Annotated in this window: 202 protein-coding genes and 2 tRNA genes (2 of these 204 only partly in view); 75 read left to right on the forward strand and 129 right to left on the reverse strand. The window is 65.8% G+C overall.

What is annotated here, in order from left to right:
• Positions 1-505: the end of an acyltransferase family protein gene (locus tag ArtHe_RS09255; RefSeq protein WP_282568674.1), read on the forward strand. 1646 nt of this gene lie to the left of the window's left edge; 505 of the gene's 2151 nt are visible here — the last part of the coding sequence; the start codon falls outside the window, past its left edge; the stop codon is at positions 503-505.
• 45 nt (positions 506-550) lie between these two features.
• On the opposite strand, the gene prfB is transcribed toward ArtHe_RS09255, so the two are convergent.
• Complete coding sequence (prfB, locus tag ArtHe_RS09260) at positions 551-1669, reverse strand: peptide chain release factor 2 (RefSeq protein ID WP_248316540.1); 1119 nt, start codon at positions 1667-1669, stop codon at positions 551-553.
• 205 nt (positions 1670-1874) lie between these two features.
• Between prfB and ArtHe_RS09265 the strand changes: the two genes are divergently transcribed.
• Positions 1875-2180, forward strand: coding sequence for a hypothetical protein (locus tag ArtHe_RS09265; RefSeq protein WP_248316542.1), 306 nt, complete (start codon positions 1875-1877; stop codon positions 2178-2180).
• A 35-nt stretch (positions 2181-2215) separates the two neighbouring features.
• Here the strand turns inward: ArtHe_RS09265 and ArtHe_RS09270 are convergent, their stop codons facing one another.
• The 8 genes from ArtHe_RS09270 to ArtHe_RS09305 all read right to left on the reverse strand — a co-directional run bounded on the left by ArtHe_RS09270 (position 2216) and on the right by ArtHe_RS09305 (position 8165).
• Entirely contained in the window at positions 2216-2683 is a 468-nt protein-coding gene (locus ArtHe_RS09270) for a pilus assembly protein TadG-related protein (RefSeq protein ID WP_248316543.1), read from the reverse strand.
• Between the two features lie 11 nt (positions 2684-2694).
• Positions 2695-3153, reverse strand: a complete 459-nt coding sequence (locus ArtHe_RS09275; RefSeq protein ID WP_248316545.1) for a hypothetical protein — start codon at positions 3151-3153, stop codon at positions 2695-2697.
• On the reverse strand, positions 3125-3553 hold the full coding sequence (locus ArtHe_RS09280; RefSeq protein ID WP_248316547.1) for a TadE family protein: 429 nt from the start codon (positions 3551-3553) through the stop codon (positions 3125-3127). The genes ArtHe_RS09275 and ArtHe_RS09280 overlap by 29 nt, the downstream gene beginning before the upstream one ends.
• 13 nt (positions 3554-3566) lie before the next feature.
• Positions 3567-3746, reverse strand: coding sequence for a hypothetical protein (locus ArtHe_RS09285; protein ID WP_248319732.1), 180 nt, complete (start codon positions 3744-3746; stop codon positions 3567-3569).
• Between the two features lie 106 nt (positions 3747-3852).
• Positions 3853-4788: a type II secretion system F family protein gene (locus ArtHe_RS09290; protein WP_248316548.1), complete on the reverse strand. Its 936-nt coding sequence runs from the start codon at positions 4786-4788 to the stop codon at positions 3853-3855.
• Entirely contained in the window at positions 4785-5639 is an 855-nt protein-coding gene (locus ArtHe_RS09295; protein ID WP_248316549.1) for a type II secretion system F family protein, read from the reverse strand. The genes ArtHe_RS09290 and ArtHe_RS09295 overlap by 4 nt, the downstream gene beginning before the upstream one ends.
• Positions 5636-6862: an ATPase, T2SS/T4P/T4SS family gene (locus tag ArtHe_RS09300; protein WP_066295587.1), complete on the reverse strand. Its 1227-nt coding sequence runs from the start codon at positions 6860-6862 to the stop codon at positions 5636-5638. The genes ArtHe_RS09295 and ArtHe_RS09300 overlap by 4 nt, the downstream gene beginning before the upstream one ends.
• 217 nt (positions 6863-7079) lie before the next feature.
• A complete protein-coding gene (locus ArtHe_RS09305; RefSeq protein ID WP_248316550.1) occupies positions 7080-8165 on the reverse strand; it encodes an acyltransferase in 1086 nt (361 codons plus the stop codon).
• 429 nt (positions 8166-8594) lie between these two features.
• Between ArtHe_RS09305 and ArtHe_RS09310 the strand changes: the two genes are divergently transcribed.
• Positions 8595-9872 carry a hypothetical protein gene (locus ArtHe_RS09310; protein ID WP_248316552.1) on the forward strand — a complete coding sequence of 426 codons (1278 nt, stop codon included), beginning with the start codon at positions 8595-8597 and terminating at the stop codon, positions 9870-9872.
• Between the two features lie 223 nt (positions 9873-10095).
• Entirely contained in the window at positions 10096-12294 is a 2199-nt protein-coding gene (locus tag ArtHe_RS09315; protein WP_248316553.1) for a GH25 family lysozyme, read from the forward strand.
• 97 nt (positions 12295-12391) lie between these two features.
• Here ArtHe_RS09315 and rfbA read toward each other — a convergent pair whose 3' ends face one another.
• A complete protein-coding gene (gene rfbA / locus ArtHe_RS09320) occupies positions 12392-13258 on the reverse strand; it encodes a glucose-1-phosphate thymidylyltransferase RfbA (RefSeq protein ID WP_248316555.1) in 867 nt (288 codons plus the stop codon).
• A gap of 56 nt (positions 13259-13314) precedes the next feature.
• On the opposite strand from rfbA, the gene rfbB reads away from it, so the two are divergent.
• The 4 genes from rfbB to ArtHe_RS09340 are packed head-to-tail and all read left to right on the forward strand — an operon-like array spanning position 13315 to position 16835.
• Positions 13315-14313, forward strand: coding sequence for a dTDP-glucose 4,6-dehydratase (gene rfbB, locus ArtHe_RS09325; protein ID WP_248316556.1), 999 nt, complete (start codon positions 13315-13317; stop codon positions 14311-14313).
• 4 nt (positions 14314-14317) lie between these two features.
• Positions 14318-15772 (forward strand): bifunctional dTDP-4-dehydrorhamnose 3,5-epimerase family protein/NAD(P)-dependent oxidoreductase, encoded by a 1455-nt coding sequence (locus ArtHe_RS09330; protein WP_248316557.1) that lies wholly within the window; start codon positions 14318-14320, stop codon positions 15770-15772.
• Entirely contained in the window at positions 15744-16442 is a 699-nt protein-coding gene (locus tag ArtHe_RS09335; RefSeq protein ID WP_248316558.1) for a glycosyltransferase family 2 protein, read from the forward strand. The genes ArtHe_RS09330 and ArtHe_RS09335 overlap by 29 nt, the downstream gene beginning before the upstream one ends.
• Positions 16443-16448: 6 nt before the next feature.
• Positions 16449-16835: a DUF2304 domain-containing protein gene (locus ArtHe_RS09340; RefSeq protein ID WP_248316559.1), complete on the forward strand. Its 387-nt coding sequence runs from the start codon at positions 16449-16451 to the stop codon at positions 16833-16835.
• 106 nt (positions 16836-16941) lie between these two features.
• On the opposite strand, the gene ArtHe_RS09345 is transcribed toward ArtHe_RS09340, so the two are convergent.
• Entirely contained in the window at positions 16942-17826 is an 885-nt protein-coding gene (locus ArtHe_RS09345) for a glycosyltransferase family A protein (RefSeq protein WP_248316561.1), read from the reverse strand.
• A 184-nt stretch (positions 17827-18010) separates the two neighbouring features.
• On the opposite strand from ArtHe_RS09345, the gene ArtHe_RS09350 reads away from it, so the two are divergent.
• On the forward strand, positions 18011-18790 hold the full coding sequence (locus ArtHe_RS09350; protein ID WP_248316562.1) for a glycosyltransferase: 780 nt from the start codon (positions 18011-18013) through the stop codon (positions 18788-18790).
• On the opposite strand, the gene ArtHe_RS09355 is transcribed toward ArtHe_RS09350, so the two are convergent.
• Together ArtHe_RS09355 and ArtHe_RS09360 are read right to left on the reverse strand one after the other, a co-directional pair.
• A complete protein-coding gene (locus ArtHe_RS09355) occupies positions 18787-19722 on the reverse strand; it encodes a glycosyltransferase (protein ID WP_248316564.1) in 936 nt (311 codons plus the stop codon). The two genes, ArtHe_RS09350 and ArtHe_RS09355, sit on opposite strands and share 4 nt — an antisense overlap.
• Positions 19723-19800: 78 nt before the next feature.
• On the reverse strand, positions 19801-20706 hold the full coding sequence (locus ArtHe_RS09360; protein WP_248316566.1) for a glycosyltransferase family 2 protein: 906 nt from the start codon (positions 20704-20706) through the stop codon (positions 19801-19803).
• A gap of 170 nt (positions 20707-20876) precedes the next feature.
• Between ArtHe_RS09360 and ArtHe_RS09365 the strand changes: the two genes are divergently transcribed.
• On the forward strand, positions 20877-22130 hold the full coding sequence (locus tag ArtHe_RS09365) for a hypothetical protein (RefSeq protein WP_248316567.1): 1254 nt from the start codon (positions 20877-20879) through the stop codon (positions 22128-22130).
• Positions 22131-22163: 33 nt separating this feature from the next.
• On the opposite strand, the gene ArtHe_RS09370 is transcribed toward ArtHe_RS09365, so the two are convergent.
• The 6 genes from ArtHe_RS09370 to ArtHe_RS09395 all read right to left on the reverse strand — a co-directional run bounded on the left by ArtHe_RS09370 (position 22164) and on the right by ArtHe_RS09395 (position 31154).
• Entirely contained in the window at positions 22164-24134 is a 1971-nt protein-coding gene (locus ArtHe_RS09370) for a DUF6541 family protein (protein ID WP_248316568.1), read from the reverse strand.
• 80 nt (positions 24135-24214) lie between these two features.
• A complete protein-coding gene (locus ArtHe_RS09375) occupies positions 24215-24946 on the reverse strand; it encodes an ABC transporter ATP-binding protein (protein ID WP_248316570.1) in 732 nt (243 codons plus the stop codon).
• Between the two features lie 3 nt (positions 24947-24949).
• Positions 24950-25816 (reverse strand): ABC transporter permease, encoded by an 867-nt coding sequence (locus ArtHe_RS09380; protein ID WP_248316572.1) that lies wholly within the window; start codon positions 25814-25816, stop codon positions 24950-24952.
• A gap of 8 nt (positions 25817-25824) precedes the next feature.
• Positions 25825-27822 (reverse strand): glycosyltransferase, encoded by a 1998-nt coding sequence (locus ArtHe_RS09385; protein ID WP_248316574.1) that lies wholly within the window; start codon positions 27820-27822, stop codon positions 25825-25827.
• Positions 27819-29006 carry a UDP-galactopyranose mutase gene (glf, locus tag ArtHe_RS09390; protein ID WP_248316575.1) on the reverse strand — a complete coding sequence of 396 codons (1188 nt, stop codon included), beginning with the start codon at positions 29004-29006 and terminating at the stop codon, positions 27819-27821. Before glf ends, ArtHe_RS09385 begins: the two co-directional genes overlap by 4 nt.
• Before the next feature lie 102 nt (positions 29007-29108).
• Complete coding sequence (locus tag ArtHe_RS09395; RefSeq protein WP_248316576.1) at positions 29109-31154, reverse strand: acyltransferase family protein; 2046 nt, start codon at positions 31152-31154, stop codon at positions 29109-29111.
• A 273-nt stretch (positions 31155-31427) separates the two neighbouring features.
• On the opposite strand from ArtHe_RS09395, the gene ArtHe_RS09400 reads away from it, so the two are divergent.
• Positions 31428-35339 (forward strand): FtsK/SpoIIIE domain-containing protein, encoded by a 3912-nt coding sequence (locus ArtHe_RS09400; RefSeq protein ID WP_248316577.1) that lies wholly within the window; start codon positions 31428-31430, stop codon positions 35337-35339.
• On the opposite strand, the gene ArtHe_RS09405 is transcribed toward ArtHe_RS09400, so the two are convergent.
• Positions 35336-35761 (reverse strand): hypothetical protein, encoded by a 426-nt coding sequence (locus tag ArtHe_RS09405; RefSeq protein WP_246168432.1) that lies wholly within the window; start codon positions 35759-35761, stop codon positions 35336-35338. The genes ArtHe_RS09400 and ArtHe_RS09405 overlap by 4 nt on opposite strands.
• Positions 35762-36095: 334 nt before the next feature.
• On the opposite strand from ArtHe_RS09405, the gene ArtHe_RS09410 reads away from it, so the two are divergent.
• Positions 36096-36344 (forward strand): WhiB family transcriptional regulator, encoded by a 249-nt coding sequence (locus tag ArtHe_RS09410; RefSeq protein ID WP_055239553.1) that lies wholly within the window; start codon positions 36096-36098, stop codon positions 36342-36344.
• 193 nt (positions 36345-36537) lie between these two features.
• Here ArtHe_RS09410 and ArtHe_RS09415 read toward each other — a convergent pair whose 3' ends face one another.
• The 4 genes from ArtHe_RS09415 to ArtHe_RS09430 all read right to left on the reverse strand — a co-directional run bounded on the left by ArtHe_RS09415 (position 36538) and on the right by ArtHe_RS09430 (position 44908).
• A complete protein-coding gene (locus tag ArtHe_RS09415) occupies positions 36538-38019 on the reverse strand; it encodes a PAS domain-containing sensor histidine kinase (protein WP_066295615.1) in 1482 nt (493 codons plus the stop codon).
• Between the two features lie 13 nt (positions 38020-38032).
• On the reverse strand, positions 38033-42868 hold the full coding sequence (locus tag ArtHe_RS09420; RefSeq protein WP_248316578.1) for an NAD-glutamate dehydrogenase: 4836 nt from the start codon (positions 42866-42868) through the stop codon (positions 38033-38035).
• 88 nt (positions 42869-42956) lie between these two features.
• Positions 42957-44246 carry a chromosome partitioning protein gene (locus ArtHe_RS09425; RefSeq protein WP_248316579.1) on the reverse strand — a complete coding sequence of 430 codons (1290 nt, stop codon included), beginning with the start codon at positions 44244-44246 and terminating at the stop codon, positions 42957-42959.
• 14 nt (positions 44247-44260) lie between these two features.
• Positions 44261-44908, reverse strand: coding sequence for an SAF domain-containing protein (locus ArtHe_RS09430; RefSeq protein ID WP_248316580.1), 648 nt, complete (start codon positions 44906-44908; stop codon positions 44261-44263).
• A 185-nt stretch (positions 44909-45093) separates the two neighbouring features.
• Between ArtHe_RS09430 and ArtHe_RS09435 the strand changes: the two genes are divergently transcribed.
• On the forward strand, positions 45094-45378 hold the full coding sequence (locus ArtHe_RS09435) for a helix-turn-helix domain-containing protein (protein ID WP_248319734.1): 285 nt from the start codon (positions 45094-45096) through the stop codon (positions 45376-45378).
• Positions 45379-45404: 26 nt separating this feature from the next.
• Here ArtHe_RS09435 and ArtHe_RS09440 read toward each other — a convergent pair whose 3' ends face one another.
• Entirely contained in the window at positions 45405-45956 is a 552-nt protein-coding gene (locus ArtHe_RS09440) for a hypothetical protein (protein WP_248316581.1), read from the reverse strand.
• A gap of 238 nt (positions 45957-46194) precedes the next feature.
• Between ArtHe_RS09440 and ArtHe_RS09445 the strand changes: the two genes are divergently transcribed.
• Positions 46195-46965, forward strand: a complete 771-nt coding sequence (locus ArtHe_RS09445; protein ID WP_248316582.1) for a LysM domain-containing protein — start codon at positions 46195-46197, stop codon at positions 46963-46965.
• Between the two features lie 23 nt (positions 46966-46988).
• Entirely contained in the window at positions 46989-47549 is a 561-nt protein-coding gene (locus ArtHe_RS09450; protein WP_248316583.1) for an Rv3235 family protein, read from the forward strand.
• A gap of 4 nt (positions 47550-47553) precedes the next feature.
• Here ArtHe_RS09450 and secA read toward each other — a convergent pair whose 3' ends face one another.
• The 7 genes from secA to mtrA form a co-directional block, all read right to left on the reverse strand.
• Positions 47554-50307 carry a preprotein translocase subunit SecA gene (gene secA / locus ArtHe_RS09455; protein WP_248316584.1) on the reverse strand — a complete coding sequence of 918 codons (2754 nt, stop codon included), beginning with the start codon at positions 50305-50307 and terminating at the stop codon, positions 47554-47556.
• Positions 50308-50397: 90 nt separating this feature from the next.
• Positions 50398-51609, reverse strand: coding sequence for a crosslink repair DNA glycosylase YcaQ family protein (locus ArtHe_RS09460; protein ID WP_248316585.1), 1212 nt, complete (start codon positions 51607-51609; stop codon positions 50398-50400).
• Positions 51610-51638: 29 nt separating this feature from the next.
• Entirely contained in the window at positions 51639-52364 is a 726-nt protein-coding gene (raiA, locus tag ArtHe_RS09465; protein WP_066296940.1) for a ribosome-associated translation inhibitor RaiA, read from the reverse strand.
• 203 nt (positions 52365-52567) lie between these two features.
• Entirely contained in the window at positions 52568-53377 is an 810-nt protein-coding gene (locus tag ArtHe_RS09470; RefSeq protein WP_248316586.1) for a phosphoribosyltransferase family protein, read from the reverse strand.
• Positions 53378-53508: 131 nt separating this feature from the next.
• Complete coding sequence (locus ArtHe_RS09475; protein WP_248316587.1) at positions 53509-55233, reverse strand: LpqB family beta-propeller domain-containing protein; 1725 nt, start codon at positions 55231-55233, stop codon at positions 53509-53511.
• Positions 55226-56947: an MtrAB system histidine kinase MtrB gene (gene mtrB / locus ArtHe_RS09480; RefSeq protein ID WP_248316588.1), complete on the reverse strand. Its 1722-nt coding sequence runs from the start codon at positions 56945-56947 to the stop codon at positions 55226-55228. The genes ArtHe_RS09475 and mtrB overlap by 8 nt, the downstream gene beginning before the upstream one ends.
• A 19-nt stretch (positions 56948-56966) precedes the next feature.
• Positions 56967-57644 carry an MtrAB system response regulator MtrA gene (gene mtrA, locus ArtHe_RS09485; protein ID WP_066295632.1) on the reverse strand — a complete coding sequence of 226 codons (678 nt, stop codon included), beginning with the start codon at positions 57642-57644 and terminating at the stop codon, positions 56967-56969.
• A gap of 334 nt (positions 57645-57978) precedes the next feature.
• Between mtrA and ArtHe_RS09490 the strand changes: the two genes are divergently transcribed.
• Genes ArtHe_RS09490 through ArtHe_RS09515 form a run of 6 tightly spaced genes read left to right on the forward strand, consistent with a single transcriptional unit; the run spans position 57979 to position 64287 of the window.
• A complete protein-coding gene (locus ArtHe_RS09490; RefSeq protein WP_248316589.1) occupies positions 57979-59331 on the forward strand; it encodes a glycerophosphoryl diester phosphodiesterase membrane domain-containing protein in 1353 nt (450 codons plus the stop codon).
• 6 nt (positions 59332-59337) lie between these two features.
• Positions 59338-60021, forward strand: a complete 684-nt coding sequence (locus ArtHe_RS09495; RefSeq protein ID WP_248316590.1) for a DUF4129 domain-containing protein — start codon at positions 59338-59340, stop codon at positions 60019-60021.
• Positions 60018-61274 (forward strand): DUF4350 domain-containing protein, encoded by a 1257-nt coding sequence (locus tag ArtHe_RS09500; RefSeq protein WP_066295636.1) that lies wholly within the window; start codon positions 60018-60020, stop codon positions 61272-61274. The genes ArtHe_RS09495 and ArtHe_RS09500 overlap by 4 nt, the downstream gene beginning before the upstream one ends.
• Positions 61271-62284, forward strand: a complete 1014-nt coding sequence (locus tag ArtHe_RS09505) for a MoxR family ATPase (protein ID WP_066295638.1) — start codon at positions 61271-61273, stop codon at positions 62282-62284. Before ArtHe_RS09500 ends, ArtHe_RS09505 begins: the two co-directional genes overlap by 4 nt.
• Before the next feature lie 12 nt (positions 62285-62296).
• A complete protein-coding gene (locus ArtHe_RS09510; protein ID WP_248316591.1) occupies positions 62297-63589 on the forward strand; it encodes a DUF58 domain-containing protein in 1293 nt (430 codons plus the stop codon).
• A 17-nt stretch (positions 63590-63606) separates the two neighbouring features.
• Entirely contained in the window at positions 63607-64287 is a 681-nt protein-coding gene (locus ArtHe_RS09515) for a DUF4166 domain-containing protein (RefSeq protein WP_066295640.1), read from the forward strand.
• A gap of 19 nt (positions 64288-64306) precedes the next feature.
• Here the strand turns inward: ArtHe_RS09515 and ArtHe_RS09520 are convergent, their stop codons facing one another.
• The 4 genes from ArtHe_RS09520 to ArtHe_RS09535 all read right to left on the reverse strand — a co-directional run bounded on the left by ArtHe_RS09520 (position 64307) and on the right by ArtHe_RS09535 (position 68184).
• Complete coding sequence (locus ArtHe_RS09520; protein ID WP_248316592.1) at positions 64307-65392, reverse strand: hypothetical protein; 1086 nt, start codon at positions 65390-65392, stop codon at positions 64307-64309.
• The gene (locus tag ArtHe_RS09525; protein WP_066295642.1) at positions 65376-65753 is read right to left on the reverse strand and encodes a chorismate mutase; all 378 of its coding nucleotides are present in this window, start codon (positions 65751-65753) and stop codon (positions 65376-65378) included. Before ArtHe_RS09525 ends, ArtHe_RS09520 begins: the two co-directional genes overlap by 17 nt.
• A 71-nt stretch (positions 65754-65824) precedes the next feature.
• Positions 65825-66961, reverse strand: a complete 1137-nt coding sequence (mnmA, locus tag ArtHe_RS09530) for a tRNA 2-thiouridine(34) synthase MnmA (RefSeq protein ID WP_282568675.1) — start codon at positions 66959-66961, stop codon at positions 65825-65827.
• On the reverse strand, positions 66958-68184 hold the full coding sequence (locus ArtHe_RS09535) for a cysteine desulfurase family protein (protein WP_066295646.1): 1227 nt from the start codon (positions 68182-68184) through the stop codon (positions 66958-66960). Before ArtHe_RS09535 ends, mnmA begins: the two co-directional genes overlap by 4 nt.
• Positions 68185-68549: 365 nt before the next feature.
• Here ArtHe_RS09535 and ArtHe_RS09540 point away from each other — a divergent pair, with 365 nt between their 5' ends.
• The 3 genes from ArtHe_RS09540 to ArtHe_RS09550 are packed head-to-tail and all read left to right on the forward strand — an operon-like array spanning position 68550 to position 70818.
• Entirely contained in the window at positions 68550-69509 is a 960-nt protein-coding gene (locus ArtHe_RS09540; protein ID WP_248316594.1) for a J domain-containing protein, read from the forward strand.
• A gap of 23 nt (positions 69510-69532) precedes the next feature.
• Positions 69533-70000, forward strand: a complete 468-nt coding sequence (locus tag ArtHe_RS09545; protein WP_248316595.1) for a tRNA (cytidine(34)-2'-O)-methyltransferase — start codon at positions 69533-69535, stop codon at positions 69998-70000.
• A 14-nt stretch (positions 70001-70014) separates the two neighbouring features.
• Positions 70015-70818: a class I SAM-dependent methyltransferase gene (locus ArtHe_RS09550; RefSeq protein WP_248316596.1), complete on the forward strand. Its 804-nt coding sequence runs from the start codon at positions 70015-70017 to the stop codon at positions 70816-70818.
• Between the two features lie 12 nt (positions 70819-70830).
• Here ArtHe_RS09550 and ArtHe_RS09555 read toward each other — a convergent pair whose 3' ends face one another.
• The 4 genes from ArtHe_RS09555 to ArtHe_RS09570 all read right to left on the reverse strand — a co-directional run bounded on the left by ArtHe_RS09555 (position 70831) and on the right by ArtHe_RS09570 (position 75292).
• Positions 70831-71583 carry a PIG-L deacetylase family protein gene (locus ArtHe_RS09555; protein ID WP_248316597.1) on the reverse strand — a complete coding sequence of 251 codons (753 nt, stop codon included), beginning with the start codon at positions 71581-71583 and terminating at the stop codon, positions 70831-70833.
• A complete protein-coding gene (locus tag ArtHe_RS09560) occupies positions 71580-72524 on the reverse strand; it encodes an electron transfer flavoprotein subunit alpha/FixB family protein (protein WP_248316598.1) in 945 nt (314 codons plus the stop codon). The genes ArtHe_RS09555 and ArtHe_RS09560 overlap by 4 nt, the downstream gene beginning before the upstream one ends.
• A 49-nt stretch (positions 72525-72573) precedes the next feature.
• A complete protein-coding gene (locus tag ArtHe_RS09565) occupies positions 72574-73413 on the reverse strand; it encodes an electron transfer flavoprotein subunit beta/FixA family protein (protein ID WP_174522103.1) in 840 nt (279 codons plus the stop codon).
• Positions 73414-73726: 313 nt separating this feature from the next.
• Entirely contained in the window at positions 73727-75292 is a 1566-nt protein-coding gene (locus ArtHe_RS09570; protein WP_248316599.1) for a trypsin-like peptidase domain-containing protein, read from the reverse strand.
• Positions 75293-75720: 428 nt separating this feature from the next.
• Here ArtHe_RS09570 and ArtHe_RS09575 point away from each other — a divergent pair, with 428 nt between their 5' ends.
• On the forward strand, positions 75721-77670 hold the full coding sequence (locus ArtHe_RS09575; RefSeq protein WP_349238346.1) for a TPM domain-containing protein: 1950 nt from the start codon (positions 75721-75723) through the stop codon (positions 77668-77670).
• Between the two features lie 70 nt (positions 77671-77740).
• Positions 77741-78493, forward strand: a complete 753-nt coding sequence (locus ArtHe_RS09580) for a PspA/IM30 family protein (RefSeq protein ID WP_248316601.1) — start codon at positions 77741-77743, stop codon at positions 78491-78493.
• A gap of 66 nt (positions 78494-78559) precedes the next feature.
• Here the strand turns inward: ArtHe_RS09580 and ArtHe_RS09585 are convergent, their stop codons facing one another.
• The 4 genes from ArtHe_RS09585 to ArtHe_RS09600 all read right to left on the reverse strand — a co-directional run bounded on the left by ArtHe_RS09585 (position 78560) and on the right by ArtHe_RS09600 (position 83770).
• Entirely contained in the window at positions 78560-79123 is a 564-nt protein-coding gene (locus tag ArtHe_RS09585) for a DUF6328 family protein (RefSeq protein WP_248316602.1), read from the reverse strand.
• Positions 79124-79290: 167 nt separating this feature from the next.
• Positions 79291-79367: transfer RNA gene (locus ArtHe_RS09590), tRNA-Met, on the reverse strand.
• Positions 79368-79412: 45 nt separating this feature from the next.
• Complete coding sequence (locus ArtHe_RS09595; RefSeq protein ID WP_248319736.1) at positions 79413-82319, reverse strand: UPF0182 family protein; 2907 nt, start codon at positions 82317-82319, stop codon at positions 79413-79415.
• A 296-nt stretch (positions 82320-82615) separates the two neighbouring features.
• Complete coding sequence (locus ArtHe_RS09600; RefSeq protein WP_248316603.1) at positions 82616-83770, reverse strand: S16 family serine protease; 1155 nt, start codon at positions 83768-83770, stop codon at positions 82616-82618.
• A gap of 259 nt (positions 83771-84029) precedes the next feature.
• Here ArtHe_RS09600 and ArtHe_RS09605 point away from each other — a divergent pair, with 259 nt between their 5' ends.
• A complete protein-coding gene (locus ArtHe_RS09605; protein ID WP_248316604.1) occupies positions 84030-85547 on the forward strand; it encodes a zinc-dependent metalloprotease in 1518 nt (505 codons plus the stop codon).
• Positions 85548-85607: 60 nt separating this feature from the next.
• On the opposite strand, the gene ArtHe_RS09610 is transcribed toward ArtHe_RS09605, so the two are convergent.
• Positions 85608-86180, reverse strand: coding sequence for a M48 family metallopeptidase (locus tag ArtHe_RS09610; RefSeq protein ID WP_248316605.1), 573 nt, complete (start codon positions 86178-86180; stop codon positions 85608-85610).
• A 123-nt stretch (positions 86181-86303) separates the two neighbouring features.
• On the opposite strand from ArtHe_RS09610, the gene ArtHe_RS09615 reads away from it, so the two are divergent.
• Positions 86304-87383: a ThiF family adenylyltransferase gene (locus ArtHe_RS09615; RefSeq protein ID WP_248316606.1), complete on the forward strand. Its 1080-nt coding sequence runs from the start codon at positions 86304-86306 to the stop codon at positions 87381-87383.
• On the opposite strand, the gene ArtHe_RS09620 is transcribed toward ArtHe_RS09615, so the two are convergent.
• Together ArtHe_RS09620 and nudC are read right to left on the reverse strand one after the other, a co-directional pair.
• Positions 87380-89503 (reverse strand): ATP-dependent DNA helicase UvrD2, encoded by a 2124-nt coding sequence (locus ArtHe_RS09620; RefSeq protein WP_248316607.1) that lies wholly within the window; start codon positions 89501-89503, stop codon positions 87380-87382. The genes ArtHe_RS09615 and ArtHe_RS09620 overlap by 4 nt on opposite strands.
• Entirely contained in the window at positions 89500-90477 is a 978-nt protein-coding gene (gene nudC / locus ArtHe_RS09625; protein ID WP_248316608.1) for an NAD(+) diphosphatase, read from the reverse strand. The genes ArtHe_RS09620 and nudC overlap by 4 nt, the downstream gene beginning before the upstream one ends.
• 153 nt (positions 90478-90630) lie before the next feature.
• Here nudC and ArtHe_RS09630 point away from each other — a divergent pair, with 153 nt between their 5' ends.
• Positions 90631-91989 carry a macrolide 2'-phosphotransferase gene (locus tag ArtHe_RS09630; protein WP_248316609.1) on the forward strand — a complete coding sequence of 453 codons (1359 nt, stop codon included), beginning with the start codon at positions 90631-90633 and terminating at the stop codon, positions 91987-91989.
• Positions 91990-92011: 22 nt separating this feature from the next.
• Here the strand turns inward: ArtHe_RS09630 and ArtHe_RS09635 are convergent, their stop codons facing one another.
• Positions 92012-93487, reverse strand: a complete 1476-nt coding sequence (locus tag ArtHe_RS09635) for an MFS transporter (protein WP_248316610.1) — start codon at positions 93485-93487, stop codon at positions 92012-92014.
• Between the two features lie 63 nt (positions 93488-93550).
• Here ArtHe_RS09635 and ArtHe_RS09640 point away from each other — a divergent pair, with 63 nt between their 5' ends.
• The 4 genes from ArtHe_RS09640 (at position 93551) to ArtHe_RS09655 (ending at position 96268) form a co-directional block, all read left to right on the forward strand.
• Entirely contained in the window at positions 93551-94072 is a 522-nt protein-coding gene (locus ArtHe_RS09640) for a MarR family transcriptional regulator (protein WP_248316611.1), read from the forward strand.
• Positions 94073-94269: 197 nt separating this feature from the next.
• Entirely contained in the window at positions 94270-94650 is a 381-nt protein-coding gene (locus tag ArtHe_RS09645) for a GntR family transcriptional regulator (RefSeq protein WP_248316612.1), read from the forward strand.
• Positions 94647-95576: an ABC transporter ATP-binding protein gene (locus ArtHe_RS09650; protein WP_248316613.1), complete on the forward strand. Its 930-nt coding sequence runs from the start codon at positions 94647-94649 to the stop codon at positions 95574-95576. Before ArtHe_RS09645 ends, ArtHe_RS09650 begins: the two co-directional genes overlap by 4 nt.
• Entirely contained in the window at positions 95573-96268 is a 696-nt protein-coding gene (locus tag ArtHe_RS09655) for a hypothetical protein (protein WP_248316614.1), read from the forward strand. The genes ArtHe_RS09650 and ArtHe_RS09655 overlap by 4 nt, the downstream gene beginning before the upstream one ends.
• Before the next feature lie 84 nt (positions 96269-96352).
• Here the strand turns inward: ArtHe_RS09655 and ArtHe_RS09660 are convergent, their stop codons facing one another.
• The 3 genes from ArtHe_RS09660 to ArtHe_RS09670 form a co-directional block, all read right to left on the reverse strand.
• Positions 96353-99841, reverse strand: a complete 3489-nt coding sequence (locus ArtHe_RS09660; RefSeq protein ID WP_248316615.1) for an ATP-dependent DNA helicase — start codon at positions 99839-99841, stop codon at positions 96353-96355.
• Positions 99838-103071 carry an ATP-dependent DNA helicase gene (locus ArtHe_RS09665; protein WP_248316616.1) on the reverse strand — a complete coding sequence of 1078 codons (3234 nt, stop codon included), beginning with the start codon at positions 103069-103071 and terminating at the stop codon, positions 99838-99840. Before ArtHe_RS09665 ends, ArtHe_RS09660 begins: the two co-directional genes overlap by 4 nt.
• A gap of 76 nt (positions 103072-103147) precedes the next feature.
• Positions 103148-103543 (reverse strand): MGMT family protein, encoded by a 396-nt coding sequence (locus ArtHe_RS09670; RefSeq protein WP_248316617.1) that lies wholly within the window; start codon positions 103541-103543, stop codon positions 103148-103150.
• A gap of 73 nt (positions 103544-103616) precedes the next feature.
• On the opposite strand from ArtHe_RS09670, the gene ArtHe_RS09675 reads away from it, so the two are divergent.
• From ArtHe_RS09675 to ArtHe_RS09700, 6 genes are all read left to right on the forward strand, one after another.
• Complete coding sequence (locus ArtHe_RS09675; protein ID WP_349238347.1) at positions 103617-104624, forward strand: 3'-5' exonuclease; 1008 nt, start codon at positions 103617-103619, stop codon at positions 104622-104624.
• Positions 104625-104857: 233 nt separating this feature from the next.
• The gene (locus tag ArtHe_RS09680; protein WP_248316618.1) at positions 104858-105838 is read left to right on the forward strand and encodes an ATP-binding cassette domain-containing protein; all 981 of its coding nucleotides are present in this window, start codon (positions 104858-104860) and stop codon (positions 105836-105838) included.
• Positions 105835-106629 carry a methionine ABC transporter permease gene (locus ArtHe_RS09685; RefSeq protein WP_248316619.1) on the forward strand — a complete coding sequence of 265 codons (795 nt, stop codon included), beginning with the start codon at positions 105835-105837 and terminating at the stop codon, positions 106627-106629. Before ArtHe_RS09680 ends, ArtHe_RS09685 begins: the two co-directional genes overlap by 4 nt.
• A gap of 127 nt (positions 106630-106756) precedes the next feature.
• The gene (locus tag ArtHe_RS09690) at positions 106757-107596 is read left to right on the forward strand and encodes a MetQ/NlpA family ABC transporter substrate-binding protein (RefSeq protein ID WP_066295681.1); all 840 of its coding nucleotides are present in this window, start codon (positions 106757-106759) and stop codon (positions 107594-107596) included.
• Between the two features lie 148 nt (positions 107597-107744).
• Positions 107745-108701 (forward strand): ABC transporter ATP-binding protein, encoded by a 957-nt coding sequence (locus ArtHe_RS09695; protein WP_248316620.1) that lies wholly within the window; start codon positions 107745-107747, stop codon positions 108699-108701.
• Positions 108698-109516, forward strand: a complete 819-nt coding sequence (locus ArtHe_RS09700; RefSeq protein WP_248316621.1) for an ABC transporter permease subunit — start codon at positions 108698-108700, stop codon at positions 109514-109516. The genes ArtHe_RS09695 and ArtHe_RS09700 overlap by 4 nt, the downstream gene beginning before the upstream one ends.
• Positions 109517-109709: 193 nt before the next feature.
• Here the strand turns inward: ArtHe_RS09700 and hemL are convergent, their stop codons facing one another.
• The 8 genes from hemL to hemE all read right to left on the reverse strand — a co-directional run bounded on the left by hemL (position 109710) and on the right by hemE (position 118410).
• The gene (gene hemL / locus ArtHe_RS09705) at positions 109710-111029 is read right to left on the reverse strand and encodes a glutamate-1-semialdehyde 2,1-aminomutase (RefSeq protein ID WP_248316622.1); all 1320 of its coding nucleotides are present in this window, start codon (positions 111027-111029) and stop codon (positions 109710-109712) included.
• Positions 111029-112012: a porphobilinogen synthase gene (gene hemB, locus ArtHe_RS09710; protein ID WP_248316623.1), complete on the reverse strand. Its 984-nt coding sequence runs from the start codon at positions 112010-112012 to the stop codon at positions 111029-111031. The genes hemL and hemB overlap by 1 nt, the downstream gene beginning before the upstream one ends.
• Positions 112009-112953, reverse strand: a complete 945-nt coding sequence (locus tag ArtHe_RS09715; protein ID WP_248316624.1) for a uroporphyrinogen-III synthase — start codon at positions 112951-112953, stop codon at positions 112009-112011. Before ArtHe_RS09715 ends, hemB begins: the two co-directional genes overlap by 4 nt.
• A gap of 22 nt (positions 112954-112975) precedes the next feature.
• Complete coding sequence (gene hemC, locus ArtHe_RS09720) at positions 112976-113929, reverse strand: hydroxymethylbilane synthase (protein ID WP_248316625.1); 954 nt, start codon at positions 113927-113929, stop codon at positions 112976-112978.
• The gene (locus tag ArtHe_RS09725) at positions 113929-115125 is read right to left on the reverse strand and encodes a ferrochelatase (RefSeq protein ID WP_248316626.1); all 1197 of its coding nucleotides are present in this window, start codon (positions 115123-115125) and stop codon (positions 113929-113931) included. Before ArtHe_RS09725 ends, hemC begins: the two co-directional genes overlap by 1 nt.
• On the reverse strand, positions 115122-115826 hold the full coding sequence (gene hemQ, locus ArtHe_RS09730) for a hydrogen peroxide-dependent heme synthase (RefSeq protein WP_248316627.1): 705 nt from the start codon (positions 115824-115826) through the stop codon (positions 115122-115124). Before hemQ ends, ArtHe_RS09725 begins: the two co-directional genes overlap by 4 nt.
• Before the next feature lie 71 nt (positions 115827-115897).
• Positions 115898-117346: a protoporphyrinogen oxidase gene (gene hemG / locus ArtHe_RS09735; protein WP_248316628.1), complete on the reverse strand. Its 1449-nt coding sequence runs from the start codon at positions 117344-117346 to the stop codon at positions 115898-115900.
• Positions 117347-117348: 2 nt separating this feature from the next.
• Positions 117349-118410 carry a uroporphyrinogen decarboxylase gene (hemE, locus tag ArtHe_RS09740; RefSeq protein ID WP_248316629.1) on the reverse strand — a complete coding sequence of 354 codons (1062 nt, stop codon included), beginning with the start codon at positions 118408-118410 and terminating at the stop codon, positions 117349-117351.
• Positions 118411-118578: 168 nt separating this feature from the next.
• On the opposite strand from hemE, the gene ArtHe_RS09745 reads away from it, so the two are divergent.
• Positions 118579-119925, forward strand: coding sequence for a glutamyl-tRNA reductase (locus tag ArtHe_RS09745; protein WP_248316630.1), 1347 nt, complete (start codon positions 118579-118581; stop codon positions 119923-119925).
• Positions 119926-119949: 24 nt separating this feature from the next.
• Here the strand turns inward: ArtHe_RS09745 and moeB are convergent, their stop codons facing one another.
• On the reverse strand, positions 119950-121119 hold the full coding sequence (moeB, locus tag ArtHe_RS09750) for a molybdopterin-synthase adenylyltransferase MoeB (RefSeq protein WP_248316631.1): 1170 nt from the start codon (positions 121117-121119) through the stop codon (positions 119950-119952).
• Positions 121120-121269: 150 nt separating this feature from the next.
• Here moeB and ArtHe_RS09755 point away from each other — a divergent pair, with 150 nt between their 5' ends.
• From ArtHe_RS09755 to ArtHe_RS09765, 3 genes are read left to right on the forward strand one after another with little or no spacing between them, the layout of a single operon-like run.
• The gene (locus tag ArtHe_RS09755) at positions 121270-121884 is read left to right on the forward strand and encodes a TetR/AcrR family transcriptional regulator (protein ID WP_248316632.1); all 615 of its coding nucleotides are present in this window, start codon (positions 121270-121272) and stop codon (positions 121882-121884) included.
• Positions 121885-121929: 45 nt separating this feature from the next.
• Positions 121930-122154, forward strand: a complete 225-nt coding sequence (locus ArtHe_RS09760; protein WP_248316633.1) for a DUF3107 domain-containing protein — start codon at positions 121930-121932, stop codon at positions 122152-122154.
• Positions 122155-122161: 7 nt separating this feature from the next.
• Positions 122162-122464 carry a hypothetical protein gene (locus ArtHe_RS09765; protein ID WP_248316634.1) on the forward strand — a complete coding sequence of 101 codons (303 nt, stop codon included), beginning with the start codon at positions 122162-122164 and terminating at the stop codon, positions 122462-122464.
• Between the two features lie 7 nt (positions 122465-122471).
• Here the strand turns inward: ArtHe_RS09765 and ArtHe_RS09770 are convergent, their stop codons facing one another.
• Together ArtHe_RS09770 and ArtHe_RS09775 are read right to left on the reverse strand one after the other, a co-directional pair.
• Positions 122472-123614, reverse strand: a complete 1143-nt coding sequence (locus ArtHe_RS09770; protein WP_248316635.1) for an SGNH/GDSL hydrolase family protein — start codon at positions 123612-123614, stop codon at positions 122472-122474.
• Between the two features lie 21 nt (positions 123615-123635).
• The gene (locus ArtHe_RS09775; RefSeq protein WP_349238348.1) at positions 123636-124346 is read right to left on the reverse strand and encodes a ferritin-like fold-containing protein; all 711 of its coding nucleotides are present in this window, start codon (positions 124344-124346) and stop codon (positions 123636-123638) included.
• A gap of 441 nt (positions 124347-124787) precedes the next feature.
• On the opposite strand from ArtHe_RS09775, the gene ArtHe_RS09780 reads away from it, so the two are divergent.
• Both ArtHe_RS09780 and ArtHe_RS09785 read left to right on the forward strand, forming a co-directional pair.
• Entirely contained in the window at positions 124788-126452 is a 1665-nt protein-coding gene (locus ArtHe_RS09780; RefSeq protein ID WP_248316636.1) for a DEAD/DEAH box helicase, read from the forward strand.
• Between the two features lie 21 nt (positions 126453-126473).
• A complete protein-coding gene (locus tag ArtHe_RS09785) occupies positions 126474-127502 on the forward strand; it encodes a site-specific DNA-methyltransferase (RefSeq protein WP_282568676.1) in 1029 nt (342 codons plus the stop codon).
• 126 nt (positions 127503-127628) lie between these two features.
• Here ArtHe_RS09785 and ArtHe_RS09790 read toward each other — a convergent pair whose 3' ends face one another.
• The 3 genes from ArtHe_RS09790 to ArtHe_RS09800 form a co-directional block, all read right to left on the reverse strand.
• Positions 127629-127760: a putative transporter small subunit gene (locus ArtHe_RS09790; RefSeq protein WP_248316637.1), complete on the reverse strand. Its 132-nt coding sequence runs from the start codon at positions 127758-127760 to the stop codon at positions 127629-127631.
• 51 nt (positions 127761-127811) lie between these two features.
• Positions 127812-129401, reverse strand: a complete 1590-nt coding sequence (locus tag ArtHe_RS09795) for a sodium:solute symporter family protein (RefSeq protein WP_248319739.1) — start codon at positions 129399-129401, stop codon at positions 127812-127814.
• Positions 129402-129974: 573 nt separating this feature from the next.
• Positions 129975-130823, reverse strand: a complete 849-nt coding sequence (locus ArtHe_RS09800; RefSeq protein ID WP_248316638.1) for a PHP domain-containing protein — start codon at positions 130821-130823, stop codon at positions 129975-129977.
• Between the two features lie 116 nt (positions 130824-130939).
• Here ArtHe_RS09800 and ArtHe_RS09805 point away from each other — a divergent pair, with 116 nt between their 5' ends.
• Positions 130940-132514: an aminopeptidase P family protein gene (locus ArtHe_RS09805; RefSeq protein WP_248319740.1), complete on the forward strand. Its 1575-nt coding sequence runs from the start codon at positions 130940-130942 to the stop codon at positions 132512-132514.
• A 181-nt stretch (positions 132515-132695) separates the two neighbouring features.
• Here ArtHe_RS09805 and ArtHe_RS09810 read toward each other — a convergent pair whose 3' ends face one another.
• Positions 132696-133679: a general stress protein gene (locus ArtHe_RS09810; protein ID WP_248316639.1), complete on the reverse strand. Its 984-nt coding sequence runs from the start codon at positions 133677-133679 to the stop codon at positions 132696-132698.
• Positions 133680-133799: 120 nt separating this feature from the next.
• Between ArtHe_RS09810 and ArtHe_RS09815 the strand changes: the two genes are divergently transcribed.
• From ArtHe_RS09815 to ArtHe_RS09825, 3 genes are read left to right on the forward strand one after another with little or no spacing between them, the layout of a single operon-like run.
• Complete coding sequence (locus tag ArtHe_RS09815; RefSeq protein WP_066295706.1) at positions 133800-135086, forward strand: CBS domain-containing protein; 1287 nt, start codon at positions 133800-133802, stop codon at positions 135084-135086.
• On the forward strand, positions 135079-135672 hold the full coding sequence (locus tag ArtHe_RS09820; protein WP_066295708.1) for a DUF1003 domain-containing protein: 594 nt from the start codon (positions 135079-135081) through the stop codon (positions 135670-135672). Before ArtHe_RS09815 ends, ArtHe_RS09820 begins: the two co-directional genes overlap by 8 nt.
• 3 nt (positions 135673-135675) lie before the next feature.
• Positions 135676-136830 (forward strand): P-loop NTPase, encoded by a 1155-nt coding sequence (locus ArtHe_RS09825; protein WP_248316640.1) that lies wholly within the window; start codon positions 135676-135678, stop codon positions 136828-136830.
• Between the two features lie 179 nt (positions 136831-137009).
• Here ArtHe_RS09825 and ArtHe_RS09830 read toward each other — a convergent pair whose 3' ends face one another.
• The 3 genes from ArtHe_RS09830 to sigE are packed head-to-tail and all read right to left on the reverse strand — an operon-like array spanning position 137010 to position 139050.
• Positions 137010-137462: a Sec-independent protein translocase TatB gene (locus ArtHe_RS09830; protein WP_248316641.1), complete on the reverse strand. Its 453-nt coding sequence runs from the start codon at positions 137460-137462 to the stop codon at positions 137010-137012.
• A gap of 50 nt (positions 137463-137512) precedes the next feature.
• A complete protein-coding gene (locus ArtHe_RS09835; protein ID WP_248316642.1) occupies positions 137513-138433 on the reverse strand; it encodes an anti-sigma factor in 921 nt (306 codons plus the stop codon).
• 5 nt (positions 138434-138438) lie between these two features.
• Positions 138439-139050 (reverse strand): RNA polymerase sigma factor SigE, encoded by a 612-nt coding sequence (gene sigE, locus ArtHe_RS09840; protein ID WP_066296970.1) that lies wholly within the window; start codon positions 139048-139050, stop codon positions 138439-138441.
• Between the two features lie 367 nt (positions 139051-139417).
• Between sigE and ArtHe_RS09845 the strand changes: the two genes are divergently transcribed.
• Entirely contained in the window at positions 139418-140065 is a 648-nt protein-coding gene (locus tag ArtHe_RS09845; RefSeq protein WP_248316643.1) for an O-methyltransferase, read from the forward strand.
• A 15-nt stretch (positions 140066-140080) separates the two neighbouring features.
• Here ArtHe_RS09845 and ArtHe_RS09850 read toward each other — a convergent pair whose 3' ends face one another.
• The 5 genes from ArtHe_RS09850 to ArtHe_RS09870 form a co-directional block, all read right to left on the reverse strand.
• Positions 140081-141679, reverse strand: coding sequence for a leucyl aminopeptidase family protein (locus ArtHe_RS09850; RefSeq protein WP_248316644.1), 1599 nt, complete (start codon positions 141677-141679; stop codon positions 140081-140083).
• A gap of 72 nt (positions 141680-141751) precedes the next feature.
• Positions 141752-141919, reverse strand: coding sequence for a DUF3117 domain-containing protein (locus ArtHe_RS09855; RefSeq protein ID WP_083521353.1), 168 nt, complete (start codon positions 141917-141919; stop codon positions 141752-141754).
• Positions 141920-142112: 193 nt separating this feature from the next.
• A complete protein-coding gene (locus ArtHe_RS09860; RefSeq protein WP_248316645.1) occupies positions 142113-142688 on the reverse strand; it encodes a DNA-3-methyladenine glycosylase I in 576 nt (191 codons plus the stop codon).
• On the reverse strand, positions 142685-143080 hold the full coding sequence (locus ArtHe_RS09865) for a DivIVA domain-containing protein (protein WP_248316646.1): 396 nt from the start codon (positions 143078-143080) through the stop codon (positions 142685-142687). Before ArtHe_RS09865 ends, ArtHe_RS09860 begins: the two co-directional genes overlap by 4 nt.
• A gap of 36 nt (positions 143081-143116) precedes the next feature.
• Positions 143117-143887: a TIGR00730 family Rossman fold protein gene (locus tag ArtHe_RS09870; protein ID WP_248316647.1), complete on the reverse strand. Its 771-nt coding sequence runs from the start codon at positions 143885-143887 to the stop codon at positions 143117-143119.
• A 166-nt stretch (positions 143888-144053) separates the two neighbouring features.
• On the opposite strand from ArtHe_RS09870, the gene ArtHe_RS09875 reads away from it, so the two are divergent.
• The 4 genes from ArtHe_RS09875 (at position 144054) to ArtHe_RS09890 (ending at position 147407) form a co-directional block, all read left to right on the forward strand.
• Positions 144054-144836 (forward strand): amino acid ABC transporter ATP-binding protein, encoded by a 783-nt coding sequence (locus tag ArtHe_RS09875; RefSeq protein ID WP_066295718.1) that lies wholly within the window; start codon positions 144054-144056, stop codon positions 144834-144836.
• 88 nt (positions 144837-144924) lie between these two features.
• On the forward strand, positions 144925-145764 hold the full coding sequence (locus ArtHe_RS09880; RefSeq protein WP_248316648.1) for a glutamate ABC transporter substrate-binding protein: 840 nt from the start codon (positions 144925-144927) through the stop codon (positions 145762-145764).
• A gap of 99 nt (positions 145765-145863) precedes the next feature.
• Positions 145864-146538, forward strand: a complete 675-nt coding sequence (locus ArtHe_RS09885; RefSeq protein WP_248316649.1) for an amino acid ABC transporter permease — start codon at positions 145864-145866, stop codon at positions 146536-146538.
• Positions 146535-147407 (forward strand): amino acid ABC transporter permease, encoded by an 873-nt coding sequence (locus ArtHe_RS09890; RefSeq protein ID WP_248316650.1) that lies wholly within the window; start codon positions 146535-146537, stop codon positions 147405-147407. Before ArtHe_RS09885 ends, ArtHe_RS09890 begins: the two co-directional genes overlap by 4 nt.
• 118 nt (positions 147408-147525) lie before the next feature.
• Here the strand turns inward: ArtHe_RS09890 and dapE are convergent, their stop codons facing one another.
• Positions 147526-148617 carry a succinyl-diaminopimelate desuccinylase gene (dapE, locus tag ArtHe_RS09895; RefSeq protein ID WP_282568677.1) on the reverse strand — a complete coding sequence of 364 codons (1092 nt, stop codon included), beginning with the start codon at positions 148615-148617 and terminating at the stop codon, positions 147526-147528.
• Between the two features lie 33 nt (positions 148618-148650).
• On the opposite strand from dapE, the gene dapD reads away from it, so the two are divergent.
• Genes dapD through galE form a run of 3 tightly spaced genes read left to right on the forward strand, consistent with a single transcriptional unit; the run spans position 148651 to position 151579 of the window.
• Positions 148651-149622, forward strand: a complete 972-nt coding sequence (gene dapD, locus ArtHe_RS09900; RefSeq protein WP_248316651.1) for a 2,3,4,5-tetrahydropyridine-2,6-dicarboxylate N-succinyltransferase — start codon at positions 148651-148653, stop codon at positions 149620-149622.
• 24 nt (positions 149623-149646) lie between these two features.
• Complete coding sequence (locus tag ArtHe_RS09905) at positions 149647-150519, forward strand: hypothetical protein (RefSeq protein ID WP_248316652.1); 873 nt, start codon at positions 149647-149649, stop codon at positions 150517-150519.
• Between the two features lie 40 nt (positions 150520-150559).
• Positions 150560-151579: a UDP-glucose 4-epimerase GalE gene (gene galE, locus ArtHe_RS09910; RefSeq protein ID WP_248316653.1), complete on the forward strand. Its 1020-nt coding sequence runs from the start codon at positions 150560-150562 to the stop codon at positions 151577-151579.
• A gap of 91 nt (positions 151580-151670) precedes the next feature.
• Here galE and ArtHe_RS09915 read toward each other — a convergent pair whose 3' ends face one another.
• The 3 genes from ArtHe_RS09915 to fdxA all read right to left on the reverse strand — a co-directional run bounded on the left by ArtHe_RS09915 (position 151671) and on the right by fdxA (position 154625).
• Entirely contained in the window at positions 151671-152963 is a 1293-nt protein-coding gene (locus ArtHe_RS09915; RefSeq protein ID WP_066295728.1) for a citrate synthase, read from the reverse strand.
• 187 nt (positions 152964-153150) lie between these two features.
• Positions 153151-154305: a succinyldiaminopimelate transaminase gene (gene dapC / locus ArtHe_RS09920; protein ID WP_248316654.1), complete on the reverse strand. Its 1155-nt coding sequence runs from the start codon at positions 154303-154305 to the stop codon at positions 153151-153153.
• On the reverse strand, positions 154302-154625 hold the full coding sequence (fdxA, locus tag ArtHe_RS09925) for a ferredoxin (protein WP_066295741.1): 324 nt from the start codon (positions 154623-154625) through the stop codon (positions 154302-154304). Before fdxA ends, dapC begins: the two co-directional genes overlap by 4 nt.
• A 125-nt stretch (positions 154626-154750) precedes the next feature.
• Here fdxA and ArtHe_RS09930 point away from each other — a divergent pair, with 125 nt between their 5' ends.
• A complete protein-coding gene (locus tag ArtHe_RS09930) occupies positions 154751-154990 on the forward strand; it encodes a hypothetical protein (RefSeq protein ID WP_248316655.1) in 240 nt (79 codons plus the stop codon).
• A gap of 92 nt (positions 154991-155082) precedes the next feature.
• On the forward strand, positions 155083-155529 hold the full coding sequence (locus ArtHe_RS09935) for a winged helix-turn-helix domain-containing protein (RefSeq protein ID WP_349238349.1): 447 nt from the start codon (positions 155083-155085) through the stop codon (positions 155527-155529).
• A gap of 11 nt (positions 155530-155540) precedes the next feature.
• On the opposite strand, the gene ArtHe_RS09940 is transcribed toward ArtHe_RS09935, so the two are convergent.
• The 3 genes from ArtHe_RS09940 to ArtHe_RS09950 all read right to left on the reverse strand — a co-directional run bounded on the left by ArtHe_RS09940 (position 155541) and on the right by ArtHe_RS09950 (position 160105).
• Complete coding sequence (locus ArtHe_RS09940) at positions 155541-156062, reverse strand: hypothetical protein (RefSeq protein WP_248316657.1); 522 nt, start codon at positions 156060-156062, stop codon at positions 155541-155543.
• Between the two features lie 10 nt (positions 156063-156072).
• Positions 156073-157995 carry a translational GTPase TypA gene (typA, locus tag ArtHe_RS09945; protein ID WP_066295748.1) on the reverse strand — a complete coding sequence of 641 codons (1923 nt, stop codon included), beginning with the start codon at positions 157993-157995 and terminating at the stop codon, positions 156073-156075.
• A 274-nt stretch (positions 157996-158269) separates the two neighbouring features.
• The gene (locus ArtHe_RS09950; RefSeq protein ID WP_248316658.1) at positions 158270-160105 is read right to left on the reverse strand and encodes an ABC transporter ATP-binding protein; all 1836 of its coding nucleotides are present in this window, start codon (positions 160103-160105) and stop codon (positions 158270-158272) included.
• A 91-nt stretch (positions 160106-160196) separates the two neighbouring features.
• Here ArtHe_RS09950 and ArtHe_RS09955 point away from each other — a divergent pair, with 91 nt between their 5' ends.
• Positions 160197-160826 (forward strand): PH domain-containing protein, encoded by a 630-nt coding sequence (locus ArtHe_RS09955; RefSeq protein ID WP_248316659.1) that lies wholly within the window; start codon positions 160197-160199, stop codon positions 160824-160826.
• Positions 160827-160858: 32 nt separating this feature from the next.
• Here the strand turns inward: ArtHe_RS09955 and ArtHe_RS09960 are convergent, their stop codons facing one another.
• From ArtHe_RS09960 to ArtHe_RS09970, 3 genes are all read right to left on the reverse strand, one after another.
• Positions 160859-161881 (reverse strand): ABC transporter permease, encoded by a 1023-nt coding sequence (locus ArtHe_RS09960; protein ID WP_248316660.1) that lies wholly within the window; start codon positions 161879-161881, stop codon positions 160859-160861.
• A complete protein-coding gene (locus tag ArtHe_RS09965; protein ID WP_248316661.1) occupies positions 161878-163419 on the reverse strand; it encodes an ABC transporter permease in 1542 nt (513 codons plus the stop codon). Before ArtHe_RS09965 ends, ArtHe_RS09960 begins: the two co-directional genes overlap by 4 nt.
• Before the next feature lie 203 nt (positions 163420-163622).
• Positions 163623-165425, reverse strand: a complete 1803-nt coding sequence (locus ArtHe_RS09970) for an ABC transporter family substrate-binding protein (RefSeq protein ID WP_248316662.1) — start codon at positions 165423-165425, stop codon at positions 163623-163625.
• Between the two features lie 338 nt (positions 165426-165763).
• Here ArtHe_RS09970 and ArtHe_RS09975 point away from each other — a divergent pair, with 338 nt between their 5' ends.
• Entirely contained in the window at positions 165764-166375 is a 612-nt protein-coding gene (locus ArtHe_RS09975; protein WP_248316663.1) for an NAD(P)H-binding protein, read from the forward strand.
• 27 nt (positions 166376-166402) lie between these two features.
• On the opposite strand, the gene selB is transcribed toward ArtHe_RS09975, so the two are convergent.
• The 3 genes from selB to ArtHe_RS09990 all read right to left on the reverse strand — a co-directional run bounded on the left by selB (position 166403) and on the right by ArtHe_RS09990 (position 169661).
• Positions 166403-168196, reverse strand: a complete 1794-nt coding sequence (gene selB / locus ArtHe_RS09980; RefSeq protein WP_248316664.1) for a selenocysteine-specific translation elongation factor — start codon at positions 168194-168196, stop codon at positions 166403-166405.
• A gap of 2 nt (positions 168197-168198) precedes the next feature.
• On the reverse strand, positions 168199-169530 hold the full coding sequence (gene selA, locus ArtHe_RS09985) for an L-seryl-tRNA(Sec) selenium transferase (protein ID WP_248316665.1): 1332 nt from the start codon (positions 169528-169530) through the stop codon (positions 168199-168201).
• Between the two features lie 36 nt (positions 169531-169566).
• Positions 169567-169661 (reverse strand) — tRNA-Sec (locus ArtHe_RS09990).
• 42 nt (positions 169662-169703) lie between these two features.
• Between ArtHe_RS09990 and selD the strand changes: the two genes are divergently transcribed.
• The gene (selD, locus tag ArtHe_RS09995) at positions 169704-170708 is read left to right on the forward strand and encodes a selenide, water dikinase SelD (RefSeq protein ID WP_248316666.1); all 1005 of its coding nucleotides are present in this window, start codon (positions 169704-169706) and stop codon (positions 170706-170708) included.
• An 11-nt stretch (positions 170709-170719) separates the two neighbouring features.
• Here selD and nrfD read toward each other — a convergent pair whose 3' ends face one another.
• From nrfD to ArtHe_RS10020, 5 genes are read right to left on the reverse strand one after another with little or no spacing between them, the layout of a single operon-like run.
• Positions 170720-171814, reverse strand: coding sequence for an NrfD/PsrC family molybdoenzyme membrane anchor subunit (gene nrfD / locus ArtHe_RS10000; RefSeq protein WP_248316667.1), 1095 nt, complete (start codon positions 171812-171814; stop codon positions 170720-170722).
• A complete protein-coding gene (locus ArtHe_RS10005; RefSeq protein ID WP_248316668.1) occupies positions 171811-172806 on the reverse strand; it encodes a 4Fe-4S dicluster domain-containing protein in 996 nt (331 codons plus the stop codon). Before ArtHe_RS10005 ends, nrfD begins: the two co-directional genes overlap by 4 nt.
• Positions 172803-176108 (reverse strand): formate dehydrogenase, encoded by a 3306-nt coding sequence (fdh, locus tag ArtHe_RS10010; protein ID WP_248316669.1) that lies wholly within the window; start codon positions 176106-176108, stop codon positions 172803-172805. Before fdh ends, ArtHe_RS10005 begins: the two co-directional genes overlap by 4 nt.
• Positions 176109-176142: 34 nt before the next feature.
• Positions 176143-176712, reverse strand: coding sequence for a dihydrofolate reductase family protein (locus ArtHe_RS10015; RefSeq protein WP_248316670.1), 570 nt, complete (start codon positions 176710-176712; stop codon positions 176143-176145).
• Between the two features lie 58 nt (positions 176713-176770).
• Positions 176771-177208, reverse strand: coding sequence for a VOC family protein (locus tag ArtHe_RS10020; protein ID WP_248316671.1), 438 nt, complete (start codon positions 177206-177208; stop codon positions 176771-176773).
• Between the two features lie 154 nt (positions 177209-177362).
• Here ArtHe_RS10020 and ArtHe_RS10025 point away from each other — a divergent pair, with 154 nt between their 5' ends.
• The gene (locus ArtHe_RS10025) at positions 177363-178232 is read left to right on the forward strand and encodes a PhzF family phenazine biosynthesis protein (protein WP_248316672.1); all 870 of its coding nucleotides are present in this window, start codon (positions 177363-177365) and stop codon (positions 178230-178232) included.
• Between the two features lie 164 nt (positions 178233-178396).
• Entirely contained in the window at positions 178397-178759 is a 363-nt protein-coding gene (locus ArtHe_RS10030; RefSeq protein ID WP_248316673.1) for a hypothetical protein, read from the forward strand.
• A 673-nt stretch (positions 178760-179432) separates the two neighbouring features.
• On the opposite strand, the gene ArtHe_RS10035 is transcribed toward ArtHe_RS10030, so the two are convergent.
• The 7 genes from ArtHe_RS10035 to ArtHe_RS10065 all read right to left on the reverse strand — a co-directional run bounded on the left by ArtHe_RS10035 (position 179433) and on the right by ArtHe_RS10065 (position 186586).
• On the reverse strand, positions 179433-180476 hold the full coding sequence (locus tag ArtHe_RS10035) for an AraC family transcriptional regulator (protein ID WP_248319742.1): 1044 nt from the start codon (positions 180474-180476) through the stop codon (positions 179433-179435).
• Positions 180477-180606: 130 nt separating this feature from the next.
• Positions 180607-180879: a putative immunity protein gene (locus ArtHe_RS10040; RefSeq protein ID WP_248316674.1), complete on the reverse strand. Its 273-nt coding sequence runs from the start codon at positions 180877-180879 to the stop codon at positions 180607-180609.
• 224 nt (positions 180880-181103) lie between these two features.
• Positions 181104-181955 carry a hypothetical protein gene (locus ArtHe_RS10045; RefSeq protein WP_248316675.1) on the reverse strand — a complete coding sequence of 284 codons (852 nt, stop codon included), beginning with the start codon at positions 181953-181955 and terminating at the stop codon, positions 181104-181106.
• A gap of 108 nt (positions 181956-182063) precedes the next feature.
• The gene (locus ArtHe_RS10050) at positions 182064-183203 is read right to left on the reverse strand and encodes an aminopeptidase P family protein (protein WP_248316676.1); all 1140 of its coding nucleotides are present in this window, start codon (positions 183201-183203) and stop codon (positions 182064-182066) included.
• Between the two features lie 207 nt (positions 183204-183410).
• Complete coding sequence (ychF, locus tag ArtHe_RS10055; protein ID WP_248316677.1) at positions 183411-184496, reverse strand: redox-regulated ATPase YchF; 1086 nt, start codon at positions 184494-184496, stop codon at positions 183411-183413.
• Positions 184497-184625: 129 nt separating this feature from the next.
• Entirely contained in the window at positions 184626-185705 is a 1080-nt protein-coding gene (locus ArtHe_RS10060; RefSeq protein ID WP_248316678.1) for a 4-hydroxy-3-methylbut-2-enyl diphosphate reductase, read from the reverse strand.
• 56 nt (positions 185706-185761) lie between these two features.
• Positions 185762-186586: a hypothetical protein gene (locus tag ArtHe_RS10065; protein ID WP_248316679.1), complete on the reverse strand. Its 825-nt coding sequence runs from the start codon at positions 186584-186586 to the stop codon at positions 185762-185764.
• 182 nt (positions 186587-186768) lie between these two features.
• Here ArtHe_RS10065 and xseA point away from each other — a divergent pair, with 182 nt between their 5' ends.
• Positions 186769-188049, forward strand: coding sequence for an exodeoxyribonuclease VII large subunit (gene xseA / locus ArtHe_RS10070; RefSeq protein WP_248316680.1), 1281 nt, complete (start codon positions 186769-186771; stop codon positions 188047-188049).
• Positions 188050-188096: 47 nt separating this feature from the next.
• Positions 188097-188330 carry an exodeoxyribonuclease VII small subunit gene (locus ArtHe_RS10075; RefSeq protein WP_248316681.1) on the forward strand — a complete coding sequence of 78 codons (234 nt, stop codon included), beginning with the start codon at positions 188097-188099 and terminating at the stop codon, positions 188328-188330.
• A gap of 16 nt (positions 188331-188346) precedes the next feature.
• Here ArtHe_RS10075 and ArtHe_RS10080 read toward each other — a convergent pair whose 3' ends face one another.
• From ArtHe_RS10080 to galU, 11 genes are all read right to left on the reverse strand, one after another.
• Complete coding sequence (locus ArtHe_RS10080; protein ID WP_248316682.1) at positions 188347-189564, reverse strand: pyridoxal phosphate-dependent aminotransferase; 1218 nt, start codon at positions 189562-189564, stop codon at positions 188347-188349.
• A 114-nt stretch (positions 189565-189678) separates the two neighbouring features.
• On the reverse strand, positions 189679-190647 hold the full coding sequence (locus ArtHe_RS10085) for an ABC transporter substrate-binding protein (protein ID WP_248316683.1): 969 nt from the start codon (positions 190645-190647) through the stop codon (positions 189679-189681).
• The gene (locus ArtHe_RS10090; protein WP_174522104.1) at positions 190644-191396 is read right to left on the reverse strand and encodes an ABC transporter permease; all 753 of its coding nucleotides are present in this window, start codon (positions 191394-191396) and stop codon (positions 190644-190646) included. The genes ArtHe_RS10085 and ArtHe_RS10090 overlap by 4 nt, the downstream gene beginning before the upstream one ends.
• On the reverse strand, positions 191393-192088 hold the full coding sequence (locus tag ArtHe_RS10095) for an ABC transporter permease subunit (RefSeq protein WP_248316684.1): 696 nt from the start codon (positions 192086-192088) through the stop codon (positions 191393-191395). The genes ArtHe_RS10090 and ArtHe_RS10095 overlap by 4 nt, the downstream gene beginning before the upstream one ends.
• 1 nt (position 192089) lies before the next feature.
• Complete coding sequence (locus ArtHe_RS10100) at positions 192090-193211, reverse strand: ATP-binding cassette domain-containing protein (protein ID WP_248316685.1); 1122 nt, start codon at positions 193209-193211, stop codon at positions 192090-192092.
• Between the two features lie 156 nt (positions 193212-193367).
• Positions 193368-193853 (reverse strand): NUDIX hydrolase, encoded by a 486-nt coding sequence (locus tag ArtHe_RS10105; RefSeq protein ID WP_248316686.1) that lies wholly within the window; start codon positions 193851-193853, stop codon positions 193368-193370.
• A complete protein-coding gene (locus tag ArtHe_RS10110) occupies positions 193850-194764 on the reverse strand; it encodes a BadF/BadG/BcrA/BcrD ATPase family protein (RefSeq protein WP_248316687.1) in 915 nt (304 codons plus the stop codon). Before ArtHe_RS10110 ends, ArtHe_RS10105 begins: the two co-directional genes overlap by 4 nt.
• A gap of 109 nt (positions 194765-194873) precedes the next feature.
• Positions 194874-196073, reverse strand: coding sequence for a phosphotransferase (locus ArtHe_RS10115; protein ID WP_248316688.1), 1200 nt, complete (start codon positions 196071-196073; stop codon positions 194874-194876).
• 108 nt (positions 196074-196181) lie between these two features.
• A complete protein-coding gene (locus tag ArtHe_RS10120; RefSeq protein ID WP_248316689.1) occupies positions 196182-197150 on the reverse strand; it encodes a hypothetical protein in 969 nt (322 codons plus the stop codon).
• 100 nt (positions 197151-197250) lie between these two features.
• Positions 197251-197868 (reverse strand): GNAT family protein, encoded by a 618-nt coding sequence (locus tag ArtHe_RS10125; RefSeq protein WP_248316690.1) that lies wholly within the window; start codon positions 197866-197868, stop codon positions 197251-197253.
• Between the two features lie 4 nt (positions 197869-197872).
• The gene (gene galU, locus ArtHe_RS10130; protein ID WP_248316691.1) at positions 197873-198775 is read right to left on the reverse strand and encodes a UTP--glucose-1-phosphate uridylyltransferase GalU; all 903 of its coding nucleotides are present in this window, start codon (positions 198773-198775) and stop codon (positions 197873-197875) included.
• A 68-nt stretch (positions 198776-198843) separates the two neighbouring features.
• On the opposite strand from galU, the gene ArtHe_RS10135 reads away from it, so the two are divergent.
• From ArtHe_RS10135 to cpaB, 3 genes are all read left to right on the forward strand, one after another.
• Positions 198844-199452, forward strand: a complete 609-nt coding sequence (locus tag ArtHe_RS10135; protein ID WP_248316692.1) for a 5-formyltetrahydrofolate cyclo-ligase — start codon at positions 198844-198846, stop codon at positions 199450-199452.
• Between the two features lie 110 nt (positions 199453-199562).
• Positions 199563-199865 (forward strand): FmdB family zinc ribbon protein, encoded by a 303-nt coding sequence (locus ArtHe_RS10140; protein ID WP_248316693.1) that lies wholly within the window; start codon positions 199563-199565, stop codon positions 199863-199865.
• A 335-nt stretch (positions 199866-200200) separates the two neighbouring features.
• Complete coding sequence (gene cpaB, locus ArtHe_RS10145) at positions 200201-200818, forward strand: Flp pilus assembly protein CpaB (RefSeq protein ID WP_248316694.1); 618 nt, start codon at positions 200201-200203, stop codon at positions 200816-200818.
• A 62-nt stretch (positions 200819-200880) separates the two neighbouring features.
• Here the strand turns inward: cpaB and ArtHe_RS10150 are convergent, their stop codons facing one another.
• The 12 genes from ArtHe_RS10150 to groES all read right to left on the reverse strand — a co-directional run bounded on the left by ArtHe_RS10150 (position 200881) and on the right by groES (position 217831).
• Entirely contained in the window at positions 200881-201408 is a 528-nt protein-coding gene (locus ArtHe_RS10150) for a hypothetical protein (RefSeq protein WP_248316695.1), read from the reverse strand.
• On the reverse strand, positions 201380-205342 hold the full coding sequence (locus ArtHe_RS10155) for a DUF4011 domain-containing protein (protein ID WP_248316696.1): 3963 nt from the start codon (positions 205340-205342) through the stop codon (positions 201380-201382). The genes ArtHe_RS10150 and ArtHe_RS10155 overlap by 29 nt, the downstream gene beginning before the upstream one ends.
• Positions 205343-205429: 87 nt before the next feature.
• On the reverse strand, positions 205430-207019 hold the full coding sequence (guaA, locus tag ArtHe_RS10160) for a glutamine-hydrolyzing GMP synthase (protein WP_248316697.1): 1590 nt from the start codon (positions 207017-207019) through the stop codon (positions 205430-205432).
• An 84-nt stretch (positions 207020-207103) separates the two neighbouring features.
• The gene (locus tag ArtHe_RS10165; RefSeq protein WP_066295809.1) at positions 207104-207526 is read right to left on the reverse strand and encodes a DUF3817 domain-containing protein; all 423 of its coding nucleotides are present in this window, start codon (positions 207524-207526) and stop codon (positions 207104-207106) included.
• Positions 207523-208356, reverse strand: a complete 834-nt coding sequence (locus ArtHe_RS10170) for an SURF1 family protein (protein ID WP_248316698.1) — start codon at positions 208354-208356, stop codon at positions 207523-207525. The genes ArtHe_RS10165 and ArtHe_RS10170 overlap by 4 nt, the downstream gene beginning before the upstream one ends.
• 55 nt (positions 208357-208411) lie before the next feature.
• Positions 208412-208903 (reverse strand): PTS sugar transporter subunit IIA, encoded by a 492-nt coding sequence (locus tag ArtHe_RS10175; protein WP_248316699.1) that lies wholly within the window; start codon positions 208901-208903, stop codon positions 208412-208414.
• A gap of 13 nt (positions 208904-208916) precedes the next feature.
• Positions 208917-210641 (reverse strand): glycerol-3-phosphate dehydrogenase/oxidase, encoded by a 1725-nt coding sequence (locus ArtHe_RS10180; RefSeq protein WP_248316700.1) that lies wholly within the window; start codon positions 210639-210641, stop codon positions 208917-208919.
• Positions 210642-210691: 50 nt separating this feature from the next.
• Positions 210692-211831, reverse strand: coding sequence for a GuaB3 family IMP dehydrogenase-related protein (locus ArtHe_RS10185; RefSeq protein WP_066295818.1), 1140 nt, complete (start codon positions 211829-211831; stop codon positions 210692-210694).
• An 80-nt stretch (positions 211832-211911) separates the two neighbouring features.
• Positions 211912-213429: an IMP dehydrogenase gene (guaB, locus tag ArtHe_RS10190; RefSeq protein ID WP_248316701.1), complete on the reverse strand. Its 1518-nt coding sequence runs from the start codon at positions 213427-213429 to the stop codon at positions 211912-211914.
• Between the two features lie 125 nt (positions 213430-213554).
• Entirely contained in the window at positions 213555-215684 is a 2130-nt protein-coding gene (locus ArtHe_RS10195; protein WP_248316702.1) for an acyltransferase family protein, read from the reverse strand.
• Between the two features lie 161 nt (positions 215685-215845).
• Positions 215846-217456 carry a chaperonin GroEL gene (gene groL, locus ArtHe_RS10200; RefSeq protein ID WP_066295821.1) on the reverse strand — a complete coding sequence of 537 codons (1611 nt, stop codon included), beginning with the start codon at positions 217454-217456 and terminating at the stop codon, positions 215846-215848.
• Between the two features lie 78 nt (positions 217457-217534).
• The gene (gene groES, locus ArtHe_RS10205; RefSeq protein ID WP_055239413.1) at positions 217535-217831 is read right to left on the reverse strand and encodes a co-chaperone GroES; all 297 of its coding nucleotides are present in this window, start codon (positions 217829-217831) and stop codon (positions 217535-217537) included.
• Positions 217832-218209: 378 nt separating this feature from the next.
• On the opposite strand from groES, the gene ArtHe_RS10210 reads away from it, so the two are divergent.
• The 4 genes from ArtHe_RS10210 (at position 218210) to ArtHe_RS10225 (ending at position 222047) form a co-directional block, all read left to right on the forward strand.
• Positions 218210-219163, forward strand: coding sequence for a siderophore ABC transporter substrate-binding protein (locus ArtHe_RS10210; RefSeq protein WP_248316703.1), 954 nt, complete (start codon positions 218210-218212; stop codon positions 219161-219163).
• Between the two features lie 82 nt (positions 219164-219245).
• A complete protein-coding gene (locus ArtHe_RS10215; protein ID WP_248316704.1) occupies positions 219246-220283 on the forward strand; it encodes an ABC transporter permease in 1038 nt (345 codons plus the stop codon).
• Positions 220276-221292: an iron chelate uptake ABC transporter family permease subunit gene (locus tag ArtHe_RS10220; RefSeq protein WP_248316705.1), complete on the forward strand. Its 1017-nt coding sequence runs from the start codon at positions 220276-220278 to the stop codon at positions 221290-221292. The genes ArtHe_RS10215 and ArtHe_RS10220 overlap by 8 nt, the downstream gene beginning before the upstream one ends.
• A complete protein-coding gene (locus ArtHe_RS10225) occupies positions 221289-222047 on the forward strand; it encodes an ATP-binding cassette domain-containing protein (RefSeq protein WP_066295823.1) in 759 nt (252 codons plus the stop codon). The genes ArtHe_RS10220 and ArtHe_RS10225 overlap by 4 nt, the downstream gene beginning before the upstream one ends.
• Positions 222048-222077: 30 nt before the next feature.
• On the opposite strand, the gene ArtHe_RS10230 is transcribed toward ArtHe_RS10225, so the two are convergent.
• A complete protein-coding gene (locus ArtHe_RS10230; RefSeq protein WP_349238350.1) occupies positions 222078-223226 on the reverse strand; it encodes an aminotransferase class I/II-fold pyridoxal phosphate-dependent enzyme in 1149 nt (382 codons plus the stop codon).
• Positions 223227-223335: 109 nt separating this feature from the next.
• Here ArtHe_RS10230 and ArtHe_RS10235 point away from each other — a divergent pair, with 109 nt between their 5' ends.
• The gene (locus ArtHe_RS10235; protein WP_248316707.1) at positions 223336-224556 is read left to right on the forward strand and encodes a class I SAM-dependent methyltransferase; all 1221 of its coding nucleotides are present in this window, start codon (positions 223336-223338) and stop codon (positions 224554-224556) included.
• A gap of 30 nt (positions 224557-224586) precedes the next feature.
• Here ArtHe_RS10235 and ArtHe_RS10240 read toward each other — a convergent pair whose 3' ends face one another.
• Positions 224587-225399, reverse strand: a complete 813-nt coding sequence (locus ArtHe_RS10240) for a shikimate 5-dehydrogenase (RefSeq protein ID WP_248316708.1) — start codon at positions 225397-225399, stop codon at positions 224587-224589.
• A 146-nt stretch (positions 225400-225545) separates the two neighbouring features.
• Between ArtHe_RS10240 and ArtHe_RS10245 the strand changes: the two genes are divergently transcribed.
• On the forward strand, positions 225546-226694 hold the full coding sequence (locus ArtHe_RS10245) for a glutamate--cysteine ligase (protein ID WP_248316709.1): 1149 nt from the start codon (positions 225546-225548) through the stop codon (positions 226692-226694).
• A gap of 65 nt (positions 226695-226759) precedes the next feature.
• Here the strand turns inward: ArtHe_RS10245 and tsaD are convergent, their stop codons facing one another.
• The 5 genes from tsaD to alr form a co-directional block, all read right to left on the reverse strand.
• Positions 226760-227833: a tRNA (adenosine(37)-N6)-threonylcarbamoyltransferase complex transferase subunit TsaD gene (gene tsaD / locus ArtHe_RS10250; protein WP_248316710.1), complete on the reverse strand. Its 1074-nt coding sequence runs from the start codon at positions 227831-227833 to the stop codon at positions 226760-226762.
• Positions 227834-228310: a ribosomal protein S18-alanine N-acetyltransferase gene (gene rimI / locus ArtHe_RS10255; protein WP_248319743.1), complete on the reverse strand. Its 477-nt coding sequence runs from the start codon at positions 228308-228310 to the stop codon at positions 227834-227836. It abuts the gene before it with no gap.
• Between the two features lie 41 nt (positions 228311-228351).
• Positions 228352-229020, reverse strand: coding sequence for a tRNA (adenosine(37)-N6)-threonylcarbamoyltransferase complex dimerization subunit type 1 TsaB (gene tsaB, locus ArtHe_RS10260; RefSeq protein ID WP_248319750.1), 669 nt, complete (start codon positions 229018-229020; stop codon positions 228352-228354).
• Between the two features lie 87 nt (positions 229021-229107).
• Positions 229108-229662, reverse strand: coding sequence for a tRNA (adenosine(37)-N6)-threonylcarbamoyltransferase complex ATPase subunit type 1 TsaE (gene tsaE / locus ArtHe_RS10265; protein WP_066295828.1), 555 nt, complete (start codon positions 229660-229662; stop codon positions 229108-229110).
• Positions 229659-230686, reverse strand: partial view of an alanine racemase gene (gene alr, locus ArtHe_RS10270; protein WP_248316711.1) — the 3' portion only. It continues 178 nt past the right edge of the window; 1028 of the gene's 1206 nt are visible here — the last part of the coding sequence; its start codon lies beyond the right edge, outside the window; its stop codon occupies positions 229659-229661. The genes tsaE and alr overlap by 4 nt, the downstream gene beginning before the upstream one ends.

Genomic DNA, 230686 nt, shown 5'->3' on the forward strand with positions numbered 1-230686 from the left:
CCCGCTCGCCTCAGACACCTTCACGTACACCAATTGCTCCGGTCAAAACGAGCAGACGATCCAAGACATCCTGGCGATCAAGCCAGCCTTGGTGGTAACCGCCGCCCTGAGTCCCGCCGGTTACGAGGAGGCGCTGGGCTGGCGCTGGAAAGATGACGCCGACGCCGTCAGCGGTTTTGTGGGCGCGTTGGCGCCTCTGAACGATGCGGGAATCCCGGTAGCCGTTATCAGCGACCTGCCTTATCCGCCGTTCAACGTGCCGGAATGCGTAGCCAAGGGGCGGGAAGACTCATGTACCTTCGACCGGCCGCAGACCACCAGTCCGCTTGCCGATGCAGCGGATGCCATCGACGGTGCCACCGTCGTCGACCTGAAGGATTACCTTTGCCCGGAAGGTGTCTGCCAAGGCGTCATTGGCAACGTGCTGGTCTACCGGGACAACCACATCACCGGCACCTTCGCCAAAACGCTCGCTCTTCCCCTGCGGGACTCCTTGGGACTGTAGCCGGCAGGAACGATCAGTTCCGGGACCGATCAGTTCCGGCACGGATCAGTTCCGGGCGGAGACGCTGCCGTTGGCGCGCCAGCGGATGCCGGCGTCGATGAAATCGTCAATCTCGCCGTCGAACACCGCTGAGGTGTTGCCAACCTCGTGTTCGGTGCGGAGGTCCTTGACCATCTGGTAAGGGTTCAGCACGTAGGAACGCATCTGGTCACCCCATGAGGCCTTCACATCGCCGGCGAACGCCTTCTTTTCAGCATCTTCCTGCTCCTTTTTCAGCAGCAGCAGCCGGGACTGAAGGACGCGCATGGCCGCGGCACGGTTCTGCAGCTGGGACTTCTCGTTCTGCATGGAGACCACGGTCCCGGTGGGGATGTGCGTCAGGCGAACGGCGGAGTCCGTGGTGTTCACCGACTGGCCGCCGGGGCCCGAGGAACGGAAAACATCCACGCGGATCTCATTGTCCGGAATGTCTATGTGGTCCGTGGCTTCGATCAGCGGGATAACCTCGACGGCGGCGAAGGAGGTCTGGCGGCGTCCCTGGTTGTCGAACGGGCTGATCCGCACCAGACGGTGGGTGCCGGCCTCAACCACCAGCGTGCCGAAGGCGTAAGGCGCTTTGACTTCGAAGGTCGCCGATTTGAGCCCGGCTTCTTCGGCGTAGGACGTGTCCAGGACCTGGGTCGGATAGCCATGCCGTTCAGCCCAGCGCAGGTACATGCGCAGGAGCATTTCCGCGAAGTCCGCGGCGTCCACACCGCCCGCGCCGGCCCGGATGGTAACAACGGCTTCACGCTCGTCGTACTCACCGGAGAGCAGGGTGACAACCTCAAGGTCTGCCAGGGCCTTCCGCAGCGACGCCAGTTCAGTTACGGCCTCGGCCTTGCTGTCAGCGTCGGACTCGTCCTGGGCGAGCTCCACCAGCACTTCAAGGTCGTCGATCCGGGCTTCAAGTTTCTGCAGCCGTTCAAGCGCGCTCTGACGGTGCGAGAGCTTGGAGGTGATCTTCTGGGCGGCGTCGGGGTCGTCCCAGAGATTAGGCTCTCCGGCCATCTCGCTCAGTTCTGCGATGTCCTCTTTCATTGCTGCGACGTCGGAGACGTCCTCAATGGACGCGAAGGTCGAGCGGAGCGCGCGGATTTCTGCGGGAAAATCAATTTCAGCCATGGTGATTACAGACTACGCCATGGCCCGCTTCGGGGACCGGGTGCTGCGGTCCGACGCACCCGGGAGAAACCGGGAAACGTCGGTGGCCGGGAGTAGATTGGTGCTGTCCCCAGGGATTTGGAGCACCCGCAGTTGAAGCCGCACCGCAGTTAGCGCAGCACCGCAGCTAAGGGGGCACCGCAGTGAAAGGAGCACCATCATTTCCATGAACCGGCATCCAGAATCCGCTTCCCCGGTCCGTCATCCGGAGCCAGGCAGGAAATACAGCCGCGGCCAGCTGGAAGACCTGGCAGGCCAGGGTGATCCCTGGGCCTTGGTCAAGCTCGACGACTGGGATCAGTTCACAGCCGCTGATTACACAGGTTCCCGCGGCGACCGCTGTCCGGACCCCGCCTGCGACCTCTACGGCGAGCGGGTGACCCTGTGCTTCGACGCCGAGGGGACGCTGCTCGAAATCGACCATGGCGGATGGAGCCACTATCCTCCGCAGGAGCAGGCGAAGGCTTCTTAGCCTCAGTCCTCTGCCGTTCACCTCCGGCGCGGGCTTCAGCGTGTAAGCCGGGCCCTGGCGTCGCTTTCAGCGGTGATGGGAATCCCGTCAGGTACCAGGAAGTTCACGATTGGCGGATGCACGACGCCGGACAGCACCACGCGGGCTGTCCGTCCGTCCACTGTTCCGGTCTCCGCAGCCACGCCCAGCGAACTGATCCGCTCCGCTGCGCCGCTGTCCGCCAGGTAGCGCTGCACCGCCGCTGTCACCGCGCCGGAGTCCAGGACAGCAGCAGGGGCGGAGCCGGTACCTGCAGCTGCCCCCTGCACCTGGGCGAGCGAAAAAGTGTCTGCTGCTGCGAGCGCCGCCCCGTCGGCCGCCGACAACAGTTTTTTGTGCCCCAGGTAGACAGAAGAAGCCGCGGCAACAATCGTGATGACCAGCAGGGCCAGCAGGACATAGCCGATGATCAGCACACCCACCTGTCCGGCCTCATGCTCGGCTGCCAGTGCTCTCGTTTTCATTTCTTTGGCCGTCATCCGAACCGTTCCACCCTCTGCATGGAGGTTGCATCGACCCGGACCGGAGCCATGTCCAGACCAGGGATGGAGGCGGCTGCGGGCAGGGGAACGTCGAAGGCCACGGTCACGGTGACTGTCGATCCCGGGGCATGGCATGCGGCTGAACAGGAGACAACCATCTCCAGTTCCGGCCCGTCGAAGCCAAAGTCGGAAAGCGCGAGTTCGGCCGCTGCGCGGGCCTGTGCTTCAGGACTGCCGTCCGGCCCCGCGGCGGCGTACACCTTCGCTGCATGGTCAGCGGCCCCCACCACGGCGTAGGCCGCGCCCTGGACCTGGCCAGCGGCCACGATGAGATAGATCAGCGGAACCAGCAGCAGGATACCGAGGAAGACGAACTCAACGACGGCGCTCCCCCGCTCATGGCCGTCATCAGCGGCGGCAGCTCTAATCCTCCGCGTCAGGCCAGTAAGCATGCCCGGTCACCTCCAGCCCGCCGCTGGGTCCGATGAGTCCGATCACCGGCAGCGGTGCAGCTACCCGGATTTGAAGCATGGCTGCTCCGTCCTCCCCCAAGCGGGTGAAGGTCACTTCCTCGGCGAAGCCCGGAGACAGTGTGCCCGAGATGAGGTTCCGGGTGCGTTCCACTCCCTCCTCCGGGCTGCGGTCTGCCAGCGTGCCGTACCGGGCGCCGGACGCCGCCGCATCGATGAGCGTATTGCGGACGTGCAGCACCAGGGCCAGTTGGATCACCGCAACGACGATCACTGTCAGCAGGGCTCCGATCAGCACGAAGTCCACCACTGCTGAACCGGTCTCATCCGAGCGCCCGGATTCGGTGGCCGGCCCGTCCTTCCGGGCCCAGCCGCCGGCCACAGCGCACTCCCGGCTACCGGCGTACCTGGTCAATGGCGGATTGGAAGAGTTCCAAGAGCTGGACCTGGGCGACCGCGAGAATGGCAGCAACCAGGACCGCCGACATCAGCGTGATCATCACCCAACCGGGAACGTCCCCGCGTTCCCGGTCCGTTTTGTCCGGTAAGAGAGCCACCAGCAACCTGCACTGCAGTCGGACGGCAAGCCGGGATGAAAAGGTGCGGAGCTGGGATCGAGGTTGCATTGGAACCCTTTCTTTCGTTTCTTGGGGTGGAGGATGAGCAGCGGCGGGTTGGCCGTCAGAGTCCAAGCTTCAGCAGGGCAAGGCCCGGGAAAATGGCGAACAGAACGGTGAGCGGAAGCACTCCGAAAACCAATGGCACCATCATCGCGATTTCCTTCTTTCCGGCTTCTTCCATGAGTTCGCGTTTCGCGAGATCCCTGACGTCCTGTGCCTGGGCGCGCATAACGTCCGCGAGCGGGGTTCCGCGTTCGATGGCGACTGAGATTCCGTCCACAAACCGGGCCAGCGGTGCCAGCTGCGTCCGCTTCGAGAGATGAGCCAAGGCAGCCAGCAGCGGGACCCCGGAACGGGTTTCCGCCAAGACCTTTTCGAATTCACCAGCCAGCTCTCCATGCGCAGTCCTGGTGATCCGTTCCAACGCCCCGCCGGCGCTTTCCCCCGCGCCAACGGCCAGGGCCATCATTTCGGCCAGGCTGGGGAACTCGGCCAGCATCAGGGCTTCACGCCGGGCAACCTCGCGGGTCAGCAGGTAGTCGCGCAGCAGGTACCCGAGGAGCCCTCCGGCGAGCGTCAGCACCGCTGCGCCAGGCACCGACACCTTTCCGTTCACTGCCAGCCACACGGCACCCGCCCCGCCAAGGAGCAGCCCTCCCCCGGAGTAGAGCACCTGCTCCGAACGGAACTCCAGGACGGTCAGTCCCTTTCCCGAGCGCTCCAGCCGCTTGTGCAGAGCCGCGGCAGCCGGGTTGAGGCGGTTCAGTTTCAGGACCAGGTCACGGAGGACCGGACGGAAGATACGTTCAAGTGGTCCGAAGGGAGTAACGTCTGCGGGCTTGAGCAGGCGCGAGCCATGAGCACCGGAGCGCAGCTGCGGGGCGATCCGGTCGGCAAAAGTCCGCGGCCGGAGGAAGGGCAGCCGCACCACGGTGAGCCATAAACCGATTCCAAGTCCGGCTCCGCTAAGGAACACCGCCGGCCAGGACGCGCTCACCGCAGAACCCTTTCGTCAGCCGGCAGGGCGCCGATGCGCAGCATAAGACGATAGCAGGCAACGGAAATCACCATTCCGGACATGAGAACGACCGCCCCACCGGCAGAGTTGTAGGCGGCCACGGCTTCGGGCCGGCTTGCCATCAGCATCAGGACGATCCATGGTGCCGCCACTGCCAGCCGGGCAGCGTTGATCGTCCAGGATTGGCGGGCAAGGAGCTCGCTCCGGGTCCTGGCGTTTTCACGCAGGAACTCAGCGAGGGTCCCTAGAAGCCGCCCCAGGTCGGATCCGCCGACTTGCCTCGTGATGCGCAGGGCCTCCACGATCCGATCGCCAACCGGATCGGCCAGCCTCTCCTTCAGATTGCCCAGAGCGTCGTCGAAGTTACCCCTTGCCCGGTAGTCCGCCCCAAATTCGCGGAACGGCTCCCGCAGTTCCGCCGGCCCGCTCTCCCCCAGCTGGATCAGCGCTTCGGGCAGGGACAGGCCCGCTCGGATTGCTGAACGCAGATGGTCCACAGCGTCCGGCCAAAGCTCGATCAGCGATGCAGAGCGCTTCCGTGCCTGCCAGCGCACTGCGGTGACTGGAACGGCACAGGCAAACAAACCGAAGCAGCTACCGATGGTCAGTGACCCTGTCAGCAGCCATCCCACCAGCAGAACCAGGGTCCCAAAGGCCGCGCTGCTGGCAATGAGCCCCGCCGGAGTCACGCGAGACACCCCCGAGGCTGCCAGCAGCTCCCCGAGTTTCCCCCGGCGCAGCGGCTTCCCGGCACGGGGCGGCAGCGCCCAGCAGGACCACCAGATGAGGAACAGCCCGGTGCCCAGTGTTAGTCCTGCAAAGGTGCTCATGCTGCCGGCTCCAGCAGCTCTGTGAGGTTCATCCCGGCACGGGCAAATTTCTCCGGTGACGGAAGCGACGTGAGGCTGGGCACCAGGCGGCCGTCCTCCCGTTGAAAGACCAGTGAAGACTCAATGACACCATTCTCCACGCGCCTGCCGAGAGCCAGAATCTCCGCGACTTCCCTGCGCCCGGTGGGATTGCGGACGCAGTGCACGACTAGATCGATGCACGACGCCACCGTGGGAACCACGAAGGCACTGGAGATATTCGCGCCAGCGAGCAGCGGGAGGGTGGAAATCTTCGTGACGGCATCGTGCGCGCTGTTGGCATGGACGGTGCACATCCCGGGAAGCCCGGAGTTCAGGGCGATCAGCATATCCAGGCTTTCGGCCTCGCGTACTTCTCCCACGATCAGGCGGTCGGGCCGCATCCGCAGCGCTTCCTTCACCAGGCGGCGCAGCGGGATCTCCCCTGTTCCCTCCAGGTTCGCCTGACGGCACTGCAGTCCTACGACGTCGCGCAGGGGCAGCTGCAGCTCGAAGATCTCCTCCACAGTCACCACCCGTTCCCTGGCACCGATGGATGCGGCCAGGCAATTGAGAAGAGTGGTTTTTCCGGCTTGGGTGGCGCCTGAGACCAGGATATTCAGGCCACCGGAGACGGCAGCAGACAGGAACCGTGCTGCCTGAGGCGTGAGGGATCCGAGCTCCACCAAATGCTCCAGGCGGCTGGCCCGGACGATGAACTTGCGGATGTTGACAGCCCAGTGCCTGCGGGTGATGTCCGGAATCACCACATGCAGGCGGGACCCGTCCGGAAGGGACGCGTCCACGAACGGTGAGGACAGATCCAGGCGGCGGCCCGAGGACTTCAGCATCCGCTCCACGAGGTCCCGGACCTGTTCGGCGGTGAGTGTCAGTGCCGTCAGTTCCGAGCGTCCGCCGCGGGCAGCGTAGACCTCGCCAGGGGAATTGATCCAAATCTCTTCCACAGTCGGATCGTCCAGCAGCGGCTGCAGGGGGCCATACCCGGCGACGGCGTCGAATACCCTTTTCCGTGCCTTGTCCAGTTGGCCCAGGGCCGGAAGTGATCCGAGGAGGGAGCGTTCGTCGTAGTCCTGGACGGCGGCCTCGACCAGCCGCCGGACCTCGGGAACCTGCTGCACCGGATCCAGCCCGCGCACGCGGATGAGCTCGCGGACCTCATCCTCGACAATACGCACAGCATCCATGGCGCTCCCCCGGGCTCTCCGCAGCTGGAGGCTGCGGCAAACGAGACTAATCTGACCGGCCCTCGCGGCCGTTGGGGGCGAGGATAGGAGATTTCGTCCCTGCTGGCGAGAGTGGAGTGTGCGTATTGTGGAAAACTCTGCGCGGGTTAGTTACCCGGCATTTTTGAAGGCTCCAGGTCGGGCCGTACCCGCCGGACGACCCTGTCAGTCGGCGCCGTCAGCCAGCGGCGAAGGGAAGCGGTGTCGAAGCTACCGGCCTGGCCCGCTGCTTCAGCCTCATGGACGGCGCCTCAACCAACGTAAAACTCGCCCACGCCAGCGGGACGACGCAAGCGAAGGTGAGGAGCAGGTAGAGGGGCAGGGATAGATCCGGCAGGGCAACCTCGAACAGGTTCTGCACGGGTACCCCGTAGATGTAGATGCCGTAGGAAAGATCGCGTTTGGCGCCTACCCGCCGCAGCGGCAATACCGAGCCAAGGACGAAGATGAGCACCGCGAATGGCAGCGGTGCCAGGACCGTTGCGGTGCCTGTGGCGACGGACAGTATGAGCACGGCAGCAGAGACGGCCACGGCTGGGACCACCCTGATGCTGCCGGAGTGGAGGTACATCAGCGCCCCTCCGCTGAAAGCCGCGATGAGCGCCGGAGCGAGGGTCAGTTCACTGGGCGGAACCAGCCCAAGGTGGGCGGTAAAGGCCGCCGCAGTCGCGCCGAGGAAAACCACCAGCAACAGCGCCGTACTGCGGGCCCGCAGAGCGGCGATACCGAGGATGCCGACACCGACATAGCAGCACGCTTCCCAGAACAGACTCCACAGGGCTCCGTTCCAGATCTCTCCCTCTGCCAGCGTGGTGCCGATGCTGGCTTGGGAGATAAACGGCGGGTACAGGAAAATATTGCGGGCGACGTACATCAGCGAGTCGGTAAGTTCGAACGAACCGCCTGACCCGAAGGCCACGGACAACGGGGCGAACACAAAGGCCACCATGAGAAGCGCGGCAAGAAATCCAGGATAGATCCGGAGGAATCGTGCCTGCAGGAAGCGTCTGGCGGGCTGGCCGTTGAAACGGCTGCGGGTGATGAGGTAGCCGGAAATGCCGAAGAACCCGAGAACAGCCCATGCTCCAAGCGTTCTGCCGCCGAGGGCGGGCTCCTCCCCAAACCTGCCGATAACCCATGAATGCGACACCACCACGAGAGAGGCAAGGAGCAGTCGAATCGCATTCAGCGAATTGTTCCGGGGGTCGAACAGCTCACCCAGTGTTACACGGGAAATACGTTGAGACTTTACCGGTGATGGCATACCTTCGGCCATATATCCATCTTTCAATGTGATGACGAGAGCTGGTGCACTGCCGTGAATACGGCGGCGTTAATTCGATTCCCGGCCCGAGCAGATATATGAGCCCCGCCAGCATAATGCAGAAAGGAGATTTTGGGACACCAGCACGATGCTGTTCCCGGATGCACCATTCCACAGTGTGTGCCGGGAAGCTACGCGCCCTTTTTCCGTTATCCATTTCCAGCACCGATCCCCCGGCCCGGCGATGAAGGCATTCACGGTACCCTCTAGAGCGAAACCTGGGACGCCCGGGTGCTACTGAAAGGTTCGTGTATTCGAATGCCGGCTCCCCTGCATGCCACGACCGGGCCACAAGGCCGCGGGCAAGAAGCGTCCGCTGCGCCTGGCCAAGGCAGGCGAGCCCGGACCCGGCAGCCCCGGCCCTCAGCGATGCTGGCTGCGGTCGGCCTGGTTGGTGCAGTGCTGGCTTTCGCCCGGGTACCTGCAGTCGCTTCCAGGACGGTGTGGGCAGAGGACGGCCGTGTATTCCTGCAGGATTATCTGGAACACGGACCTGGTCTCCTGGCCCCCTATGATGGCTATCTGCATTTGCTCCCTCGGTTCATTGTCTCCATGGTTGCGGCGGCATTCGGTTTGGAGGCCTACGCTGTCGCATTGACTGCAGCCTGCAGCGTTGTGGTTGGACTTGTCGCAGCCCTGACGTATTACTGCACGTCCGCATTCACATCCAACCTCATGGCTCGTCTGGCGTGGGCCTCGATTCCTGTGCTGGCTGCTCCGGCTGCGCTGGAAACCATGGGCAATACGGCCAACCTCCACTGGTATCTGCTCTGGCTCACGCCCTGGGTGCTGTTCAAGGTTCCGGAAGCGCTTGCCCAAAAGCTGCTCCTGGCGGCAGCAGCCCTGGTGGCAGCACTGAGCGAGATCCAGTCGATCCTCTTCCTCCCTCTTCTGTTCTGGCGTGTCCGGGACAGGCGGAGCTGGTGGGCCAAAGGCGGGTTCCTCATCGGTGTGACGTGCCAGCTGGTCACATTGTTCACGTTTCCCAGGGAACGTGCCGGAATGGGACAGGACTGGGACGTCCTGTCGGTCATTTACGGGTATTTCCTGAATACCAGCGCTGCGATCATCTATGGCAGCAGCACTGTCATCGCAAACCATATCCAGGCTTTTGGTCCTGCCCCGATCATTCTTGCTGCCATACCGTTCGCAGTGGTGGCTGCGCTCGTGGGGTGGCTGGCAAATGGTGCCCAGCGGGTTGCCGGTCTTAGCTGGCTGCTCGCGTCCTGCATAGTCTGGGCAGCCGCCGTCGTCATCAATCCCGGTCCGTATTTCAAGTATTCCCAGTTCGATACGCTTGAACGCTGGTCAGAGTTCTTCCTCAGCCGCTACAGCGCCGTGCCGTCGATGTTTCTCCTGGCCCTCCTTCCACTGCTGATAGCAGCCGTTTCGCGCCCGGATTCCGTAATTTCACCGGCTTCGTTCATCGGGAGCGTCCAGTTCCGCGGGGTACAAGCCGGGGTATTTGTGGTCCTCCAGACCATATATTTCTTCCCGGTGGACGCCGCCGGCAGCAGCGGGCCCGACTGGGCCGAAGGTGTCCGCAGTGCTCAGCTGTCCTGCAGCGCCGACCCAACACTGCAAAGCGTGGAAATCTTGCAGGAACCGGCTGGCTGGAGCTCCACGATTCGGTGTCAGGACCTCTAGACGGAGCCGGCTGCGCCGCTTTGTGCCCCAGATGCCCCGATTCCGTTGTTATTCCTACCGATGTAAGCGCGGCAGTCGATAGTCTGCAGTGATCCCCCAGCCCGATCGTGGGCAAATTTTTGGAGTTACCGTGAATAGAAAATCGCTCGCACTCAGTCTTGGGAGCGCGGCCCTGACCGGAGCTCTCGTCCTCAGTGGCTTGACCTCTGCTGCAGCAGAACCCATGACCTCACCTGCACCGTCCACGGCCACAGCGCCCGCTGTGCCCGAACCGGCGTCCACAGAATCTCCGGAAGGCTCTGCTCCAGAGTCCTCGCCGGAGGCTGCTCCTGAAACCAATGACGATTCAACAGCCGACACGCTGATCCCCGAAGCTCCAACCGCAAACGCCCGCACCCTGGCGGAGTCTGCCCAGGAGGAGGCCGGAGTCTTGGGAGCGCGCATGGGTCAGGGTTTGGAGCGGCTGCTGGTTACCGGCGACGCTCAGGTCCCTACCCTGGAGGAAGCACAGCAGGAGGCAGCTGCCCAAGCCGGGATGGAGCAACCCCTGCAGGTTCCGGACACCGCTCCGGATGAACCACCGGCCGCCACGTCCGGCGAGGCGCCGGCGGCTGCGCTGGCCGCCACCTGGATGCCCGCTGGAATCCAGGGCATGGATGTCAGCAGCCATCAGCAGAACGTGGACTGGGGCAACGCCTGGCGCCAAGGGGCCAGGTTTGCCTACGTCAAGGCAACAGAGGGAACTTACTATAAGAACCCTTACTACAATCAGCAGTACAATGGATCCGGGAATGTGGGAATGGTACGGGGGGCCTATCACTTCGCTATTCCTTCGGTTGGTTCGGCCGTAGCCGAAGCCAACTACTTCGTCGATAACGGCGGCGGCTGGTCCTCGGATGGGCGGACGCTTCCCCCGCTGCTGGACATCGAATACAACCCGTATCCCCAGTTGGGCAACACCTGCTACAACATGAGCACCGCCCAGATGATTGCATGGATCAGGGACTTCTCGAGTACCATCCAGGCCCGTACCGGCCGGGTGCCGATGATCTACACCACCACTGACTGGTGGCGGTCCTGCACCGGCAACTCCAACGCTTTTGCGAACCACCCCCTGCACATCGCCTCCTACAGCCAGGCTGGCCCCGGTGCGCTGCCGAATGGATGGCCCGCCTACAAAGTGTGGCAATACTCCAGCACCGGTCCCTTCGCCGGCGATTCAAACGTCTTCAACGGAAGCGGCGCCGAGTTGGATCGATTTGTGCGCAGCGGATCTCCCGCAGCCGCAGCCATCGGTGCCGTGGCAGCAGCCACTCCGGCACTGGGTGCAGCTACAAGCGGTGTTGTCTGCGGCATCAAAAACGGCGGCTGCTACCAGGACTTCAAGGGCGGTGCAGTGCTTTGGTCCCCGGCCACAGGCGCACAAGCCAGTGTGAACGGGGCTATCCGCGCCGCGTACCAGGCCAGCGGATTCGAAAACGGCGCACTCGGCTACCCACGCAGCCCACAAGTCTGCGGCATCAAAAACGGCGGCTGCTACCAGGACTTCCAAAACGGAGCCATCCTCTGGAACCCCGCAACCGGCGCCCAAATCAGCACCACCGGCCCCATCCGCACCGCCTACCAAGCCAGCGGATTCGAAAACGGCGCACTCGGCTACCCACGCAGCCCACAAGTCTGCGGCATCAAAAACGGCGGCTGCTACCAGGACTTCCAAAACGGAGCCATCCTCTGGAACCCCGCAACCGGCGCCCAAATCAGCACCACCGGCCCCATCCGCACCGCCTACCAAGCCAGCGGATTCGAAAACGGCGCACTCGGCTACCCACGCAGCCCACAAGTCTGCGGCATCAAAAACGGCGGCTGCTACCAGGACTTCCAAAACGGAGCCATCCTCTGGAACCCCGCAACCGGCGCCCAAATCAGCACCACCGGCCCCATCCGCACCGCCTACCAAGCCAGCGGATTCGAAAACGGCGCACTCGGCTACCCACGCAGCCCACAAGTCTGCGGCATCAAAAACGGCGGCTGCTACCAGGACTTCCAAAACGGAGCCATCCTCTGGAACCCCGCAACCGGCGCCCAAGTCAGCGCCACCGGGCCCATCCGCACCGCTTATCAGAAGCACGGCTTTGAGTCCGGCGGCCTTGGCTACCCCACCAGCCCGCAGGTGTGTGGGATCAAGGACAACGGCTGCTACCAGAATTTCCAGGGGGGAGCCATTACCTGGACAAAGTCAGCCGGCGCACACCCGACTGCGGGGGAAATCCGTAAAAAGTGGCAGGCCACCGGATTTGAGACCGGTGTTCTCGGCTACCCGGTAACAGACGAGACCTGCACCGCCGTCAAGTGCACCCAGCGTTATCAGGGCGGGCGGATCGATTGGACCCGCACAGGAGGTGCCGTCGTCGTCCGGAACTGATCCGGCGGGCCAGACGCTGACCGAAGGAAACAAGACAAACCAAAAGGGCCGCCGGGAATAGTCCCCGGCGGCCCTTTTGGTTTGTCTTTCAGACGACTTACTTCTGCTTCAGCAGCTCCAGCAGGTACTGCCCGTAGCCGCTCTTCACGAGAGGCTCCGCCAGCCGGCGCAGCTCATCGTCGGTAATGTTGCCGAGGCGCCAGGAGATTTCCTCCGGGCACCCGATCGAGAGTCCCTGCCGTTTCTGGACCGTCCGGATGAACTCGGAGGCTTCGTTGAGGGAGTCAAAGGTTCCGGTATCGAGCCACGCGGTGCCGCGCGGGAGAATCTCGACCTGGAGTTTTCCCTTTTCCAGGTAGATGCGGTTCACGTCAGTGATCTCCAGTTCCCCGCGGGGCGAGGGCTGAAGGTTGCGGGCAATGTCGACGACGTCGTTGTCGTAGAAATACAGTCCCGGGACCGCGTAGTGGCTTCGCGGCTGGGCAGGCTTTTCCTCCAAGGAAATTGCCTTGCCGTTCTGGTCGAATTCCACCACGCCGTATGCGGTGGGATCGGCAACCCAGTAGCCGAAGACAGCACCGCCGTCGATGTCTGCGAACCGGCGCAGCTGGGTGCCCAGGCCCGCTCCGTAGAAGATGTTGTCTCCCAGGACCAAGGCAACCGGACCATTGCCAATGTGCTCCGCGCCGAGGATGAAAGCCTGCGCGAGCCCGTCGGGAGATGGCTGCTGCTTGTAGCTGATGTTGACGCCAAACCGGCTCCCGTCACCCAGGAGACGGCTAAACTGCTCGTGGTCGTGCGGGGTGGTGATGATGAGGATGTCTTTGATGCCCGCAAGGATCAGCGTGGACAGCGGGTAATAGATCATTGGCTTGTCGTAGACAGGCACCAGTTGCTTGCTGACACCGAGTGTTATCGGGTGGAGCCGTGACCCAGTGCCGCCTGCCAATATGATTCCGCGCATGCACCTCATCATCCCGGCTCGATGGGGTGACGGCAAATCCGGTAACGTGTATCTACATGCAGAACCTCCTTGTGACCGGCGGCGCCGGTTTTATTGGCTCCAACTTCGTGCACTACGCCCTCCAAAACACGGACTTCTCCGTCACAGTGCTGGACAAGCTGACGTACGCCGGGAACCTTGAGTCGCTCAAGGGACTTCCGGAGGACCGTTTCACCTTTGTTCAGGGAGATATCTGCGACGCAGAGCTGGTGGACCGGCTGGTCGGGGAAACCGACGTCGTTGTCCACTATGCGGCTGAGTCCCATAACGACAACTCACTGCACGACCCCAGGCCTTTCCTCGACACCAACATCATCGGCACCTACACGCTGATCGAAGCTGCCCGGAAGCACTCAAAGCGCTTCCATCACATCTCCACCGACGAGGTTTACGGCGACCTGGAGCTGGACGATCCGGAGCGGTTCACGGATTCAACCCCCTATAACCCGTCCAGCCCGTACTCCTCGACGAAGGCCGGCTCGGACCTGCTGGTGCGGGCCTGGGTGCGTTCCTTTGGCCTGCAGGCAACCATCAGCAACTGCTCGAACAACTACGGTCCCTACCAGCACGTGGAGAAGTTCATTCCGCGCCAGATCACCAACGTGATCGACGGGGTTCGCCCCAAGGTGTACGGAGCGGGCCTGAATGTGCGCGACTGGATCCACGCCAACGATCATTCGTCGGCCGTCCTGCGCATCATCGAGAAGGGCGAAATCGGCCAGACCTACCTGATCGGGGCGGACGGCGAGAAGAACAACAAAGAAGTTGTTGAGCTCATCCTGAAACACATGGGGCAGCCCTCCGATGCCTACGATCAGGTGATCGACCGGCCGGGACACGATATGCGCTACGCGATCGATTCGAGCCGCCTCCGGACAGAGCTGGGCTGGGAGCCGCAGTTCTCCAACTTCGAACAGGGCCTGGAAGACACGATTGACTGGTACCGGGCCAACGAAGCCTGGTGGCGGCCCCAAAAGGCCCGGACGGAAGCAAAATACAAGGAACAGGGTCAGTAGCGCCGTGGGTCCGGAATTCTCCAAGCCTCTGGCCGGCCACCCTACGCCCATCCCCGGGGTCGTCCTCTACGATCTTCCGGTGCACGGCGATAACCGGGGCTGGTTCAAGGAGAACTGGCAGCGGGAGAAGATGCTTGCGCTGGGGCTGCCGGACTTTGGTCCGGTACAGAACAACATCTCCTTCAACGAGAAGGCCGGCACCACCCGCGGTATCCACGCGGAACCCTGGGACAAGTTCATTTCGGTTGCCACCGGGCGGATCTTCGGTGCCTGGGTCGATTTGCGCGAAGGGCCGTCATTCGGCGCCGTCTTCACCGCCGTGCTCGACCCGAGCCAGGCCATCTTCATCCCCCGGGGGGTGGGCAACGCCTTCCAGACCTTGGAGGACAACACCGCCTACACGTACCTGGTGAATGACCACTGGAGCGCCGCGGCGCAGGGACAGTACACGTTCTTGAATCTCGCCGATGAAACAGCGGCCATTGACTGGCCTGTTCCGCTGGCCCAGGCAGAACTCTCCGACAAGGACAAAGCACATCCGCGGCTGTCCGAGGTCGTACCTATGAAGCGGAAAAAGACCCTTGTCCTGGGTGCTGACGGTCAGCTGGGCAAGGCACTCCGGGCCCTGTATGCCGATGACTCCAGTGTGGAATTCGCTGCGCGCTCCGATTTCGACGTCACCAGCCCTTCGGCCTACGACAGCCGGAACTGGAAGGACTACTCCGCGATCATTAATGCGTCCGCCTACACAGCCGTGGACACGGCAGAAACTCCGGAAGGCCGGGCCGCCGCGTGGGCTATCAATGTCGCCGGGGTCGCGGGCCTTGCCCGCGTTGCCACGGAAAACCGGCTCACGCTGGTGCAGGTGTCCTCGGACTACGTTTTTGATGGCAGTGCCTCCGCGCATCCGGAAGATGAACCGTTCTCTCCCCTGGGTGTTTACGGGCAGACCAAGGCAGCCGGTGACGCCATCGTTTCGACCGTTCCCGCGCACTACGTCGTGCGCACGAGCTGGGTTATCGGCGAGGGGGCGAACTTTGTCCGCACCATGGCTTCCCTGGCAGAGCGCGGAGTCCAGCCCGCCGTCGTCGATGACCAGATTGGGCGGCTGAGCTTCACTGAAGACCTGGCTGCCGGGATCCGGCACCTGTTGGTTTCCGGGGCCGAGTACGGCGTCTACAACCTGACGAACGACGGCGCACCGGTGTCCTGGGCAGACGTGGCCCGCACCGTCTATGAACTGACCGGTCATCCGGGAGAGTCAGTGACCGGCGTCAGCACCGAAGAGTATTTCAAGGGCAAAGAGGCCGCGCCGAGGCCGAAGAACAGCGTCCTGCCCTTGGACAAGATCAAATCCACGGGCTTTGAACCGGCAGACGCCTCTGTCCGGCTGGCCGCATACCTGGGCGGGCAGTCCGCATCCGGAGCCGATGCCGCCGTACGCAATATGGGATACTGACACGGTGAGCACCACATGGATCGTTATCCCGATGTACAACGAAGCGACCGTTGTTGGCTCCGTCATCCAAGACCTGCGCCGGGAGTTTCCCAACGTTGTCTGCGTGGATGACGGCAGCAGCGATGGTTCCCAGGACGTTGCCCGGAAGGCCGGGGCGGTAGTAGTCCAGCACCCGATCAACCTGGGGCAGGGTGCCGCTCTGCAGACCGGCATTGAATATGCCCTGCAGGACCCGGCTATGACCAGCATCGTCACTTTCGATGCGGACGGACAGCACCGGGTGGCCGATGCCCTCGCGATGGTTGCGCGGATTGATTCAGGTGAGGCCGAGGTAGTCCTGGGTTCCCGTTTCCTGGATGACCGGACGAAGATCACACGGCGGAAGCGGATTGTGCTCAAGACCGCTGCTATCCAGTCCAGGATGGCCACGGGCATGAACCTGACGGACGCGCACAACGGCCTGCGGGCAATAAACCGCGAGGTTGCATCCAAGCTCCACCTCACGCAGAACCGCATGGCCCACGCCTCCGAACTGGTCAACCAGCTGGCCACCATCCGCCCCCGGTGGGTGGAGCATCCGGTAGAGATCATTTACACGGACTACTCTAAGTCCAAGGGCCAGTCTCTCCTGAACTCCGTAAACATCCTGGCCGAACTCTTCTTTAGGTGACCCGAATTGCTACTCATCGTTCAGATAGTCCTCGTCATCGCCGTCATCCTGGTCTCTGTAGCCATGATGCGCGGTGGTGTTAACGCGAGGCACCTGGCGCTGCGGCGGATCATGCTGATGATCTTTGCGGTGGCCGCCGCCCTGTCCATCTTCTTCCCGGATGCCCTGACGCGCGTCGCCGGTTTCCTCGGCATCGGCCGCGGAACCGATCTGGTGCTCTACGCCGCGATTGTCTGCTTCTTCATTTTCGTGGCAACCACATATCAGCGTTTCCGCAACATGGAAACATCCATCACGACCCTCTCCCGGCGCATCGCCCTGGATGAAGCTGCCAAACCGTGGACCTCCGGAGAGACCGCAGACGGCCAAAGCGCCGACGGTCTCCGCCAGTAGGGCGTTACATCCCATCTCCTCACCGGCATAAAGAAATAGAGCGGCCCCGCCTCGCGGGTCCGCTCCATTTCTTTATGCCGATGCCAGTCCGGTCCCGTAGCCTGGGCTAGCGGATCACGTGCTTGGCAAGCTTGGGAACATAGCCGAACTTGCCGCCGGCCGCGGACTGCGCAATCAGTGCTGCCGCATTGAGGCGGGAGGTGAGGTGGAGACGGGCGGCGCGGGCCGCACGGTTCCACCCGAGTTGCTTGAACCTGGTGGCTTCTCCCTCGAAGAAGCGCCGCTCTTCATCAAAACGGCGGCCATCAAGAGCGCGGACGGACGAATCCGAACCGGAGTGCCTCCGGTAGAGGAAGGCCAGTTCCGGGGTCAGGACCATCGATCCATCGGCAGCGGCGATGTCCAGCAGGAGGGCCAGATCCTGAACCACGTCGAAGTTGGAACGGAACCCGATGCGCTTGAGCATTTCGGACTTCCAGGCAATTGACGGGAAGTAGTGCCACCCTGCCCGGAGCAGGCTCGTAGCCAGGTCTTCGCCGCGCAGCGCCCGCCGCTGGGTGCCCCGAGGGAGGGCCACCTTTTTGACCCGGTCGGCCAAGGGAGCCGTTGCCCGGCTCAGTTCGTCGATCACCTGGACACCGGGCTGAACTGCACTGGCGTCGGGGAATTCTTCGAAGGACTCCACTACCGCGGTGAGATAGTTCGGGAGCATGATGTCGTCAGCACCCATAATTACGGCCACCGGCGCTTCAATCAGCTGAACTGCTTTACGGTAGTTGCCGTTGGCTCCGAGGTTCTTTTCATTGCGCTGGTAGCTGACGCGCGGGTCCTGGATCTCTGCGAACCAGCGGGCAGGCTCAGGATCGGGATAACCGTCGTCGATGACCACCAGGCGCCAGTCCTGGTGCTGCTGCCCCATCACGCTTCTGGCGGCTTGTTTCATCAGTTCCACGTCCCCGTAGTACGGGAACATCACATCTACGGCAGTCACGGCTTGCTTCTTTCACTTTATTGCGACGGCAGGCACAGCCGACGGACGGCGCCGCAGTCAGTGCGCGGCCAGAGGACGGGGAACAACATCAACTATAGGGAGGGCGCGCCGCGAAGTCGAAACAGGCCAACCGGTATGCTGGATGCGGCACTCCAGCCCACGCCAAAGAATCTGCAGGATACGTATGAATACCAGCCTCCCTCCGTCCTCCCCGAACCGCGGCCAGGTCAGCGTCTGCATGGCCACCTACAACGGCGCCGCCCATGTGGAGGAGCAGATCGCGTCCATCCTGCCGCAGCTTCAGGCCGGGGACGAGCTGGTAGTCGTTGATGACGCATCCACCGACGACACCGCCAAGGTCGTGGAGGCTGTGAATGATCCTCGGATCAGGTTGATCCGGTCCGCGGTAAACCGTGGCTACGTCCGGACCTTTGAGGCGGCCCTGACAGCCAGCAGGGGCGACTACGTCTTCCTCTCCGACCAGGACGATGTCTGGATCCCGGGCCGAGTGGACTCGATGGTCGCCGCACTGCAGGACGCCGACGTCGTAGCCAGCAACTTCGGCTATTTCGGACAGGCACCCCGGCGGATCGAATCGCTGCGGCTGCGCAGCTCCGACAGCCACCGGAGGTGGGCCAACCTCCTCACCCTGTGGATTGGTGTGCGGCCGTACTACGGCTGCGCCATGGGGTTCCGCCGCAGTGCTAAAGACCTGATCCTGCCTTTCCCCGCTTTCCTCGTCGAAACCCATGATCAGTGGATCGCGCTCGTCGGCAACCTGCGGGGTTCCATGGTGCATCTTGATGAGGACACCCTGAACCGCCGGCTGCACGATAACAACACCACTCCGAAGAAAGCCCGCAGCCTGGGGTTGATCCTCCGCGCCAGAATCATGCTGGCCCGGGCGTTTTTCGTCGCCCTGGTGCGGATTATGCGCAGAACGCGGAACGCGGAACGCGCTTAGCTGGCCTTCCGTTTCCGCGGGGTCACCAGACCGCTCACCCGGGGGCTGATCCTGCCCATGCGGCCGGTCAGCGCATCCCGTACACCGAAGGCAATGGCTGCTATCTGGCGAAGGCGGTGCGGTCCGTAGACGACGCGGACCCCGTAGAACACGATTTCAAGCCCTATCCTCCTCAGCACCCAAATCGGCTGCTTGGCCAGGTAGCGCCTGTACATCACCAAACCGTTGCGCGTGATGTAGTAAACGCGGAACGGCGCGTGTGAATGCACAAAACGTTTCTGACCGCCCACCGTGACATGCCAGGTCCCCAGGCGCATCGGCCTGGAATCCCCCACTGAGTGCGTGATGTTGCAGCCAGGAGCAATGAGGGCAAGCAGGCCCATTTCGCGGATGCGCGCTGTAAACTCGGAGTCCACGCAGTCGATAAACAAATCCTCTTCCAGCAGGCCCGCCGCGTCGAACGTTGCTGCCGGAATCAGTGTCCCCGACTGCATCGGGTCAAAGGCCTCCGGGAACGGAGCGCCGGATTTCTGGAGCATCACGGCTCCTCCATTATGGGACTCCGCGCACACCATACCGACGGCAATGCCCTGCGTTCGGGCCCGGTCATAGGCCTGGAGAGCGGCAGCTACATAGCCTGCATCGAGCTCGGAGTCCTGGTCCAGCGTGAGGAAGAAATCCGGGGCCGAGTCAGCCGCGTACCGGATACCTGCGTTGAGGGCCGCCGCGATACCGCTGTTGGATGCCTGTTTCAGAACGACGGCGCCGGCCTCCGACAGCCCCTCCAGCACTGCCGGATCAGCTGATGGAGAACCATCATCAACCACGACGATGAGATCGACCTGGTCAGTCAGCCGCTTCACCTTTTCGACCAGGTCCGACGGAGGGTTGTAGGCGGAAATCACCGCGGCGACGCGATAGGAGTCGGTCATGCTGTACACCTTTGGGTAGGACGGTTCAGTGCGGGGTCCGGGGGCCGGGGCCAAGGCCCCTGCAACGGATGGGGAGGGCTATCCGCCCAGCTGGACGGACTTTGACAGCAGCTGGCCGGGCAGGATGGTTCTGGGCGAACGGGCGATTCCCTCGTAAAGGCCCTTGGCAGCGGACCGGAGCCACAGCTTCCTGTCCTGTGCGCTCAAACCCTGGCGCAGGGCCAGCACTGTCATGCCCGCAACCCATCTGACCGGGTTTTGGAGCAACGTCCTCGGGGCCGGATCAAGGCGCCGAAGCCAGAGATTATTGCGGATGTAATAGAACAGGCGTCCGCCCATATCCGCCTGGTTCTGCTTTTCCGGGTGGCTGATACGGCTCTCGGGAAGGACCATCCCATAAGCGCCCCGGCTCAGGCGGCGGGTGTACTCGGCGTCATCAAACCAGATAAAAAAGTCCGCGAAGGGCAGCGGCATCTTTGCCGCCGCCTTAAGATCGATCAGGACGCCCACAAAGCTGGCGCTGTTCACGGCGATTCCGCCCAGGGCGTTCGCTGCCAGTTGTTTCGAAGCATCTGCGCTCAGGTCGGGAAGATGACCGCTGTTCGGGGCGCCTTCGGGATTGACCACGAGTGAGGTCACGAACCCCGGCCGTTCAGGTGCGTTCTCCATCGCGGCCACCAAGGGCGACAAGCTGCCGGGCAGAGGCTCGGCGTCGTCGTCCATAAGCCACGCTGCGTCGTGTCCGGCCGCTATGGCCCGCTCGACTCCCCAGGCAAATCCTCCGGCACCTCCGAGATTGGCTCCGGTCTCAAAAATAGAGACTCCGGGGAACTCCTGCTGCACCATGGCCACGCTGCCATCGGTGGAACCGTTATCAACGAGCATGATTTCGTCTGGCTGCCGATCCTGGGATTCAAGAGCCGAGAGGCACTTGCGGAGCAGGTCCACACGGTTATACGAGACAACAACTGCAGCTACAGACAAAGAGTTCCCATCGACGGAGTATGCCCCCGCTCAGCGCCGGAAGGGCATACGGTAGGCGGGCGGCGCTACGTCGATGATATCAACCCGTACAACCCGCCGGGTTAGAATCTTCAGCGGGAACAAGCACGGAAAACGGTCCGATGCCCATCCCGTGTTACGGAGGATACTTTTTGGGCCAGCTCACTGTCCTGCGGCATTTCCGGCGTCTGGGGGCGTTCGGCGCTTCCGTCGTCATCACCACCGTGGTGGGTGTCCTTGCCATTCCGGTCGTCATTACCCATGCCGGGAGTGAAACCTGGGGTGTGATTGCACTCGGACAATCCGCGGCGCTCCTTTTTGGGGTTATGGTTTCGTTCGGTTGGGGCACGGTAGGCCCTGCAATGGTGGCCGGCATGCCGGCAGAAGAGCGGCCCCAGATGTACGTCGACTCACTTGTCAGCCGCATCTATCTGTTCGCTGCTGCGGCCCCCTTGGCAGCGCTGACCGTCTGGCTGATCGCCAGCAACAACTCACCGTCAGTTGCCGTTCTGGCGTGTCTGGCCTATCTCCTGCCGTTCCTGGGTGCCTCCTGGTTTTTTGTCGGTGACGCCCGCCCGGGCCGGCTGCTGGTTTTTGACACCCTTCCCGTCACCCTCGGAACACTCTTTGGCCTGGTCGGCCTAATCCTCACAGGTGATGTGTACGTCTACTTGTGGATACAACTAGGGATGAACCTTCTGGCGGTGCTGGCCAGCGGGCTGCTGATCCGGAGGTCCAGCTCCGCGCCCCGGTTCGACTTCCACTTTGGCAGCGCGGTACGCCGCCTGGGCGGACAGCGGCACGGTGTTATCACCGCCGCCACCTCCAGCCTTTACGTCAACACGCCGCTCCTTGTCGTCGGAGCCGTTATTCCCGCGGCCGTCCCTCTCTACGCGATGGCGGAAAAATTCTTCAAGTATGGCCTGACGGCGGTGGGGCCTGTGGTGCAGGTCCTGCAGGGCTCAATCGCCGATCCGGTGAGGGCGCGCCAGGACGCCCGCGTCCGTACAGCGGCAAAACTGGCACCGTTCGGAGCGCTGCTCAGTGCAGCGGTCATGGCTCTGTGTATTCCCTGGGCCAGCATCCTGCTCTCCCAGGGGAAAATTGCCGTTGGATTTGAGCTGAGCGTCCCCATGGGCGTGGTCTTCGGCGCTGTCGCCGTCTCTCAGGTCGTCGGACTCGCCTGCCTGATTCCGATCGGAGAAGGAAAAGCCCTGGCAGTCTCTACCGTTCTGGGCGCAGCCATTGGAATTCCGCTGATCATCACGGGTGCACTGACCGTAGGCGTCGCCGGGGTTGCCTGGGCTGTTGCAGTCTCGGAACTGGCAGTCGCTGCGTACCAGCTGCGCGTGGTCTACGGCTACTTCCACCGCCCGGCTAAGAGCGGAAACCCTGTCCCGCAGTAATCGCGGCCGCGTCCCTCCGCCGCCTGCGGCGCCCTAGCCGCAGGCGGTAATCCGGTACAGTTTCGCATCCCCTTCAGCGTCGAGCAGTTCTACGACACCGCTTGATTCCAGATCCTCCAGGCCCGGGTACGGGTGCGCTCCACCGTGGATCTCCTGGTCCCCGAAGTCCAGGACATACTTCACCTGTGCCTCGCGGAGGGCCGGGCATACATCCGGATCAGTCAGCGCGTTTCGCAGGTCCGCATAGATTTCGTCTTCTTCCGGGCTCAACGCCGAAATGGTGTGCAGCTGCATAGGCCGGTGTCCGGTCAGTGCATAAACCAGGGAACTGCCGTTCCAGGGATTTCCGACCAGTTCGGCACCCGCTTCGATCTCGCCGTCCAGCCGTTCCATCAGCTCGTACTCATCACGGGAAACCAGCGGTGCGTCGTCGCTCAGCTCGTAGTTACCTGTTGCGGACATGGCCGCGTCCCGGACGTTCTGCTGTTGTGTCGCCACGGCTGCCACCGCGACCAGTACCAGCACGGCAGCGGCTGTAGCAGCACGGGTGGCGTCCACCTTCCAGCCCCGGGCGAGGAGGCGGTCGGTCACGGGCTGCCAGACGCGGATATTCAGCGAGTCGACGATGAAGGTACCGCCCACAGCGGCCAGCGGGAGAGCAGCAACTGGCAGAAGGGCAGCCAAACGGTAGTTATCGGTGTACCACCCGCCCGTTATCAGGTCTCGGAAGTCCCCGTCCGCGCCGCCGGTGGCCACTACGTAGAGGAATCCGCCGACTGCCCACAGGGCCGCCGTCCACCAGGGCGCCCGCTTGAGGACAACGGCTATGAGCCCGAAGAAGGACAGGACCATAACACCCCAGGAAACCGCAGAACCAAGCGGTGCACTGGCGAATACCTCACCCATCGCCTGAGCCGGGGTTTGGTACGGCAGCCAAATCAGGGTGTCAGCTGCCGGACGCACAACATGCCAGAGCCGCACGACCGCGATGCCGTAGAGCACGAACCCCAGAACGTAGAACCCTCCCCGAACCAGACGGTACCGGGTGAGCTCGATCCGGACACGCCGGGCAACTGCAGCTATGACCAGGGGAACGGAAAACGCAGTAACCGCCAGAACGGCGCTTGGGTGTCCCAGGCCCAGCCCCGGCATGGCGGCGAGGAGAAGCAGCCAGGCGAGGGGAAGTGGTGAGGAACGCCGGACCAGTCCCAGGACGGCGAGAAGGATACCCAGCACCGACGGGATCAGGCTGACACCCAGGAAGTTGGGGTACAGGACACCAAAGTCGACCAGCAGCAGGGGGAAGGCGCCAAAGGCACCGGCCAACACCCCCGCGAACAGGGTGGGTACAGCTTTCCGTCCGGCGATCTGCTGGACGAGGAAGATACAGCCGATGGGCCAGACCACGGCTCCGATCACCAGGTTAACCACGTTCACGCTAACCGGGATGGGCGCGGCCGCCAGCGAATTAACCAGGGAAACCAGGCCATGCCAGCCGGCGGGATAGAAGCCGATCCCGGTCATCCCGCCGATCGTGAGGGAGGACGCCGATCCAGTATCAGCGATGTACTGGATCGCGTTGAGGTGGAAGATGTTATCGAACGTCTGGGAGAAATTCTCCGGTGAACCGAACGCGTAGATCAGTCTGCGGCCCACGAGGGCCGCCGCCCCAAGAACGGCAGCCGCCTCGACCAGGTGGATTGTTGGGTCGGTCCCTGCCTGCGGGGTTTCGCGGGGGTGCCGCCTGCCCCACCACCAACGGAAAAGCCCTGCGAGGGCGGTGGCCAGCACCGTGAGGACGGCCACCGGCAGCAAGGACCAACGGACTCCCGCAGCTCCTGCAAGGACGGCTGCAACTGACACCAGGGACACGGAAAGGACCGGTGACACAGCGAGGGCCGCCATCCACCGAAGGCGGAATCCGACAAAAGCCAGAACGGCTCCTGGCACGAAAATGATGCCCAAAGCCGCGAGAATCTGTGGCGTGACGGAAATCCAGGTCACTTTGTTCCTTCCGGTGCCGTGGTTCCCACCGCACGTTGTATTCGGTTATCAAGTGTAGGGGTACAAACCTGCCCGGAAGGCTAGGAGATACCGCGCATCCGCCGGACCACGTCTGTTACCGGCGCATCCATGACGATCTGACCGTGCTCCAGAAGCACACCCCGTTCGCAGATACGCGAGACCAGGTCCAGGTCGTGGCTCACGACCACAAGGGTTTTGCCCTCCCCCGCCAGTTCCTTGATCTTGTCGATGCATTTCTTCTGGAAGGGCTCGTCACCCACTGCAAGGATCTCATCCACCAGGAAAACCTCGGGGTCGGTGTGCACAGCCACGGAGAAGGCCAACCGGAGGTACATACCGGACGAGTAGAATTTCACCTCGGTGTCGATGAACTGTCCGATTTCGGAGAACTCCACGATGGAGTCGAATTTCTCGTTGATCTCCTCCTCGGTCATGCCGAGGATCGCACCATTAAGGTAGACGTTGTCCCGCCCGCTGAGGTCATGATGGAAGCCTGCCCCCACCTCGATCAGGCCGGCCACTCGTCCACGCGTACCGACGGTCCCGCTGTCCGGACGCATCACGCCGGAGATGTGCTTCAGGAGCGTGGACTTGCCGGATCCGTTGAGACCGAGCAGCGCGACCGTTTCGCCCTGTTCTATGTTGATCGAGACGTCTTTGAGCGCGTCGAATCTCTCGCTCAGGTCTCCTTTGCGTCCTTTGACCAGCCACACGAACGCTTCTTTCATGGAGCGTGTGTGCCGCAGGACGAATCGTTTATTGACGTTGCGTACTTCGATGGCGTTGGCCACGGTTCAGAGCTCCTGGGCGAAACGGCCTTCAAGCCGCCGGAAGACGAGTTGGCCCAGCAGCAGGACGGCAGCCGAAAGGACCAGGGCAATTGGCAGCCAGAAGGACAGCAGATGGGGCGGAACAGCCTCAGCACCGTCTGTGGTTGGCAGCCAGAAAGCGTAGTGGAACGTCTCCACTCCGACAGTCAGGGGATTCAGCTGGTACACGTTGAAGAACGCAGTCCCCAGCTGGTCGCGGACCATGACCCACGAGTAGAGCACCGGAGATGCCCACGTGGCAATCATCAGCAGCATGTCAACCAGGTTTTCGGCATCTCGGAAGTACACATTGACCGCTCCGAAAAGGAGTCCCAGTCCCGTCGCCAAAAGTCCTATGATGATGAACCCGCCTGCGGCCGCGGCCAGCTGCAGCAGATTTGGCCGCCATCCGTTAAACAGGCAGGCCACAATGAGGATGAGGATCTGAGGAATGAAATGCACTCCGGAGACCCAGACCGAAGCCACCGGGAAGAGCTGCCGGGGAAGGTAAATCTTTTTGATCAGGCTCCCGTTGCCGACGATGGACCTGGATGCGTTCCCCAGGGCCTCGGTAAAGAAATTGATCAGAACGATTCCGGAGAACAGATAGATGGCGTAATTAGGCAGTCCGCCTGGATTACGGTCGCTCTGCTCCAGGCCCAGAAAAACGCCAAGCGCAATGTAAAAAACGATGAATTGAACGCCGGGTTTGACGTAAGACCACAGCAATCCGAGGACTGATCCCCGGTAGCGTACCTTCAGCTCCTTGGAGACAAGCAGTTTGAGGAGAAAGCGGGACCTGACGATGTCGGCGAGTCCCGCTCCCCGCCCCGGTGTTTCCAGTGCGTCCATTGACAAACTTACTTGCCCACTTCCGAGTGCTCTTCGAAGGTTTTCTTCCAAGCTTCGAAGGAGGTGATATGCGGAAGCGCGGCCCGGTAACGGTCGCTGAGCGAACGCCAGTTCTTCAGGATTTCGGCGTTCAGCCTGACGCTTTCGGCAAGCAGTTCCCGCATCCGTTTCGGATCGCGCTTGTACCAGGACGCGCCGGTGCCCTCTGCGTTCGAGACCACTGCGGAGTCGTACTGCGACATCCGCCACCACTTGTTGTCCTGGTGGGCAATGTAGGCCTGCGGATGTTCAACACTCGTGGTTGGGACTTTTCGGGTGAGCTGCTTAACCACGGTTTTTGCGGCCCAGGGAAGCAGGGTGGTGTACGACGGCGCCTTGAACCCCTGTCCGTGACGAGGCGGTTTGTGCATGACGGGGGCAGGGAACGCCTCCGGCTCAGACTGGATCTGTGCATCGGAGAAGTCCGACACCATCCCCCGGATCTCCGGCAGCTTGACAGGAAGCAGCTCGTGGAGCTGCTCCGGGCCCTGCAGCAGGTCCCGCAGCGCCATTGTCCGTCCGACGGCAGTGTAGTACTGCATGGAGATCAGGTGCTTCAGATCCATGTAGCTGGTTTCCCGGACCACACGTCCACCGTGTTCGTAGGGGCTGTGCAGGAGGGCTGCAATCATCCGGTTCCGGGTGTGGAAGTAGGCCTGCCAGCCGACAAGGTCGTCCTTATCGATCCAGCTCACATGCCAGACAGCCGATCCGGGCATGGAGACCGTGGGGTACCCCGCGGTCTTGGCGCGGAGTCCGTATTCCGCGTCGTCCCACTTGATGAACACCGGAAGCGACAGACCGATGTCACGGATGACCTGGGTCGGGATGAGACACATCCACCACCCGTTGTAGTCGACGTCTACGCGCCGGTGCAGCCAGGAGGTCTGACGCAGGTTCGACCTGACAAAGTCATGCCCCAGCGTCATCTCTTCGTGCGGCTGGTCCGGCTGGAAACGGTAGGGATTCACTGTTTCGCCGAAGGTGTGAAGAACGGTGCGGTTGTAGAGGTCGAACATGTGGCCGCCCACGATGGTGGGGGTTTTGCAGCGGTCCGCAAACGTGACGAGGCGGGAAATGCTCTCCGGCTCCATCACGACGTCGTCATCGAGGAGCATCACGTAGTCACTGCCGCTCTCAACGGCCTCGTACATCCCACGGGCGAAGCCTCCGGAGCCGCCCAGGTTCGCCTGGTCGATAATCCGAAGCTTTCCGTCCAGAAGCGCCTCAACCTCGGCGAAGCCCTCCGCATCTGCGACTTTCTGGGTGCCCTGGTCCACGATCAGGACCTCCTTAAGGCAACCCAGCGCCTCAGGGTGCTCCCCCAGGATCCGCAGGTTATTCAGGCAGAACGCAGTCTTGTTCAGCGTTGTAATTTCCAGCGTGACTGTCCCCTGGGGAACGGGTGCGCCGGGCGCCTGCCATTCGGCCTCTTCCAGGACCAGCGGAACTGAGCCTGCAACGAGATCGAACCAGTACCAGCCCCCGTCACCAAACGGCTTGAGGCTTAGCTCGAAGACGCTCGTGGCGGCAGAGTTGACCCGCTGCGTTTCCACGTGCTGAAGCGCACCACGGGCGTTTGACTTGTAAACGCTGACTGCGCCTGTTCCCGAAGTCCTGACGCTCAAGCGGATCGTGTCGAGGTTCGTCCACCTGCGCCAGTAACTGGCGGGAAAAGCATTGAAGTAAGTGCCGAAGGACACGCGTTCGCCGGTGCGGACCGAGGTCGAGCGCCGCGACAGGAAATCCTCCGCATGAGCTTCCTTGCCCGGTACGGAATAGGCAGGCGCGTCCTTCCCCTTTTTGGCATCTCCATTCATGGTGGAGAGCTGGACCCCTGCCGCACTGCCCGTATCAAGGTACAGAGGGACCGTGTCCAGCTGGTCCTGGGACGGGAGGATAACGCGCTGAAGAGTTGACCAGGTTTCGCCGGCCAGCCCCGGTTCCTCGACTGTGGCGTTACTCACGCGTCCACTCCTCCGCTTTCCAGCTTGGCTCCCCCGGTGAAGTGGGGCTTGATCTTATTGTCATACATGGAAAGAGCGGATCCGATGGCCATGTGCATGTCCAGGTACTTGTACGTACCCAGGCGCCCGCCGAACAGCACGGACTTTTCACCCTTGGCAAGATCACGGTAAGCCAGGAGCTTGGCACGGTCCTCAGCTGTGTTGACCGGGTAGTAGGGCTCATCGCCCTTCTCGGCAAACCGCGAGAATTCACGCATGATGACGGTGGCGTCCTTGGTGTAGTCGCGCTCCGGATGGAAGTGGCGGAACTCATGGATCCGGGTGTAAGGGACATCCTCGTCCGGGTAGTTCATGACCGACGTGCCCTGGAAGTCCTCGATGGGAAGGACTTCCTCTTCGAGGTCGATGGTGCGCCAGGACAGGTCACCTTCGGCATAGTCGAAGTAGCGGTCCACCGCTCCGGTGTAGACGACCGGAACCTGGCCGAGCGTCGTCGCACGGGAGAACTCGTGGCCTTCGTCGAAGAAATCGGTCTTGAGGTGCACCTGGATATTGGGGTGGTCGGCCATCCGCTCGATCCACGCGGTGTACCCGTCGACCGGCAGGCCTTCGTACTTGTCGTTGAAGTACCGGTTGTCATATGTGTAACGCACGGGAAGCCGGGAAATGATCTCCGCGGGCAGGTTCTTCGGGTCGGTCTGCCACTGCTTGCCGGTGTAGTACTTGATAAAGGCTTCGTACAGCGGACGCCCAATCAGCTGGATTCCCTTGTCATTAAGGTTTGCCGGGTCCGTCCCTGCCAGCTCTCCGGCCTGTTCCTGGATCAGCGCCTTCGCTTCTGCGGGCCCCATCGAGGACCGGAAGAACTGGTTGATGGTGCCGAGGTTGATCGGCATCGGGTACACCTCGCCCTTGTGGCTGGTGTAAACCTTGTGCACGTAGTTGGTGAACTGAGTGAACTCGTTGACATAGTTCCAGACCCGCTCATTGGAGGTGTGGAACAGGTGCGCTCCGTAGCGGTGCACCTCGATGCCGGTCTGAGCTTCGTTTTCGCTGTACGCGTTTCCGCCAATGTGGTGCCGGCGGTCCAGGACAGCCACCTTCAGGCCCAGTTCCCTGGCAGCACGCTCGGCTACAGTCAGGCCGAAAAAGCCCGACCCGACGACGACGAGGTCAACGTTCACAATCACTCCTGTAAGTTTCGGCGCGGCCCTCGGCACGCACCCGACGGTCAAGGTTACCGAACATTTGCTGTGGACACACTTTCCTGGCCAGCCACGGCGGGCTCACCAGTGGACGGCAGCGTGGAAGCGCCGATCGAACTCTGGGCCCATCGACGCCGTGTAGGTAGCAGTCAGATGGTTGCTGTCCATGTAGACAAAAACGTTGCCCACGGTGGGCAGGCAGGTACCCTCGGGACAAATAAGGTCTGACATGTCCAGCAGTGCCAGGCCTTGGATGGAGTCGAACTCCGCCGCCATTTCTGCCGGGTCCGAGAGTTTCTCTGCCAGCGGTACGGTGCATTCCGCGGCGGATACACCGTGCGATTCCGCACACTGGATCATGTTGACCGGGAAGCGGGGGTTGTCCCGGATTCCGATGACCGGGATGCCGTAGCCGGCCAGCTCCATGGAAGCATCCGGCAATCCGGCCACCACCGTGTCTACCGGCTCGACCGGGTCGGCCGCCGTTCCCACTGCGAGGACCGCGTCGGGGCGCAGTTCCTTGGCATAGCTCAGCACAGCTTCGTTAAAGTCATTGCATTCGGCACGACGCGCATCATTGGGCGCTCCGAAGGGGCACGCCCCAAGCAGCACCGCCATTACCCGGTAGTTGCGTTCCTGCGCCATCGGTTTGATCGCCCCGAGCCACTGCTGTGAATGCGAATCTCCCAGCACCAGGATGGTCTTCTCATAGTCCTGTGAAGAAGTGGCCATGCAGGGCCCGGCGAGGAGAGGGTCCGTGGGAGCATCCTCGTGCGGACTGCAGTCACCATCCAGAGTGCCCCATTCAGAGCCCAGTGAACTTAGCAGTGGAAGCACCGGTGCGTCAGGGGCTGGCTCGCCTGAATAGCCGTCTACGAGTGCCCGGGCTCCGGGGTTGTTCCGGGCGGCAGACTCTTCGGCCTGAGCCACTTCTGCCCTCAGCGCCTGCTGCCAGCCCAGGACAGGTCCAGCCACCAGCGCCAGGCAGACGGCCACGACGACTCCGGCACGGCGTTTCTTCGCATCTGCCCACGCCATACTGCGCAGCGGACGCTCGACGAACTTTGTAGTGAGGTACGCCAGGACCAGTGACAGCGCGATAATCCCTGCGCCCCCAACCAGCCCGACCTCTTCCCTGCCCCGCCAGATCAAGTAAATAACCAGGATGGGCCAGTGCCAGAGGTAGAGCGCGTAGGACATGTCCCCCAGCCGGATCAGCGGCTTCCAGCTCAGGAACCTGTCCGCCCCAAATACGCTGCCGGTCTGTCCAGCCACGATGACGAGGGCTGCGGCCACCAGCGGCCAGAGCGCAACGTAACCGGGGAACTGTCCCTGGACGTCCAGGATGAAGCCGCCGGACAGCATCGCGGCGAGCCCCACCCATCCAGCCGCGATGCGCAGCGGGCGGGGCAGTTTCAGGTACGGCAGGGCCAGCGCCAGCAGGGTGCCGAATGCGAACTCCCACAGGCGGGTCCGCGTATCGAAATAAGCGTGGACCTGGTTGGTGTAGGTCTCATGGATGGAGAACGCCAGCGAAACGGCGAAGAGCGTGCCGAAAACCATCAGCACCACACGGCGGTACCGGATTCCCGTGGCCCGGGCCACAAGTGCCGCCAGCGCGAAGAGGATCGGCCACAGGATAAAGACCTGCCCCTGGACCGACAGGGACCAGAAGTGCTGCAGCGGGCTGGCAACGCTCTGGTCTGCCGCGTAGTAGTCAACAGAATTGGCGGCCAGGACCCAGTTCTGGAAATAGAGCAGGGATGACCACGCCTGGTCCAGGATGGCGGTCCATCGGGAGCGGGGTACGAAGAGCGCTGTGGCGGCCAGGACGGCCAGGATCACCACGACGACGGCGGGCAGCAGCCGCTTGAACAGGTGCAGCCAGTAGCGGCCCAGGTCAAGGGCCTTGCCGGCTTCGACCTTGCGGACAAAGGAGAGAGTCAGCAGGAAGGCCGAGATGAGGAGGAAAATGTCGACGCCGCCGGATACGCGCCCAAACCAGACGTGATAGGTCACGACCATCAGCACGGCGAGCGCACGAAGGCCCTGAACCTCGGGTCGGTAGGACGCCCGGGTGGCGGGGTGCGCCTGCTGCCTGGAGCCAGCTAGCAATTCCTGTGACACACAGACCTTTCCTCAAAGAACTTCTCAGACTCCCCCGCAGTGAAGTCTACCTCTGGGTAACAAAAGTTGTTTTGGACCGGCTGGGCGGGTTGGAGCCTTTATCCACAGGTGTCCGTCCCGTCCTCAGGCCCCGGCGAAGGGCAGATACCCTTCCATCCATCCTTGCCAATCGTGATCAGGAGGCGCAGCGTGGGCATTCATGCCATCCTTGTTCGGCCTCCCGCGAAGCGGTCGGGGCCTAGGGCAGGCAGCGGCCGCCAGAGCATACCCCTGGTGATTAATCCAACAGCAGTTTCCTCCGGCACGGACCTGGCTGCGGCACTGGAGCAGGCCTTCGGACCGGGCCCCTACACAGCCGATGGCCAACCGTTGGCGGCCTTGTCTGAGCCCATCGGGTCCCTCCCCAACGGGGTCGTGCTGGCCGGTCCGGGCCGGCCCCGTCCCACCGTGGATCCGGCGCTGGTTCTCGTGACCCACAGCGGCCCCGACGCCGGCAGGGTCATCGAGCTGCGCCGGGGCCGGTATCGGCTGGGCCGCCCCGGCCTGGTGCCATCTGCCGGGAGCACCCCTATTGAGCTCAGGGACCCGGCGCTTTCCCGCCTGCATGCCGAGCTGACCGTAGATGTGAGGGGTGTCCGGATCACCGATGCGGCCTCACAGAACGGCGTGTGGGTTGATGGACGCCGTATCAGCACGGCCGAACTCACCACAGAATCACTGGTGAGAACGGGGAACACGACGTTCCGGATCTGGGTCCCCGGTTCTGTTCCTCCGTCCGGGAGCGGGGCCGGTTCCGGTTCCGGTTCCGCCGGGCCGCTTACAGTGCCGGCTCAGCTGCCCGGCACCTTTAACCCCGGCCTGCTTACGGCCGCCGTGCTGGCTCTGGGGCTGGGCATTGTGCTGGCCATGACCACAGGCATGTGGATTTTTCTGGCGTTCTCGGCCCTCACTGCCCTCACTGCCCTCGGTGGGTTTGCGGGGTTCAGGCGCCGGCGGAGGCGGTTCCTTGCTGCGGTGTCGAGAACCGCGGCAGAGGACTCGGCCCGGCGGCGGCTCGCCTACCCCACTCCCGGGGAGCGGGCACTTGCAGCACTGCAGCCCAGCCTGCGGATGGCCCGGCTGCCCCAGGCCAGCACGCCCGGAGGCGCTGCCACCGAAGACAGCCTGCCCGCACCACCGGTTTCCGGGATTCATCTCGGAACCGGAGCACTGCCCGCCAATATCGTGCTGCCCTCACCTCGGGAGGAGTGGTTGCCTCCGCTGCTGGCCGACGTCCCCGTTATTCTCTCCCCCGTCGCCGGAGCCGAGATCCGGGTGGTGGGTCCGGCCGAAGAGACAATGGGAGCGCTGCGGTCTTCGCTGCTTCAGTTGGCCTCGCGCCATCCTGACCGCGCGGGTCCCGTGATTCTTTTGTGCCGCGATGTAAACCGCTTCATCTGCGATGCAAGACTGCTGCCAGGAGTCCAGCTTCTGACTTCTTCGGACGGCCCGGCAGCAGCCGCGGCCATCCAAGCGGCTGCAGGACAGAGTCCAGGCGCACCGGCGGTAGTGCTTGCGCCTCCCTCGGCCGCTGCGGACGCCGGCCTCCTGCGGGCAGGGCTGCCAGAGGTGGTCAGGGATTCGGTGGTTTTCCTGATCGGTATTGACCCGGATACGGCCGGCCGACCCCCAGCCCTCTCCGGGAGCGGCTCGATCTCAGTTCTGCTCTCCGAAGACAGCGGTGTGCTCCTGGCGGACGGTACTGAGCAGGCGTTTCGTCCAGACCTCATCGGACCCCAGGCCTTCCACCGCACAACCGCCCAGCTGGCCCGGTCACGGCTCGGCGGCGTCCAGCCTGCGCCCAGGGATCTATTCCCCGTCTCCAGCGGCGATATCGCTGCTTCTTGGGCCCGCGGCGGATCCCTGCAGGCAGCCATTGGGGACCACGGAACGGCAGCAGTGTCCCTTGACCTGCTGGCGGATGGTCCCCATTTCCTGATCGCCGGGACAACCGGCTCGGGCAAGTCCGAACTTCTGCGGACGTTTGTTGCCTCCCTGGCGGCTGCCGTCCCACCGACCCGGCTGAACTTTCTGCTCATCGATTTCAAGGGTGGCTCCGGGCTCACTCCCCTGGCCCGGCTGCCGCATACTGCCGGGCTCCTCACCGATCTCTCCGGAGAAAACGTCTCCCGCACGCTGGTTTCCCTCCGATCCGAGCTCAAACGCCGGGAGTCACTGCTGGCCGCAGTGGAGGCCAGTGACCTCGACGGATACAACTCCAGCGCACCCGCTTCGAAGACCGTTCCCCGTCTGGTTGTTGTTGTCGACGAATTCCGGATGCTGGCGGATGCCGTACCTACGGCGGTCGCCGAGCTGATGCGGATAGCCGTGCTGGGCCGGTCCCTTGGACTGCATCTTGTAATGGCCACTCAGCGGCCGCAGGGTGCGGTCACCGCGGACATCCGCGCCAATATTTCCACCTCGGTCTGCCTCCGCGTCCAGTCCGCCATGGAATCCCGCGACGTGGTGGGGTCTGACGATGCAGCGGACATCCCGGCGTCTGCCCCGGGAACGGCCATCCTGCGCAAAGCCGGCTCCCCGCCGTCCGCGCTGAAGGTACGGTCGACCGGCTCCGGCCCCGGTGGGCCACCGCCGCTGCTCCAGACGCTGGCCCAGTACCTCTCCTCTCCCAACAACCGGCGCGGAACCAGCTTCGGAAGGAGCCTCGACGAGCTGGTGGAGGCCGTGATTTCCGCGGCCGCCGTCACTGGCTGTCCAGCGGTGGCACAGCCACCCGTCCACCCTCCACTTCCCAACCGGCTCCCGTACCGGCCACGGTTTCAGGAAAGAGCAGGCACCGGCAGGTTGGTCCTGGGGCTGGCGGACCGGCCTGAACAACAGGAACAGGACCTGCTTCAGTGGAGCCCCCGCCGGTATTCGCACCTGGCTTTGGTGGGGCCGGCCGTTTCCGGTACGGAAACCACCACAGCCCTTCTTGCAGCCGAGCATCTTGCCGTCCTGCCTGACCGGCACCTTTATGTTCTCGATGGAGACGGTTCGCTGGCGTGGGCAGCGGGCCATGCACAGACGGGCGCCTATGTCCCGCCGCATGAGACGCTCAGAGCCGCCCGCGTCATTAGCGTCCTTGGCGGAGCTGTCCTCCAGCGTCTGGCCCACGGGCGGGACCGTCCGGGCGCCCCCAGCTCAAGCGGAATCACGCTCGTGGTTTCCGGCTGGGGCCGGTGGCAGGACGCTTTCCGATCCGGCCGGTTCCCGAACGCCGAAGATGAGCTGCTCGGCCTGGTCCGGGATGGCGAGGCTGCGGATATCTGCCTGGTGATCAACGGCAACAGGGAACTGCCGGGCGCACGGTTCTTCCAGCTGATCCCTAACCGGCTCTGGTTTCCCGCCGGCCTTGCGGACGACGCGCTCGTGGCCTGGCCCCGGATGCCGCCGATGGAGCCCCTTCCCGGCCGGGCCTTCGTGCAGGGACGGATCGGAGCCCCCGCAGGAGCGGTGGCGCAATGCGGGGAACCGCCCGTTTCCGTTGACCCCGTTCCGCTGCCCGCCGGGACCAGACCGCCGCAGCGTGTGGAGGCGTTGCCTGCCCAGGCCGTTTCGGAAGACCTCGCTCCAGGCTCCGGACCGGACCGGTTTCCCCTGGGACTGCACGGGGACGAACTGGAAACGGCCGAGGCCTATCTGCCGCCGGGCACCGCGTTTCTGATACTTGGTCCGCCCGGGTCAGGCCGGACGACGCTCCTGCGTCAATTCGAGTGCGGCGCAGGCCAGGCGATGGAGGTTCACCGTTTCGATCCAGCTGCCCTTTCGCCCGCACCGCAGACGGCGGGGACCGGTACGAACCGGCCGGGAGGCGGCGCCAGCAACTGCCTGGTTCTGGTCGACGACGCCGATCGGCTGCCCCAGGCAGCGCATGCCCGGTTGACGCAGCTTCTCGAGGACGGTGCCAGGCTGGTGCTGGCAGCGGTTCCCGGTTTCGGCCTGGCTTCCAGGCTGCCCGCGGCGGCACGGCTGCGGTCCGAGCCCAGAGGCGCAGTTCTCGCTCCGGAGCAGCCTTCTGACGCCGAGTTTTTTGGGGTTCGGTTGAACCTCCATGCCCCGCCACGTGCAGGGCGGGGCTACCTCGTTGCGGGAACACGGGTCACGGAGACCCAGTTCGCCCGCCCGGCGGAAGGCAGGTTTTAGTAGGTCTTGGGCTCCGCCTGCGTGCCGCTGGTCCAGGCGATCACCGGTTTGGTGAAAATCAGGAGAAGGACTGCGGCCGCGGGAATCAGCAGAGCCAGGCCGACCAGGACCACACCGCCCTGGAGGGTGGGCACGGCAATCACGATCATAAAGAGTTGCCACACCAAGGCCGCAGCCCGTGTCCAGCGCATGCCGCGGAAGAAGAAATGCCCCACTACCAGGAGCCAAACCGCGACCGCCACGATGAGGATGAGGCTGAAGATGGCACCGCCGAGGGACGTTGCCGTGGCCGTCAGGAGGTTGTACACATACCAGGCGGCGACACTCAGGAGGCCGACGGCTTCCAGGACGAGAACGATGGAAATCAGGATGACTGCTGCCGGACGGGACGCGGGAGCGGTGGAATCTTGGGGTCTTGACACACTGGCACACTACCGGACATAGTCGAGGGGCGGTGAGGCGGAACCCCCCAGCCAGCGGGCTTGACCCCTTCAGCGCAGTTCTCAGGACAGGGCCCGGTCAGCACCGCAGTTTCTCAGCCAGTTTGTCTGCTATTGCCTGAACCACGGATCCCTGTGACGCATCCCTCATCATTTCCGGCAGATTAACAGCTTGTTAACCCTTGTTTGCGTTTCCCTGTCGTGACACCCTTGTAGAGGGGATCAGGGGCCGGAACCGGCCCCTTTAGTTTGTGGTTGCTCGTGAATGTTTTCACAAACAAACGGAGTCAACTTTTCAGAGGAGATAGTGATTAGCATGGATTGGCGGAGCCGCGCAGCGTGTCTGGACAAGGATCCGGAGCTGTTCTTCCCTGTGGGAAACACCGGCCCGGCTCTTCTTCAGATTGAAGAGGCCAAGAGCGTATGCCGCCGGTGCCCGGTTATCGATACCTGCCTGCAGTGGGCCATCGAAACCGGTCAGGATGCCGGGGTCTGGGGTGGCATGAGTGAAGACGAGCGCCGTGCGCTGAAACGCCGTGCCGCAAGGGCACGCCGGGCTTCCTAAGGAAACCCGCCAAGGACCGCAGGGTTCTTGATCGAACCAAGAAGACTTCCTCAGGCGCCCCCGCCTGGGATACCCGAAGGGCCGCTGCCTCAGCAGCGGCCCTTCGTTGTTCCCTGATGTCCGCAGACCGGAATCTTCCCGCCGCACGGGTTCTTTCGGCAGCTGGAAAGGACCTCGGGTCAGGAAGCAGACCTCAACGGCGCCGGGCGCCGTCGAGGCCCATCTCGATCGTCACCTCGGTGCCTCCGCCGGGCCGGGGCGACCAGGCTATGGTTCCGGCGAGCTCGCTCTGGACCAGGGTCCGCACAATCTGCAGGCCAAGTCCTTCACTGCGCGGCTCCGCCGGAAGGCCAACGCCGTCGTCTGAGATGGTCACCGCTAGGGTCTCCTCGTTGTCCTCCGCCCGGCGCCGTTCGGCGCTGAGCCACACGGTTCCGCCTTCCCGTCCGGACAAGCCGTGTTCGACGGCGTTGGTCACCAGCTCGTTGATCACCAGTGCCAGCGGGGTGGCGAAGTCACTGGGCAGTTCCCCGAAGGTTCCCTGCCGTTCGGTCCGCACGCCCTGAGCCGGCGACGCCACCTCGGCCGACAGCCGGAACTGCCGGTCGATGAGCTCGTCGAAGTCCACGTTCTGGGTCAGGCCCTGGGACAGGGTTTCGTGCACCAGCGCGATGGTGGATACCCGCCGCATGGCCTGTGCGAGCCCGAGTTTCCCCTCTTCGCTTTCCATCCGGCGGGACTGCATCCGCAGCAGCGCAGCAACTGTCTGGAGGTTGTTCTTAACCCGGTGGTGGATCTCCCGGATCGTGGCATCCTTGGACACCAGCTCCATTTCCCGCCGCCGGAGCTCCGACACGTCGCGGCAGAGAACCAGCGCCCCAAACCGCTCCTTTTCATCGCGCAGGGGAATGGCCCGGAGCGACAGGCTGACGCCCCGCGACTCGATTTCCGTCCGCCACGGCATCCGGCCGGTCACGACCAGCGGCAGCGTCTCGTCGACCATCCGTCGGTCCTTGAGCAGCGCCGTCGTGATTTCGGCCAGGGGCCGGCCCTCGAGCGATTCCATGTCGCCGAGCCTGCGGAAGGCCGAGACGCCGTTGGGGCTGGCGTACTGCACCACTCCCTGGGCGTCGAGCCGGATAAGCCCGTCCCCCACCCGCGGCGCACCCCGGCGCGAACCGGTGGGCGTCGCGAAGTCCGGCCACAGTCCCAGGGTCCCCATCCGCAGCAGGTCATAGGCGCACTGGCGGTAGGTCAGTTCCAGCCGCGAGGGCATCCGCGAGCTGGAGAGGTCCATATGGGATGTCACGACGGCGAGCGTCCGGCCGTTGCGGACGAAGGGAATCGCTTCGACCCGCATGGCCGTGTCGGTGGTCCAGTTTGTCTCACTCGACCGCTCGATGGATTGGCTCTTCCACGCCGCATCGACCAGGGGCTGCAGGTCGCCCCGGATCCGCTCCCCCACAAAGTCGCTGTGGAAAACGGTGTGCGACGTCGACGGCCTGGCATGTGCCAGCGCGACGTAGCTGCCGTCGGGAAGCGGAAACCAGAGCGCCAGGTCGGCGAACGCGAGGTCCGCCACCAGCTGCCAGTCGCCCACCAGCAGGTGCAGCCACTCCGCGTCGCCGGGCGCGAAGTCGGCGTGTTCCTTGATCGGATCAGTAAAGATAGCCATGTTCCAAACTCCGTCAGCGCCTGACAATCGAGCGCAGCAGCCGCAGGGCGACCGACAGTGAAGCCATGTCATCCTGTTCCAGCTCGTTCACTTCGGCGAACATCTTTGTGGCCCGCTCAAGGTTCTCGGAGTTTTCACGCTCCCAGGCCTCCAGCCGTTCCACCGGATCCCCGCCAGCCATTGACGGTGTGGCCTGCAGCGCTGCCACGGTCATGTCCGCGACGGTTGAATACAGGTCGTCCCGAAGCGCTGCCCGGGCCAGTGCCTGCCAGCGGTCGCCGCGGGGCAGCTTCGTGATCCGCTCCAGCAGGTCGTCGATTCCGTAGCGGTCGTACACCGCGTAATAGACCGCGGCAATGTTTTCCACGGGCTCCTCGACCTGCCGGCTTGCCAATGCGACATCGAGCAGGCCGTAGCTCTCGAACTGCTCAGCCCAGTATGAGCCCAGTCCTTCCGGGAGATCCCAAGCCGCGGCCTTTTCCATCGCGGCTTCGACTCGTTCGCGGTCGCCTCCGCGCATAAAGCGCATCAGGTCCTTGCGCAGCGGTTCCACGATGGGCTTGAACGCTGTGATGTCCTCGTCGATGGTGCTGCCGCTGCCAACATGGTTCACGAACCAGCGCACGGCGCGGTCCAGCAGGCGCCGCATGTCGAGATGGATGGTGGTCCAGGTTTCCGTGGGGAAACTTGCCGGCAGCTCGCCCAGGGCAGCAACGACGTCGTCGATCGCGTAGATTTCCCGCAGTGCGCTGAAGGCGCGGGCAACTGTTGCTTCGCCGGCCGAGGTCTCCTCCATCACCCGGAAGGCGAAGGTGATGCCGCCGATGTTGATCATGTCATTGGCGACGATCGTGGAGATGATCTCCCGCCGCAGCGGGTGGCTGTCCAGCTGGTCTTCGAACCGTTCCACCAGCTGCTTGGGGAAGTACCTCCGCAGGGTGCCGCGGAAGTACGGGTCATCAGCCAGGTCCGAGGCAGTCAGTGCCCGGGTCAGTTCGATCTTGGCGTACGCGGCCAGGACAGCGAGCTCCGGTGCGGTGAGTCCCTGCCCCTCGGCCAGCCGTGCCCGCAGCTGCTCGTTGGTCGGCAGCGCCTCGAGCCGGCGGTCCAGGCCGGCCCGCTCTTCCAGCCAGTCCATCAGCCGTTCGAAGCTGGGGCTCCATTCCACAACGTGCTGCCGGTCGTTCAGCAGCAGCATGTTCTGGTCGATGTTGTCCTGGAGCACCAGCCTTCCGACTTCATCGGTCATGGAATGCAGGAACTCCGAGCGTTCCGACGGATCGAGGCGTCCGGCGGCAACCATCCGGTCCACGAAGATCTTGATGTTCACTTCGTGGTCGGAGCAGTCCACCCCGGCAGAGTTGTCGATCGCGTCGGTGTTGAGGATGACGCCTGCCAGTGCGGCCTCGATCCGCCCGCGCTGGGTCATGCCGAGATTTCCGCCCTCACCGATAACCTTGGCCCGGACGTCCCTGCCGTCAATGCGGATTCCGTCGTTGGCTTTGTCCCCGACGTCGGCATTCGTCTCAGCGGAGGACTTGATGTAGGTTCCGATTCCGCCGTTGTAGAGCAGGTCGACGGGTGCCTTCAGGATGGCGCGCAGCAGTTCCGGCGGGCTCAGCCGGGTAACTCCCTCGTCCAGTCCCAGGACCTCACGGACCTGGGCGCTGACCGGGATGGACTTGGCCTGGCGCGGGAACACCCCGCCGCCTTCGCTGATCAGTGATTCGTCGTAGTCCGCCCAGGAGGAACGCGGAAGCTCGAACAGCCGGCGCCGTTCAGCGTAGGAACGTGCAGCGTCCGGGTTGGGATCCAGGAAAACATGCCGGTGGTCGAACGCGGCCACGAGCCGGATGTGCTCCGAGAGCAGCATCCCGTTGCCGAACACGTCACCGCTCATGTCGCCCACGCCTGCCGCGGTGAAATCCTCGCTCTGGGTGTCGACCCCGAGTTCGCTGAAGTGCCGCTTGACCGATTCCCACGCGCCCCGGGCCGTGATTCCCATGGCCTTGTGGTCGTAGCCGATGGAGCCGCCGGAGGCGAATGCATCACCCAGCCAGAAACCGTACTCGGCGGAAAGCGCATTGGCGGTATCGGAGAAGGACGCTGTGCCCTTGTCGGCTGCGACGACCAGGTAGCTGTCGTCGCCGTCGTGCCGGACTACACGCTGCGGCGGAACAATCTGCTCGCCGTCCCCCGTCACCACCACGTTGTCCGTGATGTCCAGCAGGCCGCGGATGAAGGTGCGGTAACTTTCCTTGCCCTCTTCCATCCAGGCGCCGCGGTCCTCGGCCGGGTCGGGGAGCTGCTTGGCATAGAAGCCGCCCTTGGCCCCGGTCGGCACAATAACGGCGTTCTTGACGGTCTGTGCCTTGACCAGGCCCAGGATTTCCGTGCGGAAGTCCTCCCGCCGGTCGGACCAGCGCAGGCCGCCGCGGGCCACTTCGCCGAAGCGCAGATGGACGCCTTCCACCCGGGGCGAGTACACCCAGATTTCGTACTTGGGCCTCGGGAAGGGCGCCCCGTCGATGGATTCGGTGTCGAGTTTGCTGCTCACATAGGACTTGCCCTGGTAGAAGTTGGTCCGCAGTGTTGCCTCAATGAGGTTGGCGAACGTGCGCAGGACGCGGTCGGCATCCAGGGTGGGGACCTGTTCCAGGCCGGCGTCGAGCTCGGTCCGGGCCGCTTCGAGTTCACCGCTGCGGACGGAGTCGTCCGTGTCGGGATCGAACCGCGCCCTGAACAGCCGGACGAGTGCCGCCGTAACCCGCGGATTGGCCATCAGGGTGTCGGACATAAAGCCGTACGAGTTCGTGTTGCCCATCTGCCGCATGTACTTGGCGTAGCTGCGGAAAATCACCACCTGGCGCCAGCCAAGGTTCTGACCGAGGACCAACCGGTCGAATTCATCCGATTCGCTGGCGCCAGAGCTGCCCGCGTGGAAGGCCTCAGCAAGCAGGTTGCCGGTCTTCAGCGGATCCACTCCGGCGGGATACTCCAGGCCGAAGTCGTAGAGGAAAAGTTCGACGCCGTCCTGACGGCGGATCTCGAAGGGGCGCTCGTCGAGCACTTCGAGTCCGAGGTTGTGCAGGAAGGGCAGAATCTGGGTCAGGGACCGCGGTTCCAGCAGGTACAGCTTCAGGCGCGCATCGGCGCCGTCAGCGGAGCCGGTGGGGGTGTAGACAAACAGCTCCGGCGCGGTGTCCGGGTTCTGCAGCCGGTCCTCGAACCGGGCGATGTCTTCGAGGGCGTCCTCGACTTCATACCCAACGCGGTAGTCCATCGGAAACGCTTCGCCCCAGAGCGCAGACAGCTGCTCAGCCTGCTCGCGGTCGAACTTGCCGCGAAGCACCTCATTGATTCCTTCGGGCCAGGACCGTGTGGCACTGACCAGACGGCGCTCCAGAGCTGCGGCATCGACGTCGGCGATTTCCACGCCCTTGGGCAGGCGGATACGGAAGAAGAGCCTTGCGAGGGCGGATTCGGTGAGCCGCGCTTCGTAGTCGATCGACTCCGCGTTGAAGGTGGAGCGGAGTTCGTCCTGGATGCGCAGCCGGACCGAGGTGGTGTAGCGGTCACGGGGAAGGAACACCAGCGCCGACATAAAACGGCCGTAAACGTCAGGGCGGAGGAAGAGCCTGGTCCGGCGCCGTTCCTGCAGGCGCAGGATGCCCTGGGCGGTTTCCAGCAGGGCATCAACCTCGATCTGGAAGAGCTCGTCCCGCGGGAAGGTCTCCAGGATGGCAAGGAGGTCCTTGCCGGAGTGTGAATCCGCCGGGAAACCGGCACGGTGCATCACGGCCTTCACCTTGTCCCGCAGGATCGGGATCTTCCGGACGGACCCGGTGTAGGCCCCTGTGGCGAACAGTCCGATGAACCGGCGTTCCCCGTTGACGTTTCCCTGCGCGTCGAAGCGCTTGACGCCGATGTAGTCGAAGTAGGCCGCGCGGTGGACCGTCGAGCGCGAGTTCGCCTTGGTGATCACCAGTGCGCGCTTCTCCCGGGCCTTCGCCTTACCGGCAGCCGTCAGGTGCTGGACCTTGCCGGCTTCGGAACTGCGGCGGAGCAGTCCCAGGCCGGTGCCCGAGGAGGCACGGAGCACGTCCTCCCCGTTGTCCTCGATCAGATCGTATTCACGGTAGCCAAGGAACGTGAAGTTGCCGTTGTCCAGCCAGGTCAGGAGTTCGTGGGCCTGCTGCAGATCCGGGATTCCGGCGGCACCGGAGATCGAATCCAGCCCGCCGGCGATTTCGTGGACCTTCGAACGCATAGCGGCCCAGTCTCCAACGGCAACGCTGACGTCCGCGAGGACGCGTTCGAGCCCGTCGATCATGGTGGCCCGGCGGTCTGCATCGATCAGCCGGGGAACCTCGACGGCGATCCAGGACTCGATCCGCGCCGTCTGGTTGTCCCCGCCCAGCAGCCCCGAGATGTTCGGCAGCGCCGCCGTATCACCGCTCGAGACGCCGGCCGCCGAAGGCACCCGCTGCACCTGCTGCAGGGTATCGCTTTCCCGGTCCCGGACAGCGAGGAACGTCGGGTGGACCACCAGCCGGATGCCGCAGTTCTGCCGCACAATTTCGGCCGTTACGGAATCCACCAGGAACGGCATGTCATCGGTGACGATCAGGATGACGCTGGAGTCACCCTGGTCAAAGATATTTACGGCCGCTGTGCCTTCGGCGCGGGTCCAGGCCAGGTCCCGGTGCTGCTCTGCCCGCTCCCTGAGGACCTGCTGCGGGTACAGCTCGGCGTCCTCAGCCGCCAGATGCTCGTAGTAGTTCCCGATGAACTCCTCAAGGGAAGTACTCGAACTGGAAAGATCCGTGGTGTTGGACCCAGACGACATTTAATACGCCTCCGAAAATCGCCGCTTTGTCCGAACCGCCCCATTGCGGCCCGTTTGTAACGAGCCTATCTCGTTGACAAAGAAAAGTTCATTTTGTGCCCGCTCCCCGGCGCCGCCGGTTTCGCCGGCGCGCGCCCGCCGGGACGTTGGCCAGCGCCGCGATGGCTGTCCTAAGGGACGACGCCGGCGCAGCTTCCAGCAGGGCTGCGCCGGCAAGGAGGGCAGCGTCAGCGGCTTCCCAGTCAGCCGGAAGGAAAGCATCGATTTTCCCGGGACCGAACCGCTCCCAGGCCTGGTTGAGCTGGCGTTCGGGAACACGCCCGGCGGCCGAGCGCCGGACTTTGTTGAGCACCACCAGCGGCGACGCCCCCGGCACTGCAGCTTCCAGCTCCGTAAGGGCCCTGACCAGGCGCGGAACGCCGACGGGGTCGGCAGCCCCCACCGCATAAATGGTGTCGGCATGTTCCAGGGCAATCAGCGTTGCCGCGTTGCGCCGCGGCGCCATGGTGTCATAGCTCAGTTCTTCATCCGCTTCGACGCTGAATCCGCAGTCCACCACGGTAATGTCAGCTGCCGCGCGGGACTGTTCCAGCACCCGGGCCAGCGCGGTGCCGCGGATCTCAATCCAGCGGTCCGACCGGGTGATGCCGGTCAGGACCGTCATCCGCTCCCCTTTGATGTCCACTGAGACTCCGGAGCCGGTCAGCGACGCCGGGTCCAGCAATCCCTGGTCGGCCAGCCGGCAGGCCTGGGCCACCCCGGCGGATTCCTCGGTCAGGCCCAGGGCAGCGGCGATGCTTGGCGCATAGGTGTCCGCATCGATCAGGAGCACCCGGCTTCCTGCGGCGGCTGCTTCCGCCGCCAGGTTCAACGCGAGCGTGGTGCGGCCCGGTGCTCCGGCAGGGCCCCAGACAGCCACCACCGTACCCCGTGTGCCCGGGGGCGGTTCTCCTGGTACCGTTTCGGGTTCCGCCAGTTCCCACCGGCGAAGGGTCTCTGCCGGATCCGCCAGTGAGGACGCGCTGCCGCGGGCGGCAAAGATCTGCTCCTGCCCGGCCACTGCCTCTGCCACCAGTGCTGCAAGCGCGGTGGATTCCAGTGACCGGGGCACATGCTGGATCCCGAGCGTTTCCAGCCGTGCCTTGGACTCGTCGTCGTCCGCGAGGACAACCAGGGCCACCCCCGCCGCCGCGAGGCGTTCGGCCAGGCTTGCGGTCAGCTCCCCGGCGCCGTCGTCAATAACCGCGGCGCGCGCCATGCCGCTTTGGCAGGCGGCGATGAGCTCCGTGAGTTCCCCGCAGCGGCGGATAACGGTTACCGGCCCCTGCAGCCGCTCCAGGCCCTGGACCAGCTCGGCGGTACCGGTGCCTGAGGTCACGATGGGAATGCTGTTCATCCGGCTGAGGGATTCGGAACGACGGCGATTTTCGCCTGGTTGGACAGGGCACCAAGCAGCCCGGGCAGGTCCGCATCTTCGACGAGCACCAGCAGCCGGGTCGAGTCGGCTCCGGCAATAACCGATTCCGAGACCGAGAGCTCGGAGATTTCCGCGGCTTCCAGCAGGCGGCGGGGTTCGCTGAAGCCGTTTCGACCGTCCGGCAGCGATGCCCAGACATCGATCCGGTTTCCGGGCTTGATGCCCGAGGGCAGCGGTGTTTCGACGTCCAGTCCAAAGGGCTTCCGGTCCAGCCGGTCAGCTGTGGACAGATCGCCCCTCGCGATGAGTTCGCCTTTTCGGATGAGTCCGCCGGCCACTGTGTTTTCCGGCAACGGCTCATCTGCGGCCAGGTAGGCGCCGGCGACGCTGCCCAGCCGGACCGAAACCACGTCAAAGTCCGCCGCCTGCAGCGGTGTTCCCACGGGCAGGTCCCGCCCTGCGGCAAGTACCTCGGCAGTCTGGTCCTGGCTGGCCATCAGCGCGGTAATTCCTGCCACCGATCCGAGGACCAGCAGCAGTCCCAGGAGCAGCCGCGGGTCTCTCCACGACGGTTTCTTGAGGCGCGGGGCAGGCGCTGCGGGCGCTGCCGTCTTGAGACTCATATTTCCCCCTGTTTGTGCTCCCACTGGACACCCCGCGGAGTGTTGGACGCCATTGTGACGTGGAACGTGCAGGATGGGAACGGGTGGCGGTCCCAAATTGTGGATAACGTGCGCCGGGCTCCCGCTGCGGTGGCAGACTAGGGCAGCAGCGGCAGATTGCTGGAAAGGGTTCGATGGTGGGCACGATGATGGAGAAGCGGTTCCTCACCCTCGCCGATGTGGGCGAGGTCCTGAACATATCCTCGTCCCAGACGTATGCGCTGGTCCGGTCGGGGGAACTTCCCGCCATCCAGGTTGGTGGAAGAGGACAGTGGCGGGTGGAATCAGCCAAGCTGGAGGAGTACATAGCCGGCGCCTACCGTAAGGCCGCAGCTGCCAGGTCTGCATTGCCCGTGGATTCTGCATTGCCCGTGGATTCTGCCCTGCCCTTGGATTCTGCACAGCCGCTGGATGAAGCGGCCGATGCTTAGGAGCGCGTCTTTCCTCCGCCGGCCGCTCAGAGACGGGAGCTGACGACGGCGATCTCCCGCAGCGGAACCAGCGCAGCTGACGCCACGTTTTCCCGCCTGCGGACGGCTCCGGCCTCCAAGATGGCTATTTCGAGGAAGTCGCGGCCCACCCTGTCGATGCTGCCGTACACGGTCCCGGGCTGCGTTCCGCGCAGCTGCAGGTGAACGGGGTACCGGTCCCTGGCAAGACCCCGCAGCGCCGCCTGCAGACCGAGTTTCACCCTCCCCTCCGCGGGAACAGTGAACCGGTCCATGCCCTCCACCATCCTCACGGCGTCCAGCGGCACCAGATGCGTTCCGTCAGCGGCACTGAGCAGGAGCCAGCCCGAGCCCAGCTGGGCCAGAACGCCTGTCAGCGCTCCGGCGGGTGAGTCCAGATGTACCTTCAGCGTCCGGCCCACCTGGCCGCGCAGCCGTTCCGGTAACTCGATGGCGGCGGATTCGCCGCGCTGCCGGTCTGCGATTTCCGCTTCCCGGAAAGATTGCCCGGCGGCTGCCAGCTGCGCTTCCAAATCCGCGAACAACGCTTCCCATCTCATCGGGAAAGGCTAACCCAGGTTTTCGCTGTTCACTCTGGACAGTCCGGAAATACCTGTGTAGTAAAAGACACCAATTGGCCCCGAAAAAGGTCAAAGCGCACTAAACGACATCAAATAGCATCGCATGGCATCAAATCGGCCTATCGGTAACTTCGGCCCCCATCGGAACCAGCGGCAACTACGGCAGCGCGGCTAGCCGGCGACCCGCTTCAAAGCGGCGGAGGAAAGGGACACCACAGTGAGACGTCATCTCGAAGACCTGTTCCAGGCGGCCGGCGCAGCGCTGGCCGGACTGCTTCTGGTGTTCTCTGGTATCCAGCTGCGCTCCGGCGGGCTTCCGGGTGACGTGCGGCCCGCCTATTCGCTGGCAGATCTCCAGACGGCGGCCGGGTTGGCAGCCTCAGCCTTGGGCCTGCTGGTGCTGGGCTGGTGGATCCTGGGGCTCGCCGCAGCTTTCCTGTCCGCAGTCCTAGCGCGGTGGGGACGCGTCCGGGCAGCCCGGATCTTCGGGCTGCTCAGCCCTGGGTTTCTCCGCCGGCTTGCGGCTGCCTCCCTCGGCGTTCAGCTGATGGCGGTTCCAGTCCCTGCGGCGCTGGCCTCGGTCCCGGCGGCGGCCGGTCTGCAGGGCCCCGCAGCTGGCCAGGACCTCCGCACTGCCGCACAGGGCAGCGCGGTTGATCCCAGCTGGCAGCTGGAATCTGCCGGCGGCGGGGAAGAGTCCGCAGCCGTGGATCCTGCCTGGAAACCCGCTCCTGATCCGGTGTCCCCGTCCCTGCTCGTCCCGCCCGGGCTGCGTGCCGAACCTGCGGCCGGAACGAGGGTCACGGTGCTTGCGGGAGACACACTCTGGGATTTGGCCGCTGCCCAGCTTGGTCCCCTCGCGACTGCCGTGGAAGTCGCCGACCTGTGGCCCCAGTGGTACGAACTGAACCGGCAGGTGGTCGGCCCGGACCCCGACGTCCTGCTGCCCGGCCAGATCCTCGTGGTCCCGCCCCTGCCTGCAGGCTAAGCCTTTCGGAAAGGAACATGCCCGTGACAACCGTGATCATCCTTCCCGCGCCGGGAGAACGCCCCGCACACCAGGCTCAGGGTTTGGCCCGTGCCAGCGGCGAACCCCTGGCCGTCCCGCTTCCCCGGCCACCGGTGTTCGGCACCGTCCCGGGACAGGCCCCGCCCGTCGTTCCCCAGCAGCGGCCCGCGGAGGTCCGTCCCCTTCGCCCAGACCCCCTTCCTGCCGGCGCCAACTGGACCAGTTCACCGGATGACGACGCGCGGGTGGAGGCCATAGCGCGCGCTGTCACCATCGGAGCACTGGAGGTGCTGGCGGGAGTCCGTCCGCTGCAGCAGATGGTGCGGTGGCTCGACCTCGCGGAGTTCGAGCGGCTGCAGCTGCGGGCGAACCTGGTGCGCGGGCGCAGCGACCTGCGGCTGCACCGCAATGTCCGGGTGCTGCGGGTCCGGGTGTGCCCCGTTTCAGAGGGCATCTACGAGGCGGCGGTTGCCGCCGCCGAAACGGGCAGAGTCCGCGCTGCAGCTCTCCGTCTGGAGCTGCGGCGCGGACTCTGGAAGGTCACCGTGCTGGAATTCGGCTAGGAAGCTACTTCCGCTTTTTCTTCGCAGCGGACTTGGCGTCCTTGCGTGACGCGGCCTGTGAGCCGGGTGCCGTCCCGCTCTTCTTCGCGGGCGCAGTACGCTCGATCCGGGTTTCGACCTGCCCCTGGCTGTTCGGGGCAGAGAACTGCAGGCTCGCGGGCTGTTCAGGAGCGTCCAGGCCGACCGCCTTGATCACGGGCGCACCCACGATTCCCCGTGCGTCCTTGACTCCCTGCAGGGCTTCGGGAACAGCGGGCTGGCTGACCTGCACCTCAACGTTGAACAGGTACCGGATGCTCTCTTCGCGGATGGCTTCCATCATGGTCTGGAACATTATGAAGCCCTCGCGCTGGTACTCCACCAGGGGGTCGCGCTGCGCCATGGCGCGCAGGCCAATGCCCTCCTTGAGGTAGTCCATCTCGTAAAGGTGTTCCTGCCACTTACGGCCGATGACGGACAGGACGACCCGGCGTTCGAGTTCGCGCATCGCGTCGGAACCCAGTGCGTCTTCCCGGGCCTGGTAGGCCAGGCGGGCGTCGGAGAGGATTTCGTTGAGCAGGAAATCCCGGGCGAGATCCGATTTTCCGCCGGCCTCGTCAATGACCTCATCGATCGTCAGCCCCACAGGGTAGACGAGCTTGAGGTTCTTCCACAGGGTGTCGAGGTCCCAGTCATCCCCGTGGCCCTCGGCTGTGGCGTCGTTGACGATGGCCGTGATGACGTCCTCAAGGAAGAAGCCGATCTTCTCCTGCAGGTCGTCTCCTTCCAGGATCCGGCGCCGGTCACCGTAGATTGCTTCACGCTGGCGGTTCAGGACGTCGTCGTATTTCAGGACGTTCTTACGCTGTTCAGCGTTGCGTCCTTCCACCTGGCCCTGGGCGTTCTGGATGGCCTTGGACACCAGCTTCGATTCCAGCGCGACGTCGTCGGGCATGGAGGAGCTGTTCATGATCCGTTCCGCTGCGCCCGAGTTGAACAGGCGCATCAGGTCATCGGTCAGCGAGAGGTAGAACCGGGACTCGCCCGGATCCCCCTGGCGGCCGGACCGCCCGCGCAGCTGGTTGTCGATGCGGCGGGATTCGTGGCGTTCGGTGCCCAGCACATAGAGGCCGCCCAATGCGCGCACCTCGTCGTGTTCGGCGGCGACGGCGGCCTGCGCCTTCTCCAGTGCGGCGGGCCACGCGGCTTCGTACGCCTCGGGGTTCTCGGCCGGATCCAGTCCGCGGCTGTTGAGCTCGGCGACGGCGTTGAACTCGGCGTTGCCGCCAAGCATGATGTCGGTGCCGCGGCCGGCCATGTTCGTGGCGACGGTCACTGCGCCCTTGCGGCCGGCCTGCGCCACGATCGCTGCTTCACGGGCATGGTTCTTGGCGTTCAGCACTTCGTGCCGGATACCGGCCTTGGCCAGCTGCTTGGAGAGGTATTCGCTCTTTTCAACGCTGGTGGTGCCCACCAGGACCGGCTGGCCCGAGGCATGGCGCTCGGCGATGTCCTTGACGACGGCGTCGAACTTGGCGACCTCATTCTTGTAAATGAGGTCGGGCTGGTCCAGGCGTGCCATCGGCTTGTTCGTGGGGATGGGAACAACCCCGAGCTTGTAGGTGCCCATGAACTCGGCGGCCTCGGTCTCGGCGGTGCCGGTCATGCCGGAGAGTTTCTCGTACAGGCGGAAGTAGTTCTGCAGAGTGACCGTCGCCAGCGTCTGGTTTTCGGCCTTGATCTGCACCCCTTCCTTGGCTTCGATGGCCTGGTGCATGCCTTCGTTGTAGCGGCGTCCGGCTAGGATGCGTCCGGTGTGCTCGTCAACGATCAAGACCTCGCCGTTGAGGATGACGTAGTCCTTGTCCCGCTTGAACAGTTCCTTGGCCTTGATGGCGTTGTTCAGGAAGCCGATGAGCGGGGTGTTCGCTGCCTCGTACAGGTTGCTGATGCCCAGGTAGTCTTCGACCTTTTCGATCCCGGCTTCCAGGACGCCGACAGTGCGCTTCTTCTCGTCGACCTCGTAATCCGTGTCGAGGGACAGACGCTGGACAACCTTGGCGAACTCCGTGTACCAGCGGTTCACGTCGCCGCTGGCAGCACCGGAAATGATCAGCGGGGTCCGTGCTTCATCGATGAGGATGGAATCGACTTCGTCAACGATGGCGAAGTTGTGGCCGCGCTGGACAAGCTCGTTGGCGCTCCAGGCCATGTTGTCGCGGAGGTAATCGAAGCCGAATTCGTTGTTGGTGCCGTAGGTGATGTCAGCGGCGTACTGCTCGCGGCGCGTGGCCGGGTCCTGATTTGCCAGGATGCAGCCGGTGGACATACCCAGGAAGCGGAAGACGCGGCCCATGAGGTCCGACTGGTATTCGGCCAGGTAATCATTGACGGTCACGACGTGTACGCCGCGGCCGGTCAGCGCATTGAGGAAAGCCGGAGCGGTGGCGACCAGGGTCTTACCTTCACCGGTCTTCATTTCGGCGATGTTCCCCAGGTGCAGTGCTGCGCCGCCCATCATCTGCACGTCGAAGTGCCGCATTCCCAGGGTGCGGCCGGCCGCTTCGCGGACCAGGGCGAAGGACTCGGGCAGAAGGTCGTCGAGGGACTCACCGTCTGCGTGGCGTTCCTTGAGTTTGTCCGTCTCGGCGCGCAGGTCGGCGTCGCTCATGCCCTTGAACTCGTCCTCGAGCACGTTGATCGCGTCGGCGTAGATACGCAGGGTTTTCAGCGTTTTCTTGTCACCGGTGCGAAGAACTCGTTCGAGAAGTGATGCCACTGATTTGCTCCCAATCTAGTGTTGCCGTTTTCTGGCGTCCTCAGTCTACGTGAGAGACGTCCGGCAGGTCGCCTCGGTTCCCGGCACGGGTTAATCACGGTTAACTGCCAGTTTCAGGGCGGGCGCAAGGTTGCCCACAGGTCTTACCATAACCTCTGAAAGGCCCAGCCACTGTGCCATCAGCTGTAATTCCGCGGCAAGCTCAACGTCAGTGTTGCCCGGTGCGTCCGGCTCGAGGTGCGCGGACTGGACCAGGAGCATTCCCCCGGCGCGGTCGGCTTTCAGGTCCACACGCGCCGCGATCTGCTCGCCGAGCAGGAACGGCAGCACGTAGTAGCCGAAGCGGCGTTTGTGTGCAGGCGTATAGATTTCGATCCGGTACTCGATTCCGAAAATCTCCTGCAGCCGCCGCCGATCGAACACGAGGGAGTCGAACGGACTCAGCAGGGCCCTCCCCCGGGCCCTGCGCGGTGTGTGCGCCTCCGGGTGCAGGAACACCGGACCTTTCCACCCGTCGACTGCCGTTTCTTCCAGCCGGCCTCGCGCGGCAAGGATCCGGGCCGCCGCGAGCGTGTCCCGCACCGGCAGCCGGAAGTAATCGGCGAGCGCACTGGCCGTCGCAGCGCCGAGGGACCGGGCCGCGGTCTCGGTCAGCCGGAGCAGGGCTTCGTCTCGGTCCGGGCGCTCCATGGCTCCTGCTCCGAACGGGTGCACCGAGTCTGTGGGCGCATAGAGCCGCTCAAACTGGGCGCTCCGGCCGGCTGCGGTGATGATGCCCTGTTCAAAGAGATCTTCCAGCACTCGCTTCACCGCGCTCCAGTTCCAGCCCCAGGATTTAGCCGCCGCAGTGTCTGCCTCGTGGCCCAGCAGCGCCTCAATCTGCCGGGCACTCAGCGGGTGTTTCTGCTCAAGCAGGTCCAGGACAGCTTCCGACACTGCGGCGCGCAGTTCCTGGGGCATGTCCCGGGCGCTCATCCAGGTCCGGCGCTGCCATACCCTCAGGTCAGCGAACAGCTCCGGGCGGATGTAGCTGGCTTCGTGTGCCCAGTACTCGACCATCTGCCGCGGATGCCGCGACGACATCCGCTCCAGCAGCGTGCGGTCGTAGGGCCCCAGCCGGGAGAAATGCGGCAGGTAATGGCTGCGCGCCAGGACGTTCACGGAGTCGATCTGCAGCAGTGCCAGGGCATTAAAAACGCGGCCCACCTGCCCTGCGGTAGGGCTGGCGGGCCGCGTCGTGGCAAGCTGCTGCGCACTCAGTACGGTGCGGCGGGCCTGGGCCGGAGTCAGGGCGGGAGACATGCCCCTATCCTAGGCAGGCCCGCCAAGGCTCAGGCGGTCGCCCGCACCTCCCCGGGGACGGGAGCCCCGTCCCGGTACCCGCGCAGTTCTTCGCGGATCTCCTCAGTGCCCTCAGCGCACTTGGAATCCAGGGTGATCACGCCGTACGTCCACCCCTTACGGCGGTACACCACAGAAGGGGCGCCCGTGGCGGAATCCACGAACAGGTAGAAGTCGTGGCCAACCAGCTCCATGTTGTCGACGGCGTCGTCAAGGCTCATGGGGGCCCCGGGGAAAACCTTGCGGCGGATCAGGACCGGACAATCACCGGCCTGCTTCTCCTGGTCGGCTTCGTTGCCGTCCACCGGTTCGTTTTCCTTGACGGCGAACTGATCGGAAAGAGGTTCTGTGCTGCTGACGGGATCGAGACCGGCTGTGGCTACCCGGACCGGAACCGGGGTGTGCCGGCCGTGGTGGACCTTGCGGCGGTCGCTGGCACGGCGAAGGCGCTGCAAGAGCTTGGCGTAGGCAAGGTCAAAAGCCGCAAACTTATCCGCGGACGAGGCTTCGGCGCGGACAACCGGTCCACGGCCGACGACCGTCAATTCCACGGTGAGGGAGCTGTCGGCTTCGCGGATGTTCTGATGCTTGGTGACCCGGGCGTCAACCCTCTGCACCTTATCTCCGAGGTTCTCGACTTTGCCGATCTTGTCGGCGGCGTATTGACGGAACCGATCGGATACTGCAACATTGCGTCCGCTGATCATGAATTCCATGGTGCCCTCCAATATTCTTCGGTGACACAACAACGGCCGCTGCCAGTTTCCTCCGCGGCCGCTGCCGCAGGATTGCTCCTTTGCTTGAAGCAGTCCATATCCAACACGTTAGATCACCCCGGAGGTTAATTCATCTTCCGGTCTTGCGCGCTGCGCGGAAGAGCCGCTGCCACCGGTCAGCAGCCGCCGGCTGGACCGGGCTGTTACCGCCGCGAGGGGGCCCGCGCTGCGGCAATAACAACGGCTCCGCAGACCTCTGCCCCCGCTGCCCGCAGCGCCCGCACCGCTTCGGCGATCGTCGCTCCGGTGGTGAGGACATCGTCGGCGACCAGCACCCGGACCCCGTACAGGCTTCCCGGTTCGCCGGCGTTCATAGTGCCATGGACGTTTTTCCGCCGGGCCCTGGCGCCCAGTGCTTTCTGCCCGCCGGCGCGGCGGGCAGCCCACCGTGCGGGCAGCGGCAGCCGCCGGCGCCCCAGCAGGTACCCAATCCGCACACCACGGGGCAGCAGGCCCCGGGTTTGCGCCGCCCCGAGAAGCAACCGCAGCGGGTCGTAGCCACGCCGGCGCCAAGCTCCGGCACTGCCGGGCACCGGGACAAGGACAAGCGGGCCGGACCCCGTGTCCGGACTGGTGTGCAGAGCCCGCGCGAAGGCAGCTGCCAGGTCCACCTTGAGGCCGGTGCAGCCGTGGTTCTTGAAGGCGAGCAGCACCCGGGCCAGACCAGACCGGTAGTAGCCGGCGGCGGTGACCCGCAGCGGGCGGAAATCCGCACCCGGATCAGCTGCCGCGGATTGCGGCGGGAGGAGGTCAGCTTCGGCTGAAGCGTCGAAGGGCCGCAGCGTGCTCTGCCGCAGGTCGCCGGCGCAGGGAGGGCACAGCGGCTCGTCGGGGAGGCTGCACACCACACAGGACGAAGGGAGGAGCACGGCGCGCAATTCCCGTCCGGCACGCAGCAGCGCCTCGGCTGCCGGGTGGGTGAGCCAGCGTTCCAGTCTGTCCAGGACGGTCATGCCCCAGTGTGAAGGCCGCCGGCCGAGGCTCCTGTGGAGGACACTTCCACAGGGAGTCCGGGGCAGTTTTTCCGCCCTTCGCCGCCCTGTGTGGAGGAGCAGTGCGACGGTGTGGGAGGCCTTGCCGGCTCCTATCCTGGGAAGGCCGGATCCCGCAGGCCGTCGATTTCCTTGATCCAGCCGTTGCCGAGTTTTTTGTAGACCGCGTCGGGAGTCTGGACGAACAGGTCCTCCGGTCCGTCGCCCCCGCTGAGACCGAAGCCCCCCTCCCAGGGGGCCAGGGCGCGGTTCTCAGTGGTCAGGTCCAGAATGACCGGCGTGAGCGCCTCATCCTGGCCTTTTTGGAGGGCCGCGATTTCGGTTTCGCTGACCCAGACCGCTGTCGTCACGGGTTCAGCGGTCCAGAGCTCGAGCGGAGTGGTCAGTGTCTGCGGTGTCCCGTCCGAAGAACGCACGACGCCGGAGATCAGGACACGGCTGGCGCCGCCCTGCTCCACCACGAGGAGCGCCCGCGCACCGTCCCGGGAAATCCGCAGCTCGCGCACGTTCATGTCTGCCAGCCACGAGGGCGTCAGGCTGGCGGGATTGGAGGCGCGCAGATCGGGGCCGACAGCCAGCAGCTTCGTTCCGGGACCTCCGCCCCCGCCAGCCGATGCCGACCAGATCCATCCTTCCGGGTCGATGCTGGGACCGCTAAGGCTGCTGCCAGCAGCCACCGGCGCCACGTCCTTGTCCGGACCCGTCACCAGCAAAGTGCTGCGGTCTCCGGAGAGGAAGGCGATGGTCGCCAGATCGACGGAGACCGCGGGCTCCCGCGGATCAAATTCCGTGACGTCGGGAAGGTTCTCGATCGGCAGGGCCTGGCGGTCACGGAAGAAGGTCAGCCCGTCGCCGCTTACTGCCACCTGTGTGTTGCCCACGGACGGATCGTCCTGGACCGGGATCAGCTTGCTGCTTTCCGGCCCCAGATCAACCGGCCGCTGGTTCACCGTCATTTCGACGGAGTTCACGTTGTTGAGCTGACGCAGGTTCTGTTCCAGCTGGAGGGCCATCTGCTGCCTGGACAGGTCGCTGGAGTCTTCCAGGACCTCGGCGGAGAAATCGACCGAGGCAACCCCGGATACGACCGGCACCGCGTCCCGGGCCAGCGAAGTTTCCGCAGGGAAGGCGCTTGTCACGGCGCCCTGCAGGTAAGGTGCCGGGCCGGCCAGCATCGCGTTCACTACGGAAGCTGCCATGCCGGAGCGCTGGACGAACCAGCGGGTGTCAGGGACCCAGTACCGGTAGGTGCTGGAGTAGAAGTAGAGGTTGTGGGCCTGGAACACCGTCGGGAACGTAACGTCGGAGATCATCACGCCGTTCGGGATGCCGCTGATCCGCCACTCCCCCTCTCCGTTCTGGGCCAGCCGCACCTGGATGGTCTCCGTGGTGCCCGGAGCCGACTCGGTCCGGACCCCCTTGGCATTGACGGACGCCACGACTTCTAGCTGGATCTGGAATGCGTTGGGTTCCGGAAGCGGGACGACGTTCGGATCTGCTCCGTAGATCACCACGCGTTCGCTGGGCACCCACGAGGCAGCCAGCTCGGCCGTAAGGAACTCACGCGCTGCGCTGTAGTCCTCCGCCGCGCCTACACCGGCTGTAATGAAGCCGTCAATGATTTCCTGCGGGCCGGCATCCTCTGCGGGACCCGGCGGACTGTAGCTGAGCTGGTTGGAGAGGGCATTTCCACCGGCGCTGGCCGTGGCTGTGCCCACCGGGCCCACGGTGGGAATGGAGGAGCATCCGGCCAGGAACATCAGGGCCGCAAGCAGGAACGCCAGCGTGATGCCGGGCGCTGCCGGTTTCCTAGCCATGAGTGTCCTCCTGAGCGGCGCGGGGTGGAGCGGACAGAGCACGGGGGGCTGCCGGCAGCGGGATGTCCTGCGGCGAGAGCGGTACGGGCGAAGCCACGATGGTACCGCCGTGCCTGCGCGGCAGGGTGAGCCTGAAACAGGCGCCCTCGCCGGGGCTGCCCCAGGCCTCCAGCCAGCCGCCGTGCAGGCGGGTGTCTTCGGCTGCGATGGCGAGCCCCAGTCCGCTGCCGCCGGTGGTCCGGGCGCGGGCCGGGTCGGCCCGCCAGAAGCGGTCGAACACGCGGGCAGCGGCGTCGTCGGTCATTCCGATGCCGTAGTCCCGCACAGCCACCCCGACGGCGTCGGCGTTCGTGGCGACGGCGATTTCCACCGGCCTGCCCTCGCCGTGTTCGAGCGCATTGACCACGAGGTTCCGCACGATTCTTTCGATCCGCCGGGGATCTGCGTCCACCACCACCCGGTCTTCGCGGCAGACAACCCGGACCTCGGAGCCGTTGTTCAGGGCCAGCGGCTCCGTAGCTTCCACTACATCCCGCACGATGCCCAGAATGTCCGCTGCCTCGAGGTCCGGCTCTGCGGCGCCGGCATCGAACCGGCTGATTTCCAGCAGGTCGGCGAGCAGCGCCTGGAAGCGTTCGACCTGGTGGTAGAGCAGTTCCGTGGAGCGTTTGCTGATCGGGTCGAAGCCCTCGCGGGCATCGTAAAGCACCTCGGCTGCCATCCGGACCGTGGTCAGCGGGGTGCGGAGTTCGTGGGAGACGTCGGAGACGAAACCCTGCTGCATCCGGGAGAGCTGGGCTAGCTGGGTGATCTGGTCCTGCAGGGTGGCGGCCATGTGGTTGAACGACGCAGCCAGGCGGGCCACCTCGTCCTCGCCCTTGACCTCCATCCGTTCCTGCAGCTCACCGGCGGCCAGCTTCTCGGAGACGGAGGCGGCGGCGCTGACGGCCCCCAGGCCGGCCTTGGTCACCACCCACGCGATGGTGCCGATGATCACCAGCAGCAGCCCGCCGGCGATCCACAGGATGCCATGGATGTCATTCAGGGTCTGCTGCATGGTGGAGAGGTCATAGATCAGGTACAGCGCATACTCGGAGCGGTCCGGGGGCAGGGTGACCTTGGTGCCGAAGGCGAGGCCCGGCTCGCCGTGGGCCAGCGCCAGGGCTGACCAGTAGACAACGTCTTCCCCTTCCGGGTCCAGCCCCGCGACGGACTCCGCGAGCGGTGCCGGAATGCCGCTGGCGGTGATGCCGTCGCCCAGCGGTGACACGTAAAGGTTCTCCTGCCCGGGCAGCGGCGTGAGCAGGTACCGCCGCGGGGTTTCCGCGCCGCGGCCTTCGAGCAGGGACAGGGTGTTGGAGACCAGCCGCTCGGTGCCTTCCCGGTCCGTGGCCGCCGTCGTGCGGAAATTCTCCTTGACGCTGCTGAGGCCGGATGTTGCTTCAGCCCGGAACTGGGTCAGGCGTTCCTCGTAGAGGGCACCGGCGATCTGGTGGGAAAGGAACGCGCCGATTCCCCCGCAGGCAACGATGACCAGGAGCAGGGTCGCCAGCACTGTCTTGAACTGCAGGGACCGCCGCCAGCGGACCGCAATCCGTGCGGCGGTTGCCCGGTTGACGGCTTCGGCCGCCCGCCGGAGGGCCGAAACGGCACGGGCCAGGCGCTCCCTGCCAGCCGTTCCGCGTGCAGCCGTACTGCGCGGCTCCGCTGCCACTCCGGCGGCGGAGCCGGGGCTAGTTTTGGCCGGCTTTGTAACCGACACCGCGGACCGTCAGGACGATTTCGGGGGCTTCCGGATCGCGCTCGATCTTGGAACGCAGCCGCTGTACGTGCACATTGACCAGCCTGGTATCGGCGGCATGCCGGTAGCCCCAGACCTGTTCCAGCAGCATCTCGCGGGTGAAAACCTGCCACGGTTTGCGGGCCAGGGCAACAAGGAGGTCGAACTCCAGCGGGGTCAGCGCAATGCGCTCACTGCCGCGGGCGACTGAGTGCCCGGCAACGTCGATACTGATCTCACCGATGGACAGGGTTTCCGGAGACTTCGAATCCACGGGGCGCAGGCGCGCCCGGACCCGGGCAACCAGCTCTGCCGGTTTGAAGGGCTTGGGAACGTAGTCGTCTGCACCGGATTCCAGACCGCGGACGACGTCGGCAGTATCGGATTTGGCGGTCAGCATCACGATGGGCAGGTCCGATTCGGCGCGGATCTGCCGGCATACTTCGATGCCGTCCATCCCGGGCAGCATCAGGTCCAGCAGCACCAGATCGGGTTTTGAACTCCGGAAAATCTCCAGGGCCTGGGCGCCATCAGCGCAGAAGACGGGGTCGAATCCGTCGTTCCGGAGCACAATGCCGATCATTTCGGCCAGCGCTTCGTCATCGTCTACGACCAGTATCCGTGCCTTCATGCTTCCCAGTTCCCCACTACTTCCCGCCCCGGATGGGCATTGGACGCCCCCGGCTGCCGCGCAACGTTCCCTGGCGCCAGGCTTGCTGATTCCGCCGGCCCGGCCGTGCCGTTCCCGGGATGTACCCGGGACGAGCGGCCGGCTGCGCATAAAAATACGCGTGCTGCCGCGTCCTTGCTGGAAGGAGCCGCAGTACGCCGGAATAGCCCATGGTATCCCTATCACCCCACGGGGCGTATTTTCGCCACGGCCCGCCGGGTCCCCGTCAGCGCCTGCAGAAACTATAGTCGGACTAGGAGAAACGAAATGATGTACCGAAAAGCGGGGGCTGCGGATGAGTCAGGATAATCACAACGAACCGGATCCCGGTGCCGCGGCCGACGCCGGAGAACCGCACGGCGGGTCCGGTCCGGGAACCGGCCAGCCGTCCGTTCCGCAGCCGCCCTGGGGTACGCAGCCTCAGCAGCCTCAGTGGGGTCAGGAGCCTCAGTGGGGACAGCAGCCTCAATGGGGACAGCAGCCGCAGTGGGGTCAGCAGCCGGGCTGGGGACAGGCGCCCTATGCTCCGCCGCCGGGCCAGGTGCCCCCGTCCCCCTATGGACAGTCCCCCTATGGCGCAGGTCCCGGCGGGCAGTACACTGCCCCGCCCAAGCCCGGTGTTATTCCCCTCCGTCCCCTCGGCCTCGGCGAAATCATGGACGGAGCTTTCCAGGCCTGCCGCCGCAATCCCGCGGCGACCTTCGGCACGGCGATCGTGATTCAGGCCGTGATAGCCGTTCTGACCGTGATCTTCGGGCAGACCCTGCTGGCTCCTCTCACCGGCTTAGACGTCGACTCCGAGCTGACCGATGCGGAGGCACTTTCCCTGGGCGCGTCTGCCCTCACCGGCGGAACCGGGCTGCTCGTCCTGTCAGTCGTCGGAATTTTCACCATGCAGGGCCTGCTGGTTATTCCAATGGCACGGGCTGTGCTCAACCTTAAAACCGGTTTTGGGCAGACCTGGCGGCTGGCCAAGGGTTCCCTGCTCCGGCTGGCCGGATTGTCGCTGCTGCTCCTGGCTGCTTCCGCGGCCGGGATTGTGGCCTTCGTTTTCAGTGTTGTGTTCGTCATTGGGTTCCTGGGCCGGTTCGGCGCGGCGATGACCATCTTTGGGGTGCTGGGCCTCACCGCCGTTTTCGTGTGGCTGGGGGTGAAGCTCGCGCTCGCCCCGGCAGCCCTGGTCCTCGAACCCCGCGGGGTCTTCGCGGCCATCGGCCGCTCCTGGGCACTGACCCGGCGGAACTGGTGGAGGACCTGCGGCATTCTGCTGCTGACCAGCATCATCGTTTCAATCATCACGTCAGTGATCAGCACACCCATCACCATGCTCATTACCCTGTTCGCTTCCTTCGGAAACGCTGAAGCCGCTGCCGGGGATTTCTCCGTGATGATGCCCGCCATCATCCTGACGACCGCGGTGTCTTCCTTCTTTGGTGCCATCGGTTATGCGTTCCAGGCCACCGTCACTTCCCTGCTCTACCTCGACCTGCGGATGCGCCGGGAGGGCTTTGACGTCGCCCTGATGAAGGACCAGGAGCTTGTCGGCACCGATTCACCGGACACCGTTCCGGGACGCGCCGCTGAACCCGGCCCCGCCGCCGGACCGCAGGGGCAGTGGCCAGCCGGTCCTGCCGGCGGTTCCGTCTAGGCGCCCATGATCGTCCACATCTCCGCCGGCTTGCCGGTGCGGTTTGAGATACCGGTGGCTCCCGGTGCTGACGAGGCCCGCAGCTGGCTCGAAACCGAGCTGTCCCAAGGCGAGTACCAGGAGGCCCGGCCCGGACTGGCTGAACAGCTGCTCGGAACCGTCCTGGAATGGCTCGGTGATGTTCTCTCCGGCATCCAGGGCGTAGGTCCAACCGCCGGGGTCCTCCTGCTGGGTCTTGGTGCCCTGCTGGTCCTTGCACTGGCGGTCCTGGTGATCAGGCCCCGCCTCAACGCGAGGCGGCGGCGGCCCGGCCTGTTTGAGGAGTCCACTCCCGAGCAGGACGCTGCAGTCCACCGCCGGCTTGCAGAGAAAGCCGCTGCAGACGGGGATTGGGACACCGCCCTCGCGGAACGCCTGCGCGCTGTTCTCCGCACTGCGGAGGAACGGGTCATCCTGGACCGGCGTCCCGGCCGGACCGCCTACGAGGCCGGCTCTGCGCTCAGCTCCGTCTTTCCGGCCACTGCAGATGAAATTCTGTGGCTGAGCCGCCGCTTCGACGAAGTACGTTACGGAAACGGGCGTGCCGGCGCCGAAGACGCCAGACGGGCACAGGAACTCGATTCCCTTCTTCTGCAGAGCCAACCGGCGTCCGGCGCCGGCCAGGCGCCGTACCTGGCGGTGCCGAAGTGAGCCCCGGGAAGGTGGGCGCCGGACTGCCTGCGCCCACAGCCGGAGGGCCGCCGGTCCGCGAAACACTGCAGACCCCGGATCAGGTATCGGCGCCGGCTGCAGCAGGGCCGGGCAGGCTGCGCCGGAAGCTGCGGGCCTGGCGGCTCTGGATCATCCTCGCGCTGGTCCTTGCAGCCACCGTTGTGCTGGGGCTGGTGAGGGGTTCCGGTGATGACCGGGCCGCACTCTCCGCCGGGAATCCAGCACCGATGGGCGCGCAGGCCCTCGCCAGGGTCCTGCAGGACCAGGGAGTCGACGTCGTTGTGGCCGATGACCATGCCGCAGCCATGGCCGGACTTCAGGCCGGTGACGCGACGCTCCTGCTGTTCGATCCCAACGAATACCTGGACCGCGGCCAGCTCGCCGAGCTGGGGACCGCAGCAGCGAAAACGGTTCTGGTGGAACCGACATTCGCGCAGCTGGCGCAGCTCGCTCCGGACATCGCCCAGGCCGGCCTGATTCCCCAGGACGTCCTGGACAGCAATGCCGCACTTCCGGCCGGCTGCGCGGACCCTGCTGCCCAGGCCGCCGGAAGTGTTACCCCGGGCGGCCTGGCCTACCGCGGTCCGGTTACCTGTTTCCCCGTCACCGGTGACGGTCCGCCCGCCGGACTCTACGCCGGCTCCCTGGACGGTACGGAGACGGTACTGGGCTACACCGGCCTGCTGGCCAATGAGACCATCACCGGCAGCGGAAACGCTGCCCTGGCCCTGCACACACTGGGCAGCACCGGGACCCTGGTCTGGTACCTCCCAACAGCCGGCGACATCCCGGCCGGGGCAGCCCCCGCCGATCCGCTCTCGCTGCTCCCGGGCTGGGTGAACCCGCTGCTGGCCTGGATACTCGTGGTCGCGGCCCTCGCCGCCTTATGGCGTGGCCGCAGGCTGGGACCGCTGGCGCTGGAACCGATGCCCGTTGTTGTACGGGCCTCGGAAACGGCGGATGGCCGGGCCCGGCTCTACCAGGACAGCCGGGCGCTGGACCAGGCCGCGGCCAACCTGCGGGCAGCAACCCTCACCCGGCTGGCCGCGCGGCTGCGGCTTGGTCCCGGAAGCAGCACCGGGGCCGTGGTGGAAGCCGCAGCGCGGGCCACCGGACGTCCCGCCGCCGACCTGGATAACCTGCTCAACCGCTCCATACCCGCAACCGACAGCGCCCTGGTGATCTGGTCACAGGAACTGCTCGCCTTAGAGGAAGAGATAACCGAATCATGACCCAGCAGTACAGCGCCGCATCCGGCGCGGTTCACGTCGGCAGCGGTGTGTCGGAGCACGATGAGAATGCCCGCCGTGCCCTGCACAGTGTCCGGCAGGAGGTTGCCAAGGCTGTGGTCGGCCAGGACGCGGCGGTGACGGGCCTGATCATCGCCCTGCTGGCCCGGGGGCATGTGCTGCTGGAGGGCGTTCCCGGGGTGGCGAAGACGCTGCTGGTCCGGACGCTGGCGGCTGCGCTGTCCCTGGACACCAAACGGGTGCAGTTCACTCCCGACCTGATGCCCGGCGACGTCACCGGTTCACTGATCTATGACGGGCGCTCATCGGAGTTCAGCTTCCGCGAGGGCCCCGTCTTCACCAACATCCTGCTGGCCGACGAAATCAACCGCACTCCCCCGAAGACCCAGGCCTCGCTGCTCGAAGCCATGGAGGAGCACCAGGTCTCCGTCGACGGCGTGTCCCGCCCGCTTCCGGACCCGTTCATTGTCGCTGCCACGCAGAACCCGGTGGAATACGAGGGCACTTATCCGCTGCCGGAAGCCCAGCTGGACCGGTTCCTGCTCAAAATGACGCTGGACCTGCCCGGCCGCGAAGAGGAAATCGAAGTCATCCGGCGGCACGGAAGCGGCTTCGATCCCAGGAACCTGGCCGCCGCCGGCGTTCGTCCCGTGGCCGGTGAAGCGGACCTGCGCCAAGCGCGGAGCGCGGTGTCCCGGGTCGAGGTGTCCCCGGAAGTTCTCGGCTACATCGTCGATCTGGTCCGGGCTACCCGGTCCGCACCGTCGTTCCAGCTTGGTGTGTCACCGCGCGGTGCCACCGCACTGCTGAACACTGCCCGGGCGTGGGCCTGGCTGTCCGGCCGCACTTTCACCACTCCCGACGACGTCAAGGCGCTCACGCTTCCTGCTCTGCGCCACCGTGTGGCCCTGCGTCCGGAAGCACAGATGGACGGGGTCAGCGTGGACGATGTCCTGGGAAGCATCCTCGCCACCGTCCCGGTCCCCCGGTAGGCGGCGCCCCAGATGGCTGTCTCAGGCCGCCTCGTTCTCCTTGCCGCGGTGGGTGCCGCCGCGGTGGTCCTCTTCCCCGGGACGGGAACCATCCTGCTCTGGCTGGGGCTGCTCACTGCTGCGGCAGCCCTGGACCTGGCGCTTGCTGCTTCCCCCCTGCGGGCGCGCCTGGAACGGCAGCTGCCGGAGAGCGCCCGGTTTGGTGAGGAGATCCCCGCTCCGCTCGTGGTCCGCAACGGCTCGGGCAGAACCATGCACGCATTGATCCGCGATGCCTGGCAGCCGTCGGCCGGGCAGGGAAACCCTGTCCGGCGTCTCACCGTCCCGCCGGGTGAGGCCAGGCTCGCCGCAGGAACGCTCAGGCCCGAACGCCGCGGGGAACTGCGCACGGCGCACGTCACCCTCCGGTCCTTTGGCCCCCTGGGCATCGCTGCCCGGCAGCGGACCATCCCGTACCCGGGATCGCTTCGTGTCCTGCCACCCTTCCGTTCCAAGCGCCATCTGCCCGCGAAACTCCGCCGGCTGCGCGAGCTGGATGGAAACGCTTCAGTTCAGCTGCGCGGCGCCGGAACGGAATTCGACTCCCTGCGCGACTATGTCCGGGGCGACGACGTCCGTTCCATCGACTGGAGGGCCACGGCGAGGCGGCAGGAGACGGTGGTGCGCACCTGGCGTCCCGAACGGGACCGAAGGGTCATTCTTTGCCTGGACACAGCACGGACCTCCGCCGCCCGCATCCTGGACGAGCCGAGGCTCGACACCGGCATCGAAGCGGCCCTGCTGCTGGGCATGCTGGCGCACGGCGGCGGAGACCGCGTCGATTTTCTCGCGTTTGACCGCCGGGTGCGTGCCCGGGTGGCTTCAGCGGCAAAGGGCAACCTCCTTCCGCGCCTGGCCAGCGCCATGGCTCCCCTGGAAGCGGAGCTGATCGAAGCGGATTTTTCCCTCCTGCCCGGCGTCGTCCAGTCCGTTTCCTCCCGCCGTTCCCTGGTGGTGCTGATTACCTCGCTGGACGCCGGTGCCGTGGAGGAAGGATTGCTGCCCGTCCTGCCCGCACTGCTGGCCAAACACGTCGTCGTCATTGCCTCGGTGCGGGACCCTGCATTGGATGAGCTGCGCTCCGCCCGCGGGAGCGCCGCTGATGTCTTCCGGGCTGCGGCAGCCGAGCGGGCGCTGCTGGACCGGGCCGCGGTCACGGCGCAGCTCAAGTCGATGGGGGCCGAGGTGGTGGACGAGACGCCGTATGAACTGCCGCCGAAACTTGCTGACATGTATATCCGGCTCAAGGCTTCCGGACGGCTCTAGCAGCGTAGGGTGGAGCCATGACTGACGGGTCCCTCTACCAGCGGGTTCTGGGCGCCGATTTCGGCCGACTGCAGCCTGAGCTGCAGGACTATTTTTCGCTCTCCCCGGAGCAGGGGCGTTACGGCCTCGGCACGGGTTCCTTCGACCTCGCGGGATGCCCGCGTCCGGCGCTCCGGCCGGTACTGGCCGGCCTTCCCGTCCGGAACGCGTTTTTCCCCGACTACGGCCGCGGTGTCCCCTTCACGATCCGCAATTTCGCGCATCTTGACCCATTCGGCCGATCATCGCTGACCGCGGTGCGGACCTTCCGGTTCGACCGCGGCGAACGCGTCTTCGAGGACACTACCTCCCTGACCTCCCCGGCGGGGCTCACCGACTATGTCGGCCGCCGCCGGAACCTCGCCACTGACCTGGAACTTTCTGTCTCCGGGGACGGCCGGCTGCACATGCACTCCCCGCACACCCGTCTGTTCCTGGGCCGCCTGCGCGTACCGGTACCTGTCCTGGCGGGTGCCGACGCCCATGCCGAACAGTGGTGGGACGAGGAGACCGGACGGTTCCGGATCCGCACGCTGGTCCGCCAGCGGCAGCTCGGCACGGTGTTCGTCTATGACGGAAGCTTCACCTACGAGTACCGGGATTTCGACGGCGGACTGCCACCGGATGCCACGCCGGAGAAGTGGGAGCGGCGGCTCTAGCCCGGCCGCGGCTGTGCTGTTAGCTCTCCGCCGCCAGCTGGTCCAGCGCTGAGGCCGTCTGCGTCAGCCGGGCCAGCACCCGCCGCGCCGTGGCAGGCGACAGGTCAGCCAGGCCGCCGGCGGGAGTAAGGTGCAGCGCCGGCAGATCCCGCAGCGGCAGCCCAATCCGGGCCCAGGGTCGGGTAACGTCCTCCACCAGCGCCGTCACCTGGCGGGGTTCTTCCCCCGCTGCCGGCAGCGGCAGCGCCCCAAGCCACACCTGTTTCCCGGCCTCGACGGCTTCCGCGATGCCTTCCCAGTCCCGGTCGCCCAGACCGCCCAGCGGCAGGGCGACGCCGTCGGCACCGGATCCCAGGGCCAGGTCAAGCCCGGATTTCGGCTGCCCATGCCCTGCGGAGGGAAGGCGGAGGACGACGCCGGAGGCACCGGCCGCGGCCAGGGCTTCACGGAGCATGGCCCATAGAAGAGAGGCTTCCTGCGCCGGGACGGAACGCAGTGTCCGGTAGCCGCTGGCTGTGGGTATCCGCCCGCCCAGGACTTTGTCCAGGTGCGGTTCGTCCAGCTGGACCACGATGGATGCGCCGCGGGCAATTTCCTTGACCCGGCCCACGTAGGCCGCCGCCCCGGCAGCCAGTGATTCGGCAATCTCCCGGCGGGCGCCGGCGTCGGCCAGGGCCCGCTCCCCGTTGTGGAGGTGCAGGCCGGCAGCCAGCGAGAGCGGACCCTGCAGCGGGATTGCCAGGCGGCGCCCGGGGTCCTCTTCGCCACCAATGACGTCAGCCAGGGCATTGATGTCGCGGGACAGCAGGGAGACTGCCCGGCGGTGGTCAATGCCGGGCCGGTCCACCAGCCGCCAGCCGTGGGGCTGCAGATCAACGGGAAGTTCGACGAGCATCGCCGCTGTGCGTCCCACAGGGTCGGCACCGATTCCCCGCTGCGGGAGCTCCATCAGGAATGGCAGATGCGGATCCCCGAGTTCCCCGCGGATGATCTTCGCAGCCTCCACGGGATCGCTTCCCGGCCAGCCGCCGGGCCCGGTGGCGGTGACTCCCGACGGACCGGCGTCCGTGCCGGCGGCTGATTCCGGTTCAGGCTCCCGCTGCATTGCTTCCGCCGTTGCGGGTCTCGGAAATAGCCTGGTGGTGCCGGATGACTTCGCTGATGATGAAGTTCAGGAACTTCTCCGCGAAGGCCGGATCAAGGTGCGCGTCCTCGGCCAGCCGCCGAAGCCGGGCGATCTGGGCTACTTCCCGGCCAGGATCGGCAGGAGGCAGATGATGCTCTGCTTTCAGGTGCCCCACCCGCTGGGTTGCCTTGAAACGCTCCGCCAGCAGATAGACCAGGGTGGCATCGATATTGTCGATACTGCTGCGCATGGCCAGCAGTTCGGCCATCACCTCATCGGCTACCTTCCCGGAAAGGGAGCTGGCCTCGGGGTCAAATTCGTCGGCGGACTTTTCACTCATGCCTCCAGTTTAGGGTCCCGGAGGCACCGCAGGTTTCCAGGTTACGCTTAGCGCCCGCAGCTGCTGGAGGGCTAGGAGACCGCGGTGGGGTCCCATTCCAGCGACCGGGCGGAGTCGATCGTCGCCTGTCCCAGCACGCGCGTGCCCTGGTAGATCACCACTGTCTGGCCTGGGGCGACACCGCGCATCGGCTCATTGAGGCGCACCACAAGTTCGCTGCGCCCGCCCTCGCCGGCTTCCATCCACGCTGTCGCAGGAACGGGGTCACCATGCGCCCGGACCTGCGCAGTGCAGTCGAAAACCTCGCCGGTTTCCACTTCGCGGATGGGCAGGCCCGCCCAGGAGACCTTGATGCCGCGCATCTGGTCGATGTTCAGGAGCTTCTCCGGACCAACAATCACCTTGTTTTCCTTGGGCCGGATCTCCAGCACGAAGCGGGGCTTGCCGTCGGCTGCCGGGCGGCCGAGCTTCAGGCCCTTGCGCTGCCCCACCGTAAACGCGTTTGCCCCGGGATGCGTACCGATCGTCTCCCCCGACGGGTCCACGATCTCGCCCTCGCTCATCTCGATGCGTTCCTCGAGCCAGCCCCGGGTGTCGCCGTCGGGAATGAAGCAGATATCGTGGCTGTCCGGCTTGTTCGCCACGGAGAGGCCACGCCGCTCAGCCTCGGCCCGGACTTCGGCCTTGGACGGGGTATCGGCCAGCGGGAACATGGCGTGCTTGAGCTGCTCGTGGGTCAGGACACCCAGCACGTACGACTGGTCCTTCGCCCAGTCAGCTGCGCGGTGCAGCTCCGGATTGCCGTCGGCGTCGGTAATGACCTTGGCGTAGTGCCCGGTGCAGACCGCGTCGAAGCCCAGTGCCAGCGCCTTTTCCAGCAGCGCGGCGAACTTGATCCGTTCGTTGCAGCGCATGCACGGGTTCGGGGTGCGCCCGGCGGCGTATTCCGCCACGAAGTCATCCACCACGTCTTCCTTGAAACGCTCCGAGAAGTCCCAGACGTAGTAGGGAATGCCCAGAATGTCGCACGCGCGCCACGCATCGCGGGAATCCTCGATGGTGCAGCAGCCACGGCTGCCGGTGCGCAGTGTCCCGGGCATGCGGGACAGCGCCAGGTGGACCCCGACGACGTCGTGCCCGGCTTCAACTGCCCGTGCTGCGGCCACGGCGGAGTCGACTCCGCCGCTCATTGCTGCCAAAACCTTCATGAAGTAAAACCTGTCCCTGCTGTTCGTATGCTGCTTTCGCTGCCCGCCATGCCGGCCTTTTTGGCCCGTTCATAGGCTTCGGGCAGGGCGTCTATTAATGCGTCAACGTCGTCGGCCGTGGATGTATGCCCCAGGCTGAACCGCTGGGCACCGCGTGCTTCCGCCTCAGTGAGTCCCATGGCCAGCAGGACGTGCGAGGGCCGCGGAACTCCGGCCGTGCAGGCCGAGCCGGTGGAGGACTCCACCCCCGCCAGATCCAGCAGGAAAAGCAGGGAGTCACCCTCGCAGCCGGGGAAGGTGAAGTGCGCATTGCCGGGGAGGCGGCGGGTGCCGTCCTCGTCGTCGCGCGGCCCGCGCAGGACGGCGTCCGGGACCACCCGTTCGACGGCGGCAATCAGGTGATTGCGCAGCGTGCGCAGGCGGGCGCTTTCCTCCGGCAGATTCTCGGTCACTTCCCGGGCAGCGGCGGCAAACGCCGCGATACCGGGTTTATCCAGCGTTCCGGAGCGGATGTCCCGTTCCTGTCCGCCGCCGTGAAGTACCGGAGTGAGCTGAACGGCCCGGCCGACCACCAGGGCACCCACGCCCACCGGCCCGCCGATCTTGTGGCCGCTGACGGCCATGGTGTCCAGACCGGATTCCCGGAAGTTCACCGGCACCGCGCCGAAAGCCTGCACGGCATCGGAGTGGACCGGAACACCGTAGGAGTGGGCCAGGGCAGTCAGCGCCGGAATGTCCTGCAGTGTGCCAACCTCGTTATTGGCCCACATCACTGTCAGCAGCGCGGTGGTATCCGCGTGCTGTTCCAGCTCGTTCCGGACTGCGTCCAGGGACACCAGGCCGTCGCCGTCGACCGGCAGCCACACAGCGGTGGCGCCCTCGTGCTTCTCGAGCCATTCCACGGTGTCCAGCACGGCGGGGTGTTCCACGGGTGAGCAAAGGATGCGGGCCCGCTTGGGATCCGCTCCGCGGCGGCTCCAGTACAGTCCCTTGACTGCCAGGTTGTCCGCTTCGGTGCCGCCGGAGGTGAAAATCACTTCGGAGGGGTGGCAGCCCAGGGCCGCGGCGAGGGATTCCCTGGAATCCTCCACCACCATCCGGGCACGCCGGCCGGAGCCGTGCAGCGAGGAGGGGTTGCCGCTGCGGCTTAGTTCACTGGTGAGTGCGGCGAGGGCCGAAGCCGAAATCGGCGTGGTCGCCGCGTGGTCAAGGTACACGGGCACCTACCAATTCTAACGGCTGGGCTGCCGCGCGTCCGCCTCCGGTCCGCAGCCCCTTGGCCAGGGGGCCTGGCCAGCCCCCTGGCCAGCCCTCTGAGCAGGGACGTGCCTAAAAACGTGTCCCGGTCCGGGACGGGGCAGGGACAGGACCAAGGCGGGGCCGGGGCGGCTGGGGCCGCTGCCGGCCGGGCCGGGAAATTTCCCTGCCGTCCAGGCGAACCTGAGGTGCCTGCCCTGAGGCTAGAATTATTTTCCACGGCCAGCGGACCCCACCGGCCGCGGCAGCGTTCCCTTCGCCGTCAAGAGTTTCCATGGGGCGCGCCGCTTCGGCATACCAGTGCCCGGCAGGGTTACCGAAAGGAACAGCAGTGACTCCCCCAGCCCAAACGCTGTATCAGGTATTGGGAGTTGCTCCGTCGGCCACTGCCGAGCAGATCAAGACCGCCTACCGCCGTGCCGCCCGGGACACCCATCCCGACCACGGCGGCAGCAGCGAGCGCTTCCATCTGGTGTCCGAGGCCTACCAGGTGCTTTCCAATCCCGCACAGCGGGCCGCCTACGACCTGCGGCTGGTCCGGGCCGGGAGCACCGGACGTCCCGCTGGAAGTTCCCCTGTGCGGCCTGCGCCGACCCACAGCACCTCGCCGGCCGGCCGGCCGGCCGCTAATCCGGACTTTGGCAGGCCGCCGGTCTTTGAACCCGATTTCAGCCCGCAGCATCCACCCGTCATTCCGCTGTCCCTGCTGGGCCGCCAGGTGACCGGACAACCGGAAAGGCCGGGACTGTTCAAGCGCCTGGGTTCCTCTGCCGGCTCACGGTTCGACGCCGAAAACCGCACTATCGGGCTGCTCTCAAATTCGCTGCTGCCCGATTATCCGGCCGGCCGGCTCGTCAACAACCTGCGGATACCGGACTCCGGGCCGCGCGGCGGAACCCTCGAAGTGGGCCATGTGCTCCTGGGCGGTTACCGGATGGCGGTGGTGGATTCCCTGATGTCCTCCCCCGGCGGATACTACTGGGACGGGACGGTGCTGCGGCACCGCGGTCACGCTGTCGGCTCCCTGCGGCTCGCGGATGCTGTGCGCACCCTGCAGGACCGGTTCCCTGAGTTCAATGTCTGCGGCTGGCTGGTCCTGCACAGCCCGAACAACAATCCTTTCGAGCCCGTCATCGATTCGCCGCCGGACCTTCCCGGGTCCGCACCGGTTGACGTTGTAAACCCGGGTACCCTCGCCAGGGACCTGCGACGGTTCTTCAGTACCGGGCCGGCCCCGAACACGGTCCTGCTCCCCGTGCTCGGTGCCCTCATCGATGCGTCTGCGCAGTAGCCGGCCGGGCATAGGATAAGGAGGTGTTCCGCATCCTTTTCCATACCCCTGAAATTCCGGGCAATACCGGCAATGCCATCCGGCTGGCCGCTGTCACGGGCGCCGAACTGCACCTGGTGGAGCCGCTGGGCTTCGACTTGGAGGACTCCAAGCTGCGCCGCGCCGGGCTCGACTACCACGATCTTGCCGTGCTGCACGTCCATCCGAACCTGGAAGCGGCGTGGGCGGCTCTCCAGCCGGACCGGGTGTTCGCGTTTACCTCGGACGGCGAAACCAGCTATACGGATATCGAGTACCGGCCCGGCGATGTCCTGCTCTTCGGACCCGAATCGGTCGGCCTGCCGCTGGAGGTCAAGAACGATCCGCACGTGACTGCCAGGGTCCGGCTGCCCATGCTGCCTTCCCTGCGTTCACTGAACCTGGCGAATTCCGCCTCCATAGCTGTCTACGAAGCCTGGCGTCAGCAGGGCTTCGCAGGAGCCCAGCTCTAGCCGAAGGAGACACCATGCCCGAGCAGCACCCCCTAGCACCAACCTTTGATTCCGGTGCCGCGGATTTCGAGCGCCTGGCTCCGTCCCTGTGGAACCCCATGGGCAACGCACTGGTGGCGGCGGCGGATGTGCGGGTCGGGGACAACGTCCTCGATGCCTGCTGCGGCGGCGGTGCGATCACCATTCCGGCAGCGCAGAGCGCCGGTCCCGGCGCGATAGTCGACGGCGTGGATATTTCAGCGGACCTGCTGGCTGTGGCGGGTTCGAAGGCAGAAACCCTGTCCCTGGAAAATGTTGCCCTTCATCAGGCGGATGTCCTGGAATGGCAGCCCGGAACCGAGTACGACGCCGTGCTCTGCGGTTACGCCGTCTTTTTCCTGCCGGACATGGACGCCGGAGTGCACCACCTCGTCTCGCTGCTTCGCAGCGGCGGCAGGCTGGCGCTGAGCACCTGGGCCGAGGGGTCATTGACGGAGTTCTCCAGCGCCCTCTTCCGGCATTGTGCTGCTGAAGGCGGGCACATCGAAGTTCCCACCGCAGCCGCCCGGGAGAACATGATGCGCATTAACACACCGGAGAAGGCCACCGCCTGGCTGGAGGGCCTGGGCCTTGAACAGGTCAAGGCCGTGCATACTCCGGTTCCGGTGCAGCTCAGTTCCGAGCTGGCGTGGTCCCTGGTGCTGGGCAGTGCCCTGCGGATGCTGCTGCCCGGAGACCCGGACGCGCTGCGGCGGGTCCGGGACGGTTTCCTTGCCGAGCTCGGCCCGGACTACACGCTGAACGCAGACACGCTGATCGTCACAGCGCTCAAACCGTAGGTCCGGCGGGAGCTAGAAACCCGCAATGGTGGAGGGTGTGTTCACGCCCACCACGTGGAAAACCTCCGCACTGCTGCCTGCCGGCAGACCATGCCGGCGGGCATTTTCCTGCAGGAAACCGCGGACGGAGGCGTCCATACCCTCGATGTCCGGATGCTGGCTGGCGTGCACCCGGATGGCGGCGAGCTTCTGGTCCAGCTCCGCGGTGATGTCCACGGCATGGTTTTCCCGTTCCCGGGGAGCACCGTAGAACCAGAGCCACGGTACTTTGTAGGCCTCGAGCCCGCGCGCTGCGAGTTCAGGGTAGGCGAACGGGTTCTCCGCGGCCGGGTAGACCGCCCGGGTTACGATCTCACCGCAGGCCAGATGGTCCGGGTGGCTGGCCTGGATCCGCGGCCAGTTCCGTTCCGGGTGCATGGCAAGCACAACGTCCGGCCGGACCTGGCGGATCAGCTCCACCGTCCGGCCGATGACCTCGTGGCCCACTTCCAGGAATCCGTCGCGTTCGCCCAGGAAATGCAGCTGGCCGGCGCCAACGATGTCCGCAGCGGCCCGCTGCTCGCTGTTTCGCAGTGCGCTCACGCCCGCGCGGTCCCCTGGTTCAAAACCGCCGGCGTCTCCGTCAGTCATCACGCAGTAAGAAACCTCGGCGCCCTGCGCAGCCCACGCCGCCAGCGTTCCCGCTGCCCCGAAATCAATGTCATCCGGGTGCGCAGCAAAGGCGAGAACCCGCTGCACCTTTATTTCAGCCGGAAAAACCGTCACGCCCGGCGCCGCCGGATTTCCTCGGCGGCCTGCGGCAGCACGGAGAACAGGTCACCCACCACCCCGAAGTCGGCGATCTCGAAAACGGGTGCGTCGGAATCCTTGTTGATGGCCACAATCACCTTGGCGGTCTGCATTCCGGCCTTCTGCTGGATCGCGCCGGAAATACCGGCGGAGATGTACAGTTGGGGAGAGACCGTCTTGCCGGTCTGGCCCACCTGCGCGGAATGCTCGATCCAGCCGGCGTCCGTGGCTGCACGGGAGGCTCCCACGGCGCCTCCCAGCAGGTCGGCGAGCTCCTCAAGCGGTCCGAAGTCGCCGTCCACGCCCCGGCCTCCGGCCACGATGACCCGGGCTTCGGACAGCTCCGGACGTCCGCTCACACGCTTCTCGGAGCGTCCGGTCACGGTTGCCGCCGGACCGGTTTCCGGAACGGTGACCAGGCTGCGCACCGGTCCGGCGTTGTCCCCGGCCGACGCCGGTTCGACCGAGTTCGCCTTGATGGTGATGATCGGAACCCCGGTCTCGACCCGGCAGGTCGACGTGAAAGACCCGGCCAGCACCGATTTGGTGACCGAGAGATCCGGTGCGACGGCGACGGCGTCGGTAATAACGCCGGAACCGAGCTTGATACCCGTCCGCGCCGCCACCTCCCGGTCTTCGAAGGAATTGCCCAGCAGCACGGCCACGGGCCCGGCTGCCCGGACCGCTTCGGCGAGGAACGCCGCTTTGGCAGCGACCAGCACATCGGGCAGCGGCTGGGCAGGCTCGTACAGTTCCACGGCACCGTGCCTGCCCAGTTCCGCGGCGGTTTCCTCGGACAGCGGGCGGGGTGAGGCGACCACCGGGTCACCTATCGAGGCGGCGATAGCCAGCAGCTCGCGGGCCGCCCGCGGCAGCGGCAGGGACGGAACATCGATGAAGACCAAAACGGAGCCCATGGGGCGCCCTCCTTGGGGGTGCGGGCGCGGCAGCGCCTGAGCGGACGTGCTAGATGAGTTTCTGCGAAGCGAGGTAGTCCACGAGCTTGATGCCGGCATCCCCGTCGTCGTTGATGACGGTGCCCTGCCCGCGCGCCGGGCGCGGTGCCGACGCGGCCACTGAAGTCCAGGACCCGGCCAGTCCCACCTGGGACGCCTCCAGCCCGATGTCCTGGAGCGAGAGCACGGCAATAGGCTTTTTCTTTGCCGCCATAATTCCGCGGAAGTTCGGGTAGCGCGGCTCGTTGGCCTGGTCCGTCACCGAAACCAGGGCCGGCAGCGGCGCCTCGATCGTCTCGGAGTAGGAGTCGCCGTCGCGCCGGGCACGCAGCACCGGACCGGACGCGGTATCCACCGCTTCCAGCTCCGCGGCGAAGGTCAGCTGGGCAAACGACAGCCGCTCGGCGAGCTGCGCCGGAACCAGGGAGGTCTCTCCGTCGGTGGACGCCATTCCCGTGATCACCAGGTCAACGGGTCCCTGAGTGTTGTCCAGATGGCGTACGACGGCGGCCAGGGCCAGGGAGGTGCCGGCGGCATCGGATCCGGCGAGACCGTCATCCAGCAGATGCACGCCCTTGTAAGCGCCGATCTGAAGGGATTTTTTCACCGCATTCACCGCGGCCGCCGGCCCCATCGCAACGGCGGTAACGGTGTTGCCGCCCTTTTCTCCACCGCGTGCCTCAGCCAGCTGGAGCGCGGCTTCGAGGGCATATTCGTCCAGCTCGGAGAGGATGCTCTCGGAACGGTCAAGTGTGTGGTCCGGGCCAGCCAGCTGACGATCAAACTGGGTGTCCGGGACGTGTTTAACCAAAACGACGATGTTCAGCGGCCTGTTGGCTGACTCCTGCATTCCGGCCTTTCCTGTAGGACGATTCCGCCGGTGGGATTCCGGCATTCCCCCGCGCATCGGCGGCGACAGTTTAAAGCTAATCACACGCCGGCGCCGGGCTCGAATGCCAGGGCCCGGCGCGCTCCGGTGAAAGTTCCCTCCGGGTAGTCCCGGCACTCCCCCTCAGGGGGTACCACCCCTGGCCGCAGCTGCCGGAACATGGCTCCGGCCCGCTGCGGAGATGGATTCATCCCCACAGCGGGCCGGACCAGTTTCTGTTGCGCCTGCGTCTTTCTGTTGCGCCGGCGTCGTGCTCGGTGCGCGGGCCGGGCAGCTACTGGCTGGCTGAGTCACCCAGCGTGGTGCTGGTGCTGGCGGTCTGGCCGTTGCGGACGTAGTCAATGTTGACCTTGCTGCCGGCAGCCTGCATCCGGATGGCTGCGGTCAGGGACTGCGCATCGGTGATGGGGATTCCGTTCACGGATGTCACGATGTCCCCCTTCTGCAGCCCTGCGTTGGCGGCCGGTGTCCCGCTCGCCGGATTGTCGGCGATCGCTGCACCGATGGTGAAGGAGGACGAGCCCGACCCGGTGGCCGGCGTTACCGAGACGCCCAGGAAACCGTGGCTCGCGGATCCGTCGGCGATGATTTCCTCAGCCACGCGTTTTGCGTAGTTGGCGGGAACCGCAAACCCGACGCCGATGCTCCCGCTGTCTTCTCCGGTGCTGCTGGAGGACGCCGAAGCGATCGCAACGTTCACACCGATGACTTCGCCGTCGGAGTTCACCAGCGCTCCGCCGGAGTTTCCGTGGTTGATCGCCGCGTCAGTCTGGATGACGTTCAGGTAGATCGATGAGGAGGCCGAACTTTGGTTCTGCGAGGACCCGTCCGGCGGTGCAAACCGGAACCCGTAGCCGTCGTCCTCCGGTGCCGAATCCGTGTTGGACTCGGGTGCGGCTGATGACTGAACGCTGATGGTCCGGTTCAGGGTGGAGACGATCCCATCGGTGACCGTGCCTGCCAGTCCCAGCGGTGCGCCGATGGCGATGACGGTGTCTCCGACGTTCAAATCGCCCGAGTCCCCCAGCGAGGCAGGAGTCAGGTCCGGTGCGTCCACCTTGATGACGGCGAGGTCGGACAGCGGGTCGGTGCCGACCACCGTTGCGGAAAGCACGCGGCCGTCTTCGGTCTGCACCTCGATGGAGGGGCTGGCAACCGTGCCGCCGAGCGTCACCACGTGGGTGTTCGTCAGGATGTGCCCTTCATCGTCCAGGATGATCCCGGAGCCGCTGCCGGAACTGCCGGAGCCGGAGACCTCGATGGTCACCACGCTCGGAGAGGCCTTTACCGCCGCGGCAGTCACGGCGTTAACGCTCTCATGATCGTTGACCACCACGGTCTGGGACTGGCCTGTGGTTCCAGCGGCCGTATTGCCGCCGTTGAGCGCCGCGTCTGCCGCGACCGCCACACCGCCGCCGAGGAGGCCGGCTACCAGCATCGCCGTCACCAAGGTCCCGGTGCCGTAACGGCGCCGTTCCGTTGCTGCGGGCGGCAGGCCTGTATTCCCGTGGCCCCCGCCGTAATAGGTGCTGCCCGGGGAATCCGATGGATAGGGGGCGCCGTATCCCTGCTGCGGACCGGAGCCCGGAGTGCCGAAAGTGCCAGGCTGCGACGCGGACTGGGCCGGCATCCCGCCGGGTGCCTGCTGCGCCGTCCAGGCTGCCTGCCCGCTATTCCCTCCCGGGTCGGGATGAGCGCCGCCGCCGGCGGGAAGCCGGGTTGTTTCGGTCGCCGCAGGCTCCGGCGCGTCCCCTGCCGGGGTGCTGGAAGACGGCGGTGCCGGCGGACGGGGAGGCAGAGGCCGCTGTGTGCCTTCGCTGCCCCCATAGTGCTCAGTCATATGGGCCGTCCTTTCGAGAATTCGGTTTACCCACAAGTATCGACCCATCCACTATGACAGGGGAGTCTGTGATGCAGACTGGAGAAGTCTGGATGGTTACTGGGAGTTTGCCGAACGGCTGTGGCAGCGGTTGGCCGCCGGACCGCCGTCGTCTCCCCTAGTCAGCCGTGGTATCTCCGGGCAAGCGTCCAGCTCCATGGGATACGGTTTCGTGGTGGACGGGTGCTCTGGCCACCCATAGAATCAATGCAATCCGTCCGGCAGAGCCCAGCACCACCAGACGCGGCGCAGAGACAAGTTCAGAGACAAACAAGTTCAAAACACACAAGGGATTTTTTATGCGGTTGAGGACGAAGCGGTTTGCGGCCGTGCTGGCTCTGAGTGCGCTGGCGGTGCTGACTCCGTCCATGGCCCACGCGGACCCTCCCGTGAGCATTCCCCCCGGGCAGTATCTGGTGGATACCAACGATTCCCTGGGCGGCAGCACCGGCGAAGTCCAGCAGGCAATCACGGACGTGCAGCGCAGCAGTGGCTACACCCTCTACGTCGTGTATGTGGACAGCTTCACCGATCCCTCGGATGCCAGTGCCTGGGCAGAGGACGTCGTGACGGAAAAAGGCATGGGGTCGAAAGAAGCCCTGCTGAGCGTCGCAACCGTCGAACGCAAGCTTGAGGTCTCCACCGGAGACCAGTCGGTACTCACTCAGGAAAAGCGCAACGCGATAATTGAGGCGGCCCAGGAACCGCTGCTTGGCGTCCAGAACATCAGTTCCGAACAGTGGGCGGCTTCCGCTGTCAACGCCACCAAGTCCCTGGAAGACATTGCCGAGGGCGGCAGCGGGGAAATCTCCACCGGCGGCAGCAGCCTGCTCCCCGCGTTCATCACCGCCGGCATCGTGCTTGTCGGAGCATTCGCTGTCTTTGCGCTGGTCCGCAGCCGCTCGCGGAAACGCGGCGCGCTGCCGCGGGCACAGGACGCTGCGCCGAAGGATCCGCTGGATGCCATGAGCGTGGAAGAGCTGCGCAAGCGTGCCGGGAGCCTGCTCATTGCGGCAGATGACGCCATCAAATCCAGCGAGCAGGAACTCGCTTTCGCCGCAGCCCAGTACGGGGACGACGCCGTATCGACGTTTACCGACGACCTCGCCGTCGCCCGTGCCCACATGGGTGAATCCTTCAAGATGCAGCAGCAGCTCGACGACGAGATTCCGGATACCGAGGAGCAGCAGCGCACCTGGCTCAAGGACATCATCCGCCGCTGCGAAGCGGTCAACGATTCGCTGCAGGCGCACAAGGAAGACTTCGATGCGCTGCGCGAGCTGGAGAAGAACGCACCGAATGCACTCGCTTCGGCGCAGGAATCCGCGCGCGCCGCCGCGGCCAGGCTGGACTCCGCCCAGGCGGCCCTGAACGGACTCAGTACCCGGTACAGCGACTCCGCCCTGGTCCAGGTGCGGGACAACATTGAACAGGCCACCGAGCGGCTGGCCTTCGTGGAGAACGCCGCGGCCACCGCGGAAGAAAAGCTCAGCAGCGCAGACACCTCCGCAGCGGTGCTGGCCGTCCGGGCCGCCGAGGAAAGCCTCCATCAGGCGAATGTCCTCATTGATGCCATTGACCGCACCGGGGCGGGGCTGGACACCGCAGCCTCGGAACTGGACCGGGCGGTAGCCGACGCACGGCAGGATCTGGCGCAGGCACGGGCCTTTGCCCAGAGCGGCGCCCAGAGCGCCCTGGCCGGCCCGATTGCCGGCGTCGAACAGGCGCTGGACGCCGTTGAAAGCGCCCGGCGCGGCAAATACGATCCGGTGGACCTCCTCGGCCGGCTTGAGTCCTCCAACGCCCAGCTCGATGCGGCGCTGGAGGGGCTCCGCGACCGGCAGGAACAGGAACGCCGGGCCCGCGACGCCCTGCAGCACACGATCATGTCGGCGCAGGCACAGATCGCGGGGACCTCCGACTACATCCGCGCCCGCCGCGGCGGCGTCGGCAGCGGGGCGAGGACCCGGCTCGCCGAAGCGGAACGCAACCTGCAGCAGGCCATCGCCGTGCAGTCCTCAGACCCGGTCAGTGCTCTCGCTTACGCCCAGCAGGCCAATGCGCTGGCAGCGCAGGCATCCGAGATGGCCCGCCAGGATGTCGACGGGTTCGGCGGAATGGGCGGTATGGGCGGTGGCGGCGGTATGTACGGCGGACGCGGCGGCGGCAGCGGGCTGGGCGGGGCCATCCTGGGCGGCATCCTGATCGATTCCATCCTCCGCGGCGGCTCCCATGGCGGCGGAGGCGGCTGGGGCGGCGGCGGTTTTGGCGGCTGGGGCGGCGGAGGCGGCTTCGGCGGCGGCGGTGGGGGCTTCGGTTCCTCCGGCGGAAATTTCTAGGCTGCAGCCAAGATTTTTGACAGGCTGGTAACAGCACAACTCACAACCCCAGCGTTTGAAAGGCAGACAGATGGTAAAGCAGTCAATATTCGGACGGATCGCCACACTGGCCAAGGCCAATATCAATGCCCTCCTGGACCAGGCGGAAGACCCCCAGAAGATGCTTGACCAGATGGTCCGCGATTACAGCAACAACATTGCCGAAGCAGAGAGCGCCGTCGCCCAGACCATCGGCAACCTGCGGATGCTCCAGGACGACTACAACGAAGACCTGGAGAACGCACGGAACTGGGGCAACAAGGCCCTCGCGGCCTCCCGCAAGGCGGACGAGTTCCGCTCCGGCGGGAACACCGTGGACGCAGAGAAGTTCGACAACCTTGCCAAGGTCGCGATTCAGCGCCAGATGGCTGCTGAGAGCGAAGCACGCGGCGCCGAGCCGACGATCGCTTCTCAGGAAGAAATCGTCGAGCGCCTCAAGACCGGCCTGACCCAGATGAAGGACAAGCTCCAGCAGCTGCAGTCCAAGCGCAACGAGCTCATCGCCCGCGCCCGGAACGCCGCCGCACAGAACCAGATGCACGACGCCATCAAGAGCATCGACGTGATGGATCCCACCTCCGAGGTCGGCCGCTTCGAAGAGAAGATCCGCCGCGAAGAGGCCAAGGTGCGCGGCGCCAACGAACTCGCTGCGTCCAGCCTGGACGCCCAGTTTGAGTCCTTGGAGGATCTCGGCGAGCAGACCGAGGTTGAAGCCCGCTTGGCAGCCCTGAAGGCCTCGGCTTCGAACCAGTCCGCCAGCCAGTCTGCGATCGAGCAGAACTAACCACAGCGGCGTTATCCAGCAGGCTGGCCCCGGACCGGGTGCCGGCCTGCTGGTTTTTCCGCACTGTTACCCGGCCGGGGTTTCTTCTCCCGGGTCAGTGCCCCCGCCGCGCTGCAGAGCACGGCTGCGGCCGGCCAGCGGCAGCACGATCCACAGACCGGCAAGGACGACGGCGGCTGCCGCGGCGGCCACCGGGCCTCCCCAGCCACCGAGCACGATGTCGAACACCAGCCCTACGGTGCCGATGAGGATCAGTCCCACCAGGACCAGGGTCCAGCGCAGCAGCTGGTCGCTGTTGCGGACCAGATCGTATTTGATCCGGCGCTGGAAAAAGGAGCGGTGCATTACCACCGTGGACATCAGCACCGCCGTCACCAGCACCGACAGAACGACCAGGGCCAGATAGATTCCGGTTTGGGCCGGGGTAAGAGTGGTGAAGCGTTCCTGGAACGGAAGCGTCAGCAGGAAACCGGTGAGGATCTGGATGCCGGTCTGCAGCACGCGCAGTTCCTGCAGCAGGTCTGTCCAGTTGCGGTCCAGCTTCTGCAGGGCGCTTTCCCCGCGGTCCGGGTCTGCCTCCGGCCCGCTCCAGGTCTTTCCGTGCGGCCTGCCGCTGCGGCGGGCAGTCATGCAGCGAGTGTAGTGGCTCCCGCAGGCCTGCAGCGGGTTCGGCCGGAAGATCGGACACCGGATGTTGGGCACCGTCTGCAGCAGGGCACAGCCGGCAGGAGCCCCTGCCGAAAAACAGTGCTGGGAAAAAGCAAAATCCCCGTCCGGAACCCGGACGGGGATTTTCTTGGTTGCGGGGGCAAGATTTGAACTTGCGACCTCTGGGTTATGAGCCCAGCGAGCTACCGAACTGCTCCACCCCGCGGCGTGGTATCAACTGTACCGGCCGCGGGGCGGAGCCGCAAATCAGCTACTCACCGGAGCCTTCACCACTGGCGCCCTCTTCCTGGGCGGCACCGGCGGCAGCGCCGCCGGCGATCTTGTCCTGCGCTGCGATAGCCCGCTGGATAGCCGCGTTCAGCTTGTCCTGGGCTGCACCGTAGGCCGCGAAATCGCCGCTGGCCAGGGCGTCCTGGCCTTCCTGGATGGCTGCACCGGCATCGGCCAGCGCGGTTGTCAGGTCAGTCTGTGCCGTGGTTCCCCCCGGCACTTCGGTTCCGGTATCCGGGGTGTTGCCAACGTTCTCCTGGTCGCCGGTGACTGCGCCGGAATCGCCGCCGAACACTTGGTTCAGTGCTTCGTCCAGTGTTGGCGCGAACCCGACCTTCTCACCGAAGTTCACCAGTACGCGCTGCAGCGTCGGGTAGGACGATGCTCCCGAAGACTGCACATAGACCGGCTGCACGTAGAGCATGCCGCCGCCGACCGGGAGACTGAGCAGGTTGCCGTTGATGACTTCCGATGCTCCCTGGCGCAGCAGGTTCAAGGCGTTGGAAACGGTCGGATCAGAGTTGAACCGGTTTTGGGCCTGGCCCGGGCCGGGCACAGCGGTATCCGTAGGCAGCGCCAGGAGCCTGAGCTTGCCGTAGCCGTCTGCCTTCTCCCCCGCGGTCCCGGTGCCGGCGTCGGCGTCGGCAGCGAGGAATCCGTAGAGCACGTTCCGTGCTTCGCCGTTCTGAGCGACGAACGGGATAAACGGCGTCGTCAACGAGAAGGCGGCCTTCTCCTGGCCCGGCATCTGCAGGGACAGGTAATACGGGGGCTGCTTGACGTCGGAGTTCGTCCGCGTCGGGTCCGACGGGACAGACCAGGCGTCGTCGTTCTTGTAGAAGGAGTCAGCGTCGGTGACGTGGTAACGGCCAAGCAGCTCGCGCTGGACCTTGAACTGGTCCTCCGGGTACCGCACGTGCGCCATCAGGTCCGCTGACATGTCGCTGTAGGGCTTCAGCGTGGACGGGAAAACGTCCTGCCAGGCCTGGAGCAGCGGATCCTGGTCATCCCAGGCATACAGGGTGACTGATCCGTCATACGCATCGACGGTGGCCTTGACGGCATTGCGGATGTAGTTGACCCGGTCCGCGGGCAGGGCCTGGGAGCCGCCGCCGGTCAGCGAGTCGGTGGTCGCGGAGGCAAGCTCCTGCTGGGTGGAGTACGGGAAGTGGCTGCTGGTGGTGTAACCGTCCACGATCCACTTCACGCGTCCGTCCACGACCGCCGGGTAGGCATTTCCGTCGACGGTCAGGTACGGAGCGACCTTTTCGACACGGTCGCGGGGGTCCCGGTCGTAGAGGATCTGCGACTCTTCATTCACGAAGTCGGAGAGCAGCAGTTCTGTGGACTGGAACTTGATGGCGTAAACCAGCTGGTTGAAGATGTTGCCGATGCTCGGGCCACCCTCGCCGTCGAACGTGGTCTGCGAATCGTCCGCGGAATTGCCGGTCTGCGGACGGTCGATTTCCACCGGATCAGTGCCCTCAGGGGCGCCGACGACGGAGTAGTCAGGGGAAGACTCGCCGAAGTAAATGCGGGGCTGGTAGTCCCCGAGCACACCGGTGGACGGGATACCGGACTCCATGAAGCTGGGCTTGCCGTCCGGCTGGACGGTGGAGCCGCGGGCAGCGACCACGCCGTAGCCGTGGGTGTACAGGACGTGCTCGTTCACCCAGCCGGTCGGGACGCCGCCGATGTTCAGTTCGCGCACCGCGATCACGGTGTCCTGGACATCGCCTTCCACGTCATAACGGTCGACGTTGAGGTTTTCCGGGAACTGGTAGTACTGGCGGAACTGCTGCAGCTGGCCGAAGGCGTCAGAGACGACGTTCGGGTCCAGCAGGCGGATGTTGGAGGTGGTTCCGGCATCTGCTGCCAGCGCACCGGCGTTCGCGTCGACAGTGGCGTCGTACGGGATCACTTCGGTGTCCGAGAGGCCGTAGGCTTCGCGGGTAAGTTCGATGTTGCGCTGGATGTACTCGCGCTCAAGTGTCTGCTCTGACGGAATAACCTGGTACCGCTGAACGATCCAGGGGTACACACCGCCGGCGACGATCGCCGTGATGACCAGCATGGCCGTGCCGATGATGGGGAGGCGCCACCGTCCGATGATGGCCGAGACGATGAACAGCAGGGCAACGATCACGGACGCCACAGCCAGGATGGCCTTCGTCGGGATGACGGCGTGCACATCGGTGTACAGGGCGCCGGTCCAGGCGCCGGAGGTGCTCTGGAGGGTGTTGTAGCGGTCCAGCCAGAAGTTCACTGCCTGCAGCAGCAGGAAGGAAGCCGCGATGACGGCAATATGGATCCGCGCCGGCCGGCTGACGAAGATACCCTTTTCCTCGAGCCGGATGCCGCCGTAGAGGTAATGCGTGAGCAGTCCTGCAATACCGCTGATGACGACGACGGAAATCAGGAACCCGACGACGAAGCCCACGAAGGGCAGCGTGTTGAGGTAGAAGCTGTAGTCCATGTTGAATTCCGGGTCAGTCTGCCCGAAGTCATGCCGGTTGAAGAAGAGCAGGGTCTGTTCCCACATCGCCATCGCCGCAGTGCCGGCGAATCCGCCGACCACGACAGGGATACCGATCATGAGCAGCTTCCGGACCGGCTCAAGCTGCGCCTGGTAGCGGTTCAGGTTGTCCTGCATGGAGCTGTCCGGCGCATAGATCGGACGCGAGGAGTAGGCTGCCCGGATACTGAAGAAGACGCACGCCGCCATCACCAGGAACGCCGCGGCAAACAGGCCGAGGCGGGTGAGGTTCTCCTTTACGAACACCTCAAGAAAACCGAGCTGGTTGTACCACAGCACGTCGGCGTAGACCTGGGAGAAGTACACGAACCCGATCACCAGGACAGCAACCACAATGAGGGTTGCTATCAGCGGGCTGCGCCGCCGTTTGGTGGCGGTGGAGCCGGGTTGGGAGAATGGGCCATTTGGTCCGGAAGTCACAGTTTCCTCATCGTTCGGGGCGTCGGCTCACGGCACCTGCGGCAGCTCGGCGGGTGGAGATACTCCGCTGCCTCCAAATCGAAGCAACCGTGACCCCTCTGTCCGACGGCTGCGCGTTTCTTGCCGTGGTTCCCTATTCTGCCCTGTTTGGCTGCCGAACGGCCACTTATACCGGCCCCTGAGCTGAACCTTATTAGGATCGTGATTCGCGCCCGCCGTGAACGTTCTTAGGCGCCGTCCGTACAGCTGCCCAAGCCCGCGGCGCTTCCGCCCGCGGCGAGGGTCTCGACGGCGGTGAGCGCATCGTCCAGGGTGGCAACGCTGACCACCACCAGATCTGCGGGGATATTCCCGGCAACCTCTTCGCAGTTGGCCTCCGGCGCCAGGAAGAATTCGGCTCCGGAGCTCTTTGCTCCCACCATCTTCTGTTCGATCCCTCCAATGGGACCGACGTTCCCGGACGCATCGATGGTGCCGGTGCCGGCGAAGTGCCGCCCGTTGGTCAGCTCTCCCGGGGTGAGTTTGTCGATAATTCCGAGGGCGAACATCGTTCCGGCCGAGGCGCCGCCAACATTCTCCAGCGCGATGCTGACCTCAAACGGGAAAGTGAAGTCGATGCTGAGGTAGGCACCCATTTGGTAGGCGCCTGAGTCCGAGAGTTCAGGGGTGATGCTCACGGTCTGTTCACCGCCATTCCGGCGGACCGTGATGTCGGCGGGGTTACCCTCCGACTCATTCAGTGCCTGGCGCAGCGAGTCCATCCCCTCGACGGATTTGCCGTCCACCTGCAGCAGAACATCGCCGGTTTCCAGCTTCCCGTCAGCCGGTGCCCCTTCCATGGTGCCGGCAACTGCCAGCTCCTCCGTGAAGGGAATATCCAGCTGTGCCAAAGCCGCCGCCACGGCAGATTCCTGGGATGAGGTCATCGCAGCCGCGTTCTCCTCTTTGACCTGGCCGCTGGTGGTTCCCGGCGGATATACGAAGTCAACGGGGAGAACGGCGTCGTCCGGGCTGATCCAGGCCGCGAGCACCTCCGCCATGCTGACCGCGCCGTTGGGGCCGCCGGAGACGTAGACAGTGGTCAGGTCCAGTTCGCCCGCCGTCGGATAGGTTTCCCGGCCCTCGATGCTGATCAATGGACCCGAAGGGATTTCCCCGATGGTGTTGAACGTGGGGCCTGGCGATTCCACGACGTACGGAGCGGGCAGCATCAAGCCCGCGGCCCCGAGCAGCAGCGCCGTTCCGCCGGCAACGAACAAGGCCCGGCGGCGGGGTGAACGCCGGCCGCGGGACGGACCTGGTCCAGCATCCGCTGTGCTGTCCGCAGACGGTATCTCCGCGCCGTCGGCAGCGGGAGGAAAGTCTTCATTCGGGGAACGCAATCGGCTTTCCTTTCCTGCACCGGCGGTGTTCGCGGCGCAGCGGCTGTTTTCGTGGTGATTCGGCGCAGTGCATGCTGGCCTGGTTCCTGGGGCCGTACGTGGAGCCCTGGGCCATTGTCCCACGTGGTCCTTTGCCAACAGCGAACGAATCCCGGAATGCGGGACAGGCCGCAGCGCCTGCCGGTAACGTGGAAACCCAGGCCGCCGGTGATCCACCGGCTGCCCAGGCATCAGAACTTCCACAGGACCGGTGGTACCCATGAGCTCAAACCCCTCCGACCACGGGGATACGCCCCAGGACCCGTTGTCCGAAATGCTCGCGCGCCTTTTCGGCGGGCAGGCCGGAGGCATAGATCCGCAGGAACTGGCCAAAGCTGCCGGGCTGCCTTCGGACCCTAATGCCATGGCCATGATCCTTCAGCAGGTTCAGGCCATGTTCAGCACTCCCACGGACGGGCCGGTCAACTGGCAGCTCGCCAAGGACAACGCACGCCGGGTGGCCGCCGCCGGCACCGACCCCTCGGTCAGCGCCCAGCAGGCGCGTGACGTTGGCGAAGCACTGCACGTTGCGCAGATGTGGCTTGATCCAGTCACCGATTTTCCCTCCACGGCGGCGATCGGCAAGGCCTGGTCCCGCGCCGAGTGGGTCGAAGCAACCATGGATTCCTGGCGCCGCCTTACCGAGCCCGTGGCAGTCAGCATTTCCCAAGCGCTGAGCGACGCCATTTCCACGCAGATGCCTGAGGAAATGAAGTCCTTGATGGGCGGGGCCTCTTCCATGCTCGCCAACATGGGCGGGGCGATGTTCGGGATCCAGCTGGGCCAGGCTGTTGGTGCCCTGTCCAAGGAGGTTGTCAGCTCGACTGATGTCGGCCTTCCGCTGGCCGCCGGAACCATGGCGCTGCTGCCGGCGAACGTCGCCGCCTTCGGCGAGGGCCTGGATATTCCGGAGGCCGAAATCCGGCTGTACCTGGCTGTCCGTGAAGCAGCCCACGCCCGGCTGTTCGCCCATGCGCCCTGGCTGGCCGGGCATCTCTTCGGCAGCATCGAGAGCTATGCCAGGGGCATCCACATCGATATTTCCAAGATCGAAGACGTGGCACGGGATATCGACCCGAGCAACCCCGAGTCGCTGCAGGAAGCACTCGCCGGCGGCGTATTCCAGCCCGAGCGCACACCTGCACAGGATGCGGCGCTTGAGCGCCTGGAAACCGCGCTGGCCCTGGTCGAAGGCTGGGTGGACGAGGTCAGCGCCGCCGCAACCTCCAACCTTCCTTCAGCCGCGGCCCTCCGCGAGATGATCCGGCGGCGGAGGGCCAGCGGCGGTCCCGCTGAGCACACCTTCGCATCGCTGGTCGGACTGGAGCTGCGGCCCCGCCGGCTCCGCGATGCCGCTGCCCTGTGGGCACAGCTGCGCGAAGAACGCGGAGTTGAGGGACGGGATGCCATCTGGGAACACCCCGACCTGATGCCAACCTCCAAAGATCTGGACGACCCGCTGGGCTTCAGCAAGCGCCGCGAACTGCTCGACGCCTCCGATTCCGATGTCGATGCGGCACTGCGGCGGCTGCTTGAGGGCGGATTCGACCAGCAGGAGGAGGACGCCCCCGGCACGCCCGCCGATCCTGCTGCAGAACCCTCCGGCGAAACGCGTCCGGACGCCGAGGCGGACTCCTCCGGTGACGCTCAGCCGGACGGAAGCCCGGAGGACGGATCTGATGCAGAGAACAACGACGCAGAGGACCCTGACAACGGCAAGGACGGCAGCGCTTCCTAGGCCAGAGAGCTTCCTCAGCCAGTGACGAAACACCCCGGGCGGCGTACCGCCCGGGGTGTTTCAGTCTTCGGACATCTCGCCTTTGAGCCCGCGCGCGCTGGCAAACGCCGCGCCGGAGAGGAAGGCCTTGGCCGTCTCAGTCTGTGGATAGGACTCCAGGAGGCGCCAGAACCGGGGTCCGTGTGACGCCTCAATCAGGTGGGCAAGTTCGTGCAGCAGAACGTAGTCAACGACCCAGGGCGGCATGCCGGCCAGTTTGTCCGAAAGCCGGATGGTCCCGCGAGCCGGTGTGGCCGAGCCCCAGCGCGAATTCTGGTTGCTGACCCACCGCACCGAAACGGGCTTGGCGGCCCCTCCGAGGTAGCGGTCTGAAAGCTCGGCTGCCCGCCGCGCCAGGTCAGTTTCTGCGCTGGCGGGGTCAGGTGCCGGAGCAGCCGCTGCCCGGGTCTCCAGCCGGTCCACCATACGCTGAACCCAATCCGCTTCCTGCGCCCGGGTGAAGTGCGCCGGAATGGACACCACTGCTACTCCGTCGCGGAAAACGGCGTTGACTGTGCGCTTTCGCCGGGCCGAGCGGCGCACCTCGATGGGCAGGCCGCCACGGGTGGTGGCGGGAACAGACGGGGTGGGCATGCCTCCAGCTTATTCCGGCAGCCGGCGGGTTCGTGAACCTGTGGATAACCCGGGAAGCGGTTTCACCGCGTGCCAGCATGGGTGCTCCTACGTTTTCAGACCGCTGTCTTCAGGAGGCCCAGCATGCGGATCAACCCGGGAATCTACGTTCTGGACCTTGGCTCTGACCGCAGGCAGTTCGGCCTGGGCGCCGGGGCGCTGCTGCTGGCCGGCCTTACTGCCGCCGATCTGACCTTTGTCGGCCACCTGCGCGGCGGGATTCCCGACGGTACGGAGCAGGCCGCTGCGGCAGCGGCGGGCATCGGCGCAGAACGGCAGTCGCAGCTGTTGACAGCCCTGGCACCGGTCCTGCTGCCCTGCCCCGGGAGCCAGTATCCGCTGCCTCCCCTGCGGCAGGAGCGGCTGTCGCCGGACATCCAGCGGCTCTCCGCGGTATATGGCCAGGACGCCTCCGGAGCTGTCGCCCGCCGCGCAGGTGCCGCCGTCGAAATCCAGGGCCTGGGACGCTGCGGGGCGCTCCTTGCGCGCACCCTGGCAGCTGCCGGAATCGGCACCCTGCTCCTGGGCGACCCGCACGTAGTCGCGCCCTCCGATGTGGGACCCGCCTACGCACTAACCGACATCGGCATGCAGCGGTTCCAAGCAGTCAGACGGCACCTGTATCGGATCGACCCGACCGTCCGGGTCCTCTCCGTTCCGGGACCGGCTGCAGGCCGGCCCGCCGCCGGCACGGACCTGGCTGTCCTCGTCTCTGACCAGCCCGGCCCGCTGCTCTCAGCTGGCGGCGGTGAACGAGAGCAGCCCCATCTCGCGGTTGCGGTCCAGCAGTACGGCTACCAGGTCGGCCCGCTCGTGGTGCCGGGATCCACTGCTTGCCTGGGCTGCCTGGATCGGTACCGCGGCGATGCCGACCCCGGCTGGTACGCCTCCTCCGCGGCGTCGGCGCAGCCTGACCCAGGCGGTCAGCAGGGGCCCGGCGGTCAGCAGGGGCCCGGCGGCGAGGAAGTCTCGGCGGCTGGCCTGGCAGCGGGGATCGCCGCGGGCCAGGCGCTGTCCTTTATCGACGGCGTAGCCCAGCCCGTGACGTGGTCGGCCGTGCTTCAGCTGCGCACCGCTGACGGACACATCGGAGTGGAACCACTCGAGTTCCATCCCGGGTGCGGCTGCCGGCTGCAGTCCGCCGGCACAAGCAAGGCGGCCTAAGCGCCGGGGTGGGCGGCGAGCACGGCCAGGACTGCCTCACCGTAGCGTTCCAGCTTGGACGGCCCCACCCCCGGAAGGGTGGCCAGCCGGTTCAGCGTTGGCGGTTTGTCCTCAGCGATGGCCACCAGCGTGGCATCGGTGAAGACAACAAACGCCGGAATGCCCGCCTCGGCGGCAGTTCCGCGGCGCCAATCCCGCAGCGCCTCAAACGTCACTTCGTCATAGGTCGCAGGACAGTCCCCGCATCTGCCCATCTTCCGCTCAGCACCGGTGCCGAGGAGTGTCCCGCACACACGGCACTTTGCCGGACCCGCAACCTTTTTGCGGGCCGCCCGTACCTGCCGCGGTCCGGCTGCGTCCCGTGCGGTATTGGGCCGCAGCCCGTCCAGGAACCGCGACGGCTTGCGGTTGGCCCGGCCGCCCGGTGTCCGGGCTGTAGACCAGGACAGGGCCAGATGCACCCGCGCGCGGGTGATCCCGACGTAGAGCAGGCGCCGTTCCTCATCAACAGCTTCCGGCGTGTCCGCGAAGGAGATCGGCATCAGGCCTTCGCTCAGGCCCACCAGGAAGACGGCGTCCCATTCCAGGCCCTTGGCCGAGTGCAGGCTCGCCAGGGTCACTCCCTGGACTTTCGGCGCGTGCTGCGCGGCAGCGCGCTCCTCGAGTTCGGCGGAGAAGTCCTGCAGGGTGAAAATGCTCTCCGGATCCAACGTCCGGTTCGCGTGCAGCTCATCGGCGAGCGCCACCAGGGCGGCAAGGGATTCCCAGCGTTCGCGGGTCGCTCCTCCCCCGGAGGGCGCTTCAGCGGTGTAGCCGAGGTTCGCAAGGATGTCCCGCACCAGCTGCGGCACCGGTTCGTTTCCCACGGAACGGGCCGCAGCGCGCAGCTGCAGCATCGCGTCGCGGACTTCCCGCCGGGCGAAGAAGCGCTCCCCACCGCGCAGCTGGTAGCCGATTCCGGCGGTGGCCAGAGCCTGCTCGTAGGCCTGGGACTGCCCGTTCGTCCGGAACAGGACGGCGATCTGGCTGGGTTCGATGCCTTCCTCGACCAGTTTCCGGATCCGTGCGGCGACCTGGGCAGCCTCTGCTTCGTCATCAGAGCACTCGGTGAACGTTGGTTCCGGGCCGGAGCTGCGCTGCGCTATCAGTTCCAGCGGCTCGGGCCAGGGGGGCGCGTTGCGCGAACGTTCCCCTTCAGCCGTCCGGGCAGCCAGGATGCGGTTGGCCAGGTTGACCACCTGCGGAGTGGAACGGTAGTCCCGCACCAGCTTCACCACCTGCGCCCCCGGAAAGCGGTGCGTGAATTCCAGCAGATGCCGCGATGTGGCCCCGGTGAAGGAGTAAATGGTCTGGCTGGCATCACCCACCACGCAGAGTTCGTTCCGCTCCCCAAGCCACAGGTCCAGCAGGCGCTGCTGCAGCGGGGAAACGTCCTGGTACTCGTCCACCACGAAATGCCGGTACTGGTCCCGCACCGCGGCGGCCACCCGGGGGTCCTCCTGCAGGATGCCCACGATGATCAGCAGCACGTCCTCAAAATCGATGACGTTGCGGTCAACCTTCACGTCCTCGTAGGACTGGAAGATCCGGGACACAGTGGTGAGGTCAAACCCGGCGGGGGCGTCCCGTCCGGCGGCTGCCCGCACGTAGCTGTCCGGGGTGAGCATGGAGACCTTGGCCCATTCAATTTCCGCTGCCACGTCGCGGATCGCGGCGCGGTCGGTGGAGAGCCGCAGCCGGCGCGCAGCTTCAGCGATCAGCTGCGCTTTGTGGTCCAGCAGCCCCGGCAGGGGCCCGCCAACCGTCTGCGGCCAGAAGTACTGCAGCTGCTTGAGCGCCGCGGCATGGAAGGTCTTGGCCTGGACGCCGCCGGCCCCCAGATCCCGCAGCCGGGTGCGCATTTCAGCTGCGGCCCGGGCGGTGAAGGTAACGGCGAGGACCTGCTGCGGCTTGTACAGGCCTGAGTGGACGCCGTACGCCATGCGGTGGGTGATGGCCCGGGTCTTGCCGGTGCCGGCACCGGCCAGGACGCACAGCGGCCCGTTCAGCGTGGTCGCGACTTCGCGCTGTTCGTCGTCGAGCCCCGCGAGGATCCGTGCTTCGAGCGAATCGGTGATCATTTGCCGCCTGCCGGAACCGGCTCAGGCACGGGCCCGCCGTACCAGCGGTCAATCAGGTTGCGGGCGATGGAGATCGAGGAAGGGATGGTCAGCTCTCCCGAGGCAACGGCTTCGGTAAGTTCCTTGCGGGTAAACCAGCGCACGTCTGACATCTCGACGCCATCGGCCTGCGGTTCGGTTCCGTCTGCCTCAGCGCAGAAACCGAGCATCAGGGAACAAGGGAACGGCCAGGGCTGCGAGCCAAGGTACTGCGGATTGCGCACCACCACACCGGATTCCTCCGCCACCTCGCGGATCACCGCCGCTTCGAGCGATTCCCCCGGCTCGACGAAGCCGGCGAGCGTGGAGTACCGGTTGCCGGGCCAGGCAGCCGCTGAGCCGAGCAGGATGCGGTCCTGCTGATCGGTGATGGCCACGATGATCGCCGGATCAGTGCGGGGAAAGTGCTGGCTGCCGTCCTCCGGGCAGCGGCGTACCCAGCCGCCTTGTTCCAACCCGGTGGGCGCACCGCAGCGCGGGCAGTGGGTGTGCGTGGCATGCCAGTTCGATACCGCGCAGGCTTCGACAAAGAGTCCCGCGTCCAGCGCTCCCAGAGTTGTCGCAACCTCCCGCAGGCCGGCCCAGCGGGCACCGTCCACAGCGGGTGCTGCTTCCGGTTCCGGTACGGTGACCATCACGATGTCAGCACCGACGGCAGCTGAGCCTGCTTCGAGCGTCCGGCCCAGATAGACCGGGTCGGTGCCAAAGCCGCCGGGCCCGGGCTGCTGCAGGACGAGTTCTGTGTTGTTCCGGCTGGTGTCCCTAATCAGGGTTTTCCCGCCGGAAATGTACATCACCCGGGTGGTCGGCAGGTCAAGGATGGTCTCGAAGAGATCTTCGGCGACTCTCCGTTCACTGCCCCGGTCCACGGCGCCGCGGGCAAGCGGCAGCGCTCCAAGTTGCGGGGTCTCTGCTGTGCGTAGCGGGCTGGTCATATACCTACCGTACTGACTGAGGAAGCCCAAGCGGAAAGCGGGATGCCACGCAGTGGATAGAGCACCCGCCCTGCTGAGGTTTTCCTCACGCTCTTCCGACTCGCCGGGGGTCTATGGGTTACTCCCGCCACATGTGCCCCTACGGTTGAAGGTGTGAAACGCACACCTATGGAATTGGCAGCCCTGGCCAGCGCCGCCGTACCGGCACTGGCGCTTACCGGTGTCGCCGGTTCGCCGGACGACGTCGTGGATTTCGACTCCGCACTCCTTGTTGACGACGCCGGCAAACAGTGGCGGGTGCGCTCACCCAAGCATGTGGAAGCCAGCATGCGCCTCGAAACCGAGCTGCTGGTGCTGCGCGCTTTCGTCCCTGCCGTCCGCGCCGAGCTGCCGTTCGCGCTGCCCTATGTCGCGGGAACGGTCCGCCAGGGCGAGCTGTGCACGTTTGTGTACTCCCACCTGCCCGGAACGACCCGTGACATTGATGACCTGGCCGCCGTTGGCGGTGAGCTGGCCGCCGACATCGGACGCACGATGGCTGCGGTTCACGCCCTGCCCCAGTCCCTCGTCAACAACGCGGACCTGCCCAGCTACACGGCCAACGAGTTCCGTCAGCGCAAGTTGAACGAACTCGACCAGGCAGCCACCACCGGCAAAATCCCCGCCACCCTGCTGCGGCGCTGGGAGCATGCCCTGGAGGATGTCGGCTTGTGGCGGTTCAGTCCCACCGTGGTGCACGGCGACCTCCATGAGGACAACCTGCTCATCTCCGGCAGCCGGGTCAGCGCTGTCAGCGGTTGGACAGATCTGCGCATCGGGGATCCCGCCGATGACTTTGCCTGGCTGATCGCCGCCAACAACACCGGCTTCACCGACGCCGTCCATGCCGCCTATGTGGCGGCCCGCCCGGACGCGGTGGATCCCCACCTCATCCGCCGCGCAGCACTCTCCGCGGAGTTCGCCCTGGCCCAGTGGCTGGTGCGCGGGCTGGCCGCGCAGAACCCGGAGATGGTGGCCGAGGCAGAGGACATGCTCTCGACCCTGGAAGCGGACATCCTGGAGCAGGAGGCTGCCCTGGCCCTGGAACGCGAGTCCGCCCCGCCGGAATTCGAACCCGCCAGCGTCCAGGCCTCCACTCCCGCCGCCGCCGTGAAAAGCGCGGCCGGAGCCAAGGTAGGAGCAAAGTCCGAAACCAAGGTGAGCGTCCTGCCCATCAGCGTGGATGAGCCAGGCGTTCTGCAAACGGAGGCTCCGGCGGCTACGGCGGACGAGGTCAGCGGCGTTGACGGCACCGTTCCCGCGGCAGATGAAAAGGCCACCGCCACGTCAGAACACAGTTCCGCCGGCCCGTCAGCACCTGGGGAGACCAGCGCACCCGCACTGACGGCTGAGCCGGAGGAGGCCGCCGGCCCGGCTGCCGCAGCCGGGGAACCGGGTACGGCGACCACGGCAATTCCCTTGACGGACAGCGCAGGTCCCGAAGCTAAGAAGGACCCGCGCCCGGCAAGCTAGCCGGAGTCAGGGAAACCAGCGGTCATTCCGAGGCCAGTGCGGGCTTCGGTTCCACCGGGCTGGTCTCGTCGTCCGGTCCTGCACCGAACTCGTCTGCCCGTCCCGTCCTGGGGAACAGGAAGGACAGGATGAAGAATGCGGCGAGCAATCCGGCCTGGATGAGCAGTGTGCTTCGGAAGGCATCCGCGGGTGAACCGTCGGTGATGACCGAGAAGAACGTTGACCCGAACACCGCCACGCCGATCGAACTCGCGATTGACTGCACGGCCGTGAGCACCCCCGAGGCCGAGCCGATCTCCTCGTCCTTGACCGCTGCCAGGATGATGCTGAACAGCGCGGCGATGACCAGACCCGATCCAAAACCGATCACGGCAATCCCCGGCACGATCTGCCAGATATCGAACGGTCCTTCAGCGCCAAGTTCTACCCAGAGGACCGCAGCTCCGATGATCTGGGCGGCAGCTCCGATCTGCAGGACAGCGCGGCCAAGCCGCTCTGCGAGGAAGGCACCGCTCAGCGCGCCTCCAACGGCGGTCCCCAAAGCGACGGGCAGGTTACCCAGTCCGGCTTCACCGGCACTGAATCCTTCGCCGATCTGCAGGAACAGTGTCAGGATCAGCTGCGTTCCGATGAGGGCGCTGAAGTAAAGCGCTATGCCCGCCAGACCAAGGGTGTAGGCCCGGCGGGAGAAAATCCCCGGCACAACCAGAGGAGTCCGGCCGTGCCGGGCCGCTGCTCGTTGATGCCGTGCGAACGCCACAAACCCGGCGAGGCCTGCACCAATGCTCAACCACGTCCAAAGCGGCCAGTCCTGCTCCTGTCCGAAGTTCAGCGGCAGGACCAGCAGCGCCGACGCCACGATAATGATGGCCGCTCCCACAACATCCACCCCGACCGTCTTGTCTCCGGCCCGGCGGGGAAGAATGCGCCACGCGATGATGAAAGCCGCGAGGCCGATGGGCACGTTGACGAGGAAAACCGCACGCCATCCGAGCCCCAGCAGATTGGCTTCGATGAGGCCGCCGCCAATGATCGGACCCAGGATGCCGCCCAAGCCCAGCACAGGCCCGAAAACGCCGAAAACCTGGGCCAGTTCCCTGCCGGAGAAGTTCTCCCGCAGCAGCCCCAGACCCTGAGGCAGCAGCATTGCACCGGCGAGGCCCTGCAGCAGCCGCACTGCGATGAGGACTTCAATACTTGGGGCAAGGGCGCAGAGCAGGGAGATGACCGTGAACGCCAGAAGGCTTGCCAGGAACATCGGGCGGCGGCCGAAACGGTCCCCCAGCCGTCCGCCCAGGATCAGCCCCGCACCGAGAGTCAGGGCGTAGCCGCCGATTACCCACTGCAGTCCGAGCGCGGACGCTCCCAGCGAGCGTTCCAGATCAGGCCCGGCAACATTGACGATCGTGGAATCGAGCAGGTCCATGATTTCGGCGGCGAGCATCACCCCGAGGATGAGCCACCGCCAGCGGTAGGGGGTAGCGGCGGTTTCGCCCATTAAAGTTGCTCCGATTCTTGATTATCAATTTGATTGGCAACTTTGAGTATTACTATGGAGGATATGGATGTCAAAAGCACTGCCCAGCCACCCTCCGGCCCATCCTGGCGTTCCGATCGAAGCGACCGGGAAGCTGCACGGCGGGACGGCCGGCAGCTCCCGGCGGATGACATCCGTGCGCGTATTCAACAGCTGACCATTCGACAGCAGCGCTTTGAGCGCTATCTGGCCTCCGAGCTGGGCGTTGATGCGCCGGGACTCGAGGCCATGGACCACCTGATCGCGGCCGGCCCGGCCACACCCACGGAACTGGCCAGGCGGCTGGGGATTTCGACGGCCGCCACCACACTCGTCCTGAACCGCCTCGAAGAGGCAGGCCATATCAGACGCGACCGCCATCCATCCGACGGCCGCAAACTGATCGTGACCGCCGCACAGAGCTCGGCCGACCGGGCCTACGAACGCGTACTGCCCATGATCGAAGGGGTCGAGCAGCTGGTCGAGGGAATGTCAGCCCCGGAACGCGCGACGGTGCAGAAGTTTCTTGACGGGCTCGTCGCGGTGTACGACCAGGCCACAGACTGACCCCCTCCGGCTGCCTGCATCGTGAAGCCGCAGCGCCTGCCTGAATCCAGGCAGGCGCTTTTTAGTGCCCGCCTACCCCGCTGAATTCCTTGGCGCAAACCGTTGACATGCCCCTGCCTCCATGGTTAGTTAGTCAAGTAACTAACCAACGAGCCGATTAGGGCCGCAGCAAATGAGCCACAGTAAAGCAGGATGCCGTGATCGATGACAGCAGACCGATCTTCCAGCAGATTGCTGAGCGGATCGAGGGTGATGTCCTGGACGGTGTATTGCAGGAGGAGGGCCAGGTGCCGTCAACCAACGAAATCGCCGCGTTTTACCGGATCAACCCGGCAACGGCCGCGAAGGGTGTCAACCTGCTGGTGGACCAGGGCCTGCTCTACAAACGCCGCGGCATTGGCATGTTCGTGGCACCCGGGGCACGCACCGCAGTGCTCGCCAAACGCCGGGACCAGTTCTACCGCCAGTATGTGCAGCCCCTCCAGACCGAGGCACGGAAGCTCGGCATCGGGGTGGAGGAACTTACCAGCCTTATCCAACGCAGTGCCGCTGAACACGAAGGGACCCCGGCACCATGAACGTCATAGAAACCCGCGGACTGACCCGCCGATACAAGGACCAGCTGGCCCTTGACGACGTCAACCTCGATATCTCTCCGAACCGCATCTACGGCCTCCTGGGCCGCAACGGTGCAGGAAAAACCACCCTGATGTCCATCCTGACTGCCCAGGGGTTTGCCAGCTCCGGGGAAGTGCGGGTGTTCGGCGGAAACCCGTTCGAGAACGAACACATCCTCTCCCGCCTGTGCTTCGTCCGCGAGTCGCAGAAGTACCCCGACGACTTCACGGTACGGAATGCCCTGGACGCAGCTGCCCTGTTCTTTCCCAACTGGGACAGGGACCTGGCAGAAACCCTGCTGGAGGACTTCCAGCTCCCCCGGCCGAAAAAACACCGGATCAAGAAACTCTCCCGCGGCCAGCTCTCCGCCGTCGGCGTGATCATCGGCCTGGCGTCCAGGGCGGAGCTGACGTTCTTCGACGAGCCCTACCTGGGTCTCGACGCCGTTGCCCGGCAGCTCTTCTACGACCGCCTGCTCACAGACTTCGCAGACCACCCGCGGACGATCATTCTCTCCTCCCACCTGATCGATGAAGTGGCGAACCTGCTCGAGCACGTCATCGTGATTGACCGCGGACGCATCGTGATGGACGACGAGGTGGAAACCATCACCGGATCCGCGTTCGCCGTAGCCGGGAAGTCCTCGGCCGTGGAGGAATTCGTTGCCGGGCGGCCGGTGCTGCACCGGGAAGGTCTGGGAGCCCTCGCGTCGGTCACCGTCGACGCTCCCCTCTCACCGGATGACCGCGAACGTTCCCTGGCCCTGGGCCTGGAAATCGCTCCGGTTTCCCTGCAGCAGCTCATTATCCGCCGCACGCTCAAGGCAAACGAGCACTTCGGCTCCGCCGCCGGCAGCAACGAACAGACCCAGGAGGTCCTGCGATGAACCGCCCGCTCGCCGTCGCCCGCATGCAGCTGCTGAACAAATGGCTGTACCTGGGCATACCAGGAATCATTATTGTCTCGTCCACGCTGATTGCCATCGCGATCCTGGCGCTGGTTCCCTCGGATCAGGGGGAGGGAACCCGGCTGGCGTTCTCCGGCCAGGCGGTCATGTGGTACTTCCTGGCAGACGGTGTTCAGTCGCTGAGCCTTACGTTTCCGTTTTCGCAGGCAATGAGCGTCAGCCGGAGGTCCTTCTACATTGGGACACTGGGGTTGTTTTCACTGCTCGCACTCGGTCTGGGGGTGCTGTACTGGCTCCTGGGGCTGGTGGAACGGGCAACGAACGGCTGGGGGGTCGATGGGAATATCTTCGCCCTGCCATGGGTCGCTGAGTCCGCCTGGTGGGTCCAGATCCTGCTCTACTTCGCGCTGACCATCCTGCTGTTTATGTTCGGATTCTGGTTCGCCACCGTGTACCGGCGCTGGCGGACAATTGGCCTGGTTGCAGCCCTGCTGGGTTTCGCCCTGATCCTGCTGGGCGGGGTGGCCGCCGCAACGACGACGGATTCCTGGGCCGCCGTCGGCGCCTGGTTCCTCCAGCTCACACCGCTGTCCCTGTCCGGCTGGCTGCTGCTCGCCGGGGTGGTCCTCGCCGCAGGCTCTTACGGAACACTTCGCCGGGCTACCCCCTAGGTGCCTGGCCTCCGAAGAAACGGAACAGCGCCGCCGTCCAATCCAGGATGGCGGCGCTGTTCCGATTTGCCCGGCCCCGAACGATCAGGACCGGCCAGCCACGGACCGGGCTGCTCCGCCTGCTGAGTCGAGAATGATCCGCTCCAGCTCTTGTTCCCCGAGGAGGTTGTGCGGGCGGATCACTTTGTCTGCGGCCACAAAATAGAACGCAGCCCGCACCTTCTCAAGCGGCACGTTCCTGAGCCGCGACCAGGCCAGGCGGTAGACCGCCAACTGGACTGACCGCACCGCCAGTTTGTCTGCCGACGGCGGAGCACCTGTTTTCCAGTCGATCAGGTCCCAGCCGCCGTCGCTGTCCTGGAAAACTGCGTCGATACGCCCGCGGACAATCACTGAATCGACCCGGGTTTCCACCGGGACCTCAATGAACGCCGGAGTTCTGGACGCCCATTCGGAGTTTTCGAAGGTGGCTACCATGTCCTCAAGCTGGTAGGCCTCATCAACATAGGCGTCGGCGGCTCCGGCATGCTCGTCCAGATCGAGCATGCCGGAGCGGCCGAAGAAGTCCTCCACCCAGGCGTGAAATGCCGTCCCCTTCCGGGCAGCCATTCCGGGCTCGCGGGGAACGGGCCGGCGGAGCTGGCGGGTTACGGCTTCCGGATCATCGCGCAGGTCCACCAGCATGGAGGCGGAGATGTGGGCGGGCAGCTCAACCTGCATCACCTCGTCCGGCGCCCGGTGTCTCGCCAGGACCAGTTCAACATCCCGGTTCCAGCGGCGGGGTTCGAACACCGCAGAGGCGCCGTCGCCTGTCCCGCCCGCTCCCGGTAACGGCGTGCCCGGACCTGTTCCGTCTGCTTCCGCTGCCCCGGCAGCAGCAAGTACTGCAGCTGCGGCACCTTCCATCGCGGTCCGGCGGGCCGGGGACAGCGGGTCCTTAGGCCACACGGCCCGTTCGGCAGTTGCGTTGGCCGGGTTCTCGTCCCCTTCCTGCTCCGGTTCCAGCCAGGCCAGCAGCTGGAAACCCTCTGCACCGGCCGCGCCGAGTGCGTGGAGGTCCAGCAGGTAGCGCGACGCCGGCGTCGGCTTGGACCGCCCTCCACCCCAGGCGCTGGAAGTGCACAGCAGCACGTGTTTGGCACGGGTGAACGCGACGTAGGCGAGCCGGCGCTCCTCGCGCTCAGCATGCCCCCGCGCATCTTCGGCAAACAGCTTTTCCGCATCAACCCAGGACTTCTGATCCGGCTGCTCCCACTCCCACTGGGGAAGGTCGGGTGCGTCTCCGCGCAGGTTCCACGGAATGGCTTCGTTGCCGCTGCTCCAGCGGGAGTCCTTGTCGTTGGGGAACTGGCCTTCGCTGAGACCCGGAACGGCAACAACGTCCCATTCCAGTCCTTTCGATGCGTGGACCGTCAGCAGCTGAACGGCTTCCCGGCTGGTCTCCAGCTGGGTTACCGGCAGTCCGTTCTCCTCCTCGTCGGCAACTTCAAGCCAGGCCAGGAAGGCGGCCAGATCAACCCTGTCGGCGGAAGCGCTGAAGGTGGCCGCGGCGTCAACAAAGGCATCAAGGTTGCGCCGTGATTCGTGGATACTGATCCCCGGTTTGGCGGCAGCTTCGATGTCCAGCAGGATGCGCCGCTCCACCTCTCCGATCAGGGTCGCCAGGTCCTCTCCGACGTAGCCGCGCAGTTCCCGCAGCTCGTCGCGGAGCGCAGCCAGCCGGGACAGTGCCTCAGGGCTCAGGGACCGTCCGGCGTTCGACGTCCAGCCCGGTTTCGGCAGGTGATCAACAGCCTCCACCAGGCTGCCTGCCTCGGAAAGATCGGTCTCGACGACGGCGGCGCCGCTTTCGTCCGGTCCGTCGACGTCGGCAAGGTCCTGTACCCGGACGGCCCGCTCCCGGACCCGCACCAGATGGCGGGACCAGTCGGCGAGCGCCATCAGGTCAGCAGGGCCGATCCGCCAGCGGGCTCCGGCAAGGATCCGCAGCATGGAATCGGACCGCCCGGGATCCCCCAGGACCCGGAGCACGGCGAGCAGGTCAACGATCTCCGGGGTGGAGAGCAGACCGCCCAGTCCCACAATCTGCACCGGGATGCCCTCTGCTTCGAGCGCCCGCCGGATCGGGTCGAACTGTTTCTTTCCCCGGCACAGTACGGCCACGGTTGGCGGCAGCAGGTTGCCCCGCGAATCGGTCTCGTGCGGGCGCTTCCACCACTGGGCCCGGAGCTTCGCGATCTCCGCCGCCAGCGCTTCGGCTTCGCCCAGGCTGAAGGTCCCGTCCGGGAGCGCCACCGTCTTCTCGGAGAGATACCGGCCAAGGTAAACCTCCCCCACCGGTGCCTGGGGTTTGGCCTGCAGTTCCGGTACGTCCAGGGGACGGTTGTGTTTCAGCCAGGGCACTGGCTGGTTCAGCGGACCGGACACGGCATTGGCGGTGGCCAGAATGGCGGTGGAGTTACGCCAGGCCACGGAAAGGTTGGCTACCGGGGCCGGCGTCCTGCTGCCATCCGGCAGGACCAGCGGGAAGTGGGTGCGGAAGGTGCCCAGCTGCCCGGCTGACGCACCGCGGAAACCGTAGATGGACTGGTGCGGATCCCCCACTGCCGTGACCGGCGTTCCGTCACCGAACAGCTTGGAGAACAGCACCATCTGCGCGTGCGAGGTGTCCTGGAACTCGTCCAGCAGCACCACCTTGTACTTGGCCCGTTCCATCGCGGCGGCTTCCGGGATTTCCTCGGCGATGCGGGCAGCGAGTGCCACGAGGTCCCCGAAGTCCAGCTGCCGCCGTTCCGCTTTGGCCCGCTGGTAGGACTCGACCAGTTCCGTGACCGAAATTCTGGTGCGCAGCTTCCCGAGCAGGGTCCTGGCCGCCTGCGCCGGCTCCTTGGTTTTTCCGGTCTGATAGGGCAGGTCCTGCACCTCGGCGACCTGGTGTTCCAGGTCGGCGCGGACCTCCGCCGGCGTCCGAAGGTGTTCGGAACATTCGGAGGCCATCTGCAGGACGGCATTCACCAGCGTGGACTTGGCTGCGGTGAAGTGCTCGTAATCCCCGGAATAGGCCTCGACAACTTCGTTGGCCAGCTGCCAGGACTGTGCCCCACCGAGCATCACGGAGTCCCGTTCGACGCCGATGCGCAGCCCGTAATCGTTCACGATGCCGTTGGCATAGGAGTGGTAGGTGGAGACAGCAGCCTCCAGCTGGTCTGCCTCAGCCCCGCTTTCCTCCCCCAGCATGCGGAACAGCAGCCGGAGCCGCTGGCGGATACGGGTGGCCAGCTCGCCCGCGGCTTTGCGGGTAAACGTCACACCCAGTATCTGTTCGGGTGCCACCAGCCCGTTGGCGACCAGCCACACCACCCGGTCCGCCATGGTTTTGGTCTTGCCGGATCCGGCACCGGCAACAACCAGCAGCGGCTGAAGCGGTGCCTCGATGATTTCTTCCTGTGCCGCTGTGGGGTACTGGACGGACTCATTCGAGTCGCCGTGCAGCAGCTCGGCAAGCTGCCGGGCGGAGAACCGCGGACCCTGTTCCTGGCTGTTCCGCACGTCTTCGCTCACGTGGACGCTCACTCGGTGACCTGCTTTCCTTCGGTGCACAGCGGACAGATTTCCGGCAGGCGGCAGCCGTGCCCCCCGAAACCGCTCCTGGCGGGATCATGAATTGTCTCGAACGTGGCACCGGACATCAGTGCGGCAGCGTTCTGAATCATTTCCAGTGCGCTGGTGTCCTGGGCACCCAGCGGCGGCTGTTCCTGCACGGAAACCCCCTTGGACGCCGTCCCGAGCTGGACCAGGGCAGCTCCTCCCGGGACGGGCGGACCTTCTTCCAATGCCCCTTCACGGACCGCTTCCTGATAGGCCGCGAGCTGCGGGTGCCCGTCCAAATCAGCTTTTTTAGGCGCCGACTTGCCGGTCTTCAGGTCGACGATAAAGAGCCGTCCCTCGGCGTCGGCTTCCAACCGGTCGATTTGCCCGCGGAGCAGCGCCGTGCGCACGGCACCCCGGACTTCAACCGGAATCTGTGCCTCAAAGTCCTTCTCGACGGACACGAGGCTCCGGCCGCTTTGACGCATCTGGATCACATAGTCGGCCAGTTTGCGGACCATCGTCTCGGCCCGCTTGAAATCGATCTTGCCCTCCCAGGTGTCCTTCATCCCCAGTGACGGCCAGCGGCGCTGCAGTTCAGCGGCATATTCGGTGCCGGACGCGTCCGGCATATCCTGCGCGATCTGGTGGACCAGCGTGCCCAGGGACCGGGCAAAGTCCGTGGCCTGCTCGCCCCCGGCGGCGGACACGAACCAGCTCAGCGGGGACTTGGTCACCGCGTCGACCTTCGACGGCGAGACCGGTATAGGTGCCTCCGCAGGGAGGATAGGCTCGGTGCTGGAGAGTGGGAGCAGCCCCCACCATTGCGCGGGCGCAGCGCCCGGAACCCGGACGGGGTGGCGCAGCATCCGGCCCAGATGCCCGGCTGCCTCCTGCGCCAGCTCAGGATCGGTATCTCCCTGCTGGGCGTAGGCCCGCAGCTCAGCGACGAGGGACCGGAGGGTGAGCGGGCGCAGGACCTCGGTCCGGGGCCGGGCCATCACACCGTCAGGCAGCGGGTCCACCAAATCCAGGAATTGGGAGGGCTGTTCATCCTCGGATGCCACGGCCGTGCAGATCAGGACGTCGCGGGCCCTGGAGACGGCGGTGGAGAAGCTGCGCAGCTCGTCGTGGCGGATACCATGCATGAGCGTCTGCGGATTGCGGTAGCGCCGGTAATCATCGCCGAATTCGACCGCGGAGACCAGGTCTCCGCTGCCCAGCAGCTCCCCGCGCAGGCGCAGGTTCGGCCAGACGCCTTCCTGGACACCGGACACAATGACCACCGGCCACTCCCGGCCGGCGGCGCTGGCCGGAGTGAGCAGCTCCACGGCGTCGCGCTTCTGGGCCCGGGCCGCCAGGGTATCCATCGGCAGTTCCGAGCTGGTGAGGTAGTCGAGGAACTGGGCCGGGGTGGAACCGGGCAGCTGGTCGACATAGCGTTCTGCCGTCTGGAACAGGGCCATGATTGCGTCAAGGTCCCGGTCGGCGCGGAGCCCGGTGGAGCCGCCGCCCAAAGCGGCTTCGGCCCATTTTTTCGACCAGCCAGTGGCTGCCCACAGCGCCCACAGCACCGTCTCGGCGGTGGCTCCGGGTTGGCCGGCCGCTTCGGTTCCGGCCCGCAGCATTGCTGCCAGCCGTTTGGCCGCACCGGCTTCCCAGCCAAGACCTGCCAGTGCCAGGCCCGAGTCCGAGAGCGGATCAAGCAGCGCTTCGACGAGGAGGGCATCGCTGCTGCGCCCGCCGCCGGCGCGCAGTTCCTCACGCCGCAGTGCCTGGCGCAGCCTGCGCAGGTCCAGCGAGCCTGCCCCACCGATTCTGGAGGTCAGCAGTGACACGGCAGTTTCGGGGGTCAGCAGTTCCGGATCCAGGACGACGGCGAAGGCATCGAGCAGCGGCCGGACGGCTGCTTCGTCGCGGACGGCCTTTTCCGCGACGGGAACCTTCACCTCAATCCCCTGGCTGGTGAGGTAGCGCTGGATCCTGGCAAGCTGCCCGCCGGTGCGTACGATCACGGCGATGTCTTCGAGGCGGCGCCCCTCCAGCAGCTGGGCCTCGAGGATGCGCTGGGCGACGTAGCGCTGTTCGTGCATGGGTGAGTCCACCACATGGGCTGCGGCAGCACGGGCGCCTTCCCCGGACGGTGCTGCCTGCTCCGCCGGGCGTCCGGACGCGGTGCGGCAGGAGGGCAGCCCGGGTACTACGGAAATCCGGGACGCAACCCGGTGCCAGGCGGCGGCAACGGGACCGCCGAGCCGGTGCTGGGTCTCCAGCACGGCTGTCTCCAGCCCCGGACCGAGGGTCTCGGCCAGGCTGCCCAGGAGATCCGGCCGTGCTCCGCGGAAGCCCTGGACCACGGTGTCCGGGCTGGCCGTCACCACTGCGTCCCGCCCGGCGGCCAGCAGCCGCAGCAGCTGGTGGATGGCGGGGTTGGCTTCCTGCAGATCATCCACCAGGATCAGCTGCAGCCGGCCGTGCTCGGCCGCCAGGAACTCCGGATCCGATTCCAGGATCTCCAGGGCCGTTGTGATGATTCCGGCCGGATCGAAGGCTTCGGGCATGCGGATGTCCAGGACATCGCGGTATTCGGCATACAGTCCCGCTGCGGCCACCCAGTCCTGCCGGCCGTAGCGCTGGCCCAGATCTGCCAGCTCCCCGGGTGCCAGGCCCAGCTCGATGACGCGGTCGAACAGCTGCCGCACTTCCTGGCGGAACCCACGGGTCCCCAGCGCAAGTTCAAGGGATTCAGGCCAGGGCAGCTGCGGCACGCCGTTCTGGCCGTGGCCGGCCAGGAGTTCCTTGATGATGACGTCCTGCTCGGCGCCGGAGAGCAGCTTGGGTGCCCGTGTCAGGTACGGGAGCCTGCCTTCCGCCTTGGCCCGGCGGATAAGGTCGAACGCGTAGGAAGCCCAGGTCCGCGCCGGGGCAGCACTGATGGTCCGCTCCAGCCGCGCGGACAGGGCATCGCGCAGGGACGCTGCTGCCAGCCGCGACGGGGCAAGCAGCAGGACACCTGCCGGGTCCAGGCCGTCCCGCTGGATGCGTGCGACGGCGGTTTCCACCAGCACTGTGGATTTGCCGGTGCCCGGCGCGCCGAGAACCAGCAGCGGACCGCTGCCGGTGCGCCTGTCCACGGCCGCCTGCTGGTCGGGGCTCAGCCGGGGAGCTGCCCTGCCTGCTGCCGCGGGCGGAACAAGTTGCAGGTTGATGCTCATACTTCCACTTCACCACGCCGCACCGACATTGCCTGATTCGCCGCCGCCGTCAAGCGGGTTTTCACGCCCTCCCGGTTCACCGGGCCTCCCTTGGCTGCCTGCTCCCTGCCGCGGATTCGAGGCCGCGGCGCAGTCCGTCCAGGACTTCCCAGTCCGTGTCTGAAGGCTGCCAGCGGGCTTCCGTGATGCGTACGCGGTAGCCCGTCCCGTCCGCGGACGGCCTGCCGCGGACCGGCGTGTTTTCGGTCACATAGTGTTCCCAGGCCCGCCCGCCGTGACAGACCGGCGGTTCACCGGAGGCCCGGATAACCCGCCACCAGGGCACGGCGTTTCCACTGCGTGCCAGCACGGCTCCGACCTGGCGTGGGCCGCCGGCGCCGAGAAGCTCGGCGATGTCTCCATAAGCAAGCACCTTGCCCGGTGCAATAAGCTCTGCTGCTGCCAGTACGGCTTCCTGATAGTCCTCCCGCATATGCACAGCCTAACGGCGCCCCGGCGCGCTGAATCCGGAATTGTCGGTGCCCGCGGGTACGTTTGATGACATGTTGAGCTGGCACGAACTCCCCCGCGCATCCTTCGACCTGGAAACCACCGGACGGGATCCGCAGGAGGCGCGGATCGTCACGGCGTCGATCATCCTGGTGGATGCAGGAGGCAGCGTCCTCAAGCACCATGAGTGGCTGGTTGACCCGGGCGTGGAAATTCCGGAGGAAGCCGCCGCCATTCACGGCATCAGCACCGAGCGCGCGCAGTCGGAGGGCATTCCCGCCCGGGATGGCATCGCGGAGATTATCCAGGTGCTGCAGGACACCTTTGCCGCCGGAGTGCCGGTGCTCGCGTTCAACGCAGCCTACGATTTCACGGTGCTGGCCCGGGAGGCGGAGCGCAGCGGACTGGCGGCACCCGTACCGTTCCCCGTCATCGATCCCTTCATCATGGACAAGCAGGCGGACCGCTACCGCCGTGGGAAACGTACGCTCACGGCCATGGCCGAGCATTACGGCGTGGCCTTCGAGAACGCCCACACTTCCGCAGCGGATGTTATGGCCACGCTGGCCGTCGGCGCTGCGATGGCCGGCGCGTTTCCGGTCCTGGCCCAGGACGCCGCATCGCTCCACCAGCTCCAGACCGGCTGGGCAGCCGAACAGGCCGCAAGTTTCCAGTCCTACCTGCGCCGCCGCGATCCGGAAGCCGTGATTGACGGCACCTGGCCGGTCCGGGCAGGCTCCGCGGTTCCTGCCGAGCCCGCGGCGCTTCCCGCTGCCGTTCCGGATTGCACCGTTCCGGAAGGCACAGTCCTGGATCGCACCGTCCCGGCGCCGGCCCTTGCCGCACCCGCCCATCCGGTCCTGGAGCCGGAGCCCGCACCGGCAGCACAGCCCGCACCGGCAGTTCCGGCAGCACTGGCAGTCCCGGCCGCGGAATTCACCGAGCCCGCCCTCTTTTCGCTGCCGGCAGAGACCGCGCCGGTTACCGCCGGTATGCGGCTGGCTGAGGAACCGGACGGACAGCTCGCCCTGGATCTGTCTGAGGGCAGCTTCGCCTCTGCCTAGCCGGGTCTGACGGATTTCCGGCTATGGGTCGTACCCGCGTAACATTAGATACTTGACGCAGTGTCAGGCGCTGATGGCGCCCGGGCGCAGCCTGTCCGCTCCTCGGGAGCCGGTGGTGCGCCCCGTGTCACGTGATTGGCAGGCACTCCTCCACCGGGCCCGGCCTGCGGCGTGCCGCCGCGATCGCCCTGCTCCTGCCACGCATGTTCCAGACGACGCAGACACGAGGATGAATGATCACAGTTACCGACCTGCGAAAGGTCTACCGCCAGGGCACCCGGGAAGTAGTCGCCCTGGACGGTGTCAGCATGAGCGTGCCCAAGGGCTCCATCCACGGCATCATCGGACACTCCGGTGCCGGGAAGTCGACCCTGGTCCGCTGCCTCACGCTGCTTGACCGCCCGACGTCGGGAACTGTCACAATCGACGGCCGGGAGCTGACGAATGTGAAGGATTCTGAGATCCGGCTGGCCCGCCGCCGGATCGGGATGGTGTTCCAGCACGCGAACCTGATGGATTCCCGCACGGCCGCTGCCAACATCGCGCATCCGCTGGAGCTGGTAGGTACACCAAAGCGGGACATCGACGCCCGCGTGGCTGAGCTGCTGGCCCTGGTCGGACTGGACCAGTTCGCCGAGGCCTACCCCGCCCAGCTCTCCGGTGGCCAGAAGCAGCGTGTTGGCATCGCCCGCGCCCTCGCCGCCCACCCCGATGTGCTGCTCTGCGACGAGCCAACGTCGGCCCTTGACCCGCGGACCACGGATGAAATCCTGGACCTTATCTCGGAGCTGTCTGAACGGCTCGGCCTGACGGTGCTGATCATCACGCACGAGATGAACGTTGTGAAGCGGATCTGCGACTCGGTTTCCCTGCTGGAAGCCGGGCGCGTGGTTGAACACGGTCCGCTGCGGGAGGTCGCGTCCCATCTGGGCGGCCGCCTCGCCAAGGCCCTGATCCCGCTTCCGCCGACTCCCCCGGTTCCCGGTGGCCCGGTGGTGGAACTGCTGATGGTCGGCGAACATGCGACAGAGCCTGTCCTGTCCGGGCTGACCAGACGCTTCGACACGGACGTTAATGTACTCGCCGGCAGTGTGGAAACCCTCGCCGGCCAGCGCTTCGGGCGCCTGCGGGTCCAGCTGGACGCGAGGACAGATATGGAAGCGGTCAGAACCTACCTGGCTTCCCAGGGAGTCACAGTGGAGGTCGCGGCATGAATTTCTTCGAAGAGCTAGCCAACAACCCCGGCATTACCAAGGCGCTCCCGGAAGCGGTTACCGACACCCTGCTGATGGTGGGTGTCTCCGGTTTCTTCACCCTGCTGATCGGGCTGCCGCTGGGAATCTTCGTGCACACCAGTGCCCCCGGCGGGCTCCGGCCGATGCCGGTGACCAACCGGATCCTCTCCGACGTGATTGTGAACATCACCCGGTCCATCCCGTTTGCGATCCTGATGGTTATCCTCATTCCGTTCTCGCGGATGGTCACAGGTTCCTCGATCGGACCGCTGGCAGCCTGCGTTCCGCTGAGCATCGGCACCATTCCGTTCTTCGCGCGCCTGGTGGAAACCGCACTCCGTGACGTGGCCGGAGGGAAGATTGATGCCGCCCTGGTGATGGGTTCAACCCGCATGCAGGTCATCCGCAAGGTCCTTATGCCGGAGGCGCTGCCGGGACTCGTCGCCGCACTGACCACAACCCTGGTCACCCTGGTCGGATACTCGGCCATGGCCGGCATCATCGGCGGTGGCGGCCTGGGACGCCTGGCCTACAACTACGGCGTCCAGCGCTTCGACACCACGGTGATGGTTGTCACGATCGTCATCATTGTGGCGATAGTCCAGATCATCCAGCTGGCCGGCGATTTCGCTGCCCGGCGGGTGGATCACCGCTCCGCCGCGGGCAACCGCCGCAGGCGCACGGGGACCGTCGCTGCGGCCGTACCTGCGCCAGGCACGGCGGCCCCGGGCACCGAAGAGCTGAAGAACGACGCGCGGAGCCGGGCCTAAACCCTGCGGCCCCTCAAACTTCCCGGCCCCCGCACGAAGGTGCGGGCCGGGGACTGCAGCCAGTAGCCGCTAGCTGCATAACAGCCGGCCGGTTCACCCGGCCGACATTTGAAAGGAAACGCATCCGATGCGGAAAGCAATTTCACTCGTGGCCACCGGCGTGGCCGCGGCTCTGGCGCTGACGGCTTGCGGGGGTTCCGAATCCTCCTCCAGCGCTGTGGAGAGCCTCGATCCCGCCAACCCGGTCACGCTGACTGTGGGTGCCAGCCCCCAGCCGCACGCCGTCATCCTGGAGTACGTCGCCGAGAACCTCGCCGCGGACGCCGGGCTCGAACTCGAGGTTGTGCCGTTCGACGACTACGTGACTCCTAACATTTCACTGGACGACGGCTCGATTGATGCCAACTACTTCCAGCACCTCTCCTACCTCGAGGCCCAGATCGCGGACCAGGGCTACGATTTCGAGCACGGCGAGGGAATCCACATCGAGCCCTACGCCGTCTTCAGCGAAAAGCACCAGGATATCTCCGAGGTTGCTGACGGCGGCCGCGTGGCCATCACCAACGATCCGTCCAACCAGTCGCGGGCCCTGGCCCTGCTGGAAGAAGCCGGTCTCCTGAAGGACATCGAGGAGGACGCCTCGGTGATCTCCCTGACCGATGAGCAGAACCCGAAGAACCTGGACTTCGTGGAAAACCAAGCCGAACTTCTGGTCAACGATCTTTCCGATCCCACCGTGGACCTGGCGATCATCAACGGCAACTACATCCTGGATGCCGGGCTGAACACCGATGATGCGCTCCTGGTGGAGTCGCTCGATGCCAACCCGTACGCCAACCTCCTGGTCTGGAAGGCCGGGAACAAGGACGCACGGATCGAGAAGCTCGACGAGCTCCTGCACTCCCCTGAGGTCAAGGCCTTTATCGAAGAGCAGTGGCCGAACGGCGACGTCACCGCAGCCTTCTAAGACTGTCTGGCCCAGCAGCATGCCCCGCATCCCTTAGGGTGCGGGGCATGTTCTTTTGCGGCGCAGAGAGACGTACCCTATCCGTACCGGCCAGGGAGATCCGCGGGACTGCAGCACTGCGTCGCCGCACCTCTCGAAGGGACCCGCGATGCCAGCTATCGAGACCCATGAGCTCTCCAAGCGGTATGGGAGCACCACTGCCGTCGTCTCTCTGGACCTCAGCGTCGAGCCTGGGACGGTCGTCGGTTTGATCGGACCCAACGGATCGGGAAAGACCACAACGCTGCGGATGCTGCTCGACATCATCCGCCCGACGTCAGGGGCAGCGCTGGTTCTGGGATTGTCCCCGCGTACCGGCGGGGCGGCACTGCGCCGCCGGATCGGTTTTATCCCGGGTGATCTTCGGCTGGAGGGCCGGATCCGCGGCAGGACCCTGCTGCGGCACTTCGCTGACATCAGCTCCCCGGTCCCGGCTGGGAAGATCGATCTGCTCGCTGAACGCCTCGGCCTGGATCTGTCCCGCCCCGTCTCCGCGCTCTCCAAAGGCAACCGCCAGAAACTTGGACTGGTCCAGGCGTTTATGCACGACCCTGACCTGCTGATTCTCGACGAACCGACCAGCGGCCTCGATCCCCTGATCCAGCAGGAATTCCTTGCAATGGTGCGCGAGGCACGGACCGCCGGCCGCACGGTACTGCTCAGTTCCCACGTGCTCAGCGAAATCCAGCAGACCGCCGACATGGTGGCGGTGCTCTCCCAGGGGCGTGTTGTCGCGCAGGGAGACGTCGCCTCCCTGCGGCTCAACAACCTGCGGCATGTCCGGGCCTCCGTTACCGGAGCTGAACCGGACCGGCTGCAGGGCGAACTTGAACTCTCCGCCGGTCTCACGGGCACGGTCACAGCGCAGGGAAATACCGTGCATGTGCAGGGCACTCTCGAAGGCGGCGTGGATCCATTCCTGAAGGTGCTGGCCAGGTATCAGGTTGTGGACCTGGCGGTTGAGGAGCCTGATCTGGAGGAATCCGTGCTCAGCCTCTACGGGCGGGCTGCGGAGGTTCCACGGGCCGGTAAAGGAACGGCAGGTAAAGGGCGGGCAGCGCCGTGACCGCCGGGACTGCGTTCGCTCCCCGCCCGCTGCCCGTCTTCCGGCGTTCAGTAACGGATACCTGGCGTTCAACCCTCGTCTGGACGCTGGCCCTGACTGCGGCCCTGCTGCTGTATCTGCCGCTGTACCCGTCCATGAACGGGGCGGACATGCGGAACCTGATCGAGGGGCTGCCGCCGGAACTGGTCAGTGCCCTGGGTTATGCCGACATTTTTTCCGGACCGGGCTACGTCCAGGGAGCGTTCTTCGGACTTCTTGGTTTTGTCTTCATCACCATTGCGGCGGTCACCTGGGGGTCGACGGCGGTAGCCGGCGCCGAGGAGTCGGGCCGCCTGGAGCTGGTTCTGTCCCACGGGGTGGGACGGGCGCAGTACGCCCTGGAATCCGCACTGGGCCTGTTCACCCGGCTGCTCTGGTTCGCGGTATACACCACGGCCGTCATCCTGATCCTCAACGGTCCTTCCCAGCTGGGACTGGAACCGGCGGACCTCCTTGCCGTGGAAGCAGCCTGGCTTGGCCTGGGCTTCCTCGCCGGAAGCCTCGCCCTTGCCGTAGGCGCAGCCACAGGCCGCCGTTCGGTGGCACTGGGTGCAGGGGCCGCCGCCGCGGCGTACGGATACGTGTTGAATGCCCTGGCCAACCAGGACGCTGACCTGGCTTGGCTCAGGGATATTTCCCCCTACTCCTGGGCGTACCGAAATGCGCCCCTCGCGGAGGGATTCGATGTGCCAGGGCTTGCACTTCTGGCTGCAGCAGGCGCCGTGTTCACAGTGGCGGCTGCCGCGGCACTGCGCAGGCGGGACGTCCTGGGATAGCCCCGCCCTGGTCCGGCAGCCGGGCCGTAAACGGCAGCGGCCAGGCTCCCGGGGGAACCTGGCCAGCCCTGCTGTGGAGCCGCTGCGGCTTCGCCGCGTTAGCCGGACTTCACGGCGTCACCCGGGCTTCACAACGGTACCCGGGCTTCACGGCGTCACCCGGGCTTCGCTGCGTTACCCGGGCTTCGCCGTGTTACTCGGGCTTCGCCGAAGCCGCTGCCTTGGCAGCTGCCGGCAGCGCAGCGAGGATCCGTTCCATGGCGGCGTCGTCGTGCGCACCGGAGAGGAACCACGCTTCGAAGACCGACGGCGGCAGGTAGACGCCGGAGTCCAGCATGGAGTGGAAGAACGGTTTGAACCGGAACGCCTCCTGGGCCAGTGCATCGGCGTAGTTGTGCACGCCGTGCTCCGCGGTGCCGAAGGCGATGCTGAACAGGTTGCCGGCCCGCTGGATGCTGTGATTCACGCCTTCAGCAGCGAAGGCATCGGAGACGGCTTGGGAGAGCTGGGCAGAACGCGCGTCGATGTTCGCGTATATCTCAGGCGTTGCCGCGGTGAGAGTGGCAACACCGGCGGCCATGGCGATCGGGTTACCGGACAGGGTGCCTGCCTGGTAGACCGGTCCAAGCGGTGCCAGGTAGTCCATGACCTCGGCGCGTCCGCCCAAGGCTGCCACCGGCATCCCGCCGCCAATGACCTTGCCGAAGGTGTACAGGTCCGGCGTCCAGCCTTCCTTCGCACCGGTCAGGCCCCAGTATCCGGCCGGCGAGGTGCGGAAGCCGGTGAGTACCTCGTCCAGGATCAGCAGTGCACCGTGGGCGGTGGTGATGCGGGACAGGGCTGCGTTGAAGCCTTCCGCCGGGGTAACCACGCCCATATTCGCCGGAGCTGCTTCAGTAATCACGGCGGCGATGTTCGCGCCGTGCTCAGCGAACGCTGCCTCCACAGCAGCTACGTCGTTGTAAGGAAGCACCAGCGTCTCCGCGGCGGTCGCTTCGGTGACACCGGCGGATCCGGGCAGCGCCAGGGTGGCGACACCGGACCCGGCGGATGCCAGCAGGCCGTCCAGATGGCCGTGGTAGCAGCCGGCAAATTTGATCACCAGGTTGCGGCCGGTGAAACCACGTGCAAGACGCACTGCCGTCATGGTGGCTTCCGTGCCGGTGGAGACCATACGCAGGCGTTCCACGGGCTTTACCCGGTCCATCACCAGGGCCGCAAGATCAGCTTCTGCGGGGGTCGAGGCACCGAAGGAGAGTCCCCGGTCCACCGCAGCATGAACGGCAGCCAGGACATCGGGGTGTGCGTGGCCCACCAGCGCCGGCCCCCATGAGCAGACCAGGTCCACGTATTCACGGCCCTCGGAGTCCGTCACGTACGGGCCCTTGGCCGAAACCAGGAAGCGCGGGGTTCCGCCCACGGATCCGAAAGCGCGCACGGGCGAGTTGACGCCGCCGGGCATCAGGGCACGGGCGCGGTCGTAGAGCTCTTCGGAGGAGACTGTCTGGGTCATTACTTGCTTTCTTTCAGCCAGGCGGCCAGCTCGGCAGCCCAGTACGTAAGGATGATGTTTGCGCCGGCACGCTTAATGCCGAGGACGGATTCTTCAATGGCGCGGCGACGGTCAATCCAGCCGTTGGCGGCCGCAGCTTCGATCATCGCGTATTCGCCGGAGATCTGGTACGCCGCGACGGGGACCGGAGACATGGCAGCAACGTCGGCCAGGATGTCCAGGTAGCTCATGGCGGGCTTCACCATCACCATGTCCGCACCCTCTTCGAGGTCCAGTTCCACCTCGAGCAGCGCTTCGCGGCGGTTCGCGGCATCCATCTGATAGGTGCGGCGGTCACCCTTGAGCTGGGAATCCACGGCTTCACGGAACGGCCCGTAGAAGGCTGAGGCGTATTTGGCCGCGTAGGCGACGACCGAGACGTCCTGGAAACCGGCGTCGTCCAGGGCCTGGCGGATCACGGCGACCTGGCCGTCCATCATGCCGGACGGGCCCAGCACATGGGCACCGGCACGGGCCTGCTCCACAGCCATCCGGCCATAGATTTCAAGGGTGGTGTCGTTATCCACCACCCCGTTGGTGTCCAGGACACCGCAGTGCCCGTGATCGGTGAACTCATCAAGGCAGACATCACTCATGATCACCAGGTCGTCGCCGACCTCGGCGCGGACATCCGCGATGGCTTTGTTCAGGACACCGTCCGGATCGGTGCCGGCGCTGCCGGCGGCGTCGCGGACTGCCGGAATGCCGAAGAGCATCATGCCGCCGACTCCCAGCTCCACGGCCTGGGCAGCCGCGCGCTTGAGGGTTTCGGTGGTGTGCTGGACGACGCCGGGCATGGAGCTGATGGGATTCGGCTCGGTGAGGCCCTCCCGGATGAAGGCCGGGAGCACGAGTTCGGCGGGATCAAGCCGGTATTCGGCGGTCATCCGGCGCATGGCCGGGGTGGTCCGCAGCCGGCGGGGGCGGTGCTGGGGGAAGCTCATGAGGATGTTCTGCCTTCCGTTCGAGGGGAATGGGAAATCCGGTGTGCAGCAAGGGCTGCTTCGACGGCGTCGGCTATTCCGGCCGGCGTTGGCGCGGAAGCGGTGGCTTCCGGCGGGTGGCCCAGGGACCGGAGCTGATGGGCGGTTGGATCCCCGATGGCGGCCAGCACTGCCGTGCCCGGCACCAGGGCGTCCCGGACGAACCGCCGGGCCGTGCTTGGCGAGGTGGCGACGACGGCGTGCGGTGCTGATGCGCCGCCGGCTGCGGCAGCCACGGCGAACCGCCGGTACTGAGCCGGCGTCAGTTGAGCGGGATCGGCGGTGCTCCCTGCGCCGGGCGCCGCGGCCTCGGGTTCCAGCCGCTGTTCTGCCGGTGCCGGGTAGTCGACCGTCTGGTAGGCGGTGACCGCGGAAACCTCCCAGCCGGCGTCCGCCAGGGCGGTGCGCAGGAACGGGTCAGCGATGTCGGCCTGCGGCAGCAGCAGCCGGTTCCGGCCGGGTCCGGGCATCGGCCAGGCTGCGGCGAGGCCGCGCGCGGATTGGTCCGCTTCCGGCACAAGGTCAGCGTTGATGCCCTCCCGGGACAGCGCCTGCCGGGTGCCTGCGCCGACGGCGGCTACCCGGGTGCCTGAGGTCAGTCCGGGCAGCGTCCGCCCGGTGTCTGCGGCAAACCGGTGCAGTGCCCGCACGGTGGTTGCCGAGGTGAAGATGATCCAGTCGAAGGTCCGCTCCCCGAGTTCCCGGAGTCCGGCGGACACCGGTTCGGTGTCCGCCGGCAACTGGAAGTCGATCAATGGGAGCAGATGGACCCGCGCTCCGCGCGCCTGCAGCTCCGCCGCCATAGGAGCCGCACGGTCCGGGGTCCGGAGCAGCACCACGTCGGTACCGGAGAGAGTTCCTCCGGCCACGGGCGGTGCCGGCCTGGCGCGGTCGGTGGTCATCGGGGCCAGCCTCAGCTCTTCATCAGGACGCGAGTTCCGTCAGCTCCGCAGCACCGGCGGCCAGCAATTCTTCGGCCATGCGGATGCCCAGGGCACGGGCGCCGTCCTCGTCGGCCTGCGAGGTGGAGGAATAGCGCCGCAGCGTTCGGGCGCCGTCATCACTGCAGACCACTGCTTCAAGCGCGAGGCCCAGTTCGGTGACGCGTGCCAGTGCACCGATCGGAGCCGTGCAGCCGGCTTCGAGCCGCGCCAGGAGTGCGCGCTCAGCGGTCACCGTCAGCCGGCTCGCGGTGTCGTCGTAGGCTGCCAGCGCCCGGCTCAGCGGGCCCTCGGCGGCATCGGCTGTACGGCATTCCACTGCCAGTGCGCCCTGGCCGGGGGCCGGGAGCATCACTGACGGGTCCAGGAATTCGGACACCATCTCGAGGCGGCCCAGCCGGGAGAGACCGGCGGCCGCCAGCACCACGGCGTCGAGGTCCCCGGGTCCGCCGTCGACCAGTCCCGCCACGCGGGCAAGCCGGGTATCCACGTTGCCGCGGATATCAACGATCTCAAGGTCCGGACGCGCCGCGCGCAGCTGGGCTGCCCGCCGCGGAGAGCCGGTGCCGATCTTGGCGCCGGGAGGCAGCTGCCCCAGTGTCAGAGCGTCCCGCGCACAGAGGGCGTCGCGCACGTCCACCCGGGCGGGAACCGCCCCGATGGTTAGTCCGCTGGCCTCAGCCGTAGGCAGGTCCTTGAGCGAGTGCACGGCGACGTCGCAGTCACCGGCAAGCAGCGATTCACGCAGCGCGGCCACGAACACGCCGGTGCCGCCGATCTGGGAAAGCGCTGCCCGGTTGATGTCACCTTCGGTTTTCACCCGGACCAGTTCCACGTCGAAGCCGCCCAGTTCGGACAGGGTTTCGGCGACCGTCGTGGTTTGGGTGACGGCCAGCGCGGAGCCGCGCGTACCGATCAGGACAGGCGAATGCGCCACTACTGCACACCCACCGTGGAATCGGCGCCCGCGATGGTCGGCTTTTCGCCGCGCAGGTTTGCGCAGCAGCCGGGCCGGCAGACGTCGTACCAGGGGCCAAGCTTTGTCAGAGCCGGACGCTCGGAAATGGTGTTCTCCAACGTGCGTTCGCAGACCAGGTCAACCAGCCCGGCCACGAACTTCCCGTGGATGCCCGGAGTCGGTGCGCGGTGGGCGGCGAGGCCCAGTTCGGAGCAGGTCTCCATGGCCTCTGTATCGAGGTCCCAGATGACTTCCATGTGGTCGCTGACAAAGCCCAGCGGAACAATAACGACGCCGTCGACGCCCTTGGCAGGCAGTTCGGCGATCGCGTCGTTGATGTCCGGTTCCAGCCACGGGGTGTGCGGCGAACCGGAGCGGGACTGGTACACGAGCTGCCAGTCCAAGCCGGCTGCTTCAGGGACCCGGTCCATGATGGCCCGGGCGTTCGCCAGGTGCTGGGCAACGTAGGCGCTGCCTTCTTCGAATTCGCGGTCCCGGGGCCCGGATGCCTCGGCATCGGACGTAGGGATGGAGTGGGTCGCGAACAGGACTTCGATCTTTCCGTCCGCCTTGCCTGCGGCGGCCAGCTGTTCGCGGACCTTCGCCAGGGAATCGCGCGTGCCTTCGACGAAAGGCTCCACGAAGCCGGGGTGGTCGAAGTACTGGCGGACCTTGTCCACCTGGAGCTTTTTGTCCAGGCCGGTCGCGATGAGGTTCATGCCCAGGTCTTCGCGGTACTGGCGGCAGCTGGAGTAGCTGGAGTAGACGCTGGTCGTGACCATCAGCAGGCGGCGGTAACCGGTGTTATAGGCGTCCTGCAGGACATCCTTGATGTACGGGTCCCAGTTGCGGTTGCCCCACAGCACCGGAAGGTCGATGCCGCGGCTCTTGAGTTCAGCTTCCAGCGCGGCCTTCAGCGCACGGTTCTGCTCGTTGATCGGGCTGATGCCGCCGTTGGCGCGGTAGTGGGTGGCCACCTCTTCAAGGCGTTCGTCGGGGATGCCGCGGCCGCGGGTGACGTTCCGGAGGAACGGAATAACGTCTTCCTGGCCTTCGGGTCCGCCAAAGGAAGCGAGCAGGATGGCGTCGTACTTGGCCGGAGCCATCACGCCGTCCTCCCCGACACCCTCAAAGGGGTTGAAGCCGTCCTGGGATTCGGTGGATAGGGATGTCATTTGAGCACCTCGGAAACTTCGGCGGCGGGGATGCGCCGGCCGGTGTAGAACGGAATTTCCTCACGCACGTGGTTGCGCGCTTCGGTTGAGCGCAGGCGGCGCATCATGTCCACGAGGTCCACCAGTTCCGGAGCCTCCAGTGCCAGGAGCCATTCCCAGTCGCCCAGGGCGAAGGACGCCACCGTGTTGGCGAGGACCTGCGGGAACTCGCGGCCGAGCTTGCCGTGATCGCGCAGCATGGCGCCGCGTTCTTCGGGAGGCAGCAGGTACCACTCGTAGGAACGGACGAACGGGTAAACACACACCCAGGTTTCGGGCGCGATGCCGCGGGAGAAGGAAGGCCAGTGGTCCTTGGAGAACTCGGCGTCGCGGTGCACGCCCATGGCGGACCATACGATTTCGGTGCCGGAGAACAGCTCCGAACGGCGGATCCGGCGCACTGCGGCCTGCAGCGCTTCGGGCTGGCTGCCGTGCAGCCAGACCATGATGTCGGCATCGGCGCGCATGGCCGAGACATCGTAGATACCGCGGAGCGTAACGTTCTCCGCAGCCAGGCCCTTTTCCAGGACTTCAAAGTCGCTGACGGCGTTGTCTGTTGTCTCGCGGGGAAGTTCGGAACGCTTGAAAACGGTCCAGAGCGTGAAGAACTGTTCTTGTGTTTCGGCTGTGACAGATGCGGTCTGACCCATGGGCTCACTCATGTTTAACAGTCTGCCGCGTTGGACAGACTTAGGCGAAATGCGAACTTCTACGTTCTGTAGAACAAAACCGATTATTCCACGGTTTGGACTGCTTCCGCGAGGCGGAGGCTTCGGTGGCGGGTATCGGAGGTAACAGCTGCCAACCCGGTCCCTGCCAGCCAGGCACCCACCACTTCCAGCCCGTCGACTGCGGCAACGGCCGAGCGGACGGCGGCTACCCGGTCCGCGTGCCCGACGGCGGCAGACGGCAGGGCGCCCACCCAGCGGACAACATCCCAGCCGATAACATCGGCTTCCTCCACCGGTGTCTGCAAAAGCACGGACGCGTCCGCCAGGGCCGCCCGGAAGAGTTCTTCATCCGGCCGCAGGGCCGTGGTGTCGGCTTCCTCCCCCGCCCCCAGACCGCGCCCATAGGACAGGCGCAGCACATGTGTACCGGGCCCGGTGGAATCTGCCAGCCACTGCCATTTGGCGGTGGCATGGGTCAGGGCCTTCGCCTGCACCGGGTCAGCGTCACGGGCCACGAGAACACCGGTGCCCCGCGGCATCGCGTCCAGTTCCGGCTGGTCCACCACCAGCGTTACCAGCGCGACCCCCGGCCCGGGTTCGGGGCGGTAGTCCGCCAGCTCAGGCACTACCCGGGCCAACAGATCGACGGCGGCCGGTCCCTCCGTGGCAACAACCACGGCGTCGGCTTCCAGAACCCGGTCCCCGGCGGCGATCCGGAATCCTGTTCCGGTCCGTTCGATGCTGACGGCTGGTGTGCCAGTTTCCAGATGGACGCCACGGGCCGAGAGGTCAGAGGTCAGCGCCCTTGTCAGCGTCCCCATGCCGCCTTTCAGCGACGCAACTGTGGATCCGGCCGGAGCAGCCTTGCGCATGGCTCCTACGGCGGCGGACAACGAGCCGTGCTCTGCCATCGCCTTGCGCAGTCCGGGTGCCACGGAATCGACGTCGAGCACGTCCGGATCCGCGGAGTAGACTCCGCCGACCACCGGTGCGACCAGCCGCTTCAGGACAGCCTCGCCCATCCGGGCGCGCACCACCTCGCCCAGGCTCACCTTGTCCTTGCGCAGCAGCGCTGCGACTGGCAGCACGCGGTCCAGGGCGGCACGCGCGGCCCCAACCCGGCCGATGGCCTTGACGATTTCGTCAGCGCGCGGATCGGCCGGAATGCCCAGCAGCCCGCTCTGCGGCATCCGCTGCGCAGACTGTGCCAGGTCGGTTCCGCCCAGCTGCAGCCAGGCACCGCCGGGATGTGGCTGGACGATGTTCCCCGCCAGTCCCAGTTCCTCAATCAGGGCCGGTACCGCCGGAGACCGGGTGGCGTACGATTCGGCGCCGCTGTCCAGGCTCAGTCCGGCTACCTGATGGCTGCCGACACAGCCGCCGAAGTGTGTCCCGGCTTCGAGGACGGTAACCTCCAGGCCTTCGCGGGAGAGATCACGGGCGGCGATGAGTCCCGAGATTCCGCCGCCGACGACGACGGCGGACCGGCGCGGGGATGCGGTGCCGGGCATGGTTACGGCTCCACTGAGTGAATGAGTTCCACGACCCGCGTCAGCACCTCCGGGTCGGTGTCCGGCGGCACGCCGTGGCCCAGGTTCACGACGTGGCCCGGGGCTGCGGCTCCGGCGGCGAGCACGCTGCGGACATGTGCTTCCAAAACCTCCCACGGGGCTGAGAGCAGCGCCGGATCGATGTTCCCCTGCAGCGGCACGCTGCCGCCGAGGCGGCGGTTGGCCTCATCCAGCGGCAGGCGGTAGTCGACACCCACGACGTCGACGCCGACGTCGCGCATCGCGGCCAGCAGCTCGGAGGTCCCGGTGCCAAAGTGCACCAGCGGCGCCCCCAGGTCACGGACGTGGTCCAGCGCCCGGGCGGAGGCCGGTGCAACGTGGTTGGTGTAATCAGCCAGGCTGAGGGAACCGGCCCAGGAATCGAAGAGCTGGCCGGCACTGGCACCGGCTTCCAGCTGCGCGCGCAGGAACATGCCGGAGGCATCTGCGGCCCAGTCCGTCAGCGCCTTCCACGTCTGCGGGTCGCCGTGCATCATGGTGCGCGGGCCCAGGTGGTCCCGGGACGGGCGGCCCTCCACCATGTAGGCCGCGAGGGTGAACGGGGCCCCCGCGAAACCGATCAGTGGAGTCTTGCCGAGCTGGTCCACGGTCAGGCGCACGGCTTCCCGGATCGGCTCCAGGGCTGCCTCCGTGAGCTGCGGCAGGGCCGCAACATCGGCGGCGCTGCGGATCGGAGATCCAAGCACGGGGCCCACACCCGGAACGATATCCACGTCCACCCCGGCCAGCTTGAGCGGGATCACAATGTCGGAGAAGAAGATACCCGCGTCGACGTCATGGCGGCGCACCGGCTGAAGGGTGATTTCGGAGGCCATTTCCGGCAGCAGGCAGGATTCCAGCATGCCGGTGCCTTCACGCAGCTTCCGGTACTCAGGAAGCGACCGCCCGGCCTGGCGCATGAACCAGACCGGCCTCCGGGAGGGAGTTCCGCCGCGGTAGGCGGTGATGAGCGGGGAATCGGCCGTGCGGCCATCCATGAGCGGATGAGTGGCGCTGAGAGTCATGAACTGATTCTCCCCAAATTTCCCGCGGAAGGATAACCGGGGCAGCGCACCGGGCGCCTGGCGGCCGGCCGGGCACTGCCGGATGCGTCCCGGATCACCCGTCATCTGCCGGTCTTTGGAGGCTCCGATGCCACCGAATACCGATTGCGTGGCTACTATTAAGCCACTGTGGTACTTCTTTCCCTTATTGCGACACACTCTGACGTAGACCTGGAAACCGTTGCCCGGCTCAGTGCCGGCGCGCCCGAGGTCCCTTCCTCCCTGCTGGAAAGCGGCCCGGCGGTATCGGGGGCAGTGATCCTTGCCACCTGCAACCGGTTCGAGGTCTACTGCGAAGCCCGCTCCGATGCGGACGTCGAGGCCGCACGCTCTGCTGCGATTGCCGAAATCAGCCGGCATTCCGGATTGGATGAGGACCTTGTATCCCGTTCTTTCACCACCAACACGGGCCAGGATGTAGCCAAGCACCTGTTCGCTGTCGGCGCCGGACTGGACTCCGCCGTCGTTGGTGAACGCGAAATTGCCGGCCAGGTCCGCCGCGCGCTGATCGAGGCACAGGAAAAGGGAACCGCCAGCGGTACCCTGACCCGCCTCTTCCAGACAGCCTCCCGCACCGCCAAGGACGTTGGTGCGCTGACGGCGCTGGGCAAGCGCGGCCTCTCCATCGTCTCGGTCGCCCTGGAACTTGCCACCGATCTTTCCGAGGACATTGACTGGCGGAATAAGGCAGTCGTCGTCTTCGGCACCGGCGCCTATGCGGGAGCCACCATGGCCCTCCTGAAAGAGCGCGGCTGCACCGACATCTCTGTGTATTCGTCCTCCGGCCGCGCCGAGTCATTCACCGCTTCGCGCGGCGGAACCGCCCTGGACAGTGCTGCCCTTGGACCGGCAGTGGCCCGCGCGGACGTTGTGATTGGCTGCTCCGGCTCCGAGAACCAGGTCAGCGCCGATGATATCCGCCGGGTTCGGGCGGAGTCCGGCAAACCGCTGATCATCATCGACCTCGCCCTGACGCATGATTTCGATCCTGACGTCCGCGAAATTGACGGTGTCGACCTCATCACCCTCGAATCCGTCCGGCTCGCAGCCCCGGCTGAGCAGGCCGAGTCCCTCCAGCAGGCCAACCGGATCGTTTCAGACGCAGCCCAGGCCTTCTCCGAAGCCCAGCTAAGCCGCGAAATGGATTCCGCCATCGTTGCCCTGCGCCGCCACACCCTCGGTGTACTGGATAAGGAACTGGAAAAGGTACGCGCCCAGCACGGCTGCACCGGTGCCGCTGAGGAAGTCGAATTTGCCATGCGCCGCATGGTCAAGGCGCTGCTCCATGTTCCGGCTGTCCGCGCCCGCGAACTGGCTGCCAGCGGCCAGCAGGAGGAATACGTCCGCGGGCTTGAAGCCGTGTACGGGATCACCGTCGGAAAGACCGCGGAGACACCGCCTGCCGCCGTCGAGCAGCCCGGCACCGCGGCCCTCGAATCTGATGACGAAGCCGCCGGCCACAGCCGGTCCGCCTAACAGCTTCCTCCGGATTAGCTGCGGCTAGTAGACAGGTTTGTGCGGTTCCACCTCGCGCACCCAGTCAAGTACCCCGCCGCTGACGTTGAACGCGCGTTCATATCCCCTGCCGCGCAGGAAGGCCGTCACCTCCGCCGAACGTCCCCCGGACTTGCAGTGCACGTAGACGGTGCGCAGCGGATCCGGAACCACGCTTCCGGAGAGAATTCCGGCCCGCGGCACCAGGTCCGCCCCCTCGATGCTGACAATTTCGTATTCTCCGGGCTCCCGTACGTCCAGCAGGTCGAAGTCGGCACGGCCGGCCCGGCGGTCGGCCAGCAGCAGTGCCAGCTCCGCAACGCCGATGCTCGGGACGGGTTCAGCGTCACCGGCCGGAGTAAGGCCGCAGAAGGACTGGTAGTCAATGAGTTCCGTTACGGGTGCACGCTCGGGGTCGGCCCGCAGCCCCACCTCCCGCCAGCTCATGTCCAGGGCGTTGAAGACCAGGAGCCGGCCCAGCAGCGGGCGTCCCGTTCCGGTGATCAGCTTGATCGCCTCGTTGACCATCACTGATCCGATTTGGGCGCACAGCACGCCCAGGACCCCGCCTTCGGCGCAGGAGGGTACGGCACCGGGCGCGGGCGGCTCGGGGTAGAGATCCCGGTAGGTCGGGCCGTGCGCACCCCAGAAAACGCTCACCTGGCCATCGAACCGGAGGATGGATCCCCAGACATACGGCTTGCGCAGGATTTCCGCGGCATCGTTGACCAGGTAGCGGGTGGCGAAGTTGTCCGTCCCGTCCAGGATGAGGTCATAGCCGGCGAAAATCTCCAGGACATTTCCCGCATCCAGGTGAACCTCGTGCAGGACGACGTTCACCAGCGGATTCAGCGCCAGCACAGCGGTGCGGGCGGACTCCGCCTTGGACCGCCCGACATCCGCCGCTGTATGGATCACCTGGCGCTGGAGGTTCGAGGTTTCCACGGTGTCCTCGTCCACGATGCCCAGCGTTCCCACTCCCGCCGCAGCCAAATACAACAGGGCGGGCGAGCCCAGTCCCCCGGCACCGATCACCAGCACCCGGGCGTTCTTCAGCCGAAGCTGTGCCGGGGCGCCGAATCCGGGGAGAATGAGGTGCCGTGAATAGCGTTCTGCCTCTTCACGGGTCAGTTCCGGGGCCGGGTCGACCAGCGGCGGCAGATCAGCAGTACTCATGCCTTCCAATCTATGCCCCCGGGCGGAGGGAATTCGAGAGCTGCGCCACATGCGGCGCCCGGTTCGCTTCCCTGCCGGTTACCGGTGGGTAAACTGTTGTTCGATTGCGCCGGGTGTGAACCCGGGAAAACTCTGAGAGGCCCTTCACACGTGAGCAACCAGCCCGCCGGCAAGTCCACCCGGCTCCCCCGGGAAGAACGCCGCAGGCAGCTGATGCAGGCGGCGCAGGAAGTTTTTGTCAGCCACGGTTTCCACGGTGCCGCCATGGATGAGATCGCCGAGACCGCGCAGGTCAGCAAGCCGGTGCTCTACCAGCATTTTCCCGGCAAGCGCGAACTCTACCTGGCCCTGCTGGAGGACCACCTGGGCACGCTGACCCGGTTCCTGCAGACCGCGCTGACCTCCACCACGGATAACAAGCTCCGGGTCCGCGAGACCATGCGGGCCTACTTCCGTTTCGTGGCCCAGGACAGCCAGGGGCACCGGCTCGTCTTCGAGTCGGACCTGACCAGCGACAAGGAAGTCAGCTCGCGGATCGAAGAATTCAATGCACGGTTCGCCAGCGACATCGCCGAGGTGATCGCCGAGGACACCAAGCTCTCCCATATCGAGGCAACCCTTCTGGGCCGGGCCATGGCGGGAATGGCGCAGGTCAGCGCCCGCTACTGGCTGGAGACCGGCGGCGATCTGGACATCGATGCCGCCAGTGAGCTGGTCTACCGTTTAGCTTGGCGCGGAATCAGCCGTTTCCCCAAGGAAATCTAGAGTAGATTTCTTTCCACTGAGTTCATTTAAACAGGAGGCACCACGGTGGAAGTTAAGATCGGTATCCAGAACGTCGGACGCGAGATTGTTTTCGAGTCCGGGCAGAGCGCGGACCAGGTCGCCGACACCGTCGCCGAGGCCATTAACGGCGCGAAGGAACTGCGCCTGAAGGATGAAAAGGGACGCCTCATTATCGTTCCCGCGGGCGTTATCGGATATGTCGAGATTGGCGCGGAGGAAGTACGCCGCGTCGGATTCGGCGCTCTCTAGGCCACCCATGCTGGAGCTGATTCTTGCCGCCGCCGGCACCGTCTCCGCCGGTTTCATCATTTGGGGTGCCGACCGGCGCAGGCAGCGGTACGGCATTCTCCTGCTGCCGGGGATCTCCCTGGCGGCAGGGCTCCTGGCCTGGATCATCCTGCAGTTTTCCGGTACCGGTGCCAGCGCCGAATTTGCGTGGCTGACGTGGGCTGTTCCGGTGGCTGTCGGCCCCGCGGCGGCCGTTGCCGCTGCCCTGACCGTGGTTCCTCCGCGCAGCGCACGGGACAACGCCGAGCTGGAACGCATCCTGAAGCTCTAGCCCGCGGCTAAGGACGCGGGCGGTCCAGGATCCCCTTCAGTTCACGGGCAAAAACCGGTGCCGCCGCGTCGTGGCCGGCCTTGCCCAGGTGCATCCCGTCCTCCAGTTTCGAACTGAGCGCATATCTGCTCCACCAGTCCTTGACGCTCAGGAATTCCAGCTGCTGCTCCGTGGCCACCCGGCCCATGAGGTCATCAATTTCCCCGCGGCGCCCGCTGCCGCTCCCAATGACACCAACGACGACGATCCGGGATTCGGGGTACGTGCGCCGGACTTCCCGGATCAGCTGGATGGCGTTGTGCCGGATCGCCTGGTTGCTGGGACCGTAGGCGTCGTTGCCGCCGCCCTGCAGGATGACCAGCGCGGGCGTTCCCCATGGCAGCAGCCATTCCTCTTCCTCAAGGGCCTCGGGGTAGCTGTCCACGGTTCCGTTGCCGCGGGTGTACCCGGTACCGCCGGCGCCGAGGATCACCGGAGCGTAGCCAAGTGACGCCAGCCCTTTCCCTACCCAGGTGTCCTTGCCGGCCTGCGAGTCCCCGATAACGACGGCGGATTTTTCCACGCCGGGGTCATAGGCCATGACCCGTCCGAGCCGGGGAACATACATTAACGACCCTTTTTGGAAATCAGTGCGGTAATCCCCGCCGAAACGGTATTCCGAAGAGATAGGCCAGCCCAGTTGGGTGCGTCCCGCTGCCTTCCATCTGGTGAAGACTTCGGTCCGCAGGGCACGGGTTCCGGAGGCAGCGGACCACACAACGGTTTCGGCCGCATGGGGCCAGGCACATCCCGGCCCGGGAAGAGAGCAATCAGGGTCGCCGGTCGCTTCCGCCAGCGGCCGCCCGGTGTCCTGGCGCAGTTCCGCGAAGCGCAGCATCGCGCCCCAGGCCGAAGCTGGAACACCGGCTGGTGGCGGGACGGGACCGGCATACGATGCCATGGGCTCGGCGCTGATCTGCACCGGTCCCCCGGCCTGCGGCTTCCCCGTGGGTTCGTCCTCCGGTTTCTCCACGGAGTCATCGGCCTGGGTTGCTGCGGGTGCGGGCGCTGCCGGAGCAGCCACCCCGCAGCCGGCCGCACCCGCGGCAAACGCCAGCACTGCAGCCGCGGCAAGAGCCCGGCGGAACGGACGGATGAATCTACCTGACATGTATGCCCCCCCGGCCAGCGCTCAGGCGGTCAGGCCCAGCAGGGACATGCGCCGCGAGTGGTTGCGGGTGAGCTGGCTGAACAGTTCCCGGACCTGGGTGTCGTATTCCTCGGTGCTGAGCGCATCTGCCAGCCCTTTGGGAAACGCCCGTTCGATCACAACGCGCTGAGCCTGTGTCAGGGCTTCCCCCACCAGCCGCCGGCCCCAAAGCGCCAACCGGGACGCGAGCCGGGGGTCGTCCTTGAGTGAACGCTGCAGGCGGTCAAAAAGCACTTCGCCGGGAGCTTCGCTGCTGCCGTGAAGGGAGGAGATCAGGGCACTGCTCTCCGGGTCCAGCCGGGAACCGAGAGCCGCATAGAAGTCATCGGAGATCGCATCCGTGACGTAGAACTTCATGAGGGACTCATACCAGTCCCCCGGCCGGGTGCGGTCGTGGAAAGCATCCACTGACTGCTGGAAGGGCGCCATGGCCTCTTCCGGGTCGGCACCGAGATTCTCGAGATGCCTGCTCACCCGCTCATAGTGGGCGTATTCACGAACCGCCAGCCGGCCCAGCGTGGCCCGGTCGTGCAGAGTGGGTGAGAATCGTGCATCGGAGGACATCCGCTCGAAGGCGGAAAGCTCACCATAGGCAATAACACCAAACAGGTCGGTCAGGAACTGCTGGTAGGCCGGTGGCATCCCGGCAGCGGGTCCCTGGCCGCTGGCCGCCGGCGGCTTGTTCTCACTCATATCCCCAGCGTACCGGTGTGCCCTGGCCTGCGGACGCGCGGCACTCCCGGCCGTTCAAAGTCCGTTCTGCCGGCAGCCCGCCCCGTCCGCACGGGAGCGCGGAACGCCCGCCGGCACCCAATGCGCCCGGTGCACGGCTGTACCGGGTAGACTGGAATGGTAGTAAATGGATGCCCGGTCGTTCCCATCATCTTGAAGAGCCAGTTGTAAGCACGTCGTATGTACATGCACCAACCTGGTTGTGAGACCCGCAGTACCTACGCGATCTTGATATTTCCCGGCCACTGCCTTTGCCGAATGCAGTTGGAGTGGCCAGCAGTTGTTAGCCCGCGATCGGCTTCCGCTGGACGCATCACCTGCGCGCCGTCCGCTCCGGGACGGGCTTTATCAGCCCCCTCGTCGAGCGCGGCCGGCAGGAATGCCTAACTGAACGGTATGTAATTGAACACTGAACTTTCACAGATCGGCGACGCGCAGTTGACCGCCGATGACAGCAATGAAGAACTCGATGTAGCCGAGACCCTGGCAACCACGGAAGCAGCTGCGGAAATCCCCGAACTGACGTTCGCAGATTTCGGCGTGCGTGCAGACATCGTGGAGTCCCTGGCTGACGCCGGAATCACCCATCCCTTCCCCATCCAGTCGATGACCCTTCCGGTCGCGCTGGGCGGGCACGACATCATTGGCCAGGCCAAGACCGGCACGGGCAAGACCCTGGGCTTCGGCATCCCCGCGCTGCAGCGTGTGATTGCCCCGGCTGATGAGGGCTACGCGGACCTTGCCGTCCCCGGCGCCCCGCAGGCCCTGATCGTGGTCCCGACCCGCGAACTTGCCGTCCAGGTGGCCGGCGACCTCACCACTGCTGCCCGCCGCCGCGGCGCCCGGATTGTCACCATCTACGGCGGCCGTGCCTACGAGCCGCAGATCGAGGCGCTGGCTGCCGGCGTCGAAATCGTCGTCGGAACGCCGGGCCGGTTGATCGACCTCTACAACAAGAAGCAGCTCTCGCTGAAGAACGTGCGGATCGTCGTCCTGGACGAAGCCGACGAAATGCTGGACCTCGGCTTCCTGCCCGACGTCGAAACCCTCATGGCAGCCACCCCCGCCGTGCGCCAGACACTGCTCTTCTCGGCCACCATGCCCGGCGCCGTCGTCTCCATGGCCCGGCGCTACATGACCAAGCCCACCCACATCCGGGCAGCGGATCCTGATGACGAAGGCCTGACGAAGAAGGACATCCGCCAGGTTGTCTACCGCGCACACAACCTCGACAAGAGCGAAGTTGTGGCACGGATTCTGCAGGCCCGCGGCCGCGGCCGCACCATCATCTTCACCAAGACCAAGCGCACCGCGGCAAAGCTCTCCGAGGAACTCGTGGACCGCGGCTTCGCCGTGGCTGCCATGCACGGTGACCTTGGCCAGGGCGCCCGCGAGCAGGCCATGCGTGCCTTCCGCAATGAGAAGGTCGACGTCCTGGTGGCCACCGATGTGGCCGCCCGAGGCATCGACGTTGATGACGTCACCCACGTCATCAACTACCAGTGCCCCGAAGATGAAAAGACCTACCTGCACCGGGTTGGCCGTACCGGCCGCGCCGGCAACAAGGGCACTGCCGTCACCTTCGTTGACTGGGACGACGTTCCCCGCTGGGGCCTGATCAACAAGGCCCTGGGCATGGACCAGGCCGAACCGGTGGAGACCTATTCCTCGTCCCCGCACCTCTACACAGACCTGGACATCCCGGAAGGCACCAAGGGCCGGCTGCCCCGCAACAAGCGCGTCCTGGCCGGCATCGATGCGGAGAAGCTAGAAGACCTGGGCGAAACCGGGAAGTCCGGCGGACGCCGGCCGGCCCGCTCGGATGCCGGATCGGATTCGCGTTCACGCGGCGGCCGCAGCTCCGACAGCGGCCGCAGCGGTGAGCGGACCCGCGCCCCGCGCGACGGAGCCCGCCGCAGCAGCACCGACAAGGCACCGGCCGCAGCAGGCGAGACAGCACCGGCCACCGGTGGCGACGCCCCCAAGGCGGACCGCCCGCGCCGTAACCGCAGCCGCACCCGCCGCCGCAACGGTGAAGTGGTCAGCAAGGCTCCCGCAGCCGAATAGGGCGGGACTTTTGCGGCACGGATGAGCACACCTACCTGGACGCCGGACGGCGGGTCGCTGGTAGTCCATGCAGACAATGCGGACTACCTGCCGACCCTGCCGGACGGCGCCTTCACGATGATCTACGTCGACCCGCCGTTCAACACGGGCCGGGCACAGCGGCGCCAGCAGACCACCATGGTCCGCAGCGCCGACGGCAGCGGCGACAGGACGGGTTTCAAGGGCCGGAGCTACACCACGGTTAAGGGCCTGCTGTCCAGCTACGACGATGCCTTCGAGGACTACTGGGCGTTCCTGGAACCACGGCTGGCCGAAGCATGGCGCCTGCTTGCGGAGGACGGGACACTGTACGTGCACCTGGACTACCGCGAGGTCCACTATGTGAAGGTGATGCTGGATGCGCTGTTCGGGCGCGACTGCTTCCTGAACGAGATCATCTGGGCCTACGACTACGGCGGCCGGGCCAAGAGCCGTTGGCCGGCCAAGCACGACAACATCCTGGTGTACGTCAAAAACCCGAACACCTACCACTTTGACAACGCGGAAGTGGACCGTGAGCCGTACATGGCTCCGGGACTGGTCACGCCGGAAAAGGTGGCGCTGGGGAAACTGCCCACGGATGTCTGGTGGCATACGATCGTCTCCCCCACGGGCCGGGAAAAGACGGGCTATCCCACGCAGAAGCCCGAGGGCCTGCTGCGCCGGGCAGTGGCCGCCAGCAGCCGCGAGGGTGACTGGGTCCTGGATTTTTTCGCGGGTTCCGGAACCCTGGGTGCCGTCGCCGCGAAGCTCAACCGGAAATTCGTCTGCGTGGATGCCAACCCGCAGGCGATCGAAGTGATGGAGCAGCGGCTGGGGCACGCCGCCGCCGTCGTTGTTCCGGTGAAAGCCGCGGCCGCCAAAAAACCACGGCCTTCCCGCGCCAGGGCCAAGGCTGCTCCGCCGCTGAAGGCCGCGCCTGTGAGCGCGGCGGGAACGGTTCCGGCAGCACCCGCGGACGCCGCGGAAGTGAACAGCAGCATCGATGCGGACACCGTCGACGCCGGTTAGCCGGCTTCAGCCCGCAGTGTGCTTAAGCGCCGCAGCAGCAGGAGGAAATCCTGCTGCTGCGGCGCTTTTCGCTGTCCCGGGCCTTGGACAGCTCCGGCGGGCTGGACTGAAGCGGGCTGGACTGAACTAGATGATGCTGCGTCCTTCACGGCGGGACTCGGCCCAGTCCCGATAGAATCCCCGGCAGATGACTGCCAGCGTGCCGGCGACCACAACGGGCCAGATAAGGACATAAACGGTAAGCCAGAATACTGCCATGGTGATGCTCCTAAAGGTCGTAGGTGGCTAGATCAGGACCCGGTTGCGTTATCAGGACCGGGCTGCGGATGCAGCCGGTTCCGGCGGGCGCTGGTCGTAGTCACCGATCCGCTGCTGAATCAGCGCAAAATCGAATTCGTTCCGGTTGCGGAAGGACATGAGGAAACAGATCACTGTGCTGACCGCATAGGCCACCAGTGAACCGGTCAGCACTTCGTAGTCGTGCAGGAAGCCCATCACGAAAGGTGCTGATAGCAGCGCGCCGGCCGCGCCGATGATCAGGGCGGCACGGAGCCCGAAGAAGCCGAAGGCCATCAGTCCCAGGACCACCCCGATGCCCACCACCGAGACGGCGTCAAAGACATAGCCGGTGGCCCCGTCCATGGGAAGCCAGCCAAACCGCACGGGAATGAAAACCGCCAGGGCCGCCAGGACGGAGACCGTGAAGGCCTTGTTTGTAACCTTCGTCCAGTAGAAGCTCGCCAGCACCGGGAAAACGAGGGCACCCCAGAGCGCACCGACAAAGACCAGCAGATCAAGGATGTTCATCCGTCCACTGGCGAAGTAGAGCCCGGCACCAGTTGCCACCACCATGGAGATCCGGCCGATCATGAGCATGGTCCGGGGATTGGCCTTGCCCTTCCGGGCAATGTTCTGGCCGTAGACATCGGCCATCATGATGGCCGAAAGTGCGGACAGATCCGAGTCGGCGGTGGAAGAAAGCGAACCGAGGATCATGATGAAGAAAACGCCGAGGAGAACCGGGCCAAGGTAGGTGGAGGCCATCTGCGGGATGAGGTTGTTCAGGTCGCCCTCCGCCGGGCTGAAACCCAGGTACAGTGCCATAACGCCGAGCATGCCGATGCCGATGACCGTGGCACCGTATCCAATGGTGGCGGTGACGAAGGTCTTCTTGATCAGGTCTTCCCGGACCGCGAACAGCCGCTGGGCAATGGTCTGGTTGCCGATGGCATAGGCAAGGACCGCGGCAATATAGGGTGCCCCCTGGTTCAGGAATGCCTCGGACGAGAAGAAGTTTGATTGCTCCGCCGTGAGGTTTGCTGCCCCGGCCTCAAACATTCCCGGTCCTCCGGCGGCAAAAAACACCACGGGAATAATGATGACGACGGCGCCGAGCATGGCCACCACCTGGGCAAAGTCGGTCAGGACAGAGGCCCTGAACCCGGACCACAGTGTATACAGCAGCACTCCGGCAGCCACGGCAACGATGCCCTGCTGAAAGCTGAAAGGGGACAGCAGTGCCACCAGCGCGCCGCCCGCGATGAAATTTGAGGTCAATGAAATGACGCTGCCCACCACATTGGATCCCGCGAGCATCAGCTGGCTCGATTTTCCGTGCCTGGCACGCATAACCTCCGCCAGGGTATGCGCTTTAGGGGCAACCTTGCGGATCCTCCGCCCGAACGGGTAGATAAACAGAATCATCAGGGCGCCCCACAGCCCGTAGTGGATTGGCCCGGAGATCCCATAGGTATAACCGGACGTTGCCGAGGCGTACATGGAGGACGCCCAGATCCAGGTGGCCGTCATGCTGGCAGCCGAAACACCGAATCCGATCTTATTTCCGGCAGTCATGTAACCGTCGGCATTTTCATTCTTTTTACCAATTAGCGCTGACATGAGGAATGTCCCGCCGTAGAACAGGATAAACAGCGCAACTACTGTCCATGCGCCCAGCTGATAAAACTCCACTCCGTCGTCAACCACATATTCCTCTCCTCCGCGGCCGGTCCGGCACCGCGGGTCACTCATGCGAAAAGGCCACGAACCGCATTCGGCGGACCTTGCGAAAGATGGCAGGTGCAGCGTGCGGAAACAGATAATTCCGCGAAAGAACCCCTACGGGCAGCCCTGCTCATCGGGGATACGGCGCTCGCAGCGCCGCCCAGCCTGCGGTGAGTTCACTCGAACCGCGGCCTGCAGCCTAAGCTGCGTCCAGGATGCACCCTGTGACGTCAGGGCACAGGTCTCCGGTCCGTGAATGCCATCCCCGGGCACCCTCGGACTTTTTACAACATAACATATTTCAATTGATCAATAAGCAATATGAATTGTTACAGTTAGGCTTCGAAGCGCCCGGCCGGATTTCGGAGGGCTTTGCCGGGTGCCGTTTTGTAAAAGCTGCTGAAATGAGCTATATCCGCGTCCGGGTGGTGCCGTGGCAGCGGAATAGCGGTCTCCAGCGGGGGCACTCTACGGAGTGATCAGACCGGTTCCGGTGCCAAGTTCGGCCATTTTTTCCAGGACTGCCGGGTCGGTGGTGTACTCCCCCAGCACATTCGGTTTGCCGGTGCCGTGGTAGTCGCTGGATCCGGTGACCAGGAGGGAATGCCGCCGCGCCAGGCCGCGCAGGAATTCACGGCCTGCTTCCGGATTGTCCCTGTGGTCGATTTCCAGTCCTGCCAGGCCGGCGTCGATCATCTCGCGGTACGTCTTTTCGTTGACCACCCGGCCGCGGGAGGAAGCCTCCGGGTGGGCAAAAACGGGTACCCCTCCTGCATCGCGGATCAGTTCCACGGCCGCTGCCGGGTCCGGGGCGTAGTGGGCCACGAAATACCGCGAACGCGCCGTCAGGATGCCGGCGAAAGCCGCCGATCTGGTGGGGACCACACCGGCTGCCACCAGCGCGTCGGCTATATGCGGGCGGCCAATGGTTGCGCCCGGGGCCACCTGCGCCTGGACGTCCTGCCAGCTGATCGGATAGTCCTCTGCCAGGCGTTCGACCATCCGTTCGGCCCGGGTGACACGTGCCGACCTGGACTTGGCGATCTCAGCCAGCAGCCCGGGGTGCTCGGGATCATGCAGGTAGGAAAGCACATGCACGCTGATACCGTCTGCCGTCCGGCAGGAAACCTCCATGCCCGGGACAAACACCAGGCCCAGTCCGCGCGCCGCTTCCGCCGCTTCGCCCCAGCCGGCCGTGGAATCGTGGTCCGTCAGCGCGACGGCGTCCAGGCCGGCGGCGCTGGCTGCAGCCATCACGGCACCGGGCGGCTCAGTTCCGTCCGAGACATTGGAATGGGTATGCAGGTCGATTCTCACCCCACCAATCTACGCGCTCCCCGGCCCCAGGTTCCGCAGGCCGGTCCCGCTCCGCGCCGGAGGTGTTTGGTCCAGGTTATGGGCGGTGAGACCATGTACAGGTGAGTACTGACGCCATTTCCCCAGACACTGCTGACTCCGGCCTCGAAGAACTGTCGGAGGGACAGCCGCTCGATGACCGCGTAAACAACCGCTCCCAGCGCCCCACATCTCAGGCTTTCAAGGACTTTATGTCCTCCGGCTGGGCCGCCGAAGCGCATGAACTGCCCCAGCAGTCGGAAGTGGCCCCGTATGCCGCCGCTCGGCGCCGGGCCCTGTCCGAGCGGTTCAAGGGACTGCGCCTGGTCATCCCCGCCGGTCCGCTGAAGGTCCGTTCCAATGACACCGACTACCGGTTCCGGCCCCACTCCGGCTTCGCCCACCTCACAGGGCTCGGCCTGGACCACGAGCCGGACGCCGTGCTGGTTATGGAGCCCGTGGAAGAAGGAACCGGCGACGACGGCGGCCACCACACGGCCACCCTGTACTTCCGGCCGCTCGCCGGAACCGACAGCGAGGAGTTCTACTCCAACGCACGCTACGGAGCATTCTGGATCGGCTCACGGCTTGGCTTGGCTGAAGTCAGCGCCCTCGTTGGCCTGCCCACCCGTGACCTGTCGGAAGCTGAAACCGCGATCACAGCGAACGTCGGCGATCCGCAGTTTGGCGGCACCCCGGTCCGTCTGCTGCGCAAGGTGGACGAGATGGTCGATGCCCTGGTCGACACCGTCCGCTACAACACTGCTCCCGACCCGGAGAACGTAGATCTCTCGGCACTGGATGCCCTGGACGACGAAGTCACCGAGGCGCTCTCCGAGCTCCGGCTGATCAAGGATGACTGGGAAATCGCCCAGATGCGCGAAGCCGTCGCCGCTACCGTGAACGGCTTCACGGAGGTTGTGAAGGCCCTTCCCCGCGCCATCGCCCACCCTCGGGGGGAGCGCGTTGTAGAAGGTGCATTTTTTGCCCGGGCACGCGAAGAGGGCAACGAGCTGGGCTACGACACCATCGCCGCGGCCGGCAACAATGCCACCGTCCTGCACTGGATCAGGAACAACGGCGCTGTGCAGGCAGGTGACCTGCTGCTGCTCGACGCCGGAGTCGAGGCCGAAAGCCTCTACACCGCAGACGTCACCCGCACCCTGCCGGTCAACGGCAAGTTCTCCGAGGTGCAGCGCCGGGTCTACCAGGCTGTGCTGGACGCGGCCGATGCCGGCTTCGCTGCGGCCAAGCCGGGAAACAAATTCCGTGACGTGCATGCTGCCGCAGTTCGTGTCCTTGCCGAACGCCTGCAGGATTGGGGACTGCTTCCGGTTCCGCTCGAGGAAGCGCTCTCCGATGAGGGCCAGCAGCACCGCCGCTGGATGCCGCACGGCACCAGCCACCACCTCGGCCTGGATGTCCATGACTGCGCCCAGGCACGCCGCGAGCTGTACCTGGACGGCGTCATTGAGGAAGGCATGGTCTTTACCATCGAACCCGGCCTGTACTTCAAGAAGGAAGACCTCACCATCCCCGAGGAATACCGCGGAATCGGCGTCCGGATCGAGGACGACGTACTGATCACCGCCGACGGCCCGGTAAACCTCAGCGACGCGCTGCCCCGCAACCCGGACGACGTCGAGGCCTGGATGGCCGGCATCTACGCCTAGCAGCTGCACGGGGCCGACACTGCCCGAGCCATAAAAATACCCGCCCGGATGATCCGGGCGGGTATTTTTATGGCCTGTGATTCTTGTGGGCCGCGAGTCTCATGGGCTGTAATACTCAAGGGCGGTGGCTTTTGCTGGCCCAACGCTGAGCGGCTGCGCCGGCCCCCGGAACCTGCTGGGATCAGCGGTTCCCGTCCTTCTGCTCCGGGGTTGATTCATTCTGAGCGGCATCGGTTGCCGGGGCTTCAGGCGCCGCACCTTCAGGTGCGGCAGCTTCAGATGCCGGGGAACCAGCGCCACTGTCATTCTGGGCGGCCGGGACAGCATCCGGGAGCCGGACACCGTAGCGGGGCCGGCCGTCGGGCAGATCGGGGAACTGGCCCCGGGGCGGTGCCTGCCCAGCCTGTGCCTGCTGCTGCTCCGCAGGCTGCCCCTGGGCTGCGGCAGCGTGAGCGCCCGCTCCGCCGGACACAGCTCCGCCGGACACAGCTTCGCCGGAAGTGCCGGCGCCGCGGGCACCGTAGGGATCTGCCCATGTGGACGGACGCTGAGGCGCCTGGCCCTGCTGCGGCCCCTGGTACGGCGGCTGTCCCTGCGGTCCCTGGTAGGGCGGCTGTCCCTGCGGCGGCTGGTAGGGAGGCTGTCCCTGCGAAGCTGCCGGATGCCCGCTCTGTCCCACCATGGGCAGCTGCTGCAGCAGCCTCCGGGCTTCATTGGCAGCCTCAGGGGCCACCACAACGTCGTAACTGGTGGCTATGACCTGGCTGGTGGAGGTGAAATCCCGGCGGCCGCGCTGGAAGGCGTACGCCAGCACTCCGAACAGCAGCCAGAAGACGGCGCCCAGCGCCATGGACGGTATCAGCGAGATATAGGAATCGCCGCCGCCAAAGAGCATCAAGGCAAGCCCCACGAAGAGACCGAACCAGGCACCGGTGGCGGCGCTGGACAACGCCACCCGCGGATAGGACAGTCTTCCGGTCACCCGCTCCACGGATTTCAGCTCGTTGCCGACAATGGAGACAAGCTGGACGGGGAACTTCGAATCCGCCAGGTAGTCCACCGCCTTCTGGGCATCCAGGTACGCGGTGTAACGGCCCACTAGTTCGCCGCGTGGCAGGTTGCGTCCCGGGTCCCGCTGCGTTGATCCACCAAATAGGTTCGACATTCCACCATTCTTTCGCAAGTGGGGCCGTTGTGGGGGAATGTATCGCTCGCAGTGAACGCCGGGCCCGGATGGCGGCGCCGTAATACGCCGATCCCGCCGCCGCCAAGTAGCCTAAGAAGGGTGAGCACAAATCCCACCCGAGTCTTCATTGCACGGCTGCTCGGCCTGGATGTCTTCGATCCGCTCGGGGACCGTCTGGGCCGCCTCCGCGATGCCGTAGTGCTGGACCGCGGCGCGGGCAGGCCGCCCCAGGCCGTGGGAATCGTCGTAGAGGTCCCGGGCAAAAAGCGGGTCTTCGTGCCGATCACGCGGATCACCTCCATGGACCCGAGCCAGATCATCTGCACCGGGCTGGTCAATCTGCGCCGTTTCCAGCAGCGCGGCGCGGAAATGCTGGTGGTCGCCGAGCTTTTCGACAGCAAGGTGATCCTGGCGGACAACGGCGGGGAAGCCACCGTCGAGGATATTGCCATTGAGCAGAACCGTGCCGGAGACTGGCACGTCTCCAGTCTCTTCGTCCGCCGCGGCGGGCAGGCTTCAGGGCTCCGCGGGCTGCGCCGGCGCGGCGAACTGCTGATCGTGGACTGGGCCGAGATTTACCACTGGGACATCTCCGGCCCGCAGGCCGCCACGCAGTTCGTTGCCCAGCATGATGACCTGAAGGCAGCCGACTTCGCCGAGGCCCTGCACGAAATGAGCGGCAAACGCCGCATCGAGGTCGCCAGTGAACTCCAGGATGAGCGCCTCGCCGACGTCCTGCAGGAACTCCCCGACGACGATCAGGTCCAGATCCTGCAGTCCCTTGACCTTGAGCGGGCCGCAGACGTCCTGGAGGAAATGGATCCGGATGATGCCGCCGATCTGCTCAACGAGCTGCCGGAAGAACAGAAGGAAGAGCTCCTGCAGCTGATGGAGCCCGAAGACGCCCGCGATGTCCGGCGCCTGATGGAGTATGAAGAGGATACTGCCGGCTCGGTGATGACGCCGGTGCCCGTGATCCTCCCGCCGGAAGCCACGGTGGCCGAAGCCCTGGCCCATGTCCGCAAGGAGGAGCTCACCCCAGCCCTCGCCTCCTCCATTTATGTCTGCCGGCCTCCGCTGGAAACTCCCACCGGACGGTATCTCGGCGTCGTGCACATCCAGAAGCTGCTGCGGGCCGCTCCCCCCGAGGCGCTGGGAAACATCCTGGACACTGACCTTGAACCGGTCCGCGACTACGCGGACATCAGCGAGATCTCCCGCATGCTCGCGACGTACAACCTGAACTCATTGCCGGTTGTGAACGACGGCGGCCGGCTCGTGGGAGCCGTAACGGTGGACGATGTGCTGGACCACCTCCTCCCGGATGACTGGCGCGCCTCCGATGACACCGGCCCCATTACGTGGCAGGGAAGGAAGAATGGCTGAGAAGAACCGCCCCCGCACCGACGGCCTGGATACCCCGCGCACCGCCCGCACCCGGTGGCTCCCGCGGTTGTCCCCAAACCCCGATGCCTTTGGCCACGCCACGGAGAATTTCGCCCGGTTCATGGGCACCCCGCAGTTCCTGCTGTACATGACCGTCTTCTGCCTTCTCTGGCTGGGCTGGAACACGTGGGGGCCGGTGTCCCTGCGCTTCGACAGCGTGGCGCTGGGCTTTACGCTGCTGACCCTGATGCTCTCCCTCCAGGCCTCCTACGCCGCTCCCCTGCTGCTGCTGGCCCAGAACCGGCAGGACGACCGGGACCGTGTCTCCATGCGCCAGGACCGCGAACGCGCTGAACGCAACCTGATGGACACGGAGTACCTCACCCGGGAAATCGCCGAGCTGCGGATCGCCCTGCGTGAAGTAGCCACACGGGATTATGTCCGCTCCGAGATCCGGAGCCTGCTCGAAGAGCTCCTGGAAGCAAATGACAACCGGGACGATTCCAGCCGCCGGAACCAGCGCCGCCGGGGCCAGGATGCCACCGCGGCGCTGCCCAAGATTACGCCCGGAGCAGGAGAAGACTAAGCAGTGCCTTTGAACGGATCAGGTAAGACCCTCCAGGAACAGGCCCGCGCCGCCCTTGGCCGGGTCATCGACCCGGAACTGCGGCGTCCCATTACCGAGCTGGGCATGCTTCGCAGCGTGGAAGTGGACGACGCCGGCGCCGCCCGCGTTTCGGTGCTCCTGACGATTGCGGGCTGCCCGCTGCGCGGAACCATCACCGGCGACGTGGAGCGTGAGCTCGCCGGGGTGCCCGGCATTTCGAGCGTGGACGTCGAGCTGGACGTCATGAGTCCCGAACAGCGCGAAGAGCTCAAGGCGATGCTCCGCGGGCCGGGCGGAGCCCGCGGGATTCCATTCAGCCGTCCGGATTCCCTGACCCGTGTCTATGCGGTCGCCAGCGGCAAGGGCGGGGTGGGCAAGTCCACCGTCACGGTCAACCTCGCCGCAGCCATGGCGGCCTCCGGGCTGCGGGTGGGTGTGGTCGACGCCGATGTCCACGGGTTCTCCGTCCCCGGCCTCCTGGGCATCACCGCGCCGCCAACCCGCGTCGACGAGATGATCCTGCCGCCGGTGGCCCACGGCATCAAGACGATTTCCATCGGCATGTTCCTCGACGGTAACCAGCCGGTGGCCTGGCGCGGGCCGATGCTGCACCGGGCACTGGAGCAGTTCCTCACCGACGTGTATTTCGGGGACTTGGACGTGCTGCTGCTGGACCTTCCTCCGGGCACAGGCGACATCGCTATCTCTGTGGGCCAGCTGCTGCCGTCGGCTGAGATTCTGGTGGTCACGACGCCGCAGGCGGCGGCGGCGGACGTTGCCGAGCGGGCGGGAACAGTTGCCGCCCAGACCGGTCAGAAAGTCGCCGGCGTCATCGAGAACATGTCCTGGCTGAGCCTGCCGAACGGGGAACGGATGGAGCTCTTCGGTTCAGGCGGCGGTGCGATCGTCTCCGAGCGGCTGGCCGGCGCACTCGGCTACGAAGTTCCGCTGCTCGGCAGCATCCCGCTCGACGTCCGCCTGCGCGAAGGCGGGGACGCGGGACTTCCGGTGGTGCTGACGGATTCCGCCGCTCAGGACGGGAGCGCCGGTGCTGAGCTGCGGCGAATCGCCCACACCCTGTCCCGCCGTCCGCGGGGACTCTCCGGGATGAGCCTGGGAGTCACCCCCCGCTCCTGATGGATGCCCTCCCTGTCGCAGACTACTGGAGACAAGGGACGTCGGTTTTGGCAGGCGCCACTCTGATGTCACCGCGCCGGACGGTTGGGATCCGCTGTCCGCGGGGCTACGTTGTTGCGGCGGCCGTTCCGGGGGCAGGTGCTGGTCCGGCCGGCGTACCGGCACTGCCCGGTGCGGGGCTAGGTGGCCTCCACGTCGAAGGGAGCGGTTTCCCCGGCCGCGAGCCGTTCGATGCGCTGCACGGGCGGCGGTGATGTCTGCGCTGCGGCAGCAGGGACGGCGGCGGCCGCCGGCGCTGCGGCTGCGGGCGCTGTGGCTGCGCTGCGGACGGGGTGCCCTGAGGTTCCCTGCCGCGGAGCCGGGCGGACAGCATCTTCGACGTCGTCGAGCAGGGCTTCCTTGATGATCCGCCGGGGGTCGTACTGCCGCGGGTCCAGCTTGCGCCAGTCCACTTCGTCAATTTCCGGGCCGACTTCTTCGCGCAGCTGCTCCCGGGCACCACTGGCCATGCGGCGAAGTTCGCGGACCAGGCGGGCCAGTTGGGAGGCGTATTCGGGCAGGCGCTCAGGGCCGAGAACGGCCACAGCAAGGATTGCCAGCACGATCAGCTCATAGCCATTTATTCCGAACACTTCTGAAGGTTACCTTTTCCCGCCCGGTTCAAGCGACTTCCAGTGTGGACTCAAAGTGAACGTCCGGCACCGGCCAGCAGCGATAGCCCCCGCATCACCCTGTCCACCGGCCCGGAGTCCCGGTCCTTGGAAGGTACCAGCAGGCGGGCAGACTCGGTCAGCGACAGTTCACTGACTGCACCGGCAACCATTTCGTTCGACGCAGATGACGCGAGTGTATAGGTGACATTGCCGGTGGACAGCACTGCCTGGCCGGGCTTCGCCGGATCCCGCCAGACCCGGGGCGAGGTAGCGGAGTTTCCGGTCTGGAGGGTGAAACCCTCTTCCGCTACCGGCCGTTCGCTGACTGCATGCAGGACGCTGGCGTTTGTGTCGCCCTCACCCGGACGCTGCTCATACAGCGTAATCTTCTCCCCATTGCGGGCGAGTACCAGCGCGACGGCGGGCTGTCCTGCCACGTGCGTGGCGGTGGCTTCTTCAAGGGTGAAGCCGAGTTCGGAAAGCTCCGGGCAGGACCAGCCGGATTCTCGGAGCTTCTGCAGCTGGTCGCTGGACAGCTTGCCGGTCTGGCTTTGGGTTACTTGGTTCCAGCCGGCCAGCAGGTGCGCCTGCTGCGGAGCAGAGAAGGGTTCGTCGGCCAAAGTACCCAGCACGTAGGCACCAGCCAGGACGAATCCGGAGACGAGGGTGAGGATGCTACCCACGGCGACGGCGTAGCGGGCGCGGGTCCGCGGCCGTTTCTCCTCCGGGGCGGCCGGCAGGGATGCTCCCCCGGCCACAATGCGCCGGGCCAGGTCCTCCCCCGGCAGCGGTATGCTCATGGACCGCAGCCGGATGCGCAGGCGCCGTTCCTCTTCCACGAGGGACCGGCAGGGTGCGCAGCGTTCCAGGTGAGCTTGGACTGCTGCCCTTTTGCGCTGCGGAAGTTCGTCGTCCAGGAACTCACGGATATGGCGTCGAGGATGGCGCATATTCTCTATCCGGCTCCAACCACGCGGGGAATTTTGAGGCTGACGGCCGGGGTCCGGCGCTGGGTTGGATCGCGGTGGGCCAGTTTTTCCTTCAGCATGGTGCGTCCGCGGTGAATCCGGGAGCGTACGGTGCCCAGCTTGACACCCAAGGCACGGGCGACCTCGTCATAGGACAGCCCTTCAAGGTCGCAGAGCACAACGGCTGCCCGGAAATCCGGAGGAAGTTCTTCCAGCGCCTGCTGGATATCGACGTCCAGGTTGTTGAATTCGAAACTCCGTTCCGGACCGGGACCCGGGCTCGGGAGGCGGCTCTCGGCTTCCTCGCTCATACCGTCGAACCGGATCCGGCTCCTGCGCCGGGCCTGGTCGAGGAAAAGGTTGGTGGTGATCCGGTGGAGCCAGCCGTCCAGGGTTCCAGGCTGGAAGTTGGCCAGTGATCGGAAGACACGGACGAAAACTTCCTGGGTAAGATCCTCGGCGTCGTGTTTGTTGCCGGTTAGGCGGTACGCCAGGCGGTAGACCTTCGCGGAGTGCGCCTGCACCACTTCTTCCCAGGTCGGACGCACCCAGTCGGCGCCTGCCGATGCGTCCGCTGAAACGTCAAGTGTCCCGGTCATGGTCTTCCTCCCTTCAAAGCGCAAGTCGGCTGCCTTGTTCCCGGTGAGGTAGGGGCAGTCTCTGATCGCCAGCTTCAGCATCAATATTCGCGCATGATTCTGGGAGTTCGCTGTTAGCATGCCGTGGTTCGGCAGACAAGTGGGCGTGCCTTTCGCTGCGACATCCAAATGACAAGATCCACGGCACGGCCACGCCAGCCCGGTTTGCTGGACCGCTGGCCTTAAGCTGGTAAAGCAGTCCGGCGCCGGCCCAGCCCAGCGGCTGCGCCCCCTGCTGCATCCCGGACTATTGCCTATTCCAATTCCTGCTTCTATTCCGATTTGTTCCTGGTTTCCCTGCCACCCCGACCGAAAGTGACGTACACCGATGAGCGCCGACAAGCAGACCAACTGGTCCTACACGGAGGCCCTGCCCTTCGAGGATGAAGTGCTGCTCCGCGCACGCGAGCGTTCCCACGAACTCGGTGTACATCCCGTGAGTACCGGAGTCGGCGCGGCGCTCACCGTCCTGGCTGCGTCCGCGAAGGCACAGACCGTTGTAGAGGTGGGGACGGGTGCCGGCGTTTCAGGAGTTTGCCTGCTGCGCGGACTCGGCCCGCAGTCCGTCCTGACGACCATTGACTCCGACGTCGACCACCTGCGCGCTGCCCGGCTGGCCTATTCGGAGGCCGGCATTCCGGGAAACCGGACCCGGACCATCTCCGGCCGCGCCGCCGAGGTGCTGCCGCGGCTCACCGACAACGCCTACGACCTGGTTTTTATCGACGCGGACAAAGCATCCTTCCCCGTGTACACCGAACAGGCCGTCCGGCTGCTGAAGCCCGGGGGGCTGCTGATCGTTAATGGTGCCCTCGACAACGGCCGGGTCGCCGATCCGGCGGCACGTGAACCGCTGACCAGCACGATGCGGCAGGTGGGCAAGGCCATCCGGGACAACGATTCGCTGGTCTCGGCGCTCCTGCCAACCGGGGACGGCCTGCTGCTGGCCGTCAAGGTACTGCCGGCGCGCCGGTAGCGTCCGGGCCGCAGTCTAGGAAGCGTCGATTCCGGCCAGCGTGCGGGCGGCGCGGGCGCGCAGGAAGGCGATCAGCAGCCGGGCGCCGAAACCGGTGGCGCCCTTGGCGTACTCGTGGCTGTCGCTGGCTGCTTCCATGGGCCCGGCGATATCCAGGTGGATCCAGGGTGTGCCGTCCACGAATTTCTCCAGGAACAGGGCCCCGAGAATAGCCCCTGCCCCCGCCTTGGCACCTACGGGTGCCACATGCGCCAGGTCAGCGGTGTCTGAGTCCAGCAGATAGTCATATTCCGGCACCAGCGGCAGCTGCCAGAGCGGCTCCCCCGAGCTGCTGGCGGCCGCCTCGAAGGCGGTCAGCAGGCTGGGATCGTTGCCAAAGAGGGCGGCATGGCGTTTGCCCAGTCCGAGCGCGGCCGCGCCCGTCAGAGTGGCAACATCAATCAGGGCACCGGGCTCCAGCCGGCCGGCTGCGTACGCGAGGGCGTCGGCAAGAACCATCCGCCCTTCGGCGTCGGTGTTGCCGATCTCCACGGTGGTGCCGTTCCAGGTCCTGACAATATCGCCGGGCCGGTAGGACGCGGCACCGATCGCGTTTTCTGCCAGGGCAAGCAGGGCCGTCACTTCGAACGGCAGCTTCAGCTCAGCGGCGGCCTGTACTGCGGCCAGGACTACGGCCGAGCCGGCCATGTCCATTTTCATGGCGGGCATGGAATCGCGCGGCTTGAGCGAGATGCCGCCTGAATCGAAGGTTATGCCCTTCCCCACCAGGACCACGCCGCCGGCTTCCGCTCCGGCAGCCCCCGTGGGCCGGTACGTAACGCGCACCAGCCGCGGGCCATTGGCGGAGCCGGAACCCACGGCGGTGAGCCCGCCGAAGCCTTCAGCTGCCAGCCGCTTGGGGTCCCACTCTTCGAATTCGAGCCCCGCGGCCTGGGCCACGGAGCGGCTTTGCGCGGCCATCCACGCCGGTGTTGCGGTGTCCGGCGGGGTGTTTGTCAGGTCCCGGGCCAGCCAGGCTGCGCGTGCACTGGTTTCAGCCAGGGCCAGCGCCTGCGGGTTCAAACCGGTGACCTCCATCCGCGCGGCCATGGGCTTGGCGGCGTCGGAGAGCCCGGTTTTCGGCGCACGGTAGCCACCAAGCAGGAACCCCTCGAGGAAGGCCTGCTGCGCCTGGGGCGTCAGCCCGTCCACCACACTGGTGCGTATTTTCTGTGCTCCGAACGTCGCGCGGGCCAACGCGGCGCCGGCGCGCCGAAGACTCTGGTGGGACTCATCGCCGACCCCCAGGTAGATCAGTTTCCCGGGCAGCCCCTCGGAACCGCGCGGCGGTTCAACCACAAGGTGCTCCCCTGCCCGGCCGCTGATCCCGGCAGCATCCGCCCGCGCCGCAACGTCAACGCCGTAGCGCACGGCGGCTTCAACGGCTCCGCTGCGGGGTTCGGGAACGGGTTTCGCACCCGCAGGTGCGCCTTCCTGGGAAGATTCCGCCGCCGGCCCCGGGGCGATTCCCACGGCCAGGACGTCCACGCCCTCGCCGGGTTTCGGTTCGAGGCCGGTATCCGCGCCAGGTTCATCTGGCCGCGGGTACGGCGGCAGCGGTGAAACAGCTGTCATGGACATCCTGCGGGGAGCCTGCAAGGAACCCGCAGGCTTGGAAACTTGCCTGGAAGGACGCATGCACCCAGCCTAGCCGGTGACGCCGAGGAGGCATTCCTTGAGTTTGCCGGCTTCCTCTGCGTTCAGTTCCACCACAAGGCGTCCGCCGCCGTCGATCGGCACCCTCAAGATCAGGCTGCGCCCTTCCTTGGTGACCTCCATAGGTCCATCACCCGTACGCGGTTTCATCGCAGCCATCTTGAAGTTCCCCTTTCAACAGTGCACTGCGGGGTTATTCCCCGAGTAGTCACCTGTACTGCTGCCGATCGGTTTCCGAGCCGTTGCTTAGGGCACCGAGCTGCATTTGGGGACCATTATTCCGCACAAGTAGTGAGCAGGCGAAATTTCGGTGTGTCTGGCGCCACAACGCGGCGGGCGCGGGGGCTGGCTGCTAGCAGCTGCCCCGGATGCTGCAGGCTGCCAGATGGTCGTTTACATATCCGGTGGCCTGCAGCATGGCGTACGCAGTGACCGGCCCAACGAAGCGGAAGCCCCGGTCCCTGAGCGCCCGGGACAGGCTGACGGAATCGGGGGTGGAGGCGGGAACGTCCGCGGTCGACCGGGGAGCCGGTCCGGGCGGCGGGCGGTGTTTCCCGAGCAGGATTTCCAGCGACTCACCCGCGGGGAGCGCGAGCAGGGCACGCGCGTTGTTGATCGTGGCCTGGATCTTGGCACGGTTGCGGACAATCCCGGGGTTTTCCATCAGGTCAGCTACCTCGGCGTCCCCGAACCCGGCCACAGTTTCCGGGTCGAAGCCGCGGAAGGCTTCACGGAAGGCCTCGCGCTTCCGCAGAATCGTGATCCAGCTCAGTCCAGATTGAAAGCCCTCCAGGCTAAGCCGCTCAAACAACGCCGCCTCGCCGGTCACCGGCCGGCCCCATTCCTCGTCGTGATAGGCGAGATAATCCGGGCTGCCAAGCGCCCAGGGGCAGCGCAGCAGTCCGTCCGGACCCGGCTGCGCTGTCATTCGGGCTGCTCCGGCCGGGCGTCGACGGGTGGGGCGGCTGGACCGGGTCCGCCCGGCCCACGCAGTTCGGCGAGCGCCGCGTCACGTTCCAGGAGGGCTGTGGCCAGCCGTTCAAGCACCACGTCCACCTCGTCCATCCGGTAACCGCGGAAGCCAACAGAGAACCGCAGGTCGGCGATGTCCGCTGCGACGGGCCGCTCCGGCAGGAGCACCGGAGGCAGCCGGGGATCGGGCTCGGCGAGCCCGGCAGCGGCCGGGAAGCGCCGCTCCCCGCCCCAGTCCTCCTGCTCCAGATCAGCAGCACGCCGCCATCTCCCCGGGCCAATCCGACCGGCCACCAGCAGGAAGACCGCGCCGACGACGGCGATGGCAAGGAAGGCGAGCAGGATCATCACCGCTCCATCGTCCCAGATTGTGCCGGCGGGCGATTAGAGCGAGACATGCCCGGCACTGTCGGCCACAACCAGGCGGACAGCCTCCGCGGGGTCATCGACCAGATGAAGCAGGTTCAGGTCCTTCTCCGAGATCATGCCTTCCGCCAGGAGGCTGCCGCGCACCCAGTTCAGGAGCGGCGCCCAGAAATCCGTACCAATCAGCACGATGGGGAACGAAGTCACCTTTTGGGTCTGGACCAGCGTCATCGCTTCAAACAGTTCATCCAGTGTGCCGAAGCCACCGGGGAGGACGATGAAGCCCTGCGCGTACTTGACGAACATGGTCTTGCGGACGAAGAAGTAGCGGAAGTTGATGCCCAGGTCCACCCAGTCGTTGAGCCCGGTTTCGAACGGAAGTTCGATACCAAGGCCCACGGAAACGCCGCTGGCCTCCACGGCGCCCTTGTTGGCGGCTTCCATGGATCCCGGACCGCCTCCTGTGATGACGGCCAGGCCGGCTTCGGACAGCAGACGGCCCACTTCTTCGGCCGTTTTGTACCACCGAGACCCTGGCAGGCTCCGCGCGGACCCGAAAACACTGACTGCTGGACCCAGCTCGGAGAGCGTTCCGAAACCCTCGACGAACTCGCTCTGGATGCGCAGGACCCGCCAGGGGTCGGTGTGCGTGAAGTGTGTTCCGTCCTGGGTATCCAGAAGGAACCGGTCCGACTGCGGTACGCGCGCCTGCCCCCGGCGAAGTTCCACGGGGCCGCGGCGCTTCGCCGATACCGGGTTGGTGAGGTCTTGCTCGTCGCTGATTGCCATGCTCCAAGGCTAGCGGCTCGGCGTGTCCCGGCTCTCACCCCTGCCCTAAGGCGGGCGTTCGGATCTGCCTGTTAGCAGGGTTGTTTGTGTTTCTCTTGAGTCACGATTTCTACCCCGGGGAGTGATGCGGCGCACAGCACCTTGATTTGTTCGCTATCTTCTACGTATGACCAGTGACACAACACCAGGGCAGCCTGTACCTGAAAAAGCCGCAGCACCCCTCGTCTCGCTGAAAAACGTCAACAAGCACTTCGGGGACCTCCACGTGCTGCGGGACATCAATCTTGATGTGGCCCGCGGCGAAGTGGTTGTGGTGATCGGCCCGTCCGGTTCGGGCAAGTCAACCCTCTGCCGGGCGATCAACCGCCTGGAAACCATCGACGACGGCGAGATCACCATTGACGGCAAGGTCCTGCCCGCCGAGGGCAAGGCTTTGGCGAAGCTGCGTGCCGACGTCGGCATGGTTTTCCAGTCGTTCAACCTGTTTGCCCACAAATCGATCCTGGACAATGTGGCGCTGGGCCCGATCAAGGTCAAGAAGACAAAGTCCGCTGAGGCCAAGGAAAAGGCCATGGCCCTGCTCAAGCGGGTCGGCGTCGACAATCAGGCGAACAAGCTTCCCGCCCAGCTCTCCGGCGGACAGCAGCAGCGGGTGGCGATCGCCCGTGCGCTGGCGATGAAGCCGAAGGTGATGCTGTTCGACGAACCCACCTCGGCGCTGGACCCGGAAATGATCAACGAGGTCCTGGACACGATGGTCGAGCTGGCCCATGAGGGGATGACCATGATCGTGGTGACCCACGAAATGGGCTTCGCCCGCAAGGCCGCGGACCGCGTGATCTTTATGGCCGACGGCCAGATCGTTGAACAGGCAACGCCCGAGGAATTCTTCACCAATCCGAAGAGCGACCGGGCCAAGGACTTCCTCGGCAAGATCCTGGCCCACTAAGACCCCCACCGCACTGCAGAAGTTTTTCACCAACCCTTTGAGGCAAGGCAGGATCCAGACGGATCCTGCCGCAATGCAAGGAGAAAAAATGCGCAAGACCCGCTACGCTGCTGCCGCGATGGCCGCAGCTGCTGCCCTGACTCTTTCCGCCTGCGGCGGGGATTCCGGTAACGAAAACGCCGACTCCGCCGGCGGGGAGACCATCCGCGTCGGCATCAAGTTCGACCAGCCCGGTCTCGGCTTTGACGAAGGCGGCAATTACGCCGGCTTCGACGTCGACGTCGCCAAGTATGTTGCCGGCGAGCTCGGTTTCAGCGAAGACCAGATCGAATGGATCGAGACGCCCTCCGCCCAGCGCGAGAACATGCTCGAAAATGATCAGGTCGACATGATCTTCGCGACCTACTCCATCACCGATACCCGCAAGGAAAAGGTCGGCTTCGCCGGCCCGTACTTCGTTGCCGGCCAGGACCTGCTGGTCCGCTCGGACAATAACGACATCAAGGGTCCCGAGGACCTGAACGGTAAGAACCTCTGCTCGGTCACCGGTTCCACCTCCGCGCAGAAGATCAAGGACACCCTGGCCTCCGAGGTGAACCTGATGGAACAGCCGAGCTACGCGGAATGTGTCACCGCCATGCAGGGCGGCGCCATCGACGCCGTCACCACTGACGACATCATCCTGGCCGGCCTGGCTTCCACCGAGGCAAACAAGGGCCAGTTCAAGGTAGTCGGCAACACCTTCTCCGAAGAGAAGTACGGCGTCGGCATCCAGAAGGACAGCGACAAGTGTGAAGACATCAACGCTGCCATCCAGAAGATGATCGACGACGGCGCCTGGGAAGAGGCCATCAAGGCGAACACCGAGGGTGCCGACTACACCTTCAACGCTTCCCTGAACCCGCCGACGCCGGACGCCTGCGCCTAACCTCACCAACCCCCGCCGGGTTTTCGGCGGCACAGCTCAGGGCAGGGCTGCGGCCCTGCCCTGAGCTCCGCACTTTTATTTTTATGGAAGAGGTGACATATGGAAGGTTTCCTTGATCTCTTCGGCGATTACGACGTCGTTGGGGCCTTCTGGGTCAACATCCAACTGACTTTCTGGGCTGGCCTCTGGTCCCTGGTGCTCGGCACCCTCCTGGCCGTTATGCGCATCTCCCCCATTGCCAGCCTGCGCTGGTTCGGCACGGCGTATGTGAACATCTTCAGGAATACGCCGCTGACCATCATCATGGTCTTCGGAGCGCTGGCCCTGTGGTCCCAGCTCCAGGTCAGCCTGTCCAGTGACTTCAACCTCAACTTCTTCCGGCTCGCCATACTTTCCCTGTCGATCTACCACGCAGCCTTCGTCTGCGAAGCGATCCGCAGCGGCGTTAATACCGTTCCGCTGGGACAGGCCGAGGCGGCCCGTTCCATTGGCCTCTCCTTCCTGCCCGCCGCATGGCTGATCATCCTGCCGCAGGCTTTCCGCGGTGCTATCGCACCGCTGGGCAACGTCCTGATCGCCTTGGCCAAAAACACCACGGTGGCTGCCACGGCGTCCGTGGCGGAAGCCTCCGGGCTGATGAAGACCATGATTGAGTTCCGCCCGGACCTGATGACGCAGATCTTCCTGACCTTCGCGCTGGGCTTCGTCCTCATCGTGATTCCGATCGGCCTGCTGACAACCTGGGCCTCGAAGAAACTGGCGGTGGCCCGATGAGCCAGAGTGTCCTTTTCGATGCACCCGGCCCCCGGGCCCGGCGCCGCATCATGATCGGCAACGTCCTGGGAGTCCTCCTTATCCTGGGCCTGATCGCGCTGATCGTGAATGGACTGGCGGAGAAGGGCCAGTTCGATGCCGCCAAGTGGACTCCGTTCCTGGAGTGGCGCACCTGGGAGTTCTTTATGCTGCCAGGCCTGATGGCCACCCTGCGGGCAGCAGGGGTAGCGATCGTCACCTCAATCCTCTTCGGCCTCATCTTCGGGCTCGGCCGGCTGTCCTCGGTCAAGGCCATCAGCTGGACCTCCGGCGTGATCGTGGAGTTCTTCCGAGCCGTTCCGGTGCTGCTGATGATGATCTTCTTCTACCAGTTCCTTTCCAAGTCGACGCCGGTGCCATCGGCCGATGTGCCGTTTGTGGCCGTTGTGCTGGCACTGACGCTCTACAACGGATCGGTGATCGCCGAGCTGGTGCGTTCCGGCGTCTTCGGCCTACCCAAGGGACAGCGTGAAGCCGGCCTGGCGATCGGCCTGACCCGGAGCCAGTCGCTGCGGTCCATCGAGGTTCCGCAGGCGCTGGTGGCCATGCTCCCGGCACTGCTGAGCCAGTTCGTCGTGATCTTGAAGGACTCGGCCCTGGGCACCTTCATCGGCTATACCGACCTGCTGGCCTACGCCCGCAGGCTGGCGGCAGGCGAAGGTAACATCCTTCCGGCCCTGCTGGTCACGGCAGCTATCTTCATCGTCCTGAACATGCTGCTGACGTTCGCCGCTCAGCGCCTCTCCCGCCGCCTCGGCGCCCGCTCCGGGCAGCTGCTGCGGACCGAGGACGCGGTGGAACCTGAAGGGGCGCCCGCCCCGGCCCGGTAGACCAGGACAGCATCAAACAGTGAAGGTTCCCTTCCGGATCACCGGAAGGGAACCTTCACTGTTTTGGCGGATCGCACGGGGGTGGGTTCAGACTGGCGCCCTGGACCGGTCCGGAAGGCTAGGCCAGCCAGGCCCGCAGCGCCCGGAGGCACTCGCGGATGGCATCCGCCCGCACATGCTCGTCATCGGAGTGGGCCAGCAGCGCATCCCCCGGCCCGAAGTTCACGGCCGGAACGCCCAGGGCACTGAACCGGGCGACGTCGGTCCATCCGTACTTGGGCTTAGGCTCCGCTCCGACTGCTGCCACGAAGCTGGCGGCAGCCGGGCGGTCCAGCCCGGGCCGGGCACCGGAGGAGGCATCCGTAAGAACCAGGTCGAATCCGTGAAGCAGGTCCCGGACGTAAGCCTCCGCCTGGGCCAGGTCCTTGTCCGGAGCGAACCGGTAGTTAATTTCGACAGTGGCCGCGTCGGGGATGACGTTCCCGGCGGTGCCTCCGCTGATGCGGACCGCGTTCAGCGACTCGCGGTAATCCAGGCCTTCCACCCGGACGGTGGCCGGCTCATGGCTGCGCAGCCTGACCAGGATCTCCGCCGCCGCGTGAATAGCGTTCTCCCCCATCCAGGCACGGGCCGAGTGAGCCGCCTTGCCCGTGGTGCGGGCCTGGAACCGCATGGTCCCGTTGCAGCCGCCTTCCACGGTCCCGTCGGTGGGTTCAAGCAGGATCGCGAAGTCCGCCTTCAGCCACTCCGGGTAGCTCTTGGCGACCCGGCCCAGTCCGCTGAGCGAAGCATCAACTTCTTCATGGTCGTAAAAGATAAAGGTGACGTCCCGGGTGGGTTTGGTCAGCTGGGCTGCGAGAGCCAGCTGGACAGCCACGCCGCCCTTCATATCGGTGGCCCCGCGGCCGTACAGCACGTCACCTTCCCAGGTCGAGGGCACAGTGCCGCGGGCTCCCGGGACGGTCGGCAGCGGTACGGTATCCAGGTGGCCGGCCAGGATGACCCTTTCGGCCCGGCCCAGATTGGTGCGGGCCATGACGGTATCACCGTCACGCACCACCTCCAGATGGTCCAGGGCACGCAGCGAGGTTTCCACCGCGTCGGCGATGGCGGCCTCGTTTCCGGAGACACTTTCAATGTCCATCAGGGCGGCGGTGAGGGCAGCAACGTCGCCCTCCAGGTCCAGGCGGTTCACAGGTAATACAGTCACCGGACCAGACTACCGCTCGGTAGAGTGGAACCCATGACTTCCAGCACCCCATCAGCCCTGACCGCCCGCACCGCCTCCGGCCTTGGACTGGCTACCGTAGCCGCAGACGGCACTGTCCTTGACGTCTGGTACCCGCGGCCGCAGCTGACCCCCTTTGAAGCCGACAGCGCGCTGGCCACCGAACTGGCCAAGGCCGCCGGCACCATGACGGACGAGGTCCGCGGTACCCGCGGCGAGGTCGTGGAAACGCAGATCGACCTGGACGCCGCTCCGGAGTCCACCGCAGACGCCTACCTCCGCCTGCATGTCCTCTCCGCCCGGCTCGCTGCCCCCAACACCATCAACCTCGACGGCATCTTCGGGGTCCTGCCCAACATTGTCTGGACCAACTTCGGCCCCTGCCAGGTCGCCGGCTTTGACCAGGTCCGGGTCGGACTGCGTGCCCGCGGCGCGGTCACCGTGTATGGCGTGGACAAGTTCCCGCGCATGGTGGATTACGTCCTGCCCGCGGGAGTGCGCATTGCCGACGCCGACCGGGTCCGCCTCGGCGCGCACCTCGCCGAAGGCACCACCGTGATGCACGAGGGATTCGTCAACTTCAATGCCGGCACTCTGGGCACGTCCATGGTTGAGGGCCGCATCTCCGCAGGTGTGGTCGTCGGCGACGGCAGCGACGTCGGCGGCGGCGCTTCGATCATGGGTACCCTCTCCGGCGGCGGCAAGGAACGAATCACCGTCGGGGAACGGGTGCTCCTCGGGGCGAACTCCGGAGTCGGCATCAGCATCGGTGATGACAGCGTCGTCGAAGCCGGCCTTTACATCACCGCCGGAACCCGGGTCAGCGTGGTGGATCCGGAAACCGGGGAAGCCCGCACACTGAAGGCTGCGGAGCTCTCCGGCGTGCCCGGCCTGCTTTTCCGCCGCAACTCCGTGACCGGCGCCGTCGAGGTACTGCCCCGGCTGGCCCGGACCGTGGAACTGAACGCGGCTCTGCACGCCAACTAGGCGGCGCAACCGGGAGAACTGGCCGTGAATCCCCGCAGTCACCCGCTGCCCGCCCGCAGGCAGCGGGTGACTGTGCTCCTCGTGGCGGGTGCCGCAGCGGCGGCCGCCGCACTTTACCTCCTGATCCTCGCGGGCACCTCCGGGGAAGACCGCCCGCTGCGGGAAAGCTGCACGGCAACCGTGAATGAGAGCTCCTGGCAGCTCACCCCGGAACAGGCGGCCAACGCTGCAACCATCACGGCTGTCGCCGTTGCCCGCGGGCTGCCTCCGCGGGCGGCGTCGATTGCGCTGGCGACGGCGGTCCAGGAATCGGGACTGCGGAATATCGACTACGGGGACGACGCCGGCCCGGATTCCCGCGGTCTGTTCCAGCAGCGTCCCTCACAGGGATGGGGTACCCAGGAGCAGATCATGGATCCGGTGTATGCCGCCAACGCCTTTTACGACGCGCTGGTGCGGGTCGAGGGGTACCAGGAGCTGCCGATCACGGTCGCCGCCCAGACGGTCCAGCGCAGTGCCTACCCGGACGCCTACGCGGATCACGAACCCGAGGGGAGGGCGTTTGCCTCAGCCCTGACCGGCCAGTCACCTGCAGCTCTGACCTGTGTCCTGAACCCCGCCGAAACCGCGGGAAACCCGGAAGCCGTCCTCGCCGCAATGACCACCCTCTACGGCACGCAGCAGGCCGTTGTCCTGGGTGATGTGCTTCTGGTTGGTGCCTCCGGCGAGTACGGCTGGTCCCTTGCGCACTGGGCTGTAGCCAATGCCCGCGCACTGGGCATCAACGAGGTCTCCTACGATTCCAGGACCTGGAGCCGCGGGAGCGGCGAATGGACCGGCTCTGACGCCTCTGATTCCCAGGTTGCCATCCATGTTGCCCCCGTGGGGGCCGGATAACCCTTCATCGGCCGCCGGGTCCACCCAGTAGGCTGGAAGGATGCGAATACTAGTCACCGGAGGAACCGGCTACATCGGCTCCCACACCACACTGGAACTGCTGCAGGCTGGGCACGACGTCGTGGTGCTGGACAACCTGGCCAACTCCAGCACCGAATCCCTCAACCGGGTCCAGGAACTGTCCGGACGCACCGCGGAATTTGTGCAGGCCGATCTGCTGGACCCGCAGGCCCTCGAAGAGGTCTTCGCCGCGCACTCCCCCGAGGCGGTGATCCACTTCGCCGGTCTGAAGGCCGTCGGCGAGTCGGTAGCCAGGCCCCTGTACTACTACCGGAACAACGTCGCCGGCACCCTGAACCTGCTGGAGGTGATGGACCGGCATGATGTGCGCACCATCGTGTTCAGTTCCTCCGCCACCGTCTACGGCGCCTCCGAGGAAGTGCCGCTGGTGGAGAAGATGCCGATGGACGCCGTGAACCCCTACGGCCGGACCAAGGAACAAATCGAGGACATCCTGGCGGACCTTGGTGCCTCCGACGAACGCTGGAGCATCGCCCTGCTGCGCTACTTCAACCCGGTCGGCGCCCATGAATCAGGCCGCATCGGCGAGGACCCCACGGGTGTGCCGAACAATCTGCTTCCGTTCGTGGCGCAGGTTGCTGTCGGGCGCCGGGAAAAGGTCATGGTCTTCGGCAATGACTACCCCACACCGGACGGAACGGGTGTGCGCGATTACATCCACGTCATGGACCTCGCGGCAGGGCACCTGGCGGCGCTGGACTACATTGCGGCCCGCAAGGGCGTCAAACGGTGGAACCTGGGCACCGGCAACGGCTCCTCGGTCCTGGAGGTGCTTGCCGCATTCTCGAAGGCAGCCGGCAAGGACGTCCCGTACGAATTCGCCCCGCGCCGTCCCGGCGATGCAGCCGTCAGCTATGCTGATCCATCCGCCGCGCTCGCCGAGCTGGGCTGGTCCGCTGGACGGTCCCTTGACGATATGTGCCAGGACCACTGGAACTGGCAGAAGCAGAACCCGCAGGGTTACGCCACCGGTTCCTGATCCCAAGACGCTCCTGATCCGGAGACGCTCCAATACGCCAAAGGGCGGGCCGCTTCCTCAAGAGGAAACGGCCCGCCCTTTGGTTTTGGTTCTAGCGCTCCGGGTAGTTGCGTTCCGGCACACCCGTGTAGAGCTGGCGCGGGCGGCCAATCTTGGTCTGCGGATCCTGCATCATTTCGCGCCACTGGGCAATCCAGCCAGGCAGGCGGCCAATGGCGAAGAGCACCGTGAACATCTTCTCCGGGAAGCCCATCGCCTTGTAGATGAGGCCGGTGTAGAAGTCCACGTTCGGGTAGAGCTTGCGCTCGATGAAGTAGTCGTCCGCGAGGGCTTTCTCCTCCAGGCGCATGGCGATGTCCAGCAGTTCATCGTTGCCGCCGAGGTCCGCGAGGATCTCGTGTGCTGTGGCCTTGACGATCTTGGCGCGCGGATCGTAGTTCTTGTAGACGCGGTGCCCGAAGCCCATGAGCTTCACGCCGTCTTCCTTGTTCTTCACCTTCTCCATGAAGTCTTCCGGCTGCATGCCGGTGGACTGGATCTGGCGGAGCATGTTCAGCACGGCTTCGTTGGCACCGCCGTGCAGCGGTCCGAAGAGCGCGCTGATGCCGGCGGAGATGGAAGCGAACATGTTGGCGTTGGAGCTGCCGACCAGGCGGACAGTCGACGTCGAACAGTTCTGTTCGTGGTCTGCGTGCAGGATGAGCAGCAGGTCGAGTGCCTTGACGAGCTTCGGATCCACATCGTACGGCTCGGCCGGCAGGCCGAAGGAGAGCCGCATGAAGTTCTCCACCAGGTTCATGGAGTTGTCCGGGTACAGCATGGGCTGCCCGATGCTCTTCTTGTGCGCGTAGGCCGCAATCACCGGGAGCTTCGCCATCAGGCGGACGGTGGAGAGTTCCACCTGCTCATCGTCGAAGGGGTCCAGGGAGTCCTGGTAGAACGTGGACAGGGCGCTGACGGCGGAGGAAAGCACCGGCATCGGGTGCGCGTCGCGGGGGAAGCCGCCGAAGAAGCCCTTGAGGTCCTCATGCAGCAGCGTGTGCCTGCGGATTCGGTGGTCGAAGTTTTCCAGCTCTGTGGCAGTGGGAAGGTTGCCGTAGATCAGCAGGTATGAGGTCTCGAGGAAGCTCGAGTGCTTGGCCAGCTGTTCGATCGGGTACCCGCGGTAGCGCAGGATCCCTGCGTCACCGTCGATGTAGGTGATCGCCGAGGTGGTTGCCGCGGTATTCATAAAGCCGGGATCGAAGGTGACGGTTCCCGTCTGCTTCAGCAGCTTCGATACGTCGAAACCGTCGTTGCCTTCTTCCGCCGCGATGCGGGGCAGCTCCAGCTTGTCCCCCGGGTCGGTCCCATAGTGCAGCTCGGCACTCGGTCGCTCAGTCATTTTTCTCCTTCAGGAGTTGAAGAACCCACTGCTACGGGCCCTCGTCCTCGTGAGGGAAGCGCCCATAGTACACATTCGGTGCTTAAACTATTTCGCTCAAAACGCTACCGGCTGACCGGGCGATACCACTAATCGGTAATCATCTTGTTGTGCAAGCGCAACATGGCTGCGCCGTGTCACGGGCCAATCAGCCCGCAGCTTCGGTCAATCGCCGGGCAGCCGCCGCAATCCGTTCATCGCTGCCTGTCAGAGCCACGCGGATGAATCCTGCCCCCGCGTCACCGTAAATCACGCCCGGTCCGACGACGATTCCCTGGTCGGCGAAGCGTTCGACCGTTTGCCAGGTGTCTTCTCCGGCCGTGGCCCAGAGATAGAGGCCAGCTTCGGAATGCCGGATGTCCAGGCCGAAGGCTTCCAATGCGGGAACCAGGAGTTCCCGCCGGGCCCGGTACTTGTCCTTCTGCTCTGCAACGTGCGCGTCTTCGGACAGCGCCGCCTGCATGGCTGCCTGCACCGGAGCCGGAACAATCATGCCGGCGTGCTTTCGGCTGTTGACCAGGTTCGCGATGATCGCGGAGTCCCCGGCCACGAACGCTGCCCGGTAGCCGGCCACGTTGGACTGCTTGCTGAGCGAATAGACGGACAGCAGCGCTTCGTTGCTGCCGCCGCTCACACGGGGGTCCAGGACTGATGGAACCGGGGCTCCGCCCCGTGCGGTGTCCCATTCGCCCCAGCCGAGTTCGGCGTAGCACTCATCGGAGGCCACCACGGCGTCAAGTGTCCGGGCCTGCTCCACCAGCCGGGCCAGGGATTGCGTATTACGGACGATTCCGGTGGGGTTGCCGGGCGAATTCACCCAGACCAACCGGACCCTGGCACGGGTCTGATCATCCAGGTCGTCCAAGTCGTCTGCGGCCACCGCGGTGGCACCGGCGAGGACGGCACCCATGTCATAGGTGGGGTAGGCGACGGTCGGACGTACGACGACGTCTCCCGCCCCTAGCCCCAGCAGCAGCGGGAGCCAAGCCACCAGTTCCTTGGAACCGACGGTCGGCATAATGTCCTGCGGATCCAGGCCAGGTACGGCACGGCGGCGGGCGAACCACGCCGCGATGGCCTGGCGGAGTTCGAGCGTGCCGTGCGTCGTGGGATATCCGGGCGCATCGGCTGCTGCGGCCAGCGCCTCCTGAATGAAACCGGGGGTTGGGTCCACCGGCGTCCCGATGGACAGGTTCACGGCGCCGCCGGCATGGGCAGCGGCCTTCCGTGCGTACGGAGCCATGGCTTCCCAGGGGTACTCCGGGAGGTTCAGTCCGAAGCTCCGGGAGACGGTCCCGCTCATTCCTGGTTCTGCGGCGGGAGGGCGGCGATCAACGGGTGATCCTTGTGGGTATTGCCGAGCTTGGCAGCGCCGCCCGGAGAACCCAGGTCATCGAAGAACTCGACGTTCGCCTTGTAGTAGTCGGCCCATTCCTCAGGAGTGTCGTCCTCGTAGTAAATAGCCTCCACGGGGCACACCGGTTCGCAGGCACCGCAGTCGACGCACTCGTCGGGGTGGATGTAGAGGGAGCGTTCACCTTCGTAGATGCAGTCCACGGGGCATTCTTCGATGCATGCCTTGTCCTTAACATCCACGCATGGCTGCGCAATTACGTACGTCACGTCCCTTTGCCTTCCTTGGTGTGCGGATTTATCGCTGATCAGCGGTTGTCCACGAGGTGATGCTTCCACGTTAGTAGCCCACACCATTATCTCCCAGCCGGACGGCGCCCGCGTACTATGTAACGATGACTTCCCAGACGCCCGAATCCCGCCTCCGCGAGGCCGGGACCGGGCGCCGCGCCGTCGTCAGGTACCGGATCGAGGGTGGGTTGACCGATGCTCTGGGAACCATCATTGCCCTTGACTCTGCCGGCTGCACGATAGCGACCCGGACCGGCGAGGTGTTTATCCCCTGGGAACTGGTCACCGCCGGCAAGCCGGTACCGGAGGCTCCACCGCGGCGCCGGCCGCGCACCGGGCCCTGAACCCAGAAAAAACCGCAGGAGCTGCGGCGTATGCTGAGGTGATGCCGAGCGATGAGGTACTCCAAGCCCGTGGACGGGCACTAAGTTCTCCAGTGAGGGTGCGTATCCTGCGGCTTTGCCTGCACCGGGAGCGGACCAACAAGGAAATTGCCGAGGCGCTGGGCCTTAATCCGGCAACCGCCCTGCACCATGTCCGGACCCTGCTTGGCACCGGGTTCCTGTCCGCCGGAGAGCCCCGGACCGGCAACCGCGGCGCGAAGGAAATCCCGTACCGCGCCACTGGCCTCAGCTGGCAGACATCGGTGCCCGAAGGCACGAAAGCGGTGCTGGTGGAGACTTTCCTTCAGGAGATCGACGGCCTGTCTCCGGCGGATATAGATGTGGTGCGGATGGGTGTGTGCCTTAACGAGGAAAACCGCAGCTCCATGATGGCGAAGCTGCGGGCTGTCCTTGAGGAGTATGCCGTACGCGGTCCGGATCCTGACGGCACCCCAACGTCACTCCTGCTGGCCCATCACCTGGACCCTGCGGGGAATTAGGCTGACGGTTTCTACCGGCCGGATTCCGGGCCCTGAACGGCCCCAGGTCCGCCGGGACGATAGCCGGGATCCGTTCCGTAGCCCAGCGGCTGCGGAGCAGCCGCCGTGCGCTCGAACAACGTCTCACGGCGCAGCACGCCGGCAGTGACCAGGACCGCAGCCACAGTCGCTGCCGCCTGCCCGTAGATCCAGATCAGCCCGGCCGTGGTCACCGGCAGGTCGAGGTTGGAGACGGTTCCGGTAACGATCAGCGGACCGCCAAAAACGTCGAGGCTGAAGAAGCCGAGCAATACGTACGTCAACACCCCGGTCAGCGCGCTGACCAGGACGGAACGCGCCCACAGGCCGGCCAGGACGGAGATGGCGGCGCTGAAAACCAGCGCTCCCACAGCCCCCAGGGGCAGGGCTGTGTCCCCGGCAAAGACCGTCTGGGCGTGCAGCGACGTCCCCAGGACGGCCGCTGCCACGGCACCCAGAACCACGGCCACCGGGCCCCGCAGACGCGGGACCCGGTGACCGGAGGTACGTGCCATGGCGATGGTGCTAGGCCTTGGCGCGGGCGCGGTTGGCCTTGGCACGCTCGTTGGCGTCCAGGATGAGCTTGCGGATGCGGATCGACTCGGGGGTGACCTCAACGCATTCGTCCTCACGGGCGAATTCGAGGGATTCCTCCAGGGTCAGCTTCCGCGGCGGGGTCAGGTTCTCGAAGGTATCCGAGGAAGCTGCACGCATGTTGGTGAGCTTCTTTTCCTTGGTGATGTTCACGTCCATGTCATCGGCGCGCGAGTTCTCACCAACGATCATGCCTTCGTAAACCTCGGAGGTCGGCTCCACGAAGAAGGAGCCGCGTTCCTGCAGGTTGATCATGGCGAACGGGGTAACCACGCCGGCACGGTCAGCGATCATCGAACCGTTGGTGCGGTATTCGATCGGACCGGCCCACGGCTCGTAGCCCTCGGCGATGGAGGCGGAGATGCCGGCACCGCGGGTTTCGGTGAGGAACCGGGTGCGGAAGCCGATCAGGCCACGTGCCGGAACAATGAATTCCATGCGGACCCAGCCGGTGCCGTGGTTAGCCATGTTGACCATGCGGCCCTTGCGGGCAGCCAGCAGCTGCGTAACAGCGCCCAGGTATTCTTCGGGCACGTCGATGGTCATGTGTTCCATCGGCTCGTGGACCTTGCCGTCGACCATCTTGGTGACAACCTGCGGCTTGCCGACCGTCAGTTCGAAGCCTTCGCGGCGCATCTGCTCCACGAGGATGGCCAGGGCGAGCTCGCCGCGGCCCTGGACTTCCCAGGCGTCGGGACGCTCGGTCGGCAGGACGCGCAGTGAGACGTTACCGATCAGTTCCTTGTCGAGGCGGTCCTTGACCTGGCGTGCGGTGACCTTGGCGCCCTTGACCCGGCCGGCAAGCGGCGAGGTGTTGATACCGATGGTCATGGAGATCGCGGGATCGTCCACGGTGATCAGCGGCAGCGGCTTGGGGTTGTCGACGTCGGTGAGGGTTTCGCCGATGGTGATGTCTTCGATGCCGGCGACGGCAACGATCTCACCGGGACCGGCGGATTCGGCCGGAACGCGCTCCAGTGCCTTGGTGGCCAGGAGTTCGGTGATCTTGACCGTCTTCATGGTGCCGTCTGCACGGGCCCAGGCAACCTGCTGGCCCTTGCGCAGGGTGCCGTTGAAGATGCGCAGCAGCGCGAGGCGGCCCAGGAAGGGGGAAGCATCCAGGTTGGTGACGTGCGCCTGCAGGACACCTTCGGGATCGTAGGTCGGAGCCGGGATGTGGTCAATGATGGTCTGGAACAGCGGTTCCAGGTTGTCGTTGGCCGGAGCCTGGCCATCGGCCGGCTGCTCCAGGGAGGCAGCGCCAACGCGTGCGGCGGCGTAAACCACGGGAACGTTCAGCACCAGGTCGAGGTCCAGGTCGGGAACCTCATCGGCCAGGTCGGAGGCCAGGCCCAGGAGCAGGTCCATGGCTTCGCTGACGACTTCGTCGATGCGTGCGTCGGGGCGGTCAGTCTTGTTGACCAGCAGGATGACGGGAAGCTTCGCGGCCAGGGCCTTGCGCAGCACGAAACGGGTCTGCGGGAGCGGGCCTTCGGAGGCGTCCACGAGCAGCACAACGCCGTCGACCATGGACAGGCCGCGCTCGACCTCTCCACCAAAGTCGGCGTGGCCGGGGGTGTCAATCACGTTGATGGTGATGGTTTCGCCCTTGGCGGCGGGGCCGTTGTAGAACACGGTCGTGTTCTTGGCCAGGATGGTGATGCCCTTTTCACGTTCCAGGTCACCAGAATCCATCACGCGTTCTTCAACGTCTCCGTGGGATGCGAAGGAGTTCGTCTGCTTGAGCATGGCGTCGACGAGGGTCGTTTTGCCGTGGTCAACGTGGGCCACAATAGCAACGTTCCGGAGGTCGCTTCGCACAGCGCTGTTCACAGCCGTGTTGGTTTCTGACATGCGTGAAGACTCAATTCATAGGTAAGCGTTCGGGGATGGTTCACAGTGGTCCGGAGTCGATCCGGAGAATCCGGCAGTTCTGTACAAATGCTGCGTGGGAACACACGTGTAGGAATCGCCGAGAGGCCGCCGTCAGCGGGCACCATACTATTCTAGTCGTTTTGCCAAAGGTTCCCTAATGCGGACCTGCCGCACCCGGCGCAGCATGCAGGAAGGCCCCTCCCTGGACCATAGCCGGGAAAGGGGCCTTCCGCAGTTCGGATACGCCGAAAGACTAGGAAACGACGCCGGAGCCCGCGTTCAGCTTGGCCCGAAGTTCCCGCCGTTCGCGCTGCTTGTCCGGATCCGGGAGCGGCACTGCGGCGATCAGGCGCTGCGTGTACTCCTGCTGCGGGTTGCGCAGGATCTGGTCGCGGGTGCCCTGTTCCACGATCCGCCCGTGACGCATCACACAAATGTTGTCAGCCAGCACGTCCACGACCGCCAGGTCATGGGTGACGAAGAGGCACGCGAACCCAAGTTCCCGCTGCAGGTTCTGGAACAGTTCCAGCACCTTGGCCTGCACGGAAACGTCCAGGGCCGACGTCGGTTCGTCCGCCACCATCAGCTTCGGCTTCAGGGACAGGGCGCGGGCAATACCCACGCGCTGTTTCTGGCCGCCGGAAAGCTCGTGGGGGTACCGGTTTCGGTAGGCCCGGGGCAGTTCCACCTGGTCCAGCAGTTCTTCGATCCGCTGCTGCAGGGCGGCGCCCTTGGCCTCCCCCGCCAGGAACATCGGCTCGCCGATGCTCTCGCCGATGGGCAGCCGCGGGTTCAGCGACGAAGACGGATCCTGGAAGACCATCCCCACCTGGCGGCGGAGCTGGTGCATGGCCTTGGAGTTGGGCTTCAGCTCGGAGATGTCCGTGCCGACCACGCGGAGTTCGCCCTCGGCCACGGGCAGCAGCCCGACTGCCGCACGGCCGATGGTGGTCTTGCCGGAGCCGGATTCACCGACCAGGCCCATGACCTGTCCGGGGAAGATGGACAGGTTGGCGCCCTCAACGGCACGGAATGCAGCAACCCGGCCTTGCTTGGGGTATTCAATGGCAACGTTTTCCAGCACCAGGACGGGTTCTGCTGCGGGAGCCGGGGTCTTTGTGGCCGAAGCAGTTTCCAGGCCGGCGAGGACAATCTCCTCGCGGCGTGCCAGTTCCTCCTGGTCCACGGACTCCAGCTCAACGTTGGTTGCCGCTGCCAGCGCGGCGACCACGTCCACGTCCTCGCCGTCGGCACCCTGGCCCAGGTGGGGAACGGATTCCAGGAGCGCCCGGGTATAGGGGTGCTGCGGGTTGGCGAAGACTTCCTTCGCTGTCCCGGTTTCCACAATCACACCGTGGCGCATCACGGCAATCCGGTCCGCCAGGTCCGCGACCACGCCCATGTCATGGGTGATGAGGACGATGGCCGAGTTCAGCTTGTTGCGCAGGTTCCGCATCAGGTCGAGGATTTCCGCCTGGACGGTGACGTCCAGTGCAGTGGTCGGCTCGTCCGCGATCAGCAGCTTCGGGTCGCAGGAGAGCGACTGGGCGATCATGGCGCGCTGGCGCTGGCCGCCCGAAAGCTGGTGCGGGTAGGACTTGAACGCTTTCTCCGGGTCCGGGAGCTCCACCATGGCCAGCAGTTTCAGCGCGCGCTTCGCGGCCTCGTCCGGGGACATTTCGTTGTGCAGCCGCAGGGTCTCCACAATTTGGAAACCCACCGTGTAGACCGGGTTCAGCGCCGTCATCGGCTCCTGGAAAATAACCGCTACATCGTTGCCGCGGACCTGCCGCAGCTTGTGCGGGGACAGGCCCAGCAGGGACTTGCCGTCCAGCAGGACCTCACCGGTAACCCGGGAGTTCGTGGGCAGCAGGCCCAGCAGCGCCATGGAGCTGGCACTTTTCCCCGAGCCGGATTCGCCCACGATGGCCAGGACTTCTCCGGCGTTGACGTGGTAGTTCAGTCCGACGGCGGCCGGAACCCATTCCTTGTCCACCCCGAAGTCAACCGAGAGGTCGCGGACTTCCAGGACCGGGGGCCGGTCCTGACGGCTCGCGGTGTCCGAACTTCCGATAATGGTTTCAGTCATGGCCGTGGTTTCCTTCCGTCCAGGCTGCACGCCGGTCCCGGGTCATCGGGCCGATTACAGAGGTACCTGGAAATGCTGTAACGATGGGGGTATGTCGATCCCGCTGAACGATCCTGACGCCGCGCTTTTCCGTCCACGGACCACACTCTGGTTCACCGGGATTGCCGGGCTGCTGGCCCTGGCGGCCATGGTGTCCGCGGTCCTGAGCTCCGGATTCTCCGGGCTGCTGGCCACGGCTCCCCTGCTGCTCATTCCAGCGGTTGCCAGCTGGCTGTTCTGGTATCCAAGTGTGCGGGTGAATGCGAACGGCGTCGTCCTGCACAATCCGATCCGCACCATTGCCGTTCCCTGGGCCGGGCTGATCCATGTGGACACGCGCTTCGCACTCAAGCTCGTAACGCCGTCGGGCTCCTACACTGCCTGGGCTGCACCTGCGCCCGGCGTCTGGGGCACCCACGCGGGAAAACCCGAGCATGTGCGCAACCTGCCGGGCAGCACGTACGGGGCCGGCGGATCGGTACGGCCGGGCGACCTGAGCCACACCGACTCCGGGCAGGCGGCCCGGATGGTCCGCAGCCGCTGGGAAGCACTGGTTAACGCTGGTGCCATCGACCCGGACCAGACCGAAACCGCCCGCGCGGCGATCAGCGTGAACTGGCGTTGGCTGCTGGGTCTGCCCGCGCTGGCCGTAGTGCTCTTCGCCCTGGCGGGACTGGCCTAGGGCCAGCCCCGCGTCCGGCGTCTGCGGCGCCACTACTTGCCAGCCGCCGTCGTCTTCATCCGCTTGGCATTGAACTTCTTCTGGCGCGGGTCAAAAGCGTCCCGCAGCCCGTCGCCGATGAAGTTGATGCACAGGCAGATCGACACGATGAAGAGGCCGGGCCACCAGAAGAGCCAGGGGCGGGTCTGGAAGGCTTCCTGGTTCTGGCTGATCAGCAGGCCGAGGGAAACATCCGGGGGCTGGACACCGAAGCCGATGTAGCTCAGGGAGGTTTCGAGAAGAATCGCCGTGGACATCAGCAGAGTGGTGTTCACGATGATGACTCCGACCGCGTTCGGCAGGATGTGCTTGAAAATGATCCGGTTGTTGGATGCGCCGGCAATCCGGGCCGCGTCAACGAACTCCCGCTCCCGCAGGGAAAGGAACTCGCCGCGCACCAGCCGTGCCAGCGAGGTCCAGGTGACCAGGCCGAGGAAGATGCCGAGCAGCACGACGCCGATTCCTTCGCCGACCAGGCGGTCGGCGGTGCGTCCCAGCACAGCGGCGAGGACGATGATCGGGATGATGATGATGATGTCGGTGAGCCGCATCAGCACGGCTTCCACCCAGCCGCGGAAGTAACCGGAGACGGCTCCCACGATGGAACCGACGATGCAGGCGATGGCTCCGACCAGGAACATCACGATGATCGACTGCTGGGTGCCGCGCATGGTCATGGCGAACATGTCCCGGCCGATCCGGTCCTGGCCGAAGGGGTGGTCCCCCCAGTTGAAGATGTTCACGAAGGTTGGTGCACCGTCGTTGACCTGTGCGGAGAACTCCCGGTAGTCGTACTTCCACCAGCCCGGCAGCCCGGCAAACCCGATGGAGGTGAAAGCCAGGATGCAGATCAGTGCGAAGACCACCAGCGAAATGATGGCGGCGGTGTTGTCGAAGAAGCGTTTCCGGACGATCTGGCTTTGTGAAAGGCCCTTGGTTTTTTCTTTCGCCGCAGGCAGTTCAGGGTCGGTTCCGGGCGGGTTGGACGGGGTCTCGGCGGAATACGTAGTGCTCATGACTTCACCCTTACGCGCGGATCAAGGACGGTATAAACAAGGTCGGCCACCAGGTTGAAGACCAGGGCCAGGATGCCGGTCACCAGGAAGAATCCCATGATCGGGTTGGGATCCGTTCGGTGCAGCGCCTGGACGAACATCTGCCCCATACCGCTGAAGGCGAAGACCTGTTCCGTGATCACCGCCCCGCCGATCAGGGCCCCGATGTCGAAGGCCACGATGGTGGCCAGCGGGATCAGGGCGTTGCGGAAGGCGTGGCGCATGACCACTGTGCGTTCGGACAGTCCCTTGGCCCGGGCGGTGCGGATGTAGTCCATGTTCATGATTTCGAGCATGGAGGCCCGGGAGTAGCGGCTGTAACTGGCGAGGGAAGCCAGGAGCAGGGCGATGGTGGGCAGGAGCAGGTGGGTGAAGGTATCCAGGCCGCTGATCCAGAAGTCGCCTTCCAGGTTGGGGGTTGAAGCACCCACTGTCGCGATCGGCCTGCCGCGGATCCGCGAGTTGTCCATATAGGACGGCCAGGCATAGAAGAAACGGTCCAGGACAATCAGTCCGCCGACCAGCAGGCCGGTGAGTGCGGCTCCCCTCATGCTCTGCCCGCGGTCGTAGCCGCCCATGAAGTAGCCCACGGCACAGCCGACGGCGATGGTGGCCAGGGCCAGGAGCAGAACCATGGTCCAGGTCGCCTGATTCAGCAGCGGCTGCACGGCGTAGTAGGCCACGACGCCGATGCCAACGGTGATCAGCGCCGAGTACAGGGCCTTGCGGTTCTTCAGCCCCGCGCTGAGCAGGGTGACGCCGTAGGCGATGGCAACACCTGTCAGGGCAATCACCACCGGACCGAGGCTGGGGGCCGTGAACCAGCCGGTCAGGCCCAGCAGGTAGAGGATGGCGGCGGCCAGGGCGAATCCTGCGGCGAAGGCAATGCCTCGGCGCTGCCAGGAACCGCCGGCGAAAACAACCCAGATCAGGCCGCTGGCCAGTCCGACGCCGAGCACCACGGACATGGGTATGGTCGGGTCGGTCAGGAAGTCATTGAAGCCGATGGCCCCGTATTCCTTGAGGAGGACGGCGAGCCAGAAGATCGGCAGGGAGAAGAAGAGGAAGGCCATGAAGGTCACGCTGTAGTCCAGCGAGCTGTACTGCCGCAGCGCGGTGATGATGCCGAGCGAGATACCCACGATGATGGCCAGGATGGTGGCGGTGGTGACCAGGAGGATCGTGGCTCCCATGGCCCGGCCCAGGGCATCCGTGACGGCCTCGCCCTGGATGCTTTGGCCCAGGTCGCAGGTGGCGGCGAACGGGGCCAGGCATTTAACTGCCCCGCCCAGCCAGTGGAAATAGCGAAGCGGAGGGGGGACGTCCAGGTCCAGGAGCTCGATGCGGGAGCGGATGAGGTCATCCTTGTTTGGAGCTGGGCTGTCGCGCAGGTCTTCAAGCGGATCTCCGGACGCCGCTGTCAGGAGGTACACCAGGAACGATGCCCCGAAGAGAATTAGCACGGCGGTCAAAAGCCGCCGGACGATGTAGGTAACCATAGAGTGTCAGCCTCATTTGAACGGGTCCGGGGGTTCTCCCGGCACTCGCAGAAGTGTAGTGCAGGTCATAGTGGGTGGGAATTTGGTAAATCCCAATCACTCGCCGGACAGCGCCGGTGGAGCATGGAAAAGGTGCAAGGCGCCGGGGCCGTGAAGGCCCCCGGCGCCTTGCGGGTCACTGCTTGGCGGTTAGGCCGAAGCGGTTACTTTACTTCCCATTCCCAGAAGTTCCACCAGACACCGGTCTGGTTGGGCATGTAGGAATCAATGCCGCCGATGCTGTCGCTGTGCGCGTCCACGCCAGGCGACTGGAACAGCGGAATACCGTAGCTCGAGTCCCAGATCAGCTTGTCGATCTGGACCTGCAGGTCCTTCTGCTTGTCCTTGTCGATTTCCAGGATCAGTTCATCCATCAGGGCATCAGCTTCGGGGCTGGAGAAGCCGTTGTAGTTGGATGCTGCGCCGGTCTTGAAGATCTGCGGAACGCCGGCAACGCCGACGCCCGAGTTGATCCAGCCGAAGATGGAGGCATCGTAGGTGCCGCCGCCCAGGGCGGAGCCCCAGTCAGACTTGCCCAGGCCGCCGTCGACGACCTTGAAGCCGGCTTCGGAAGCCGACTGTGCGATCAGCGTGTAGGCGTCAACCCGGTTGGGGTTGTCCTTGTTGTACATGATGCGGATCTCCGGAGTAGCACCGGCGAGGAGCTCCTTGGCGCCTTCGATATCAACATCGGCGTACTCGGAGGAACCGTTGGCGGCCGCTGCGTCTTCGTAACCGGCCTGGTCAGCCAGGAAGATCTGGGAGTCCAGCGGTGCGGCATCCGGGTTCAGCTTCTTCGGGATGGCATCGATGATCGCCTGACGCGGAACGGTCTTCATGAAGGCCGTGCGGACATTCTCGTCTGCAAATACGCCCGTGTAGTTCAGGTCGAGGTGATCGTAGGAGATCTGGTTGCCGCTGTTGATGGTCACGCCGTCAATAGCTTCGAGCTGCTGAAGGGTGTCGGCGGAAGCCTGCGGAGCGATGATGTCCACTTCGCCGTTCTTCAGTGCCTGAACCTGTGCCGGGGCATCACCGATGTAGCGGACGGTGATTTCGTCGACCTTGGGCTCCGGGCCCCAGTTGTAGTCCTCGTTGCGGACCAGCGTCATGGAGTTCTCAGGATCGATGGCCGAAACGATGAACGGACCGTTCGAGAGGTACAGGGAAGCATCCGACGGCAGGGACTTCGTGTCGAAGCCGGTGTTCCAGAAGTCGGCAACGGCCTTCAGCTCTTCATTGGCGGCCGGAGCGGGGTTGGCAGGATCGCCAGCCGGGGTGTCCTGGATCAGCTTGATCAGCGCGTCGCCGTCGGCCAGGCCGGCCTTCTCGGCTACGACGTGGGCCGGGACATTAACGCCGCCGTCGGACAGTGCGCCGAAGGCGACTTCCCAGTCAGCGTAGGGCTCGGAGAATTCCAGCGTGATGGACCGTCCGTCGTCGCCCACCTCGGGCACGTCGGTCAGTGCCAGTCCGGAGGTATCGCCGGCGTAGTCGAAGTAGTTGGTGCCCGCGGCGACTTCGCCCGTTTCCGGATCGAGGGTCGCATCGTTGAAGTGACCGGAGTTGACTGCCCACATGAGCATCAGGTCATCGGCGTCGACGGGTTCGCCGTCGGACCAGTTAACGCCCTCGTTCACGGTGTACTTGACGGTCAGCGGATCGTCGGAGACCTTCTCATAGGTGCCGAAGTCTGTCAGCGGCTCCACCTTGAGGTCATCAGTGATGTAGTTGAAGCCGGAGTGCGTTGCGTACGCAATCTTGCTGTTGACGTCCACGTTGCCGTTCGCCGTCTGGCTGTTGAACGAGCTGAAGGCGTTAACCTCCACCACGCGGACTTCACCGCCGGTGCTCTCGCCCTCAGTGGACCCGTTATCGGTGGTCCCCTGGTTTGCAGCACAGGCGCTCAGTGCAAGTGCAGCTGCTGCCGCGACTCCCACTGCTTTGGAAATACGTCCGAAACGCATTCCGCCTCCTAATTCTTAGTGCGGGTTTCTCTCCGGCGGGATTACCGGAAGGACGGACAGCGCAGTTCCTGCGTGTCTCGTCGCATATGAGTAAGAGAGTAAGCCTCTGACCCCTACCCGGTCGTAACTTGGTTCACAGCGCGACACGGTTGTTACACGTTTGCAACCTCGAAAAAGCGATTACGGGATGTGCTCTGGCGCACAGTCTTCGGATGGTCTATTCTTGTCCACCGCCTTCCCGTGACCGCTGCCGCAGGGGCTGGACTGCGCCCTGCGGCTCGGACCCGGATCCCCGATAAACTTGCCTGCAGCAGCCATTTCAAAAACCAGAGGAATACGTGAAACTCACGATTATCGGCGGATCCAAGGGCACCGGAGCACAGCTGGCCCACCTGGCCCGGGACGCTGGCCATGAGGTCACAGTCCTCTCACGCACCGGAAGTGCGCCTGCCGGCCTGCGGGTTATCACAGGCGACGCCACGGATCCCGCAGCAGCTGCCGGTGCCGTGGCCGGAGCCGACGCCGTGGTGATCACGGTGGGCGGCGCCAAGGGAGTCCCCCAGCAGCGCGCTGCCGTCACCAGGACCGTCGTCGGCGCGATGCAGGAAACGGGCGTGCGGAGGCTGATTGTGCAGTCGTCGCTGGGCGCCGGAGATTCGGCGTCGCAACTCCCGGGTCCGCTGCGGCTGGTTGTGCGGACAGCTCTGGCCAAACCGCTGGCGGACCACAATGAGCAGGAACGCACGGTCCAGGCTTCCGGGCTGGACTGGACGATCGTCCGGCCGACCGGCCTCACGGACAAGGAACCGGCGGGCACCTGGCGCGCGCTGGAAACCAGCGGCGAAGGAAAGCTGGGCGGTTCGATCCCGCGCGGGGACCTTGCAGCGTGCATCCTCGGGCTGCTCACCGATGATGCCAGCGTTGGCAAAGCCTTCGGCTTGAGCGGCTAGGGCCCCCACGGGCGCCACCGTCCATCGCTAACCCCGTTTGATCGTCCGGCGGCTCGCGTCGAGCCGCCGGGTCCAGCCACGGCTGTCCAGGTATTCCAGCAGCGGAATGACCACCCGCCGGGTGGTGCCCAAAGCCTGACGCGCCTCGCTGGTGGTAAACGGCTGCGGCAAAGCAGAAAGCTCGCGCATGGCCAGGGCAGGCGCCCGCGGCAGCAGGACAATTCCGTCCCCCAGCCGCAGCACCCGCCCGCTGCGCTCCGCAGCAGCCAGTTCCCGGGCGCCCAGGCCCAGTATGTCCAGATCCCCTGCTTCCGGGGCCGCGAACGGATGGTCCTTCAGCCGGCTTTCCAGCTCGCATATGCCTTTCTCGGCCGCGCCTAGATCCCGGCGCTCTCCGGGAAGGTTGATATAGCCGGTGCTGTGTTCCAGGCCCGCGGCTTGGAGGATGGGGTCCAGCAGGGCACCGCCAGCCGGTCCGATCAGGTCCCGCGCCGCGCCGAGGGAAAGCCCCGCAGCCAGCGGATCCCGTTCCCTGAGCTGCTCGACGGCGGTGCGCAGCCGCAGCGTCCATACCTCGAAAGCCGGTTCGTGCACCCACCATTCACCGAAGGCCTTCACCCCGCCGGGCACCTGCCCCAGCCCGGTGACGCCCATTCTGCGCAGCTCATTGACCCGTACCGCTCCCCGGCGGGCCACTTCGGTCAGCGGGTCTCCCCCGGCTGACATTGCTGCCAGCGCGGTGGCCCTTCGCCCGCTGTCTCCGCGCCGGTTGAGCGCCGGTGGCTCGATATCGAGGACCTGCGCCCCGGCCAGCACCGATCTGCTGCCGCCCGCCCGCAGCACCAGCCGGTCACCCAGCTCGAGCGGGATCCGGCGGTCAAGCATCAGCCGGGCGTGGTCCCCGCCGAAGGGGCGCAGGCGCCCCGGCACCGCAGCGGTGCCGATGTGGACCATCAGCTGTTGGGGCGCATCCGTGAAAGAGGAGCCCATGGTCCGCCGGACGTCGACGGCGTTCACCAGCGGCCAGCTGTCCCCGGCGAGGAGGACGTCGCCGCGGTGGATGCCGTCTGCGGATACCCCGGACCTGATGTTGACCGCCACCCGGCTGGTGGGGCCGACGGACTCGACAGCCCGGTTGCAGCTGTGCAGCCCCCGCACCGACACCGGTGTAGTACCGTCCGCACCGGCGATCATCAAGTTCGCGCCCTGCAAGAGTGTGCCTGCCGTCAGGGTCCCGGTGACGACCGTTCCGGCTCCGTTGATGGTGAAGGACCTGTCGATCCACAGCCGGACCCGGGCATTCGGCTGCGGTGCAGGCAGGGACCCCACCAAGGTGTCCAACGCGCTGCGCAGTTCATCGAGTCCGGTGCCATCTACTGCCGAGACGGTGATGGCCGGCGCGTCGCGGAGCCCGGTGCCGGCCAGCTCGGACCGGACCCGCGCCAGTACCCCGGGGGCGCCGCCGGGAGCGCGGTCGCTGCGCGTCAGCACCACGATCCCGCGGCTGATCCCCAGGGCCGCAATGGCATCTCGATGATCGCTGGACTGGGCCTGCCAGCCTTCGTCAGCCGCCACGACAAAGCAGACCGCGGGTGCCGGTCCTACCCCGGCCAGCATGTTGCCGAGGAACCGTTCGTGACCTGGCACGTCGACAAACGCCACTTCGCGGCCCGAGGGCAGAGTTGTCCACGCAAATCCCAGATCGATCGTCAGTCCGCGGCGGCGTTCCTCAGCCCACCGGTCAGGTTCCATGCCGGTCAGTGCACGCACCAGCGTGCTCTTGCCATGATCAACGTGCCCGGCCGTGGCCACCACAAACACGGCTAGCTGCTTTCAGTTCCGGACGGATCACCGGTCCGTGCCAGGGCCGTGCGGACTGCCTGGACCAGCCGGTCGTCGTCGTCCTCCGGAATGCAGCGCAGATCCACCAGGCACGCTCCGCCGTGGACCCGCGGCAGCACTGCCGGAACCCCCGTGCGCAGCGCGTGGGCCACGTTCTCAGGGAGCTGCACGGCCCAGCCAGGCAGGGGCACGCCGGGCGCTCCCCCGCCGCCGACCCGCCCATCGTGCTCTACGACCGGGCACCCCACGGCCGCAGCCAGTGTTTCGGCACGCTCCCGGAGCTGTCCGGGGTCGGCGTGCAGGGCCGCAGCTACCGGCGGCTCTTCCCCGGACACTGTTGCTTCCAGTGCGGCGAGCGCCAGTTTGTCTGCCCGCAGCGCCCGGGCCAGCGGATGCCGCGCCAGCCTGGCAATCATGTCGGTGCGGCCGAACAGGAGTCCGGCCTGCGGGCCGCCCAGCAGTTTGTCGCCGCTGGCAATCACGACGTCGGCGCCTGCTTCCAGCGCGCCTGTCACATCCGGTTCCTCCGGAAGCAGGGGGTCCGGGGCCAGCAGGCCGCTGCCAAGATCCACCACCAGCGGGATGTCGTGCGCGTCGGCCAGCTTCCGGAGCTGCCCTATGTCGACGCTGCAGGTGAACCCGCTGATGCGGAAGTTGCTCGGATGGACCTTGAGCAGGCATCCGGTCTGCTCCCCCATGGCGGACTCGTAGTCGCTCAGGTGGGTCCGGTTGGTGGTGCCCACTTCCCGCAGGCGGGCACCGGTCGATTCGATCAGCTCAGGGAGCCTGAACCCGGCACCGATCTCCACCAGCTCACCGCGGCTGATCACCACTTCGCGGGTTCCGGCCAGGGCTGTGGTGGCCAGCAGCAGCGCAGCTGCACCGTTGTTGACCACCAGCGCGTCCCCGGCAGCAGGGCAGGCCTGCAGAAGGGCCTGGCGTGTTCCGGTTCCGCGCTGGGACCGCGATCCAGACGACAGATCCAATTCAACGTCGACATAACCGGCTGCCGTCAGCAGCGCCTCCCGGGCGGACCGCGAAAGTGCGGCGCGGCCCAGGTTTGTGTGGACGACGACGCCGGTGGCGTTGAGCACTGGCCGCAGCGACGTGGCGCCGCGGGCCGACACAGCGGCTAGTACTCCCGGTTCGACGTTTCCGGGTGCCAGCTCGCCCTTACGCGCCAGGTCCTGGAACCCGAGAACGACGGAGCGGATCACGTCCTCCCCCAGCCGTGTCCGGGCCCGCTGTACCTCCGGAAGAGCCAGCAACCGGTCGGTGCGCGGGATGCGCCTGCGGGGGTCGTCGTTGCCCACATCCCTCCTTCGGGGTCAGTTTCGACTGCGCAAAGTTGGCGGAGGCGGACGGGAATCGAACCCGCCAGACCGGGATGCCCGGTCTCACCGGTTTTGAAGACCGGGGGGCCCACCAGGACCCGGACACCTCCATGAGGATGCTAACACTGCACGCTTCTCCTAGACTGGCCGCCATGAACGGGAACATTGCCCCTGACCAGGAAGTCCTCCGACTCACCGGATATGCCCACGGCGGGGGGTGCGCCTGCAAGATTCCGCCGGGAGAGCTCGAGGACGTGGTCCGAGGCCTGGTCGGCCAGGCCCATCCCGATGTGCTGGTGGGACTAGACGGCGGTGATGACGCATCCGCTGTTCTGGTGGGCGCGGACCTCGCCGTGCTGTCGACAGCGGACTTCTTCACTCCGGTGGTGGATGATGCCTACGACTGGGGCCGGATAGCGGCCGCGAACGCGCTCTCGGACATCTATGCCATGGGCGGGCGTCCCATCAGCGCCATCAACCTTGTGGGCTGGCCCCGGGATGTGCTGCCCATGGAACTGCTGACCGAGGTGCTGCGCGGCGGGCTGGCGGTTGCCGCCGAAGCCGGCTGTCCGGTGACTGGCGGACATTCCATCGACGATCCGGAACCCAAGTACGGAATGGCTGTCACCGGCGTCGCGGACCCTGACAAGCTGCTGCGCAACGATGCTGCCCGCCCCGGGCTTCCGATCACGCTGACCAAACCCATCGGCCTCGGTTTACTGAACAACCGGCACAAACAGACCGGGGAGGTTTTTGCCGAAGCCATCGCGGTCATGGTGCAGCTGAACCGGGACGCTGCCGAGGCCGCAGTTCAGCGCGGTGTCCAGGCCGCAACGGACGTGACCGGATTCGGCCTGCTGGGGCACCTGTACAAAATGTGCCGGGCCTCCGGTGTAGGAGCGGTCATTGACCGGAGCGCGGTGCCCCTGGTCGCCGGCGCCCCCGAGGCTCTGCGGGACGGCTTCATCTCCGGCGGAACGCGCCGCAACCTGGACTGGGTCCGGCCCCATCTGCAGCCGGGGCCGGGCATCTCCGAGGAGGACCTCCTGGTGCTGGCCGACGCCCAGACCTCCGGCGGCCTGCTGGTGGTCGGTGAACTGCCCGGCTACCCCGTGGTGGGCTATACGACTGAAGGTCCGGGAATCGAAGTGCGCTGACGCCGGCCGGCTCAGCCGGCCGTAGTGATCGAATCATGGGTGATGCCCGCCCGGCGGCGCGCTGCCAGGCGGTTCTTCTGCGGTTCGATCGTGTAGCGGGGATCTTCCGCCGACGCGATGCCCGCGCGCAGGATCCCGAACCGGGTGAGCGCCGATGCGCCGAGCAGGGACACCCCCGCGGCCGCCGCGATGAACCGGTTCCGGCCGCCGAAGAGCGCGCCCAGTCCGCCGGCAACGGCCAGCCGCTCACTCCACCTGAGCATCTTCCCCGGCCCGCCGAGGTGAAGCGGCTCAGCAGCGATGGGGTCCATGTTCTTTTCCATGATCCGGACGGCGGTCAGCTCACCGGCGACGCCCAGCACGGCCAGCGCGCGGGCCGGTCCGGTCTCCCCGACCGGAGTGGTGATCATGGCCAGGCCGCCCGCGGCGAGGCTGGCAGAACTGACAAAAACGAACGGCAGATCCTCCCGTGCGGCGTTCCAGGTCGGATTCGCGGTATTTGAAAGCAGGACCGCGGTGTAGGCGGCCAGAGGTGTGGCAAAGACGGCTGCTTCAAGCCCCGCCGGTCCTTCCACGCCCCGGAGCAGCCGGCGCAGCGGTCCCAGCGGAAGCCGCGACCCGGTCATCCGGTCAATTTCGGACGCCCCGGAAACTCCGGCACCGATGCTGAAGGCCATAAGGATCCACGAGCCCACGCTCATCGGGGAGGTGGGCTTGAAAGTCCGGAGCATGTGGTGGAACCGCTCTGGCCGGCCCAGATCCGCCACCAAGGCGGCAGAGCCAACCCCCACCGCGGCGAGCGCGGCCAGCCTGCTGTTGCGGCACAGGGCCCGCTTGCCGGCCAGCTGCGCACCGGCTCCGAGCAGCGCGGAGCCGCCCGCCACACCGCCCAGGAAAAGGTAGGCAGCGATCGGGTTCCCCCACGGCGGTGCCTTGATCACCGGGCGGCCGTAATACGTGCTGAACTGCGCTTCCGGCACCATGGGGACTTCGCCGCGGCCTCCGCCGTCCTTCCCTCCGGCCCCGGCCCGGCGTCGTTTGCCACCCCGCCTGCGGCGGCGCGGCGGTTCCGGCGGACGGTAGTCGTCGAAGTCGGAGACCGTCATGCCCGGCCTCCTGCGAGGAACGCCGCGGCGGCTGCAGCGAGCATGCCGGCGGCGGCAAGTCCCGCCCGCTTGTACATCCGAGGCAGGTCCGCAGTGGGCACCCGGGGATCCGGCGGGAGCCCGTAGACCTCTGGCTCATCCAGGAGCAGGAAGACGGAACCGGTGCCGCCAACACCGTCCGAGTCATTGGCCCCGTACAGGCGTGCCTCGGTCAGCCCCTGCGCATGGAGTTCGGCCACCCGCTCCTTGGCCGCGGCGACCATGTGTTCGCGCTCGCCGTACTTTATCGACGTCGTGGGGCAGGTCTGGGCGCACGCCGGGGTCTGGTCTTCGACGATCCGGTCGTAGCACAGGGTGCATTTCTGGGCGACGCCGACGTTGTGCACGGGAGCCTGCTCCCCCGGGGTAAAGTCGCGGTCGTTCTTCGACTGGACGGTGCCGTTTTGGCGCCGCTCGATCACCCCGAAGGGGCACCCGGCCACGCAGGTTCCACAGCCGTTGCAGACGTCTTCCTGCACAACGACGGTCCCGTGTTCTGTCCGGAACAAGGCCCCCGTGGGGCAGACGTCGAGGCAGCCGGCGTTGGTGCAGTGCTTGCACACGTCGGAGGACATCAGCCAGCGGAAGTCAGGGGTATCCGGCGGGGTGGTGTCAGTGCCGGCCAGGTTTGCGGACTGGCTCTGTCCGGGCGCGCCGATTTTAGGCATCCCGAGATTGACCAGGGCACGGCCGGAGTCGCGGGCCCGGTCAATCTGCTCTCCGTCCTGCTCGACGAAGGCGACATGCCGCCAGGTATCCGCGCCCAGCGACCCGGTGTTGTCATAGGAAGACTCAAGCAGTTCGTAGTTTGAATCGGCGGGGTTGCGGTTCCATTCCTTGCACGCGACCTCGCAGGCCTTACATCCGATGCAGATGGAGGTGTCGGTGAAGAACCCCTTCCGGGGGTGCCCGGTATGCCGGAGGTGGTCCGGGGATTCGGTCAGCGGGTTCATTCGTTGTCCTCCTTCGTCTCCTGGCCCGTGGTGCGGCCGGGACCGGTGAGCTTCTGGTTGCCGGTGTCCGGGGTCGCCCCCGCACGGGACTGGTATTGCGCGATCAGCTCCAGGAGCGCCGCGCCCCGGGGCCGCCTTCCCGGGACGATCTCGCAGGACCCGGCCTTGGATTCCTGGATCTGCACGTTTGGATCGAGCGTCACGCCGAGCAGGTCATTGGCGCTGTCCCCGGACACCACGGCCTCCGATCCAACACCCCAGTGGTAGGGCAAGCCGATCTGGTGGAAGGTCCGTCCACCCACGATCAGCGGCTTCACCCGGTCGGTCACCAGCACCCTGGCCTCGATCGCTGAGCGGGGCGAGATGATGGTCGCCCACCCGTAGGGTTCCAGGCCCCGCTCCGCCGCCAGCTCCGGAGACACTTCGCAGAACATTTCCGGCTGGAGTTCCGAGAGATAGGGCAGCCATCGGCTCATGCCGCCTGCCGTGTGGTGCTCTGTCAGCCGGTAGGTGGTGAAGACGACGGGGTAGACCTCGGACCCGGGCATCCCGGCGCTGGGCGCGCTGAGGTTGTCCGCCCGCGGATAGGTCAGCCGGGCAGGGTTCTGCTGCTGCCGGTACAGCGGGTTCGCGACCGGGGATTCCTGGGGCTCGTAGTGGGTAGGCAGCGGCCCGTCGACCATGCCCTTCGGTGCGAACAGCCAGCCCTTGCCGTCCGACTGCATGATGAACGGATCGTCACCGGCCAGCGCTGCCGCTCCGCCGGCGTCGAGATCCGGGGCGGCACCCGGGGCCCGGTCCACGGGGAAATCCGGTACGTCCTGACCGGTCCACCGTTTCTGTTCCGGGTCCCACCAAACGTACTTCTTGCGTTCGCTCCACGGTTTGCCGTCGGGGTCGGCCGAGGCCCGGTTGTAGAGGATCCGGCGGTTGGCAGGCCAGGCCCAGCCCCATTCGGAGGCCGCCGGTCCCTGCTCCTGTCCCGGCAACCGGTCAGCGGCATGATTGATTCCGTCCGCATAAACACCGGTGTAGATCCAGCATCCACCGGATGTGGAGCCGTCGGCCCGCATCTGGGTGTAGGAGGACAGCGGGGTGCCGGCCTCGGGCCCGGTCAGGTGCATGCCGTTGATCTCCGCCAGCACCGCTTCCGGATCGGGTTCGCCGTGCTCGTTAACCGGGTAGTCCCAGGTCAGGTCCAGCAGCGGCCGGTCCCTCTCATCCGTTGAGCCGGCAAGCTTCGCGCGGATGCGCTTGCCCAGGTCGTAGAAGAAGTCCAGTTCACTCTGGCAGTCGCCCGGTGGCCGGACCGCCTGGTGCCGCCATTGGAGCATCCGCTGGGTCTGGGTGAAGGAGCCTGCCTTCTCCACGTGGGTTGCCGCCGGCATAAAGAAGACTTCGGTGGCGATGTCTTCCGTCTTGAGTTCGCCGGAGGCGATTTCCGGTCCGTCTTTCCACCATGTTGCCGATTCGATTAGGCTGAAGTCCCGCACCACCAGCCATTTCAGGTGGGACATGCCCAGCCGCTGCATCCGTCCATTGGCTGACCCGATCGCGGGGTTCTGGCCGAAGACGAAATAGCCGTCAACATCGCCGTCCAGCATGCTCATGACCGTGTTGTACGTTCCGTGTGGTCCGTTGATCCGGGGCAGGTACTGGTAGGCCCATTCGGAGTCCTCGGTGGCGGCATCTCCCCACCAGGCTTTGAGCAGGCTAACGGTGTACGTATCGGCGGCCGCCCAGTAGCCCTTCTGCTGCGGCGAGGCGATGCCCTCCAGATACTGTTCCAGTGTCTCCATCTCGGCCTTGGGCATCGGGAGGTAGCCCGGCAGCAGGTTGAACAGCGTGGGGATGTCGGTGGAACCCTGGATGCTGGCATGACCGCGCAGTGCCATGATCCCTCCGCCGGGACGTCCAACGTTGCCCAGCAGCAGCTGCAGGATGGCAGCGGTCCGGATGAACTGGGCGCCCAGCGTGTGCTGCGTCCACCCAACGGCATACGCGAAGCAGGTGGTCCGGTCCCTTCCCGAGTTCTCCGTGATGGCCTTGGCCAGATAGTCGAAGTCGGCGGGGGAAATCCCGCAGGCCTCCTGCACCATCTCCGGTGTGTAGCGTGCGTAATGCCGCTTCAGGATCTGGAAGACGCTGCGGGGGTGCTGCAGCGTGGTGTCCTGTTCAAAGTCGGGCCGGCCCATGGAGGGTCCGCCGCTGCCGTACTGGTCGCCCGTGGCCCGCTTCGATGTGTCGGCACCGTGCTCATGCCGCTGCGCTTCTTGGTCCGTTCCGGCCTTCCGCTGATAGGCCCAGGAAGACAGATCGTAGTGGCCGGTCTCCGGGTCGTAACCGGAGAACAGTCCGTCGAGGTCTTCGGTGTCGAGGAAATCTTCGCCAACCAGCGTCGAAGCATTGGTGTAAGCGAGCACGTATTCCTGAAACCAGAGCTCGTTGCTCAGCACATAGTTGATCAGGGCACCGAGGAGCACAACGTCCGAGCCGGCGCGGATGGGCAGGTGTTTATCCGCCACGGCGCTGGTCCGGGTAAACCGAGGGTCGACGTGGATGACCTTCGCGCCTCTGGCCTTGGCTTCCGTCACCCACTGGTATCCGACAGGGTGGCATTCGGCCATGTTGGATCCCTGGATGACGATGCAGTCGGCGTTAGCCATGTCCTGGAGCGATTGTGTGGCGCCTCCCCGCCCAAATGAGGTTCCCAAACTGGGAACCGTGGCGGAGTGTCAAATACGCGCCTGGTTCTCCAACTGGATCGCTCCCGCGGCAGTGAAGAGCTTCTTGATCAGATAGTTCTCTTCGTTGTCCAGCGTTGCCCCGCCCAGGCCGGCAATGCCCATGGTCCGCCGCAGCGGACGGCCCGCTTCATCGTCCTGCTGCCAGTTGTTCCGGCGGGCTTCGATGAACCGGTCAGCCAGCATGTCGATGGCGGTATCGAGCTCAAGTTCCTGCCAGTCCTTGGCATGGGGCGCACGGTAGAGGAGTTTGGTCTGTCTGCCGGGAGCATTGACCAGCTGTTCGCTGGCCGCACCCTTGGGGCAGAGCCGTCCCCGGGAAATCGGGGAATCCGGATCGCCTTCGATCTGGACAACTTTCTCGTCTTTCACGAAGACGCGCTGGCCGCAGCCTACGGCGCAGTAGGGGCAAACGCTCTGAACCACCCGGTCTGCAGTGGATGTCCGTGGCGTGGTCTCCCGGGTCTGGGCGGAGGTCACGGCTTCTCCGCGGCCGAGTGAATCACTCGACCGGAGCTGCCGAACCACCGGCCATTCAAGGAAGCTGAACCGCGACATACGGCCTACCATAGCGGATCGTGCCCCTCTTGGCTCAGTCCCGGCGGGTCCGGTAGCGCAGATAGGTGGTGCCGCCGGTAAAAGTCCGCTGGTCGGCGAGTTTCAGGTCCAGGTGGACGCCGTCGGGCAGGGCACGCAGGCCGCCGCCCACCAGCTTTGGAACCACGAAGAGCCGGAACTCGTCAACGAGGCCCGCACGGATCGCCTCCGCCGCCGTCGTCGGCCCGAAAATCTCGACCATTCCCTCCGCGTCCTCAACGATTCGCTGCAGCTCTGCCAGGCTCAGCTGCGGCACGGTACGGGCCCGGTCCGAAGCCAGCTCGTTTTCCGTCATCGTCGACGACACCACGACCTTGCTGATCCCCCGCCAGCGGCGGGCGAACTCCCGCATATCCGCAGGCGTGTCTTCAGTGTCCGGAAGCGTCTCCCAGTACTCCATCAACGCATAGGTTTTCCGGCCGAGCACTTCCGTCGATACCTCAGCCATCCGCTCGACGTGCGCTGCAAACATGTCATCGGCCGGGCCCGTCCATTGGAAGTCTCCGTCCTCATCGGCGACGTAGCCGTCCAGGGATACTGTCGCCGTAAACATCAGGGTTCCCATAGCGTTCCCATCTCCTCGCCAGTGCACCTGGCTGACCCTGTCAGCAGTCAGTTCCTCCTCAGGTCTTCCTGAGGTCCTCCGCGAGCATCACGATGATGCCGCTGGGCCCGCGGACATACGTCAGCCGATAGACGTTCCGATAAGTTGCCACCCCGCGCAGCGGAAGGCAACCGTGTTTGGCTGCAATTTCAAGGGCCTTGTCCAGATCATCGACGGAGAATGCGACGCGGTGCATGCCAATTTCATTGGGACGGGCGGGCGGAGTTTCGATCGCTTCCGGGTGGAGGTATTCGAAGAGCTCAAGCCGGCCGTGCCCGTCCGGAGTCTGGAGCATCGCGATGTTGGCGTGGTTGCCGTCCAGTCCGACGGCGGTGTCCGCCCACTCGCCGCTGACCGTGTCGCGGCCGAGAACCGTCAGCCCGAGGTCGGTGAAAAAGGCCACCGCTGCTTCGAGGCCGCGGACGGCGATACCGACGTTCTCCAGTCTGATGGCCATGCACGCCATGCTAGCGAGCCGGAAGCGCGGATATAAGCCAGGGCCAGGGGCTGGGGCAGCGACCAGACAGGCACAGGCTCGGGTCTGTGGCTGACCGGCCCGGGTACCGGCAGATAAATCCAGGAATGGGGCGCTTGCTGGGAGAATAGACGCTATGAAACCCGAGATCCTGCGTCTGACCGCCTTCGCTTCCACGCCCAACGGTGGCAACCCTGCCGGGGTGATGCTGGATGCATCGTCGCTGTCCACAGATCAGATGCAGCGGATCGCGGCGGAGGTCGGTTATGCGGAAAGTGCCTTCGTAACGCGTCCCGGCGCTGTCGGGGAACCGGGCCGGATCTCCGTCCGCTATTTCTCGCCCGTTGCGGAGGTGCCCTTCTGCGGCCATGCAACCGTAGCGACCGCCGTCGCGTTGGCCGAACTCGGCGTCGCGGACAACTTTGTCTTCGAGACCGCCGCAGGCGAAGTACCTATTACGACGTCCCCTTCGCCCGCCGGGATCACGGCTTCCTTCACCAGCGTGGAGCCGAAGGTCACGCACATGGACCCCGGGGTCCTGGACCGGCTGCTCGGCCTGCTGGATCTGTCACCGGCGGACCTGCACGAGGCCTACCCTGTGCGGCTGTCCTTTGCCGGCAACACCCATCCAGTTCTCGTGCTGGCAGAGACGGCGGTCTTTGACGGCTTCACATTCGGCCCGGCCGCCGTGCGCGGCCTGATGGATGAACAGGATTGGAAAGGTACCGTGACCGTTCTGCATGTTCATTCCCCCCATGAGTTTGAGGCGCGCAACCTCTTCCCGGTGGGTGCCATTACCGAGGACCCTGCCACCGGTTCCGCCGCGGCTTCCGTGGGGGCCTACCTGCGAGAGCTGGGTCTGGTAGAGGTTCCCGGTCGGGTGCTTATCCATCAGGGCCGGCATGTGGGCCGCCCCAGCCTCCTGACCGTGGATATCCCCGCCGCCGGTGGCATCCGGGTCTCGGGCACGGCCACCGAGATCGACCCGGCCCAGCCAGCCATGTAACTCGGGACTGGGCTAGGTGGACGCGCACCCGGTCAGGGCAGTGACCTGACAATCACCCGTTTCGCTGATCGGGACGGCGCCTGCGTTTCTGGCGCTGCCCGATCCCCAACTGTCCCGCGGACCGAGGGCTTGCGGACCCGCACGGGGGATGCTTGCATGACCGCATGCGAACCAGCCCCGCTGCTCCCCTGCTGCTCACCACCCTGTCGGCCTTTCAGGCTTCCCTTGCCGCCGGCCTCCCGTGGGGACGTGCCGCATTCGGCGGGCAGCGCCCGGGCAGGCTGCCGGTTCCGCTGCGGCTCACCAGTGCCGTGGCATCTGTGGTTTATGCCGCCGGCGCAGGCGCGCTCGTTTCTCCCCGCACGTCCCCCGGCGCGCGGCGGGTAATCCTCCGGGGATGCGTTGGGCTCGGCACCGTGGGAACTGTCATGAATGCGGTCTCCCGCTCACCCCTGGAGCGGCTGTGGAGCGTCTGGTCCCTGGCGCTGGCCGTGAGCAGCTGGCGGGAACTGCGACGGCGGCGTTAGCGAACCGGTAGTTTCCACAGCTGCGAGCCATTCCAGCGCTTCCGAGTCCTGAGTGAAGTATGAAACCGGGTAAGACGGCCGATGAATGGCCTGGAAAAATTGCCCGATTGTCTGTTCAACCGGTGAGGCTCCGACCAGCGCCATCCGGGTAGCGGAAAGGGCCTGGGCAAACTGTCTTAATACCGCGGAGCTGGCATAACGCATGCCGCGCATATCCACCAGCAACAGCGGGCTTGATTCGTCCCCGGTCAGCTTCTCTATGCGGGAGATGGTAGCCAGCGCCTCTGGGAGTTCCAATGTTGCATTCATTGGCCAGCGAACGTGGACGACGCCACAAGACAGGCGGGCGATCTCTGGCTGACAGGCCCCGCCCTGGGTAGAGGCTGGACATATGTCCTCGATGCCATTCGGTTCGTATGTTGGGATCACGTGCAGCCTTGAGACGTATTTGAACGCTGAATTGGGCCGGCGGCGGGGCAACACTCACCAGGCAGGAATTTGGGGGAATCCACCCGGAAAGCCCGCCGCCGGCCTGCATCAATTTTACGGACTCCTTAACCGGCCAAACAGATGCAGGACCACCAGTTCGTGCAGACTTGTGCGCCAAAATGACCATCGCGTGCACTACGAATGGCGTGGACCACAACCGGAATCAGCGAGGTTGGCGGATTCCTCAGAATCCGATTGATTTTCTGAGCGCCAGGATCGCCGAACGCAGTCGTTCCGGATCAGACCGTATTTCCGGCAGGGAAGCTCCCGTGGTCGTTTCGACAGCCCGCCGCATCGCTGCCACGCTGCTAAACCCGCTCGCTTCAGCTATCACCGTGAGTGGAGTCTTCCGCGGGTTCGGGGTGGTGAGGTGCTCAAGGGCATCCAACGCCCTGAGCGCACGAATGTAGCCATTTACCTGTAACTTGTGGTCTTCGAAAAGGTAGTAGAGAGCGCGGCGTGAAAGATGCGAGTACTCCGCGACCGCGTCCACATCCAGTGCTGGGTTCCGGGCGTTCTTCTGAATGAATTTCCTGATCGCCAGGATGCGGACCGTTCGAAGGTCGGCGGCGTCAGTATGTGTGTCGAACAGCGAGCCAACCAAGGCCGCCATGACTGATCGGACGACTGGAAGGAGGCGATCCACTTCCTGATCCATGTCCGGATGCTGCCAGCCCGACAGCACTGGAACTATCAGAGACCTCACCACGGGGTTAGAGCTGATATCTGTCAGCGCGTGTAATTGCTGCACGGACTTTTCGTCCAGTCCGAGCAGCCCGCGGTCTATGTTTATCTGCACTGTCCTGAGTCCGGCTGGTGCATGGAAACTACCGGAAGACGAGAGATCAATGAACCTCACCGCACCTGGCACAACGGTTTCGGACCCGCCCGGGAAGGTGAACCCCGCGCAGGCAGTTTTGAAATGCACCAAGCGGATCTCATCGGAAGGCGTATCCCCCTTCCAGTACCCGGCGGCTGGCTCATTAGTGAGTTCCACAAGACTGAACCCCGAGCCGGTCAGGCTTACCGCGGTCGGATTAAAGCTGCGGTGCACCACCTTTTCGGTTTTCTCCAGGCGCATGGGTAAATCGACGGCGGAGCCGTACCACGTGCGCCAGTGCTCGAATTTCTCGTCCGGGCTTAACCTGCCCGGAACACGATAGCGGGTGAGGCGTCCCCGCCGCGGCAATGAACTCCAGCCGGGAGCATCGTCACAGGCAGGAAGCATAAAGTTCACGGACCCTTCCGGTTGAACGAAACCCGAGCCTAAATAATGGCATCCCCGAAGGACGCCCCCGGGAACTGTTACCCCGTGCTTCCACAGCGTTCCAGACCGGGGTTCCGGGAACGTCTGGTCTCTACTCCTGCAAACCGGGCTGTACCCGGTTGATCCCCACCTGGATTTCCCGGATGGCAGCGCCCAGGATCCCGCTTGAGAGCAGTCCAGCACCGAGAGGTCCGTAGGCGTCGGCACCAAGCGGCGGAAGAATCCGAAGCACCGCCGGCTCTTCAGTGGTCAACTGCTCCAGCTGCCAGCGGATCTCTTCCTGCACCAATTCCGCCTGGCCGGGGTTGTCGAGAGAGACCGCCTTAGCTGCGTACGCCGCTGCGCCCAGCGCATGGGCGCCCATGTGAGAACCGCTGCAGCTTGGGCAACCGATCTGGCGGCCGCAGCACCAGCAGGGCACAGCGGACGGCCTACCGCGCGGCTATCCGCCGGTCCGGGTCACTGAGAGTCTGCAGGGAGGCCACGTTCAGACTCTGTCACACGGGAGGCACCGCCGGGAACCATATGGATACCCCGGAAGTACGTGCAAGCCCGCGGCACGCTTCCGCCTCTGTCCCCTCCGGCTTGTCACTGATGGATTACACCGGCAGCCGCTTTTTCGCGTTTCTGCGCTGGCTCCTGTTTCGGCCTCGCCCGCGACCGCCTTTTGCGACGGCGGCGGCGTGGACCGTTGAAGGGCGGACGGGGCTGACCAATCCGAGGTCCGGTCCAGTACCTCCCACCGATCAAAATGCCCGCCAGGACGCCGTAGGCCCACGCATGGGGAAGCGCTATCTGATCTGTTGCACCACCGGCGAAGATCAACACGAAGTAGATAACGGGCAGGCCCAGGATGAGGAGGCCGTTTCTGATTTCCAGCGACGGCGGGAAGCGGAATAGTGCCCAGCCCGCCATCAGCGCGGCGGCAAGGACCGCACCCGACGCCTGCGTCGGTGACAGGAGGAGAAGCTGCGCTATACCGATGCCGAGCAGTACCAGGGCGCAGAATCCGTTGATCACCGCCAGGCGCCACCCACCGGTGAAACTGCCGTCCGCCTCGGGGATGCGCTTACGCCTGTGCCTGAATGCTGAACCGGCGCGCGGACCCAGCCAGACGTAGCCGCCCGCAACCGCGCCGACCAGGAACCCGAGAAACCACGGTCCGGCGGAGGGGATATCAAGGGAACCTTCGACGGTGATCGAGATGAGCATGCAGTAGTTCACGATGAACGTCCAGGACATCACGTTGAAGGCACGCACTGACTGTGAGGAGACGCGATACACAAGAGCTGCGTAGACCGCTCCAACGGCCAGGAACACCGACGCCTTCGGCAGGTTATTGCCGGCCAATCCCGTGAACAGCGCCAGCGTCAGGACGATCATCCCGGCGTGCAGGTACCGAACGTTCATCTGATCGAGTTTCTTCAGCCATGCCCCCATGGGTCCAAGCGTAGGGCTATGAAGGCACGTTCACATTCAAGCCGCCGTACGAGTCAGCACCGGGACATACACGGGCCACGGAGTGTACTGGAACCACGCCGGCGGGCGCTACTGGACGATCCTCATCTCATGCGAGGTCTGGTTGAGCCGCCGTCCCCCGTCGGGAACTACGGTCACAATGTCCTCGATCCGTACCCCGAACCTGCCCGGCAGGTAGATTCCGGGCTCGACCGAAAAGCACATGCCGGGCTGGAGGATCTGGGTTTCGCCCTCGACCATGTAGGGCGGCTCGTGCGTCGTGAGTCCGATTCCGTGTCCTACGCGGTGAATGAAGTACTCGCCGTAGCCGGCGCCGGTGATCACTGCCCGGGACACCCGGTCGATCTCCTGGCACTCGACGCCTGGCTGCACGGCCTCGAACCCGGCCTGCTGAGCGTGCCGGACGACGTCGTGAACTTCGCGCTCCTCGGCGGTAGGTTCGCCGACGTGCACGGTCCGCGTGGTGTCGGATCCGTAGCCGTGCTTGAGGCCGCCGAAATCGAGCACCACCATGTCGCCGTCCTCGATGATCCGCGGGCCGACCTCATGGTGCGGGTTAGCACCGTTCGGGCCGGACCCGACCACGGTGAAGTCCACCTGCGAATGACCGAACCGGCGCAGCAGGTCAGCGAGATCAGCGCCGACCTCGGTCTCGCTGCGGCCGGCGAACCGCATGGTGACGATCTCCTCATATGCCTGGTCTGCGGCTGCTCCGGCCGCGGCCAGCCGCTCGATCTCGTCGTCGTCCTTGATTGCCCGAAGCATCGGCAGAGCGGTCGTCATAGAGGTGTAGGACGACTTCGGCAGTCGATCCTGCAGGCCGAGGAGGTGCATGGCCCAGGCCGAGTCGGAGATTGCGTATCGCCCGGTGCCGGCCATCAGCGCTGCGGATTCCGCGTACGGGTCGCTCCCGTCCGTCCAGTCGGTGATCCGCAGAATCGAGGCGCCGGGTGCTGCTTCCGCGTCCGGCCGTTCGAGCCTCGGAACGATCATGGCCGGTTCCGCGTCGACGGGGATCACGAGCATGGTGATGCGTTCGGTGATGGCCACGGGGGCATACCCGGTGAGGTACAGCAGGTCAGGTCCGGGTGTGACCAGGATGCCGTCAAGTCCCGCTTCCTGCGCGGCGTGGGCTGATCGCCGCAACCGCTCGGCGAAGTCATCGGTGGTAAACGGAGCCGGTTCGGAAGGGCCACGGGGATCACTCATGACCGCATTCTTGTGCGCGGTCCACCGCTGGGCAACCCATCGCCGTCTCTGCCGCCCCTTGAGCTCTGGAAACGCTGCGCGGGCTGACTGGGTGACTGGACTTCAGCGTTCTGCCTGTCTGGTGCCGATACCAGGATGGCTTAAAGCAGATAGCCGCCAGGAACCTGTGTTCCTGGCGGCTATCTGAAACGCCTCAAAGCGAAGAATCTAGACGTTAAACCTAAACTCCACCACGTCGCCGTCGGCCATCACGTAGTCCTTGCCTTCAATCCGGACCTTGCCGCGGGCCTTGGCCTCAGCCATGGAGCCGGCCTCGGCGAGGTCGTCGAAGGAGACAACCTCGGCCTTGATGAAGCCGCGCTGGAAGTCGGTGTGGATGACGCCGGCAGCCTGCGGGGCGGTGTCGCCCTTACGGATGGTCCAGGCGCGGGTCTCCTTGGGACCGGCGGTCAGGTAGGTCTGCAGGCCGAGGGTGTGGAAGCCAACGCGGGCGAGCTTGTCCAGGCCGGATTCCTCCTGGCCGCTCATTTCCAGCATTTCGCGGGCTTCTTCCTCGTCCAGCTCCACCAGGTCGGCTTCGAGCTTGGCATCGAGGAAGATGGCGTCCGCGGGGGCCACAAGGGCGCGCAGCTCCTCCTGGCGGGCGGGGTTGCCCAGCACGGCGTCGTCGACGTTGAAGACGTAGATGAAGGGCTTGGCGGTGAGCAGGCTCAGCTCGCGCAGGTGCTCCATGTCCAGTTTGTCGCTCTCCACGGAGGCGAAGATCGTGTCGCCGCGCTCCAGCACAGTCTGTGCGGCCTGCATGGCAGCCAGCTGCGCGGCGTCGCGCTTCTTGATCTTCACTTCCTTCTCCACGCGCGGGATGGCCTTCTCCAGGGTCTGGAGGTCCGCGAGGATCAGTTCGGTGTTGATGGTCTCCATGTCCGAGCTCGGATCAACCTTGCCGTCCACATGGACGACATCGGGATCATCGAAGACGCGGATAACCTGGGCGATGGCCTCGGCTTCGCGGATGTTGGCGAGGAACTGGTTGCCCAGGCCTTCACCCTCGGAGGCGCCCTTCACGATGCCGGCGATGTCCACGAAGGACACGGTGGCCGGCAGGATGCGGGCCGAGCCGAAGATCTCGGCAAGCTTGGCCAGCCGCGGATCGGGCAGGGAGACGACGCCGACATTCGGTTCGATCGTCGCGAACGGATAGTTCGCTGCCAGCACGTTATTCCGTGTCAGTGCGTTGAAAAGGGTCGATTTGCCGACGTTGGGCAGGCCGACGATGCCAATAGTAAGAGCCACGTTAGCCAATGTTACCGGGACGGCCCGCCAGAGCCGAACCGGAGCCCTGCGGGCGGGCCCTCCCCGGAAACTGGACGTTTCAGCGCTGCTGCGTGCCGTTTCGGCTGTCTCGGGGAGGGGCGGACCTCGTTAGGAGCCGGTGCGGCGTCCGCCCAGGCCGCGTGAGGTGTCCCCCATGGCCTTGAGCGTGGCGCGGATTTCCTTGGGCAGGGAGAAGATGATGTCCTCCTGCGCTGTCACCACTTCTTCGACGTCGCCGTAGCCGTAGTCCGCCAGGAGGTTCAGGACGTCCTGGACCAGGTTTTCCGGCACGGAAGCGCCGGAGGTCACACCGACTGTGGCAACGCCCTCAAACCAGCTCTCGTCAATCTCGTTGGCGAAGTCCACGCGGTGGGAGGCCTTGGCCCCGTACTCAAGCGCTACCTCGACCAGCCGCACCGAGTTGGAAGAGTTTGCCGAGCCGACCACGATCACCAGGTCGGCGTCGGGGGCGATCTTCTTGATCGCTGCCTGCCGGTTGGAGGTGGCGTAGCAGATGTCGTCGCTGGGCGGATCCTGCAGGGTGGGGAACCGCTGGCGCAGCAGATTCACCGTGTGCATGGCTTCGTCCACGCTCAGGGTGGTCTGGGACAGCCAGATGACCTTCTCCGGATCACGGACCACCACCTTGTCCACGTCTTCGGGACCGTTCACGATCTGCGTGTGTTCGGGGGCCTCGCCGTAGGTGCCTTCAACTTCCTCGTGGCCCTCGTGGCCGATCAGCAGGATGTCAAAGTCATCCCGGGCAAAACGCACTGCCTCTTTGTGGACCTTGGTCACCAGCGGGCAGGTGGCATCGATGGTCTGCAGATTCCGGTCCTTCGCGGACTGCACGACGGCGGGAGAGACGCCGTGTGCAGAGAAGATCAGCCGTGCGCCTTCCGGAACTTCGTCGGTTTCGTCGACGAAGATGGCACCCTTTTCCTCCAGCGTGTGGACCACGTGCAGGTTGTGGACGATCTGTTTGCGGACGTAGATGGGCGGCCCGTAGGCCTCCAGCGCCTTTTCGACGGCGATGACCGCGCGGTCCACGCCCGCACAGTAACCGCGCGGAGCGGCAAGAAGTACCCGGCGGGGGCCTTCGACGGGAGCTGCCGCGGCAACCTCTTCAGGGCTGCGGCGGCGGCGTGGCACGGTGGGCATCGGCACGGAAACGGCTGTGCTGGTCATACCACCATGCTAGCCGGTGCCGCCGACGGCCCGGCGCCGGGGCGGCCCCTACGCTGTCAGCGCACCCTCCGCCGGGCACCTGCTGCCAACCGGAAGACCAGCCCCAGGACAAAAACGGCGGCCGCCCCGAGCATCAGCGGGACGAGCCAGGATTGGAAGGCCGCGCTTGCTTCGGGGCCCAGGGCACTGATGAACGTGGAAGCCACCGGGTTGGAGGGTGAGAACCGGTCCAGAACGGCGGGGGCAGCTCCGGCGAGCAGCCACAGGATCACTCCAACGCCCAGTGCGCCGGCGCCGGTGAGTGCCAGCGTGGTGGAGCGGCGGCGGGCGGCCAGCAGTCCAAGCAGAGCGGCCAGGACCGCAGCGGCTGCAAACATCGGCCACGCGTCCGCAAAACCGGTGAGGCGCTCCAGCTGCCCGCTCACATCTGTATTAGAAAGGGCGACCGGCCGGGATTCTCCGTCCGGTGCGTCGGTTCCGATTTCCCCGGCGACGCCGGCGAGGACCAGGTTCAGCAGGGGCCCAATATCCAGGGTCGGGATGCCGGATTCAAACGTGGCCGAGTGCGACTGTTCCAGAGTTGCGGTCCAGGCCTGTGGATAGCCGGGATCCTGCTGGATTCCGGACACGGCCTGTTGAACAACGGGTTCGATGAACTGGGTGATGCTCTCCGGCAGACCGTCCGCCGCGGCTGCGGCCGCCTGCTGCGCGATGGCATCGGAAAGCTGCGCTTGGAAAGCCTGGTTCTCCCCCAGCGGCTGGGCGAGGCTGGCGAACCCTGCCGGGGACACCACATTCTGCGCCAGCCAGGCGCCGCAGGCGGCCGTCCCTGCCAAGAGCACGGCTGCCAGAACCAGGATCGCTGAACCAAAGCTTCGCATCTGTCTCCACTCGTAATACGCAGGCCGCCGGTTCGCTGCCCTGCTGGAATTCTGCCAAACACCGGCGCCGCATCCACCATCCGGGATCGTTGGCCCGCCGTGTCCTAAGTACCTGATAGACATTAACCGTGGACCGGTACCTTCCCGGGCACGGGCCGGCAGCTAAACCTCCAGGAGTTCGAATGCAGGATGAAACAGGACCCCAGGGCCCTGGCGAGGCAGACGCCGGGACCGCCCTGGCCCCGACGGCGGCACTGACTTCGCCGGAAAACCCCTGGCCGCTGGCGCTGCTTTCGAAGAATCTGAAGGCCTACATCGACCGGGCTCCCGCGGCCTGGGTGGAGGGCCAGATCATTGAGCTGAACCGCCGGGCCAGCGCGTCATACATTACGCTCCGCGACGTCGATGCTGAGATCTCCCTGTCCCTGACGGTATGGGGCACCGTGATGAACCGTTTGGAGCTGCCGCTCGAGCGGGGTGCGCGCGTGGTGGCGCACATCAAACCGGACTTCTGGGTCAAGACCGGCCGACTGTCCATGCAGACCCGGGACATCCGTCCGGTGGGCCTCGGCGACCTGCTGGCCCGGATCGAGCGGCTGCGCCAGGCCCTGACAGCCGAGGGCCTGTTCAGTGCGGCCCGCAAGCGCCGCCTGCCCCTGCTTCCCGGCCGGATCGGCCTGATCACCGGCCGCAACTCCGACGCCATGAAGGACGTGATGCGCAACGCCGCCCTGCGCTGGCCCGCAGTGGAGTTCGAGGTGCGGGAAGTCGCAGTGCAGGGCGTGAATGCGGTAGCCGAGGTGACCCGCGCGCTGGCTGCCCTGGATGCCATGCCGGAAGTCGACGTGATCGTCATCGCCCGCGGCGGCGGCTCGCTGGAGGACCTGCTGCCCTTCAGCAATGAGGACCTGGTCCGCGCGGTGGCGGCCGCCCAAACCCCGGTGGTCAGTGCCATCGGCCACGAGGCCGACCGCCCGCTGCTCGACGAGGTGGCGGACCTGCGGGCCTCGACCCCCACCGACGCGGCCAAACGGATTGTGCCCGACGTCGGCGAGGAACTCGCGCGCATCGGCGCTGCACGCTCGCAGCTGCGCCGGATCATGGAGCTGACGCTGGGACGCGAAGCCGAGCGGATGCGGCACATCCGCAGCCGCCCGGTGCTCTCCACACCCGAAACCATGCTCGCTACCCGCGGCGACGACATCCACCGGCTCCGGGACCGGGCCTTCTCCGCCATGCGCGCCGAGGTCCGGCGCGACGCCGACCGGATCACCTATCTGCGGGCGCAGGTCCTTTCCCTCTCACCGCAGAAAACCCTGGACCGCGGTTACGCCGTCGTGCAGCTTACAGACGGTTCCGTGGTCCGCGACGCGGCGGGGGTTGACCCCGGGGCCGCGCTGCGCATCCGTGTCGCGGCAGGTGAACTCGGCGCCACGGCGACCGGTCCCCGGCCGCCGGCCTGAACGCTCCAGTCCTTCCCACCCAGCATCAAAGCAACCAGGAGAACAGCATGAATGAAGCAGCAGCGCTGCCGGCAGATGTCGAAGCCATGAGCTACGAGCAGGCCCGCGACGAGCTGGTGTCCGTGGTGACCCGGCTGGAGACCGGCGGTGCCAGCCTCGAGGAATCCCTGGCCCTGTGGGAGCGCGGCGAAGCGCTGGCTACCCGGTGCGAATCCTGGCTCGAGGGTGCCCGTGCGCGCCTGGAAGCGGCACGGGCAGCCCGCGGCGACGCGTCCGAGTGAACGCGGCTGGGTGAGGCTACGGCTTGTAGGTGCTGAGGAACTCGGCGAGCCGCGACACGGCGTCCTCAATGTCCTCCAGCGCGGGCAGCGTCACCATCCGGAAGTGGTCCGGCCGGATCCAGTTGAACGCTGTGCCGTGTGAGACCAGAATCTTCTGCTGCTTGAGCAGGTCCAGCGCGAACATCTCGTCCGATTCGATCGGATAAGCCTCGGGGTCCAGCTTCGGGAAGAGGTACAGCGCGCCTTCGGCGTTTTCGCAGCTGACACCGGGGATGTCGTTGAGCATCTTGTGGGCCAGGTCCCGCTGGGCCTTGAGCCGGCCGCCGGGCAGGATCAAATCGTTGATGCTCTGGTAGCCGCCCAGCGCTGTCTGGATGGCGTGCTGCGCCGGAACGTTGGCGCAGAGGCGCATGTTGGCCAGCAGGTTGATGCCCTCGATGTAGTCGGCGGCGTCCCGCTTCGGACCGGAGATGGTCATCCAGCCGCTGCGGAAACCGGCGATGCGGTAGGCCTTGGACAGGCCGCTGAACGTCAGGCAGAGCACGTCCTCCCCGGTGATCGCAGCAGCGTTGATGTGCACCGCGCCGTCGTAGAGGATCTTTTCGTAGATCTCGTCGGCAAAGATGATCAGGCCGTGCCTGCGCGCGAGGTCGACGATCTGGCGCAGGATGTACTCGGGGTAGACGGCACCGGTGGGGTTGTTCGGGTTGATCAGCACGATCCCCTTGGTCCGGTTGGTGATCCGGGCCTCCATGTCCTCGACATCCGGCCACCAGTGGTTGTCCTCATCGCAGAGGTAATGCACGGCGGTGCCGCCGGCCAGTGACACGGATGCTGTCCACAGCGGGTAGTCCGGAGTGGGGACCAGGATTTCGTCCCCGTTGTTCAGCAAGGCCTGGAGGGACAGGGTGATCAGTTCGCTGACCCCGTTGCCCAGGTAGACGTCGTCCACGTCGATGTTCTGGATACCGCGGCCCTGGTAGTACTGCACGACGGCGGTGCGGGCCGAGAAGATGCCCCGCGAATCGCTGTAGCCCTGTGCGTCAGGCAGATGGCGGATCATGTCCACCAGGATCGCCTCCGGCGCCTCGAAACCGAACGGCGCGGGATTGCCGATGTTCAGCTTGAGGATCCGCTGGCCGGCGGCTTCCATTCGCTGCGCATGTTCGAGCAGCGGTCCACGAATGTCATAGAGGACGTTGTGGAGCTTGTGGGACTGGGTGAATTCTGCCATTTACTCAGAATGCCATATGGGCCGCGGCACCCTGGCCGCGGCTTTCCCAAAATGACAGGCAGCGGCGCGCGTTTGACGGGTCAAACGGGCCGCTGCCGGTCATTTCATTAGGACCTATGCCAGGCCCTTCTCCTTCAGCCACGCTTCCGCTGCGGCCTTCGGATCCTGCTTCTGGTCCCCGGAGACGGCCTGGTTCAGGGCAATCAGGTCATCCGTGGTCAGGACGGCTGACACGCTGTTCAGGACGTCCTGCGCTTCCTGGTTCACGGCGTCGAGGTTGACCAGGGGCAGCACCTGCTGGGCGATGAAGTTGTTCTTCGGGTCCTCCAGGACCACCAGGCTGTTCTCCTCGATCGACGGCGTGGTGGTGTAGATGTCCGCCGCCTGGACCTTGTCCGTCAGCAGCGCCTGCAGTGTTGCCTCACCGCCGCCGTCGTTAATCGCTTCGAATCCGCCCGGTTCGCAGCCGTACTTCTCCGCCAGGCCCGGCAGGCCGTAGGCCCGTTCCTGGAACGTGGTGGGCGCGCCGATGGTGATCTCGCCGCAGACCTTGGCCAGGTCCTCCAGCGAGGTGAGGTCGAACTTCTCCGCGGTGGCCTGGGTGACCACCAGGGCGTCCTTGCTCTCAGCCGAGGCCGGTTCCAGGACGGCGATGTTGGCGTCCGGAGATTCCTCCTTGAGCGCGGCCGGCAGGGCATCCATAATCTCTTCGGCCGACTGAGCGGTGGCTTCCGTGTCGGCAAACAGCAGGAGGTTCCCGCTGTAGTCCGGAATGATCTGAACCGAGCCGTCTTCAAGGGCCTGGTAGTAGATCTCGCGGGAACCGATGCCCGGCTTGGTGCTGGCTTCGATGCCCTTGGCGTTCAGGGCTCCGGCATAGATTTCCGCGATAATCTGCGATTCGGGGAAGTCTGCGGATCCGACGACAAGAGTGGAGGTCTCCCCCGAAGCTGCCGGCGAGGTACTCGATTCCTCGCCCTGCGGGTCTGAATTCGCTCCGCAGGACGCCAGCAGCAGAGCGGCTGCCAGGCCTGCTGCTCCCGTCAGGACGGCCTTGGTGCGCGGACGGGTACGTGTGCTCATGATGATGCTCCTTCTTGGAGGACGGCGGGCTGGGCCTGCCGGCGGCTTGGGGCGGCCGGTTTCCGGATACTGCGGTTCCGCAGCCCCGGCGATAGTACAAGGCGCTGGACGGCCGCCAGCACCAAATCCACGGCGAGCGCCAGCAGCGCAATCAGCAGCGCACCGCCGAAAAGGCGTCCGTTGTCCCGCAGCTGGGTTCCTTCGATCAGGTACACGCCCAGTCCGCCGAGCGAAATGAACGCGACGACGGAGACGGTCGCCAGGACCTGCAGGACGGCTGCCCGGAAACCGCCGAAGGCGACCTTCAGGCCGTTGGGCAGCTCAACCCGGAAGAGGATCTGGAACTCGTTCATCCCCATCGCCCGTGCCGCGTCCACGATGGTTCGGTCCACGGAGGAAATCCCGGCGTAGACGCCTGCGAGCAGCGGAGGTATGGCCAGCAGCACCAGGGCCCAGATGGGAGGCATCAGTCCGATTCCGGCGAGCAGCACAAAGAGGAACACCAGGCCCAGGGTGGGCAGGGCCCGCAGGATGCCGGTGCCGGACACAACGGCCACGCGCCCCCGTCCGGTGTGTCCGATGTACAGGCCCAGCGGAACGGCGATCAGCGCGGCGATGCCGACGGCGAGTGCCGTGTAGCCCAGGTGCTCCACGATCCGTACGGGGATCCCCCGGGGACCTTCCCAGTTGGCGGGATAGGTGAGCCACTCAAACATCTGAACCAGGACGTTATCGCTGGAGTAGTTCATGACGCACCCGCCGTCCTGGCTTCAAGGGTGGACAGCGGCAGCCGGGGAGCGCTCCGCTTGGCGGCCCGGGTCCACGGGGTGAGGAGCCGCTGGCTCAGGACCAGCACCAGGTCCAGCACCAGCGCAAGCAGCAGGATCAGCACAATGCCGACAACGATCTCAGTGGGGAAGTTCCGGTAGAGACCGTCCATAAAGAGCCGGCCGAGGCTGTCGATGCCCAGCAGGGCGCCGACACTCACCAGGGACATGTTGGACACCGAAATCACCCGCAGCCCGGCGAACAGCACGGGCAGCGACAGGGGGAGGTCGACGGCGAGGAAGCGGCGCAGCGGCCGGTAGCCCATCGCTGCCGCAGCCTGGCGGACATCGTCATCCACCGAATTCAGGGCATCTACGGTGGACCTGACCAGCAGGGCGACGGCGTAGATGGTGAGCGCCACAATCACGTTGGTGATGTCCAGGACCTTGGTGCCCAGGACGACGGGCAGCAGGACGAACAGGGCCAGTGACGGAATGGTGTAGAGCACGGCGGACGTGCCGAGGATGAACCCTCCGAGCCCGCGGTGCAGCCGCGCGGCCTGGGCCAGCGGAATGGCGATCAGCACACCGAGCACCAGCGGAATCACGGCCTGGAACAGGTGCAGCGCGGTAAGGCGCCCGATCATTTCCGTGTTCTGCAGGAACCAGTCCATGTCAGACCGCCGAACCGTGCAGCGCCATGCCGCGGCGCAGCCGGGCCTTTTCGATCAGTTCAAGGATTTCCCCGGCCTGGACGATGCCTTCCACCCGGCCGTCAGGATCAACGACGACGCCCATTCCCGACGGAGACGACAGTGCCGCGTCCAGTGCGCTGCGCAGGCTCTCCCCGCGCCGGTGCAGAGAACCGCCCGGCACGACGTCGGCCGGGGCGGTAACGGCCGCACGCCCGGAGGCGGGCACCCAGCCCAGGGGCCGGCCGCCGTCGTCGACCGCCAGCGCCCACCCGCCGCGGACCGGAACGGCCGGGTCCGCGAGCTGGGCCGGATCCAGCGTCTGCACGGGATGAACGGTAATGGTGTCTCCGGGCTGGAAGCCCAGGTGCCGGAAACCGCGGTCCTTGCCCACAAAACCGGCAACGAAGTCATCGACGGGGGCGCGGAGAATACCCTCCGGGGAGTCGTACTGCGCCAGCCGCCCGCCGACGGCGAAGACCGCGACCTTGTCCCCGAGGATGGTTGCTTCATCGATGTCGTGGGTGACGAACACGATGGTCTTGGCCAGGTCACGCTGCAGGCGGAGCAGTTCCTGCTGCAGTTCTGCGCGGACCACGGGGTCCACGGCGCTGAACGGCTCATCCATCAGCAGCACCGGCGGATCCGCTGCCAGTGCGCGGGCGACACCGACCCGCTGCTGCTGGCCGCCGGACAGCTGGGCCGGATACCGTTTGCCCATCTCCGGGGCCAGGCCCACGACGTCGAGCAGCTCTGCGGCGCGGGCCCGGGCCTGCCGTTTGGAGACCCCGTTCAGCCGCGGAACCGTCGCAATGTTGTCGAGGACGGTCCGGTGCGGGAGCAGCCCGGAGGACTGCATCACGTATCCCATGGACCGGCGCAGATCGGAGGAGGGGATGCTGGCCGCGTCCCGTCCGTCCACCAGGATCGTTCCGGACGTCGGCTCAACCATGCGGTTGATCATGCGCAGCGAGGTGGTTTTCCCGCAGCCGGAGGGCCCGACGAAGACGGTAATGGCGCCCTTGTCGATGTCGAGGGAGAGGTTGTCCACGGCGGGCGAGTCAGCGTCCGGATAGGACTTGGTGACGCCGCTGAAACTGATCATGGGCTGCCCAGCACCCGGCTGGGGCGTAGGGGCATCCGGCAGGGACATGATGGCCTCCGTGGTTGGTTTCGGCTGGTGCACATACGGCGGGAAATCGGCAGTATGCTGACAAGCCGTGGAATTACGCTATGTGTAACCGCGCCCCTGAGTCCAGCGCTAAGGAGTGTTACGCCACGGGCGAAGCGGCGCCGTCCCCTGGTCGGGAGCGGTCCGGAGCAGCTCAAGGGCCGCGTCAACCAGTCCAACACGCTCCAGCCCGGCCACCTCGGCCAGCGGGAACCAGGCCGCTTCATCTGTGCTCCCGGACTGTTCACTGACCAGTGTTCCACCGGTAATGCTGGCCCGGTAGACGACCCGGAGGGCGTGGAGCATGCGGCCTTCCCCGTGCATCCTTTTCGCCGGCGGAATGAAGTGGCTGTCCACTCCCAGCAGGCCGTCCAGTTCCACCGTGTACCCGGTTTCCTCCAGCACCTCACGCACAGCGGCGGTGGGTGCGTCTTCCCCGAATTCGAGTCCGCCGCCCGGAAGGGTCCACGCGGAGTTACCGTGCTGGTGCCAGTGCGCCAGCAGGATCGCCTCGTCCTGGATAACGACGGCGTACGCGCCGACGCGGACGTCGAACGGCTCTTTGGCTCCGCTCATGCGGTTTCACCGCCGAGCAGGTAGCGGACGCCGAAAACCGGGTCCTGGGTGAGGAAGCGGATATCCGCGAGTCCCCGGGCGGAAAGCCCTGCCTCGAGGAGGTCCTGCAGCAGCGGCTGGTGGACGCCGATGCCGCCGCCGATCACTACGGGACCCCGGATATTCAGCTGGGCGGCAACGTCGCCGACCAGTCCGGCGAGGTCCCGCGCCGCGGTGGCGACGATGCTCCGGCTGGGGGCATGTCCTTCCTCCGCAGCCTCGAACACAACCCGCGCCATGGAAGCCCAGTAGCGCCGTCCGGTGTCAGCGTGGAAACGGGCGATGAGCAGCTCCGGAGACGGCACGCCGACGGCCAGCAGCAGCTCGGCTGCCAGGCGGTCGGGTTCCTGGCCAAGGTCGTGCAGGCGCAGGGTGTGGCGGACCGCCTCGCGGCCGATCCAGTAGGCGCTGCCTTCGTCGCCGAGGAGGTAGCCCCAGCCCCCGGACCGCGCCTGGGTACCGGAGGGGTCCATCCCCCAGGCGACGGAGCCGGTGCCCGCGATCAGGCCGATGCCGGCGGGAGCCTCGCCCGCGGCCAGGATGAGCCGGGTGTCATGTACTACGCTCACTTCGGCGTCCGGAACATGCTCTTGGATCAGGGCACGCAGCGCTGCGGCGTCGTCTTCCGTGTCCACTCCCCCGGAGCCCGCGACCACCCGGGACACGTCCCGCGTTCCCAGGGCCGCGAAAATCTCGGCCAGATGCTGCCGTGCCTGCTCGCGGGAAACGTTCTGAACGTTGGCGCTGCCGCTGACGGCCTCTGCCACGACCTCGCTGCCCTGCAGCCGGATGCCGTGTGTTTTTGTTCCGCCGATATCCAGGCCGACGGCGGTCTGTTCACCCCGTGGGCGTGGGTTGGAGCTCAGTTGCATGCCTTCAGCCTACGCAGCCTTGCCGTCCGGTCCGGATAGCCGACGGCCTTTTCCGCGGCGGATCGGCGGATCGGCGGCGGATACAGCCGTCTTTGGGCATCCGTCATACTCACAGACCCTTTCCGCCGGCGCCGACCTCCGCATCTGCCATCAGCGTTTCCGCGGCCTGCAGACGCGCCAGGGCGTTCCCGGTGCGGCTCAGGCTCCCCGCGCGGGCTCCCGGCACCAGGCTCAGGGCAACTCCGGCCGCCCGCGCGTCCAAGGCAGCCGGTGAGCTTCCGGCCGCGGAGGCAAAATCCTGGAATGCCGCATGGAACACCTGCAGCTGGCCGGGCAGCGCAGAGTCCGGGGAGAGTTCCGCCAGGACGGCCAGGTGGCCCAGGAAGCAGGCGAGATCATCAACGCGGTGTCCCGGACCCAGGCCGTCGACGTCGAGCAGGCCGGTAATGCGTCCGCCGGCTGCCAGGAGGTTCCCCTCATAAAAGTCCCCGTGCACGGGGACGATGGGTCCGGGCTCCAGGCCGCGGACATACTTCTCGATTGTCTGTGCCATGCCCATGATCCGGCCTGCTTCCTGCGGCAGGATGACGGCCGCTGCATGGCCGTAGGCGCGGGCGCGCTCGGCCCAGGCAGGGCGTGGGTCCAGGGCCAGGGCGTCGGCCGGGAGCAGGTCCAGGAGCCGGGTCAGGTCTTCCGGGACCAGCCCGTGTGTTCCGTCCCGCAGCCCGGGCAGCAGGGGCTCCCCGGTCAGGGCGGAGAGCACCACGGCGCTGTCCGCCCGGGGATCGGCGGGCTGACGGGTGCCGGTCACTGCGGCCGCGGGAACCGCCGTCCCGGCCAGCAGCCGGTGCCGGCGGCGCAGTTCCTCCGCGTGGCCCGGCAGCAGGATTTTGAGGTAGGCAGTGCTCTCCCCGGACACCGCCCGCACCACGGCCCGGCGCAGCGGCCGGTATGCGGAGAGGCTCAGGACCGTCTGGGCCCCAGGGTCTGGTTGGCCAAAGACATCCCGGGCAACGTCCCCCGGTGAAAGTGCCCAGGGCAGCGCGGGAAGCAGCGGATCATGAGGGTGCAGCCACACGCTCAGCCGGATCCCGGCCACCGACGTCTGCAGGGTGCCTTGATCCGTGGTGCCGAGGGCGGCGGTGGTGGCACCTGCATAGAGCCTCACGATGCGGCCCGACCGGTCGAGTGCCTGTACCCCGTACAAGCAGCTGACGCCGGCTCCGGGCCGGTGGAAGGTCCGCTCGTGCGTCCAAGAGTCCAGGATGAGGTGCCGCGGCGTCAGCAGCTGCGCCAGCGGTACAGCCATTTTCGTCCCCTCCAGCAGGGAACGGTGCGCGGCCCCGGCGGAGGGCCCCGGACGGGAGCGCTCGTCGCCGCCGCGTCCGCGCCGCGGGTACGGCGGCATTCGGCCCGGTTAGGCCCGGCGCCGCTGCAGGACGTCGTCCAGGTTCAAAATGCCGGTGGCTGGCCGGGGGTCGATGGGGGTGCTGCCGGCAGCGGGTGCTGCGACCGGGCGGATCGGCGTTTTCAACACGGGCTTGGGCGCTGCGGGAGCGGCCAGCGGCTTCGGTGCCGGACGCGGTGCCATGGGGGCATCCACATAAGTCGGTTTGGGAACGTCAACGGGCTCCCAGGACGATGCTTCGGCGCTCTTGGCCGCTTCGGCCAGGGCCGCTGCGCGGAGTTCTCCTGCGGTCAGGCGCGGCAGCGGCTTCGGGGCCGGCGCGGACGGCCGGACGGGCGGTACGGCTGCAGCAGCCGCGGCTCCGGACTCCGCGGCAACCGGAGGGGAAGCATCGAAAACGACGTCGGCCCGCGGGTTGGAGCGGATGGGCGCAGCCGCAGCAGGCTGCGCTGCACGGTCTGCCAGCGCCGCTGCACGGCGCGCTCGGCGCACCCGGCGGTCGCGGACGGCAAGATTGCGGAGTGCCGCGAAAACGGTGATCGTGCCGAGGGCAGCTGCTGCCGGCAGCCAACCGGACACCATCCCCAGGAGCGCTGCTGCGCCGCCTGCAAGAATTCCGGCAAGGAAGAACAGTCCCAGTCCGGCCAGCACCAGGCGGTCGTACCGGATGCGCAGCGGCGCAGAAGCTGCGGCGGGCCGGGCAGGCGTATCACCAGAACCGCGGTCTGCCCCCGGCTGGGGGCGCCCCGGCCCGTGCGGCGGCTGGACGCCGGTGCTGGTGTTGTACATGATGTTCCCCTGAGAACTTGGGTCCGGTTCGTTGGCGGCGCTGCTGACTGCACCGGAGGCCGTTCCTGTTCGCCCGGACGCGGACGCTGCAGGTGTCTGCCTTCCATGCAGGTACTGCGGGGCAACCCACAGCAGCCAGAGCCCGACGGCTGCCGCCAGGACCAGGGAGCTGTTAAGAGGGATGTCCACAACTATGACGGTATGAGAAAAGAAACCCACCACTCGGCATTGCCGGCGGTGTGTCGGCGGACTTCCACCGAATTCTCAGTTCCACCGGTAAAAGCCGAGGTCAGCGCGTAGAGAGCCACCGGGACAGCAACCCGTCCGGGACTTCCTCCGCCGTGAGCGCGAAGCTGAGATGATCGGCCCAGTTTCCGGCGATATGCAGGTACCGCCGGCGCAGGCCTTCTTCCCGGAAACCCAGCTTTTGCACTACCCGCAGACTGGGCCGGTTCTCCGGCCGGATGTTGATTTCCATCCGGTGCAGGCCCAAGGCCCGAAAACAGTGGTCGGTGGCCATGGCCACTGCCGTTGGGGCAATTCCGCGGCCGGCCCGGGCTTCATCCACCCAATAGCCCAGGGTCGCCATCCGCGCCGAGCCCCACACAATGCTGGAAACGGTCAGCTGGCCAATGATCGCCGGGGCCTGGCCCGCACCGCCCAGCCGCTCCGTGATGACAAATGGAAGCGCTGTGTCCTGCCGGGCCTGCTGGTTCAGGCTGCGGACCATCCCGGCATAGCTCGGCAGCTCTGTGCCGGGCAGCGGATTGGTCGCCTCCCACGGTCCGATCCAGGAACTGTTCCGGGATCGGACCGCGCTCCACTCCCCGCGGTCACGGTAGCGGATGGGGCGGAGGATGAGGTCGCCGCATTCGAGCGTCACCGGCCAGATTGCCGACCCCAGCACGGAGCTAGTTTTCGATGGAGCGGTTGAATTCCTTCAGCCAGGCACGCAGGTCCGGGCCGAGGTCTTCGCGTTCGGAAGCCAGGGTCACAACGGCCTTCAGGTAGCTGAGCTTGTCTCCGGTGTCGTAGCGGCGGCCGCGGAACACGACGCCGTAGACTCCGGCGCCCTCACCCTCAGCGGAAGCGAGTGTCTGCAGGGCATCGGTGAGCTGGATTTCTCCGCCCCGGCCCGGACCGGTCTCCTCCAGGACACCGAAGACTGCGGGGTGCAGGACGTACCGGCCGATGACGGCGAGATTGGACGGGGCCTCATCAACGTCCGGCTTTTCCACCAGCTTGTTGACGCGGACGAAGTCCTCGCCTTCGATCACCGAAATATCGGCGCATCCATAGGAGCTGATCTGGTCGGGCTCCACCTCGATCAGGGCGATGACCGAGCCGCCGGTCTTTGCCTGCACCTCAACCATGGTTTCGAGCAGCGGATCACGGGCATCGATGAGGTCGTCGCCGAGGAGCACGGCAAACGGTTCGTCGCCGATGTGCAGTTTCGCACGGAGGACGGCGTGTCCCAGGCCCTTGGGGTCGCCCTGGCGAAGGTAATGGATTTCACCCAGTTCGGACGACTCACGCACCAGTGCGAGCTTCTTTTCGTCGCCCTTTTCCTTCAGCGTTGCCTCGATGAAGGGGACCCGGTCAAAGTGGTCTTCGAGGGAGCGCTTGTTGCGTCCGGTAACCATCAGGATGTCTGGCATCCCGGCGTTCACGGCCTCTTCCACGACGTACTGGATAGCCGGCTTGTCGACGACTGGGAGCATTTCCTTCGGCATGGCCTTAGTGGCAGGAAGGAAGCGTGTGCCCAAACCGGCGGCAGGAATAACGGCTTTGGTAATCTTCGGTCGTGAGGTCATGACGGTAAGAATACCTATGGGAGCACTCGGCGCGCCAAATGCATCGCCGCTGTGGGCACAATAGGTGCATGCCAGCCGACAGCAAAGACAGCATCCGTTCCCGTTTCCGCAGTCAGCGGCGCGGGCTGGGCAGTGCCGCCGCAACCGCCGGGCAACTGGCAGCGGCCGCCGCTCCCCTGCTGCGGACCATTCCGGCCCGCTCTTTGGTGGCCTGCTACCTCTCCATGGGCAGTGAGCCTGATACCTCCCGGCTCCTGGCGGATCTGGATGCCGCCGGTCACACAGTGCTGGTACCTGTTTGTGAACCCGAGCGGCAGCTCTCCTGGCGGCGCTGGAGCCCCGGCGTGGAGCTGGCTGCCGGTCTGTTCCCGGGCATCCCCGAACCGGTGGGTCCCCGGCTGGATCTGGCGGAGGTGAAGGGACTCGACCTGCTTTTCATCCCCGCCCTCGCCGCCGACGCCGCCGGCACCCGCATGGGCAAAGGCGGCGGCTATTACGACCGGTTCCTGGCCAGGTTCCGGGCGGCGGGCGGTACGGGGCGCACCGTCGCCATCGTGTACGACCATGAGTTCCTGCCCGCCGGAGAGGTTCCCGCCGAGCCGCTCGACGCACCCGTGGACGGGATCCTGACACCATCCGGTTTCACGCCCGTGCCGCCGTCCGGGGTGTATACTTAGCACTCAAGGTCCCAGAGTGCCAATCCCAGAGCCCGCGGCTTCCCAGCCGGGATGCGCCGGCGCGGAAAGCACCGCTGCGGCCTTCTTTTCGGTCTTCAGGAGGAGTAAGAGTGCCCACGTATGCCTATGCCTGCAAGGATTGCGGCCACGCGTTCGATATCCAGCAGTCCTTCACTGATGACAGCCTCACCGTCTGCCCGGAGTGCGGCGGAAACCTGCGCAAGAAGTTCAACAGCGTAGGCGTGGTTTTCAAGGGATCCGGCTTCTACCGCACCGATTCCAGGGACGCGGCTTCCACCGTGCCGGCCACGCCGGCGAAGGACAGCCCGGCCAAGGCAGGAGCGCCGGAGAAGTCATCTGCTGCGCCGGCCCCGGCGGCCGCTGCATCGTCCTCCACTCCCGCCGCAGGCTAAAAGCCAAGCCAACGCTGCACAGCAGCGGCCACTAACCACAACGTACGGCGCCCACCGGTCCTCCACAGGACGGTGGGCGCCGTTCGTTGTCCCCAGGCCCGAAATCCGCCGGGGAACGCGGCCCCGGCGCGTTCTAGGCTGGCCCCATGTTCGGCAGACTCGTCAACTCAACCTCCCGCCGTGCCCGGGGCGGTCCCCCACGCCGTCAGCGGATTTCTCCTGCTGCGCGGGCCGGCCCGTACCCGCCGTACGGCGGAACTGGACCTGCCCTCCGCCGCCCGGGCCGGGAGCGGTCCGGGATAACCTCGCTTCGGGACCGTTTCCGGAGGTTCACGGTGCGCCACAGGCGGCTGCTGGCAGGGGTTCTCGCCGCCCTCGCCTGCGGCGTTGCTGTGGAGGCGTACCTCCCTCCGGACGCACGGACGGTCTCCGTAGTGACGGCCGGTGCCGACCTCCCGGCAGGGCATGTCCTGGGGCCCGGTGACCTGCGGGTGGTTTCCCTTCCGGCCGCCGCCGATCCTCCCGGGTCTTTCGCCCCGGGAGCAGCGGTCACCGGCAAACGGCTGGCCGTGCCCCTGCGCGCCGGGAGCGTCCTAACTGATTCGTTCCTGGTGGGACCCGGGCTGCTCGCGGGCTCGCCGGCCGGCACGTCCGCTGTGCCGCTGCGGGCCGCGGACCCGGCTGTGACAGGCCTGCTTTCTCCCGGTGTCCTGGTCGATGTGATGCTCGCACCCGGTGACAACTTCGACGGTGCCGCGGCTGCGTCACTCCTGGCCGCAGGTGTTCCGGTCCTGTGGATTGGAGGCGATGCGCCAGATGACGGGGGAAGCTGGCCCGGGTCCGCCGAAACTGATGCCGGGCTGGTCGTCGTCGCTGCCCGCGGGCAGGATGCCCCAGCCTTGGCCGGGGCCTCTGAGCGCGGAAACCTCTATCTGGTCCTCAGCGGTGGCTAGCTGCGGCCGGGACGGGAGTGCGGCGTGACGGGAGCGCGGCGTGACGGAGGCAGGCTTCTGGTTCAGCCCCAATGCGGAGGGCGCTGCTCGCGCAGCCACTGCGCACTGTCATCCGGCTGGTCACCCCAGGCGCGGGGATCATCTTCACGGGCCAGCCGTGGAAGGCCTGCGCCCGCGGACTGACCGGTGTTGCCGGGTGCCTCGGCCTGACGGCCTGACTGGCGGCCTGCCTGGCGGCCTGACTGGGCAGGGCCGGCGCCGGCGCCGGGCCCTTCCGGGGGTTTACCGGTACTCCGGGAGCCGGCCGGGGCCGACTGGATCAGTTCCGCAGCGCGCCGCAGGGTTGCCGGCGCTGCCGTGCTGCGGCGGGACCGGCGCTTCCCCGGGGCAGCTACCGCGCCGGCGACCTCGTCCCGGGCCGCGGGCCGGGCCGCGGGCCGGGCTTCGGGCCGGGCTTCCGGGCGGGCTTCCGCAGAGTCTTCCGGCTGCTGGTTCCGGGCTGGTTCCTGCAGGCTGCCAGACTTCTCCGGGTCTGTCCCCGGATCAGCGGCGCCGGGCGGATCAGTTTGCTGGTGTGTTTCCTGCTTCATTGCCTCTATCGCTTCCACCGGCCACAGCTGCGGCCGCTTTCGCGGCAGCGCTGATGGCTGGGTTTGATTCCCCGGCCGGAGCAGTTTCCCCGCCGGAGCCCGTTTCCTCAGCGGAACGCTGGCGGATACGGGTACTCCCGTGCGGTGTGACGATGCTCCGGCTCCCGGCGGCGCTGGCGTCCCGGACCGGCTCCGGCTGGGTTTCCGGCGTCCGGAGGCCAAGGTACCGGCCCACCAGGTCGGCGCAGGCTGAGGGATCGGTGAATACCTCAATGGTCCACAGCGGCATGTAGCGCCAGCCCAGGCGCTCCAGCAGCTGCGGACGAAGCCGGCTGCGTTCCCGGACGCTCATGCTCCGGTACCGTGCCGTGCCGTCGGACTCGATCGCCATCGGGACCGCAGTATCCGGCTCACCCTGCCGCTCCACTGTCGCAACGATGTCGATCACACCGTCGTAGTGGTCCCAGACGAGTGCACCGCGGGAGCGGAGCCGGCCGACGAGGTCCGCGACCAGCGGGTCATCGGACATGATCGAGCCGCCTGCGGGAACTGTTTCCGCCGGGGCTGCCGGCTTTCCGGAGAGCTCACGCACAATCAGCCGGTAGAAATCGAGAGCTCCGTGGCCCAGGCGTGATTCATCCAGGTCTGCGGGCTGGAAGCAGGTGAGGACATGCAGCCTCTGCCGGGCCCGGGTCATCGCATTCACAAACCGGCCGCGGCCTTCCGGTTCGGAAAGCAGCCCGAAGTTGTGCAGGGCCCGGCCGTGGGGCGTCCGGCCGAAGCCGAGGGAGAAGATCACGGCGTCCCGGACCAGACCCGATGCCCGGTCGGCAGGAACCACGCGGAAGGACTCGGTCCCAGGGGCGAAGAAGTCAGCAGCCCAGGGGAAGTTCGCCATCTGGACCCGGATCGCCTCGGCGACCCGGACGGCATGCCTGGAACTGGCAGTAATCACGGCCAGGGACTGGCTGGGCCGCCGCCTGACGTGCTCGAAAACCAGGTCCACCACACGGTTGACCTCGGCGGCAACGCTTTCAACGCCTTCGTGGTCGGCGCTGGGCATCCCCGTTCCGTCGGCGAGGTACTCCACGGTCAGGGGGCGTTCGCCGGTGGCCACTTCGTCGCCGCGGGGTACCCACGCGAGCCGCCCGTCGTAGAACTCGTCGCTCAGCTGCTTCAGCAGGTGCTTGTCGGTCCCCCGGTACACGGTGGACAGGGAGCGGCCGGGCAGGATCCGCTGGAGGGCGTCGAAGACGCTGGGCAGGTCCTCACCGGCCGGCTGTGCCTGCACGTCGATGGTAAAGGGACGCGGGCCGCCCAGGCAGCCGTCGCCAAAGGCGATGACCTGGCTGGCCCGTGCGATGGCAGGTACGGCAGCCTGCAGGCTGACGGATTCCGCGTCGAGGATGAGCAGGGCGTCAAACCGCCGGCTGCCGGGCAGCAGCATGGGCAGCAGCAGCGGGCTGGCAGCCCAGATGGGAAGCAGAGAGGTAACGAGGTCTTCGGACTGTGTGCCAAGCGATTCAACACTCAGCGGACCTGATTTGATGGTTTCCTTGAGCCGTCCGGCGGCGTGCGACTTGGACTTGATCCCGTCGTGCCAGCGCCGGGAGAGTGCCCAGCGCAGCCGCGAGGAGCCTGAGGCGATGTGCGCGTTATCGGCCAGCCGGTATTCCGCTTCCAGCCGGCGCAGGCTGTCACCGTCGGACATGGCGAGGTAGTCATCCCCGCTGATCATGGCTTCGAGGGCGGACTGCCACCAGGCCAGCTCCAGCTCGTAGCCCACCTGCCGCGGTGTGACTTCCCTGGCTTCGAGGTCGTCCAGCAGTTCGCCCAGGCCCTGGTCCCGCATCTCGTCCACGAGCAGGGTCCGCTCCGGCAGGGTCTCCAGGGTTTCCTTATCTCCGGCCAGGGCATGGAGCCTTTTTTCCAGCTCATCCAGTGACTGCGCCGAGAGTTCCGGTTTGTCCGGCGTCTGGGCCAGGATACCGGTCAGCGTTTCCAGCTGTTCCTTCACGGCCAGGAACGTGCGGTTCAGGTCCGCGAGTCCGGTCGGCACGGACGGGTGGCGCTGCGTGGTGGCATACCGCGACCAGGTCACCCGCTGCTGCTGGACCAGGACGAGGGAGGTATGGAGGTCCGAAATATGGACTCCGGGACGGATGTACTCCTTGGCGACCCGGCGCAGCCGGGAGCGGGTCATGGAACTCATGTCCACACCATGCTCCCTGCGCCAGGAGGAGGACGCGGTCGCGGAAATAAGGTCGGTCACCGGCCGGTCGAAAATGTCCGGGGTGAACTTGTCCAGGCTCTCGCGCACGGCGACCAGCAGTTCCAGCTGCTCGCCCCACTGTGCGAAGGTTTCGCCCAGGCTGATCTGGGAATGTTCCGCGACTTCCTGGACCCGTTCGCGCAGGCGGGGCAGTGCCTCGGCCAGTTCCTCGGAAAGCTTGTGCGCTGCTTCGGTTTCCTTGCGGTTGAGCAGCTTGGCGCCGAACCACGGGCTGGAAACGGCGGCGCGGGAAAAGCTGCCCAGCTCGGCGGCGCGGCGCAGGCGCCCGGTCAGCTCGGTGCGGTCAGTGATACTGTCCAGCACGCTGCGCTTGAGCCGCACGGTGGTGGCCGGGGCCGGGTTCATGGAGGTCAGCTCGGCCAGTGACTGCATCGCCTGATAGGGCGAGCAGCCCCAGCGCTGGCGGACGTTATGCAGGGACTTCACATGGTCCCTGAGCTGGTGCCGGCTTTCGGCCAGCACCTTGTGAAGGTTGCCCAGGTTGGGTTCCACGGCTTTTTCGTTGCGGACAATTGCCCTGACCAGCCGGTCGCGCAGCTGCTCCTCGTTCAGGCCGGTACTGGCCTGCAGGACCAGTGACCCCAGATTCAGCGCATCAAGTCCGGAGACGAATTCGTTCAGCGTGCTGCGGCGTTCGGCGACCACCAGCACGGACTTCCCGGCGTTCACCAGCGCTGCAGCCGCGTTGATCACGGTCTGTGTCTGCCCGGTGCCGGGCGGCGCGGAAACCACCAGGGATTCTCCTGCACCGATCAGGTCCAGGACGTCCTGCTGCTCGCGGTCGGCGTCGAGCACCAGCAGTTCATCGGCCGGGGAGCGTTCGTCGAGCGGAGGAAGCCCTGGGTCCCCGGGTTCGGAGGGCAGCGCCTGACCGTTGAGAGCGGATTCCATCAGGGCGCGGAGAACAGGGTGGCTGGGATCCAGCGCCGTATCCTCGGCAAGGTCAGGGAGGTCCGCGAAGGTCGATACGAGGATCCGATGTTCGATGTTCATCCCGCGCACACCCTCGGCGAGGGCACGCAGCCGGTCCAGGACCGGGTGCGGATCGAACCGGGCGGTGCCGTAGGCAAGCCGGGCCAGCACATCGGCGTCAACGTCCAGGCCCTGCTGGACCTGCAGGTGCCGGACCAGGGCCGGGTTCAGCTCGGCCTTGCCGGTGAGCTGGAGTTCGTAGTCGTCCTGGGAGGGGTGAACCGTGAGCGACACCGGTGTCAGCAGCACCGGTGCGGTCAGGGATTCCGGCCGCACGGCGTCATCGGATGCATACCGCCAGGAGGCAGTGCCCGCTGCGAGGTATCCGACGTCGAGCCCCCGGTCGGAGCCCAGTTCGTAGATTTTCGCCCGGAGCGCCCGGGCAGCCCGCATCGCCGTCCGGTAATGGTCGGCGTCGCGCAGCAGGGTGGAAAGCCGGGTGCGCCGGCCGGCGAGCAGCTGGGCCAGGCCGGAGGGGTGCGCGTGCGTCAGGTCGATGCTGTTTTCCGCCGAGACCGTGTAGTGCAGCAGCGTGTCCGACCCCGCATGCTGGCCGAGCCCGGCCAGCCACGGCAGCAGGAAGTCCGAGGCCTTTTCCCCGGGATTCTGCTCAGACACTGGTGTCCTCTTTCCTGCACTTCCGCGCGACGATCTTGACCAAACTGGCATACCTTCCAAGCTATCTCCTCTGACCTCGATAGCTCCGGATAGCAACGCGGGGGACGGCTTGTTCAGCCGTCCCCCGCGTTTATGATGCTACTCCCACTCGATGGTTCCCGGCGGCTTGCTCGTCACGTCGAGCACCACGCGGTTCACACCGTCCACCTCGTTGGTGATCCGGTTGGAAATCCGGGCCAGCAGGTCATAGGGCAGCCGCGACCAGTCCGCCGTCATAGCGTCTTCGCTGGACACCGGACGCAGGACGATGGGATGGCCGTAGGTGCGGCCGTCACCCTGGACTCCGACGCTGCGGACATCAGCCAGCAGCACTACCGGCATCTGCCAGACCTCGTCATCCAGGCCGGCAGCGGTGAGCTCGGCGCGGGCAATGGCGTCTGCACGGCGCAGCAGGTCCAGGCGTTCCTGGTTGACCTCGCCGATGATGCGGATACCGAGTCCGGGGCCGGGGAACGGCTGGCGGCCAACGATTTCGGCGGGCAGACCGAGCTCGCGGCCCACGGCACGGACCTCGTCCTTGAACAGCAGGCGCAGCGGCTCGACCAGTTCGAACTGCATGTCTTCCGGCAGGCCGCCCACGTTGTGGTGGCTCTTGATGTTCGCTGCACCTTCGCCGCCGCCGGATTCGACGACGTCGGGGTACAGGGTGCCCTGAACCAGGAAGCGGATCGGCTCTCCGGCGGCCTTGGCCTCGGCCATGATGGCACGCTCGGCTTCTTCGAAGGCGCGGATGAATTCGCGGCCAATGATCTTGCGCTTCGTTTCCGGATCGGTGACGCCGGCGAGGGCGCTCAGGAAACGCTCCTGTTCGTTGGCGACGTAGAGGTTGACGCCGGTGGCGGCGACGAAGTCGCGTTCCACCTGCTCTGCCTCACCTTCACGGAGCAGGCCGTGGTCCACGAACACACAGGTCAGCTGGTCGCCGACGGCGCGCTGGACCAGGGCAGCTGCCACGGCGGAGTCGACGCCGCCGGAAAGGCCGCAGATGACCCTGGAGGAGCCGATCTGTTCGCGGATCCGTTCGACCTGCTCTTCGACAATGTTGCCGGTGGTCCAGCTGCGGTCCAGGCGGGCGCCCTTGAACAGGAAGTTTTCCAGGACCTGCTGCCCGTGGGCGGAGTGCTTGACCTCGGGGTGCCACTGCACGCCGTAGAGCCGCTTCTCCTCGTTGGCGAAAGCAGCCACCGGCGCGCCGGCGGTGCTGGCCAGCACGTCGAAGCCCTCAGGAGCTTCCTGGACGCTGTCCCCGTGGCTCATCCAGGTGTTCTGGTGGTCCGGAGTGCCTTCAAGGATGGAGCGGGCACCGTTAACGGTCTTGGCGTCAGTCGAACCGTATTCGCGCAGGCCGGTCTCGGCGACCTTGCCGCCGAGTGCGGCGGCCATTGCCTGGAAGCCGTAGCAGATGCCGAAGACCGGAACCCCGGCTTCGAAGAGCGCGGGGTCGATTTTCGGTGCACCCTCGGCGTAGACGCTGGAGGGTCCGCCGGAAAGAATAATGGCTGCGGGGTTCTTGGCCAGCAGCGCTTCAGTGCTGTAGGTGTGCGGCACAACCTCGGAGTAAACATCGGCTTCGCGCACGCGCCGGGCAATCAGCTGGGCGTACTGGGCACCGTAGTCCACAACCAGGACGGGGCGCTCTTCTATGGGAGCAGTCGCGGGATTAGTCACGGTTTCAAGGATAGTCGCCTGAGTGCCGCCACCGCACATCGCGGGCGGGACCGGCCGCGGTGTGCGGCCGGTCCGGCTCTGCTGCTAGTAGCGCTTAGCCGCTTCGGGGTGGGCTTCCAGCTCGGCCAGCACCTGCTTGTGGGTCCGGCTCTCCACGATGAAGGAGAGGAACGGCACAACACCGCCCAGGGCAATCACAATAAATTTCGCGAACGGCCAGCGCATCATCTGCCAGATCCTGAAGTCCGCGAACAGGTAAACCACGTAGAGCCAGCCGTGGGCGATCAGCACCGCCGTGTACAGGTTCAGGCCGCCGAGCATCACCGGGGGGATGTCCAGTGCGTACTTCATGATCATTTCGGCGACCAGCAGCAGCAGGAACACACCCGTCACCCATGAAGAGATCTTGTAGAAGGTCAGAGCAGACCGGATCTGGGCGTGGGTTCCGCCGAACCGGCGCTTCTTTTTCCGGGGCCTCGGCTTCTTGGTGACTGCGGGATCGCTCACTTCTTTACCTCACTGCTAGTTGGTCCGGACGGCTGCTCTCCGCCGGACTGGTCGTCTTCAGGTGCATCGTCGTACTCGTCGTCTTCATAGTCGTCATCGTCCTCGAGACTGCGCTGGTAGGAGTCGGCGAGCAGGCGCCACCACAGGAACACAGCGAACCCGGCAAAAACGAACCATTCCACTGCGTAGAAGATGTTCAGCCAGTTGACCGTTTTTTCCTGCGGCTGCGGTCCTGTGATGACGGTTTCCAGCTCGCTGGCCGGGCCCTGCTGGCCGGCAGCCTGCGTCTCGTGTGCCGTGACGAACGCGGAATAGAGGGGTTCGTCCCAGATGTTCGCGAGCTCCGCACTGGAAAGTGCCCCCACTGTCCCGTCGGGCTGGGGGCCGGCGACCGGTGCCTCAGAGGGCAGGAGCCGCCCGGTGATTTCGACGCCGCCCTCCGGGGCGGTGCCTGCGTTGGACGGGTCGTCGGTCCAGCCGCGGACGACCGGGATCAGCGTATCCCCGGGTGCTCCGTCGACGGCGAAGGCCGTGACCACCCAGTAGCCTTCCTCGCCGTCCTGCAGGCGGTTCGGAACCAGGACCTGGTCTGCGGGCTGGAAGGAGCCGGTAAAAGTGACCATCTGATCGGCCTGGGTGGCGTAGAGCGGCTCCCCCGGGGTGAAGACCTCGGTAAGCGGGCGGACCTCCTCCGTGGTCGCTGCCGGCGGGGCGCCCTCATTCTCAGCGGAGGAAAACTGCCACTCGCTGAGGAGCACGAAGACGGTGGAAATGGCCAGAGCAAGGATCAGGCCGGCGATCCAGCGTAGTTGCAGGGCAGTCTTAAGCACGGCTTAACGGTACTTCGTACTTGTGTAGAAAACCGAATGCCCGGTCGCCGGGCGGTCAGTGGTCAAAGAACACCAGCGAGGAATTGATCAATTCCGCGATAACCTCCGGGTCCTGGGCCCGGCGCAGGGATTCGCGGAAAGCCGGCCGGAACAGTGACCGGGCGAGGGTGGCCAGGACCTCAAGATGCTCGGAATAGGAGGCCGCGGGCGTCGCAATCAGCAGCACCACGCTGGCCGGGCCGTCCAACGCCCCGAAATCCAGCCGGTGCCCGTATTTGCAGATACCCACGGCGATCGAGGTCTTGACCGCGTACTCGCTCCGGGCATGCGGCAGACCGATTCCGCCGGGAAGCCCGGTGGCCATCTGGTGTTCCCTGGCCGTGACGTCCTTCAGGAAGCCCTGCAGGTCGGTCAGCCGGCCCTGCTTGCACATCCGCTCGGCAAGCTGGGCGGCTGCATCGGTCCGGTCTTTGGCCTCCAGGTCCAGGATGACCATCTCCGGTTCTGTCAGGACCGCGTCATACTGATTCAGGCTCAGATCGCTCATGCTTGCGTGCCGTTCAGCGCGGGGGCGCGATGTCCTGGACGGCCAGCCTGGCAGCATCGGCGGAAACGTCGTCCGGCTGTTCCTGGCTCAGGCGCTCTGCCTCCACCCGGGCCAGGTAGTGCCGGACCTCACTTTCAACCCGCTGTTCGTCCCAGCCCAGCACCGGCGCCATCAGCTTGGCGACGACCGGAGCTGCGGAGACACCACGGTCCCAGGACTCGATGGAGATCCGGGTCCGGCGGGCCAGGACGTCCTCGATGTGGCGGGCACCTTCGTGCGTGGTGGCGTACACAACTTCGGCGCGCAGGTAGTCATCCGCGCCGGGCAGGGGCTCGCCGAGAGTCGGGTCCGCGGCAATCAGGTCCAGCACCTCGCCGGCCAGGGCGCCGTAGCGGTTGAGCAGGTGCTCCACCCGGACAACGTGGACGCCGTAGTCCTCCGCCGTGCGGTGGCGTTTGTTCCAGGCGGCCTTGTAGCCGACGGCGCCGAGCAGCGGAATGGTCTGGGTGCAGCTCTCGGGAACCTTTTCGTCCAAGGACCGTGCTGCCTCGTCCACGGCGTCCTTTGCCATCACCCGGTAGGTGGTCCACTTTCCGCCGGCGACGACCACCAGCCCCGGTACGGGGTGCGCCACGACGTGTTCGCGGGAGAGCTTGGCAGTGGAATCGTTCTCGCCCGCCAGCAGGGGCCGCAGCCCGGCATACACGCCTTCGACGTCCTCGCGGGTCAGGGGCCGTTTCAGGACCCGGTTGACGTGTTCGAGGAGGTAGTCAATGTCGGCCGAGGTTGCGGCCGGGTGCGCCTTGTCCAGGTTCCAATCGGTGTCAGTGGTGCCGACGATCCAGTGCCGTCCCCACGGGATCACGAAGAGCACGGACTTCTCGGTGCGGAGAATCATGCCCACGGTGGACTGGATCCGGTCCCGCGGCACCACCAAGTGGATGCCCTTCGAGGCCCGGACCTTCAGCTGGCCGCGGTCCGTGACCATGGCCTGGGTTTCATCGGTCCAGACGCCGGTGGCGTTGACCACCTGCTGGGCGAAGATGTCGAACTCTTCCCCGCTTTCCTGGTCCCGGACCCGGGCTCCGACCACACGCTCGCCCTCCCGGAGGAAGTCGACGACGGCGAGCCGGTTCGCGGCGGCAGCACCGTAGTGCACTGCGGTGCGGACCATGTTGGCCACGTAGCGTGCGTCGTCGACCTGCGCGTCGTAGTAGCGGATCGAGCCGATCATGGCGTCGTCCTTGAGGCTGGGAGCCGCCCGGAGGGTCGAACGCCGGCTGAGGTGCTTGTGCATGGGCACCCCGCGGGAATTGCCCGAGGTCAGTCCCATGGTGTCGTAGAGCAGGATTCCGGCGCCCACGTACGGCCGCTCGATGACCCGCTTGGTCAGCGGATACAGGAAGGGCACCGGCTTGACCAGGTGCGGGGCGATCCGTTGGATCAGCAGTCCGCGTTCCTTCAGGGCTTCCTGCACCAGCGCGAAATCAAGCATTTCCAGGTACCGCAGACCGCCGTGGATCAGCTTCGAGGACCGGGAGGAGGTTCCTGAGGCCCAGTCCCGGGCTTCCACCATGCCGACCTTCAGGCCGCGGGTCACGGCGTCGAGCGCCGCCCCGGCACCCACCACGCCGCCGCCGACGATCAGGATGTCCAGCTCACCGCCGGGTTGGGCGGTGGCACGCAGTTTCTCGAGGGCAGCTTCGCGGTATTCCGGACTTAGAGCGTCTGTAGCCATGGTCAAGATTCCTCTCTGAAGCGTGCCCCGGGGTACCGGGGAGGATGTGCTCAGGTGTTGTACAGGTAGGGCGAGACCAGCACATCGATGCGCTGGAAGGCCTTTAGATCAGAGTAGCCGGTTGTGGCCATTGCCCGCCTTAGTGCACCCATCAGATTCGATGTCCCGTTGGTATGGTGCGACGGACCCCACAGCACTTCCTGGAGCGGACCGACGGTGTCCAGGTGGACCCTGTCTCCGCGCGGCAGTTCGCTGTGGTGCGCTTCCTGGCCCCAGTGCCAGCCCCGTCCGGGGGCTTCTTCGGCCCGGGCCAGGGCGGAACCGAGCATCACGGCGTCGGCGCCCATGGCGATGGCCTTGATGATGTCGCCGCTGGTGCCCATGCCGCCGTCGGCAATCACGTGCACATAGCGGCCGCCGGACTCGTCCATGTAGTCCCGGCGCGCTTCGGCGATGTCGGAGATCGCGGTGGCCATCGGCGCGTGGATGCCCAGGGCACGCCGCGTCGTCGTCGTCGCTCCCCCGCCGAAACCAACCAGGACGCCGGCAGCGCCGGTGCGCATCAGGTGCAGCGCCGGGGTGTAGCCGGCAGCACCGCCCACGATGACGGGGACGTCGAGTTCGTAGATGAACTGCTTGAGGTTCAGCGGTTCAGCGTTTTTGGAGACGTGCTCGGCGGAGACGGTGGTTCCGCGGATCACGAAGATGTCCACGCCTGCGGCCAGGACGGTCTTGTAGAACTCCTGGGTACGCTGAGGCGTCAGTGACCCTGCCACGGTGACCCCGGCTTCGCGGACCTCGGCCAGGCGGGAAGTGATCAGTTCGGCACGGATGGGTGCCGCGTAGATTTCCTGCAGCCGGCGGGTGGCAGCCGGGTTGAAGTTCTCTTCGCTCAGGACCGCAATCTCATCCAGGACCGGCTGCGGATCCTCGTAACGGGTCCACAGGCCCTCGAGGTTCAGGACGCCGAGTCCGCCAAGCCGGCCAAGGGCAATGGCCGTTGCCGGGGACATCACCGAGTCCATGGGAGCGCCGATCACCGGCATCTCGAACTGGTATGCGTCTATCTGCCAGTTGACCGAGACGTCCTGCGGATCGCGGGTGCGCCGGGACGGCACAATCGCTACGTCATCCAGGGAGTAGGCTCTGCGCCCACGCTTGCCTCGGCCAATCTCTATCTCGTTAGTCACTGCTCTAGGTTATCCCAGACCAAAAAGGAAGCGGGCACCGTCCCTGTGGAACGGTGCCCGCTTCGTCATGGAGCAGGTGCCTAGCGGCGGCCGTAGTTCGGCGCCTCGGCGGTCATCATGATGTCGTGCGGATGGGATTCCTTCAGCCCGGCGGGGGTGATCCGGACGAACCGCCCCTTAGCCTTGAGCTCGGGAATAGTGTGCGCGCCGGTGTAGAACATGGTCTGGCGCAGGCCGCCGACCAGCTGGTGCGCGACGGCGGAGAGCGGGCCGCGGTACGGCACCTGGCCTTCGATGCCTTCCGGGATCAGCTTCTCGTCGCTGGGGACGTCTGCCTGGAAGTAGCGGTCCTTGGAGTAGGACGTGTTCTTGCCGCGGGTCTGCATGGCGCCGAGGGACCCCATGCCGCGGTAGGTCTTGAACTGCTTGCCGTTGACGAAGACAAGGTCGCCGGGGCTCTCGGCCGAGCCGGCCAGCAGACCGCCGAGCATCACGGTGTCAGCGCCGGCCACGATGGCCTTGCCGATGTCGCCGGAGTACTGCAGACCGCCGTCGGCGATCACCGGGACGCCTGCGGGAATGGCTGCCTTGGCGGCTTCGTAGATGGCAGTGATCTGCGGGACGCCAACACCGGCAACAACGCGGGTGGTGCAGATGGAGCCCGGGCCCACGCCCACCTTGATGGCGTCCGCACCGGCGTCGATCAGGGCCTGTGCGCCCTCACGGGTGGCGGCCTGCCCGCCGATGACGTCGACGTGCGCGGCAGCCGGGTCCTTCTTCAGCCGGGCAATCATCTCCAGGACGCCTGCACTGTGGCCGTTGGCGGTGTCCACAACCAGGATGTCGACGCCGGCCTCGACCAGCGTCATCGCCCGCTCGTAGCCGTCGCCAAAGAACCCGACGGCGGCACCGACACGGAGCCGGCCCTCGTCGTCCTTGGTGGCCAGCGGGTACTGCTCGGCCTTGTCAAAGTCCTTGACCGTGATCAGGCCCTGCAGTCGGCCGGCGTCGTCCACCAGCGGCAGTTTTTCAATCCGGTTCTTGCCGAGCAACTCGACGGTTTCCTCGGGCGTGATGCCCACGCGTCCGGTGATCAGCGGCATCCGGGTCATGACTTCCCCGACCGTGCGGGTGGCGTACTCGGAGCGCGGGATGAAGCGGGTGTCGCGGTTGGTCACGATGCCCAGGAGCTTGTTGTCCGGATCCACGACGGGCAGGCCGGAGACGCGGAAGTGTGCGCACAGGTCATCGAGTTCCGCCAGCGTTGCTTCCGGGTAGATCGTGACCGGGTTGGTGATCATGCCGGATTCGCTGCGCTTGACGCGGTCCACGTGCTCAGCCTGGTCGGTGATGGACAGGTTGCGGTGGATCACCCCGAGGCCACCGTGGCGCGCCATGGCGATGGCCATCCGGGATTCGGTCACGGTGTCCATTGCGGCGGACAGCAGCGGGGTCTGGACCGTGATCCGCTTGCTGAGGCGGGAGCTGGTGTCAGCTTCGGACGGGATCACGTCCGTGGGGCCGGGCAGCAGGAGGACATCGTCGTAGGTAAGACCGACGAAGCCGAACGGATCGTGTTCTGGGGACTGCTGGCTCAAGTTCGCGCCTCTTTCAGGACCGGAGAGTGTGGGGAGGGCCGGAGCATCACGGCCGCGTTACATTCAATCGTAGAACGAAACCGGCGGGGCACCCTATTCCCGGGGCTTCTCCCGCCCGGCACCGGCTAGGCCGACTCCGGGACCGTGGTCCCCTCCCAGCCGGTGGCTTCGAGGATGCGTTCGGCCAGCACATGGGACGTGGTCTCCATGTAGGTGCGGTTGAGGTGGTCATGGTCCTTATAGACGATCACATTCCCGATGATTCCCGGGCAGGTGCCGTCAATGCAGAGCAGATCGGACATATCCAGGACCTGGACGCCGGGAATCCGTTCCTCCAGCCCTTCCAGCGGCGAGACGTCCGCCAGGACGTCGCCTCGCGGCACCTGGCACGCGTCGGCCGCGAAACCGTTCTCTTCCAGGCACTTGAACATATCGAATTCGAACCGCGGGTTATCCCGCATGGCCAGCACGGAGATTCCTGCTTCAGCGAAGCCGCGCACACCCTCGTCGTAGCCTCCGGCCAGCATTTCATCAGGACGGGATTCCTTGGTGACCGAAGCCACGGTGAACACTGCGTCGGGCACCTTTTCCAGGACGTAGTCCCTGGCCGCCTGGTTGAACGCGTTGCATTCCGGTGAGCGTTCCGGATCCTCACCGCCGTAGCGGCAGCCCATTTTCAGGACAGTGACCACGTGCCAGTCATTGGCCAGCGCAATCGGCCGCAGAGCCGCGGACCACTGCATGGAGTGCGAGTCGCCCAGGACCACAATGGTCTTTTCGGCCCCCTCGGCGCTGCCGATCTGCTTGCAGGAGTCCGCCAGGACGGAGTCATCCGCGGGCGCGAAATCCGCTCCGCAGGACTCGTCCAGCTGCGCCCATTCCTGGTCCATGTCCGCCGGCGAAGGCTTCACCAGGGCGCTGGTGGAGGCGGCGAATTCGAAGGACGGATCCAGCGCCAGGGCGCCCGGGTTGTCCGCAATGCTCTGCAGCCGGACGGCTTCGGCGTCCGCGGTGACCTTGGCCTGCCAGCCCGCCAGCGGTGCCGCGACCACGGCAAACGACGCAGCGAGGACGACGGCGGAGCGCCAGGACGAGGCTTCGGGCCAGGACCAGCCGCGCAGCGGACCTTCGACCAGCTTGGTTGTCAGGACCGCCAGCACCAGGGAGACCGCGATGACCACCGCGCCGTCGATGATGCCGGCATTCTGCTGCCCGGAGGCGACGAGCCAGAAGACCAGGATGGGCCAGTGCCAGAGATAGAGGGCGTAGGAGTTGTCCCCCAGCTTCACCAGCGGTTTTGCCTTCAGCCAGCGGTCCGCACCCCGGCTGCTGCCGGTGTCTCCGGCGGTGATGATCATGGCTGCGGCAAGGGTGGGCCACAGCGCCAGGTAGCCCGGGAACTGCTGCTGGACCTGCAGGATGATGCCGCAGCTGAGCATGGCGGCCACACCCACCCAGCCCAGGACGATCCGCAGGCGGCGGTCCAGCTGCAGGTAAGGCAGGGCAAGCGCCAGCAGTGAGCCGAGCGCGAACTCCCAGAGCCTGGTCCGGGTATCGAAGTACGCGTAGGCCTGGTTGGTGCTGGTTTCCCAGATCGAGAACACCAGCGAGGCAGCGAAAATGGTGCCGAAGGTCACGGCCAGCACTGACCGGTAGCTGCGCCGGAGCAGCTTGGCCGCCGGGAGGGCTGCGGCGAAGATCAGCGGCCAGAGGATAAAGACCTGGCCCTGAATGGACAGGGACCAGAAATGCTGGAGCGGGCTCGCGGCGCTGTGGTCCGCGGCCAGGTAGTCCACGGCGTTGTTGGCCAGGGTCCAGTTCTGGACATAGAAGAGCGAGGACCATGCCTGGCCGATGACGTCCTGCCACGCGCTGGCAGGCAGGAGGGAAGCGGCGGCCGTAAGGACGGCAAGCAGCACAACGACGACGGCGGGCAGCAGGCGCTTGAACAGGTGCAGCCAGTAGCGGCCCAGGGCCAGTGCGCGGCCGGTTTCGGCCTTGCGGACGAAGGAACCGGTGAGCAGGAAGGCCGAAATCAGCAGGAAGATGTCCACTCCCCCGGAAACCCGCCCAAGCCACACGTGGTAGAGGACCACCAGCACCACGGCGAGGGCTCGGAGGCCCTGGACTTCGGGGCGGTAGCGCCGTTCCGTGGGGGCTGATGCCGCCGGGGTGGCGGTGGTGCCGGACTTCGCTGCTGCTTCGGGGCGGGCGGCTTTGCGCGAAGCGGCAGCGTGCTGCTCAGGTGCTGACACTTGCGGGTGTCCTTTCGACATGGTAAATACCGCAAGAGTTTACCTGCCGTTCGCACAGAGCTGGAATCCACGCCGTGCCCAGCCACGGGACGCAGGACACAAACAGGCCCGGCCGAACGCAGAAATCCTGCGCCTGGCCGGGCCTTTTTGCTCAGCTGAAACTAGTGCTGGTGACCGTGGTCATCGCCCTCATCGGAGGGCTTTTCAACAACCAGCGCCTCGGTCGTGAGGACCAGGGCAGCGATCGAAGCAGCGTTGCGCAGCGCCGACCGGGTGACCTTGACCGGGTCGATGACGCCGGCTTCGATCAGGTTGACGTACTCGCCGGTGGCCGCGTTGAAGCCGTTGTTGACTTCGAGCTCACCTACCTTGGAAACAACAACCATGCCTTCGGCACCGGCGTTCTCGGCGATCCAGCGCAGCGGCTGCGCCAGGGCGCGGCGGACCAGGCCCACCGCGGTGGCGGCGTCGCCTTCGAGCTTGGTGACGTTGGCATCGGTGTCCAGGGCGCGGGCAGCGTGGACCAGCGCGGAACCGCCGCCGGCCACGATGCCTTCTTCCAAGGCGGCACGGGTCGAGGACACGGCGTCTTCGATCCGGTGCTTCTTTTCCTTCAGCTCAACTTCGGTTGCGGCGCCGACCTTGATGACGCCGATGCCGCCGGAGAGCTTAGCCAGGCGCTCCTGGAGCTTCTCGCGGTCCCAGTCGGAATCCGTGCGCTCGATTTCGGCACGGATCTGGGCCACGCGGTCCGCGACGTCAGCTTCGGAACCCGAGCCGTCGACGATGGTCGTGTGATCCTTGGTGACCGTGATGCGGCGGGCAGAGCCCAGCACCTCAAGGCCAACCTGGTCCAGCTTCAGGCCGAGGTCCGGAGACACGACCTGCGCGCCGGTGAGGGTCGCGATGTCCTGCATCATGGCCTTGCGGCGGTCGCCGAAGCCCGGAGCCTTAACAGCAACCACGTTCAGCGTGCCGCGGATCTTGTTGACCACCAGGGTGGACAGGGCTTCACCGTCAACATCTTCGGCAATGATGAACAGCGGCTTGGAAGCCTGCAGTGCCTTCTCCAGCAGGGGAAGGAACTCGGCGACCGAAGAGATCTTGCCGGAGTTGATCAGGATCAGCGCGTCTTCGAGGACGGCTTCCTGGCGTTCCGGGTCGGTCACGAAGTAGGGCGAGAGGTAGCCCTTGTCGAACTGCATGCCTTCGGTGATGACCAGTTCGGTGGACGTCGAAGAGGACTCTTCGATCGTGATGACGCCGTCCTTGCCGACCGTGTCGAAAGCCTTGGCCAGCAGTTCGCCGATTTCTTCGCTCTGCGCGGAGATGGCGGCGACGTGGGCAACCTGGTTGCCCTCGACTTCCTGGGCGTTTTCCAGCAGGCGCGCGGCGACGGCCTCGACGGCAGTTTCGATGCCGTGCTTGAGGGCGCCCGGCGCTGCGCCGGCTGCCACGTTGCGCAGGCCTTCCTTCACGAGGGCCTGGGCCAGGACGGTGGCGGTGGTGGTGCCGTCACCGGCGACGTCGTTGGTCTTGGTGGCGACTTCCTTGGCCAGCTGCGCGCCAAGGTTCTCATACGGGTCGTCCAGCTCAACTTCGCGGGCGATCGTGACGCCGTCGTTGGTGATGGTGGGTGCGCCCCATGTCTTGGCGAGCACAACGTTGCGGCCGCGCGGGCCGAGGGTGACCTTGACCGTGTTGGCGAGCTTGTCGACACCGGCTTCCAGTGAACGACGGGCGGAGTCGTTGAACTCCAACTGCTTTGCCATGTGTGTGTCCTTTCCGACAACTACATCTGCATCTACAAAAGAAAACCCCGGCCGAATCTGGCCGGGGTCTTCAAATAATTACTTGACGACGATGGCCAGCACGTCGCGTGCGGAGAGCACCAGGTATTCCTGGCCGCCCTGCTTGACCTCGGTTCCGCCGTACTTGGAGTAGATGACGACGTCGCCTTCGGCGACATCGATCGGCACACGGTTGCCGTTGTCGTCTACGCGGCCGGGGCCGACTGCTACGACTTCGCCTTCCTGCGGCTTTTCCTTTGCGGTGTCCGGGATGACCAGGCCGGAGGCCGTGGTCTGCTCAGCTTCGAGCGGGCGAACAACGATGCGATCCTCAAGGGGCTTAATAGAGACCGACACTCGGGCTCTCCTTTGCTTAGTTACTAACGGGTTTGTGGACCGTCGGTAGGCGCTTGCCGTCGTCGCGGGTGCCGGTGAACGCTTCCCTCAGGAGTTAGCACCCTCACATGGCGAGTGCTAGGTCCGACTTTATGCAACCGTTAGCACTCGGTCAAGGTGAGTGCCAACAATCCTTGAGGGAACCGTAAGTGCGTGCCTCGGGCGCCCCGGCGGCAGCCCGGCTTTCTGTTACCTGCACGCCGCCCTCAAGTTGCTTAGCCTTGCCTAACCGGATAGTTTTCAAGGGCGCGCAAAAATTAGCCAACGATTTTGTGTCCTAATGGCGGAGGCATCCGGCAGGCGGCGCATCCTTTGAGAAACAAACTGGAGCACCCACTCGTGAAGACGACCCTGAAGTCCCGGCTGCTTGCCGGAACCGCCCTCGTGTCCCTGCTTGCCGTGAGCGCGTGCGGCCAGGAAACCGAAGCTGCCGCCGAGCCGGCAGCTGCCGAGCCCACCACCGTCACCGTCGAGCACACGCAGGGAACCACCGAAGTTCCGGTCAACCCGGAGACGGTCTACACCTTCGATCTGGGCGCCCTGGACACCCTGGATGCCCTTGGCATCGAGGTGGACGGTGTCCCTGCCGCAAATTTCCCCGAAAGCTTGTCCAAGTACGGCTCGGATGACTACGCCAAGATCGGCAGCATGAAGGAGCCCGATTTCGAGGCCATCAGCGCCGGCGCCCCCGACCTGATCATCATGTCCGGCCGGGTATCCGATTCCTATGAGGAACTGAGCAAGATCGCTCCCACGATCAACGTCAGCACCGACGCTGCGGATCCGTGGAATTCCTTCATCTCGAACACCGAAATCATCGGTGAGATCTTCGGCAAGGAAGCCGAAGTTGAAGAGAAGCTTGCTGCCCTGGACGCCAAGGTCGAAGAAACCAAGGCCACCGCAGCAGACGCAGGCAACGGCCTGATCGTCCTGACCAGCGGCGGTGAAATGACTGCCTACGGCGCCGGCTCCCGTTTCGGCCTGATCCACGACGTCCTCGGTGTCGCCACCGCTGCGGACATCAAGTCCGAAGCCCAGCACGGCGAATCCGTGTCCTTCGAATACGTGGCCGAGGTCAACCCGGACCACCTGTTCGTCATCGACCGCGACGTCGCAGTGGGCAACGCCGGCGAAGTTGCCTCAGCAGTACTGGACAACGAACTGGTCAAGGGCACCAAGGCTGCCCAGAACGACAACATCACCATGCTCGATTCCTCCAGCTGGTACCTCGTGGGCTACGGCCTGAATAACGTTGACGCCATGGTCAGCGCTGTCCAGGACGGCATCGCCTAGACCGTCCACACCACCTGCTAGATCCTTGCCGGCCGGCCTTCCCCCAGCGGGAAGGCCGGCCGCTGAGGGAGACGGACACGCTATGACCACGATTACTCCCCCCGCAGCTCCGGCACCCGCCGGGGCCGCTGCCGTTTCCGGACGACGGCGGTTCCCGGGCCCCGCAGCCATGCTGATCCTGGGGGGAACCGCCGTCCTGGTGCTCGCCGTCGTCAGCATGTTTGTTGGCGTCAGCGACGTTTCGCTGGGCTCCCTGCTTGCCGGTGACGAACATGCCTGGGATATCTTCTGGATCAGCCGGGTCCCCCGGACGCTGAGCATCATCCTGGCCGGTATGGCACTGAGCGTGGCCGGGCTCATCATGCAGCTGATGGCACGCAACAAGTTCGTGGAACCCTCCACCGTGGGCACAGTGGAGTCCGCGTCCCTGGGCATCCTGGTGGTCACCGTTTTCCTGCCGGGTGCTTCCCTCTTCCTGAAAATGTCCACCGCGACAGTATTTGCCGTGGCCGGCACGGCACTCTTCCTGCTGGTCCTGCGCCGCATTCCGCTGCGAAACACCCTGATCGTCCCGCTCGTGGGAATCATGCTCGGCGGCGTGATTGCCGCCGTCACCACTTTTTTCGCCTACCGGTTCGATCTGCTGCAGACCCTGAACTCCTGGATGACCGGCGATTTCTCCGGGGTGCTGCGCGGACGCTACGAGCTGCTCTGGATCGTCGGCGCGCTGACGCTCATCGGCTACCTCGCAGCCGACCGGTTCACCGTTGCCGGTATGGGCCAGGATTTCACCACCAACCTGGGCCTGAACTACAACCGGGTCATGACCCTGGGCCTCATCATCGTTTCGCTGATCAGCGCCGTGGTTGTGGTGAGCGTCGGATCGGTTCCGTTCCTGGGGCTGATCGTTCCCAACCTGGTCTCCCTGCTGATCGGAGACAACGTCCGCCGTGCCATCCCCTGGGTCGCGATCTTCGGGGCAGGCTTCGTCCTCGCCTGCGACATCATCGGCCGGACCATCCGCTACCCCTATGAGATCCCGGTCGGAGTCATCGTGTCCGCCATCGGCAGCGCCCTGTTCCTCTACCTGCTCCTGAGAAAGCGCTCCGCCCGTGCCTAGCAGTCCCGTCAGTGCCCTCCCTTCCGCCCTCACTGCCCAGCGCCGCCGTCCGGTCCGTACTCTCTCCCCCCGCTTCTGGATCATCCTGCTGTCGGTGGCCGCAGCCGTCCTGGTCGCCGTTTTTATGACCATCGACCTGCGCGGGAACATCGGCTATGTGCTGCCCCGCCGCGCCATCAAGGTGGGATCGATGATCCTGGTGGCCTACGCCGTCGGTGTCTCCACCGTGCTGTTCCAGACCGTGACCGCCAACCGGATCCTGACGCCGTCGATCATGGGCTTTGACGCCCTCTATGTGCTCATCCAGACCGTCCTGGTCTTTACGTTCGGCGGCGGGCTGGTCCTGTCCATGTCGGAACCGCTGCGCTACGGCATGGAAGTCGCCCTGATGGTGGGTTTCTCCTTCCTGCTCTACCGCTGGCTCTTCACCGGGGGCGGGAAATCACTGCACCTGATGCTGCTGGTCGGCATTGTGCTGGGCACCCTGTTCCGCGGCGTCTCCTCGCTGCTGCAGCGGCTGATCGAGCCGAGCGAGTTCATCATTCTGCAGGACCTGTTCTTCGCCAGCTTCAACAACGTTGACGGCGCCCTGCTGGGCTACTCACTGATCGCCGCGGCAATCGTGAGCATTCCGGCTTGGCGGCTGCGCCACCAGCTGGATGTGCTGTCCCTGGGCCGGGAAACCTCCATCAACCTGGGGGTGGAGCACAAGCGGGTGGTGACCATCGTCCTCGTCATCTGTTCAGTGCTGGTAGCTGTCTCGACCGCCCTGGTGGGACCGGTGACCTTCTTCGGGCTGCTGGTGGCGTCCCTGGCCTACCAGCTCTGTTCCCACTTCAAGCACGCGGCGGTGGTCCCGATCGCCGTCCTGCTCGGCATCATCGCCCTGGTGGGCGGGCAGCTGGTCCTGGAACGCATCTTCGCGTTCGACACGGCCCTGAGCATTGTTATCGAATTCGTCGGCGGGATCGTCTTCCTGATCCTGCTCCTGAAAGGCTCCGTCAAATGATCCAGGTCACCGGCGTCACCAAGACGTACGCGAACACCGCCGTGGTGGATGAGGTGAGCTGCCACATCAAGGAGGGCGGCGTCACCTCAATCATCGGCCCCAACGGTGCCGGCAAGTCCACCCTGCTGTCCATGATTGCCCGGCTGCTTCCGGCCGATTCCGGCACGGTGACCGTGGACGGACTGGACGTTGTCCGCACCCCCGGCAAGGACCTGGCCCGGAAGATGGCGATCCTGCGGCAGGACAACCACCTGACCGTCCGCCTGACCGTCAGGGACCTCGTCGGCTTCGGCCGGTATCCGCACAATGGCGGACGCCCGACGGCGCAGTGCCGCGAGAAGATCGAACAGGCCATGGCGTTCCTGGACCTGACCGCCCTGGCGGACCGGTTTGTGGACGAGCTCTCCGGCGGCCAGCGGCAGCGGGCCTTCATCGCCATGGTGCTGGCGCAGGACACCGACTACCTGCTGCTTGATGAACCGCTGAACAACCTGGACATGAAGCACTCCGTGGAGATGATGCGGCTGCTCCGCCGGCTCACGGACGAACTCGGCAAGACCGTGGTCCTGGTCATCCACGACATCAATTTCGCGTCCTGCTACTCCGACGACATCATTGCGATGGCTGACGGCAAGCTGCTCCACCAGGGGCCGCCGTCGATGATCATGCAGCCGGAGGTCCTGAAGGACATCTACGAGATCGACATCCGGATCGAAGAGATCGAAGGCAACCGGATCGGCGTGTACTTCGCCTGACCCGCGGCTTGGTCCCGGGCCTGAGCCGGGTCAGGCGCCGGACTCCCGTGCCCGGGCGAGCCGGAGCACGGCCTCTTCCAGGACCTCGGGCGCGCAGCCAAAATTCAGCCGCACATGGCCATCACCGGCCGTGCCGAACTTGAGCCCCGGTTCCACCGCGACCCGGGCCTTGTCCAGGGCGACCGCGGCCGGGTCCTCGCCCCAGCCCAGGGCGCGCAGATCCAGCCAGGCCAAATAGCCGGCGTCGGGCATCCGGTACTTGACCCCGGGCAGTTCTGCGGACAGCAACTCGCCCAGGAGGCGGCGGTTGCCGTCCAGCATTTTCAGGACACCATCCAGCCACTCCTCCCCCTCAGCGAAAGCGGCGGCTGTGCCGTGCAGGCCGAGGATGCTGGTGCGGAAGCCGGTTCCAGCCGGCATGCCGTCCAGGAGCAGCTGTGTGGCGGGATCCGCCGCCACCACCACGGCGCACTTGGCGCCGGCGATGTTCCAGCCCTTGCTGGCCGCGGTCACGCAGACCCCGTGGGCACGGGCCTCTTCCGAGACCGCCAGGAACGGCGTGAAGTCAGCAGCCGAATAAACCAGTGGTGCGTGGATCTCGTCGCTGACCACGGTTACGCCGTAGCGGTGCGCCAGCCGGGCAACCTCGGCGAGCGCCTCGCGGGTGTGGACCAGGCCCAGCGGATTGTGCGGGTTGCACAGCAGCAGCGCCTGGGCGCCGCCGGCGAAGGCCGCCTCAAGTCCGGCCAGGTCCAGGGACCAACTGGCGCCGTCGTCCAGCAGCGGCACCTCCTTGACAGTCCCGCCCGCCTCGACGGGCAGCTGGAAGAACGGTGCGTAGACCGGCGGGGTGATCACCACCTGGGCGCCGGGGGAAATGGCCTGCCGCAGGGCTTCCACGATGCCGACGCTGACATCCGTGGTGGTCCGGATCCGCGCGGGGTCGACTTTCCAGCCCCAGCGCCGCTGTGCGAACCCGGCAAACGCCGGTGCCAGCGGACCCGGACCCGCAACGTACCCGACGTCGGAAGCTTCAATCCGCTCAATCATTGCCCGCGCAACCGCGGGAGCGAGCGGATAATCCATTTCCGCCACGAACAGCGGCAGGACATCCTGCGGGTGGGTACACCACTTGACGCTGGTGCGCCGGCGCAGTTCGTCGAGGGGATCTACGGCCATGTCAGTCATATCCTCAAATTTACAAGGAACCTGCGTGACTGCCGGACTCCGATGCCAGGCCGACGCCGGGGAGAACAGCTATCCCGGCGGAAGAACTAGGCTTGTAGGCATGCCCGACACTTCCCTTGCCCATGTCCTGACCCCCGAGGGCTGGGCCCTGCTGAACTCCCTTGGCCCGTACCTGGAGTCCGAGTCGCTGAAGCTGAACACCGATCTTCGCAAAGCCGGGCACTCCCCCGAACTCGTTGCCGCCGTCCTGACCCAGGCGAAGCTGCGGATGAAGGCCCGGGCGAAGTTCGGTCCGTTCGCCGAGCACATGCTCTTCACACCGGCAGGCCTGGAGCAGGCCACCCGGCTGAACGTCGCGGCCCTGCATGCCCAGCGGTTCCAGGAGGCCGGGCTGGTGAAGGTCGCGGACCTCGGCTGCGGCATCGGCGCGGATTCCCTGGCGCTGGCCACACTGGACCGGCAGGTCACCGCCGTCGAACTCGATGAGATCACCGCCGCCGTCGCCACCATCAACCTCATGCCCTGGCCCGAAGCCACCGTGGTCCAGGGAGATGCCGAGAGTTTTGACCTGACCGGGTTCGACGGCGTCTGGCTGGATCCGGCGCGGCGGACGACGTCGACGTCGGGCACCTCCCGCATCTTCGACCCGGAAGCATTTTCGCCGCCGCTGTCTTTCGTGGAGTCCCTTGCCGACGGCGGGATGCCCGTGGGAGTGAAGCTGGGGCCGGGAATTCCGCATGAGTCAGTCCCGGCGAACTGCGAGGCCCAGTGGGTCTCCGTCGCCGGCGACGTCACCGAGGCAACCCTCTGGTTCAACGCGCTGCGCCGCCCCGGGATCCGGCGGGCCGCCCTGGTGATCGGGCCGGCCGGAGCTGCTGAACTGACCTCGCATGAGGACTACGTCCCCGGTGCCCAGGACGTCCGCACGGGCCCGGCCGAGGGATACCTCTATGAGCCCGACGGCGCAGTCATCCGCGCGGGCCTGGTCGCCGACGTCGCACGCACCCTGGGCGGGCATCTGCTGGATCCGCAGATCGCCTACATTGCCGGACCGGAGCTGCTGCAGACCCCGTTTGCCCGCGCGTACCGGATCCTGGAGGTCCGGCCGTACAACGTCAAGGCGCTCAAGGCCTGGGTGCGGGCCAACGGCATCGGCGTGCTGGACATCAAGAAGCGCGGCATGTCTGTGACTCCGGAGGAACTGCGCAAGCAGCTGCTCACCGGCTCCGGCAAGGGCACGAACAAGGCCACCCTGGTGCTCACCCGGATCGGCGAGGACCGCGTCGCGATCGTCGTCGAACCGGTGGCCGCCGTCGAATAGGCGGCGGCGGCTGGCAGCAGCAGCGAACCGCTAGCTCCGTGAGAACTCGCTGGCTTCACGGACCTGTTCCGGCGTGGGCCGCACCCCGGTATACAGGACAAACTGCTCCTCGGCCTGGATCGCGATGACCTCGGCGCCCGTGATGACGTGTTTGCCCGCCGCGCGGGCAGCCTGGATCAGCGGGGTTTCCGACGGGAGCGCGACGACGTCGAACACCGTCCGCGCGGCGGCAACTGTTCCGCCGGAATAGGACTGGACATGCGCATCGGCTCCGGCCATACCGAGCGGGGTCACGTTGATCAGCAGATCCCCCGTCGCCGTTCCGGGTTCGGCCCGCCAGTCAAAATCGTAAAGATCCGCCAGCGCCCGGCCGGTCCCCTCGTTCCGGGCGATGATGCAGACATCGGAGAATCCGGCGTCGCGGAGGGCAGCAGCCACCGCTTTCGCCATTCCGCCGGAGCCGCGCAGCAGCACCGAGCTGGCCGGTGAGACCGCGTGGTCGGCCAGCAGCCGCGCGATGGCCAGGTAGTCGGTGTTGTAAGCGGTGAGGACGCCGTCGTCGTTCACGATGGTGTTCACGGAGTCGATGGCCGCGGCAGAGGCATCCATCCGGTCCACCAGCGCGATGACTTCTTCCTTGTACGGCATCGACACTGCCGCGCCGCGGATCGGCAGGCCGCGCACCCCGGCGATCGCCTGAGCCAGGTCCGTCGGCGCAAAAGCCTTGTAGATGTAGTTCAGGCCCAGCTGTTCATAAAGATAGTTGTGGAACCGGGTGCCGATATTGCTCGGCCGGGCGGCCAGTGAGACGCACAGGACCATGTCTTTGTTCAGGATGGGCATCTAATCATTATTGCCTGCGGCGGTTGGAGAAGGAGGTTTGGCAGCGGAACAAAGCAGGCTTTCCTGCGGGCTAGGATTGGATCGGCTCTTAGAACGCAACGGTGCGGACCGGAGACATCCATTCGAGACGCACAGCAGGAGACGTATTGGACATTGAGTTTGCAGCTTCACCGCAGTCGACCCTGGGGGTTGAGTGGGAACTGGCCCTGGTAGACCGGGAGTCCGGGGAGCTTCTCTCAGTAGCTGACCAGGTGCTGCGTGCGGTCAACGCCGCTGACCCGGAGCTCAGCGCGGACGAAGAACACCCGCACATCAAGCAGGAGCTGCTCGAAAACACGGTGGAACTGGTCACCGGTATCTGCACCACCGTGGCCGAGGCCAAAGCCGATCTGGCCCGCTCCATGGCCGCTGTCCGCCGGGTTACCGATGAGATGGGCGTTGAATTGTTCTGCGCCGGCACCCATCCGTTTGCCGTACCGCGTTCCCAGCCCGTGACGGACAAGGAACGCTACGCGAAACTGATCGACCGCACCCAGTGGTGGGGGCAGCAGATGCTCATCTACGGTGTGCACGTCCACGTTGGCCTGGATTCACGGGACAAAGTCCTGCCGGTGCTCGACGGCCTCGTGAACTACTTCCCGCATTTCCAGGCGCTCTCCGCCTCATCGCCGTTCTGGTCCGGGGATGACACCGGCTACGCCTCACAGCGGGCGCTGATGTTCCAGCAGCTGCCGACCGCAGGGCTTCCGTTCCAGTTCCGGTCCTGGGGCGAATACGAGTCCTATGTGCAGGACATGTTCACCACCGGCGTGATCGATTCGATCAGTGAAATACGCTGGGACATCCGGCCGGTGCCGGCATTGGGAACCATTGAGCTGCGGGTCTGCGACGGGCTGTCCACCTCCACCGACATCGGGGCCATCGCTGCCCTGACCCAGTGCCTGGTGGACGAGTTCTCCACCATCCTGGACAACGGCGGAACCATTCCCACCATGCCGCCGTGGCACGTACAGGAAAACAAGTGGCGGGCCGCCCGCTACGGGCTCGACGCGATCATCATCCTGGACGCCGCCGGCAACGAAAAGCTGGTCACCGAGCACCTGCTCGAAGACGTCCTGCCGCGACTGGCGCCGGTTGCGGAAAAGCTCGGCTGCACCGCGGAACTGGCAGACGTTGCCGGCATCATTGAACGCGGCGCCGGATACCAGCGCCAGCGCCGCGTCGCCGCGGAAAACAACGGCGACCTCCGCGCCGTCGTGCTGGACGGCGTCCACCAGCTCCGCGAAGGGCTCTAACCCCGCGTTTCTGCCTTGCCGCCAAGTCGGCCGGCACTGCCCGGGGAAGAAACCCCGAGACGGCGCTAGGCCGGCAGATGGATACTGGTGACCGGCTGCGACGGATCGGGCGTGAATGCCACGCCGGAGGGCTCGCCGCCGGCCATCACCACCTGCGCTCCGAGCGCGGCCACCATGGCCCCGTTGTCGGTGCACAGGCGGATCGGCGGTACCCGCAGGGTGATTCCGGCCGCCGCGCAGCGTTCTGCGGTCAGCTCCCGGAGCCGTGAGTTCGCTGCCACTCCCCCGCCAAGCAGCAGGTTGGTGATCCCGTGTTCGGTGCAGGCCAGAACGGCCTTTGCGGTGATCACGTCCACCACGGCCTCCTGGAAGGACGCCGCGATGTCCGCGACCGGCGGTTCCTGCCCGGCGGCTTCGTACTGCTCCACGCAGCGGGCGACAGCGGTCTTCAGCCCGGAGAAGGACCAGTCATAGCGGTGCGGGCCGGGGGCCTCGGCGCTGCCCATGTACTTGGGCTGGGTGAGCCCGCGCGGGAAGCGGATCGCCTTCGGATTCCCCTCCCGGGCCAGCCTGTCGATCGCCGGACCTCCGGGATAGCCCAGGCCCAGGATGCGGGCCACCTTGTCATACGCCTCGCCCGCGGCGTCGTCGATGGTGGAGCCCAGCAGTTCGACGTCGGAGGTCAGTGTCTTGACCCGCAGGATTTCGGTGTGGCCGCCGGAGACGAGCAGCGCGCCGAGGTTCTCCGGAAGGTCACCGCCGTCGAGCACCCCCACGCCCACATGGGCGACCAGGTGATTGATCGCGTACAGCGGCTTGCCGGTGGCAACGGCCAGGGCCTTCGCCGCGCACACTCCAACCATCAGGGCACCGGCGAGACCGGGCCCGGAGGTGACGGCGATGGCGTCGATGTCTTCGAGTGCCACACCGGCTTCGTCCAGGGCCTGCCGGAGCGTGGGGACGAAGGCATCCAGGTGGGCGCGGGACGCGATCTCCGGGATCACACCGCCAAACCGGACGTGCTCCTCCATGGAGGAGGAGACGGCGTTGGCCAGCAGGGTGTTTCCGCGGACAATTCCGACGCCGGTTTCGTCACAGGATGATTCGATGCCAAGCACCAGGGGTTCGGTGCGGTTCATTTACGCTTCCTTCGGAGTGGGGGCGGTGCGCTGCGGGCTGCCCTGCCAGGCCGAGAGGTCCAGGCGCATGATCAGGGCGTCCGCGCCGTCGCGGTAGTAGCGCGGCCGGAGGTGGATCTGTTCGAAACCGAACCAGCGGTAGAGGCGCTGGGCCCGGGGATTATCCGCGCGGACCTCGAGCAGGACGTCATCGGCGCCGCGCTCCTTGGCCTCGTCGATCAGCACGGCGAGCAGCCGGGAGCCAATGCCGGAGCCTTCCTGTGCCGCCGAGACGGCGATGGTCTGGACGTCGGCGATGGGCAGCACACACATCAGCCCGGCGTACCCCGCCACGCTGCCGTCCGGCTGCACAGCCACGTAATAGGAACGGGTGTCCGTCTGGCCGAGTTCGTCGTAGAACATCTGCGTGGGCCACGCGTCGACCGGGAACATGGCTTTTTCCAGGGCGTCCACGGCCGGAATGTCGGCCTCAGTCATCGGCCGGATGCTGACCGGCGGGGTCTTCTCCTGCTGGGTGCTCACAGGGCCCGCTTCCGGGGTCCGGGTACCTTGGCGTCGGATTCCCGCAGGTAGAGCGGTGCGCTGTCCAGCAGTTCCAGCCCGCGGACCAGGCGCACGACGGCGGTGCGTCCCAAGGCGTCAGCCGTCGGCTGGGCAGCGGCGAAGTCCTGCACGGGATGCAGGGTGTCCGGATACAGGCCGGCGCCGGCGCCGTACGCGGGCAGGTCCGGGACTTCGGCCGGCGAGGTGACGTGCGGTCCGTCCAGCAGTTCCGGGGTGCCGCCGGTGCTGCGGTAGTGCGCCCAGTAAACTTCCTTGCGCCGCGCGTCTGTGGCGACAACAAACTCGTCCACTCCGGCCCGCCAGGCGTCCAGGGCCGCGTCGAGGGCGATGGCGTCCAGGCTCATCACGCCGTGCAGCGGTTTGTTCCAGGCAAAAGCGAGGGTCCGGGCGGTGGCGATGCCGGAACGCAGCCCTGTGAACGGGCCGGGGCCGACACCGACCACCAGTGCATCGATCTGCGTTCCGCTAACTCCGGTCTGCTGCAGCAGGTCCTGGATCCCCGGGGCAAGAACCTCGGCGTGGGAACGGGTGTCTGCGGTGGCGAAGGACGCCAGCGTCTCCCCTTCACCGGTTAGCAGTGCCGCACTGGCAATGGCGGAGGTATCGATGGCAAGGATGAGCACGGTGCCCATTTTACGCGGTTCCTCCGTCCCCTCCCGTCACGGCTGCCGCCGGGGCCGGAAGCCGCCCGTTCAGCGCTGCTGACGGCGTCAGAAACCGTCCAGCTGAGGAGCGGATGCCCAGCGCGGTCCAAACCCGGCCATGCGGATGGTGCGCTCCTCGGCGTCGTCCTCCGCGGAGAAGTCCGTGACCAGACCGCCCTCAGGGTCCGCCTGCCCGCCGGTGGCCCGCAGGAGGGTCACTTCGAGGCGGCTCTCGGCCAGGTGTTCCACCATGCCGCGGCCCCACTCCACCACCGTTACCGCACTGTCCATGGTGTTTTCCAGGTCAATGTCGTCGATTTCCGCAGCTGATCCCAGCCGGTAGGCGTCAACGTGCACCAGGTCCGGCCCGCTGCCGAGGGCGGGATGGATGCGGACCAGGACGAAGGTCGGCGAAATGATGCCGGCCCGCACGCCGAGTCCTTCGCCGAGGCCCTGGGTGAACGTGGTTTTCCCGGCACCCAGTTCACCGGTGAGCAGCAGCAGGTCGCCCGGACGCAGGGCAGCTCCAAGCTGCCGGGCGAGGCTCTGGGTTGCTGCCGCAGAGGCGGTGTGAAGTTCCAGTTCCCATACCGGTGTCTCTTCCGGCGCAGCGCCCGTCATGGGTGGACGGACTCGGCAGCTGCTGAAGCCTCCCCCGGCGCCGCCGCAGCGTCGGTATCCACGTAGCTCCGGGTGACCCGTCCGCTGACCCGGGTAACAATCTCATAGTTGATGGAGCCGCTGGCCGCAGCCCATTCATCCACACTGGGAGCACCCTCGCCGCCGAAGAGCACGGCTTCCTTGCCCACGAAGGATTCCGGTGTGCCGGCGATTCCGGTCCGCCCGAGGTCGATGACCATCTGGTCCATCGCAATCCGGCCAACCACCGGGAAAACCTCGCCGTCCACCATAACCGGACCCCCGGTGGCAACCCGGGGAACCCCGTCGGCGTAGCCCATGGGCACCAGCGCCAGGGTGGTCGGGGCGGACGTCTGGTAGTGCAGCCCGTAGGAGACACCCTGGCCGGCTGGAACCGCCTTGCAGTTCGCGATGGTCGTCTTCAGGGTCATCGCGGGACGCAGTCCCAGTTCTTCGGACGTCTGTCCGGGGAAGGGGGAAAGCCCGTAGATCCCAAGTCCCACCCGCACCATGTCGAAGTGCGAGTCGGGGCGGGACAGCGCTGCCGGAGTGTTGGCGATGTGCCGGACCTCGTGGTCCACGCCCGCGTCTTCTGCCACGGCCACGGCCTCGCGGAACTTCTGCAGCTGCACGTCCGTTTCCCGGCGCTGCGGTTCGTCGGCAACGGCCAGGTGGGAGAAGATTCCCACAACCCGGATCAGCCCGTCCTCCTGGTAGGCCAGGGCCTGGCCCACGAAGGATTCCCAGAGGTCTTCCGGGCAGCCGTTGCGGCCCAGCCCGGTATCGATCTTCAGGTGCACCCTCGCCGGTACCTCAAGCTCCCGTGCGGCAGCCACCACCGCCTCAAGTTCCCAGCCTGAGACGCCGAGGTCGATATTCGCGGCGACAGCGGCGGGAAAGTCGCTCTCCGCGGTGTGCAGCCAGGCCATGAGGGGCGCGGAAATCCCGCCCGTGCGCAAGGCCAGCGCTTCCGAAATGTGGGCGGTCCCGAGCCAGGACGCACCCG

It is taken from the genome of Arthrobacter sp. Helios, from assembly GCF_023167125.1.
Lineage (GTDB): Bacteria > Actinomycetota > Actinomycetes > Actinomycetales > Micrococcaceae > Arthrobacter_B > Arthrobacter_B luteolus.

What these genes read in the sequence shown, in the direction of transcription:
- prfB (WP_248316540.1), bottom strand. Translation starts at nt 1,669, where the DNA reads ATGGCTGAAATTGATTTTCCCGCAGAAATCCGCGCGCTCCGCTCGACC.
- ArtHe_RS09265 (WP_248316542.1), top strand. Translation starts at nt 1,875, where the DNA reads ATGAACCGGCATCCAGAATCCGCTTCCCCGGTCCGTCATCCGGAGCCA.
- ArtHe_RS09270 (WP_248316543.1), bottom strand. Translation starts at nt 2,683, where the DNA reads ATGAAAACGAGAGCACTGGCAGCCGAGCATGAGGCCGGACAGGTGGGT.
- ArtHe_RS09275 (WP_248316545.1), bottom strand. Translation starts at nt 3,153, where the DNA reads ATGCTTACTGGCCTGACGCGGAGGATTAGAGCTGCCGCCGCTGATGAC.
- ArtHe_RS09295 (WP_248316549.1), bottom strand. Translation starts at nt 5,639, where the DNA reads ATGAGCACCTTTGCAGGACTAACACTGGGCACCGGGCTGTTCCTCATC.
- ArtHe_RS09300 (WP_066295587.1), bottom strand. Translation starts at nt 6,862, where the DNA reads ATGGATGCTGTGCGTATTGTCGAGGATGAGGTCCGCGAGCTCATCCGC.
- ArtHe_RS09305 (WP_248316550.1), bottom strand. Translation starts at nt 8,165, where the DNA reads ATGCCATCACCGGTAAAGTCTCAACGTATTTCCCGTGTAACACTGGGT.
- ArtHe_RS09310 (WP_248316552.1), top strand. Translation starts at nt 8,595, where the DNA reads ATGCTGGCTGCGGTCGGCCTGGTTGGTGCAGTGCTGGCTTTCGCCCGG.
- ArtHe_RS09315 (WP_248316553.1), top strand. Translation starts at nt 10,096, where the DNA reads ATGACCTCACCTGCACCGTCCACGGCCACAGCGCCCGCTGTGCCCGAA.
- rfbA (WP_248316555.1), bottom strand. Translation starts at nt 13,258, where the DNA reads ATGCGCGGAATCATATTGGCAGGCGGCACTGGGTCACGGCTCCACCCG.
- rfbB (WP_248316556.1), top strand. Translation starts at nt 13,315, where the DNA reads ATGCAGAACCTCCTTGTGACCGGCGGCGCCGGTTTTATTGGCTCCAAC.
- ArtHe_RS09335 (WP_248316558.1), top strand. Translation starts at nt 15,744, where the DNA reads ATGCCGCCGTACGCAATATGGGATACTGACACGGTGAGCACCACATGG.
- ArtHe_RS09350 (WP_248316562.1), top strand. Translation starts at nt 18,011, where the DNA reads ATGAATACCAGCCTCCCTCCGTCCTCCCCGAACCGCGGCCAGGTCAGC.
- ArtHe_RS09355 (WP_248316564.1), bottom strand. Translation starts at nt 19,722, where the DNA reads ATGACCGACTCCTATCGCGTCGCCGCGGTGATTTCCGCCTACAACCCT.
- ArtHe_RS09380 (WP_248316572.1), bottom strand. Translation starts at nt 25,816, where the DNA reads ATGGACGCACTGGAAACACCGGGGCGGGGAGCGGGACTCGCCGACATC.
- ArtHe_RS09410 (WP_055239553.1), top strand. Translation starts at nt 36,096, where the DNA reads ATGGATTGGCGGAGCCGCGCAGCGTGTCTGGACAAGGATCCGGAGCTG.
- ArtHe_RS09415 (WP_066295615.1), bottom strand. Translation starts at nt 38,019, where the DNA reads ATGGCTATCTTTACTGATCCGATCAAGGAACACGCCGACTTCGCGCCC.
- ArtHe_RS09420 (WP_248316578.1), bottom strand. Translation starts at nt 42,868, where the DNA reads ATGTCGTCTGGGTCCAACACCACGGATCTTTCCAGTTCGAGTACTTCC.
- ArtHe_RS09430 (WP_248316580.1), bottom strand. Translation starts at nt 44,908, where the DNA reads ATGAGTCTCAAGACGGCAGCGCCCGCAGCGCCTGCCCCGCGCCTCAAG.
- ArtHe_RS09435 (WP_248319734.1), top strand. Translation starts at nt 45,094, where the DNA reads ATGATGGAGAAGCGGTTCCTCACCCTCGCCGATGTGGGCGAGGTCCTG.
- ArtHe_RS09440 (WP_248316581.1), bottom strand. Translation starts at nt 45,956, where the DNA reads ATGAGATGGGAAGCGTTGTTCGCGGATTTGGAAGCGCAGCTGGCAGCC.
- ArtHe_RS09460 (WP_248316585.1), bottom strand. Translation starts at nt 51,609, where the DNA reads ATGTCTCCCGCCCTGACTCCGGCCCAGGCCCGCCGCACCGTACTGAGT.
- raiA (WP_066296940.1), bottom strand. Translation starts at nt 52,364, where the DNA reads ATGGAATTCATGATCAGCGGACGCAATGTTGCAGTATCCGATCGGTTC.
- ArtHe_RS09470 (WP_248316586.1), bottom strand. Translation starts at nt 53,377, where the DNA reads ATGACCGTCCTGGACAGACTGGAACGCTGGCTCACCCACCCGGCAGCC.
- ArtHe_RS09475 (WP_248316587.1), bottom strand. Translation starts at nt 55,233, where the DNA reads ATGGCTAGGAAACCGGCAGCGCCCGGCATCACGCTGGCGTTCCTGCTT.
- mtrA (WP_066295632.1), bottom strand. Translation starts at nt 57,644, where the DNA reads ATGAAGGCACGGATACTGGTCGTAGACGATGACGAAGCGCTGGCCGAA.
- ArtHe_RS09490 (WP_248316589.1), top strand. Translation starts at nt 57,979, where the DNA reads ATGAGTCAGGATAATCACAACGAACCGGATCCCGGTGCCGCGGCCGAC.
- ArtHe_RS09495 (WP_248316590.1), top strand. Translation starts at nt 59,338, where the DNA reads ATGATCGTCCACATCTCCGCCGGCTTGCCGGTGCGGTTTGAGATACCG.
- ArtHe_RS09505 (WP_066295638.1), top strand. Translation starts at nt 61,271, where the DNA reads ATGACCCAGCAGTACAGCGCCGCATCCGGCGCGGTTCACGTCGGCAGC.
- ArtHe_RS09510 (WP_248316591.1), top strand. Translation starts at nt 62,297, where the DNA reads ATGGCTGTCTCAGGCCGCCTCGTTCTCCTTGCCGCGGTGGGTGCCGCC.
- ArtHe_RS09515 (WP_066295640.1), top strand. Translation starts at nt 63,607, where the DNA reads ATGACTGACGGGTCCCTCTACCAGCGGGTTCTGGGCGCCGATTTCGGC.
- ArtHe_RS09520 (WP_248316592.1), bottom strand. Translation starts at nt 65,392, where the DNA reads ATGCAGCGGGAGCCTGAACCGGAATCAGCCGCCGGCACGGACGCCGGT.
- ArtHe_RS09525 (WP_066295642.1), bottom strand. Translation starts at nt 65,753, where the DNA reads ATGAGTGAAAAGTCCGCCGACGAATTTGACCCCGAGGCCAGCTCCCTT.
- mnmA (WP_282568675.1), bottom strand. Translation starts at nt 66,961, where the DNA reads ATGAAGGTTTTGGCAGCAATGAGCGGCGGAGTCGACTCCGCCGTGGCC.
- ArtHe_RS09550 (WP_248316596.1), top strand. Translation starts at nt 70,015, where the DNA reads ATGCCCGAGCAGCACCCCCTAGCACCAACCTTTGATTCCGGTGCCGCG.
- ArtHe_RS09560 (WP_248316598.1), bottom strand. Translation starts at nt 72,524, where the DNA reads ATGGGCTCCGTTTTGGTCTTCATCGATGTTCCGTCCCTGCCGCTGCCG.
- ArtHe_RS09565 (WP_174522103.1), bottom strand. Translation starts at nt 73,413, where the DNA reads ATGCAGGAGTCAGCCAACAGGCCGCTGAACATCGTCGTTTTGGTTAAA.
- ArtHe_RS09570 (WP_248316599.1), bottom strand. Translation starts at nt 75,292, where the DNA reads ATGACTGAGCACTATGGGGGCAGCGAAGGCACACAGCGGCCTCTGCCT.
- ArtHe_RS09580 (WP_248316601.1), top strand. Translation starts at nt 77,741, where the DNA reads ATGGTAAAGCAGTCAATATTCGGACGGATCGCCACACTGGCCAAGGCC.
- ArtHe_RS09585 (WP_248316602.1), bottom strand. Translation starts at nt 79,123, where the DNA reads ATGACTGCCCGCCGCAGCGGCAGGCCGCACGGAAAGACCTGGAGCGGG.
- ArtHe_RS09605 (WP_248316604.1), top strand. Translation starts at nt 84,030, where the DNA reads ATGAGCTCAAACCCCTCCGACCACGGGGATACGCCCCAGGACCCGTTG.
- ArtHe_RS09610 (WP_248316605.1), bottom strand. Translation starts at nt 86,180, where the DNA reads ATGCCCACCCCGTCTGTTCCCGCCACCACCCGTGGCGGCCTGCCCATC.
- ArtHe_RS09615 (WP_248316606.1), top strand. Translation starts at nt 86,304, where the DNA reads ATGCGGATCAACCCGGGAATCTACGTTCTGGACCTTGGCTCTGACCGC.
- ArtHe_RS09620 (WP_248316607.1), bottom strand. Translation starts at nt 89,503, where the DNA reads ATGATCACCGATTCGCTCGAAGCACGGATCCTCGCGGGGCTCGACGAC.
- nudC (WP_248316608.1), bottom strand. Translation starts at nt 90,477, where the DNA reads ATGACCAGCCCGCTACGCACAGCAGAGACCCCGCAACTTGGAGCGCTG.
- ArtHe_RS09635 (WP_248316610.1), bottom strand. Translation starts at nt 93,487, where the DNA reads ATGGGCGAAACCGCCGCTACCCCCTACCGCTGGCGGTGGCTCATCCTC.
- ArtHe_RS09640 (WP_248316611.1), top strand. Translation starts at nt 93,551, where the DNA reads ATGGATGTCAAAAGCACTGCCCAGCCACCCTCCGGCCCATCCTGGCGT.
- ArtHe_RS09650 (WP_248316613.1), top strand. Translation starts at nt 94,647, where the DNA reads ATGAACGTCATAGAAACCCGCGGACTGACCCGCCGATACAAGGACCAG.
- ArtHe_RS09655 (WP_248316614.1), top strand. Translation starts at nt 95,573, where the DNA reads ATGAACCGCCCGCTCGCCGTCGCCCGCATGCAGCTGCTGAACAAATGG.
- ArtHe_RS09665 (WP_248316616.1), bottom strand. Translation starts at nt 103,071, where the DNA reads ATGAGCATCAACCTGCAACTTGTTCCGCCCGCGGCAGCAGGCAGGGCA.
- ArtHe_RS09670 (WP_248316617.1), bottom strand. Translation starts at nt 103,543, where the DNA reads ATGCGGGAGGACTATCAGGAAGCCGTACTGGCAGCAGCAGAGCTTATT.
- ArtHe_RS09680 (WP_248316618.1), top strand. Translation starts at nt 104,858, where the DNA reads ATGATCACAGTTACCGACCTGCGAAAGGTCTACCGCCAGGGCACCCGG.
- ArtHe_RS09685 (WP_248316619.1), top strand. Translation starts at nt 105,835, where the DNA reads ATGAATTTCTTCGAAGAGCTAGCCAACAACCCCGGCATTACCAAGGCG.
- ArtHe_RS09690 (WP_066295681.1), top strand. Translation starts at nt 106,757, where the DNA reads ATGCGGAAAGCAATTTCACTCGTGGCCACCGGCGTGGCCGCGGCTCTG.
- ArtHe_RS09695 (WP_248316620.1), top strand. Translation starts at nt 107,745, where the DNA reads ATGCCAGCTATCGAGACCCATGAGCTCTCCAAGCGGTATGGGAGCACC.
- hemL (WP_248316622.1), bottom strand. Translation starts at nt 111,029, where the DNA reads ATGACCCAGACAGTCTCCTCCGAAGAGCTCTACGACCGCGCCCGTGCC.
- hemB (WP_248316623.1), bottom strand. Translation starts at nt 112,012, where the DNA reads ATGAGCTTCCCCCAGCACCGCCCCCGCCGGCTGCGGACCACCCCGGCC.
- ArtHe_RS09715 (WP_248316624.1), bottom strand. Translation starts at nt 112,953, where the DNA reads ATGACCACCGACCGCGCCAGGCCGGCACCGCCCGTGGCCGGAGGAACT.
- ArtHe_RS09725 (WP_248316626.1), bottom strand. Translation starts at nt 115,125, where the DNA reads ATGACATCCCTATCCACCGAATCCCAGGACGGCTTCAACCCCTTTGAG.
- hemQ (WP_248316627.1), bottom strand. Translation starts at nt 115,826, where the DNA reads ATGAGTGAGCCCATGGGTCAGACCGCATCTGTCACAGCCGAAACACAA.
- hemG (WP_248316628.1), bottom strand. Translation starts at nt 117,346, where the DNA reads ATGCCCGGCACCGCATCCCCGCGCCGGTCCGCCGTCGTCGTCGGCGGC.
- hemE (WP_248316629.1), bottom strand. Translation starts at nt 118,410, where the DNA reads ATGACTCTCAGCGCCACTCATCCGCTCATGGATGGCCGCACGGCCGAT.
- moeB (WP_248316631.1), bottom strand. Translation starts at nt 121,119, where the DNA reads ATGAGTACTGCTGATCTGCCGCCGCTGGTCGACCCGGCCCCGGAACTG.
- ArtHe_RS09765 (WP_248316634.1), top strand. Translation starts at nt 122,162, where the DNA reads ATGCTGGAGCTGATTCTTGCCGCCGCCGGCACCGTCTCCGCCGGTTTC.
- ArtHe_RS09770 (WP_248316635.1), bottom strand. Translation starts at nt 123,614, where the DNA reads ATGTCAGGTAGATTCATCCGTCCGTTCCGCCGGGCTCTTGCCGCGGCT.
- ArtHe_RS09775 (WP_349238348.1), bottom strand. Translation starts at nt 124,346, where the DNA reads ATGAGTGAGAACAAGCCGCCGGCGGCCAGCGGCCAGGGACCCGCTGCC.
- ArtHe_RS09785 (WP_282568676.1), top strand. Translation starts at nt 126,474, where the DNA reads ATGAGCACACCTACCTGGACGCCGGACGGCGGGTCGCTGGTAGTCCAT.
- ArtHe_RS09790 (WP_248316637.1), bottom strand. Translation starts at nt 127,760, where the DNA reads ATGGCAGTATTCTGGCTTACCGTTTATGTCCTTATCTGGCCCGTTGTG.
- ArtHe_RS09795 (WP_248319739.1), bottom strand. Translation starts at nt 129,401, where the DNA reads ATGTCAGCGCTAATTGGTAAAAAGAATGAAAATGCCGACGGTTACATG.
- ArtHe_RS09810 (WP_248316639.1), bottom strand. Translation starts at nt 133,679, where the DNA reads ATGTCGAACCTATTTGGTGGATCAACGCAGCGGGACCCGGGACGCAAC.
- ArtHe_RS09820 (WP_066295708.1), top strand. Translation starts at nt 135,079, where the DNA reads ATGGCTGAGAAGAACCGCCCCCGCACCGACGGCCTGGATACCCCGCGC.
- ArtHe_RS09835 (WP_248316642.1), bottom strand. Translation starts at nt 138,433, where the DNA reads ATGCGCCATCCTCGACGCCATATCCGTGAGTTCCTGGACGACGAACTT.
- sigE (WP_066296970.1), bottom strand. Translation starts at nt 139,050, where the DNA reads ATGACCGGGACACTTGACGTTTCAGCGGACGCATCGGCAGGCGCCGAC.
- ArtHe_RS09845 (WP_248316643.1), top strand. Translation starts at nt 139,418, where the DNA reads ATGAGCGCCGACAAGCAGACCAACTGGTCCTACACGGAGGCCCTGCCC.
- ArtHe_RS09850 (WP_248316644.1), bottom strand. Translation starts at nt 141,679, where the DNA reads ATGACAGCTGTTTCACCGCTGCCGCCGTACCCGCGGCCAGATGAACCT.
- ArtHe_RS09855 (WP_083521353.1), bottom strand. Translation starts at nt 141,919, where the DNA reads ATGGCTGCGATGAAACCGCGTACGGGTGATGGACCTATGGAGGTCACC.
- ArtHe_RS09860 (WP_248316645.1), bottom strand. Translation starts at nt 142,688, where the DNA reads ATGACAGCGCAGCCGGGTCCGGACGGACTGCTGCGCTGCCCCTGGGCG.
- ArtHe_RS09865 (WP_248316646.1), bottom strand. Translation starts at nt 143,080, where the DNA reads ATGATCCTGCTCGCCTTCCTTGCCATCGCCGTCGTCGGCGCGGTCTTC.
- ArtHe_RS09870 (WP_248316647.1), bottom strand. Translation starts at nt 143,887, where the DNA reads ATGGCAATCAGCGACGAGCAAGACCTCACCAACCCGGTATCGGCGAAG.
- ArtHe_RS09875 (WP_066295718.1), top strand. Translation starts at nt 144,054, where the DNA reads ATGACCAGTGACACAACACCAGGGCAGCCTGTACCTGAAAAAGCCGCA.
- ArtHe_RS09880 (WP_248316648.1), top strand. Translation starts at nt 144,925, where the DNA reads ATGCGCAAGACCCGCTACGCTGCTGCCGCGATGGCCGCAGCTGCTGCC.
- ArtHe_RS09885 (WP_248316649.1), top strand. Translation starts at nt 145,864, where the DNA reads ATGGAAGGTTTCCTTGATCTCTTCGGCGATTACGACGTCGTTGGGGCC.
- ArtHe_RS09890 (WP_248316650.1), top strand. Translation starts at nt 146,535, where the DNA reads ATGAGCCAGAGTGTCCTTTTCGATGCACCCGGCCCCCGGGCCCGGCGC.
- dapD (WP_248316651.1), top strand. Translation starts at nt 148,651, where the DNA reads ATGACTTCCAGCACCCCATCAGCCCTGACCGCCCGCACCGCCTCCGGC.
- galE (WP_248316653.1), top strand. Translation starts at nt 150,560, where the DNA reads ATGCGAATACTAGTCACCGGAGGAACCGGCTACATCGGCTCCCACACC.
- ArtHe_RS09915 (WP_066295728.1), bottom strand. Translation starts at nt 152,963, where the DNA reads ATGACTGAGCGACCGAGTGCCGAGCTGCACTATGGGACCGACCCGGGG.
- dapC (WP_248316654.1), bottom strand. Translation starts at nt 154,305, where the DNA reads ATGAGCGGGACCGTCTCCCGGAGCTTCGGACTGAACCTCCCGGAGTAC.
- ArtHe_RS09930 (WP_248316655.1), top strand. Translation starts at nt 154,751, where the DNA reads ATGACTTCCCAGACGCCCGAATCCCGCCTCCGCGAGGCCGGGACCGGG.
- ArtHe_RS09940 (WP_248316657.1), bottom strand. Translation starts at nt 156,062, where the DNA reads ATGGCACGTACCTCCGGTCACCGGGTCCCGCGTCTGCGGGGCCCGGTG.
- typA (WP_066295748.1), bottom strand. Translation starts at nt 157,995, where the DNA reads ATGTCAGAAACCAACACGGCTGTGAACAGCGCTGTGCGAAGCGACCTC.
- ArtHe_RS09950 (WP_248316658.1), bottom strand. Translation starts at nt 160,105, where the DNA reads ATGACTGAAACCATTATCGGAAGTTCGGACACCGCGAGCCGTCAGGAC.
- ArtHe_RS09955 (WP_248316659.1), top strand. Translation starts at nt 160,197, where the DNA reads ATGTCGATCCCGCTGAACGATCCTGACGCCGCGCTTTTCCGTCCACGG.
- ArtHe_RS09960 (WP_248316660.1), bottom strand. Translation starts at nt 161,881, where the DNA reads ATGAGCACTACGTATTCCGCCGAGACCCCGTCCAACCCGCCCGGAACC.
- ArtHe_RS09965 (WP_248316661.1), bottom strand. Translation starts at nt 163,419, where the DNA reads ATGGTTACCTACATCGTCCGGCGGCTTTTGACCGCCGTGCTAATTCTC.
- ArtHe_RS09970 (WP_248316662.1), bottom strand. Translation starts at nt 165,425, where the DNA reads ATGCGTTTCGGACGTATTTCCAAAGCAGTGGGAGTCGCGGCAGCAGCT.
- selD (WP_248316666.1), top strand. Translation starts at nt 169,704, where the DNA reads ATGAACGGGAACATTGCCCCTGACCAGGAAGTCCTCCGACTCACCGGA.
- nrfD (WP_248316667.1), bottom strand. Translation starts at nt 171,814, where the DNA reads ATGACGGTCTCCGACTTCGACGACTACCGTCCGCCGGAACCGCCGCGC.
- ArtHe_RS10005 (WP_248316668.1), bottom strand. Translation starts at nt 172,806, where the DNA reads ATGAACCCGCTGACCGAATCCCCGGACCACCTCCGGCATACCGGGCAC.
- ArtHe_RS10015 (WP_248316670.1), bottom strand. Translation starts at nt 176,712, where the DNA reads ATGGGAACCCTGATGTTTACGGCGACAGTATCCCTGGACGGCTACGTC.
- ArtHe_RS10020 (WP_248316671.1), bottom strand. Translation starts at nt 177,208, where the DNA reads ATGGCCATCAGACTGGAGAACGTCGGTATCGCCGTCCGCGGCCTCGAA.
- ArtHe_RS10025 (WP_248316672.1), top strand. Translation starts at nt 177,363, where the DNA reads ATGAAACCCGAGATCCTGCGTCTGACCGCCTTCGCTTCCACGCCCAAC.
- ArtHe_RS10030 (WP_248316673.1), top strand. Translation starts at nt 178,397, where the DNA reads ATGCGAACCAGCCCCGCTGCTCCCCTGCTGCTCACCACCCTGTCGGCC.
- ArtHe_RS10035 (WP_248319742.1), bottom strand. Translation starts at nt 180,476, where the DNA reads ATGCTTCCTGCCTGTGACGATGCTCCCGGCTGGAGTTCATTGCCGCGG.
- ArtHe_RS10040 (WP_248316674.1), bottom strand. Translation starts at nt 180,879, where the DNA reads ATGGGCGCCCATGCGCTGGGCGCAGCGGCGTACGCAGCTAAGGCGGTC.
- ArtHe_RS10045 (WP_248316675.1), bottom strand. Translation starts at nt 181,955, where the DNA reads ATGGGGGCATGGCTGAAGAAACTCGATCAGATGAACGTTCGGTACCTG.
- ArtHe_RS10050 (WP_248316676.1), bottom strand. Translation starts at nt 183,203, where the DNA reads ATGAGTGATCCCCGTGGCCCTTCCGAACCGGCTCCGTTTACCACCGAT.
- ArtHe_RS10060 (WP_248316678.1), bottom strand. Translation starts at nt 185,705, where the DNA reads ATGACCAGCACAGCCGTTTCCGTGCCGATGCCCACCGTGCCACGCCGC.
- ArtHe_RS10065 (WP_248316679.1), bottom strand. Translation starts at nt 186,586, where the DNA reads ATGCGAAGCTTTGGTTCAGCGATCCTGGTTCTGGCAGCCGTGCTCTTG.
- xseA (WP_248316680.1), top strand. Translation starts at nt 186,769, where the DNA reads ATGCAGGATGAAACAGGACCCCAGGGCCCTGGCGAGGCAGACGCCGGG.
- ArtHe_RS10075 (WP_248316681.1), top strand. Translation starts at nt 188,097, where the DNA reads ATGAATGAAGCAGCAGCGCTGCCGGCAGATGTCGAAGCCATGAGCTAC.
- ArtHe_RS10080 (WP_248316682.1), bottom strand. Translation starts at nt 189,564, where the DNA reads ATGGCAGAATTCACCCAGTCCCACAAGCTCCACAACGTCCTCTATGAC.
- ArtHe_RS10085 (WP_248316683.1), bottom strand. Translation starts at nt 190,647, where the DNA reads ATGAGCACACGTACCCGTCCGCGCACCAAGGCCGTCCTGACGGGAGCA.
- ArtHe_RS10090 (WP_174522104.1), bottom strand. Translation starts at nt 191,396, where the DNA reads ATGAACTACTCCAGCGATAACGTCCTGGTTCAGATGTTTGAGTGGCTC.
- ArtHe_RS10095 (WP_248316684.1), bottom strand. Translation starts at nt 192,088, where the DNA reads ATGGACTGGTTCCTGCAGAACACGGAAATGATCGGGCGCCTTACCGCG.
- ArtHe_RS10100 (WP_248316685.1), bottom strand. Translation starts at nt 193,211, where the DNA reads ATGATCAGTTTCAGCGGCGTCACCAAGTCCTATCCGGACGCTGACTCG.
- ArtHe_RS10105 (WP_248316686.1), bottom strand. Translation starts at nt 193,853, where the DNA reads ATGAGCGGAGCCAAAGAGCCGTTCGACGTCCGCGTCGGCGCGTACGCC.
- ArtHe_RS10110 (WP_248316687.1), bottom strand. Translation starts at nt 194,764, where the DNA reads ATGCAACTGAGCTCCAACCCACGCCCACGGGGTGAACAGACCGCCGTC.
- ArtHe_RS10115 (WP_248316688.1), bottom strand. Translation starts at nt 196,073, where the DNA reads ATGGCTGTACCGCTGGCGCAGCTGCTGACGCCGCGGCACCTCATCCTG.
- galU (WP_248316691.1), bottom strand. Translation starts at nt 198,775, where the DNA reads ATGACCTCACGACCGAAGATTACCAAAGCCGTTATTCCTGCCGCCGGT.
- ArtHe_RS10135 (WP_248316692.1), top strand. Translation starts at nt 198,844, where the DNA reads ATGCCAGCCGACAGCAAAGACAGCATCCGTTCCCGTTTCCGCAGTCAG.
- ArtHe_RS10150 (WP_248316695.1), bottom strand. Translation starts at nt 201,408, where the DNA reads ATGAAGCAGGAAACACACCAGCAAACTGATCCGCCCGGCGCCGCTGAT.
- ArtHe_RS10155 (WP_248316696.1), bottom strand. Translation starts at nt 205,342, where the DNA reads ATGCCAGTTTGGTCAAGATCGTCGCGCGGAAGTGCAGGAAAGAGGACA.
- ArtHe_RS10175 (WP_248316699.1), bottom strand. Translation starts at nt 208,903, where the DNA reads ATGAGCGATCTGAGCCTGAATCAGTATGACGCGGTCCTGACAGAACCG.
- ArtHe_RS10180 (WP_248316700.1), bottom strand. Translation starts at nt 210,641, where the DNA reads ATGGCTACAGACGCTCTAAGTCCGGAATACCGCGAAGCTGCCCTCGAG.
- groL (WP_066295821.1), bottom strand. Translation starts at nt 217,456, where the DNA reads ATGGCAAAGCAGTTGGAGTTCAACGACTCCGCCCGTCGTTCACTGGAA.
- ArtHe_RS10215 (WP_248316704.1), top strand. Translation starts at nt 219,246, where the DNA reads ATGACCACGATTACTCCCCCCGCAGCTCCGGCACCCGCCGGGGCCGCT.
- ArtHe_RS10225 (WP_066295823.1), top strand. Translation starts at nt 221,289, where the DNA reads ATGATCCAGGTCACCGGCGTCACCAAGACGTACGCGAACACCGCCGTG.
- ArtHe_RS10230 (WP_349238350.1), bottom strand. Translation starts at nt 223,226, where the DNA reads ATGGCCGTAGATCCCCTCGACGAACTGCGCCGGCGCACCAGCGTCAAG.
- ArtHe_RS10235 (WP_248316707.1), top strand. Translation starts at nt 223,336, where the DNA reads ATGCCCGACACTTCCCTTGCCCATGTCCTGACCCCCGAGGGCTGGGCC.
- ArtHe_RS10240 (WP_248316708.1), bottom strand. Translation starts at nt 225,399, where the DNA reads ATGCCCATCCTGAACAAAGACATGGTCCTGTGCGTCTCACTGGCCGCC.
- tsaD (WP_248316710.1), bottom strand. Translation starts at nt 227,833, where the DNA reads ATGAACCGCACCGAACCCCTGGTGCTTGGCATCGAATCATCCTGTGAC.
- rimI (WP_248319743.1), bottom strand. Translation starts at nt 228,310, where the DNA reads ATGACTGAGGCCGACATTCCGGCCGTGGACGCCCTGGAAAAAGCCATG.
- tsaE (WP_066295828.1), bottom strand. Translation starts at nt 229,662, where the DNA reads ATGACGGGCGCTGCGCCGGAAGAGACACCGGTATGGGAACTGGAACTT.